The 230,686-nt window shown below is 45.7% G+C and carries 213 protein-coding genes and 3 pseudogenes (1 of these 216 running past the window's edge); 74 read left to right on the top strand and 142 right to left on the bottom strand.

The window, feature by feature from the left end; translation table 11 throughout:
- Positions 1-1,345 carry the 3' portion of an ATP-binding protein gene (locus CKQ84_RS12125; protein WP_105251479.1) on the top strand. 281 nt of this gene lie to the left of the window's left edge, so only the last 1,345 of its 1,626 coding nucleotides appear in the window; its start codon lies beyond the left edge, outside the window; it ends in the stop codon at positions 1,343-1,345.
- 86 nt (positions 1,346-1,431) lie between these two features.
- On the opposite strand, the gene tcdA is transcribed toward CKQ84_RS12125, so the two are convergent.
- The gene (tcdA, locus tag CKQ84_RS12120; RefSeq protein ID WP_105251478.1) at positions 1,432-2,241 is read right to left on the bottom strand and encodes a tRNA cyclic N6-threonylcarbamoyladenosine(37) synthase TcdA; all 810 of its coding nucleotides are present in this window, start codon (positions 2,239-2,241) and stop codon (positions 1,432-1,434) included.
- 426 nt (positions 2,242-2,667) lie between these two features.
- Between tcdA and CKQ84_RS12115 the strand changes: the two genes are divergently transcribed.
- Both CKQ84_RS12115 and CKQ84_RS12110 read left to right on the top strand, forming a co-directional pair.
- Entirely contained in the window at positions 2,668-3,732 is a 1,065-nt protein-coding gene (locus CKQ84_RS12115; RefSeq protein ID WP_105251477.1) for a porin, read from the top strand.
- Positions 3,733-4,167: 435 nt separating this feature from the next.
- Positions 4,168-5,226 carry a porin gene (locus CKQ84_RS12110; protein WP_105251476.1) on the top strand — a complete coding sequence of 353 codons (1,059 nt, stop codon included), beginning with the start codon at positions 4,168-4,170 and terminating at the stop codon, positions 5,224-5,226.
- Between the two features lie 162 nt (positions 5,227-5,388).
- Here the strand turns inward: CKQ84_RS12110 and parC are convergent, their stop codons facing one another.
- The 7 genes from parC to nudF are packed head-to-tail and all read right to left on the bottom strand — an operon-like array spanning position 5,389 to position 13,332.
- Positions 5,389-7,665, bottom strand: a complete 2,277-nt coding sequence (gene parC, locus CKQ84_RS12105) for a DNA topoisomerase IV subunit A (RefSeq protein WP_105251475.1) — start codon at positions 7,663-7,665, stop codon at positions 5,389-5,391.
- Positions 7,658-8,830, bottom strand: a complete 1,173-nt coding sequence (locus CKQ84_RS12100; protein ID WP_105251474.1) for a sorbosone dehydrogenase family protein — start codon at positions 8,828-8,830, stop codon at positions 7,658-7,660. Before CKQ84_RS12100 ends, parC begins: the two co-directional genes overlap by 8 nt.
- A 52-nt stretch (positions 8,831-8,882) precedes the next feature.
- Positions 8,883-10,769 carry a DNA topoisomerase IV subunit B gene (gene parE / locus CKQ84_RS12095; protein WP_105251473.1) on the bottom strand — a complete coding sequence of 629 codons (1,887 nt, stop codon included), beginning with the start codon at positions 10,767-10,769 and terminating at the stop codon, positions 8,883-8,885.
- A 56-nt stretch (positions 10,770-10,825) separates the two neighbouring features.
- A complete protein-coding gene (locus CKQ84_RS12090) occupies positions 10,826-11,401 on the bottom strand; it encodes a YqiA/YcfP family alpha/beta fold hydrolase (protein ID WP_105251472.1) in 576 nt (191 codons plus the stop codon).
- A 26-nt stretch (positions 11,402-11,427) separates the two neighbouring features.
- A complete protein-coding gene (gene cpdA, locus CKQ84_RS12085; RefSeq protein WP_105251471.1) occupies positions 11,428-12,267 on the bottom strand; it encodes a 3',5'-cyclic-AMP phosphodiesterase in 840 nt (279 codons plus the stop codon).
- Positions 12,268-12,282: 15 nt separating this feature from the next.
- Entirely contained in the window at positions 12,283-12,723 is a 441-nt protein-coding gene (locus CKQ84_RS12080) for a DUF1249 domain-containing protein (protein WP_105251470.1), read from the bottom strand.
- Between the two features lie 6 nt (positions 12,724-12,729).
- Positions 12,730-13,332, bottom strand: coding sequence for an ADP-ribose diphosphatase (gene nudF, locus CKQ84_RS12075; RefSeq protein WP_028759445.1), 603 nt, complete (start codon positions 13,330-13,332; stop codon positions 12,730-12,732).
- 244 nt (positions 13,333-13,576) lie between these two features.
- On the opposite strand from nudF, the gene tolC reads away from it, so the two are divergent.
- Positions 13,577-14,884 carry an outer membrane channel protein TolC gene (gene tolC, locus CKQ84_RS12070; protein ID WP_105251469.1) on the top strand — a complete coding sequence of 436 codons (1,308 nt, stop codon included), beginning with the start codon at positions 13,577-13,579 and terminating at the stop codon, positions 14,882-14,884.
- Positions 14,885-14,961: 77 nt separating this feature from the next.
- On the opposite strand, the gene CKQ84_RS12065 is transcribed toward tolC, so the two are convergent.
- The 3 genes from CKQ84_RS12065 to CKQ84_RS12055 are packed head-to-tail and all read right to left on the bottom strand — an operon-like array spanning position 14,962 to position 17,164.
- Positions 14,962-15,699 (bottom strand): TIGR04219 family outer membrane beta-barrel protein, encoded by a 738-nt coding sequence (locus CKQ84_RS12065; protein ID WP_028761742.1) that lies wholly within the window; start codon positions 15,697-15,699, stop codon positions 14,962-14,964.
- 2 nt (positions 15,700-15,701) lie between these two features.
- On the bottom strand, positions 15,702-16,670 hold the full coding sequence (locus CKQ84_RS12060) for a DUF2333 family protein (RefSeq protein WP_105251468.1): 969 nt from the start codon (positions 16,668-16,670) through the stop codon (positions 15,702-15,704).
- A gap of 11 nt (positions 16,671-16,681) precedes the next feature.
- On the bottom strand, positions 16,682-17,164 hold the full coding sequence (locus tag CKQ84_RS12055; protein WP_028761867.1) for a copper chaperone PCu(A)C: 483 nt from the start codon (positions 17,162-17,164) through the stop codon (positions 16,682-16,684).
- A gap of 33 nt (positions 17,165-17,197) precedes the next feature.
- Between CKQ84_RS12055 and CKQ84_RS12050 the strand changes: the two genes are divergently transcribed.
- Positions 17,198-17,935, top strand: coding sequence for an enoyl-CoA hydratase (locus tag CKQ84_RS12050; RefSeq protein ID WP_028761866.1), 738 nt, complete (start codon positions 17,198-17,200; stop codon positions 17,933-17,935).
- Positions 17,936-18,066: 131 nt separating this feature from the next.
- Here the strand turns inward: CKQ84_RS12050 and CKQ84_RS12045 are convergent, their stop codons facing one another.
- The 3 genes from CKQ84_RS12045 to dusA all read right to left on the bottom strand — a co-directional run bounded on the left by CKQ84_RS12045 (position 18,067) and on the right by dusA (position 19,939).
- Positions 18,067-18,267, bottom strand: a complete 201-nt coding sequence (locus tag CKQ84_RS12045) for a PspC domain-containing protein (RefSeq protein WP_105251467.1) — start codon at positions 18,265-18,267, stop codon at positions 18,067-18,069.
- Positions 18,268-18,418: 151 nt separating this feature from the next.
- Positions 18,419-18,709 carry a hypothetical protein gene (locus CKQ84_RS12035; RefSeq protein WP_105251465.1) on the bottom strand — a complete coding sequence of 97 codons (291 nt, stop codon included), beginning with the start codon at positions 18,707-18,709 and terminating at the stop codon, positions 18,419-18,421.
- Between the two features lie 210 nt (positions 18,710-18,919).
- Entirely contained in the window at positions 18,920-19,939 is a 1,020-nt protein-coding gene (gene dusA, locus CKQ84_RS12030; protein ID WP_105251464.1) for a tRNA dihydrouridine(20/20a) synthase DusA, read from the bottom strand.
- A gap of 107 nt (positions 19,940-20,046) precedes the next feature.
- Here dusA and CKQ84_RS12025 point away from each other — a divergent pair, with 107 nt between their 5' ends.
- On the top strand, positions 20,047-21,108 hold the full coding sequence (locus CKQ84_RS12025) for a site-specific integrase (protein ID WP_105251463.1): 1,062 nt from the start codon (positions 20,047-20,049) through the stop codon (positions 21,106-21,108).
- A 479-nt stretch (positions 21,109-21,587) separates the two neighbouring features.
- Complete coding sequence (locus CKQ84_RS12020; RefSeq protein WP_105251462.1) at positions 21,588-22,559, top strand: hypothetical protein; 972 nt, start codon at positions 21,588-21,590, stop codon at positions 22,557-22,559.
- Positions 22,560-22,649: 90 nt separating this feature from the next.
- Here the strand turns inward: CKQ84_RS12020 and CKQ84_RS12015 are convergent, their stop codons facing one another.
- From CKQ84_RS12015 to CKQ84_RS11985, 8 genes are read right to left on the bottom strand one after another with little or no spacing between them, the layout of a single operon-like run.
- Entirely contained in the window at positions 22,650-22,862 is a 213-nt protein-coding gene (locus CKQ84_RS12015; protein ID WP_105251461.1) for a hypothetical protein, read from the bottom strand.
- A 60-nt stretch (positions 22,863-22,922) separates the two neighbouring features.
- Complete coding sequence (locus CKQ84_RS12010; RefSeq protein ID WP_105251460.1) at positions 22,923-24,686, bottom strand: hypothetical protein; 1,764 nt, start codon at positions 24,684-24,686, stop codon at positions 22,923-22,925.
- Complete coding sequence (locus CKQ84_RS12005; RefSeq protein ID WP_105251459.1) at positions 24,683-24,988, bottom strand: hypothetical protein; 306 nt, start codon at positions 24,986-24,988, stop codon at positions 24,683-24,685. The genes CKQ84_RS12010 and CKQ84_RS12005 overlap by 4 nt, the downstream gene beginning before the upstream one ends.
- A complete protein-coding gene (locus tag CKQ84_RS12000; protein WP_105251458.1) occupies positions 24,981-25,925 on the bottom strand; it encodes a hypothetical protein in 945 nt (314 codons plus the stop codon). Before CKQ84_RS12000 ends, CKQ84_RS12005 begins: the two co-directional genes overlap by 8 nt.
- Positions 25,926-25,937: 12 nt before the next feature.
- On the bottom strand, positions 25,938-28,376 hold the full coding sequence (locus CKQ84_RS11995; protein WP_105251457.1) for a hypothetical protein: 2,439 nt from the start codon (positions 28,374-28,376) through the stop codon (positions 25,938-25,940).
- A 7-nt stretch (positions 28,377-28,383) separates the two neighbouring features.
- Entirely contained in the window at positions 28,384-28,755 is a 372-nt protein-coding gene (locus CKQ84_RS11990; RefSeq protein ID WP_105251456.1) for a hypothetical protein, read from the bottom strand.
- A gap of 38 nt (positions 28,756-28,793) precedes the next feature.
- On the bottom strand, positions 28,794-30,212 hold the full coding sequence (locus CKQ84_RS24030) for a hypothetical protein (protein WP_254053099.1): 1,419 nt from the start codon (positions 30,210-30,212) through the stop codon (positions 28,794-28,796).
- A complete protein-coding gene (locus tag CKQ84_RS11985) occupies positions 30,206-33,079 on the bottom strand; it encodes a phage tail tape measure protein (RefSeq protein WP_254053098.1) in 2,874 nt (957 codons plus the stop codon). Before CKQ84_RS11985 ends, CKQ84_RS24030 begins: the two co-directional genes overlap by 7 nt.
- Before the next feature lie 368 nt (positions 33,080-33,447).
- Between CKQ84_RS11985 and CKQ84_RS11980 the strand changes: the two genes are divergently transcribed.
- Positions 33,448-34,137 (top strand): Rha family transcriptional regulator, encoded by a 690-nt coding sequence (locus CKQ84_RS11980; protein ID WP_254053097.1) that lies wholly within the window; start codon positions 33,448-33,450, stop codon positions 34,135-34,137.
- An 83-nt stretch (positions 34,138-34,220) separates the two neighbouring features.
- On the opposite strand, the gene CKQ84_RS11975 is transcribed toward CKQ84_RS11980, so the two are convergent.
- The 25 genes from CKQ84_RS11975 to CKQ84_RS11860 form a co-directional block, all read right to left on the bottom strand.
- Positions 34,221-34,526 carry a DNA-binding transcriptional regulator gene (locus CKQ84_RS11975; protein WP_012088290.1) on the bottom strand — a complete coding sequence of 102 codons (306 nt, stop codon included), beginning with the start codon at positions 34,524-34,526 and terminating at the stop codon, positions 34,221-34,223.
- Positions 34,510-34,896: a type II toxin-antitoxin system RelE/ParE family toxin gene (locus CKQ84_RS11970; RefSeq protein WP_105251454.1), complete on the bottom strand. Its 387-nt coding sequence runs from the start codon at positions 34,894-34,896 to the stop codon at positions 34,510-34,512. The genes CKQ84_RS11975 and CKQ84_RS11970 overlap by 17 nt, the downstream gene beginning before the upstream one ends.
- A gap of 123 nt (positions 34,897-35,019) precedes the next feature.
- Positions 35,020-35,739: a hypothetical protein gene (locus CKQ84_RS11965; RefSeq protein WP_105251453.1), complete on the bottom strand. Its 720-nt coding sequence runs from the start codon at positions 35,737-35,739 to the stop codon at positions 35,020-35,022.
- Positions 35,736-36,161, bottom strand: coding sequence for a hypothetical protein (locus CKQ84_RS11960; RefSeq protein ID WP_105251452.1), 426 nt, complete (start codon positions 36,159-36,161; stop codon positions 35,736-35,738). Before CKQ84_RS11960 ends, CKQ84_RS11965 begins: the two co-directional genes overlap by 4 nt.
- Positions 36,162-36,177: 16 nt before the next feature.
- Positions 36,178-36,747 carry a hypothetical protein gene (locus tag CKQ84_RS11955; protein ID WP_105251451.1) on the bottom strand — a complete coding sequence of 190 codons (570 nt, stop codon included), beginning with the start codon at positions 36,745-36,747 and terminating at the stop codon, positions 36,178-36,180.
- 3 nt (positions 36,748-36,750) lie between these two features.
- Positions 36,751-37,095, bottom strand: coding sequence for a hypothetical protein (locus CKQ84_RS11950; RefSeq protein WP_105251450.1), 345 nt, complete (start codon positions 37,093-37,095; stop codon positions 36,751-36,753).
- Entirely contained in the window at positions 37,088-37,411 is a 324-nt protein-coding gene (locus CKQ84_RS11945) for a DUF2190 family protein (RefSeq protein ID WP_105251449.1), read from the bottom strand. The genes CKQ84_RS11950 and CKQ84_RS11945 overlap by 8 nt, the downstream gene beginning before the upstream one ends.
- A gap of 80 nt (positions 37,412-37,491) precedes the next feature.
- Complete coding sequence (locus CKQ84_RS11940) at positions 37,492-39,558, bottom strand: ClpP-like prohead protease/major capsid protein fusion protein (protein WP_254053096.1); 2,067 nt, start codon at positions 39,556-39,558, stop codon at positions 37,492-37,494.
- Positions 39,467-41,041 carry a phage portal protein gene (locus CKQ84_RS11935; protein ID WP_105251447.1) on the bottom strand — a complete coding sequence of 525 codons (1,575 nt, stop codon included), beginning with the start codon at positions 41,039-41,041 and terminating at the stop codon, positions 39,467-39,469. Before CKQ84_RS11935 ends, CKQ84_RS11940 begins: the two co-directional genes overlap by 92 nt.
- A gap of 49 nt (positions 41,042-41,090) precedes the next feature.
- A complete protein-coding gene (locus CKQ84_RS11930; protein ID WP_105251446.1) occupies positions 41,091-41,297 on the bottom strand; it encodes a hypothetical protein in 207 nt (68 codons plus the stop codon).
- A 29-nt stretch (positions 41,298-41,326) separates the two neighbouring features.
- Entirely contained in the window at positions 41,327-43,324 is a 1,998-nt protein-coding gene (locus CKQ84_RS11925) for a phage terminase large subunit family protein (RefSeq protein WP_105251445.1), read from the bottom strand.
- A complete protein-coding gene (locus CKQ84_RS11920) occupies positions 43,299-43,832 on the bottom strand; it encodes a terminase small subunit (protein WP_105251444.1) in 534 nt (177 codons plus the stop codon). Before CKQ84_RS11920 ends, CKQ84_RS11925 begins: the two co-directional genes overlap by 26 nt.
- Positions 43,786-44,121, bottom strand: a complete 336-nt coding sequence (locus CKQ84_RS11915) for an HP1 family phage holin (RefSeq protein ID WP_012586805.1) — start codon at positions 44,119-44,121, stop codon at positions 43,786-43,788. The genes CKQ84_RS11920 and CKQ84_RS11915 overlap by 47 nt, the downstream gene beginning before the upstream one ends.
- The gene (locus CKQ84_RS24195; protein ID WP_367870022.1) at positions 44,102-44,347 is read right to left on the bottom strand and encodes a hypothetical protein; all 246 of its coding nucleotides are present in this window, start codon (positions 44,345-44,347) and stop codon (positions 44,102-44,104) included. The genes CKQ84_RS11915 and CKQ84_RS24195 overlap by 20 nt, the downstream gene beginning before the upstream one ends.
- Positions 44,232-44,735, bottom strand: coding sequence for a hypothetical protein (locus CKQ84_RS24025; RefSeq protein WP_105251443.1), 504 nt, complete (start codon positions 44,733-44,735; stop codon positions 44,232-44,234). Before CKQ84_RS24025 ends, CKQ84_RS24195 begins: the two co-directional genes overlap by 116 nt.
- A complete protein-coding gene (locus tag CKQ84_RS11905; RefSeq protein WP_105251442.1) occupies positions 44,716-45,249 on the bottom strand; it encodes a lysozyme in 534 nt (177 codons plus the stop codon). The genes CKQ84_RS24025 and CKQ84_RS11905 overlap by 20 nt, the downstream gene beginning before the upstream one ends.
- 443 nt (positions 45,250-45,692) lie before the next feature.
- Positions 45,693-46,433: a hypothetical protein gene (locus tag CKQ84_RS11900; RefSeq protein WP_158683042.1), complete on the bottom strand. Its 741-nt coding sequence runs from the start codon at positions 46,431-46,433 to the stop codon at positions 45,693-45,695.
- Between the two features lie 245 nt (positions 46,434-46,678).
- Complete coding sequence (orn, locus tag CKQ84_RS11895) at positions 46,679-47,293, bottom strand: oligoribonuclease (protein ID WP_105251440.1); 615 nt, start codon at positions 47,291-47,293, stop codon at positions 46,679-46,681.
- An 8-nt stretch (positions 47,294-47,301) separates the two neighbouring features.
- On the bottom strand, positions 47,302-47,655 hold the full coding sequence (locus CKQ84_RS11890) for a hypothetical protein (protein WP_105251439.1): 354 nt from the start codon (positions 47,653-47,655) through the stop codon (positions 47,302-47,304).
- Complete coding sequence (locus CKQ84_RS11885; RefSeq protein WP_105251438.1) at positions 47,642-47,860, bottom strand: helix-turn-helix domain-containing protein; 219 nt, start codon at positions 47,858-47,860, stop codon at positions 47,642-47,644. The genes CKQ84_RS11890 and CKQ84_RS11885 overlap by 14 nt, the downstream gene beginning before the upstream one ends.
- 55 nt (positions 47,861-47,915) lie before the next feature.
- Positions 47,916-49,172: a tyrosine-type recombinase/integrase gene (locus tag CKQ84_RS11880; RefSeq protein ID WP_105251437.1), complete on the bottom strand. Its 1,257-nt coding sequence runs from the start codon at positions 49,170-49,172 to the stop codon at positions 47,916-47,918.
- Entirely contained in the window at positions 49,162-49,848 is a 687-nt protein-coding gene (locus tag CKQ84_RS11875) for a replication protein P (protein WP_105251436.1), read from the bottom strand. The genes CKQ84_RS11880 and CKQ84_RS11875 overlap by 11 nt, the downstream gene beginning before the upstream one ends.
- Positions 49,845-50,594: a helix-turn-helix domain-containing protein gene (locus tag CKQ84_RS11870; protein ID WP_105251435.1), complete on the bottom strand. Its 750-nt coding sequence runs from the start codon at positions 50,592-50,594 to the stop codon at positions 49,845-49,847. Before CKQ84_RS11870 ends, CKQ84_RS11875 begins: the two co-directional genes overlap by 4 nt.
- Positions 50,595-50,759: 165 nt before the next feature.
- Positions 50,760-51,368, bottom strand: a complete 609-nt coding sequence (locus CKQ84_RS11865; RefSeq protein ID WP_105251434.1) for a hypothetical protein — start codon at positions 51,366-51,368, stop codon at positions 50,760-50,762.
- A 31-nt stretch (positions 51,369-51,399) separates the two neighbouring features.
- On the bottom strand, positions 51,400-51,639 hold the full coding sequence (locus CKQ84_RS11860; protein WP_105251433.1) for a helix-turn-helix transcriptional regulator: 240 nt from the start codon (positions 51,637-51,639) through the stop codon (positions 51,400-51,402).
- Between the two features lie 129 nt (positions 51,640-51,768).
- Here CKQ84_RS11860 and CKQ84_RS11855 point away from each other — a divergent pair, with 129 nt between their 5' ends.
- Entirely contained in the window at positions 51,769-52,539 is a 771-nt protein-coding gene (locus CKQ84_RS11855) for a helix-turn-helix transcriptional regulator (RefSeq protein WP_105251432.1), read from the top strand.
- Between the two features lie 46 nt (positions 52,540-52,585).
- Here CKQ84_RS11855 and CKQ84_RS11850 read toward each other — a convergent pair whose 3' ends face one another.
- Complete coding sequence (locus CKQ84_RS11850) at positions 52,586-53,965, bottom strand: hypothetical protein (RefSeq protein ID WP_216822553.1); 1,380 nt, start codon at positions 53,963-53,965, stop codon at positions 52,586-52,588.
- A complete protein-coding gene (locus tag CKQ84_RS11845) occupies positions 53,958-55,055 on the bottom strand; it encodes a nucleoid-associated protein (RefSeq protein ID WP_105251431.1) in 1,098 nt (365 codons plus the stop codon). Before CKQ84_RS11845 ends, CKQ84_RS11850 begins: the two co-directional genes overlap by 8 nt.
- A 629-nt stretch (positions 55,056-55,684) precedes the next feature.
- Between CKQ84_RS11845 and CKQ84_RS11840 the strand changes: the two genes are divergently transcribed.
- Genes CKQ84_RS11840 through CKQ84_RS11805 form a run of 8 tightly spaced genes read left to right on the top strand, consistent with a single transcriptional unit; the run spans position 55,685 to position 58,453 of the window.
- On the top strand, positions 55,685-56,038 hold the full coding sequence (locus CKQ84_RS11840) for a hypothetical protein (RefSeq protein ID WP_105251430.1): 354 nt from the start codon (positions 55,685-55,687) through the stop codon (positions 56,036-56,038).
- The gene (locus CKQ84_RS11835) at positions 56,035-56,295 is read left to right on the top strand and encodes a pyocin activator PrtN family protein (protein WP_006082040.1); all 261 of its coding nucleotides are present in this window, start codon (positions 56,035-56,037) and stop codon (positions 56,293-56,295) included. Before CKQ84_RS11840 ends, CKQ84_RS11835 begins: the two co-directional genes overlap by 4 nt.
- Before the next feature lie 25 nt (positions 56,296-56,320).
- Positions 56,321-56,668, top strand: coding sequence for a hypothetical protein (locus tag CKQ84_RS11830; RefSeq protein WP_011847795.1), 348 nt, complete (start codon positions 56,321-56,323; stop codon positions 56,666-56,668).
- Between the two features lie 30 nt (positions 56,669-56,698).
- Positions 56,699-57,340 carry a hypothetical protein gene (locus tag CKQ84_RS11825; RefSeq protein WP_105251429.1) on the top strand — a complete coding sequence of 214 codons (642 nt, stop codon included), beginning with the start codon at positions 56,699-56,701 and terminating at the stop codon, positions 57,338-57,340.
- Positions 57,337-57,630 (top strand): hypothetical protein, encoded by a 294-nt coding sequence (locus CKQ84_RS11820; protein WP_105251428.1) that lies wholly within the window; start codon positions 57,337-57,339, stop codon positions 57,628-57,630. Before CKQ84_RS11825 ends, CKQ84_RS11820 begins: the two co-directional genes overlap by 4 nt.
- Positions 57,631-57,909, top strand: coding sequence for a hypothetical protein (locus CKQ84_RS11815; RefSeq protein ID WP_105251427.1), 279 nt, complete (start codon positions 57,631-57,633; stop codon positions 57,907-57,909).
- Positions 57,906-58,136 (top strand): hypothetical protein, encoded by a 231-nt coding sequence (locus CKQ84_RS11810; protein ID WP_105251426.1) that lies wholly within the window; start codon positions 57,906-57,908, stop codon positions 58,134-58,136. Before CKQ84_RS11815 ends, CKQ84_RS11810 begins: the two co-directional genes overlap by 4 nt.
- Positions 58,133-58,453, top strand: coding sequence for a hypothetical protein (locus CKQ84_RS11805; protein WP_105251425.1), 321 nt, complete (start codon positions 58,133-58,135; stop codon positions 58,451-58,453). Before CKQ84_RS11810 ends, CKQ84_RS11805 begins: the two co-directional genes overlap by 4 nt.
- A 67-nt stretch (positions 58,454-58,520) precedes the next feature.
- Here CKQ84_RS11805 and CKQ84_RS11800 read toward each other — a convergent pair whose 3' ends face one another.
- From CKQ84_RS11800 to CKQ84_RS11770, 7 genes are all read right to left on the bottom strand, one after another.
- On the bottom strand, positions 58,521-58,826 hold the full coding sequence (locus CKQ84_RS11800) for a hypothetical protein (RefSeq protein ID WP_105251424.1): 306 nt from the start codon (positions 58,824-58,826) through the stop codon (positions 58,521-58,523).
- Between the two features lie 489 nt (positions 58,827-59,315).
- Positions 59,316-59,867: a tetratricopeptide repeat protein gene (locus tag CKQ84_RS11795; protein WP_105251423.1), complete on the bottom strand. Its 552-nt coding sequence runs from the start codon at positions 59,865-59,867 to the stop codon at positions 59,316-59,318.
- Between the two features lie 392 nt (positions 59,868-60,259).
- Positions 60,260-60,790 carry a GNAT family N-acetyltransferase gene (locus tag CKQ84_RS11790; protein WP_105251422.1) on the bottom strand — a complete coding sequence of 177 codons (531 nt, stop codon included), beginning with the start codon at positions 60,788-60,790 and terminating at the stop codon, positions 60,260-60,262.
- Entirely contained in the window at positions 60,787-61,056 is a 270-nt protein-coding gene (locus CKQ84_RS11785; protein ID WP_105251421.1) for a DUF1778 domain-containing protein, read from the bottom strand. The genes CKQ84_RS11790 and CKQ84_RS11785 overlap by 4 nt, the downstream gene beginning before the upstream one ends.
- Positions 61,057-61,228: 172 nt before the next feature.
- The gene (locus CKQ84_RS11780; RefSeq protein WP_105251420.1) at positions 61,229-61,579 is read right to left on the bottom strand and encodes a hypothetical protein; all 351 of its coding nucleotides are present in this window, start codon (positions 61,577-61,579) and stop codon (positions 61,229-61,231) included.
- A 577-nt stretch (positions 61,580-62,156) separates the two neighbouring features.
- Positions 62,157-62,807, bottom strand: coding sequence for a hypothetical protein (locus CKQ84_RS11775; RefSeq protein ID WP_105251419.1), 651 nt, complete (start codon positions 62,805-62,807; stop codon positions 62,157-62,159).
- A 153-nt stretch (positions 62,808-62,960) separates the two neighbouring features.
- Positions 62,961-63,446 carry a hypothetical protein gene (locus tag CKQ84_RS11770; protein ID WP_105251418.1) on the bottom strand — a complete coding sequence of 162 codons (486 nt, stop codon included), beginning with the start codon at positions 63,444-63,446 and terminating at the stop codon, positions 62,961-62,963.
- A 958-nt stretch (positions 63,447-64,404) separates the two neighbouring features.
- On the opposite strand from CKQ84_RS11770, the gene CKQ84_RS11765 reads away from it, so the two are divergent.
- Positions 64,405-64,869 carry a chemotaxis protein CheX gene (locus CKQ84_RS11765; protein WP_105251417.1) on the top strand — a complete coding sequence of 155 codons (465 nt, stop codon included), beginning with the start codon at positions 64,405-64,407 and terminating at the stop codon, positions 64,867-64,869.
- A 424-nt stretch (positions 64,870-65,293) separates the two neighbouring features.
- Here CKQ84_RS11765 and alr read toward each other — a convergent pair whose 3' ends face one another.
- Entirely contained in the window at positions 65,294-66,370 is a 1,077-nt protein-coding gene (gene alr / locus CKQ84_RS11760) for an alanine racemase (protein WP_105251416.1), read from the bottom strand.
- A 102-nt stretch (positions 66,371-66,472) separates the two neighbouring features.
- Positions 66,473-67,879, bottom strand: a complete 1,407-nt coding sequence (dnaB, locus tag CKQ84_RS11755) for a replicative DNA helicase (protein WP_105251415.1) — start codon at positions 67,877-67,879, stop codon at positions 66,473-66,475.
- A 125-nt stretch (positions 67,880-68,004) separates the two neighbouring features.
- Here dnaB and CKQ84_RS11750 point away from each other — a divergent pair, with 125 nt between their 5' ends.
- Entirely contained in the window at positions 68,005-70,203 is a 2,199-nt protein-coding gene (locus tag CKQ84_RS11750) for a S46 family peptidase (RefSeq protein WP_105251414.1), read from the top strand.
- Between the two features lie 533 nt (positions 70,204-70,736).
- On the opposite strand, the gene rplI is transcribed toward CKQ84_RS11750, so the two are convergent.
- From rplI to rpsF, 4 genes are read right to left on the bottom strand one after another with little or no spacing between them, the layout of a single operon-like run.
- Positions 70,737-71,189 (bottom strand): 50S ribosomal protein L9, encoded by a 453-nt coding sequence (gene rplI / locus CKQ84_RS11740; protein WP_105251412.1) that lies wholly within the window; start codon positions 71,187-71,189, stop codon positions 70,737-70,739.
- A 36-nt stretch (positions 71,190-71,225) separates the two neighbouring features.
- Entirely contained in the window at positions 71,226-71,453 is a 228-nt protein-coding gene (gene rpsR, locus CKQ84_RS11735) for a 30S ribosomal protein S18 (RefSeq protein ID WP_006083042.1), read from the bottom strand.
- A 12-nt stretch (positions 71,454-71,465) separates the two neighbouring features.
- The gene (gene priB, locus CKQ84_RS11730) at positions 71,466-71,771 is read right to left on the bottom strand and encodes a primosomal replication protein N (RefSeq protein ID WP_105251411.1); all 306 of its coding nucleotides are present in this window, start codon (positions 71,769-71,771) and stop codon (positions 71,466-71,468) included.
- 8 nt (positions 71,772-71,779) lie between these two features.
- Complete coding sequence (gene rpsF, locus CKQ84_RS11725) at positions 71,780-72,175, bottom strand: 30S ribosomal protein S6 (RefSeq protein WP_105251410.1); 396 nt, start codon at positions 72,173-72,175, stop codon at positions 71,780-71,782.
- A 213-nt stretch (positions 72,176-72,388) separates the two neighbouring features.
- Here rpsF and CKQ84_RS11720 point away from each other — a divergent pair, with 213 nt between their 5' ends.
- Together CKQ84_RS11720 and CKQ84_RS11715 are read left to right on the top strand one after the other, a co-directional pair.
- Positions 72,389-73,132 (top strand): YdiY family protein, encoded by a 744-nt coding sequence (locus tag CKQ84_RS11720; protein ID WP_105251409.1) that lies wholly within the window; start codon positions 72,389-72,391, stop codon positions 73,130-73,132.
- A 242-nt stretch (positions 73,133-73,374) separates the two neighbouring features.
- On the top strand, positions 73,375-74,817 hold the full coding sequence (locus tag CKQ84_RS11715) for an MFS transporter (protein WP_105251408.1): 1,443 nt from the start codon (positions 73,375-73,377) through the stop codon (positions 74,815-74,817).
- Positions 74,818-74,944: 127 nt separating this feature from the next.
- On the opposite strand, the gene rlmB is transcribed toward CKQ84_RS11715, so the two are convergent.
- The 8 genes from rlmB to zapE form a co-directional block, all read right to left on the bottom strand.
- Complete coding sequence (rlmB, locus tag CKQ84_RS11710) at positions 74,945-75,685, bottom strand: 23S rRNA (guanosine(2251)-2'-O)-methyltransferase RlmB (protein WP_105251407.1); 741 nt, start codon at positions 75,683-75,685, stop codon at positions 74,945-74,947.
- Complete coding sequence (rnr, locus tag CKQ84_RS11705; protein WP_105251406.1) at positions 75,686-78,109, bottom strand: ribonuclease R; 2,424 nt, start codon at positions 78,107-78,109, stop codon at positions 75,686-75,688.
- 39 nt (positions 78,110-78,148) lie between these two features.
- Positions 78,149-78,805, bottom strand: coding sequence for a flagellar protein MotX (motX, locus tag CKQ84_RS11700; protein WP_105251405.1), 657 nt, complete (start codon positions 78,803-78,805; stop codon positions 78,149-78,151).
- A 112-nt stretch (positions 78,806-78,917) separates the two neighbouring features.
- Positions 78,918-80,213 carry an adenylosuccinate synthase gene (locus CKQ84_RS11695; RefSeq protein WP_028759421.1) on the bottom strand — a complete coding sequence of 432 codons (1,296 nt, stop codon included), beginning with the start codon at positions 80,211-80,213 and terminating at the stop codon, positions 78,918-78,920.
- 72 nt (positions 80,214-80,285) lie between these two features.
- Positions 80,286-80,474, bottom strand: a complete 189-nt coding sequence (locus CKQ84_RS11690; RefSeq protein ID WP_105251404.1) for a DUF2065 domain-containing protein — start codon at positions 80,472-80,474, stop codon at positions 80,286-80,288.
- Positions 80,475-80,612: 138 nt separating this feature from the next.
- Positions 80,613-81,005 (bottom strand): 30S ribosomal protein S9, encoded by a 393-nt coding sequence (gene rpsI / locus CKQ84_RS11685; protein ID WP_006083052.1) that lies wholly within the window; start codon positions 81,003-81,005, stop codon positions 80,613-80,615.
- Positions 81,006-81,019: 14 nt separating this feature from the next.
- Positions 81,020-81,448: a 50S ribosomal protein L13 gene (gene rplM / locus CKQ84_RS11680; protein ID WP_105251403.1), complete on the bottom strand. Its 429-nt coding sequence runs from the start codon at positions 81,446-81,448 to the stop codon at positions 81,020-81,022.
- Between the two features lie 290 nt (positions 81,449-81,738).
- Positions 81,739-82,851 (bottom strand): cell division protein ZapE, encoded by a 1,113-nt coding sequence (gene zapE / locus CKQ84_RS11675; protein WP_105251402.1) that lies wholly within the window; start codon positions 82,849-82,851, stop codon positions 81,739-81,741.
- A 412-nt stretch (positions 82,852-83,263) separates the two neighbouring features.
- Between zapE and degQ the strand changes: the two genes are divergently transcribed.
- Positions 83,264-84,616 carry a Do family serine endopeptidase DegQ gene (gene degQ / locus CKQ84_RS11670; protein WP_105251401.1) on the top strand — a complete coding sequence of 451 codons (1,353 nt, stop codon included), beginning with the start codon at positions 83,264-83,266 and terminating at the stop codon, positions 84,614-84,616.
- 115 nt (positions 84,617-84,731) lie between these two features.
- Positions 84,732-85,814, top strand: coding sequence for an outer membrane-stress sensor serine endopeptidase DegS (gene degS / locus CKQ84_RS11665; RefSeq protein WP_105251400.1), 1,083 nt, complete (start codon positions 84,732-84,734; stop codon positions 85,812-85,814).
- A gap of 98 nt (positions 85,815-85,912) precedes the next feature.
- On the opposite strand, the gene murA is transcribed toward degS, so the two are convergent.
- Genes murA through mlaF form a run of 7 tightly spaced genes read right to left on the bottom strand, consistent with a single transcriptional unit; the run spans position 85,913 to position 90,544 of the window.
- Complete coding sequence (gene murA / locus CKQ84_RS11660) at positions 85,913-87,172, bottom strand: UDP-N-acetylglucosamine 1-carboxyvinyltransferase (RefSeq protein WP_105251399.1); 1,260 nt, start codon at positions 87,170-87,172, stop codon at positions 85,913-85,915.
- Positions 87,173-87,181: 9 nt separating this feature from the next.
- Positions 87,182-87,439 (bottom strand): BolA family protein, encoded by a 258-nt coding sequence (locus CKQ84_RS11655; protein ID WP_006086065.1) that lies wholly within the window; start codon positions 87,437-87,439, stop codon positions 87,182-87,184.
- 19 nt (positions 87,440-87,458) lie between these two features.
- Positions 87,459-87,743 carry a lipid asymmetry maintenance protein MlaB gene (locus CKQ84_RS11650; RefSeq protein ID WP_105251398.1) on the bottom strand — a complete coding sequence of 95 codons (285 nt, stop codon included), beginning with the start codon at positions 87,741-87,743 and terminating at the stop codon, positions 87,459-87,461.
- Positions 87,740-88,402 carry a phospholipid-binding protein MlaC gene (locus CKQ84_RS11645; protein ID WP_105251397.1) on the bottom strand — a complete coding sequence of 221 codons (663 nt, stop codon included), beginning with the start codon at positions 88,400-88,402 and terminating at the stop codon, positions 87,740-87,742. Before CKQ84_RS11645 ends, CKQ84_RS11650 begins: the two co-directional genes overlap by 4 nt.
- 11 nt (positions 88,403-88,413) lie before the next feature.
- Positions 88,414-88,887: an outer membrane lipid asymmetry maintenance protein MlaD gene (mlaD, locus tag CKQ84_RS11640; protein WP_028759401.1), complete on the bottom strand. Its 474-nt coding sequence runs from the start codon at positions 88,885-88,887 to the stop codon at positions 88,414-88,416.
- 56 nt (positions 88,888-88,943) lie between these two features.
- Positions 88,944-89,729, bottom strand: coding sequence for a lipid asymmetry maintenance ABC transporter permease subunit MlaE (gene mlaE, locus CKQ84_RS11635; protein WP_105251396.1), 786 nt, complete (start codon positions 89,727-89,729; stop codon positions 88,944-88,946).
- The gene (gene mlaF, locus CKQ84_RS11630; RefSeq protein WP_063882287.1) at positions 89,726-90,544 is read right to left on the bottom strand and encodes a phospholipid ABC transporter ATP-binding protein MlaF; all 819 of its coding nucleotides are present in this window, start codon (positions 90,542-90,544) and stop codon (positions 89,726-89,728) included. Before mlaF ends, mlaE begins: the two co-directional genes overlap by 4 nt.
- A 643-nt stretch (positions 90,545-91,187) precedes the next feature.
- On the opposite strand from mlaF, the gene CKQ84_RS11625 reads away from it, so the two are divergent.
- The 11 genes from CKQ84_RS11625 to mgtE all read left to right on the top strand — a co-directional run bounded on the left by CKQ84_RS11625 (position 91,188) and on the right by mgtE (position 99,618).
- Positions 91,188-92,165, top strand: coding sequence for a KpsF/GutQ family sugar-phosphate isomerase (locus CKQ84_RS11625; protein ID WP_105251395.1), 978 nt, complete (start codon positions 91,188-91,190; stop codon positions 92,163-92,165).
- Positions 92,165-92,716: a 3-deoxy-manno-octulosonate-8-phosphatase KdsC gene (gene kdsC, locus CKQ84_RS11620; protein ID WP_028759542.1), complete on the top strand. Its 552-nt coding sequence runs from the start codon at positions 92,165-92,167 to the stop codon at positions 92,714-92,716. Before CKQ84_RS11625 ends, kdsC begins: the two co-directional genes overlap by 1 nt.
- A complete protein-coding gene (lptC, locus tag CKQ84_RS11615) occupies positions 92,713-93,273 on the top strand; it encodes an LPS export ABC transporter periplasmic protein LptC (RefSeq protein WP_105251394.1) in 561 nt (186 codons plus the stop codon). The genes kdsC and lptC overlap by 4 nt, the downstream gene beginning before the upstream one ends.
- Positions 93,260-93,814, top strand: a complete 555-nt coding sequence (lptA, locus tag CKQ84_RS11610) for a lipopolysaccharide transport periplasmic protein LptA (protein ID WP_105251393.1) — start codon at positions 93,260-93,262, stop codon at positions 93,812-93,814. The genes lptC and lptA overlap by 14 nt, the downstream gene beginning before the upstream one ends.
- Positions 93,811-94,542: an LPS export ABC transporter ATP-binding protein gene (lptB, locus tag CKQ84_RS11605; protein WP_105251392.1), complete on the top strand. Its 732-nt coding sequence runs from the start codon at positions 93,811-93,813 to the stop codon at positions 94,540-94,542. Before lptA ends, lptB begins: the two co-directional genes overlap by 4 nt.
- 107 nt (positions 94,543-94,649) lie before the next feature.
- Positions 94,650-96,128, top strand: a complete 1,479-nt coding sequence (locus CKQ84_RS11600; RefSeq protein WP_105251391.1) for an RNA polymerase factor sigma-54 — start codon at positions 94,650-94,652, stop codon at positions 96,126-96,128.
- A 28-nt stretch (positions 96,129-96,156) separates the two neighbouring features.
- Entirely contained in the window at positions 96,157-96,444 is a 288-nt protein-coding gene (hpf, locus tag CKQ84_RS11595) for a ribosome hibernation promoting factor (protein WP_028759468.1), read from the top strand.
- 2 nt (positions 96,445-96,446) lie between these two features.
- Positions 96,447-96,890, top strand: a complete 444-nt coding sequence (gene ptsN, locus CKQ84_RS11590) for a PTS IIA-like nitrogen regulatory protein PtsN (RefSeq protein WP_006083071.1) — start codon at positions 96,447-96,449, stop codon at positions 96,888-96,890.
- Entirely contained in the window at positions 96,887-97,741 is an 855-nt protein-coding gene (gene rapZ / locus CKQ84_RS11585; protein WP_105251390.1) for an RNase adapter RapZ, read from the top strand. Before ptsN ends, rapZ begins: the two co-directional genes overlap by 4 nt.
- Positions 97,728-98,003: an HPr family phosphocarrier protein gene (locus CKQ84_RS11580; RefSeq protein ID WP_006083073.1), complete on the top strand. Its 276-nt coding sequence runs from the start codon at positions 97,728-97,730 to the stop codon at positions 98,001-98,003. Before rapZ ends, CKQ84_RS11580 begins: the two co-directional genes overlap by 14 nt.
- A gap of 250 nt (positions 98,004-98,253) precedes the next feature.
- Complete coding sequence (gene mgtE / locus CKQ84_RS11575) at positions 98,254-99,618, top strand: magnesium transporter (protein WP_105251389.1); 1,365 nt, start codon at positions 98,254-98,256, stop codon at positions 99,616-99,618.
- 79 nt (positions 99,619-99,697) lie between these two features.
- Here the strand turns inward: mgtE and CKQ84_RS11570 are convergent, their stop codons facing one another.
- The gene (locus tag CKQ84_RS11570; protein ID WP_105251388.1) at positions 99,698-100,534 is read right to left on the bottom strand and encodes a molybdate ABC transporter substrate-binding protein; all 837 of its coding nucleotides are present in this window, start codon (positions 100,532-100,534) and stop codon (positions 99,698-99,700) included.
- Between the two features lie 265 nt (positions 100,535-100,799).
- A complete protein-coding gene (locus CKQ84_RS11565; RefSeq protein ID WP_168825788.1) occupies positions 100,800-101,489 on the bottom strand; it encodes an OmpA family protein in 690 nt (229 codons plus the stop codon).
- A 672-nt stretch (positions 101,490-102,161) separates the two neighbouring features.
- On the opposite strand from CKQ84_RS11565, the gene CKQ84_RS11560 reads away from it, so the two are divergent.
- Complete coding sequence (locus CKQ84_RS11560) at positions 102,162-102,395, top strand: transposase (RefSeq protein WP_105251386.1); 234 nt, start codon at positions 102,162-102,164, stop codon at positions 102,393-102,395.
- Positions 102,396-103,112: 717 nt separating this feature from the next.
- Here CKQ84_RS11560 and CKQ84_RS11555 read toward each other — a convergent pair.
- Both CKQ84_RS11555 and CKQ84_RS11550 read right to left on the bottom strand, forming a co-directional pair.
- A complete protein-coding gene (locus CKQ84_RS11555; protein ID WP_028759534.1) occupies positions 103,113-103,973 on the bottom strand; it encodes a PA4780 family RIO1-like protein kinase in 861 nt (286 codons plus the stop codon).
- A gap of 335 nt (positions 103,974-104,308) precedes the next feature.
- Positions 104,309-104,623 (bottom strand): hypothetical protein, encoded by a 315-nt coding sequence (locus tag CKQ84_RS11550; RefSeq protein WP_105251385.1) that lies wholly within the window; start codon positions 104,621-104,623, stop codon positions 104,309-104,311.
- A 180-nt stretch (positions 104,624-104,803) separates the two neighbouring features.
- Here CKQ84_RS11550 and CKQ84_RS11545 point away from each other — a divergent pair, with 180 nt between their 5' ends.
- The gene (locus CKQ84_RS11545; RefSeq protein WP_105251384.1) at positions 104,804-105,352 is read left to right on the top strand and encodes a DUF2799 domain-containing protein; all 549 of its coding nucleotides are present in this window, start codon (positions 104,804-104,806) and stop codon (positions 105,350-105,352) included.
- A 54-nt stretch (positions 105,353-105,406) separates the two neighbouring features.
- Here CKQ84_RS11545 and CKQ84_RS11540 read toward each other — a convergent pair whose 3' ends face one another.
- Complete coding sequence (locus CKQ84_RS11540; RefSeq protein WP_105253053.1) at positions 105,407-106,165, bottom strand: phosphatase PAP2 family protein; 759 nt, start codon at positions 106,163-106,165, stop codon at positions 105,407-105,409.
- A gap of 222 nt (positions 106,166-106,387) precedes the next feature.
- On the opposite strand from CKQ84_RS11540, the gene CKQ84_RS11535 reads away from it, so the two are divergent.
- Positions 106,388-108,328 carry a GGDEF and EAL domain-containing protein gene (locus tag CKQ84_RS11535; RefSeq protein WP_105251383.1) on the top strand — a complete coding sequence of 647 codons (1,941 nt, stop codon included), beginning with the start codon at positions 106,388-106,390 and terminating at the stop codon, positions 108,326-108,328.
- 593 nt (positions 108,329-108,921) lie between these two features.
- On the opposite strand, the gene CKQ84_RS11530 is transcribed toward CKQ84_RS11535, so the two are convergent.
- The 5 genes from CKQ84_RS11530 to CKQ84_RS11510 all read right to left on the bottom strand — a co-directional run bounded on the left by CKQ84_RS11530 (position 108,922) and on the right by CKQ84_RS11510 (position 114,291).
- Positions 108,922-109,290: a hypothetical protein gene (locus tag CKQ84_RS11530; protein ID WP_158683040.1), complete on the bottom strand. Its 369-nt coding sequence runs from the start codon at positions 109,288-109,290 to the stop codon at positions 108,922-108,924.
- 32 nt (positions 109,291-109,322) lie between these two features.
- Positions 109,323-110,153, bottom strand: a complete 831-nt coding sequence (locus CKQ84_RS11525; protein WP_105251381.1) for a hypothetical protein — start codon at positions 110,151-110,153, stop codon at positions 109,323-109,325.
- 97 nt (positions 110,154-110,250) lie between these two features.
- Positions 110,251-110,964, bottom strand: a complete 714-nt coding sequence (locus CKQ84_RS11520) for a LysE family translocator (RefSeq protein ID WP_105251380.1) — start codon at positions 110,962-110,964, stop codon at positions 110,251-110,253.
- Positions 110,965-111,102: 138 nt separating this feature from the next.
- Entirely contained in the window at positions 111,103-111,945 is an 843-nt protein-coding gene (locus CKQ84_RS11515) for an AraC family transcriptional regulator (protein WP_105251379.1), read from the bottom strand.
- 261 nt (positions 111,946-112,206) lie between these two features.
- Entirely contained in the window at positions 112,207-114,291 is a 2,085-nt protein-coding gene (locus tag CKQ84_RS11510; protein ID WP_105251378.1) for a TonB-dependent receptor, read from the bottom strand.
- Between the two features lie 300 nt (positions 114,292-114,591).
- Between CKQ84_RS11510 and CKQ84_RS11505 the strand changes: the two genes are divergently transcribed.
- A complete protein-coding gene (locus CKQ84_RS11505) occupies positions 114,592-115,407 on the top strand; it encodes an ABC transporter substrate-binding protein (protein ID WP_105251377.1) in 816 nt (271 codons plus the stop codon).
- Positions 115,408-115,554: 147 nt separating this feature from the next.
- On the opposite strand, the gene CKQ84_RS11500 is transcribed toward CKQ84_RS11505, so the two are convergent.
- Positions 115,555-116,517 carry a hypothetical protein gene (locus tag CKQ84_RS11500; protein WP_105251376.1) on the bottom strand — a complete coding sequence of 321 codons (963 nt, stop codon included), beginning with the start codon at positions 116,515-116,517 and terminating at the stop codon, positions 115,555-115,557.
- A gap of 1 nt (position 116,518) precedes the next feature.
- On the bottom strand, positions 116,519-116,905 hold the full coding sequence (locus tag CKQ84_RS11495; RefSeq protein WP_105251375.1) for a PadR family transcriptional regulator: 387 nt from the start codon (positions 116,903-116,905) through the stop codon (positions 116,519-116,521).
- Positions 116,906-117,316: 411 nt separating this feature from the next.
- Between CKQ84_RS11495 and CKQ84_RS11490 the strand changes: the two are divergent.
- From CKQ84_RS11490 to CKQ84_RS11485, 3 genes and pseudogenes are all read left to right on the top strand, one after another.
- Positions 117,317-117,963: pseudogene (locus CKQ84_RS11490) on the top strand (excalibur calcium-binding domain-containing protein).
- A 90-nt stretch (positions 117,964-118,053) separates the two neighbouring features.
- Positions 118,054-118,203: a hypothetical protein gene (locus CKQ84_RS23875; protein WP_168825540.1), complete on the top strand. Its 150-nt coding sequence runs from the start codon at positions 118,054-118,056 to the stop codon at positions 118,201-118,203.
- A 62-nt stretch (positions 118,204-118,265) separates the two neighbouring features.
- Positions 118,266-118,613, top strand: coding sequence for a co-chaperone YbbN (locus CKQ84_RS11485; RefSeq protein WP_105251374.1), 348 nt, complete (start codon positions 118,266-118,268; stop codon positions 118,611-118,613).
- Positions 118,614-118,632: 19 nt separating this feature from the next.
- On the opposite strand, the gene CKQ84_RS11480 is transcribed toward CKQ84_RS11485, so the two are convergent.
- From CKQ84_RS11480 to CKQ84_RS11470, 3 genes are all read right to left on the bottom strand, one after another.
- Positions 118,633-119,148, bottom strand: a complete 516-nt coding sequence (locus CKQ84_RS11480; RefSeq protein WP_105251373.1) for a NifB/NifX family molybdenum-iron cluster-binding protein — start codon at positions 119,146-119,148, stop codon at positions 118,633-118,635.
- Positions 119,145-119,441: a DUF134 domain-containing protein gene (locus CKQ84_RS11475; protein WP_012088215.1), complete on the bottom strand. Its 297-nt coding sequence runs from the start codon at positions 119,439-119,441 to the stop codon at positions 119,145-119,147. The genes CKQ84_RS11480 and CKQ84_RS11475 overlap by 4 nt, the downstream gene beginning before the upstream one ends.
- A gap of 421 nt (positions 119,442-119,862) precedes the next feature.
- Positions 119,863-121,377 (bottom strand): ATP-binding cassette domain-containing protein, encoded by a 1,515-nt coding sequence (locus CKQ84_RS11470; protein ID WP_105251372.1) that lies wholly within the window; start codon positions 121,375-121,377, stop codon positions 119,863-119,865.
- A gap of 327 nt (positions 121,378-121,704) precedes the next feature.
- Between CKQ84_RS11470 and CKQ84_RS11465 the strand changes: the two genes are divergently transcribed.
- Positions 121,705-121,956, top strand: coding sequence for a DUF2999 family protein (locus CKQ84_RS11465; RefSeq protein ID WP_006083102.1), 252 nt, complete (start codon positions 121,705-121,707; stop codon positions 121,954-121,956).
- 158 nt (positions 121,957-122,114) lie between these two features.
- Here CKQ84_RS11465 and CKQ84_RS11460 read toward each other — a convergent pair whose 3' ends face one another.
- The 7 genes from CKQ84_RS11460 to CKQ84_RS11425 all read right to left on the bottom strand — a co-directional run bounded on the left by CKQ84_RS11460 (position 122,115) and on the right by CKQ84_RS11425 (position 128,339).
- Positions 122,115-122,501 (bottom strand): carboxymuconolactone decarboxylase family protein, encoded by a 387-nt coding sequence (locus CKQ84_RS11460; RefSeq protein ID WP_105251371.1) that lies wholly within the window; start codon positions 122,499-122,501, stop codon positions 122,115-122,117.
- Between the two features lie 104 nt (positions 122,502-122,605).
- Positions 122,606-123,169: a hypothetical protein gene (locus CKQ84_RS11455; protein ID WP_158683038.1), complete on the bottom strand. Its 564-nt coding sequence runs from the start codon at positions 123,167-123,169 to the stop codon at positions 122,606-122,608.
- Between the two features lie 483 nt (positions 123,170-123,652).
- The gene (locus CKQ84_RS11445; RefSeq protein WP_105251368.1) at positions 123,653-123,922 is read right to left on the bottom strand and encodes a hypothetical protein; all 270 of its coding nucleotides are present in this window, start codon (positions 123,920-123,922) and stop codon (positions 123,653-123,655) included.
- 491 nt (positions 123,923-124,413) lie between these two features.
- Positions 124,414-125,715 (bottom strand): HipA domain-containing protein, encoded by a 1,302-nt coding sequence (locus CKQ84_RS11440; RefSeq protein ID WP_105251367.1) that lies wholly within the window; start codon positions 125,713-125,715, stop codon positions 124,414-124,416.
- 3 nt (positions 125,716-125,718) lie between these two features.
- Positions 125,719-125,955, bottom strand: a complete 237-nt coding sequence (gene hipB, locus CKQ84_RS11435) for a type II toxin-antitoxin system antitoxin HipB (RefSeq protein ID WP_105253052.1) — start codon at positions 125,953-125,955, stop codon at positions 125,719-125,721.
- Positions 125,956-126,362: 407 nt separating this feature from the next.
- Complete coding sequence (gene groL / locus CKQ84_RS11430) at positions 126,363-127,991, bottom strand: chaperonin GroEL (RefSeq protein WP_105251366.1); 1,629 nt, start codon at positions 127,989-127,991, stop codon at positions 126,363-126,365.
- 57 nt (positions 127,992-128,048) lie between these two features.
- Complete coding sequence (locus CKQ84_RS11425; RefSeq protein WP_006086113.1) at positions 128,049-128,339, bottom strand: co-chaperone GroES; 291 nt, start codon at positions 128,337-128,339, stop codon at positions 128,049-128,051.
- A 224-nt stretch (positions 128,340-128,563) separates the two neighbouring features.
- Between CKQ84_RS11425 and CKQ84_RS11420 the strand changes: the two genes are divergently transcribed.
- On the top strand, positions 128,564-129,931 hold the full coding sequence (locus CKQ84_RS11420) for an MATE family efflux transporter (protein WP_105251365.1): 1,368 nt from the start codon (positions 128,564-128,566) through the stop codon (positions 129,929-129,931).
- 1 nt (position 129,932) lies between these two features.
- Here CKQ84_RS11420 and CKQ84_RS11415 read toward each other — a convergent pair whose 3' ends face one another.
- Entirely contained in the window at positions 129,933-130,922 is a 990-nt protein-coding gene (locus CKQ84_RS11415) for a LysR family transcriptional regulator (protein ID WP_006086115.1), read from the bottom strand.
- 128 nt (positions 130,923-131,050) lie between these two features.
- Between CKQ84_RS11415 and CKQ84_RS11410 the strand changes: the two genes are divergently transcribed.
- The 3 genes from CKQ84_RS11410 to CKQ84_RS11400 all read left to right on the top strand — a co-directional run bounded on the left by CKQ84_RS11410 (position 131,051) and on the right by CKQ84_RS11400 (position 136,891).
- Positions 131,051-132,133, top strand: a complete 1,083-nt coding sequence (locus tag CKQ84_RS11410; protein WP_105251364.1) for an efflux RND transporter periplasmic adaptor subunit — start codon at positions 131,051-131,053, stop codon at positions 132,131-132,133.
- Positions 132,134-132,136: 3 nt separating this feature from the next.
- Positions 132,137-135,223, top strand: coding sequence for an efflux RND transporter permease subunit (locus CKQ84_RS11405; RefSeq protein WP_105251363.1), 3,087 nt, complete (start codon positions 132,137-132,139; stop codon positions 135,221-135,223).
- 681 nt (positions 135,224-135,904) lie between these two features.
- Positions 135,905-136,891: a DUF3187 family protein gene (locus CKQ84_RS11400; protein ID WP_254053183.1), complete on the top strand. Its 987-nt coding sequence runs from the start codon at positions 135,905-135,907 to the stop codon at positions 136,889-136,891.
- Between the two features lie 312 nt (positions 136,892-137,203).
- Here the strand turns inward: CKQ84_RS11400 and CKQ84_RS11395 are convergent, their stop codons facing one another.
- On the bottom strand, positions 137,204-137,800 hold the full coding sequence (locus tag CKQ84_RS11395) for an FxsA family protein (RefSeq protein ID WP_105251362.1): 597 nt from the start codon (positions 137,798-137,800) through the stop codon (positions 137,204-137,206).
- Between the two features lie 225 nt (positions 137,801-138,025).
- On the opposite strand from CKQ84_RS11395, the gene cutA reads away from it, so the two are divergent.
- The 5 genes from cutA (at position 138,026) to CKQ84_RS11370 (ending at position 144,684) form a co-directional block, all read left to right on the top strand.
- The gene (gene cutA, locus CKQ84_RS11390) at positions 138,026-138,349 is read left to right on the top strand and encodes a divalent-cation tolerance protein CutA (RefSeq protein WP_105251361.1); all 324 of its coding nucleotides are present in this window, start codon (positions 138,026-138,028) and stop codon (positions 138,347-138,349) included.
- A complete protein-coding gene (locus tag CKQ84_RS11385) occupies positions 138,346-140,181 on the top strand; it encodes a protein-disulfide reductase DsbD (RefSeq protein WP_105251360.1) in 1,836 nt (611 codons plus the stop codon). Before cutA ends, CKQ84_RS11385 begins: the two co-directional genes overlap by 4 nt.
- A gap of 181 nt (positions 140,182-140,362) precedes the next feature.
- Positions 140,363-142,018, top strand: coding sequence for a cation:proton antiporter family protein (locus tag CKQ84_RS11380; protein ID WP_105251359.1), 1,656 nt, complete (start codon positions 140,363-140,365; stop codon positions 142,016-142,018).
- A 295-nt stretch (positions 142,019-142,313) separates the two neighbouring features.
- The gene (galK, locus tag CKQ84_RS11375) at positions 142,314-143,459 is read left to right on the top strand and encodes a galactokinase (protein ID WP_028761840.1); all 1,146 of its coding nucleotides are present in this window, start codon (positions 142,314-142,316) and stop codon (positions 143,457-143,459) included.
- A gap of 190 nt (positions 143,460-143,649) precedes the next feature.
- Complete coding sequence (locus CKQ84_RS11370; protein WP_105251358.1) at positions 143,650-144,684, top strand: aldose epimerase family protein; 1,035 nt, start codon at positions 143,650-143,652, stop codon at positions 144,682-144,684.
- Between the two features lie 133 nt (positions 144,685-144,817).
- On the opposite strand, the gene CKQ84_RS11365 is transcribed toward CKQ84_RS11370, so the two are convergent.
- The 3 genes from CKQ84_RS11365 to CKQ84_RS11355 all read right to left on the bottom strand — a co-directional run bounded on the left by CKQ84_RS11365 (position 144,818) and on the right by CKQ84_RS11355 (position 147,738).
- Positions 144,818-145,222 carry a hypothetical protein gene (locus CKQ84_RS11365; RefSeq protein ID WP_105251357.1) on the bottom strand — a complete coding sequence of 135 codons (405 nt, stop codon included), beginning with the start codon at positions 145,220-145,222 and terminating at the stop codon, positions 144,818-144,820.
- 490 nt (positions 145,223-145,712) lie between these two features.
- Positions 145,713-146,714 carry an NAD(P)H-quinone oxidoreductase gene (locus CKQ84_RS11360; protein ID WP_105251356.1) on the bottom strand — a complete coding sequence of 334 codons (1,002 nt, stop codon included), beginning with the start codon at positions 146,712-146,714 and terminating at the stop codon, positions 145,713-145,715.
- 265 nt (positions 146,715-146,979) lie between these two features.
- Positions 146,980-147,738 carry an IS5-like element ISSod6 family transposase gene (locus CKQ84_RS11355; protein ID WP_011071076.1) on the bottom strand — a complete coding sequence of 253 codons (759 nt, stop codon included), beginning with the start codon at positions 147,736-147,738 and terminating at the stop codon, positions 146,980-146,982.
- A 266-nt stretch (positions 147,739-148,004) separates the two neighbouring features.
- On the opposite strand from CKQ84_RS11355, the gene CKQ84_RS11350 reads away from it, so the two are divergent.
- Complete coding sequence (locus tag CKQ84_RS11350; RefSeq protein ID WP_105251355.1) at positions 148,005-151,121, top strand: M9 family metallopeptidase; 3,117 nt, start codon at positions 148,005-148,007, stop codon at positions 151,119-151,121.
- Between the two features lie 158 nt (positions 151,122-151,279).
- On the opposite strand, the gene CKQ84_RS11345 is transcribed toward CKQ84_RS11350, so the two are convergent.
- The 4 genes from CKQ84_RS11345 to CKQ84_RS11330 all read right to left on the bottom strand — a co-directional run bounded on the left by CKQ84_RS11345 (position 151,280) and on the right by CKQ84_RS11330 (position 159,235).
- Positions 151,280-153,097, bottom strand: a complete 1,818-nt coding sequence (locus tag CKQ84_RS11345) for a sel1 repeat family protein (RefSeq protein WP_105251354.1) — start codon at positions 153,095-153,097, stop codon at positions 151,280-151,282.
- Between the two features lie 200 nt (positions 153,098-153,297).
- A complete protein-coding gene (locus tag CKQ84_RS11340; protein WP_105251353.1) occupies positions 153,298-156,369 on the bottom strand; it encodes an efflux RND transporter permease subunit in 3,072 nt (1,023 codons plus the stop codon).
- Entirely contained in the window at positions 156,369-157,583 is a 1,215-nt protein-coding gene (locus tag CKQ84_RS11335) for an efflux RND transporter periplasmic adaptor subunit (protein WP_105251352.1), read from the bottom strand. Before CKQ84_RS11335 ends, CKQ84_RS11340 begins: the two co-directional genes overlap by 1 nt.
- A gap of 296 nt (positions 157,584-157,879) precedes the next feature.
- A complete protein-coding gene (locus CKQ84_RS11330; protein ID WP_105251351.1) occupies positions 157,880-159,235 on the bottom strand; it encodes a leucine-rich repeat-containing protein kinase family protein in 1,356 nt (451 codons plus the stop codon).
- 210 nt (positions 159,236-159,445) lie between these two features.
- Between CKQ84_RS11330 and CKQ84_RS11325 the strand changes: the two genes are divergently transcribed.
- The gene (locus CKQ84_RS11325; RefSeq protein WP_105251350.1) at positions 159,446-160,879 is read left to right on the top strand and encodes a LysM peptidoglycan-binding domain-containing protein; all 1,434 of its coding nucleotides are present in this window, start codon (positions 159,446-159,448) and stop codon (positions 160,877-160,879) included.
- A gap of 176 nt (positions 160,880-161,055) precedes the next feature.
- Here CKQ84_RS11325 and CKQ84_RS11320 read toward each other — a convergent pair whose 3' ends face one another.
- Positions 161,056-162,177 carry a sterol desaturase family protein gene (locus CKQ84_RS11320; RefSeq protein ID WP_105251349.1) on the bottom strand — a complete coding sequence of 374 codons (1,122 nt, stop codon included), beginning with the start codon at positions 162,175-162,177 and terminating at the stop codon, positions 161,056-161,058.
- 231 nt (positions 162,178-162,408) lie between these two features.
- The gene (locus CKQ84_RS11315) at positions 162,409-163,779 is read right to left on the bottom strand and encodes a hypothetical protein (protein WP_105251348.1); all 1,371 of its coding nucleotides are present in this window, start codon (positions 163,777-163,779) and stop codon (positions 162,409-162,411) included.
- 372 nt (positions 163,780-164,151) lie between these two features.
- Between CKQ84_RS11315 and CKQ84_RS11310 the strand changes: the two genes are divergently transcribed.
- Positions 164,152-166,881, top strand: coding sequence for a DEAD/DEAH box helicase (locus tag CKQ84_RS11310; protein ID WP_105251347.1), 2,730 nt, complete (start codon positions 164,152-164,154; stop codon positions 166,879-166,881).
- 46 nt (positions 166,882-166,927) lie between these two features.
- Here the strand turns inward: CKQ84_RS11310 and CKQ84_RS11305 are convergent, their stop codons facing one another.
- The 6 genes from CKQ84_RS11305 to ansB all read right to left on the bottom strand — a co-directional run bounded on the left by CKQ84_RS11305 (position 166,928) and on the right by ansB (position 174,772).
- Entirely contained in the window at positions 166,928-167,269 is a 342-nt protein-coding gene (locus tag CKQ84_RS11305; RefSeq protein ID WP_254053181.1) for a hypothetical protein, read from the bottom strand.
- Between the two features lie 57 nt (positions 167,270-167,326).
- The gene (locus CKQ84_RS11300; protein ID WP_105251346.1) at positions 167,327-167,770 is read right to left on the bottom strand and encodes a hypothetical protein; all 444 of its coding nucleotides are present in this window, start codon (positions 167,768-167,770) and stop codon (positions 167,327-167,329) included.
- Between the two features lie 246 nt (positions 167,771-168,016).
- On the bottom strand, positions 168,017-168,982 hold the full coding sequence (gene yidZ / locus CKQ84_RS11295; RefSeq protein WP_105251345.1) for an HTH-type transcriptional regulator YidZ: 966 nt from the start codon (positions 168,980-168,982) through the stop codon (positions 168,017-168,019).
- On the bottom strand, positions 168,951-170,147 hold the full coding sequence (locus CKQ84_RS11290; protein ID WP_105253049.1) for an MFS transporter: 1,197 nt from the start codon (positions 170,145-170,147) through the stop codon (positions 168,951-168,953). The genes yidZ and CKQ84_RS11290 overlap by 32 nt, the downstream gene beginning before the upstream one ends.
- Before the next feature lie 254 nt (positions 170,148-170,401).
- Entirely contained in the window at positions 170,402-173,236 is a 2,835-nt protein-coding gene (locus CKQ84_RS11285) for a pitrilysin family protein (RefSeq protein WP_105251344.1), read from the bottom strand.
- Positions 173,237-173,713: 477 nt separating this feature from the next.
- Positions 173,714-174,772 (bottom strand): L-asparaginase 2, encoded by a 1,059-nt coding sequence (ansB, locus tag CKQ84_RS11280; RefSeq protein WP_105251343.1) that lies wholly within the window; start codon positions 174,770-174,772, stop codon positions 173,714-173,716.
- 556 nt (positions 174,773-175,328) lie between these two features.
- On the opposite strand from ansB, the gene aspA reads away from it, so the two are divergent.
- The 6 genes from aspA to CKQ84_RS11250 all read left to right on the top strand — a co-directional run bounded on the left by aspA (position 175,329) and on the right by CKQ84_RS11250 (position 183,228).
- Positions 175,329-176,768, top strand: coding sequence for an aspartate ammonia-lyase (aspA, locus tag CKQ84_RS11275; RefSeq protein WP_105251342.1), 1,440 nt, complete (start codon positions 175,329-175,331; stop codon positions 176,766-176,768).
- Positions 176,769-176,882: 114 nt separating this feature from the next.
- A complete protein-coding gene (locus tag CKQ84_RS11270; protein ID WP_105251341.1) occupies positions 176,883-178,184 on the top strand; it encodes an anaerobic C4-dicarboxylate transporter in 1,302 nt (433 codons plus the stop codon).
- Positions 178,185-178,323: 139 nt separating this feature from the next.
- Entirely contained in the window at positions 178,324-179,049 is a 726-nt protein-coding gene (locus CKQ84_RS11265) for a fumarate reductase cytochrome b subunit (RefSeq protein ID WP_105251340.1), read from the top strand.
- 151 nt (positions 179,050-179,200) lie between these two features.
- Positions 179,201-181,210 (top strand): fumarate reductase flavoprotein subunit, encoded by a 2,010-nt coding sequence (locus tag CKQ84_RS11260; RefSeq protein WP_105251339.1) that lies wholly within the window; start codon positions 179,201-179,203, stop codon positions 181,208-181,210.
- Positions 181,207-181,932, top strand: coding sequence for a fumarate reductase iron-sulfur subunit (locus tag CKQ84_RS11255; protein ID WP_105251338.1), 726 nt, complete (start codon positions 181,207-181,209; stop codon positions 181,930-181,932). Before CKQ84_RS11260 ends, CKQ84_RS11255 begins: the two co-directional genes overlap by 4 nt.
- A 228-nt stretch (positions 181,933-182,160) precedes the next feature.
- A complete protein-coding gene (locus CKQ84_RS11250) occupies positions 182,161-183,228 on the top strand; it encodes a porin (protein WP_105251337.1) in 1,068 nt (355 codons plus the stop codon).
- Between the two features lie 176 nt (positions 183,229-183,404).
- On the opposite strand, the gene ssb is transcribed toward CKQ84_RS11250, so the two are convergent.
- Together ssb and CKQ84_RS11240 are read right to left on the bottom strand one after the other, a co-directional pair.
- Positions 183,405-184,115: a single-stranded DNA-binding protein gene (ssb, locus tag CKQ84_RS11245; RefSeq protein ID WP_011790777.1), complete on the bottom strand. Its 711-nt coding sequence runs from the start codon at positions 184,113-184,115 to the stop codon at positions 183,405-183,407.
- Between the two features lie 108 nt (positions 184,116-184,223).
- The gene (locus tag CKQ84_RS11240; RefSeq protein WP_105251336.1) at positions 184,224-185,591 is read right to left on the bottom strand and encodes an MFS transporter; all 1,368 of its coding nucleotides are present in this window, start codon (positions 185,589-185,591) and stop codon (positions 184,224-184,226) included.
- Between the two features lie 403 nt (positions 185,592-185,994).
- Between CKQ84_RS11240 and uvrA the strand changes: the two genes are divergently transcribed.
- The 4 genes from uvrA (at position 185,995) to CKQ84_RS11220 (ending at position 192,846) form a co-directional block, all read left to right on the top strand.
- The gene (gene uvrA / locus CKQ84_RS11235) at positions 185,995-188,877 is read left to right on the top strand and encodes an excinuclease ABC subunit UvrA (protein ID WP_105251335.1); all 2,883 of its coding nucleotides are present in this window, start codon (positions 185,995-185,997) and stop codon (positions 188,875-188,877) included.
- A gap of 187 nt (positions 188,878-189,064) precedes the next feature.
- Positions 189,065-190,219 (top strand): M28 family peptidase, encoded by a 1,155-nt coding sequence (locus tag CKQ84_RS11230; RefSeq protein WP_105251334.1) that lies wholly within the window; start codon positions 189,065-189,067, stop codon positions 190,217-190,219.
- A 194-nt stretch (positions 190,220-190,413) separates the two neighbouring features.
- Positions 190,414-192,336, top strand: a complete 1,923-nt coding sequence (locus CKQ84_RS11225) for a DEAD/DEAH box helicase (protein WP_011847889.1) — start codon at positions 190,414-190,416, stop codon at positions 192,334-192,336.
- A 138-nt stretch (positions 192,337-192,474) separates the two neighbouring features.
- A complete protein-coding gene (locus CKQ84_RS11220; protein WP_105251333.1) occupies positions 192,475-192,846 on the top strand; it encodes a DUF6677 family protein in 372 nt (123 codons plus the stop codon).
- Here the strand turns inward: CKQ84_RS11220 and CKQ84_RS11215 are convergent.
- Both CKQ84_RS11215 and CKQ84_RS11210 read right to left on the bottom strand, forming a co-directional pair.
- Positions 192,843-193,457: an HAD family hydrolase gene (locus CKQ84_RS11215; protein ID WP_105251332.1), complete on the bottom strand. Its 615-nt coding sequence runs from the start codon at positions 193,455-193,457 to the stop codon at positions 192,843-192,845. The genes CKQ84_RS11220 and CKQ84_RS11215 overlap by 4 nt on opposite strands.
- A 29-nt stretch (positions 193,458-193,486) precedes the next feature.
- A pseudogene (locus CKQ84_RS11210) lies at positions 193,487-194,448 on the bottom strand (DMT family transporter).
- Between the two features lie 318 nt (positions 194,449-194,766).
- Between CKQ84_RS11210 and CKQ84_RS11200 the strand changes: the two are divergent.
- Entirely contained in the window at positions 194,767-195,573 is an 807-nt protein-coding gene (locus CKQ84_RS11200) for a hydratase (RefSeq protein ID WP_105251331.1), read from the top strand.
- 196 nt (positions 195,574-195,769) lie between these two features.
- Positions 195,770-196,882: an energy transducer TonB gene (locus tag CKQ84_RS11195; protein WP_105251330.1), complete on the top strand. Its 1,113-nt coding sequence runs from the start codon at positions 195,770-195,772 to the stop codon at positions 196,880-196,882.
- Positions 196,883-196,899: 17 nt separating this feature from the next.
- Here CKQ84_RS11195 and CKQ84_RS11190 read toward each other — a convergent pair whose 3' ends face one another.
- The 7 genes from CKQ84_RS11190 to slyA all read right to left on the bottom strand — a co-directional run bounded on the left by CKQ84_RS11190 (position 196,900) and on the right by slyA (position 204,046).
- The gene (locus tag CKQ84_RS11190) at positions 196,900-197,229 is read right to left on the bottom strand and encodes a cysteine-rich CWC family protein (protein ID WP_105251329.1); all 330 of its coding nucleotides are present in this window, start codon (positions 197,227-197,229) and stop codon (positions 196,900-196,902) included.
- Between the two features lie 688 nt (positions 197,230-197,917).
- Positions 197,918-198,760: a hypothetical protein gene (locus CKQ84_RS11185; RefSeq protein ID WP_105251328.1), complete on the bottom strand. Its 843-nt coding sequence runs from the start codon at positions 198,758-198,760 to the stop codon at positions 197,918-197,920.
- A 537-nt stretch (positions 198,761-199,297) separates the two neighbouring features.
- Entirely contained in the window at positions 199,298-200,365 is a 1,068-nt protein-coding gene (locus tag CKQ84_RS11180; RefSeq protein WP_105251327.1) for a c-type cytochrome, read from the bottom strand.
- Between the two features lie 10 nt (positions 200,366-200,375).
- Complete coding sequence (locus CKQ84_RS11175) at positions 200,376-200,999, bottom strand: c-type cytochrome (RefSeq protein WP_105251326.1); 624 nt, start codon at positions 200,997-200,999, stop codon at positions 200,376-200,378.
- A 225-nt stretch (positions 201,000-201,224) separates the two neighbouring features.
- Positions 201,225-202,253, bottom strand: a complete 1,029-nt coding sequence (locus CKQ84_RS11170; protein ID WP_105251325.1) for a DUF2955 domain-containing protein — start codon at positions 202,251-202,253, stop codon at positions 201,225-201,227.
- A 252-nt stretch (positions 202,254-202,505) separates the two neighbouring features.
- Positions 202,506-203,564 (bottom strand): HlyD family secretion protein, encoded by a 1,059-nt coding sequence (locus CKQ84_RS11160; protein ID WP_105251324.1) that lies wholly within the window; start codon positions 203,562-203,564, stop codon positions 202,506-202,508.
- 8 nt (positions 203,565-203,572) lie between these two features.
- Positions 203,573-204,046: a transcriptional regulator SlyA gene (gene slyA, locus CKQ84_RS11155; RefSeq protein WP_105251323.1), complete on the bottom strand. Its 474-nt coding sequence runs from the start codon at positions 204,044-204,046 to the stop codon at positions 203,573-203,575.
- 223 nt (positions 204,047-204,269) lie between these two features.
- Here slyA and CKQ84_RS11150 point away from each other — a divergent pair, with 223 nt between their 5' ends.
- The gene (locus CKQ84_RS11150; protein WP_173913222.1) at positions 204,270-206,171 is read left to right on the top strand and encodes a methyl-accepting chemotaxis protein; all 1,902 of its coding nucleotides are present in this window, start codon (positions 204,270-204,272) and stop codon (positions 206,169-206,171) included.
- A gap of 56 nt (positions 206,172-206,227) precedes the next feature.
- Here CKQ84_RS11150 and metF read toward each other — a convergent pair whose 3' ends face one another.
- From metF to metB, 3 genes are all read right to left on the bottom strand, one after another.
- Positions 206,228-207,115, bottom strand: coding sequence for a methylenetetrahydrofolate reductase (gene metF, locus CKQ84_RS11145; protein ID WP_012088154.1), 888 nt, complete (start codon positions 207,113-207,115; stop codon positions 206,228-206,230).
- Positions 207,116-207,332: 217 nt separating this feature from the next.
- Positions 207,333-209,726 carry a bifunctional aspartate kinase/homoserine dehydrogenase II gene (locus tag CKQ84_RS11140; protein WP_105251321.1) on the bottom strand — a complete coding sequence of 798 codons (2,394 nt, stop codon included), beginning with the start codon at positions 209,724-209,726 and terminating at the stop codon, positions 207,333-207,335.
- 11 nt (positions 209,727-209,737) lie between these two features.
- Positions 209,738-210,901, bottom strand: a complete 1,164-nt coding sequence (gene metB / locus CKQ84_RS11135) for a cystathionine gamma-synthase (protein ID WP_105251320.1) — start codon at positions 210,899-210,901, stop codon at positions 209,738-209,740.
- Between the two features lie 212 nt (positions 210,902-211,113).
- Here metB and metJ point away from each other — a divergent pair, with 212 nt between their 5' ends.
- Positions 211,114-211,428, top strand: a complete 315-nt coding sequence (gene metJ / locus CKQ84_RS11130; RefSeq protein ID WP_105251319.1) for a met regulon transcriptional regulator MetJ — start codon at positions 211,114-211,116, stop codon at positions 211,426-211,428.
- A 134-nt stretch (positions 211,429-211,562) separates the two neighbouring features.
- Positions 211,563-212,306 (top strand): sulfite exporter TauE/SafE family protein, encoded by a 744-nt coding sequence (locus CKQ84_RS11125; protein ID WP_105251318.1) that lies wholly within the window; start codon positions 211,563-211,565, stop codon positions 212,304-212,306.
- A gap of 106 nt (positions 212,307-212,412) precedes the next feature.
- Here CKQ84_RS11125 and nrfD read toward each other — a convergent pair whose 3' ends face one another.
- From nrfD to CKQ84_RS11100, 5 genes are all read right to left on the bottom strand, one after another.
- Positions 212,413-213,360: an NrfD/PsrC family molybdoenzyme membrane anchor subunit gene (nrfD, locus tag CKQ84_RS11120; protein WP_105251317.1), complete on the bottom strand. Its 948-nt coding sequence runs from the start codon at positions 213,358-213,360 to the stop codon at positions 212,413-212,415.
- 2 nt (positions 213,361-213,362) lie between these two features.
- Entirely contained in the window at positions 213,363-213,929 is a 567-nt protein-coding gene (locus tag CKQ84_RS11115) for a 4Fe-4S dicluster domain-containing protein (RefSeq protein WP_105251316.1), read from the bottom strand.
- 12 nt (positions 213,930-213,941) lie between these two features.
- Positions 213,942-216,224, bottom strand: coding sequence for a thiosulfate reductase PhsA (gene phsA, locus CKQ84_RS11110; protein ID WP_105251315.1), 2,283 nt, complete (start codon positions 216,222-216,224; stop codon positions 213,942-213,944).
- Between the two features lie 430 nt (positions 216,225-216,654).
- Positions 216,655-217,317, bottom strand: coding sequence for a pentapeptide repeat-containing protein (locus CKQ84_RS11105; RefSeq protein WP_105251314.1), 663 nt, complete (start codon positions 217,315-217,317; stop codon positions 216,655-216,657).
- A gap of 104 nt (positions 217,318-217,421) precedes the next feature.
- A complete protein-coding gene (locus CKQ84_RS11100; protein WP_105251313.1) occupies positions 217,422-217,904 on the bottom strand; it encodes an SRPBCC family protein in 483 nt (160 codons plus the stop codon).
- Between the two features lie 235 nt (positions 217,905-218,139).
- Between CKQ84_RS11100 and CKQ84_RS11095 the strand changes: the two genes are divergently transcribed.
- Together CKQ84_RS11095 and CKQ84_RS11090 are read left to right on the top strand one after the other, a co-directional pair.
- Positions 218,140-218,568 (top strand): hypothetical protein, encoded by a 429-nt coding sequence (locus CKQ84_RS11095; RefSeq protein ID WP_105251312.1) that lies wholly within the window; start codon positions 218,140-218,142, stop codon positions 218,566-218,568.
- Positions 218,555-219,658, top strand: a complete 1,104-nt coding sequence (locus tag CKQ84_RS11090; protein ID WP_105251311.1) for a phosphoribosylaminoimidazolesuccinocarboxamide synthase — start codon at positions 218,555-218,557, stop codon at positions 219,656-219,658. The genes CKQ84_RS11095 and CKQ84_RS11090 overlap by 14 nt, the downstream gene beginning before the upstream one ends.
- Before the next feature lie 341 nt (positions 219,659-219,999).
- Here CKQ84_RS11090 and CKQ84_RS24020 read toward each other — a convergent pair.
- Positions 220,000-220,413, bottom strand: a pseudogene (locus CKQ84_RS24020) (transposase); the annotation flags it as partial.
- Positions 220,414-220,602: 189 nt separating this feature from the next.
- Between CKQ84_RS24020 and CKQ84_RS11080 the strand changes: the two are divergent.
- Positions 220,603-221,343, top strand: coding sequence for a hypothetical protein (locus CKQ84_RS11080; protein ID WP_158683036.1), 741 nt, complete (start codon positions 220,603-220,605; stop codon positions 221,341-221,343).
- Positions 221,344-221,653: 310 nt separating this feature from the next.
- On the opposite strand, the gene CKQ84_RS11075 is transcribed toward CKQ84_RS11080, so the two are convergent.
- The 4 genes from CKQ84_RS11075 to CKQ84_RS11060 all read right to left on the bottom strand — a co-directional run bounded on the left by CKQ84_RS11075 (position 221,654) and on the right by CKQ84_RS11060 (position 225,535).
- On the bottom strand, positions 221,654-222,232 hold the full coding sequence (locus CKQ84_RS11075) for a porin family protein (protein WP_105251308.1): 579 nt from the start codon (positions 222,230-222,232) through the stop codon (positions 221,654-221,656).
- Between the two features lie 615 nt (positions 222,233-222,847).
- Entirely contained in the window at positions 222,848-223,699 is an 852-nt protein-coding gene (locus tag CKQ84_RS11070) for a class I SAM-dependent methyltransferase (protein WP_105251307.1), read from the bottom strand.
- Between the two features lie 140 nt (positions 223,700-223,839).
- Entirely contained in the window at positions 223,840-224,616 is a 777-nt protein-coding gene (locus CKQ84_RS11065; RefSeq protein WP_105251306.1) for an EAL domain-containing protein, read from the bottom strand.
- Between the two features lie 205 nt (positions 224,617-224,821).
- A complete protein-coding gene (locus CKQ84_RS11060; RefSeq protein WP_006083233.1) occupies positions 224,822-225,535 on the bottom strand; it encodes an oxidative stress defense protein in 714 nt (237 codons plus the stop codon).
- 417 nt (positions 225,536-225,952) lie between these two features.
- On the opposite strand from CKQ84_RS11060, the gene rimO reads away from it, so the two are divergent.
- Positions 225,953-227,371, top strand: a complete 1,419-nt coding sequence (rimO, locus tag CKQ84_RS11050) for a 30S ribosomal protein S12 methylthiotransferase RimO (protein WP_105251304.1) — start codon at positions 225,953-225,955, stop codon at positions 227,369-227,371.
- Between the two features lie 211 nt (positions 227,372-227,582).
- On the opposite strand, the gene fumC is transcribed toward rimO, so the two are convergent.
- Both fumC and CKQ84_RS11040 read right to left on the bottom strand, forming a co-directional pair.
- Positions 227,583-228,986, bottom strand: a complete 1,404-nt coding sequence (gene fumC, locus CKQ84_RS11045) for a class II fumarate hydratase (RefSeq protein ID WP_105251303.1) — start codon at positions 228,984-228,986, stop codon at positions 227,583-227,585.
- A 209-nt stretch (positions 228,987-229,195) separates the two neighbouring features.
- Positions 229,196-229,420: a ribosome alternative rescue factor ArfA gene (locus CKQ84_RS11040; protein WP_105251302.1), complete on the bottom strand. Its 225-nt coding sequence runs from the start codon at positions 229,418-229,420 to the stop codon at positions 229,196-229,198.
- A 266-nt stretch (positions 229,421-229,686) separates the two neighbouring features.
- Between CKQ84_RS11040 and CKQ84_RS11035 the strand changes: the two genes are divergently transcribed.
- A complete protein-coding gene (locus CKQ84_RS11035) occupies positions 229,687-230,535 on the top strand; it encodes an ABC transporter substrate-binding protein (protein ID WP_105251301.1) in 849 nt (282 codons plus the stop codon).
- The last annotated feature ends 151 nt before the right edge of the window (positions 230,536-230,686 follow it).

Genomic DNA, 230,686 nt, shown 5'->3' with positions numbered 1-230,686 from the left:
AGATGACAGCGGCCAAGCATGGAATGCAGGCGAGCAGAAACAAGAACACTCCTTAGATAAAACCTTTCCTTTAGTCTATAAATCACCGACTGAAAACATCAATGTCGGCACACTCGAAATACAAGTCGATGTCGATGCTATCTATCAACGCTTGTATGATAAGGCCATTATCATTCTGCTTTCTAATGGCATTAAAACCTTCTTAGTGGCTGGGTTTATTCTATTTTTAGTGTGGTTCAACATTACTAAACACTTAGATAAACTCAGCCAATACTGCAAAAATATCGACATAGACCATGAATACGAGCCACTACAATTTGACCGTCATGAAAAAATTGATGAATTCAAACAAGTCGCCGATTCCATCAATAGCATGCAAGTACAACTTAGAAGCTCATTTAGCGCCTTAAAGAATTCTAAGACGGAACTGCAAATAGCCTTAGAAGATAGAGAGCGGCTACTCAAGCTCGAACGTAGCTATAAAGAAGAGCTCGCAAGGCAAGTAAAAGAAAGAACACTAGAGTTAGAACAATCCCTTAGCGCACTAAAACGAGCACAACAGGTTTTAGTTGAGCAAGAAAAAATGGCGGCCTTGGGTGGACTCGTGTCAGGGGTTGCACATGAGATAAACACCCCAATTGGCATTTGTTTGACGGCGGCAAGTGCGCAGCTCAGCCATATTGAAGAACTGATCGACCTGATCCACAGCGATCAAGCCACACTAGATGAGATAAATGAAATACTTAATGAGTACCAAGAAAGCTGTGAACTCATTGTCCGTAATATCACCAAAGCCAGTAGTTTAATTCAAAAATTTAAAACGATCGCCATCGATCGCAGTCATGAAGAACACCAATGCTGTAATCTAAACCAGCAGCTACATGAAATCCTAGAGTCGACATTAATTATGCATCCCAATGTTAACGCCTCAACGGAGATCAACGTGGAGCCTACACTCAATATCAAAACCAATATCAGTTTGTTAAATCAAATTGTTAGTAATATTCTCTCGAACGCCTTTACCCATGCATTCCAAGGACATGAAGACAATCTTATCCACATTAGTGCGACTTTGGATGAAGAATCAATTCAAATCAGCATTCAAAATAATGGCTTAGCCATTCCAGCCGATGTTGCTGAGCACATGTTCGAACCCTTCTTTACTACAAATCGTAATAAAGGTGGTACTGGCTTAGGATTATCAGCGGCCTTTAATGCCGCAACACTGTTGAAAGGCACTATGAGTTATCGCGCAGACTCAAAACTAGGCGGCCCACAATTTGATATTAAATTCCCATACACTCAATGTGAACCAGTCAATAATCAACAAGATTTTTATATCTAACTATAACCTAATGAAATTACATAATATTGAAGGGGTATCACCGCCCTTGAAAGCGGTGATATCTTGACTGAATCTAGTTTAAGAGTTTAAACCGCCTCTTGAGCCTGCTGTGCCAATCGCGCTAACACGCGACTTGCCGCCACAAAACCAAATGTCCCAGTTACCATAGTCACAGCCCCAAAACCAGAAGCACAATCCATCCTCATGCTGCCATCAGCCGCCGCTTTAGTAACGCACACTGAGCCATCGGCTTGGGGATACACTAACTGCTCACTGGAAAAAACAGCATCGATAGCAAACCGGCGTTGCAGGTTTTTAGAGAAGTTATACTCGCGGCGCAAAATATTACGCACTTTGGCTAGCAAAGGATCTTGGTAGGTTTTAGCGAGATCAGTTAACTGAATTTGCGTCGGATCTGTCTGTCCACCCGCACCGCCCACTGTCACTATCTTAATTTTTTGACGTTTACACCAAGCAATTAACGCAGCCTTCTGCTTAACGGCATCAATACAATCAATAACATAATCAATATTGCCACCCTCTTTAGCCCCGAGCAAATACTCGCCTAGATTATCCAATGTAATAAAATCTTCAATTTCATTCACTTGGCAATCAGGATTAATTTCACGGATCCGCTGCGCCATCACAGCGACTTTAGAGCTGCCGATAGTGGAACTGAGCGCGTGAATTTGACGGTTAGTGTTAGTGACACAGATATCGTCTAAATCCATCAAGCTTATCTGTCCGATGCCGCTTCGCGCTAAGGCCTCTGCCGCCCAAGTACCGACGCCACCAATACCAATCACCACCACGTGGGATGTGGCAAATTTAGCCAGAGCCTTTTGTCCATACAAACGGCCAATTCCGCCAAATCGATTTAGATAGGCCTCAGTCATAAATACTTACCTTATATTACCCAATAACAGCAGGAGCGCTTGCCCTAGCATCCAGTAAACACCAGCTGGGACAGCTTAAAAGCAACACCAGAAATGTGCCGTGGATTCTAAACGATATCGACATAAACCGAAATCAGATCCTCAGCCACCAAACACCAGATGCAAAGGGATACGAATACTAAATGAGTGTAATAAAAGCAAAGGCCCATCATTTACAACCGAGTAATTTGGTAATCGACTTAATAAAAACATGTATTTCACTTGTAAAACAATATGTTGAATAAGCCATCCTTTATATGAAACATGATCAAGATCACACTTTATCATTTCAAGTCTGTGCAGACTTTGCCGCATAAAAGCTCAACAGCATGCATAGATACTGAAGTTATCAATGCATATAACAGCGATAAGCACAGGAAAATGAAGATGAAAAAGAATCTACTGACGACGGCTATTATTTCTAGCCTCACACTCTATTCATTCACAGCACTCGCCGATGGCCCTGAATTCTATGGTCATGCTGATCTTGCCATTACCAATTCAGACACAGGTTATGCAACTCAAAACCAAAAGGAGGGCACTGTTCTTGAAAACAACTTCTCTTGGTTAGGCGTAAAAGGTTCTGAAACTGTAAGCCCTTACTTTGACATCATTTATCAAATGGAATTTGGTGTCGAAAACTTTGACAACTCAAATAAAACCTTCAATGCCCGTAATACATTCCTAGGTATCAGAAGTGCCGCAGGTACGGCTTTAGTGGGTCGTAACGATACCGTATTTAAAGCAGCTGAAGGTAGCTTCGATCTTTTCGGTAATACCAATGCTGATATCGACTTACTGGTTGCAGGCCAAACACGCTCAGCCGATGGCATTTCTTACTATTCACCTAAAATTGCCGATCTCGTGACGCTTAATGCCACTTATCTGATGAGTGATAACTATGACCAAGTGGATAGCAATGGCAACGACGTGTATAGCAAAGATCAAATGTATGCTCTGAGCGCCACCTTAGGGGATAAAGCCTTTAAAGCACAAAACTACTATGTCGCTGCCGCCTATAGTGATGGTATTGATAACGTTGAAGCCTATCGTGGTGTGGCCCAAGCTAAATTCGGTGACGTAATCTTAGGTGCCTTATATCAACACAGTGAGCATGTAGATAATAAGTTTGCCAATCTCTCAGGCGATACCTATTTTGTCAACGCAGCCTACTTAATTGGCGACTTAAAACTAAAGATGATGTACGGCAAAGATGACTCAGGTCTAGGCAAGTACGTGAGCCGTTATGTTGGTGACCAAGACAACAGTGGCCTAGAACAGGTCCGTGATGTTGACCTGCAACAGTTCAGTGTGGGTGCAGATTACCGCCTGAGCACTAAGACTATGGTCTATGGTCACTACACACGCTTCGATGGTGATCTTATGTTGGCCGATGTAAAGCAAGACCTGAATGACAACATCTTTACTGTCGGTTTACGCGTTGATTTTTAAATAGATTAATCAACTAACCCCAAGGTTATTTATTGATAAAAAAGCGGCTTCGGCCGCTTTTTCTGCTTAGATATCGCCCCCAAACACAAATCTATAACCAATATGACAGACTTGCTACAGCATTAGTATATGCTACAGTTACCCTCGCCGACGCACTATCTAAGGCAATCCGCCTTACCTACCACTTAAGTAGTAAGTGAAAAATAGAGTTTTACCCCTTTCAGGTAAATTTGCAGTCAAGATATAAGGAAAGATCCCAGAAATGGCCCGAATATAGGCAAGGAGAGCCAAAAACATGATCTGCGCCACAGCCTGCGAGTCGTAAAACTGTAAAAATCGGCGGCAACTTTGTTACCGACTCAGGTAGCAAATGCGTTAAACCACACAAAAACCATGAAAAATGGATAAGAACTTAGGTTCGAGGGAGCACAAAATATGAAAAAGACATTCATCTCTGCATCAGTTGCATCAGTATTGGCATTGGCTTCATTCGGTGCGCTAGCCGAAGGCCCAAGCTTCTATGGTCGTTTAGAGCTTGCTCTAACCCATACTGACACAGGTGCCACTCTACAATCAGGTACTAACGGCTTAGAAGCAAACTATGCCGATGAGAATAACGCAGGTACTTATTTAGAAAACAACTTCTCTCTATTAGGTGTTAAAGGTTCAGAAAAAATTGCTGATGGCTTTGACGTTATCTACCAAATGGAATTCCAAGTTGAAAACACTTCTGGTGCAGGTGATGTTTTCAAAGCACGTAACACTTTCTTAGGTTTAAAAACTAACGCTGGTACTGTGTTAGTGGGTCGTAATGACTCAGTATTCAAACAAGCCGAAGGTGCTGTGGATATTTTCGGTAACACTAACGCCGATATCGACCGTTTAGTCAGTGCCCAAACTCGTACTGCCGATGGTGCTTGGTACTATTCACCAAAAATTGCAGGCTTAGTGACATTAAACGCTAACTATCAATTTGATGATAACGACACTACAGCTAAGACTTCTGAAAGCCTATATGCATTAAGCGCAACTCTAGGTGACAGCAAGTTTAAAGAACAGAATTACTATGCTGCAGTAGCCTATAACAAAGGCATCGCGGGTGTTGATGCATACCGTTTAGTCGGCCAAGCAAAATTCGGTCAATTCAAAGTCGGTGGTTTATTCCAAAACTCTGAAGATGTTGTGAACAATGACATCGAAGGTAACACTTACTTTGTTAACGTTTCTTATGATCTGAACGGTGTAAACCTGAAGGCTGAATACGGCATTGATGAAGCTGGTTTAGGTGGCGCTTACACTAAACTGGGCGGCGTAAAAGGTGCTGATGACATCAACTTCCAAAACTTCAACATTGGTGCTGATTATCGCTTAGCGAAATCAACTATGATCTATGGTCAATACGCTATGTACCGTGGTGATTTTACTGTTGCTAATGCTAAAACAGATCTACAAGATGACAACGTATTCTCTGTAGGCGTACGTTACGACTTCTAATCTCTTACCTAAGAGATAATAGAAACCTACTGTAGTAATACAGTAGGTTTTTTTATGCCTCAAATCTAATCCAAAACGCAAAAAAAAACCACCTAAGCCAAACTGAGGTGGTTTTAGTTAACCCATTTAATTCTTTTACAGCATTGAAACCATTACAAAGCATTAGATGCTCGCTAAAGCATCACCACCGTCACCTAATTCAACACTATCGACACGTTGTAATCCTCTAGGCAATTTTGCACCACGACGTCCACGTTCACCTCGATAATGCTCAAGATCGCTTGGCTTCAGTGTGAGTTTGCGCTTACCTGCCCACAAGGTAACCGGCGTATCACTCGGCACTAATTGTAAATGCGTCATAAGTTCATCGCGACTCTTGGCCCTTTCGGTTGGTATGCCAATAATTTTATTACCTTTACCCTTGGATAATTGCGGTAACGCTTCTAGCGAAAACAGTAACATCCGCCCTTCGTTTGTGATCGCTAGCAGTGACATTTCTTTAGTGCGGTCGATCAACTTAGGCGTTAATGATTTAGCGTTTGTTGGTAGACTCAGCAAGGCTTTACCTGCCTTATTGCGCGACACCATATCGTTGTATGAACAAATAAAACCGTAACCTGCATCCGTAGCTAACAAGTAACATTGGTCTTCTTCACCCATCAACACATGCTGCATGGTTTCGCCAGGTGCCATATTGAAGCGAGTCGTAATAGGCTCACCTTGGCTACGGGCCGATGGCAGAGTATGGCTATCCGTCGCAAAAGCCCGCCCAGACGAATCAATAAACACTGCGGCCTGATTGCTACGTCCCATCGCGCTACATAGATATTGGTCGCCAGACTTATAGGAGAGCGACAAAGGATCGATATCGTGGCCCTTAGCACAACGCACCCAACCTTTTTCAGATAAGACAACAGTCACGGCTTCTGTCGGCGTTAACTCTTGTTCAGTTAATGCTTTAGACTCATTACGCAATACGATTGGCGAGCGACGATTATCACCATAGGTTTCGGCATCTTGAATTAATTCTTTCTTGATCAACGTCTTCAAGCGACGCTCTGAGCCCAATAACTGCTCCAGTTTTTCGCGTTCGGCTTCAAGCTCATTTTGTTCGGCCGTGATCTTAAATTCTTCTAACTTAGCTAAATGCCGTAACTTTAACTCGAGGATCGATTCGGCTTGTTTATCACTGAGTGAAAAACGGGCCATCAACTCGGCTTTAGGATCATCGTGAAAACGAATAATCTCGATCACTTCATCAATGTTGAGGAAAGCGATCATTAGGGCTTCGAGTATATGTAACCGCGATACCACCTTGTCTAAACGATATTCTAAACGACGTTTAACCGTATCAACGCGGAACTCTAACCACTCAGTTAATAAGGTTTTCAACCCTTTAACTCGCGGACGTCCATCGAGACCCAGCACGTTTAAGTTAACTCTAAAGCTCTTTTCTAAATCTGTGGTGGCAAACAAATGCGCCATCAGTTGATCGCAATCGACGCGATTGGAGCGCGGTACCACCACAAGACGCACTGGGTTTTCATGATCCGACTCATCGCGTAAATCGGCCACCATAGGCAATTTCTTCGCCTGCATTTGACCGGCGATTTGCTCTAAAATTTTACCGCTACTGGCTTGATGTGGCAGCGCCGTTATGATGATTTCACCGCCATCGACAGTGTAAACCGCACGTGCTCTTAATGACCCACGGCCCGACTCATAAATTTTTGCAATATCGGCAGACGGGGTAATAATCTCGGCTTCAGTTGGATAATCAGGACCTGGTACAAAGGCCATCAATTGCTCGAGTTCAAGCTTAGGATCATCGAGCAATGCTACGCAGGCGGAGACTAATTCTCTCACGTTATGCGGCGGAATATCCGTCGCCATACCTACGGCAATACCAGTAATACCATTGAGTAAGATATGCGGTAAACGTGCAGGCAGTACTTTAGGTTCCTTCAAAGTACCGTCGAAGTTAGCACCCCACTCGACCGTACCTTGTCCCAGTTCACTGAGTAACACTTCAGAGAATTTAGAGAGACGTGCTTCGGTATAACGCATAGCCGCAAATGACTTAGGATCATCGGGGGCACCCCAGTTACCTTGGCCATCGACTAACGGGTAGCGATATGAAAATGGCTGCGCCATCAATACCATAGCCTCATAACAGGCACTATCGCCGTGAGGATGGTATTTACCTAATACGTCACCAACCGTACGAGCCGACTTTTTATGCTTAGATTGAGCCGATAAACCTAACTCACTCATCGCATAGATAATTCGACGCTGTACCGGTTTAAGTCCATCACCAATGTGTGGCAGGGCTCGGTCCATAATGACGTACATGGAATAGTTCAGATAAGCCTCTTCGGTAAAGCGCCGCAATGGCATTTGCTCTACCCCATCGAGACTTAACTTGATAGCGTCACTCATTTTCTTCTAGTTCCTGTGTTTCTTCAGTACTATCGCCCTTATAAAACAAGCGATACACGTTACCTTTTAAATCATCGGAGATGTACATAGCACCATCGGATGCCGATAACAGCGCAAAGGGTCGAGCAACGGGAAATTCACCGTCAAGGAAACTAACAACCGTTTCACGACTCACCACTTTTTGATCTTCAATCTTCAACATCACCACTTGATAGCCAACTTTACTCGAACGATTCCACGAGCCATTTTCGGCGACAAACAACTGATTATGGTAAATATCGGGAAATTGACTGCCGCGATAAAATGCAAGTCCCGTGGGTGCAACATGGGCTGGCAACTCATACATTGGCAGAGTGATTTTTAAATTTTTCGGTTTTTCATAGGCAGGTTCGACAACACTACTGGCATGTAAATAAGGGAAGCCATAATGACTCCCTATCACATCGATGCGGTTAATCTCATCGGGTGGCAAGTTGTCCCCCATCCAATCACGGCCTTGATCGGCAAACCATAATTTTTTGTCTATTGGCGACCAATCAAATCCACTTGCATCACGCACACCAGCCGCAATCTGCTCACTCGCGCCTGTATCAACATTGATCGCTATGATACTACTGTAAGGCACTGGCGCTTCACAGACGTTACAGGGCGCACCAATAGACACATATAAACGGCCATCTGGGCCAAAATTAATTGCCCGAGAACTTTTCTTCTCTGAGTAAGGCAAGTCACTGTAAATCTCTTTGGGTCGACTCGGGCGGCGCAATCTTTGCTCAATATCAACAAAGCGTACTATTTGATTTTCAGTGGCGACAAACAAGTCACCATTGTGGAATGCAATCGCATCGGGTGATTCAAGCCCTTTGGCTATCACATAGCGCTTATCGACACGACCATCTTGATTACTATCAACGAGAGCATGGATAGTGCCGCTCTTATTGGAACCGACAAATAAAGTGCCATTAGCCCCCATCGCCATCTGCTTAGCATCGCCAATATCCGAGGCATAAAGCGATAAACCAAACCCCTTAGCGACGGTAATCATGATCGATTGGGAACCCGCAAAGGCGCTATTGCAGAGCAATAACGTCACACTCGCTAAGAGTGTAAAACCGGCAGAAAACACCTTTAAGCAATTATAATTATTAGTTTTAATATACAACATTGTAATTTTCTTTATGCCTATGTTTTATTGTTATCGGCAATAGTGCACAACATTAAAGTAAAGCCATGTCACCCTTATCTTCAAGCCAGTTTTTACGGTCCGGCGAACGCTTCTTAGCGAGCAACATATCCATCAAAGCATCCGTTTCTTCGATGTCATCTATCGTCAACTGTACTAAACGACGGGTGTTTGGATCCATCGTTGTTTCACGAAGTTGTAAAGGATTCATCTCACCCAAGCCCTTAAAGCGGGTGACTTGTACCTTACCCTTTTTATTCTCAGCGGCAATACGGTCTAAAATACCCGCTCTTTCTGCCTCATCTAAGGCGTAATAAACCTCTTTGCCGATATCAATACGGAACAACGGCGGCATAGCAATATACACATGACCCTGCTCAACTAAGATACGGTAATGCTTCAAAAATAGCGCGCATAACAAGGTAGCAATGTGCAGTCCGTCTGAGTCGGCATCCGCAAGGATACAAATCTTGCCATAACGTAATTCAGAAATATCACTGCTATCGGGATCGCAACCAATCGCGACCGAAATATCATGGACTTCCTGTGAAGCTAACACCTGCGAAGCATCGACTTCCCAGGTATTCAAGATTTTTCCACGCAGCGGCATGATGGCTTGAAACTCACGATCGCGGGCCTGTTTAGCACTACCACCCGCAGAATCCCCTTCCACGAGGAATAACTCTCCGCGCATCGGATCTTGGCCACTACAGTCTGTCAGCTTACCCGGCAGTGCAGGTCCCGAAGTCACCTTTTTGCGGGCCACTTTTTTGGCGGCCTTTAAGCGACTCTGGGCATTATTAATGCACATTTCGGCTAAGGATTCAGCTAACTCGGTATTTGAGTTCAACCAGAGTGAGAATGCGTCACGCACAACACCAGACACAAAAGCAGCGCATTGGCGACTAGAAAGCTTTTCTTTTGTTTGACCAGCGAATTGCGGTTCTTGCATCTTCACCGACAATATAAACGCGGCGCGATCCCAAATGTCTTCGGGTGAAAGTTTAATGCCACGGGGAATTAAATTTCTGAACTCACAAAATTCGCGCATCGATTCCAATAAACCTTGGCGGAAACCATTCACATGGGTACCACCGAGCGGAGTCGGAATTAAGTTAACATAACTCTCGCCAATGGATTCACCGCCTTCTGGCAACCAAGTAATGGCCCAATCTGCGGCTTCTAGCTGGCCCTTAAAACAGCCGACAAACGGCTCTTCTGGCAATCTTAAATTGTCACCGATAGCCGCCTTTAAATAATCAGTTAGGCCGCTTTCATAGAACCATTCATGGACTTCGTTTGTCTGTTTATTGGTAAATTTGATCCGTAAACCTGGGCACAGTACCGCTTTAGCCCGCAGCAGATAAATCAGTTTTGAATTTGAGAAGTTAGCCGAATCAAAATAGCTCGCATCGGGCCAAAAATGCACTCGAGTCCCCGTATTACGACGGCCACAGGTCCCTGTTGGGCGTAAATCTTCAACTTTAAAGCCATTTTCAAAAGCGATGTCATACACTTGGCCATCACGGCGAACCGTGACTTCGACACGGCGCGACAAAGCGTTGACCACCGAGATACCGACACCGTGTAAACCACCGGAGAACTGGTAGTTTTTATTCGAAAATTTACCGCCGGCATGCAATTTGGTCAGAATTAACTCAACCCCAGGAATGCCTTCTTCTGGGTGGATATCCACTGGCATACCACGGCCATCATCAGTGACTTCGAGGGAGTTATCTGTATGTAGAACAACTTCAATTTTTGTCGCGTGACCTGCCAATGCCTCATCGACACTGTTATCTATGACCTCTTGGCCCAAATGGTTCGGTCTGGAGGTGTCGGTATACATACCTGGACGGCGTTTAACAGGATCGAGTCCGTTGAGAACTTCAATGGCGTCAGAGGTGTATTGATTTGTCATAGGGCACGCTATAGGTTGTTATATCCGGCCATGTTGCGGCTCGGCATGTCAGTTTGTCAAGGTAAGTGTAAAAATTGGCTTACAGTTTGCAGATGCGACTCATAACCAACAAAGCTGTGATCACCACCCGCTTCAACTCGCAATTGACAGTGATGATACTTATTGACCGCTTCGCGATAATCCAGCACATCATCACCTGTCTGCAATAATACCAAAAAACGATCCGGATTGCGGATCACAGCCGTATTAAATTCAGCGACTTCAGACTTATGCTCAGGTAAGACAAGATAATGCTGTTCAGTGTAAGGATTGAATTGCGGCCCCATAAACTCATCGAACAACTCAAAGGGTTTTACCGCAGGATTAACTAACACCGCTTTGCCACCATAGGTTTCGGCTAAATAGCTGGCGAAATACCCACCTAAAGATGAGCCTATATAAGCTAATGGCTCTTTGGCATCAATCGCAGCCTCAACATAAGCGGTTAAGAGCACCATCGCAGCCTTAGGTGTATTAGGCAATTGGGGCTGATGGAAGGCCACACTAGGATGATGCCGCGCCATGTACTTAGCCGTCATCACAGCTTTATCTGAAAATGGAGAGCTATTAAAACCGTGAATATAAAGCAGCATATTTCCTCAGGCTGCGGCTATTCGCGTTAATAACCGCTAGAGTTGTTGTCGGGGGAAAAATGGTTACCCGGTACGCGATACACTTTAGTGTTGATGCTACCATCGGCTTTCAACTCCAGCAAACGATAACCCGGTTGAACGCCATCCAAGGCAAAATAAGGCGATAACGGCTTAAATTGAATACAAGTGGAAGGTGTCGCCATCAACTGCAACGTGCCATGGGGCCCATTATGATGGGTATCAATACATTGGTGCACATGTCCCCAGAGCAATCCTTTGACCTGCGGATATTTTGCCACTCGCGCGATAAACTCGGCGCCATTGTCCATGCAGTGCTGATCCAGCCAAGTACAATTCACAACGATGGGATTGTGATGCATCACCAGTAAAGTATGGCATTCAGGATGTGCGGCAATAGCTTCATCAATTAATTCGAACTGAGTCTCGGCCATATTGCCGCCAGGCTTTCCCCGCACGGTTGAATCCAACATGAGGATTTGCCAGTTTCCCGCCAGAATACGCTGCTGCCCAAAAATCTGTTCACCCTGCATGTGCAGATACATGATCCGTGGATCGTCATGATTTCCAGGAAGATAATGGCAAGGTAAGCCAACGGGGGTGACTGCTTTCACAAATTGCTGATAGGACTCAGCCGAATAGTCTTGACTCAAATCGCCCGTGGCGAGCATCAAGTGAGCAGGATAGTCCACAGCTCTAATCGTATTTAATACGGCAGCAAAACTTTTGCTAGTATTAACTCCTAATAGCTGAGCTTCAGGATCGGCAAAAAGATGCGGATCTGTGACTTGCACGATACGCACGCTTTCCCCTTCAGCTATGGAGTAAGAGACAGCCTCTTTCAGCACATTGAATACCCAATTCTAAGACTGGCACACGACACTGTGTTGGTAACCAATCTTTAATAACTCTTCCAGGAATGCATTCACCTGGTACTTTTCATCACTTTGATACATGCGTACATTGGGATAATCATACACTGGGCGTAATTGGTAAATCTGTTGGCCAGTTAACACTTCTGCTAATTTAGCATCGTGATAAATTCTCACTAACACCTTGGGAGTATTGATAAACTCCTTTATTTCGATGGGACGAGATATCTCAACTAGCTGAGTATATTTGGTATTTTCTAAAATTCGCACTACTAATATACCAAACTCACCTTCGAGTCGCCATGACTCACCGATAGCTATCTCTAACGGTAACCATTTCAACATGTAGCCATAATTACGCCCGCACAGTGCTAAAAAATCACTGACGTTGGGTTTATAGCGCCGTTTTAGACTCGAAGTAGCCAAATTCATCCCAATTTAAACCAGTTGCTGATAGTTTAATTGTAACCATTGTAATCCAATAACGGTCGACGCATTATCAATCTCGCCCGCAACCACTCGCTCATAAGCTTGCTCGCGGCTCATGACATGCAATCGAATATCTTCGTGCTCTTCAGCTAATCCATGCAATCCACGGGCGTCGTTTGAATCGACATCAGCCCAATAGAAATAGAAACGTTCTGTACTACCACCTGGGCTCGCTAAATAGCTATTTACACTGTGTATTTGCTTAGCCATTAAGCCAGTTTCTTCCATTAATTCGCGGTGTGCAACATCCAGAGGCGTTTCTGCGGGCGCAATCATACCCGCGACTAACTCAAGAAGCCAAGGAGATTTAGCGGTTGCTAATGCAGGAAAACGTACCTGTTCGATGAGTACGACTTTATCTTGCTTGGCATCATAGGGAAGAACGACCACAGCATGACCCCGTTCAAACACTTCGCGAGTGACAGGCTTACTCCAGCCACCAGCGAATAATTTATGCTTGAAAGTGTATTCGTCCATTGAGAAAAAACCTTGATAAAGGGATTTTTTTCCTAAGATCTCAATATCCGTTTGCGAAAAAACAGGGGGTTTCATACTCTATCCTTAAAAGTTAAATTTGCGCCTATAATCAAGGCAATTTGAGCACATTTTTAAAATAAAATCTGTTACACTTCGAATTTGACTTGAAAGTGTCAGAGTTCTTAGACTCTAGGTCATTAAGTTTTAGCTGTATCGGGAAGCGTCGGGAAGCGCAAACCGCCTTGGTAAAGGCATTACTTAGTCTAAACGAAGTTAAAATATTCCTCCGTGGGGGGATTTTGTCTAATAAGGACAGCAAATGAAATTTAAGATCCATAATTTATGCGCAGCATTAACACTTGCGGCTTCCGCTTCAGCGGTGCAAGCAGATGATTTGTTGCAAATTTATCAGCAAGCACTGACCAGCGACCCGCTCGTATTGCAAGCCCAAGCCCAGCGTAATGGTTTGTTTGAGAAAATCGAACAAAACCGCGCTCCGCTGTTGCCAACCATTAGTGCAAACGTCGGTTATGACAAAGCTTGGAATGATCCGAAGGATGATGCAAGTGGTCTAGTAGGTAGCCTGAAATTAAATCAAGTCATCTATGATCACAGTGCTTGGGTTGGTTTAAGTCTTGCTGAGAAAGCCGCTTCTCAAGCTGATTCCGCTTATGCTTCAGCATTACAAAACTTGATTACTCGTATCACTAAAGCCTATTTCGATGTATTAACGGCGAAAGACAACTACGAGTTCCAAGGTGCAGAAAAACGCGCAATCGAGCGTCAACTTGAACAAACTAAACAACGTTTCGCAGTGGGTTTAACCGCGATTACCGATGTGCATGAAGCTCAAGCGCAATATGACTTAGCCTCAGCCACTGAAATTTTAGCCGAAAACACGCTCGCCAATAGTTATGAAGCCTTACGTGAAATCACAGGTATCGATCACAAGACGATTAATGTGTTAGATACCAACCGTTTCTCAGCCGTTACGCCAGCGCCAACGTCATCTAGCGAATGGTTAAAAATTGCTGAAACCAATAGTGTTGATTTAATGACTCAACGTATTGGTAAAGATATTGCCCAAGAGACCATTAAGCTTTATCAAGCAGGCCACATGCCGTCTTTAAGCTTAAATGCCGGTTACAACAAAGGTCTTGAGCAAAAAATGGGTAATCTCAACGAACCTGATTTTGATAATGTCAGCGTTGGTGTCAACTTAAGCATTCCGATTTTCGAAGGTTTTAAAGTCAGCTCACAAGTTAATGAAGCACAATTCCAGTATGTTGAAGCAAGTGAAAAGCTTGAGCAAATTTACCGTGGTGTAGTGAAAAACGTTCGTAATAACTACAACAACGTAGGTGCTTCTATCAGCTCAATCAAAGCTTATGAGCAATCTGTTATTTCATCAGAAAGTGCCCTAAAAGCCACTCAAGCGGGTTTCGAAGTGGGTACTCGTACTATCGTTGATGTTTTGAACCGTACCCGTGACTTGTACGACTCAAAACGTAAATTATCCGATGCGCGCTATAGCTACATCAATTCAGTTGTTGCACTAAAGCAAGCTGCGGGTACATTGAATGAAGATGATGTTATCGCCATCAATAATGGCTTGATTGCACAGTAACAACGCTCTCAGTCATTAAATATAAAAAAACCGCCATTTGGCGGTTTTTTTATGCTTAAAAGTTAAAATCAACAAAATTAGAAGTTGATTTCAACACCCGCAAAATAACCTTTAAATTTAGTATCAGCACTCACACCCGAGAAATTACTCACATCGAATAAAAATTCACGGTAGCCTACACGTACACGGGTATCAACGGCCAAACCATCAAATTGCCAACCTAAACCAATAGCATAGTCGTGCACGCTTGACTCATTGACGCCCTGCATCAAATCAGCAAAACCGTACAAGCCTAAGCCAGGCATACCTACATGCGTACTGGCGTAACCCATCACAATACCGCTATCGACATCTTTCTCTTCTGGGTGACCAGGATCTTGCACGCGCAGTGAACCATTCATTAACTTGTAAGCAGCACCGAGATCCAACGACACTATGTCGTTATCCAATATTTCGTAATACAGCACGAAATCTGTGTTGCTCAAATCAGTATAGGCAGTAACATTACCTTTAAAATCATGCCCATTGAAGTTAAAATCAGCACCAGACATGCTGCCTTTCTGATCTAGGCTATTTTCACGGATTTTAATGTTAGGGACAAATGGCAATGGGTGCTCAACTGCAATCCAATAACTGCCTTGAGCAGATGAACTGTAATCAAATGTTTGTTGTGGTTGACCTTTATCAGCAAAAGTACCGCTAGTATCGGCGCGCCAGTAATCACCACCAATCGTAAAACCAACCACAGTTGCCGCTTGGGCAGATGAGGCCATACAGAATCCTAATACCGCACTGGCGAGGAGAGTTTTTTTCATAATTAACCTTGAGATAGCAAGTTCGTTAAATCAATCACCGCGGCATTCGCACGCGACACATAGTTAGCCATAACCAATGAATGATTAGCGACTAAGCCAAAACCGCTGCCATTAAGCACAACAGGGCTCCAGACAGTTTGCTGAGTCGCCTCCAGCTCACGAATGATCTGTCTTAGGCTTACTTCAGCATTTTTCTTCTTCAATACGTCAGCAAAGTCAACTTCAACTGCGCGCATAAAGTTCAACAACGCCCATGAAGCACCACGGCTCTCATAGAAGACATCATCAATTTTCCACCAACTGGTTTTTACCTGATGGCTGGTCAAATTTGGGGTTGATTGACGCGCCGAATTGTCACCAGCTAGATCTGTATTTAAGCGCTCTTGGCCAACGCTGGCAGATAAACGCTGCGACATACTGCCCAGACGTTTCTGCACTTCTTTCAACCATTCATTAAGGTTGTCAGCACGGGCATAAAACTGTGCATCTTGATTATTTGGGTCCATCATGCGGGCACGATAAAGCTTCAGCAATTTGATTGCATCGCGATATTCGCTTTCGGCACTGGGTACTAACCAGCTAGTGTGGTCAATATTGAGCTTAGATTGGGCTTCGCCTAAATCTTTGTCCGCCGCAGATTGTGACTGTGAACGGCTAAACTCTTTACGCATAATCAAGGCTAAATCACGGGCTTGCTCCAAAGCACCATATTCAAATGCGGGCATGTTATCCATGAAGATGGAAGGTGGCATCACATCGTTTGATAACCAACCACCTTGCTTATCGAGTAAATTTTCGACTGTGAGGATTAGCGATGTAGTGGTAGCGTACCCAACAATATTCTTATTGGATGCTGTTAATTGTTGAGGGCTAATCGGATCCGGTTCGATACTCCACCATACACTCACGCCATAACCGATTAATACTAAAAATAAACCGACCCCGGTAACTTTTTTCCATGTAATTTGCATCAAGCGACTCCTTAATGATGGTGATGATGCTCTTGCTCTGCGGCGTTTTCTGCTGCTTTACTAACAGGCAGGGTAATTGCCATTTTCTCGCCACCGTCAAACTCTAATTGCAGTTCAACTTGTTGCTCTAACACCAATGGCGCTTTTAAGCCAAGCAACATGACGTGATCCCCTGACGGCGTTAACGTTAATGTGCCATGGGAGGGGATGTCAAAACCTTCAACATGGCGCATCTTCACCATGCCTTGGTCTTCGATAATCGTGTGTAATTGGGCATCCTTTGCCACAGTCGTACTGACACCGATAAGACGAATCGCTTTATCTGTGTGGTTTTCAAGCGTAAAGTAAGCGGCAGTATTTGGTACTGTCTCAGGCATGGCGCGTATATGACCTTCAGTCATGACTACGTTCGCCAACGCTGAAAATGATGCACAAGATAAAACTAGACAATTAAACAGCTGTTTGAATATTGGTTTCAATGTCTTAAACTCCATGTCTACCCAATGTCGTCGTAAAGGAAACAACCCATGAGTCATATACAGGTTCAGGATGATCAGGGCGTGCGTATTATTAGCTTTAATCGCCCTGATAAACGCAATGCACTTGATCTTAATATGTATAAACAACTGACAGAATACCTGATCGAAGGTGAAGCAGACAACGACATTCGTGCCTTTATGCTCCATGGCCAAGATAATTGTTTCACCTCAGGCAATGATGTTGCTGACTTTTTGAAAAATAGTGACTTAGGGCCAAATCATCCCGCAGTACGTTTCTTATTTTGTCTACTCGAACTCAAAAAACCTCTGGTAGCTGCCGTTTCTGGTGCCGCCGTCGGTATAGGTACAACCGTACTGCTACATTGCGATCTGGTATACGCTGACAACACGGCGAAATTTCAACTTCCCTTCGTCAACTTGGCTCTCGTGCCAGAAGCGGGGGCTAGCCTACTCTTACCTGAACTCATTGGTTATCAAAAAGCGGCTGAGTTACTGCTACTTGGTGAAAGCTTTAATGCCGAGACGGCCCATAGACTCAATATGATCAACGAAATTGTGGCCCATGAAGATTTACTCAGTTATGCACTATCTCAGGCAAAAAAATTGGCAAATCAACCGCCACAAGCCCTACAAATCACACGTCAATTAATGCGTCCGCATAAAAATCGTGTACAACACCAAATGCACCAAGAACTTGAACAATTTAGCGCTAGGCTAAAAAGTGATGAAGCCAAAAGCAGATTTCAAGCTTTTTTGAAAAAGTAGTCTGCAAGGCAGTATGCACATACATTTTCGCATGAGGGTCAAAGTGCCCTCTTGTTGATAGGTTTAACTGCATCATTTAAAATCAAAACAAGCCACTTATTAGCTCATCAACACCAGCCATCACTGCATGATTAGGCTGGTTTTTTCCATTGGTCAACTAACAATGCTAAAACAAAGTAAATTAGCAAACTCACACCCGGCATAAATACAATTGCACCAGCCCACACCGCACGAGTCCAAAAACAAGACCAATCAAACTTCCACGCCATGCCTGCAGCAACACCACACACTAAACGCTCTGGACTCTCCATACGCACTTTTAATCGTTTCATCTAAAACCTCGGCTCAGTTGATCGCTAACTTATTTATCATTAACACTATGCCACTGAAACCAGCAAATAATGCCTGAAAACAACGCAAGACTAATTACAGGTAACAGTAGCAATGTCATCAAAGGTGCTACAAACCACATAAGCAGATCCTTTACTTAGCGCTATATTCATCGGTACCTGCCGATTCACCTTTATTTTCAGCGTTTAAGCTAAGTTGACTGTTGAAGTCATAAATACTTTCAGCCAGTTGTGTTTGCAATGACATCACAAATTCACGCTTTACACTGACGAACAATTCTTGTGTCTGCGCAGTTAATGTTTGCTCAATAGTTCCCACAACATCTGATATTGGTGCGGCTTCTGCGTGTGCTGCAACGCTACCGACTAACGCGCCTAATAACATACTCATTTGTACTGATTTTTTAATGGTTAACATAAACATGATGGCATCCCTTTCGATTAATTAACTTGACGAAGGGACTAGTACAAACTGCGTGCCAACTTATAATAATATTTTTAACATCATGATTCTAATCACTTTAAAGTATTTTAAGTGAACGGAATGAGATATAGAAATGAATAAGGAAATGACAAGTGGTGAAAAATACTACTCAAACTAGTAAATTTCACCATCTTTTAAGTTGATTAGAAATCACTCAGTGACTTCAGCTTGAATACTCTGAAAAGCCTGTTTTACCACTTCTATCCCAGTGCCGTTTTTATGGGCATTTTCACTCAAATAACGACGCCAAGCACGGGCACCTGGTAAACCTTGAAATAAACCTATCATATGACGAGTAATATGATTGAGCCGGCCACCAGACTGCAAATGCGCTTCAATATAAGGCAACATAGCCTCAATCACAGCCTCGCGGCTGATCACTGCTTTTTGACTGCCACACAATATTTGGTCCACCTGCGCCAGAATATAAGGATTCTGATAAGCCTCGCGCCCCATCATTACTCCATCGAGCTGCACTAAATGAACTTGTGCTTGCTCAAGAGTTGTTACGCCGCCATTAATACCAATATTAAGTGCAGGATAATCACGCTTAAGTTGATACACACGCTCATAATCGAGCGGCGGGATTTCGCGATTCTCTTTTGGGCTTAATCCTTGAAGCCACGCCTTACGCGCATGGATAGTAAAATCCGTACACCCTTTTGCACTGACCACATCAATAAACTGGGTTAAAAACGCATAACTATCTTGTTCATCAATTCCGATACGCGTTTTCACAGTCACAGGAATATCAACGACTTGTTTCATGGCGTCAACACACTCAGCCACTAACTCAGGTTCTGCCATCAAACACGCGCCAAAGCGACCATTCTGCACTCGATCGGAAGGACAACCCACATTGAGGTTAACTTCATCGTAGCCTCGCTCAGCAGCGAGTTTAGCGCAACGAGCCAAATCTAAGGGATTAGAGCCACCTAACTGCAACGCCAAAGGATGTTCTTCTTGGTTATATGCCAAGTAATCACCACGACCATGCAATATCGCTCCTGTTGTCACCATTTCCGTATACAACAAAGCATTAGCCGACATCAAACGTGCAAAATAACGATAATGACGGTCCGTCCAATCCAGCATGGGCGCAATGGAAAAGGTTCTATCGAGGGTTTTAGGCGCTAAACCTTGGTGCTGCTGGGTTTTATCTAAATTCATTATAATCCGAAATTTGATATTTTTGCTAATTTTTACGCATTTTTGCACATTTTAACGTTGTCAGGTATCCTGAGAGGTATCCAAAATTATAGGACTGGGTACCCAAAATGGCGTTCTATGTAATTGATCCTAGAACTCGCGCTGATGGAACTACACGCTACAAATGCACTGTTAGGGTGAAGAAGAAAGGTAAGATAGTTTACAGCGATCACCAGACTTTTACAAAGCAAGCGGCGGCTGAGGCGTGGGCGAAGCAAGAAGTTGCCAAACTAGAGTCTGGCGGTGTGCCTGTTCCATTGGCTGATGGCATAACACTGCAGGCATTAATCGCTAAGTATGTTGATGATCCACATATCAGCTTAGGCCGCACTAAGCTTTATGTGCTTAATATGTTAGCTGATAGCGATATTGGTAAGTTGCATATTGCTGATATCAAATCACATCACATTGTTGAGCATTGTAAATTAAGACGCGAAGCTGGTGCAGGGCCATCTACTGTGAATCATGATGTCAGCTATTTACGTTGGTGCTTGAAAATGGCTAAGCCAAACTATGGCTATGCTTCTTCAGAAATACCTGTGATCGAAGCTTATGAGACTTTACATAGCCAAAACCTTATCGGCAAGTCAGAACGCCGCTCGCGCAGGCCAACATCAATTGAAATTGAGAAGTTGAAAATAGGCTTGCTTGAAAGAGCAGATCAACGGGCTGCACACATCCCTTATATTGATTTGCTGGATTTCTCGATACTGAGTTGCATGCGTATTGGTGAAGTGTGCCGGATAACATGGGACGATGTAGATGAGGCACAAAAGGCCGTGATTGTTCGTGACCGTAAGGACCCGCGTAAAAAAGCAGGCAACCACATGTTGGTACCGCTGTTAGGTGGTGCCTGGGAGATACTGCAAAAGCAGCCGAGGAATGATGCGCGGGTTTTCCCCTACAACGAGCGCAGTGTTACTGCAGGGTTTCAGCGGGTGCGTAACGAATTGGGAATTGAAGATTTACGCTATCACGACCTAAGGCGTGAAGGTGCAAGCCGGTTGTTTGAGAAGGGCTATAGCATTGATGAAGTGGCGCAGGTGACAGGGCATAGGAATGTTAATACTCTGTGGCAGGTGTATACCGAGCTATTCCCTAAGCGGTTGCATGATAAGGACTTGAACTAGTTTTAATTAGGAAGAATTTTAATAAACTAAATTAAAACTAAAAAGTTAAAATGAAATTTCAACCTTTAGTTCTAAATACTGATTAACCTGATGATGTACACGAAACATGGTTACATGTGAATATCCATATCTCTAACGGATACAGAGAGCTAACGGTATTATATAGTTCCTGATTTTTTGATAAATCTTATCTTGTTCTTACATTTATAAAGACATCTTTTTATACGTGTTAAATTACAACTTTTGAATGACAACCATGAAAGTCAAAGACGTGGGATAACCATCAAAATTTTTACATCCGTAATTTATTGAATTTAATTAGATACATCCACCAATTAGAACTAACAACGGTAAAATAAGTCTAGAGTTCAACTAAGGTGAATTAATAAATTCACATAAAAGCATCATTGTACAAACAATGCTTGTGTAGTACGCTCATTTCGCTTACGTCAATAATATGGATATTAGAAGGTGTAATTATGAAAAAAAGTTTATCGGTTTTAATAGCTTCACTATGTCTAAGTACTTTTTCTGTTAATTCTGAAGAATACAAATGGGATGCTGAAATAATTTCAAAAAATTATGATCTGAGTATTGCAGGAAATGCAAACTATACATCTCCCATCGTTATCAATGGCAGTGTCGTGAGTAACAAATTAAACATCACGCACTTCGACATAAACAATATCTATCTCAAACTTCAGCAAGAAACCACAACTAGATTAATACCTGAAATAAGCAAAATAGTTGAAAAAGCTAGCATTCATTTAAGAAGTGTTCAGGCAACTTATTCAGCCCCAATTAAATTCAAGCTGACTGGTAAAAGTAATGGTGGTATAGAAGTAAAAGTCACCATCCCAAATCTCAATATTGTCGCCAAGGCAGAAAAGAGTTGGTATCTGGATGTAAAAGCAAAACTTAACATGAGTAATATCGTTGTGTCTGGTGATTATAATTTGATTACTGGTGTAATTGACAACCCGCAGTTTTCTGCCACTAAATCTGTTGATGTTGATAGCAACTTTGGCCCATTCCTTGGACCATTAGAAATGTTGACTATTGATAAAATAGCAGAATATATAATCTCAATTGGTGTAACTAAAGTCATTACACAGACATTATTATCTGTTCAGAATAGTGATACTAAAATTTTAGGACTGGATCAGATTGTCCAGCCTAATAAATACATCGTAAACAACATTGATGTAGGACAATTTATCAAAGAGTCACTCTCAGGGTTGCTGGATAAACAGTATATTGAAGTGACGTTGTATCAACAATCCTTAACGCCTGAACCTATGCCATATCGCTGCTTTGAACCCAGTAATGTTACTTGGTCTAACAACATTGCAGAAGTCCATCTTTCAGGAAAACATTTCTTGAGAATCAAACGTGATACTACCCAAAAATGCACATGGAATTGGGGAAGTGGTCAACAGCCTGACTACTAAAAAACTTTAGTGACGTAAGCAACACAACGACAATACAGAGGTATTTATACTTCTGTATTGTCGTTTTTGAGGTCAGATAGGTGGAGTGCCTTAAACCTCTATCTCTACAAATGGCAAATCTGGTGCAGTCCCTAGCACCCTGCCGTCTTGTACATAGATATGATCGCCTACCGTTCCTGAGCCAATAGCGCGGATAGTGTGGCCGCTGGCACTGCTGGCGGTGACAGTGCCATCCGCATTAACCGCAGACACAAGCATGATCTGCCGTGGCAGCACCAAAGCAGATTGAAGTTGTTTGAGCATGATTTTCTCGACAGAAGTTAAGAGGGATAAAGCCTAGGCCATAGGGAGTAGAACCTAGATCTAACTTTCTAACGGGCTGATCAGTGTGATGCTTTGCTCGATATCAATATCACCACGGTCGCTGATGCTGGCTCGGATAATCCAACTATCGCACACGCCTTTAAACACTTCGCTGTTGATGGTGACGCCAATCAACATACCAGGTGTGGCAGGTGGTAAGTCGGCCATCACTGGCATCGAGATATTCACGCTCAACTTATCGCCAGTTTCGGCCAGTGCATTAGTGCCGGCTACGCGGGCGGCTTGGTTATCGACAATCAGTTGGGCAATGATATCAGCGGCGGGAATATTACCAGCACTGCCAGCGCGTTTTACTTTTGCATCAATGCCCTGCTGTTCGCCACGCAGCCACACCACGTTACACAATGGATTGCGGCTAACTGAATCGCTATAGCTAGTGATCACCGCATCGTGCAATGCCAGATCTGGCACTGCAGTTGCCATTTCCCACGGTGCAGTAGGCCAGCGCGGGACGATAGTCAGCTTTTTGGCCGCATCATCGGTTAAGATCATGCAGCCCAATTGCCCTACCGCCTCGGCTACTGCTTCGATAGGCGTTTTATTGCCCACGCTAAACGCCCCCGCTGGAATTGTAAAATCAGGGATGCCGCTTAACTCTACTGTCCAACCTGTGGTTTGCAGCAAATCACCGATAATACCGCCAAGGCTGAGCAAGACGGTGTTGGTGTAGCTGATTGGCAAAAGGTAAGGCGATGACAACTCAGCGGCGCGTGATCGGCCTGTGCTGCTGTGGGTTTCAATACCAAAGGCTTTGCTGGCGCTTGGCTGCTCGGCAATGGCATAAAACTCATAACCGTTGATGGTGATCAGCAATAGCTCATTGTGGGCACGCTGCGCATCGATACGGCTTGAGAACTCAAGGCTAACCGACCTCGCCCACTGCCCACGGCTTTGGCTAATGCTCACACTGGTGATCACAATCGGTAAACTGTCTGATACTCGCACGCATGTGATCGTTGGCTGCATTAAGTAGTACCTGCGGATTTGTGGTTCAATCGGGATTTTAAAATCGATATTGGGTAATGGTGGGTTAGCATCAATGAGGCCGCCGCCATCGTCCCAGTAGCAAACGTTCGGTGAGGCCGTGAACCGTAAAACAATAGGGTTTGGTTGTGTAGATAATGGCTCATTAAATCGAAGCGTGACCTTACCAACGGGAGGGCGGTACTTGGTAGAGCAAACCCAGCGCGGTTCGTGGAAGCCCCATTTAATCGACTTTTCATCATCGACCACAATGCCACGGTACTGAATCATCAACGAGCTTTCTTGTTCTTGACCATCTAACCATGCGACTGCAGTGTGCAACTGGTGCGCTGTAATATCCAACCAGTTGATTAAGGATTGTATTTGATGCTCATCGGGTACAACCCAGTTAACGCTTAATGTGATTTGGTGATCAATTGGCAGCGACCAATTAACGCTGGTGTTTGTTTGGGTATCTAGATTGAACAACCAATGGATTGATAAAACTGAATCGTTTGCAATGTTGGATAACCATACTGCATCAAATGTAATCTCATCAGCGTTATAATTATCCCACGGTGATTCAATTTTAGATTCAATATCATTTGAAAACTCAGCCAACAATAACGCTTGTTCAACGGCATCGAGCGTAAACCAACTGAATCCACACTCGATACCAAATGAATTATCAACAACAACTGGTGTGTCAATAAACCTGATTGTTATTGGGCTGACCGCATTTAACCAAGGTGTATCAAACCGTATTATTGTCGCTGTCATGATCTGATATTCACAAGATTACCGTCTATTAATTCAGCCTTTACACCATCAACGAACTTGGCATTATAGATACGGTCACTGTCTGTTATACCCACAATCAATTCACTACTCGTGGCATACTTAACAGGTACAATGGTTTTGAATGTCCCACCGTTTGTACTGAATATTTGATAGAAACTATCTGTAAAATGTCTATCAAATATAATCACACACTCGGCATCTGTATCCACATCAACCTCAAGCAATGCTTGTGTCATTACAGTTGGTAAGCCACCGATTACGTTTATAACGATACTAGACATACCATTCACCACCCAGTGATATAAACGCATTCGCCTTTTGCATTCCGGTAACAAGAAGATAATCAATACCTTCGAATGTTCTGATTACTGGTAATGCTGCATCTTTATAACCACTAAATTGTGTCTTAAATAATCCAGGGATAGTCCCTCTGCACGCAGGGTTCGTAACTAAGCCAAAAGAGCTATGAATAATTGACACTTTTACTAAATTAACGGGTACACCAATTTGTTGTGGGTCAACTACATTGCCCTGATATGCATAACCAACATCGGGTAGCCAATCTGTTGAATATCCGAAAACAGTTGAGCCACCGTTGCTCTCATATAGAGCACATCTAGGTGTGCTTTGTGACGAACCGATGTTAACCTCATAACCAGTATAAGTACTGTCAAGTGTAGGATCGCCACATGTTACTAATGTAAATATCCCCATATCATTTGGTACAAACGACTCTATATCACCAATGAAAAAATACTCACGATATGCAAGTACACTCGTCGTTGACGAATTATTAAGAGTCTCGCCTGATTCTTGTATCAACCAAAAACCTTTACTGGTGCCAACAACCATCCACCCACGGACAGTTCCCAGACTATTAGAGGTCATCATTACGCGATAACCTGCCTTTTTAAAAAAAGCGTCTATTGCTGTAATTGAATTTGCACACGTTATACGCAGAGAAGCATTAATAGCGTCACTACCTGTATGGGGTTGAAATTGTACGGCCCCACCAGAACCACCATCGGCAACGTTGTTTTTAAAGACAACTTTATTGTTTGCAGCATCTTCAAAGTCAAGTGTCCAACCAAGTGGTTGTTTTTCACCATACCCCTCGACTAAACACTTTTTCAGTACAGTAATCCAACCGCTTGGTTTGGTAGGAATTGCAGGTGCTCCCGCATCCGTATTTCGATAAACAGTTACTGGTAATCCCATTACATACCCCTATTAAGATTCGTTGCCACGGAACGCGAGCACGGCGCGGTCGGTGGTGATTTGACTGTGACCGCTTTGCACTGTGCGTAATAACATGACGGGTTTACTCGCGGCGTAACTCATAAAACGAATGGCCTCGCCCGCTTGCCAGCCACCACCAAATGCGCCAGAACGAATAATAAAGTACGGCTGCAGAGTTAGCGGGTTGACGGGGGCAAAGTCATTCAGCGTATCACCCGTGGCAATTTGGCCGAGACGGCGACCAACACAGCGGAATGCTGTTGCTGAGGTGAAGATCAACACCCAGTCCTCATTTACTGCAGTGTCGTTACGGACCTCAATGGGGAAATCAACGGTATTCATGTTGCCAGTTGCTGGGGCCCCATCGAGGTCCCAATTGTTAGCCCACGCACTCATATCCCGTACCGTGCCGATACGGGCCTGTAAGTCACCCAAATTTTGCACACTCGATACATTGGCACCGATTGGATAAGTTTGGCTTAATGGCGATGCCAGTATTAATGCCTGTGCTTGTACATCTGTCACTAGCGCAATCTCGCCAATGGTATCGGTCAGAACGAATGGCGCAGTAAAGCCCGTAAAATCGCTATTGAGAGTGACAACACCTGTTGCTTTAACCCATGTGTAATGGGTATTAGCCAGCGTCCAAAGTGATTTACCCTCAGCATCGGTAATATCAACAAAGCGGGCATTAGCGCGAGCGTTGTAGGTTTGGGCTGGCGCAGGACTGCTCACCACTTGTAATTCAGTGTGCTGTACAGATACGGTGTTCCACGCAGTAAACGCATTCACCACACCGCCGTTCTTAATCCTTAATGGATTAAGCCCGTATAATTCAGGTGGAGGTGATAGTGTGACAGTCTCACTAATGTCATAGCGCAGCGTGGTTAAATCTACAGCTTGGCTAAAGGTGATCTGCACATTTGAATCCGTAATATTGCCACTAATACCTAAGCCGGTGATCACACCTGCGTTGTCACTTGAGCCCGATAACAGGGTGTCACCTGCAGCGTTGCTAATGGTGACATAAAAGGTGTCATAAATTGGGCTGTCGGTGGCTAACGCAAAGCTGACGGTATTTGCTGAGGAAGTCGATTCCTCAATCAAACAGTCATAATGCACAGTGAAGTCACCACGAGCATCAAGGAACTTAGTGACTGCGCCAGTATGGTAATCAAGCTGTGCCAAACGCACACCACCGCTGACAAAGTTGCCACTAGATGTTTCTGTCATGCTGACACTGCCATGGGCAGTATTTAAGAATGTCAGCACCATTTTAGTGGTACCTAGTGATATCTTTTTAAAATCAGGAAACGTGGTGGCACTGCTATATAAGCCATATTTTGCAGCGGAGACGTATTCAATTGTCAGCGTGTCTAAACCAGGTATAAGGCTAGAGGTATTCGCTGTGATAGTTGTGCCTGTGACGCTGATATTCCAATAGGAAAAATTTGAGGCCGTCAGGCGAGGCTTAAAACCCAGTACCTCATTAACAAAGTCATTATTTAAAATATCAGATACTTCAAAAATATAGGTAAATTGACCATAGATATAAGGCTGTGAAACGTTATTTTTGATAACGGTACTTGGCACATCACCACTGCCGCCTTCAACAATACTTTTACCTGTCAGTGGATTAACCGTTTTTACTTTTGGCAGCAATTCCGTTTGAGTCGATTCAACAGCTAAAGTATTGGTTGCTGAGGCGGCAGTGAGTTTGGTTACGCCATGATATTTAATCCCGTCATTATCACTGGTGTAGCGTAACTTAGTGCAGCCCGACTCACCGTTGATTGTTATATCGTAGTTAGGTGTGATAAACGTAATGGCAGGTTTAAACTTCACTATGCCAGTGGGACCACCAGTAACCGTTTCTTGAATTTGGCAGAAATGCTCAAACCGTGGGTAAAGTGCACTTTCGGCGCCTGGGTACTCAACAGAAATAACAACGGTTTGCCCCTGCAGTAATGTGACGTTCGACCAATACTCAGTCCCATTAAATAGATAACTAGATTGCAGATACGATTTAGGAAAGGAGTCTTGCCCTTCCAGAAAGCCAATTAAGCGATTGCGGATCAACTGGCCAGCACGAACTGATGATTCCAGAATCTCAACCATATCGGTCATGCGGTCGGCGTCGTCTAACGTAGCGGCCTCGGCGATCAATAAACTGACCAGATCATCCGTTGGCTTTTGACTGATAAACACATGACCATCGAGCAGAATCGATGTATCAGGGGTATCGACTGCGGGGTAACACTTCACAATATCAACCGCTGATTGCGCGTGATCTATGTCTGAAATAGCGCGAAACAGTTCGTTAAGCTTGCCAGACTCCACCGCCAGCTTGGTACGTTGTCCACCCGCATCATCGCTTGAGCCCAATTGCTCGGGTTTGAATACTTTTAAATCAGCGCGAGAGATTGCCATAGATAGCCTATAAAGTCAGAAACTTAAGAACCACGTTAGTGAGCTTTTCAAACCCGCCAACTTCGTCAAATAAATCTTCACCCGTTATGGGTGAGCCTGCAGTGTTATCCCAAACCACGTTGTAACTGGTGCCTTCATAGGCCAACGTGAAGGCGGTTAACGTGATGGCGGCATGGGCTTTTAGTTGTTCAAACTCAGCACGCAGCATCCATCCCGATTTTGTGCCCAACTCCATGGCAATACCCGCTGGGATAATGGTTTGCTGCACCATTGGCGCACCGTTTAAAGCGCGCTTCATGTTGGCCGCCACGCGGGGCGTGTTGTCGCGGTTTAGCCACAGCAAATCCACCGCGATATCGTTCTCATCGATGGTTGTCATAGGGACCTTTGATTAATTGGGGCGAATAACAGGATTGGCTAACCGCCAACAGATTGCAGACGTTTGATCTCGTTCATCAATTCGGTGACGAGGCTGCGCTTCATTTGAGCGTTAAAGGTGCTATTACCAACCTGTAGTTGCAGCACTTGCATATCTGAAGTATTAGCCACAGATTGCGTGCTGGTTTGAGTGTTGACTTGCGTGTTAACGGTAGCGGTTGCTTGAGTTTGAGCCGCGGCCTTAGCAGTCGCAGCACTAGCATCGGCTTGCTTCTTCGCCTCGGCAGCGCTTTGCTTATCGATTGTTTGCTGGGCCTGCAGGGCCTTACGTTCTAAGTCTTGTGCCTGCTTAAGATCACTAAGACTTTTTTGCAGTTTATTGATGAGCTGACTATCACCGTATGCTTGAGCTGTGGTGATTAAATCGTTCACTTCCTTTAGCTCACTAGCAAACTTACGCTCAGCAATATCCTTCTGGTTACCCAAAGCGGTATCGAGCCGATCTTGAATATCCATTGTGGTTTTATTGATTTCATCGGCCAATTCTCTAAAGCGTGAACGGGCTTCATCGATTGCTTTATTGAGCGGAACAAGCTGATTGTCAGAAAGCCTTACAACAGAGTTATTAGCGAGATCAGCAAGTTCACCTAGCTCTTGCAAGCTGAGTGATCCACTCTCGATTTGAGTGACCCAATCACGCATCCGAATGGCATTATTGATTTCACGTCGTTCGCGTTTTTGGTCAGCACCCGCTATTTGATTATCCAATTGCGCTAACCTTTCGGTCATTGCTTGGATAGTGGCATTTGAGTAATCGTATTCGGTATTAAGCGAAACAATCACATCACGAGTGGCGGCAGCACTTCCCCTAAAGTCATCAATCGTACTTAATTGTTCCGCGATAACTTTAGCATTTTCAATACCAGCGGCAGTATTATCCTTAGTGGCCTTAGTGTTTTCCTTCGTTGCCTCGGTATTTTCATCTGTCTTTTTACTGCTTTCACCCACCACTTTATTGACTTCACTCAACGTCCCTTTGAGTATTTGTGATTGAGCATCGTACTCTTGCTTAGTTAATAAACCCGCCCTGAAATTTCGATCCAATGCTTCAAGCTGCGCTTCATAGTCACGCTGCAATATCAACAGTTCAACATAGGTCGCGTTCTCTATCTTGGATAGCTCAACAGACTCGCGCTTCAGATCAGCAAGGTTGGCTTCTTCCTTTGCCAACTTAGCTTTTATAAGGGTGAGTTCAGCCGAGGCCTTACTGTCATCTTTTAAAGCCGCTTCAAGATCACGAACCTCTTTCTCGGTCCTTAATATTTTTTCTTGCAAGTCTAGCTGTGCATCAGACAACAACCCTGTCGCGGCAATGGATTTATTCGACTGCTCAACGGCTTTAGTATGTGATGCCGCTAACTCTTGCAGTGAAATATTCAGTTCTTTTTCGGTCAGCAAACCCTTTTCGTACTGCGCTTGGAGCTCTTTACGCTTAGTGATAAAGCCGACGTTAATTCCGTTTGAGTGACGGCTTTAACATTACTTTTATCAACCTCTACGTTGTAATCCTTGACCGATGCATTGAGCAGTTTGGTCATGTTATTCAATGTTTCTGTTGAAATAAGCCCTTTATCGTGCAGCTGATTTAGTTCAGCTTGCCGAGCCATTGCCTCCTTCACTGTGACAGAATACTGATCTGTAGAGGTATTCACCTTTGACTGACTAACGGCAAGCGCACTAGCAGCCTCAGCCGCCTTCTTGTCAGCTTCTGCTTTATTATTACTGGCATTCGCTGAGGTAACTTTAAGGCTAGCTTCGACCTCAAGTTCGTTATTAGCACGAACTATCGCATTGGTTAATTTACGATATAAGTCTTCTTGTTCAGCGTTGTATTTATTGGCCTCAATGATGCTGCGGATTTGCTTTTGCTGTTCAGCACTAAGCCTGCTCATCGCAAAACCATACTTATCCATAGTGTCATTAACGCTTTTATAGGCAATGGATGACTCGCCCGCTAAGCGCTTATTGGTTTCCTCAATGTCCTTAACATCTTTGCTAATTGATTCCTTAGTTTTCGACATTTGCACGCCAATATCGGCGATTTTTTTCTGCAAATTTGTGGTGTCAATCCCAGCCAAAGATTCGATATTTTCAGCCAGAGATAAGGCTGCATAAGTAGTCCCTTGCAAACCCAAAGTGAGAGTATTAAAAACAGAGGTAAGATAATTAGCATTTAATGACATTTCATCAATTTTACGCAGGACAACATCAAACGCACCGTCCGTGAATAAACTGGTAAAATTATTAGCCGCCTCTAATATATCCCTAAAACCACCTATCAGTTCAGGTAAATATTCTGCCAACTTAACAACATACTCACGAACACTATCAATAGCACGACCCGTTCCTCGGATAGAGCTATCAACTTCGGCAGAAAAAGTCTCACCTATTTCAGTGGTTAAACCGTGGAATTTATTTTGTAAGCGACCGATTGCTGACTCTTGATCAGCATAAGCTTTAATCGCTTCCTTCATGTGGTAATCGCCAGCTGCATAGGCTTTATTACTTAGCTCTAATGCAACTTTTAGACGATCTGTACCATCCGCTAATACACTGAGAACGCCTGTCGCCTCAGTGCCATCAATGCCCATCGATTTAAGGGCATCAGAGACTAATCCGCCTTCGGCCTTAACTTTTTGTAAGCCCTCAAGGAATTTAACCAATACCTTTTCAGGCGCATCACCGAGATCTTGCTCAATCTGCTTAGCGGTTAGTCCGGTAATCTTAGTTAATCGCTCAAGTGAATCACCGCCTTTTTTGCTCGCTTCGTTAATCTCAGCGCCAAGGCGTTGCATAGCCGTTCGCGAACGTTCAGCTGGTTGGCCTAACTCTGCCAGCGTAGTACCAAACGCCGCAGCCGCAGCGCTGCCCAAGTTAATTTCACGGGTACCAGAAACAATCTCCTTGGTCATCTGCACAATATCAGCTTCGGTAATCGCAAAGTCGTTACCAAGCGCTACCACAGCCGAGGATAAATTGTGGATCTCAGGGATACCTTCTTGAGTCATCCCTAAAATTCTGGCCAGCATGGTTGCCGCTTCATCGCCGGCTAAGTTGGTTGATAACCCCAACGCATCAGCCGCAGCCACCAAGCTGAGAATATCTTCAGTCGATTTAGTGCCTAACTGGCCCGCCACTTCCGCCATGCGCAGCAGCTCATTCGTGCTGGTAGGGGTGACGTTTTCGCTGAGGTTTTTAAGCTCATCGGCCATTTTCACCACAGTATCACGGGCAAGGTTGGTGGTTTTTTCAACCTTAGTAATCGCGGCTTCTAACTCACCGTAGTTTTCAACGCCACTTTTTACCGTTTGCACCGCCTGCTGTGCCGACAGCAATACCGCATAAGCCTTAGCCAGCGTGCTCACCGCCTTGGTGGTGAGGTCAGTTTGCGCGTTGGCGACCTTGGCCGAGTTTTTAGACTCAACCAATAACCTATCGTGCTGCGCTAATTTATCGTTAACCCCTTTAAGCGCGGCTTCTGCGCCAGCTTGTTTGGTTTTTAATTCTTGGCTGGCATCGCCCAGCTTACCCATATCAATGCCGGCTTTATTCAGCACAGCTTGCTGTTTATCTAATTGCGCTTTATTGCTGCCAAGGCTTCTGCCAAGGTTAGTTAGTTCATTGCTGGCCGTTTTAACTTTAAGTGCATATTCGGCTTTATTACGGCCAGCCTTTTCAACTTCGGTACCTAAGCGCGTTAATTCGCTACGTTCTTGCTCAAGCTCGTTTGCCAACGTGGTCGCACTGGTGGCGGTATTTTTTTGCGCCGCTTCAAGCTGCTGCAAATCGGTTTTAGCCGCGGATAATGCCTTTGCTTGTGCTTGGCTGGCCTGTGCACCTTTATTTTGAGTCGTGGTTAAACGCTCAACTTCGGCGCGAGCGGAAGCAAGTTGGCTATCATAGCTAGCCAACTGCGCCGCAGTTTGGCTGTATTCAGTTTCAAGCTTAGAGGTTGAGGCAGCCGCATCTTGCTGCGATTTCTCAAGGTTTTTTGCCTCAGTATTAGCCTGCTTCTGCTCTTGCTTTAACTTATCGAGCGCTTGGGCGTTATCAACATAGGCGCGTTCGCCCTTATTGATAGACTCAGTAAGCGAATCAATCGCCTTAATAGCCTCTTGCTGGCGTTTTAAATCATCAAGTTGCTCATTGAGCTTTTCGCTTTCGCGCCCCAACTCCTGCAACGCTTGCTCAGACTTTTTGGCCTCAGCAGAAAACAGATCTTTGCCTTGAATAATTAAATTCACTTCTTGGTCTTTAAAGCTCATTTATCATCCTCATATCGTAAAAATAAAACACACGCGCACGAAAACGCCTGTGATCGAAATGTCTCGACCACAACCAATTAGTTTGTAAACTCAGGGACTAGGTGGGTTGGATAAGGCACATAATGGTGGCCGTTTCCTTGGTAGCGGTAGTGCGAACCTTGTTCAACCCACCGCTTTAAATCAGTTAACTGATAAGTAAAATTGACAAACGCGCCTTAGCGGGGCGATACTATTTCGGCATTGGCAAAATCCAGTGCCGGGATTAGTACCCCGCTATAACACAGGCGCAATTGTCGCCAGCCTAGTGCTGGTTTTTTATTGCGTGACTCGGCGCACCACTACTATGGTGAGCTGGGTGGGGCAGCCATTTGGCTGGCCGTTCCTGTGGCGGTAGTACTAACCTCATTCAGCTCATCACCCAAAGATTAGTACCTGCAGGTGATGATTACTCTCGTACACAGGAGTGTCACCCAATGAACCTACAACAGTCTAAAAACACCCCCACACAACTGGTATTCATTAACGGCCAGCAAACCATTACTAGCTCGCTGATCGTTGCCGATTATTTTGCTAAACGTCACTGTGATGTTTTACGTAAACTAGACCAAATACTTATTGAAGCACCCAGCGAATTTACGTCTACGCATTTTTGCGTAAACCTGCAAAATCAAAAGGTTGGCAATAATCAGCGCGATTTACGTCATTACCAAATGACCAAAGACGGTTTTATGTTTTTAGTCATGGGGTTTACGGGTGCCAAAGCTGCCGAATTGAAGATCAACTTCATTAATGCCTTTAACGAAGCCCAAGCCCGCCTCTCCCGCACCCAAAGCCCGTTTGAACGTCAACGCATGTTATTTACATGGGAAGGCGGTAAGATTGTCAGCTCGCAGCCCATCGATGATGATCAGTTCGTCACTCGGCGCGATAAGCTGGTCAACTATATCCGCGAACCACGCTTTTTATCCCTTGAGCAGTTAATCGAAATTAGCGAAGCCGCTAACCAACAAATCGCCTGTATCGCGCGTATTGGCCGCGAGCAAGCACGGCTAGGGTAAATCGACAGTTAAACGCCCATAAAAAATGGCTACCGTTTGGTAGCCATTTTTTGTTTGCACTTTTGTCTGACTTAGCAGTATTGCTAACTCATTAAGATCTCTACGCCCTGTTTTTTGACGATATTTAGCAACTTTAATGCGGGGCCATCGGGATGACGTTTACCTTGCTCCCACTTTTGCACGCTTGATAACGATACATTTAAATATTGTGCAAACACAGGCTGGCTTACCTTGTTACTCGTACGCAACTCTTTTATGTCAGCGGCAGAAAACTCTGCTAGCTCAGGTAAGCAAAGCGCGTCAAACTTGCGCATGGTTTCTGGCGGCATGAGACCAGATGCGTGTAACCCTTGGGCGGTATTATGTAATGACTTAAGTAAGCGGCTCATTTCTTATTACCTCGTATAACTCTTTATCTTTTATTGCTTTAGCTAACTGAGTGTTGCTGTAACTCAATAATAATTTAGCTAATTCTAACAGCACGGCTTTTTCAGTTTTAGTAATATTATCGCGTTCATTTTTAGCAAAACCAAACATGTAAAAAGCTTTGTCTTCAGAGCGAAACGCAATCAATGTACGAAAACCACTACGCTTACCTTGATTTAATCTGGGTACCCGTTTTTTTACGACACTGCCACCCAAGTTTGCATCAATTAAACCACGATCCATTTCGTCCACTGCAGCTAATAAAGCGGCATCTTCAAGGCCTTCATCATTTGCCCATGATGTAAATTCTGCGGTTTTAAATATGCGCCCCACTCTTGTTCCTAAGTGTAGTACTGTGTCCTATGTTTTCAATGGTAACACTGGGCTATTTTCTGTGCAAGCAACAGTGCAAGTAGGGTAAGCAAGCTCAATTGCATGAGCTTGCTGTTACATTACTTATGCTGCGCTACGGACGAAGAACTTAGACTTACCCGTGGCAACGATTGAGCTGTCAGCGAGTACAGCACCTTCAATATCGAAGCTACCGTAATCGGTACCGATCAAGTCTAAGCCTGATGTGGGTGTGGGCTTCCACTTATAAAACTTCAGCATCCACGGTTTACCGGTTGAGTCGTTAATACCGTCAACAACCACACTGACCGTTTTGCCTGATTCCGTTAATGCCTGCAACGCATTACCCGCTTGGCTGGTGTAGCCAATGGTTAATGCTTGACCTGCTGTAATGGTGCCAGTCGATAACGCGCGGATACCTGCGGCACTGACAACATAATCTTCATCAAGCACATAAGTCACATCACCCGCTTCATTTTTAACAACAGGGGCGATACTGGTATCAATCATTTTTGCGGTTTGCGCTAAGCCATCGAGCACAGCAATAATTTCTTCATCTGCGACGGGTGTTGCAGTTAATACATCAATCTTACCGCGCATAGCTAGCGCTAAGTTTTCGTTGTTAAAATCGTAAAAGGTCGCACTTAATTTTACAGATTTAATCAACGTGACTTCATCGGCATAACCTCCGCCACCACGGTAGTTGGGCAAGGATTTGGTTTCTTGTTCGATAGCGAGCTTTACGCCGCTAACGTTGCCACAGTCACGGCCATCGATATAGACGATCGCTGAGCCGATGTAACTTTCGGTTACTATTTCACTCATAGTGAGTCTCCAAATTTAACGGTATTAACAAGGGATAAGGTGAACACCGCTAGGCCGTGTTCTTCATGGGCTTCGGGCATGATGTACTTGCAGGGCTCTGTCTCTTTAAAGCTGATCACCGAGGGCAACCAGCTAGGTTTTTCAGGGAAGCGTTCATCTTTATAGAATGCACTTCGGATAGCGCGCACGAGGTTGATTAACTCACTGGTTGGTTGCGGATTTTTAGCGAGTTTTACGCCAGCAACCACTTGCAGCACCAGATCATCCTTATATTTATCAATGCCATTTTTAGCGTCAAAGGCATCGGTATAAGGCTGCAAAAAGATGAACTTGCTTTCTTTGGCAATGGACTGCACATAAAAACCTTCACGTACAGTGGCGCCGTCAACCAGCCCGAGGCGGTCTAAGATTGCTTGGATCATTGGGGTTGTCTCTTAGTTAACGGCTAGCGTGGTGGCCGTAGCGTTCGCGTAGATGCTTAATAATTGGTGGCTCAATATCTTCTTCCACGCCTCTGAAAGCTTGTAAGACAGAAGGGCCATATTTAGCCTTAATCCCTTTATCTTTGGCTTGTTTAAAGGTGCGCCACTTTTCGCCTCGATGACGCTCGTACATTACAAAATTGCCATTTCTACCTATAAAGGTAAAAGTGCCTTTAAACCAGTGTGGTTCATTGCGCAACGAACGGATGATGTGACCATCAGCTCTTGACCTCCCATTTTTACCTATCCGTTTTTTGCCTGAAGCAAAGCGGGTTAAGGAACTCGAGCGGTAACGGGCTGTAACGAAACCCTTTAAATTTCGAGGGTCTACACTGTAGCTAATCAAGTTTTCTACATAGCTTTTTGAATTGAAACCATACTTGTTGAAGATCGCATCGACTGCCGCCTTTTCACCAAACTTAACTGCGTCCTCAATCGCCCGTTTAATCGCTGGCGCTTGTGCATCACGAATGCGGTTAAGTTCCTTTGTTACTGCCTCCATGCCTTCAATCTTTATGCGTGCCATTAGCTAGGCCTCAAGCGGAATATAGATAAAAGTCACGCTGACCGAATCCATGCTTACCCGTTGGGTGAGGCGTCCTTGCTGGGCGCTAATGCCCTCACCTATCGCAAACTCATCACCAGAATTTACCGCCCCTTCGGATTGTAAAAACTCGGCACGACTGATTAGCTCGGGGACATATTCATTAGACGAGGCCGCAATTTCAGCGCCGTTATCATCCAAACTCACCAGACGAGTAAATGGCGCTGAACCATCGCTTGGGGTAAAAAGGCACGGATCAGCCAAACGCTGAAACAGCCGCACCATTTTACCCCGCACGCGATCGGCAAAGTGGTTGCCAACGTTAGGCATTGATCTTCACCCAGACGCTGGTAGATGGATTTGCCGCAGCAGCCCATACTTTGCCAGCTAAGGTATTGCCCGTGGCGAGTGATGTGATTTCGTTAGCGGTGTCGTCCCAATACACGGCTGCGCCAACTGCTAGCACATCTGTGGATTTTTTAGGGAGTTCAAACACGCCTTCAGTTACACCTGTACCTTCGGTATCGACGGCAATGGCGCCAATAGCCACAACTAACAATGTGGCTAGTAATACCGCTTCACCACTGGCAACTGCGGCGGTGGGCGTAAAGCTGATGGTCTTGCCATCTTGTACATAGTTTTTCATAAGAATGTTCCTGCTTAAAAACAAAACTGAATAAAAAAGGGCTATCGTTTGATAGCCCATTTATGTCGGTTTAGCGCTGTTTACACGCCTGTTGATTTCACCAAGCCACGGTAATCGAGCGGCGCCACACCCGCATCGATACGCACTTTGGTGGCGACGCCGTCAATGGTGAAGCCTTGTTGCTGCTCAATGTAAGGCGTGTCGATGCCATCAAGGTAAGCCACCTCAATGGTGTCACGGCCTTGGCCCGCAGAAAGGAACCACTGCACCGCGCTGTTATCATCTAAACGAGGCTCAGCAATCACTTCGGCAAAGTTTTGGATTGGGTTAGCAATACCTGAATTCACATCGGCACCTTTAACAGAACTGGACTTAATGATCTGGTTAAACGTGGTTTCAAGCGCTACAGGGCACAGTACAAACTCAGGGCGAATATTCAGGTGGCGATTACCCGATTTTTGCTTACGCATTAACATGCGATTGGCATCGAGGGCCGCCACACTTGGCGCACCGGAACCTAAGTTGCCGTGTTCATTATGGAACAGCGTTTTGCCATCAGCCATTGGGGGGTTTTTGGTTAATACCGCATATACCAAATCACCAATGGTGCCTTTAGCGGCAAAGCCCATTTTCATTGGGATATCAGTCAACATACTCATATCGTCGTTGATAATGGCCTGACGGGTAATGCTGAACAACTCGCCATAGGTAGCCAGCGCGATTTGTTGCGCATGGTCGCCAACGGTGACGTACTTGTATTCCGCACCTTCACGCACTTGGCGCAGGCTATTAAAGTCACCAAGGCCGATACGTTTGGCGATATTAAAGTTGCCTAGTTGACCTTTTTTGGTCCAACGCTCGAAGGTTTCTTCGGCGGTTTCCCAGCCCATTAACACTGATTTATTAGCTACATCTAACAGGATATTGCCAAAGTCGCTTGAGCTGTGGGTAAAGGCTAAGCCGACCATATCCATTTTGTTGAATCCAGCGCAGCCAATGCCGCGATCCAACAGTGAGGCGCGTGCCAACTCAAGCATGGTGTAGCTCGAATAGTTGTTGCTAGCTTCAGCTTTTGCATGGCCGGAACGCGCCATTAACTGAGCGCGAATAGAGTCACCAACGATATTGCCGTTACCCGCATAAATAGTCGTGCGAGGTAACGTAGCGCACGGCGTAGTGTTCTCACCCAGCTTCGCCAAGATCATGTCTTTGGCTTTATCAGCATTGATGTTGGCATCGGCAATACACTGATTACGTAACTCTGCTAACTCAGGAAAGAAAGTAAATGCCGCATTGATACCGTTCATACGCTCAGTATTAAACGCAATCGCAGCCGCTTGAATAGCTGTGGTATCAGGTTGTGTTGCTGCAGGCGCAGGCAACTGAGCATTAGGTGCTGCTGGTGCTGGCACGAGTGGGTTGGGAGCACTGTTACCCTGCGGTGCAAACAGGTTTTTGAGAGCTTCAGGCATATTAGTAAAATCCTTAAGACGTTTTGAATTAAGTGATGCCGCCATTTGCAGCGGATCGGTGAGGGTGTTGGCAAAACCTTTTTCCACTGCTTCGCGCCCAGTTAGCCAAGTTTCAGCGGCTAACAGAGCGTGGAGTTCATCTTCTGACAAGCCTGTTTTGTGTTGGTAGGCGCCCACTAAATTGCCTTCAACCTTATCGAGCAAGTCGGCGTATTTGCGCATATCTTCGGCATCACCGAGAGTTCCGCCCCAAGGCTTATGCACCATCATCATGGCGTTTTCAGGCATGATGACTTCATCAAAAGCCATGGCAATCACACTGGCCATCGAAGCTGCAAGGCCATCGATGTAGCAAACTTTGTGCGCTGGGTGGCCTTTGATCATGTTGTAAATCGCCATGCCTTCGAATACATCGCCGCCTGGCGAATGAATACGGGCGGTAATGGTGCCCACTTTGCCTAGGGCCTGTAGATCACGGGCGAACTGTTGCGCACTAATGCCCCAGCCGCCAATCTCGTCATAGATCATTAACTCGGCATTACCGTTTTGGGCTTTGAGGCTATACCAGCTATTGGCGGGTTTATTACTCTGGTTCAGCGTTGCGACGGGCACGCTCAGCGCTCCGCTTGGCAGCATTGCGCTTAGCATTACTGATGCTATTGGGGTCTTTTTCACTGTTAGGATCTCCTAGCGAGGGGTCGGGGTCATTGGCCGTGACCATGTTGTTTTCGCGGTTGTAATCCACCTCACGCTTACGCTGGCGTTTTACTTCTGCAGGATTACGGCCACGGGCGCGAGTCCAATCGGCCTCGGTTGCGACATTGGCAGCGATCATCATTTCCCAGCCTTCGGCCTCTTTGCGTGGGTCAATCCATGGCATGGTGGGCCCGTAGTACACGGCATCAAATAAGGTGCGCATGTCGATATCTGGCGGTAGCACTAATGGGTCCTGCTTGTTGTGCATTTCCATTTTTAAGAAGTTGCGGAACACAGGCCGCGACCAGCCAGCACAAAACCATTGCTGCATAATGCGGTTAGATTCGTCTTGCTCAACTAGCTCTTGGCGCTGGCTTGAATAACTGCCGTTGTAGTCACGGGCAATGCTGGAATAGCTGCCACGGGTACCGGCTGCGGCGGCTTTTAATTGGCCGTTACGAAAATCAACTAAGTGCACATTAGGGCGGTTTGATTCAATCATGCCCACATCTTCACCGGGCTTGAGATCATCGAAGGTCATGCCAGGTGCAATGGGGATTTCGCGGCTTGACGATTCACCACTTGAGTCAGGAACAAACATGGCGGCATCGCCGCGCTTAATGTAGAACGCCAGCGCGGCCGCAATCCGAGCCGCTACTCGCTCAGATTCCTCATAGTCTTTAATATCGCCAAGGCGGGTTAAAATGCCGTGGAATAACGAAGCGCCACGCAGCTGGTGCAAGCGTTTAAATAAGCCTAAGTGCATCATGCTCGATGCGGGTATCACTTTGGTTTTGTAGCGAAAGCCGACTTGATCCGCAGGGTGATCGAGCAATACGTGATAGTTAACTACTTGGCCCCAGCCGTTAACCTCAAGCCCTTGGCGTACCCGCTTTGCTGGTTCGTTTAACTCGTAGGGGATAAAGTCGGCCTCTAACGCTTCAATGCTGTATTGAGTGCCTTGCTCATTTGGGTGGCCGAACTTCGACACTTTACCCATCACATGCTGGCCGAACACATCACCATCACGCAGGGCGCTACGTAACACCAAACGCTCTAATTCAGGGCGACTAAAGCGGCCCGTCACATCACACTTAAGCGACCATGCACCGAAACGGCGTTGAATATCGTTGGCTAAGTCATCAAGGATTTCACCGCTAATACTGCGCGGCTGCGGTTCAACCACAATCCCTTGGGCACCGATCACCCGTTCTTCCATGCGGTCGAGAATGCCGATACTGAGATCATGATTTTCGTCTAACCAGCGCGCTTGCTCACGCAGGCTTTTACCTGCCGCAAATACCGCTTGGTTTGCCCCGCGACTTTCCTTTTTAGCGCGATGCGTGCGGCTTGGGCTGGCAGCTTCATACCCTTTCAGGTTGCGATAGCTCATTGCAGCCGCTTCACGCTGTAATGCTAAACGCGGGGCAAATATCGCCAGCGCATCATTGATAATGCTCATGTGTTGCTCCGACTTATATTTTTAGAAGTGCCTTATTAATGCGGCTTGATTAGTTAAAGCTGGCTAACTTGACGCCACCCTGTGGGCGGCTAAAGGCACTTAATCGGCGCTCCCACTCAAGCCGACCTTTGCGGATTTCGCCTAGGTCCTCGGTGGTCATTGTTTTGCCGTTGATCGTGGTTTGCTTGCCTGCCAACACATCAAGCTCGGCCTGAAAGTACGCATCGATCATCTGTTGGCATTGGGTTTTGGTCATGCTGTTATCCTTGGCTTTATTGGCATTAACTACAGCCAACCGCCAGAACTGCCACCACCGCCACCGTTTAGGTAAGCAGCATTCGCATTGGCCTGTTTTGCGGCTTTGGGTTTAGGTTCTTTGGGTTGGTCGCTTGATATGGCGATCGGGGTAACTTGTGAAAGTTTGTCGAGGTTGATGCCGAATTTCTCTATCGCGATATACAGCGCGGCCAAGGCGTAAACGAAACAATCTAACGCCTCGTTGCGGCGCTTTTGGTTGTCCCATTTATAGATGATCCGCCCGTTTTGGCGCACCGGAACCTTGCGTTCGCTGGTGAGCTGTTGCAGCTCAACGTCATCACATACCGCTTCGTTTAACGGGAAGTGAATCGCACCAGGCTTGCGCACATCAACATCAGGGGCAATCCGCAACATCGACATCAACAGCTCTTTGGCGTTGTCGGTACCAACCTCCGTTAAGTAAACACCTTTGGCGGTTCGCTTACGGGGGAAGTTGGCGATCGGCTTACCGTAAACGTTGGCACCTCTAATGGGTATAACCCGCATTAGCCCAAGCTTTTTACTCATAGCGTAAACGTCATCGGTGTAGTGGCCGCCAGAGTCCCAACCCACTACGCCGATATTGAGCACAACGCCATCGGCACGGGCATAGCTTTGCGCAATACGCTCAGCCACTTTGTCTTTAAGCACTTGATCAGCGGGATCACCATGGAGAATAAAGCGGTCAATTAGCGCCGCCTCTTTACCCGCACCCCAGCCCCAAACACGGCCTTCGTAACGGTTATCTTGGGTGTCGATACCGCAAGTTAAATACACCACCCAGTTAGGCACTTTGCCACTCGGGTACATTTCGCGGCGCTTAGCTAATTCTTCCCACTCTAAGCGTTCGCCGTTGTCGTTATCCCACGGTTGGCCTAACTTAGTGTTGACGAAAGTCTGCAGCTTTTCTTTATCGCCTTTGGCTTTAAAGAACTCAGTAACCAGTTTCGCCCAGCTGTTGAGCGAGTTATAGGCCGACCAGATATGAATCGAGATATTGGGCGGCGTGGTGATGTCGTTTCCGTCGGCATCATAAAAGTCTAAAAAGTCTTTAGTGTGGATGCCGGTGTTTTCGCATATCCAAACTGCGCTTGGGTGCAGCTCCATATCGTCGAGCTGATTGTTTTCGATGCAGCAACCACATTGCTCACACAGATAATAGGCTGTGCTTGGGTCGTGCTCACCCTTGGCATTTTTATGCCACTTAATCCCAAAGGGTTCTTCAGGGCCACCCCACTTTAAATCCTGCAGTTCGTCGCAGTGTGGGCAAGGCAAGTTGAACCTAAAATAGTGCGGTGATTCGCTGCAGGCTTTTTCAATCTGGCAGGTACCGAGCACTTTAGGCGTTGAACCGCGAATCGACTTAGGAAACATCGACAGTTCGATACGAGTATCACCGAGCGATGTGGCGTTACCTTCGTGCTCGATGGATTCATCAAAACCCGCTAGCTCATCGTAGATCACATCATCGGTGGAGATTTCGCGATAGTTAGCTGCAGCGGTACCACCGCGCACCATCAGCGTTTTGCCATTGGTGAATATTTTATCTTCTAGCGTGCTGTCTTTATGTTTGCGACCCATCCAAGGTGCAAGCGCGCGCCAAACAGGGATGTCACGAATCGCCGTTTCAACGTGCTTTTTCATGAAGGTTTTGGCTTGACCATCACGAGGCTGATAGATCAACACGTTGCGCTTTTTGTGTTCAATCTTGTAAGCAGCGTTAGCCATCAGCATTTTGGTGTAACCGACACGCGCTGACTTCATTAAGTTAAGCGTGCTGATTTGGTCGTTACCCATGGCATTAAGAATGCCAATTTGAAACGGTAAACTTTCCCACTTACCCTCGGTGTAAGAGGACTCCGACGACATGTAAAAGTGCTCGTCGGCATATTCAGAACAGGTGAGCATGGGTGGGCGATAGAACGAACGCAGCCCAGCAGCAACGGCGGCTTTCAGATTTTTAATCTGCGCGGCCGATATACTCATCTAATAAACCCTCAATGCCCTCCGCAAGATCGGCGGCGGTGTTTTGGCTTTTAATCACCTCCGCTTTGATAGCGTCGATTGTGCGTTCTGGAATGTCGGGGAATTTGCGTTTTACCCGTATATGTATTTGATCGAGCACTGGGGCAATTTGCGCAGCAATGCGATTTAGCACAAAGGTAGCAAAATTAACTTCGACCACTTCTTTGAGGTCTTTTTCGTTTTTAATCTCCTGCCCAACTGCTTGGGCTCGGATTAAGCGCCAGCGTTCGTAGTCCATATCTGGCTTATCGGGATCATCTTCATCGGGTTTAGTGATGGTTTTTTTACGCTCGTTGGCGACTCTGTTACCCACCACATCGGCCATCTTGTATAAACACACGCGACCGAGCTTGCTGTGCACTAGCACGTCCCACTTATCAAACGCTTGGGTGCTGATCTCAAGGCTTTTGCATAGGTCGGTTTTACTCAGTAGAACAGGCTCGGGTGGTGATGGTTGAATGCGTGCCATGGTGTTCATCTACCTGTTTTAACAGTGCAGCTTTCAGCTGCATCTCCGCTCGGTGTAACTCTTGGGCGCGTAGTTCGTCCTTATCTGTTTGACGTTGCTCACGGCGGCGGCGCAACTCCTGATAAAAAACGTTGGCTAATAGGGTGACGAGCGCGAAGAATATCCCGAGCAAAATGGCGATTTCATTCAACGTAAACGCACCTCCAATTGTGCTCATGAGCGACGATACATAAGCGCTAAACGTCAGCGATTTTTGAGTGGTCACATCATTAATGTATGGATTGTTCATGCTGTTTTTCCGTTCGCCATGTTTCGATGTTATGCAAATCGGTATCACACTTGGTGATCACGGCTAAGAGTTGAATGATGCAATCGGGCAGATCGGCATTAGCGTCTGAACTACATTCGGCTGGCAGGCACTGGCTCATTAATGATTGCGGCGGTAGTACATATTGGGTCTGCTTGGTGACTACGGTGCGCGCAATAGGCGGCGTGTTTGAGCAGCCGCTTAACATCATCAGGCACAACAGTATTAGCCCAACTTCGGGTTTGTTCATTGGCTGAGGTCCTTAGTTTTTTAATGGCTTCTCGCTGATCAGCAAGCTGGCGATCAATCTCGGCCTTGGCTTTATCGGCTTTTTCATTGAGCGCTAAGGCAAAGGCGTAATCCTTAGCGAGCCTGTCACGTTCTTTAGCCTGCGCTTGCAGTTCATCGGTGACAGCCGTGAGATCATCAATCAACATTCGCTGGTTAACGGTGGCCGTTTCAATCTGCGAGTTTTTAAGGGCGAGATTTGTTTTGGTGGCGGTAAGGCTTAGACCAAGCAGTGCAATGACTAGAATCAAAGCGCCGATGATATACAAGTGCAATGTGCCAGTGGCGTTAATGAGTTTTTGGAACATAGAGATCCTTAAGGCATATCGCCTGTTCTTTTTTGCGCCGTACCTCTAAACCAGGCAATTTGACGTTAGCGGCATAAACAAATCCATTACATCCATGTTTGCCGCAGGCCTCCGTGAGTTGGTGACAAGCGGCCACCCGTTCGCCGCGCAGTAACAGCTTGCGCAAGGTGGAGGGTTGAAAGTTACCCGCACCAAAGTTGTAAATCAGACTGAGGTAAGCGGCGTGCTCGCCTTCGGTAAGTTGCACCGGATACGTTAGCCGCCGCAGCTGCCGATCGGCTTTGCCTAAATCCTTGGCGAACATTTCAATGCATTGCTGCTCGCTAAAAAACTGGTTTAGCTCAAGCTCTGTGCCAGTGTGCCCAAAGCAAGCGGTGATAATATCCACCGGATCAAGATAGGTGTGCAGAATGGGCTCACCGTTCGGCGCTTCGGTGGGAGCAATCAAATTAGCACCCGCCAGTGCGACAGCAGAAGAAAGCCCCAGTGCCATGAGCTTTTGCTTTAATGACATGGGTCAGTCTCCTTTAAAATAAGGTTAGCCTTAGCGCGGCCAACGGTTAGATCAACGGTGAGGTAGCCGCCTCTAACTGCTGATGTTTTTAGTGTCTTTCAACGTCCGAGGCAATATCACAAGAACCTCGGCAACACATACCCACCACGGCCACCATTGCAGCGGCCGCTTTTGTTCAGCTGGGGTTAGCTAACGAACAGCTATTTGGATGTTTGCGAACAAGAAATGGCAACAAATAAAAAGGGCCCCTAAAAGGAGCCCTTGGCAGACAAATAACGTGCGACTGAATAAATGTAACCTTAGCAAGCGTATACAAATGTACTCGATTTTAAGGGCCTTGAAAGCGCCAAAAGTGTCGCTAAAAGCGACAAAAGTGTCGTTTCGGAATTTGTAAATATGTGATACGTGAAAACTTAATCACAGAGGATTTATCGTTTTACTTATCACTTAAGTGATTTTTCACTCATATCTATTAAAGTGAAAGCCTTATTTATGCCGCCAACTGAAGCTATAGACTTAAAAGCAAAAGCCAAGAAGATAACTCCTCCCCCACAAGCAAAAAATGCCCACAACCAAACAGGCATACCGTACCAATTGTTAAAAAAACCATTAATAAAATCGTTCTTAGAAAGTAGGTTAAACCCCATAAACAATACAATGATGCCTATAAAACCACACACAAAATACTTAAGCATCAGATAGATATTATGTGGGTATATCGAGAAATAACGAGTTGATATACGCCAGTAATGCTTGTTTAATCTGAATGAGTTCATTTTATTGGACAACTCAAGAAACTGGCCAGCATTTACATATAAATCAAATGCTTGACTAGGATTCATATATTTAAGTAACACATTGATTTCATTGTATGAAAAACGATGCTTATAAATTGATGTGAAAATTTGCTCGGTAAGATACCTTTGCTTAATACTGGGCTTATTGAGATTACCGCTTAAAACTGACTGAGCAATCTCAAGCTTCTTAAGATTAATTTTATGCTTTTCAAAATATAGTGATGATAATAACTTAACAATTGGAAGCATCAGCAATATTACTGCTGAGGCATTTAGCCACGAAACGTCACCTGACAATAAATTCTGCATACCTGCATACCTTAATTGATTTTCAACTACACCAAGAGGATCAAAAGTTGGTATATAAGATCCCTGTCGATCTGCCAATAACAGCACATGCATTACAAACAATTTTCAGAAAAATATCAATTGGTTAGTAGGGATTTCTAAGCGAGTGTTAGAAGGGTGTTTTAGGGGGCTCATAAAACAACAACCAACCTCCCCAAAATTCTCATATGTAGTGAAGCATTGCGCGTCACTGCCCCCGCAGTGAATCGAGCCGGAAGGACCCGTGATGATAATAGGTCGCATCCAGCCCTGATGATAACCATTCTCACTTGACCGAGCCGCGCCTAACCTATTGACAAAGATGATATTTCACAACCAAACAACTCGTCGCGATAGTACTTGAGTTCCGCTATCGACTCCCGAATATCGGCTAAGGCTTCATGCTGATACTGCTTAGCCTTAATCGCATTACGCTCTACCTCAGGCGCCCAAGCTCTAGCTGCGAGCCCTAGTGCTGATATGTCTAGCTGCCTGTAATGCATGTACTCATGAAGCTCAGGCATTTGGCACATGATAAATGAACGATCAAACATGATTGAGTTACCCGCAAACACCACACCAGTCTTAGCTTTACGGTCATGCTTAGGTATTCCCAGTGCTTTCAGGTGTTCGAGTACCATCTGCTCAGCCTGTGCTAACGATACTGATGAGGCACGAACAGCAGCTAACAACCCACTCTTGGTATGCACATCTATCGCCCACTCATGTGACCTTGCAATGTGTTCATCGTCTTGATGCACAACAATGTGCAGCGCTTCACCCACTTGGTTTAACTCACTATCAGTCACGATAAAGGCCAGCTCAAAGATAGGGTAATACTCCATACCCAGCATCCCATTGTCTAAGCGGCCGTTCAGCCCACCCGTTTCTAAATCACCAAACAAAAAGAATTGCTCCATCACCCACCTCACTTTGCTAATTGAATCTCTGCTCTTCTCAACCAATACACATACGACTTCTTACTGTCGAACCCCATCAATGCCCACTGGCCTTTGCACACGTAACAGGTGCGAATCGCCCGAATACAGTTTGGCGATAACCGCTCAATCATCCTATCAAACTGGACCACCTGCTTAGGAACGCTCAACTCCCTAACCAACGCACCACCATAAACCTGCACCTCGCCTAACTTATCGCAAGCACTGCGATTAGTGAAACCTTTACCGAGTTCTTGGAACGCCCAATAACGCCCCCAGGCATTGAGCCCAGCACGAAGGGCTTTCATGTTAATAACCTGCTCTTGCGCATCACATACTCGCATTAGCCACCTCCGTAATCTGGTCTATCGATAAATGGAATACATCATCCACTATTGAGCGCAGGTGGTTATAAGGCACGTTACTCTTGCCATTCTCCCAACGCTGATACGTTCGGCGGCTTATCCCGTAAAACTCAGCCACCTCATCCTGAGAAAGCCCCTTAATCGCCCTGCCTGTTTTTAGAATTTTTGCAGCTGGATGACTCATAAAACCACCTTATTTAGTGCCATTGCATACTCTTGTAAGGCTGATGCAACGATCATCACAGCCACCCACTCGCACCAAGGGTTTGAGCACTCCCAACATTCGCAGACGATCTAGGGATTATCTCGGGCGCAACCTCACTAAAACCGAGCGAAATTAAATGCGCGTGATACGCATCAAGCGCACTCAACATGCCCTTATCCAACGTCGAATGAACATAGGTACGCAAAAGCACAGGCAGGGCATGATTAAGCAACCGCTCACCGACCATAGTATCCACGCCCATGTCTTGGATAATCGTGCGGCAAAGCTTGCGCAAATCATGCGAGGTAAACTCCTTAAACCGAATCGTCTCACTCCAATAATGCGCAGTGCGCTGGCTAATAGCGCCAACATCACCGGCAAACAAAAACGCCCGCTTACCCACATTTTTAAGCTGCCACTGCAAATAATGTTGGATCAACGCCTTAGCCGTAGGCGTTAACGGTAGCCGGTGCTCTTGGCGGTTCTTCGCATTCGCCGCAGGAATAAACCAAAACTCACCCGCAAAATGCTCCCATCGTGCCAAACGGGTTTCACCAATGCGCGTGCCGAACATCAGCATCAACATAAACAACATCGCCACCGGCATAAATGCATCCCGCAACGCCACAAACAACGGCCCTAAGTCCGACTCCATCAAGCGCGTATCAGGCTTAGGTGATAAGGTTAAACTCATCGTCACTCGATACCCCATCAGAGGATTAAGCAATAACAACCTAAAATCCGCCGCCAAACTCAACGCCCGCTTAAGCACATTCACACTCAAACGAATATAATGCGGCGCATAACCCTCATTCAGCATCAGCTTCACCAACGCACTATCAACCACCAAAAACGACAACTCAGCCAAGGCCACATCCCCCAACTTAGGCAACAACTGCTTACGCATAATCGACCTACAGTTATCCCGCCAGCTCGAGCTTAAGGTCGTATTGCCATCCAAATAATCCCCATACCACAATAGCAAATCAGTCACAGTCGCAAACTCACCGCGCAACACATCCGCGCCCGCACTACGCTTAGCTAGCATCACAGGTAAATCCGCTAAAAACGTCTTAATGCACATGCTCGGCCACACGCCTTGCTTCTTCCAAACCGTCTTATCACCCTCATTAATCACCAAATGCACACTCGCCTTCGTCCTATCCGCCGTTGCCCGTAAACGCAGCTCAGGAAACTGCGGGTCCCTAAAATCCCGCGTCAAACCGCCACGTAACCAACGGCGCAGCGCAGCATCGTTCAACTTACCCACCTCAACCCCGCTAGCAGCCATCGTTTGCCCCCTTAAGCCCTAGGTTTGCCCGTAAATTGGCAATAATCGATTTCGCCTTTGCCGCCTCAGTCGGCCGCGTCACCGTTTCTGGTAATGCCTTTGGCAACTCAACATCGGTCAACTCGCCACGGCTAAAGCGGCGGCACAGCACTTTGTAATTGCGCTCAAACGTCATTAACACATCCTTTTCGAGCCCTGTGGCAAACATCCAACTGCCCGTCTCGCGCACTGCTAAGCGCACCACATCATGGCTCCACGTATGCTTGTCAGGGTGATGGTAATGGCGCGTAGCCTCCTTAAACGCGGCCTCCAACGTGGGCAGCCCCAAATCACAAGCCGTGGGTTGGCACCACAAAGCAAACTGGCGCGGTGTCGGCCAAAACTGCCTGTCGCCCTGCTCGCGTCTGGCGCGATTCAGCCCAGCTTGCACTTGCTCGCGGCTCGCAATCCCCTGCGCCGCCAAGGTTTTAAGCCACTCGCCTTTGTGGGTCGCTTCGTCCTCAGGCCGTGGCGCACTCACCGGGAACAACACCCGCAACTTGCTAAACACGCTGTCCACAATCGCCATATCCATTGCCGTGGGCTCAGGTTGCGTCACCCGTTCGCCCTGCCCAACCAGCGGCTGGCGGATTAAGGTCTGCAGTGATTTCATGCTCGTATTTTGCTTGGCAGTCATATCAAAGGATCCTCAGGGTCATACACCGCATGGCGCCAATCCACTTGCCCAACGGCGGCGGCCATCGGTCTTGGCAACGGTGTTAGCCAATGGCGTTCGCGGATAAACTTGGTAATACCCAACACAAACTGGCCGTTAGCACTAAAGCCCCAACTGGTATCCAGCGCAGCAGCTTCCTTCAACCAAGTCACCGCCAGCACACAATCGGCATCGGTCAGTTTTTCAGCCTTCCACGCTTTCCACGCAGCCGAATCTGCCCCGCCTTTGCGATGGGCTGGGTACGCTTTAAAAAACGCATTGAAAACCGACTTAGCACTCGTTGCTGGACAAGAGTCTTTTAAAGATTCATTGATAGGTTCTAAAGAGTGATAGATTCCGGTGCTATCTGGTGGCACAGGGGGTGTGCTATCTGGTGGCATACCTATGCTATCTGGTGGCACCCCTTCGGTACTATCTGGTGGCACAGGGGGTGCTACCTCGTAGCAGATTGAAATCGTGTAAATATTGGTTAAATTTCCCTTAGGTCCCTTACGATTTTTAATCGTCACAAAACCCATATCAACCAAGGCCGCAATATGCTTTCTCACAGTGCTATGACCAATCTCGCACTGATCAGCAATATGCTGATGGCTCGGCCAACATTCACCATTATCGTTCGCGTTGTCGGCCAGCTTAATCAACACCAGCTTGCGCAGTGGATTACCCACCTTGGCCTTCATCGCTTTTACCATCAATTCCATGCTCATAAACCACCGCCTAACTGCGCGACAGCCAGCACAAAATTGACGAAATCATCATGTATACGTAACATGTAATCGCCTCTCTTAGGTATTAAGCCCGCGCTCAGTCGCCAAACTTTAGCGGGCTTTCTTATTCTCGATAAGTAATCGATGCGTGTTCGTGTACCGTCATCAACAACCCGCCTTACCGCCATGACTCGCTAAATACGGATACGCCAGCTCTAACGCCGCCATGCTCGCTTGCGTAGTCGCCGCCGACTCTTTTAACTCGCGGTGCGCCGCGACTAACTGCTCGCGCTTGGGCTCACAGCCCAAATGGATCACCGCCACTTGCGCCTCGGCGTTCTCTTTGGTGAGCGACGCCGCCATATCGGCCACATGCAACACATGGCCGTCACTCATGCGATCGGCAATGACAGTCACCCCAGTGCAACCAAACACATCGTTGAGATACTGCACCCGCAAATGCTCAGGCAGTGCCGCCACCAGTGCTTGCTCAACATGAAACAAGCGATCAACCTGCGGATGTTGGCCCTCGTACTGGCCGAGCCAACGGAACAGCTTTTGGGCATTTATCCGCGCATCGTTGTGCACGTCTTGCGTGCTGGCAAAGCTAATGCCCTCCGCCGCCAATACCTCGCTTAGCCCAAGGCGCTCAACCGCCGCAACAAAATCTATCGCCAACGCAAAACGTGTCATCTTGGGTAACTCCAACACCCGATGAATCGTTTTCATCAACAAATTCAAACGGCTATCATTTTTACGTGAATGGGTTTTCATGCTAATAAGCCTCTATTCAGTTAACCTTCAATTAAATGGCAAGCGAAACTACCTTATTTGTGTCGCTTGATGGTTCAGGGAATACATCAGCAAAAGTGCATTCAACACCCAACTGGTTAAGCGCTCTTACGATTTCCCAACAAGTACTTAGATCAATGTTTCTAATACCTGCCTCGTAGTTGCCAACCGCTCCTTGAGTTTTGCCTATGGCCTTACCAAGCCCAGATTGAGATAAATTGGCTTTCTTTCGATAAACGGGAATATTGTTCATGCTACCAGTCTCAATGTTGATTCAATCACATTAAACACGAAACGTGTTTACAAGTAAACACAAAACGAAAAAATCAAATATCACATATCGTGATATTCTTAGAACGAGACTTTATCGTTGGTGGTTATAATGGGAACTGAAGATTTAAAAAAACGTGTTGGGCAAAACATCAAACGGTTGCGAATGAATGCTGGTATTAAAAGCCAAGCGGAATTGGCAAGCTTATGCGGGTGGAAATCTCAATCTCGTATCGGTAACTATGAAGCAGGCACTAGAGCGGTTAGTGCTATTGACGCCGAAGTGTTGGCAAAAGTTCTTGGTGTTAGTCCAGCTGAAATTCTTTATGGTAATTCCAATAGTACAAATGCCTCAGTAGACACTGAGCTACATGTCAAAATAGCACCAGAGTCAAATGCCAAATGGCATGCAGGTTTTGATCTATGGGATGGTGATACTCCGCTAAGAGATGATGAAGTAGCTTTGCCATTTTTTCGAGAAGTGGAATTAGCTGCGGGTAATGGTTCCACATTCGTGCAAGAAAATGGCGGCTGCAAACTCCGCTTTGCCAAGTCCACCCTCAAAAAGAGTAACGTCGAACCTCAACATGCGGCTTGTGTAACTGTCTCCGGCAACAGCATGCTACCCGTCCTGCGTCATGGCACTACGGTCGGCGTCGACACCAGCAAAAAGAATATTGTCGATGGCGAAATGTACGCAATTGATCACGACGGTATGTTAAGAGTAAAAATGCTCTATCGTATGCCTGGTGGCGGGATTCGTATCAAAAGCTACAATAACGATGAGTTTCCAGATGAATTTATACAACCAGAGCATATGACAGAAGTTAAAATCATCGGTTGGGTCTTCTGGTGGTCAGTACTTAACATATGGAGTAATTAAATCACCGTTCCTATTAAAAATTATTTAGGCGTTGTAAACTCAATCTTTAAAATAAAAAATAATTTAATAATTTAGTTGCACTGAGAATTACAACATACAGGTCATCCAATGTTGGCTTCGAAATACCAATATTGAAAATATTTAATTTCTCCCATTCTTTAAAAATAATGAAAATTATTGTTAGCATTAATGGTAGCCAACAAAAATATCGGTAGTATTTAATTTTCAACTGACGGTCTTTAATTCTATCATCTAAATTCCTAGAAATATTGTCTAAATTATTTGCAATATCACTATCATGCAATCCATCATGACTTTTCAATTTTAACTTATCAAATGTATAGCTAATGCTAATCTTAATTTGTTCAAGTCTTGACATTTGATCTTCAACCATCCAATAATTGAAAAGTCCAGCAATAAAAACTCCAGAAACAATAAATAAATAGCTTGAAAAGCCTTCTATTTTATCAAAGGTACTTAATCCGATCAAAACTATCGGAATAGCATACAACTTCATCTGAATATCATTTAGGACAGTGCTTAATTTTTCAGAATATTCAAATGATTTTGCTTCTACTTGTTGTTGAAACTCACCAATGGCAAAGTTTTGAATAAAAACATCATAATGTTCAAAATAAGCATTTTTTATTTTACCCAAGTTTGAAAACAAAATAAATGCAGGTGATGAAGATGTATTTTTTTCTGCTAAAATATTTCTAAATGTATCCACTAAAGCAAGCTTAAAAAAAGATAATTTATCTCGATGATGTAAATTACCATTTTCATCAGCTTTTAATAGAAAATCAATATCATCAACTGGTGATAAGGCATTAATTGACAAAAGGTCTTTAATATTAGTTATCTTTACCTCTAAAGGTTTGGCGAACTTATCTTTTTCACCTTTTATAAAATAATAAAGTGAAACACCATTATCTATATTTTTATCAATATCAGAAACTGACTTCAAAAAACCAAGCCACTTTGTTACAGCTTCCAACTTTAAGGTAAATGGATGAACCAAATCACTATCACTTCTGAAATCAGAATCAATGAAATAATAGTTCTTAGGCAAATCATATCCTTGTATCAAAAATGTTGATAATTTCTCCAACAAATCATTTTCATCTTTATAAAAGCTGAAGCTGCAACCGTTATATAAATCGAATTCAATTTTTAGTTCAGTACAGTTAGCTTTATTAACTATCTTACCTTCAATTTTTTCGTCCCAATTTATTTCAACTTTAAATTGTCGAAATAACTTCTCTTGCTTATTTTTATTATAAAACTCATTAATTATAAAAGCCTGCTCCTCATTAAGGACAACGTCATTAATAAGTTTAAACACACCACTTGCATATGATACGTTGTCACCAAAAGATTTAAACAACCTCACTGCATAATCGAATGTGTTAAATGGATTACTCATCGTCAACTTCATCTTCTTTTAAATCTAATGCTTGATTAATAGCATCTTTAACCATTGGAGTAATCATTCTACCTTTAATAATAATATCATTACTATTTGGATCAAATAAAATTGGTTTATTAGTATCACTAGCGCAACCAAGCAATCCAATATTTTCAAAATCAAAATTAAAATTAAACGAATCAGTTGTATAATATATTCTAGCTAATTTTTCAACACTCTCCTTTCTAGCCAAAAAAGAAGCTGGCATTTCATATTTGTCCTGCTTACTAAATAATATAAAGCTATCCTTATCTTCATCGGAACAGATTGAAGGTAAGTGAGAAATCGCAATTTCTTCAAGTTTAGTAAGGTATACCTCCTCATTTGAATTTTCAGAAAGATATCGAACCCATTGAGAACGTGCTTCTTTCTGTGCAACGGAATCAGCATTATGTTCTACCAAAAAGTCTTTTAGAAGAATGACAGATTTTACTACAGCTCTGGCTGGAGTCGTACCGTTAACACAATCAAAAGCTTTAGTAAAATAATCTGTGTATTTTCCTTTACCAATAAAGCTTAAATAATTTTTTTCAAGCACATCCACACCAGCTTCAGGCTTCTCTAATGCATCCAAAAATGCTGATATATTAATATCGACTGCTTGATGTAACTTACTTAAATCAACATGTATGTCTGAAGTAGGCTTCAACTTTTTAAGTTTAATACCAGAAGTATTGGTTATCATTGCAGCCATGAATCTTGAGCTTTTATAAGATTCATATTCAATGAAACAAATATAACCTCCTTTACTATTTGTATGTACTATCTCGCCATATAAAGATTTCATCGCTAACTTTGTTAACTCTTTAAATTTTGCATCTTTACCTGATTCAGGAACTTGATTTTTCAGCTCAATTAGTTTCGCTGGAAAATCTCCATTACCTTTAAACTTCCCCCATAAAACAGCCGTTTTTCCATCTTTAATCTTAACTAAATCAAGTGCTAAATTTTTTATAATCTCAACGCTTAAATTTAAGAGCACCTTTGCAATATCTGGCTCTTTTTCTTTAAATAATTCATGTATAACAAATCGCTTAATAACTGGCATTCTAATATCCCTATTCTCTTAATTACCTTGCATTAAACCAGATAGCGTGGTGCTAACCGAAGATTAAATTTATATGTCTCAACTGTACTGCATTATGACACTTTCTAGAAGTATTGGAATCAAGTAAAACTAATCATTTAAATACAGCCATTAACATAACTGTAACATAATGTGATGTCCTGTGAATTTCACAACAACAGAATTAAACTATAAAACACATTAGATTCAATAACTTAATCAAAAACTTATTTTAATGCCAACTTTAAACACGAAACGTGTTGGCTTATGAAACACATTTTGTGATTATTGCAGTGTATTCATCCTTAATGATAAACACTTCAAGGGCTGAGTTTCATGATCAGTACAAAAACGAAGTTATCAGTTTTGGGGACTCTTAATTATTGAGATTCGTTGAATGATTGCCGACCTGTTCTCTTGCCCTTGGCAGGATATAAAAACGGTGATCGGCTTGCAGCTTCATGAACTGATTTACCTTATCGCGATAGCGCTTCAAGTTGGTTTTTAGCTGTTTGTAATAGCGTATTTCTCGATAGCGTTTTATAGAGAAAACATTTGGAACAATAAGTTAATCGCTAAAAAGAAATCTACCCATTACCGAGGACAAGGAAATGATTCTATCAAAAGTTCAAACATCACCTAAGCAACGCGATGAGTTTCGTCTACTGGTTGCAATACGTTTTGCCTGCTTAATGGCGCTGGCTAAGGGCCACACCGATCCGATGGATTGCCCACGGGTGCAATCCCGATGCGCCGAGCTGGTAAAGCATTTTGCCTATCACCACCCAAGCGCTGCGTTTTACCGCCAGTTCATTCGTCACACGGGCGAACTCGGGCTCAACTTCTGCCTGCGCTTTACCGAGCCCCAACAAGGCTTGTACGGCAAGGTGATGGTGTGGCGTAACGAACAGGCGGCCACTAACGTGCATCCGCTGCAACTCACCCAAGCGGAGCAACCAACATGAAAGGCATCAACACCGCGTTTTTGCTTATGGCCCAGTTCAACAAAGTGATAGTGCCACTGGATCAAATCAGCAAAGAGTATTTTGGCCTCGAACCGCGTACCGCGGCCAACTATGCCAAAGCCGGCCGCTTGCCCTTAGCCGCCTTTCGCACCAGTAACAGCAACAAAGCGCCTTGGATGGTCAATGTCACCGACCTTGCCGAATACCTCGACAAGCAACGCGACGCCGCCAAACAAGATCAAATCAACTTAGCGTAATCAGCGGCTCAGTGGGGAGGTATCTATGTTTTTTGTTTACGGCGTGTCCATGACCTTAGCGAAAAATCAAGCGGCCAAGAAGTGCAGCACCTCTGTAGGCGCACACCCTAACCGCCGTCAACTGAGCCCCGACGAGTACCAAGCTAAGTTGAATGATATGGCGCAGCACTTATTTGAAACCATGAAGCCACAACGCCTGTCGCATTCGTTATCGACGCCCGCGCTGTGCCAGCAATATATCGTTTTAGCCATGACCCAAGAAGCCCACCGCGATGTGCATATTCGCTATCACAAGCTGTCGGACAAGGTGAACCCCAAAACCAAGAAACCCATCATCAATCTGGTGGTGTTTAACGGCGAAGCCGCAGCTTAGCCCTGCTGATTCAAAAGGAAGGAATAGCATATGAAACAACGTCCAATTATTTTCAATACCGCTATGGTGCGCGCCATTCTTGATGGCCGAAAAACACAGACGCGGAGAATGTTTAAAGTTCAGCCGCATGATGAATGGGCGCCATTTTCTAAAAATGCCGAATGGTATACACCGACAGTCATTGATAAGCGCGGATTCTATCAACCCGCAAAAGATGATGTTTTTGGGGTTAGCAGTGAGGATTGCGCGTTTATTTCACCGTTCGGCACACTTGGTGATCAGCTGTGGGTACGTGAGGCAATGACCAAAGCACACTGGCCTGATTTGCATTATGTCTGTGGCGGATTAACAGCGGGCACAGGTGATGAAGACTTTGATTACCGTGGCGCAGAATATCGCGGGTTTATTCCCTCTATCCACATGCCACGCTGGGCGGCGCGCATTCTGCTGGAAGTCACTAAAGTTAGGGTTGAAAGGCTAAATGATATCAGCGAGCAAGATGCAAAAGCAGAAGGTTTTGACTACCCAGCAGTGCAAGGTATGGGCTGGAAATTTAATGCTAAACATAACTTTTTGTTTGCTTGGGACCAAATTTACAGAAACAAATCATCAAACCCTTTCGTTTGGGTGGTCGAGTTCAAGGTGATCAGTACCACAGGCGGTGCGGCATGAACCATTTACTCCCGGGCTTTGAATCACAAGAACGTGTTGCGTTATTGCTGTCGCTTACCCGCATTAGTTCGCCCGAGGTGATTGCCGCGTTAACGCTGCATTACACCAGCGCCCTACCCGCCGAACGCGCGGCCGCTCGTCACGGTATAGAACTGTCGAACTTTATGCGCGGGCAAAAGAAGCTAGAGCAAATTGCTGCCACGGTCGAGGCCATTAAAGCCATCGACTGGGCCAAGCTGCAATCGGCTCATTTGCAATCAACCGCTTTGCAACCGAAGCAGGTGGCCTAAATGACTCAATCAGCGGCGTTTCGCCATCTGTTAAATCATTACCGCAGCCATAAGTTAAGCCTGTTACTCAAGGCAAAAACGGGCGACAGCATCAAAATCGCGCTGGCACTGGGCGCGCTAGATTGCCTGTACTGGCAAGCATTGGGCAACGGCTTAACCAACCTCGCCAAGGGCATTAGCCGCACCATAGTGTATTCGTACCGATATCACCCTATGCGTCTGCCCAGCCATTCGCCTGTCAGCCAAGCAAGGGACAACCAAAACAAGGAGGCGGCATGAATACCTTCAGCACTAAAGCGGGCGTGGTCACACTATCCAAGCCCTACTTCACCTTGATGTGCGATCAGCAACAAATCGAAGTGAAGTACATCCCCAACAATTACCACGGTTGGGGCATTTGTAAGTCTTTTAACGCCATCGAGTGCAGCGACTTCGGCCAAGCCGACGCCGAAGTATTCGCACTCAACGCAGAATCAAAACTCAGGATAAAAGGAGAAGCAGCATGAACCCGATACAAGCAGCAACTGTAGAACGTGAAGAAGGTTATTGGACCCATCCAGATATGCCCGAGTGGGATGAAGGTGTGACCCGTGTTGAGTGTGAAGCATGGGCAGCCGAAAACGGTGGCGAGTTTATAGCGATTTGGTTTGAACTCGATGCGCCTGAAAACCTGATCGAGCGCTACTTTGACGAGGGCGATAACGATATCAGCGATTGGCACCCCGTTTGCGAAAAGGCCGGCTCATTCTTGCTGAGTATTCACGATACCGAAGATGGCCCCGTCGCGCTGTTCTTCGCACCGATGGATAAGGAGGTGGCGTGACGTCCAAAGCATCGCCCCTGCGAGGTCCTGCCCCACAGGGGCGATGCTGCCTTTGCTTGTTAAATGCTTATACTTTGATGGTGCCATTGGACCACCCCTCTACTAGCTGGCCAATATTGGTTGCAACCTTTTGAAACCTACCCTCAATTGGATAGAAAGCCCAAACCCCAGGCTTATGGATACGGTAACAAAACTCAATACCATCAGCACCGGCATGACCAATAACCAAGTGCTGATGTTCATTGCTTATAGTGACATCAGTTAACGGAAGCACTAACTGCAAGAAAGACTGCTCATCATAATGGCCACCCTCGTACCTTGATAAGTACTCAGCGCAATCATAATTTTCATCTAAGAATCTCTTGGCAAACACTCTGATTCCTTGGGGCATTTAACGCCCCAATAAGGGGCTGATAATGCTTGGCTAAACTGTGAAGCGGAGCGAAACTGAGCCAAGCTTTAGCAGTCCAGCACTTAATTGGCTTGTTAGGTGTATTATTGCATACACATTATAGAATCCGAACTATAACTACCATGTTGTTTTTTATAATGTATTTCAAAGTTTTGACCACAAACATTACTATCTACAAAATTTTCACAGAAGAAATAATCCCCGTCGTGATTTACATACCAATGCGTAATGTTTTTTTTATTTTTTGATTGCAATGACACTGGAATGTCTATCACCTTATTCCAACCGTTAAGATCAAACTCACACCCTTTTGGTGGAGTTGATGAACAGCCAATTAAAACAAAAGAAAGTAATGATATTCGCCACACTCTAGATACACCTAACATGGAAGTGAGCGGCCTGCGCGGCTTTTCGCGCAGGTCCGCTCGACTGCAAGATTATGTTTCACGTTCACCGGAGCGCCTTTGCCTTGGCTTCAAAGCGAGCAGCAAGATCACTATCGGTGGCACCAGCAGCTAAGTGCCTACCATATTGGGACAATACCTCGCTGGCGTAAGCCTGTTCACGCGGGGAAAACTTTTCGGTCAATGGGAGCACACGCTCAAGATAACGGGCGCCATCGGACCACTTGTCTTGGGCGGCGAGGCTAACAGATAACTCAAGAAGACGACGACCGATCTTTTGTTCGGAAGGAACAGGCAACTTATCTTCTATTGCCAACGATTCCTTGAACAGTTGTTCGGCCTCTCCGAACTTGGATATACCCCGCTTGATACGGCCGAGGTTGTAAAGCGCCTGAGATTTTAGCTCTGGGCCGAGGTTGCCCCAATCGGTATTTACCAGTGCTCGGTAGCAAGCCTCCTCAGCAACATCGAGGCGGCCGTTACTTTCGGCAACTGCGCATGTTTCTGAGTAATTGTCGAAAGTAGCGCGGTTGATAGGATTGGCACAGGCCCCAAGAAATACTGCGACCAAGGCAACTACTGGAAATGAATAATTCATGCGTGCTCCAGTGAAACATAACGTATTATTAGTGCTCACACGCGTTTACCTCATTCGATCAGTGAAAACGCGCACAGTTAATTACTTGTAATAAAAGGAACTTATCAGTTCTTTAACAAATAAACCATTAGGAAAAACACAGTTGCGCGAGTTCTAAACCTATTATCTCAAGCCGCGTTTCAATAAATCATTGATTACAAATAATATAAACTGGCATCAGCCCTATAAGTGCGCACAACTATATTTGGTTATAATCCGTGAAATGTGATCAAATCGAATAATACTGTATACATAACAGCATCTAAGACTGAGTCGTTATGAATACAAAAGACAGTTTCTATGCACGAATGTGAGGAATAGGCAGCACGACAGGTAAGGCGGGGAGCTGGTAACTAAGTGAATAACTGACCGACTGTTTTCATTGGAATAAACATTCTTACACGACCGTTGATTTCACAAAGAACCTCGAAACCATACTTGGCGTAGAATGATTCAGCTTGGCCAGTTAAACAATCGACAACAATGGCATAAGCTCGCATGTGAGCGTTAATTTCCCACAGATATTCTAGCGCTTTGATTAAGCTAGCTTTACCTAACCCACTACCATGAAACTCTTTATGGACAGCAAGTTGAGCAAGCAGAAAGACCGGAATGGGATAGCGTGGTAACTTTTTGCCCATGGCTTGTGGCAAGGTATCACGGCAAATTGAACTTGGGGCGATAGTATAAAATGAACAAATTGGATATTTTTGATTGGGTAATGGCGTAGCAGCAGGTAAAACCATTGTACGGCTAATACCTGCTTGCATGTGTTTCGCTGCTTGAGTTTGGATAAAATCGTTTAACTCTACTTCGCCACAGTCAAATGATGCTCTATCGTGTTGTGATTTATCCAATTCTTTAAAAGTCTTGGAGTAACTCACTTAAACTCACCACGTTTAGTAAATGCTGCCGCTTCACGCAATGCTTTGTTCGGGGCCTTAGCCTCATCACAAGCCATTATGAATTGGTCGAATACATCAGCTTTAACAGTAATGCTTTCGTGCTCAGCAATCACCTGAGTTGAATCTTCGTCCATTAAGCGAACAACGTATTCAGTTAAGCTTTTTAAACCAAGCAAAGCCGATGCTTTCTCAGCCTTAGCTTTGATCTCTTCATCCAAACGGATATCAAGTCTTGTAGTTGCCATAAAACCTCCTATCGTACGGAGTTAATCCGTAATGGATTGGAGTATAAAGTTTAAACAACCACAGCGCAACTTGTACGGACACAGTACGGATGTGATTGTTAGATTTGTGGAGGCTAATGCTTCGAATATGCAGCGTGTTGTTTACGTTTAGACCACAATTTGTTTGTTAAAACTACCTTACCCATAAAGGTGAACACTCTTTGTACCAATGGTCTACTTGCATTAATTCATCTTTATCGTTGAAAAAGAAGCTAATGCCCCCAATTATTACAGACGATGCAAATTTTTTATCGTCCCATGATTGGTGATTATATTGTTCTTTTACTTTCTCAATACCTAATTTGGATTTTGCAATCATTAAAAGCTCGTCTTTAGAAAGTGAGCTGTTCACAAATTGGGATAAAACAAAATTATCACGCTTTAATCTAGGGTGAGCTTCGATGGTGTAACTATTCTTCATGAACCAAAAAATTAGGTAAAAATTCAATAGCAAACTGAGAGAGAACAACACTTTTAGTAACATATACACCCATCCCTGATTAGTAGTTATAACGCCGCAATAAGCGGACAAGTAATAGTTGGCTAAAATGTGAAGCGAAGCGAAACCTAGCCAACTGTTACGGGTCCGTTCTTAATTACCTTGTTAAGCTGCTAACTTGTTGTAAGCGAGTAAATAACACAGCCAAAAATTACAATTGATGAGAATGAACAAAACAGTTTAAAAGCGTTGGATAACTTCTTCCAGTTAAAACCAAGGATTAAAAAGTATGGGATCCAGACAATTGATGAATACATCCACATTATGCCAATGATCAGATTACCTTCATGGCTCCTTGGGTTTATTGTATCAAGGGTAACTAAAACTCCATGGATGCAATAAAATGCGGGATAAAGCAGAGTAATACTTAAGATTATCATCCATACTTTTGTACTACTCATCAGTGTCAAATCCCCTTTGCAACTTAACGCCGAGTTCAGCGGCGGGTTTTAAGTTGTAGTTTTATGGAATACTTTTGCGCAGCAAAACCATAAAACCGCGTGTTTAAAACTGTCCAGCTCAGACACGAAGTGCCGGAGCGATGCTGGTACAACTTGTTATGTTAACAATTTAGAGGGTCTATTCCTATGCTTCGCACATGTAAAAATCCTATAGGTTCAATAATGTATTTTTTACCATTTATAATAATGGATGGTAACTGGATAGAGTAGTTTTCCAATTTATACTCAATATCTCTTGAAAAAATACTTATTGACGCTCCCGAATTAAAATACTTTTTACCGAATAGTGTGTTATAGCCAAAAAAGGTATTACCGCTTATCTTTGATGTTGGATTAACACGGAGATATTCATCCTTATTAGCTGATTCACCAGAATTAGTATTTGAAACATTCTCTGTCCGTGTGATTAATTCAGTAATTTTTACATTCCATATTTTGTTTGTTGTATTGTCAGTAATGACAATTTCGTCGCTCTCAAACTGAAAATATGTTCCAGATGGTGCAAGAATTGAAGCTGTAAAATGAAAATTATTAAACCTCTCGTTTTTTGCTGAACTAGAACTAGATACTTCGAGCTCAACTCCCCCACTAAGCTGAATTGATATTTGATCCGCAGGGCCAGAACTTCCGCAGCCACTACTGTATGTAACTCCTTCGCTATATATTGGCTTGTAGTAATCTCTAACTACAGGCGCACACGAGACAGATATTATTGAAAGAGAAATTATAAATACACATTTTTTGAGAAGCATATATGGCACACCATTTCCTTGGAAACATAACGTCTTAGTGCGCATGCGCGTTAACCTCATTAGCCAGTAAAAACGCGATACAGCTAATTAACTGTAATACATGAAATTTATCAGTACTTTACCAAATACACAATCAGGAAAAACGTGCATGCACTATTTTAATTCGTCTTTAAGCTGCTCTATTTGCCGATCGATAGATGACACCAGCGTGTCGGCCTCTTGCGCTGCAGCGACTTGTTCCTGAGCTAAGCTTTGCTGCCACGTTGCACCGGCTAGGTTGTTATTCGCATACCGCCGACTTTCACGCAGATTACGTAAGCGCTGGTCACGCGCCGCAATCACCCGCTTACGATCACCCTCAAGCCGAGTGATCTCTCGGGCAATGCGTTGTTTTTCGATATAGGTACTGATTTCTTTTTTCTTATCAGAGGTAGCGTTTGAACCCACGCTTGATTGAGAAATGCTGTCATTGCTTTTAATAAAGCTACCGACGCCACTTAAATCAACTGGCTGGCTATTTTCATCGCAGGGATCTGCTTGATACTTTCCATCAGCACATTTATAGACTTCAGCATTAGCCGAAAAAGTAGGACCGACCGTTAATATCAGCGCGAGTATTATTAAAGATTTTCTATCCATAGATCACCTCAATGTTGATAAACAGTAGATTACGCTTTCAGGTATCCAAAACCAATCCAAAAAAAGCGAGGTATCCAATAGGCATCCACGCAAATATTTTATTAATATTTATCAATCAACTAGATTAAAATCAGTTCTACCCAGCATGGGGGCAATGGAAAAGGTTCTATCGATTGGAATAGTTGATATAACAGTGTTTTTACTCATTTTAGATTGAATCATTACTCTCACATTCTATTAGGCGGTTTTCACACATTTGTGCATTTGTCTAATTACTAAGTATCCTGTGAGGTACCCCAAATTATTGGATTGAGCACTCAAGATGGTGTTCCCAGTAATTGACTCGGGAACACGTACTGAACAACACACTACAAATGCGTCGTTAGGGTGAAGCAAAAAGTGAGACAGTTTGCAGCGAACATCGCACTTTTACAAAGTCAGCTAAGACGCTCAAGACCAAGACGCCTTTTTGATAGCACTCCACAATGCCGAAAATAGCCATATAAAATGGGATTACGTAAGACGCGATGGGATAGAGAGTTGAGTAGCAACGCCTTCTCACAAGTTCAAGTGCAAATAAAAGTCGAGTTACTCCATAAAAAGGCTAAAAAACTTTGCAGCATCGGCACTCATGAGCCACTATGAATGGGGCTAATGCAGCCCATTTTTGTATGTATGAGACGTAAAACAACGCTATTTGACGATAAGCGTCTTCCAAGCAAACTTATGAACCATCTACAAAACGGTCTAAACAATAAAGGACACGGTTATATGGAGCTTTAGCTGCCTATAACTCAGATAAATGATAAGAATATCTTTAAATTAGCCTCACATTTATAGCTGTCTCATCTAAGCTGATAGAGTGTGATCAAGATTGCTGTCGATAAGCAACTTTTCTAATAGCCTTAAGCAATGCCATTACTCCATGGTTTAGGCTCAAAAGAGGACAAACTTAGGCATGAACGTTAATTTTATTAATCCTTTCCTCCAATCTTTGCTCAATGTCATATCTACGATGGCGAGCATGGATTTGACGCCGGGCAAACCCCAAATCAAAGTAGATAACTTAGCTAAGGGTGATGTATCCGGCCTAATAGGTCTTGTTGGACCCCAAACAAAAGGATCACTGTCGATTACCTTCGAACAAAAGCTTGTTTTGCAGATAATGCAGAATATGCTGGGCGAAAACCCGGGTAAAATTAACGAGGAAGTGACTGATTTAGTAGGCGAAATTACGAATATGGTGACTGGTGGCGCAAAAAATCTTTTGGGTCAAAAAGGCTATGAATTTGAAATGGCCACTCCTATGGTCGTATCAGGAAAAGGCCATACTATTTCCCATAAAGCTAATGGCACTAAGATTATCATGCCATTTACAAGCCCGCATGGTACTGCTTATATTGAAATATGTTTTGAAAACTAATAGCCAAAATGCATCAAGCCAGTCAGCTCAAAATACATTAACTATCCTGTCGCTCTGGATCTTATGTTTCATTCGCTTATTTAAAGCCAGATAACAAAGATCAGAACGGCTGGTTTACCGTAGCCTGAATTGAGGTATTTTTATCGTCCATTTTGCCGCCTAACACCAGTTCAGCACAGCTTCATCCTCAGGTCCAAAACATATTGCGTCGCCAACGGTGAACTGCAAACCACTATTTTGCTTATCTCAGCCCTACAGGTTCGACACTTCTCCCGCTAACAAATAACTATAATTCATAGTGTTATTTGCAGTAACCATTCGTGTAGTGGCAATTATTCATCCTGACACTTTACATAAAAGAAAACGGTGTTTAATCACCGTTTTCTTGCTAAAAAGTGTCCCAGAATACTTCCATTTGTCAGGGTTAAGCTAAGCAAACAGCAACCCTTGGCGTAAGCTTAGTAACTAATTCATAAGCGATAGTGCCGATATGTTCAGCGACTTCCTCCACGGGTAATGCCTTACCCCACAGCAATGCACTATCCCCAACTTTATCTTGCGCACCTTGACCTAAGTCAACAGTCAACATGTCCATAGAAACACGGCCGACTATGGGTACGCGGCGACCATTGACCCACACGGGTGTGCCTTCCGGTGCATTGCGAGGATAACCATCACCATAACCAATCGCCACTACGCCTAAACGAGTATCTTGCTTCGCGGTCCAGAAACAACCATAGCCCACTGGCTGATTGGCTTTATGATCCCGTACCGCAATCAACTGTGATACCAATTCCATCGCAGGAACTAACCCGTGATTCGCACCGCAATCACCAGTAACAGGAGATACGCCATAGAGTGCGATACCAGGACGGATCCAATCGCCTTGGCTCAGAGGCCAATACAAGGCACCAGCAGAGTTGGCTAAGGTTCTAAATCCGGGCAAGCCTGCCGTTAACGTATTAAAAGCCGCCATCTGCACTGAGGTATAGGTGTTTTCAGGCTCGTCCGCACAGGCAAAATGTGTCATCAAATGGATCGGTTTTGCCACATTTGGACAGGCCATTAACCTTGCGTAAACCGTTGAAAATTGTTCGGGCGTAAAACCTAAACGATGCATGCCTGAATCCACTTTAAGCCAGACAGTGACAGGTTTTGACAACACAGTTTGCTCTAACATTTCAAGCTGAGAGCTGTGGTGCACTACAGTGTCAATATCATGCCCGACGAGTAACGGGAGATCGGTGGCGCGGAAAAAACCTTCTAGTAATAACAAACGCGCTGTCACGCCGCCCGCTCGTAATTCTAAGGCCTCATCCAATCGTGCTAGGCCAAAGCCATCGGCACTGACTAAACAATTAGCGACATTCAATAATCCATGACCATAACCGTTCGCTTTAACGACGGCCATCACACGACTCGCTGGTGCCTGTTGACGCAACGCAGCGAGATTGGTTTGCAGTGCACTACTGCTAATTTCTGCACGGGGAAAAGGGTTCAAAATTTACCTTGTTTACTCAGGAAATAAAAAGTCACGGATATAAAAAATACATCAATACAGCTCATCTTCTGCAAACGCAAACTGACTGTTTTTAAACGTCAATTAATCTTCTTCAAACTGCGGCCCAGCATAATTATCGAAACGCGAAAATTGCCCTTGGAAAGTGAGCCGCACCCGACCAATGGGGCCGTTACGTTGCTTACCAATGATGATTTCTGCCGTGCCTTTATCTTGAGAATCGTTGTTATACACTTCATCGCGATAAATAAACATGATGAGATCCGCATCTTGCTCGATAGCGCCTGATTCACGTAAATCCGAGTTAACAGGACGTTTATCGGCCCTTTGTTCGAGCGAGCGGTTAAGCTGCGACAGGGCAATAATCGGGATTTCCAACTCTTTGGCTAATGCTTTCAGCGAGCGTGAAATTTCAGAAATTTCTAAGGTACGGTTATCTTTTAAGGCGGGCACCTGCATTAACTGCAGGTAATCTATCATGATCATAGATAAACCACCGTACTCACGGGCAATACGACGCGCGCGGCTGCGAACTTCTGTCGGGGTTAATCCCGAACCATCATCAATATACATTTTGCCTTGCTCAAGCATTATACCCATGGTCGATGAAACCCGCGCCCAATCCTCGTCATCGAGCTGACCAGTACGGATTTTGGTTTGATCAACACGGCCCAAGGAGGCCAGCATACGCATCATAATCTGTTCTGACGGCATCTCGAGACTGAAAATAAGTACGGGTTTATCTTCATTCATCGCGGCTTGTTCGCACAAGTTCATCGCAAAGGTGGTTTTACCCATAGAAGGACGCGCCGCAACGATAATCAAGTCACCGGACTGGAAGCCTGCGGTCATTTTATCGAGATCGTTAAAACCGCTCGATACTCCAGTCACACCGTTATGGGGGTTGTTATAAAGCTGCTCAATCTTATCGACGGTTTTTTCCAGAATGGTTTTGATACCTTCGGGACCTTCATTAGCATTGGTTCGCATCTCGGCGATCTTAAATACTTTACTCTCAGCAAGGTCGAGTAATTCACCCGAGTCCCGACCTTCTGGGTTATAGCCCGCATCGGCAATCTCATGTGCGACGCGGATCATGTCACGGACCACGGCCCGCTCACGGACGATTTCAGCGTAAGATAAAATATTACCCGCACTTGGGGTATTTTTCGCAATCTCACCTAAGTAGGCAAAACCACCGGCATCTTCTAATTGGTTCTCAACTTCGAGCTGTTCAGAAACCGTGATCAAATCGATCGGTTGCCCTAAATCGACCAATCTGTGCATGGCAGAAAAGATCATCTTATGTGAGCGAGAGTAAAAATCCTCTTTTACGACAGCCTCTGCGACCCTGTCCCACGCTTCGGCATCTAACATCAAGCCGCCTAATACCGATTGTTCAGCCTCAATTGAATGCGGTGGCAGCTTGAGTCCATCAAGCTGCAAATCTCTTGGCTTACTTTTAGGCTTAAAAGCACCTTGTTGTGACATTAACGCTCCCGATTTCCAACAACTTAACAAAATATGATATAAAACCCGCGTCAAGCAAACAGGATGTTTACACTCGCCTGTTATTTCATTCCAACGGACACTCTAACAATCAATAAGGAAAGAACATGCGTATTGCATTGGTTGCGGCCTTAGTACTGACATCCGGCATAGCAACTGCCGACGAAGGACAATGGCAACCTTATCAAATGCCTTCAATTGCAGACAAACTCAGTGAACGCGGAATCGATATTCCGGCAGAAAAACTGGCCGACCTGACAAGTTATCCAATGAACGCTGTGGTTGGGCTGGGCTATTGTACCGCCAGTTTTGTCTCCCCCCAAGGGCTAGTTGTGACAAACCACCATTGTGCCTACAAGGCGATACAATATAACACTAAGCAAGAGCATAACTACCTAGAACAAGGCTTTTTAGCAACATCAATGGACAAGGAACCCTCTGCCGGTCCTAACGAACGTTTATACATCACAGAAGCAGTGACCAATGTTACCGCGCAAATCAATAAAGACCTCAGCCAAGACCCGCTAAGTCGTTACGAAGACATTCAAAATCACAGTAAAGCGCTCATCAAAAGCTGTGAAGCCGATACTAACTATCGTTGTAATGTGCGCAGTTTCCATAACGGCTTAGAATACTACTTAATCAAGCAATTGATGATCCGCGATGTGCGCTTAGTCTACGCACCACCTGAAAGTGTAGGGGGCTATGGTGGCGATATTGATAACTATGAATATCCACGCCATTCGGGTGATTTTGCCTTCCTACGGGCTTATGTGGGTAAAGATGGCAAACCTGCCGCTTATAGCGACGATAATATTCCTTACCAGCCAAAGAGCTACCTTAAGGTCAATGCCGATGGCGTAAAAGCCGGTGATGGCGTGTTTGTGGCGGGTTACCCAGGCACGACTAGCCGTTACAACCTGACCAGTGAACTTAAATTTGCCAGTGATTGGTTGTACCCAACCCAAGCTAAGCGTTATCAATTACAGATTGATACTATCGAGGCTATGGGACAAAAAGATGCCGATATCGCTATTAAGTACGCAGGTAATATGGCCTCAATGGCCAACCGGATGAAGAAACTCAACGGCCTATTAGCGGGTTTTAAAGCAACGGATATCATTGGCATTAAGCAAAGCCGTGAAGATAATTTTTTAGCTTGGCTTAAACAAAACCCTAAGCTAAATCAAAATCTCATTGCTGAGTTAGAAGTGTTACTCGCCGAGCAACAGCAAGCATTCCAAAGTAATTACTACTTTACCAATGCCCAATCTAGCACATTGTTAACCGCAGCAAACAGCCTCTACCGTCTTGCTAAAGAAAAACAAAAGCCCGATGCCGAGCGTGAGCAAGGCTACCAAGAACGTGATATTGCTATGTTAAGCTCACGTCTTAAACGTATCGATTCAAGTTTTGATGTCACTGTTGATAAGACTTTGTGGCTACAGGATTTAAATGCTTACCTAGGCCAATCGAATCGCGTGGCAGCGCTCGATAAAATGTTAAGTGTTAATAGTAAAGACGTAGATCTCGCGGCTAAACTCGATGGTTTGTATTCACTCACTACGCTCACAGACCAAGCTAAGCGCCTCGCGTGGATGAATGCCGATGCTAGCGCTTTCGAAACCAGTGCAGATCCCTTTATTCGTTTAGCCGTAGCACTTTACGACACGAATATGGCACAGGAAAAATCAGAAAAAATCTTAGACGGCAAGCTATCTAGTGCTCGCCCTGATTATATGGCGGCTGTGATCGAATACTACAAAGCAAACAACTGGCCAGTCTACCCTGACGCCAACGGTACGCTACGGATCAGCTATGGCATGGTTGATGGTTATCAATCACGTGATGCGCTCTATAAACAGCCGTTTACTCGTCTTGATGGCATAGTCGCAAAACACACAGGCGTTGAGCCCTATAATGCGCCGAAAAAACTCCTCGATGCGATTAGCGAACAACGTTTTGGCGATCATCTGGTGAAGTCGGTTTATCAAGATTCCCGCGGCTGGATTTGCAGACTCTTCTCTTGTTTAGATAAACCAGAAGAATTTAACTCAGTACCTGTTAATTTCTTATCCAGCGTGGACACCACAGGTGGTAACTCCGGCTCACCAGTATTCAACGGAAAAGGTGAGTTAGTGGGCCTTAACTTCGACTCAACCTATGAAGCTATCACTAAAGATTGGTTCTTCAACCCAACCATCACCCGTGCAGTGCACGTGGATATTCGCTATATCCTGTGGATGATGGATGAAGTCGACCATGCCGATAACTTAATCCAAGAATTGGATTTAGTGAGAAATTAATACTCTGAGCCAAACACGGATTTAACCCATCTAGTCAAAAGCTGCTCACTGTCATGACAGTGAGCGGCTTTTATTTGGGCTAGTATTTTAAACGCGGATACGCTTTGAGACTGAATGAGTAGACATATCACTTGCCGCATTATACCAATCGTATTAAATATCTGTTCATTCAGCGGGAGTTCAAAGCGCTTTAGACAAGGCGAAGGCTTGAAGGCATAGTGGTGCTCTGTCGAAAGCCTTAAACGCAGTATAAAGCGCTTTGCCATGCAGTGAACATCAGCCGCCCTTCGGGAGCCTCACAGGCATCCCACTCCCGTGTTGCATTGACTTAAAAGGGAATAACCATTTCTGCGTCAATGCGCCTTGGATTGAGATGCCTGTGAGGCTCTGAACTGATTAGATATTTAATGTGATTGGTATTAATCCATCGCAAACCAATATCAAACCATATTGACCACAGCTAAATACTGAATTTCAGCCATAAAAAAACACCGCCGAAGCGGTGTTTCTCTTAAGATTAAAGCAAGGAGTAATTAAGCTTCTGCAACGATAGAAACTTTAACAACAGCTTTAACTTCAGTGTGTAACTGAACTTCAACTTCGAAGTCGCCAGTAGTACGCAGAGCGCCTAATGGTAAACGAACTTCTGATTTAGCCAGATCAACACCAGCAGCAGTCACTGCATCAGCGATGTCACGGTTGCCAACTGAACCAAACAGTTTGCCTTCATCACCCGCTTTAGAAGCAATAACAACAGCTTCCAGTGCAGTGATTTTCTCAGCACGTAGGTTAGCAGCAGCTAATTCAGCAGCTAATTTAGCTTCTAATTCAGCGCGACGAGCTTCAAATACTTTAACGTTGCTTTCGTTAGCAACAACAGCTTTACCTTGTGGCAAAAGGTAGTTACGAGCGTAACCAGCTTTAACAGTAACTTGGTCACCCAAGTTGCCTAGGTTAGCGATTTTATCAAGCAGAATAACGTTCATTATCAAATCCTCTATATTCGATTAGGAATACTGCAATTACTGATGTAAATCAGTGTATGGCAGTAGAGAAAGATAACGAGCACGCTTGATAGCGCGAGCTAGTTGGCGCTGATATTTAGCACTAGTACCAGTGATACGGCTAGGAACAATCTTGCCGCTTTCAGTGATGTAGTTCTTTAAAGTAACGATATCTTTGTAATCAATTTCTGCAACACCTTCAGCGGTGAAACGGCAGAACTTGCGACGACGGAAATAACGTGCCATGTTGACAGTCTCCTAAGTTTTCAATTCGACATTTTCGGCATGGATGACTAAGCGGTTCTGACCATTACGCCCCTGTTGAAGCGTCATAAAGCCTTGCACTTGTACTTCCACACCTGCTTTCAGATCTTCTGCGACGCTTTCAAAGCGTGGGCCACTCAATATCACTTGAATTTGTACGTAGACGTTGCGGAGCATTTCGGCTTCATAACGCTGCGATTTGTGTTCCAACATAATCACACTGTGTGCAATACCTGCTGGGCTTTTAAAGCGTCTTGAACGAGTTATCGTTCCTGACAACACCAAGTTATTGGTGGTCACAGATTACCTTACTCAGCGATTTCTTCAGCGTGAGCTTCATCATATGAGCGTTCGCCAGCTGGGCCACGACGTGAATCGCGCTCATCTCTAGCTCTAGCCATTGGAGATGCTTCAGTAACGGCAACTTTAGTACGCATTACCATGTTACGCAGAACTGCGTCGTTGAAACGGAAAGCTGTTTCTAGCTCTTCGATCGTCTCTGCTTTAGCTTCAACGTTCATCAGAACGTAGTGAGCTTTATGCAGGTCAAGGATTGGGTAAGCCAGTTGACGACGGCCCCAATCTTCTAAACGGTGGATTGTGCCGTTAGCTTCGGTGATAACACCTGTGTAACGCTCAATCATACCTGGTACTTGTTCACTTTGATCTGGGTGAACCATAAATACGATTTCGTAATGACGCATTTATTGCTCCTTACGGTTATGTAGCCTCGGTATTGGCTCAGTCAAACCAAATGGAGGCAAGGAACGAAAAATAGTGACTGATTTGAGCGCGAGATAGTACAGAAAGCAAGCCAGAAACTCAAGCAATAACTTTGCCTCGCCAATCAATACAGGTATGATGGCGGTTCGCCTACATTCGGACGTCTGAAATAAGCTAACCAAGAATAAAACATAATGCTAAAAGTTATTGCGCCAATCAGTTTGTTTTTCCTTTCATTTCCTGCGCTTGCGCTTGTTCCACCTGATTATCAGGAACCGCCCAGCGATTTTACCGCGGAAATCGAAGCTGGCTTGCAACTGAACACAGGCAATACCGAATCCAGCAGTTTTAATGGTCGAACCCAACTGATTTACGATACAAAGCAAACCAAGCAAGAAGCCACACTAAAAGCCTATTTTGCCTCAGAAAAAAGTCAAACAACCTCCGAAAAATATGAGCTACAGTTACAATCGAGCTATAAACTGACTAAGGGTTATGTCTTCGGACGTGGTGATTTTACTTGGGATCAATTCGGTAGTTACACGCAAATATCAACGCTTTCGAGTGGTTACGGTTTCAATGCTATCAGTAGTTATAAAACAAAACTCAGTCTCGAGTTCGGCCCCGGTTATCGATATAACTTACCTGCAGAGTCGGTAACCATCCCCAGCCCTGATGCCGAAAAAGATGTCATTCTTCGTACCGCTGCCAAATTCTCTCAAAAACTACAGGAATACAGCAGTCTCAATGCCGATCTCACCGCGGAAGTGGGCGAGAACAACAACACCCTCACCTTAGATATGAACTATAAAAATCTGGTGTTCCAAGATTGGGCATTTAAGATCGGTATGAACATCAAATACACTGAAGTGGTGCCAGAAGGAAGCCAACCCATGGATACCATCACCACCTTCAACTTGCTTTACACTTTTAGATAACTCTTTTTAAAAAATACGAAGAAATACATAGAGTAACATGACGCTCACAGCCTACTCGGCTGGCGTCTATGTGAATGCTTTACAAGCATCCCCTTGAGTTGTTCCGACATAATTCAGTGATTTTTTGAGCAGAAATGCGCAATTAATCAAGATTTACCAACAATTTGCAACACAACATAAACACTAACCCCTGATATACTCACTCCTCATTATCAATCTAGTTTGTGTTTTCGGAGTTGTATATGACTAATCCGCTGCGCACTTTCGCCTCTTTATATAGCACCACGTTATTAATGGTATTAGCCGGCGGCTTGCTTACCACCTATCTTGGGCTCAGGCTCTCAGTGATGAATGTGCCGCAAATATGGATTGGCGGCATGATGTCGGCCTACTATGTTGGCCTAGTGGCTGGCTCTAAGATTGGTCATCGACTTATCGCTCAAGTGGGCCATATCCGTGCCTTTGTCGCCAGTGCAGGCATAGTCGCTGCATCGGCATTAGGCCATGCACTCGTTGATGAGCTAGCGGTTTGGCTGCTCCTCAGACTCGTGGTCGGCATGGGGATGATGTGCCAATACATGGTGTTAGAAAGTTGGCTTAACGAACAAGCTGAAAGTAATCAAAGGGGCACAGTGTTTGCGAGTTATATGATCGTATCTTACTTCGGCTTAATCTTAGGCCAAGGTGCGATCAGTATTTTCCCCGACTTAGGACTAGAGCCACTACTGCTTATCGCAATTTGTTTTTCACTCTGTATCGTACCGATTTCACTCACGCGTCGTCTTCACCCTGCGCCCTTAGTTCCTGCCCCACTCAAAATTGCCTATTACTGGAAAAAAGCGCCACAAGCACTCACGACAATCGCGATTGGTAGCATGATAGTGGGTTCGTTTTATGGTCTCGCTCCCGCCTACGCCAGTAACTTAGGTTTACCGCCTGAAAAAGTCGCCACGTATATGACGGCAACGATTTTAGCGGGATTACTGGCACAGTGGCCAATGGGAAAATTGTCCGACATTATGTCCCGCAGTCGCCTTATCCGTATCAACTGCATATTGCTCGGTATCTTAGCCTTAGCTATCGCCTTAACCCCCTATCATCCGGTGATTTCACTGGTGATGACTTTCCTATTTGGTATTTTAGGTTTCACTTTCTATCCGCTCGCCACAGCGCTTGCCAACTCTCGAGTAGAGCAAAATGAACGAGTAGGCTTATCAGCAACAATATTATTAACCTTCGGCTTAGGCGCCAGTATCGGTCCGCTTATCGCATCGACATTAATGCAATGGTTTGGCAATAACATGTTATATGGCTTTATGTCAGCCTGTACCTTAATACTCTTTGTGCGTTTACGTTATGTACATTCACAGCAAAAAGTCGAAACCAATGTCACCCAAGACTACATAATGGCGACGGGCGACTTAGTCTCTTCACCACTGGCGGCAGCGTTGGACCCAAGGGTTGATGTTGAATCAATTCAAGAGCATATGACGCCCAGCGCTAACTTAGATGAATCGGAGCATGATTTAGGGGCCGATGGCGTCGATGACGATATTATCGATGATAATGACAGTGATGAGGAACAACTCGCCTTTAGTTTCGATATTGAGCAAGCAGAGCCTGAAGCCGCTCAAATAGATGAAACTGATAGCAATCAGGTTAACCTAGACAAAGCGATGACGTAAAAAAGGCCAATAAAAAACGGATTAACTTTATATCGTTAATCCGCCTTTTTATTACGACCAGTTGTTACTGCAGGTTGTTACTTCAAGCCTGATACTGCATATGTGAGATCAGGCAAACGTGAGCATATTAGCTACGACGCTGACGCACTGCTTCAAATAAGCAAATACCCGTTGCAACCGATACGTTCAAGCTAGACACACTACCGGCCATAGGGATAGAGATCAGTGAATCACAAGACTCACGGCTTAAACGGCGTAAGCCTTTGTCTTCAGCTCCCATGGCAATCGCTAATGGCCCTTTAAGATCGGCTTGATAAAGCTCGCAATCTGCTTCGCCCGCGGTGCCTACTATCCACACACCCTTTTCCTGCAGGTGACGCATAGTACGTGCAAGATTAGTCACTTGGAATAAAGGCACTGTTTCCGCAGCGCCACATGCCACTTTACTTACAGTGGCCGTTAAGCCAACTGAATTATCTTTAGGCACGATAATACCTTGCACGCCCGCCGCATCAGCATTACGTAGACAAGCGCCTAAGTTATGGGGATCCGTCACGCCATCCAAAATCAGCAAGAATGCTTGCTCAGTGTTAGCAAGCAGCACATCTAAATCTTGCTCATTCAACACTTTCGCCGCTTTAACGCGCGCGACTATGCCTTGATGTTGACTGCTTTCCGCTTTGTCATCCAAGGCTTTACGAGAAGCGACTTGAATCGTCGTGCCAAAGGCTTTGGCCTGATCGGCCAGTACAGTTAAGCGCTCATCATCACGACCTTGTAAGAGCCACAACTCAATAATGCGTTCAGGGCTGTGTTTTAACAGGGCTTCAACTGCGTGGATCCCAAAAATAATATCTTGTTTTTTCATTTATTTCTTTCTCGTGCTCCGCTTAGCGGCTTTTGGCTTTTTAGCCGGATCTTTTACTGCTGCTTTTTTAGCTTTAGTGCCAGCTTTGGCCTTAGGTTTGGTTTTGCCTGTTTCAGCCTTGGCGCTAGATGCCGCGGTTTTGCCTGCTTTACCTTGCTTAGCGCCTTCACGATTAACGCGCTCACGGGCTGTCATCGGCTTATCACGGCTGGCAGATAGTTTACGCTTACCACCTTTGCCGTCATCACCCAGCATAACCAAATCAATCTGTCTGTCATCTAAGTTGACTGCAGCGACCTTAACCGTCACAGGATCGCCGACTTGATAAACTTGACCTGTGTGCTCACCGATAAGACGTTGACGCATAGGGTCGAATTGGTAGTAATCACTACCTAGGCTTGAGATATGCACTAAGCCATCGATAAACAGTTCATTTAAGCGCACAAACAAACCAAAACTGGTCACGGAGGCAATCACAGCTTCAAAGGTATCACCGACGTGATCTTGCATAAACTCGCACTTGAGCCAATCGCTAACATCGCGAGTCGCTTCGTCGGCACGACGTTCTGTGGTTGAACACTCTTCGCCCAATTGGTCGAGCTCATCGAGTTGATAGTGATAGCCACCATCCTGCGTCCACTTCTCAGTGGCTTCGCCTCTTTCCTTCGCCAGTAAATAACGGATCACACGATGTAACACTAAATCCGGATAGCGGCGAATGGGCGAGGTAAAATGCGCATATTCTTCTAAAGCCAGACCGAAGTGACCTTCGTTATCCGGAGTGTAAATTGCCTGACGCATAGAGCGCAGTAACATCACTTGGATAAGTTCAGCATCAGGGCGGTCGGCAATTTGCAACATCACATTCTGATAATCTGACGGCGTTGGCTCAAGTCCACCTGGCATGCTTAAACCACGCTCAGCAAGGAACTCTTTAAAGTTCGCCAATTTTTGCTCGGATGGCGCTTCATGCACACGATACAAGACTTCGCCTTTGTGCTTCTTCACAAATTTAGCCGCAGATACGTTGGCTAAAATCATACATTCTTCAATGATTTTATGAGCTTGATTACGGCCACGCGGCACGATTTTATCAATCTTGCGCTGCTCATTGAAAATGAACTGCGTTTCCATGGTTTCAAACGCAATCGCACCACGCTCAGCTCTTTGCTCATCTAGCGCTAAATACAATGACTGTAAACACTGTAGATGCGGGAACAAGGCTTCATGCTCAGGCGCAATCGGCCCGCCTTCTAACATTGCTGCCACTTGGGTATAAGTGAAACGGGCATGGGAATACATCACAGCCGGATAAAACTTATAACCTGATAACTTACCTTTAGCAGATACGGTCATCTCGGCGACCATACATAAACGGTCGACGTGGGGATTCAGCGAACATAGGCCGTTAGAGATTTTCTCCGGCAGCATAGGGATCACTTGCGACGGGAAATACACTGAGTTACCACGGGCACGCGCTTCGGTATCTAAGGCAGAATCGGTACGCACATAATAACTAACGTCCGCAATCGCAACCCATAAACGCCAGCCGCCACCGGCTTTTTTCTCCGCGTACACGGCATCGTCAAAATCGCGGGCGTCTTCACCGTCGATAGTCACTAATGGCAGATGACGTAAATCCACACGACCGACTTTATCGGCGTCGGTTACTTCATCGGGAATACGGCGCAGTTTCTTCTCAATCACAGGTGACCAAGTATGGGGTAAATCATAATTACGCAGGGCAATTTCGATTTCCATACCCGGCGCCATTTGCTTACCGAGCACTTCAGTCACTTTACCCGCAGCCTTAACAAAACGGCCTGGGCGACGCGTTAATTCAACCACCACCACATCGCCTTGGCGGGCGCCATTGCGATCTTCATTTGCGACTAAAATTTCTTGGGTAATACGCTTATCATCGGCAATAACAAATGCCATACCGCTATCGACATGATAACGGCCAACAATCGCGGCACTTCGCGGCTGGATCAGACGAACCAAACGCGCTTCGCGACGGCCACGACGATCTGTGCCCGCTTTTTGCGCCAGCACTTTATCACCGTGGAAATACATCAGCATGTCGCGGTTCGAAATAAATAAGTCATCACCGCCTTCATCGGGTTTGAAAAAGCCGAAGCCTTCTCTGTGTCCGAGCACAGTGCCGGGGATCAGATCCATTTTCTCGGGTAAGCCATAGCTTTGCCCACGAGTGAACACCAGTTCGCCATCGCGTTCCATCGCACGTAGGCGACGGCGCAAGGCCTCAAGTTGTTCTTCCTCTTGGATGTTTAACGCCGCGGCAATGCTGTCACGAGTGATAGGTGATTTTTGAGAACGTAAGTAATCGAGAATATACTCACGGCTTGGGATAGGGTTTTCGTACTTATCCTGTTCACGCTCAAAATGAGGGTCTTTGATCATTCAATATCCAAATAATGTGTCTCTAGATTAAGAGACCACTTAACGGGTTCGCAACTGTTCTTGCTGGGCCCGCGCCACTGCACTGGGGGGCATTTTAGCTGCTAACACCTGCAGTAAAGACAAGGCTTTTTTCTTAGTCGCCTCGTCCGCAAATACATCGTTATATAACCAGTGATAGGCCATCTCGTAATCCCTAGGACTACCATAACCTTCACCGAATAAACGAACTAACATCATACGAGCGGATAAACTGCCACTTGCAGCCGCAGGCAGTAAATAATGCACTGCTCTGTCTTTATTGCGGATGACAAATTTCCCACTCTGATAATACTCGGCAAGCTTTAACATCGCTTCTGAGCTACCTTGTTCGGCCGAGTCACGTAACAAAGCAATACCCTTGACAGGGTTAGCCTTCACACACGTTCCATGATTGAGCATTTCGCCCCAAAGAAATTGATATAAAGGCTGTTTTAAGACTTGGGCTCGCGCCTCAATGTCTTGGACTAACTGGCAATCATCACGTTTCACTTTCGCTAAGTATTGATTGCTACGGATCAAATCAAGCAATTGATCTTGACTATAAATATCCACCGCCTGCGTTTCAGCAAAGCACATTGAAGATACTAAAGGCAGTAGCGCAACGAGTGCTGTACGTAGCATAACGACTCTCAATGACAGTAGGATGAATACTTGCATCGGCAGTATAACCTATTTCTTGAGCTTGAGCTGAATTTCTAACCGCAGAATGAAACAGAGAAAGGCATAAAGAAGCAGAGAAAAAGGCCGTGAAACACGGCCTTAACAGATCTTAATTGAACGGATTAACCAAAATCATGGTTTCGTTACGATCAGGACCCGTAGAGATAATGTCGATAGGTGTTTCTAATAACTCTTCAAGACGCTTGATATAATTGATCGCTGCTTGAGGCAGTTGCTCAATTGATGTCGCGCCAAAAGTCGACTCGCTCCAACCCGGCATAGTTTCATAAACCGGCGTAACCAGTTCATAACCTTCAGCGGCAAGCGGAGTGACTTTAGAGATAGTGCCATCAGGATTCTGATAACCGACACAAATCTTCACTTCTTTCAGACCATCAAGTACATCTAACTTAGTCAAGCAGAAGCCGCTAACACTGTTGATTTGAACTGCGCGGCGCATTGCCACAGCATCCAACCAACCTGGACGACGCTTACGACCCGTTGTTGCACCAAACTCATGACCTTTAGTACCTAAATGATCGCCGACTTCACATAATAGTTCAGTTGGGAATGGACCTGCACCTACGCGAGTGGTGTAAGCCTTCATGATACCTAAGACATAGTCTAAGTGACGCGGACCAAAACCTGAACCCGTCGCAACACCACCGGCAGTGGTATTTGAAGAGGTTACAAATGGGTATGTTCCGTGGTCGATGTCGAGTAATGTACCTTGAGCGCCTTCGAACAGAATTGGCTCACCGGCTTTACGCGCAGTATCCAATAGTTCAGTCACATCAACACACATGCTCTTCAGATAATCGGCCATAGCCAACGCATCTGCTAGCGTTTGCTCGTAATCAACCGCTTCGACTTGATAGTACTCTGTCAGCATAAAGTTATGATATTTCATAACTTCTTTCAGCTTTTCAGCAAACAGTTCAGCATTGAACAGGTCGCCTACTCGCAGACCGCGACGAGAGATCTTGTCTTCATACGCAGGTCCAATACCACGGCCAGTTGTACCAATAGCTTTATTACCGCGCGCTTTTTCACGGGCAATATCAAGGGCACAATGGAAGGGAAGGATCAGCGGACACGCTTCAGAGATCAACAGACGTTCCTCAACAGGAACTCCACGATCTTTCAGCATGTTGATCTCTTTCATCAGGGCGTCAGGTGCAAGCACCACACCGTTGCCAATAATGCATTTCACATTATCGCGCAGGATACCCGATGGGATCAGATGAAGAACGGTTTTTTCACCGTCGATAACCAAGGTATGACCAGCATTGTGGCCGCCTTGATAGCGCACTACATATTTTGCCTGTTCTGTTAGAAGGTCGACAATCTTACCTTTTCCTTCGTCACCCCATTGGGTGCCGAGAACAACTACGTTTTTGCCCATTATTTGCTGCAAGGTTGCGGTTAAAAAAGAATTTTAACAGATCTTAGTTAATAAGGGCAAGCAGGCTATTTTTTACGCAAAAATAACCCAAATCACGACTCCAGCAGTGACTAATGCCCCACCAAGTCGCTGGATAACTTGCTGATTTTGATGGGAGAGTTCATTTAAATAACGACGCCATTTATTTGGGAATAATAATGGCCCAAGGCCTTCCAAAACCAACACAAGTGCCACTGCTAGCATAAAAATTTGAAAAGTCATGCTTACCTCAAACTCACTCGCTTAATATAAATTTATTGTATATCAGCATACTCCAACCAAAGAGTTTTCTTATACCGTCAATTTTTAGCCAATAAAAAACCCAGCATAGGCTGGGTTTTTTGATATTCCAAAAACGAATTAACGCTTAGAGAATTGTGGCTTACGACGTGCTTTACGTAGACCCACTTTCTTACGCTCAACTTTACGAGCGTCACGGGTAACGAAACCAGCAGAACGAAGTGATGGACGCAGTGCTTCATCTAATTGCATCAGAGCACGGGTAATACCGTGACGGATTGCGCCTGCTTGGCCAGTGATACCACCGCCTTTAACAGTTACATAGATGTCCAGCTTGTCAGTCATTTCAACTAACTCTAAAGGTTGACGAACAACCATACGAGCAGTTTCACGACCAAAATACTGATCCAAAGGACGTTGATTTACAACGATGTTGCCACTACCTGCTTTAGCGAAAACGCGAGCTGTAGAGGTTTTGCGACGGCCAGTGCCGTAGTACTGAGTTGCAGCCATTTGCTTAATCCCGTTTAGATATCAAGAACTTGAGGTTGTTGTGCAGTGTGGTTATGTTCTGCGCCAGCGTAAACTTTCAGTTTACGGAACATGGCACGGCCCAGAGGACCTTTTGGTAACATACCCTTAACTGCTTTCTCGATGATCATTTCTGGCTTTTGCGCTTGCAGCTTTTCAAAGCTGATTTGCTTAATGCCACCAGGGAAGCCTGAATGCGAGTAGTACGTTTTGCCTTTCGCTTTGTTACCAGTAACAGTCACTTTTTCAGCATTAACAACGATGATGTAATCACCGGTATCAACGTGTGGAGTGTATTCTGGCTTATGCTTACCGCGTAAACGGACAGCGATTTCAGTAGCGATACGACCTAAAGTTTTGCCGTCTGCGTCGACGACGAACCAGTCACGAGTTACAGTTTCTGGTGTAGCAGTAAAAGTCTTCATTATTACAAAAACCCAAAGTTAATTTTCTGTCTCACATGTTGTCTGCATTTGCAAACAACACAAAATTGCCTTTTAGTACCCCTTCGAGCACCGACTTCGGCTTACAACTTCCGCCCAATTGGCGGAGTAACGTGGGCAGGTGGCGGAGTATAGACAAAGCTGAGTTAAAAATCACCTGATATTTTGATAAAAATTATAAAATATCGACCAATCTGGCTTGTCATCCTAAGGATTAACAAGCCTCTGGTGATTTAAGGCCGCAGCTAATGCAAAACTCTTACACTACTGGGTTACGGCAGGTGTTCGGTTTTTAAATAATCGTGGGATTGCATCTCAATTAAGCGTGAACGGCAACGCCTAAATTCGAAGTTAAGCAAACCATCGGCATAAATATCTTCGAGTGGCACTTGAGCCGATACAATCAGCTTTACATTGCGCTCGTAAAATTCGTCGACCATAGCTAAAAAACGTCTGGCGATGTCATCGCCAGTCAAAAAGGCGCCCATTTGTTCTATGCCACTCACGAGAACAGTATGATAAATCCGCGCAAGTTCCATGTAGTCACGCTGGCTTCGCGGGCCATCACAGAGCGCTCTAAAATCGGCCAACAATACGCCCTGCGCCTGCTGCCGAATACTAATACTGCGGCCTTCTATTTCGATGTCAGCAGTAAGCACCTCAGACTCAGGCGCTAACTGGCTAAAATAACGTATCAGATTGGCATCAGCTTGTGCATCTAATGGATGATGATAAATCTCTGCTTGCTCAAGGGTACGCAATCGATAATCAATGCCAGAATCCACATTGAGCACTTCACAATGTTGATTAATTAGGGCTATCGCAGGTAAGAAACGTGCGCGCTGTAAGCCATTTTTATATAAGTCGTCGGGGATAATATTCGAAGTTGCAACCAGCACAACGCCTTCTTTAAATAACGCTTGAAACAGCGTACCTAATAGCATGGCATCGGTAATATCAGAGACAAAGAATTCATCGAAACAGATAACGCGATATTTTGCGGCCATCTTTTTCGCAATCACCAACAAAGGATCGCGAACGCCTTTTAACTCGTCCAAATCTAAATGCAATTGATGCATAAAGCGATGGAAGTGAGCCCGCAATTTTTGTTCACCAGGCAAGGCATCAAAAAAAGTATCCATCAGGTAGGTTTTACCGCGCCCAACTCCGCCCCAAAGATACAGGCCTTTAGGTGATGCTGGTGCCGATTTTAAGCCTAATGCGCTAAACAATTTCCCCACAATAGAACTAGGCTCTTCTGCCGTAGTTAAGTCTTCATAGACGCGTTGTAACGCCTTAACGGCAATTTCTTGAGCCGGATCATGGGAAAAACCGTCACGGGTAAGATCTTTTTGATAATGCTGCCAAGGGCTTAACTGAGGCACGTTTAAATTCTCTTATGTCCTTTATTAAAACTGTGACGATATTAGCACGGCCAATATGACGCAGGATATATTAATGCAGAATACGACTTTTACCTTAACGCTAAACTGCATACAAACGTCTAATAACCATCTATGCTGTAGGTCATTTTAATCGGCAAAATCTGCTGATATTAGGGCTTGAAAAATCCTAATATCGCCCACAGATTTCTGTTCGGAAACAAGTATGAAACAGCCGATAAAATAGGCTAAAAAAATTAACATTTATTAATATAATGAACTTTTTCAATAAGGTGCGAGTCAGAGTGATTACCTAGGCAAATAGCCGGTACCGATACAGATTTGATCTGGCACTCGCACGATTGCTGATGCATTACATCCAGATCTTTCAACCCTTATTTGGAGTTATGAATAGATGAAAACAAAATTATCTGTACTTTCAGCCGCAATGTTAGCCGCTACCCTGACTATAATGCCTGTCGTCTCACAGGCCGCCATTCCACAGACGGTTGAGGGACAATCCATTCCAAGTCTTGCGCCTATGCTTGAGCGCACGACGCCCGCAGTCGTATCAGTAGCGGTAACGGGGACTCATGTTTCTAAGCAAAGAGTACCTGATGTTTTCCGTTACTTTTTCGGCCCTAATGCGCCACAAGAGCAAGTGCAAGAACGTCCTTTTAGAGGCTTAGGCTCAGGCGTGATTATTGACGCAGAAAAAGGCTATATCGTCACGAACAACCATGTGATTGACGGTGCTGATGATATTCAAGTTGGTCTTCATGACGGCCGTGAAGTAAAAGCAAAACTGATTGGCACTGACTCAGAGTCAGATATCGCATTATTGCAAATTGAAGCGAAAAACCTCATCGCAATCAAAGCCTCTGATTCCGATGATTTACGCGTAGGTGACTTTGCCGTTGCCATTGGTAACCCCTTCGGTTTAGGTCAAACCGTCACCTCGGGCATTGTTAGTGCTTTAGGCCGTAGCGGCTTAGGCATTGAAATGCTGGAAAACTTTATTCAAACTGATGCCGCGATTAACAGTGGTAACTCGGGTGGCGCACTCGTCAATCTTAACGGCGAGTTAATTGGGATTAACACCGCAATCGTAGCACCGGGCGGCGGTAACGTCGGTATTGGCTTTGCCATCCCTGCTAATATGGTGAAAAACCTCGTGGCACAAATTGCCGAACACGGAGAAGTACGCCGCGGTGTATTAGGTATTTCGGGACGTGATCTCGATAGCCAACTCGCCCAAGGTTTCGGTTTAGACACTCAACACGGCGGCTTCGTGAATGAAGTAGCCAAGGGCAGTGCCGCAGAGAAGGCCGGTATAAAAGCAGGTGATATTATCATCAGCGTTGATGGCCGTGGTATTAAGTCATTCCAAGAACTGCGGGCTAAAGTCGCCACTATGGGTGCAGGTGCTAACGTTGAGTTAGGACTCATCCGTGACGGTGATAAGAAAACAGTTAAAGTGACCTTAGGTGAAGCGAGCCAAACCAGTGAAACAGCGGCTGGTGCCGTGCATCCTATGCTGCAAGGTGCGTCCTTAGAAAACTCATCTAAGGGCATTGAAATTACCGATGTCGCACAAGGCTCACCAGCGGCCATGAGTGGCTTACAAAAAGGAGATGTGATTGTCGGTATTAACCGTACTGCAATTAAAGATCTTAAGACACTTAAAGCACAACTTAAAGATCAAGAAGGTGCCGTTGCACTGAAGATAATGCGTGATAAGAGCATGTTGTATTTAGTCCTACGTTAATCGACAAAATAGGCCATTTTTTCTGCCATAGATAAGCATAGGGAGCTTAGGTTCCCTATGCTTACATCGATTAAACATGTTAATCTAACTCACCTTTTTCTAGATCCATCCTGCCATGACTATAAAAGACACTCTGTTATATCTCGGTAAAGCCACCCTTTTCGGCCTTATCATGGCGGCCATGTTTTTATTGGTGACACGTTATTTCGATAACCAATCCCTCGGTAGTAGTCTGCTACAAACCCGTGCCAACAACACAGTCGAGCTATCCTTTGCCAAGGCGGTACGCCGTGCAGCTCCTGCCGTTGTGAATATTTATAGCCTCAGCATAGATCAGAATCGCCCGCTTAATTCAGGCTCACTTCAAGGTCTAGGTTCTGGGGTGATAATGAGTAAAGAAGGTTATATTCTCACTAATTATCATGTCATTAAGAAGGCCGATGAGATTGTTGTCGCCCTGCAAGATGGACGCAAATTTACCTCTGAAGTGGTTGGTTTCGATCCTGAAACCGATTTATCGGTACTTAAAATTGAAGGCGATAACTTACCAATTGTCCCCGTTAATCTCGACAGTCCGCCTCAAGTCGGTGATGTCGTACTCGCTATTGGTAATCCCTACAATTTAGGCCAGACCATTACCCAAGGCATCATCAGTGCCACGGGGCGTAACGGCTTAAGTTCAGGTTACTTAGACTTCCTACAAACCGATGCAGCGATTAATGCGGGTAACTCGGGTGGCGCACTCATTGACACTAACGGCAGCCTTATCGGTATCAATACCGCAGCATTCCAAGTGGGTGAAGAAGGCGGCGGCCACGGGATTAACTTCGCTATCCCGATTAAATTAGCCCACAGCATTATGGGTAAATTGATTAAAAATGGTCGCGTGATCCGTGGCGCTTTAGGAATTTCTGGCGAGCCGATTAATCCTGTGGTAGCACAAATCCTTAATCTACCCGATCTAAAAGGTGTGCTCGTTACGGGTGTCGATCCTAATGGCCCTGCGGCCCGAGCCCTGCTAATGCCAAGGGATGTGATTATTAAATACGATGGTGAAGATGTGCCAGGCGTTGAAATGCTAATGGACCGCATCGCTGAAACCACACCGGGTAAGAAAGTGATGATGACTGTGATACGCCAAGGTAAACAACAAGAGTTACCTGTGATTATCGATGAGAAGGTTGTGATCGATAACTAGAGCGCCACTCAGTATTACAAGCTCAACTGCAGAAAACAAAAAACCAGCTTTTAGCTGGTTTTTTTAATGATTCAAAATTAGCTTAAATCAGTAACAGATCACTGAATACGCACAACCTGTGCGCCTAAACCTTGAAACTTATTCTCAATATGCTCATAGCCACGATCTAAGTGATAGATACGATCGACAATCGTCTTACCATCGGCCACTAAGCCCGCAATCACTAGACTCGCTGACGCACGTAAATCCGTCGCCATTACCTGAGCACCACTTAAAGATTCAATCCCTTGAATGATGCAGGTGTTGCCTTCAAGCTCCATGGTAGCGCCCATACGGATAAGTTCGGGCACATGCATAAAACGATTTTCGAAGATAGTCTCAGTTATGGTTGCCGTACCTTGTGCTAAGGCATTGAGCACACAAAACTGCGCCTGCATATCGGTTGGGAAACCAGGATAAGGTGCCGTCTTGATATTCACCGCCTTCGGACGTTTACCCTGCATATCGAGCTCAATCCAATCTTCGCCCGTAGTAATCGTCGCGCCTGCATCTTCAAGTTTTGCGATAACCGACTCCAGTGAAGCAGGATCGGCTTTTAAACAACGAATACGACCACGGGTCACCGCGGCAGCAACGAGGAAGGAACCGGTTTCGATACGATCTGGCATAACTCGGTAATTGCAGCCCTGTAAACGCTCAACCCCTTGAATACGCAGTGTCGCACTACCTACACCAGTGATTTTTGCACCCATAGCAATTAAACAATTAGCGAGATCGATCACTTCAGGTTCGCGTGCCGCGTTTTCAATCACGGTTTCGCCATCGGCTAATGCTGCGGCCATCAGTAAGTTTTCGGTGGCACCAACACTCACCATGTCCATAAAGATATGTGCGCCTTTAAGACGACCATCAACACGGGCCTTGATATAACCTTCTTTCACTTCAATCTTGGCGCCCATCATTTCGAGGCCATGTAAGTGCAAGTTCACTGGTCTTGCGCCAATGGCACAGCCGCCAGGCAATGACACATCAGCCGTACCATAGCGAGCCAATAACGGCCCTAAGATCAAGATAGAAGCACGCATGGTTTTCACGAGATCGTAGGGAGCGCAAAACTCATTCAGATTAGTGGTAGAAATGCGGATCTGTCCGTCACCGAGTTCTGTCACTTCAGCGCCGAGACAGCGTAATAATTTACAGCTCGTACTCACATCACGCAGATTGGGCACGTTAGAAACCACAAAATCGGTTTCAGCCAATACACCCGCCATCAGAATAGGCAAAGCTGCATTTTTAGCACCCGAAATAATCACATCACCGGCAAGCGGGGGGCTTGCCTGAATTGTTAGTTTATCCACTTTTCCTCACTAGCTAGGCATGTTGAAAACTTTTTCGCGTTTCCATTGAGTCGGCGTGAAAGTTTTGATCGTTAATGCATGTAATTCACCGCTGGCAATGTGTGCCGTCAACGGTGCATAAATGGCTTGTTGCTGTTTGACTCGGCTCATACCATCGAAGCATTCACCTACGGCGATCACTTTATAATGGCTACCATCCGAGCTAGCGTGAACTTCTTCAAGCCCTAACGCATCACGTAAAATCTGTTCGATTAAGCTGCATTCCATGAAATCTATTACCCTATTCTCAATGCGCTTCTTCGGTAAAGAAGGCATCTAAATCATATAAATCAATTAGTTTTTTAAGTTGTGGTGAAGCAGAACTCAATACAAGTTGGCTGCGATGTTCACGCACTAACGCCAGCAAAAATGCCATGCCAGCGCTATCACTGTATTCGAGCCCAGACAGAGACAATATCTGGGTTGACTCATTTAGCAGTTGTTGTCGCTGTGGCCAAAGTGTAATGACATCGGCTTGGGTTATGCGCCCTTTGAGATGACAAACTGTCCCCTGTTGCACAAATTCAATCACGATTGTGACTTCCCAGACTTAGCCTTCATGACCACTTTCTCTTTAGTGCGATCTTCGAGCATCTTAATCACGGGATCGATACCCTGTTGGCGAATTAGATTAGAGATTTCCGACTGCTTAGAAGACAGTAAGCTCACACCTTCGGCAACTAAATCAAATGCTTTCCATGAGTCATCCTTTAAACGGCGCGCCTTAAACAATAGTTTAATCGGTGGGCGACCGGCTTCGATGATCTGCACGTTTACATCGACCATTTTCTCTTTGCTGAAATCAATCCCAGGTGAGAATTCCACTTTTTGATTAGTATATTCAGTAAAGGCTTGAGCATAAGTAGAGATTAAATAACCTTCAAAAGCATTGACGAAACGATTGCGTTGCTCTTCGGTTGAATCCTTAAGATATTGGCCTAATACCTTATAAGAAGCGTATTTATAATCGACATAAGGCATGAGTTCTTCACGAACAATCACCTTTAAATGGTCTGAATTTGCATCGATTAATGCTTTATCTTTGTGAAAACGATCGAAGGTTTTATTGGCAACGGCTTTCACCATGGCATACGGATCTGTCGTATCGACAACCACATCAGCGGCGACTGCGCTCGTTGCCCCTAAAACCATCACTAACGGCAATAAAAAACGAGATAAGTTTTTAAACATAGCGGTAACCCCTATTTATCCTTCGAACCCATACTATATAAGAACTGACCAATCAGCTCCTCCAACACTAATGCCGAACGAGTGTCGTCAATCTTATCGCCATCTTTCAGCATACTGACATCATCGTCGACAAAACCCGGTGTTAACCCTAAGAATTGTTCGCCCAACAAACCCGAAGTCAAAATGGCTAAACTACTGGTTTCAGGGAATTTATCGTAACGCTTGTCCATCACTAATGTGACCACAGCCACTAACTTAACTGGGTCTAAATCTATGCTACTCACTCGGCCAACGACAACACCGCCAACCTTGACTGGCGAACGCACCTTCAAACCACCAATGTTGGTAAAATTGGCTTGTATGGTATAAGTGCTATCGCTGCTTTTCACTTCAATATTGGCGACGTTAAAGACTAAGACCAAAAAAGCGGCCAATCCTGTTAAAAGAAACACACCCACTAATAATTCAATTTTTCGTGTCAACATGTTCAGCTACCACTCTGTTAATCCATCTAACCTGTGTCGAAATCCGCAGTGTTCCGTTAGCGGCCAAACATCAGGGCTGTCAGTAAAAAATCCAATGCCAATACAGCGAGGCTCGACTGAACGACAGTCTGGGTCGTTGCACGGCTGATGCCTTCCGGATTTGGGATCACTTGATAACCGCGATATAACGCAATCCAAGTGACCACTACGGCAAACACACCACTTTTGATCAAGCAGTTAACTATGTCCTGACGCCATTCGACAGACGCCTGCAGAATCGACCAAAACGCACCACTGTCGATCCCTTTCCATTCCACGCCAACAAGGTGCCCGCCATAAATACCTACAGCGGTAAACATCAACGCCAGCAATGGCATACTGATCACTCCAGCCCAAAAGCGCGGTGCAATAATCTGCCTTAATGGGTCAATCGCCATCATTTCTAAACTGGAAAGCTGCTCAGTGCTTTTCATTAAACCAATTTCAGCAGTTAATGCTGAACCCGCCCGTCCCGCAAACAATAACGCGGTAACAACTGGCCCTAACTCACGCAGTAAACTGAGCGCCACCATAGGACCTAAGCTTTCTTCAGTGCCAAAACCAACTAAGATGTTGTAGCCTTGCAGTGCGAGCACCATGCCGATAAAGAGTCCTGAGACTAAAATAATCACCATAGATTGCACACCGACCACATAAATCTGGCGCACTAATAATGGAAAACCTTTACGCACGCGTGGCCAGCGAAAAATCGCGCCCCACAGCATAAGGCCTGCACGGCCAAAGCCGAGCACTAACTCAATCGCGCTGCGGCCTAAGTCGGCAATACTGTCGATTAACTTCACTTGCCAACTCCTTTTGCCATTAATTCTTGCTGGTAATCATTTGCCGGATAATGGAACGGCACAGGGCCGTCCGGAGCACCTTGAATAAACTGTTTCAGCTGCGGATTATCAGCGTACTTTAATTCTTCAGGGGTACCGTGGGCGATGACTTTTTTGTCAGCCACCACATATACATAATCGGCAATGCCAAGCACTTCATCCACATCGTGGGACACCACAATTGAAGTCAGATTCAGCGCATCGGATAACTCACGAATAAGCTTTACTAACACGCCCATCGATATTGGGTCTTGCCCTGCAAAAGGCTCATCGTACATCACCATTTCAGGTTCAAGCGCTATGGCTCTAGCCAATGCGGCGCGGCGTTGCATACCACCGGATAACTCGCTTGGCATCATCTGAGCTGCACCACGTAAACCTACGGCTTCAAGCTTCATCAGCACGATAGTGCGAATAATGTCTTCAGGCAGTCCAGAATGTTCACGCAGTGCAAACGCCACGTTATCGAACACATTAATGTCGGTAAACAGCGCGCCACTTTGAAACAGCATGCTCATCCGCTTACGCAGACTAAATAATTCATTGCGACTCACGCCATGGATATCGTGACCGTCGAATAACACTTGTCCATGGTCAGGCGTTAATTGGCCGCCAATCAATTTCAACAGGGTCGTTTTGCCTATGCCGCTCGGCCCCATGATCGCCGTCACCTTGCCCCTTGGAATGGACAGGCTAATATCTTCATATATCACACGCTGACCGCGGCTAAACCCCAAATTACGGATCTCAACCAACGGCGTTTGTTCTTGAGTCATGCTTGATTCCGACATTTGCAAATGAGGTGATCCTAGTCTTCCGAGACTGACCAATCGAAGAGCCGCAAATTGTACGTAATTGCGCTTTAACCTACAACCGAATCGACACTATCGCCCTGCGATACTTTCAATTTGCCTCATTTACAGCGAAAATGCGCCCTAAGTTTTCACTCTGCACAGGTAAAATGTTACTTAATGTTTTCAACCTAGTTGCAGAATTGGCAGTATTGGCTAATTCGTTCGCACTTAGCTCACTCTTTGCCCACTTTTATCGGGGAGAGTCGATACGCAATTGCGCAATAGAGGCATCCCATAGGGTAATACCCGCTGCGATATGGAATAAATCCATTGAAATAAACGACAAAGACGATGATATTGCTCAAGACCTTCTGCCGCTAAACACGTTATTGTGCGTGAATAGCTAACGCAGCTGAACTTGACGAGTCGGATCAATCGCTCTAGCCTGCCGCAATTGTTTTGCTGTTTTCGGTAATAAACCACAGTAAGACATAAGCTAAATTGTCTGAAAACAAACTAATACTTGGCAGAAAGCCTATTACATATCATCTTTATCGCGTACCAAATTGTGCTATTCCAATCCCATCAATGGGGCGACAAAGACAATGCAAAAAGAGAGATAGACATGGTAGACAAATCACAACTGCGCCAATGGGGTTGTAAAGTTATCGACATTGAAAAGTCAGCCCTAGACAATCTTTATCAATATGTTGATTCGGCTGAATTTGCAGAAGCTTGCGAGTTGATCCTCAACTGCACAGGCAAAGTGATTGTCATGGGAATGGGCAAATCGGGCCATATCGGCAATAAGATTTCTGCCACCCTCGCCAGCACAGGAACGCCCGCATTTTTTGTGCATCCGGGTGAAGCCAGCCACGGCGATCTGGGTGTATTAGCCGATAACGATGTGATTTTAGCGATTTCAAATTCCGGTGAGTCGAGCGAAATCCTCACCTTAATGCCGGTCATCCAACGTATGGGCGTGCCCGTTATCGCGGTAACAGGTAAACCCGAATCGAATATGGCGCGATTATCTAAAGTGCATTTATGTATCGAAGTCCCAGAAGAGGCTTGCCCACTTGGACTTGCCCCAACGTCGAGCACTACCGCGACCTTAGTGATGGGCGATGCCATCGCCATTGCGCTACTACAAGCTAAAGGCTTTACCCGTGATGATTTTGCTATGTCCCATCCCGGCGGTGCTTTAGGACGTAAGTTGCTGTTAAAAGTCAGTGATGTGATGCACAGCGGTGATGACTTACCGCTCGTCAACCACGATATTTGCATCACAGAAGCTCTGTACGAAATCTCCAAGAAAGGCTTAGGCATGACGGCGATTATCGATGATCAGCGCAAGCTGGTTGGTATCTTCACCGATGGTGATTTACGCCGCGTTATCGATGCCGAAGTGAATTTACGCACGACGCCCATTGCCGATGTGATGACCCGTAACTGCGTCACGATCACGGATAATGTATTGGCCGCCCAAGCGCTGCAAGTGATGGACTCAAAAAACATCAACGGATTAATTGTTATCGATAAAGATCGCCATCCTATCGGCGCTCTTAACATGCTAGACATGGTTAAAGCAGGAGTCATTTAATGCCACAGCAAGGATTTTACGGCCCAATCAGTGATGATGTGTGGCAACGCGCGCAAAAGATTAAACTGTTGATTTGTGACGTCGATGGGGTGTTTTCCGACGGCCGTATTTACTTGAGCAATAGTGGCGAAGAGCTCAAAGCCTTCCATACCCGTGACGGTTATGGCGTGCGCTCACTCCTCACCAGCGGCTTCAACCTCGCCGTGATCACAGGACGTCAATCCAAAATCGTTGAAAACCGTATGACAGCCCTTGGTGTTACCCATATTTACCAAGGCGTAGACAATAAGTTCGAGCCCTATGAAGCATTGCTCGCACTTTATGGTGTCACCCCAGAAGAAGTGGCTTATATCGGTGATGATATTGTCGATCTCCCCGTGATGAATGTCGTCGGTTTAGCGGTCAGTGTTGCTGACGGCCACCCCTATGTACGCCAACACGCCCATTTTGTGACTACGCTCAATGGTGGCCACGGTGCACTGCGTGAACTCACAGATCTGTTACTCCTAAGTCAAAATAAATTCACTTCGGCCCATGGAATGAGTATATGAGTCGTGTGACACTCGCGATTATCGCTTTTTTTGGAACCGCACTAGCGCTTTACTGGCAGGTCCAGAACAAACACAGCGGTGATTCCGATAACAGAGTAAAAGATCAAAATACCCCAGATTTCATCGTTGAAGATCTGCGCAGTGTTGAGTTCAATGAGCAAGGACTAGTGAATAGCCGTGTGACGGCGAAACACATGGAACATTATGATTCAACGAATCAAACTTTCTTTACTCAACCTGTTTATCTTGTTTATCCAGACCAAGGTAAAGCACAATGGCAGCTCAGGGCAGATCAGGGCAAGCTAAACAAGGAAACTGGCAAGGTTGTATTAGAAAATAATGTTATTATCGATGCCATTAGCCCAGAAGAACCGATTCAGACCTTGTCCACCAGTTATCTGGAACTCGATCTCAACACTATGATAATGACCTCTGACCGTACCATTTACGTCACAGGGAAAGATTTTAATATTCAAGGCCAAGGCCTTTATGCCGACCTCAACGCGCAAGAAGTGCAATTGACCAGTCAGGTAGTAGGAACATATGAAGCAAAATAACGTATTACTTGCCAGCCTAATGCTAATTATGAGCATGAGTGCTTTCGCGAAAGTCGGCGACTTAAAGCAAGAAGTCAAAATTAAAGCTGTGAGCCAAACTGCGGATATCAAAAACAACCAGATCATCTTCTTTGGTCCAGTTGAAGTTACCCAAGGCTCAATAAAAATCCAAGCAAATGAACTGCGTGCATTTTCCGCTGAAGGTGAAAATAGCAAAACTTTGGTCGCCACAGGCAACCCTGCTACGTATAGCCAGATATTAGACGATGGTCGCCCAGCATCGGCAAGCGCGAAAGAAATTCGTTACGATATGGCAAGCCGCACCTTAACACTGAAAGGTATGGCGTCATTAGATCAAGCGGGTAGCCAAGTTACAGGTAATTTAATCCGCTATAACATGATTCAACAGAAATTGATGGCCGAGAGTACTGGCAGTGGTGACGATCGCGTGATCACTATTATTCAGCCTGAAAACTATCAAGATGATGCTAAATCAGACGCTCCGGCGGATAAACCTGTAAAAAAGCAGGACTCTAAATGACCCAAATCACCTTAAGAGCACAAAATCTGGCGAAAAGTTACAAGAGTCGCCAAGTGGTTAAAGACGTCAGTCTGACGGTAAAAACCGGTCAAGTCGTTGGCCTACTCGGTCCAAACGGTGCAGGTAAAACCACGACTTTTTACATGGTTGTCGGGCTAGTGAAGAGCGATAAGGGACATATCTTTATCGACGATGATGATTTAACCGCAGATCCTATGCATCTGCGTGCCCGCAAAGGCATAGGTTACTTACCGCAGGAAGCCAGTATCTTTCGTAAGCTAACTGTTCATGACAACATCATGGCAGTACTGCAAACTCGTAAAGAACTTAAAAACGAAGAACGAGAAGAAGAACTAGAACATCTGCTCGAAGAGTTTCATATCACCCACATCCGTGACAGCCAAGGCATGTCATTGTCGGGTGGCGAACGTCGTCGCGTCGAAATTGCGCGAGCTTTAGCCGCTAATCCTAAGTTCATTTTGCTCGATGAACCGTTTGCCGGCGTCGATCCTATTTCGGTTATCGACATCAAGAAGATTATCGAACAACTCAAAAGTCGCGGCCTTGGCGTACTGATCACAGACCATAATGTCCGCGAGACATTAGATGTATGTGAACATGCTTATATTGTGAGTCACGGAAACCTGATTGCCGAAGGAACTCCTGCAGAGATCTTAGACAATCAGCAAGTTAGGGCTGTGTACTTAGGTGAACAATTCAGGCTATAGTTAATCGAGCGAAGCCAATGGAGGCAATTTATACCGCCATTGGGCTTCACTCAAGATAATAATAAGCGACCTCATCCAACAATAATAACGTAGGGATCAGCGGTAACATGAAAGCGTCACTCCAGCTCAAACTGGGTCAACAGTTAACCATGACGCCACAATTACAACAGGCCATACGTCTGTTGCAACTGTCGTCATTAGAACTGCAGCAAGAGATCCAGCAAGCATTAGATTCTAATCCCCTTCTCGAGCTGGAAGAGGATCAATTCGACGCCACTAAAACCCCTGTAAACCAAACGCTATCCGATACGGATTTCAGTGAATCTAGCACTCTGCCACCAGAAAAAGACAGCTCCACCATAGACACGGCAGAGTCGCTAACCAAAGAATCCATGCCCGATGAGCTCCCCATGGACACCACATGGGATGAAGTGTTTACCGCCTCCCCAAACTCAGGCCCCGGCGGCAGTCGTGAAGACGATATGCCCTTCCAAGGCGAGACCAGTGAAGGTTTGTACGAACACTTAGAATGGCAAAAAAACCTCACGCCGTTTTCTGAAACCGATTTAGCCATTGCCACCGCCATTATTGATGCCATCGACGATCAGGGCTATCTCACCCAAAGCACTGAAGAAATTCTCGAAGCCATGGGCAATCCTGAAGTTGAGCTTGACGAAGTCGAAGCCGTACTCAAGCGTATTCAGCATTTTGATCCCATAGGCGTTGCCGCCCGCGATTTAAGTGAATGCCTGTTGATCCAACTGTCGCATTTCGCCGCTGATACTCCCAACCTAGAAAACGCCCGCATGCTGATCAAAGATCATTTAGATCTGATCGCCGCCCGAGACTTTAGGTTGTTGATGCGTAAGACTAAATTAAAAGAAGATGAATTAAGGGATGGTATAGCACTCATCCAAACCCTCAATCCTCGCCCAGGTTTGTTGATCACGCCCAATAATGACGAATACGTTATCCCAGATGTGTCTGTGTCGAAGAAAAATGGCCGCTGGGTCGTTGAGCTTAATCCTGACTGCATGCCAAAAATCAATGTAAATCAACATTATGCTTCTATGGCACGCAGTACCAAAAACCAAGCCGATAGCCAATTTATTCGCGGCCATCTGCAAGAGGCTAAATGGTTTATTAAGAGCTTAGAAAGTCGTAACGATACTTTGCTTAAAGTTGCTAATTGCATAGTGCAATATCAGCAGGGTTTCTTTGAGTACGGTGAAGAAGCCATGAAGCCTATGGTGCTTAACGATATTGCCGAAGCGGTAGAAATGCATGAGTCCACCATCTCACGGGTCACAACTCAAAAATACATGCATACCCCTAAGGGACTTTTTGAACTAAAATACTTCTTCTCTAGCCACGTCGGTACTGACGATGGTGGTGAGTGCTCATCCACAGCAATCAGAGCCTTTATAAAGAAACTGGTGGCAGCGGAAAACCAGAAAAAACCATTAAGCGATAGTAAGATGGCACAACTTCTGGCAGAACAAGGGATCAACGTAGCCCGCAGAACCATTGCGAAGTACCGAGAGGCTATGCTTATTCCACCTTCTAATCAGCGTAAAAGTTTATAACCTACAGTGGATATCGGAGGACGTTTCTATGCAAATAAACCTAAGTGGGCACCATATCGAAATTACCGAATCGTTACGTGCATATGTAGAAGAAAAGTTTTCAAAACTTGAACGCCATTTCGAACAGATCAATAATGTGCACGTTGTGCTCAATGTTGAGAAAATGCAACAGATTGCCGAAGCGAGAATAAACCTCATAGGTGGTGAAGTTTTTGCTACTTCAGAGCATGCTGACATGTATGCCGCTATAGACGCCCTGATTGACAAGCTTGACCGTCAGGTTATTAAACACAAAGAGAAGTTAACAAAACACTAATAATGGAACTTTGTACCATACTGCGGCCGGAGTGCACTACCTGCGCCACTCCGGGCAGCAAGAAAAAGGTACTGGAACTCATCAGCGACTTAGTCGCTGCCCAGTACCCGACCCTCTCATCTCAAGAGATATTCGAAAGCCTAGTGGCGCGCGAAAAGATGGGGAGCACAGGTATAGGTAACGGCATCGCCATTCCACATGGTCGACTAGCCGATATAGATCAGCCCATTGCCATACTAATTAAGTGTGAAGAGCCGATAGCATTTGATGCTATCGATAAGCAACCTGTTGATATTTTATTTGCACTACTGGTGCCTGCAGACCAATGTCAGCAGCACTTAAGTACTTTGTCTTGCATGGCCGAAAAGCTGAGCGACAAGCAAATATTAAAGCAATTACGCAAGACGCATGATGAAACGGAACTCTATCAGGTAATCACTGGATGAAACTGGTCATAGTGTCGGGCCGCTCAGGCTCAGGCAAATCTGTCGCCCTTAGGGTACTCGAAGATCTCGGCTATTATTGTGTCGATAACCTTCCCTTGCCATTGATTGGCAGTTTGCTTGAGCAACTCAAAGGCAGTAACGATCTCGTCGCCATCAGTGTCGACGTGCGTAACATGCCTGAGCAGGATAAGGTCTTAGTGAAACAACTCGCTAGCCTACCACCAGATACTGAGTTAACGAGCTTCTTCCTTAACTCCAGCGATAAAATTCTGCTCAAGCGTTACAGCGAAACCCGCCGTTTGCATCCTTTGTCGAAGAGCCGAGTCTCTTTGCAAGAAGCGATAAAGCTGGAGGGGAAACTGCTCGAGCCTATGTCAAAACTGGTCGATCACTACATAGATACGTCGAATTTGAATATCTATGATTTAAGCGACCAAGTCAGACAAATTCTCCTTGGTAGTGTCGATAAAGAACTCGTGATCAACTTCGAGTCCTTTGGCTTTAAGCACGGAATGCCCACCGAAGCCGACTTTATGTTCGATGTGCGCTTCCTGCCCAATCCCCACTGGGAGCTGGCGCTGCGGCCATTAACTGGCTTAGATGAACCCGTAGCTGAGTTCTTAAATCGCCAACCACTGGTCAATAAGTTCATCTGGCAAATCGAAAATTTACTGGAGACTTGGCTGCCGCACCTCGAGCGTAACAATCGCAGTTATTTAACTGTGGCCATTGGCTGCACAGGTGGACAGCACAGATCGGTTTACGTCGCAGAGCAATTGGCAAAACGCTTTAGTAACGGTAAACATAAAGTTTATGCCCGTCATCGAGAGCTCAATAATGCCAAAGCTTGAACGTCAGATAACCATCTGTAATAAGCTCGGTTTACATGCCCGTGCCGCCACTAAGTTGGTGGTACTGGCTTCCGAGTTTGATGCGACCATCACCTTAATCCAAGGTGATAAACAAGCATCGGCCGCCAGTGTGCTTGGCTTGCTGATGCTTGAAACTGGCATGGGTAAAACCATCAAGCTTATCGCCGAAGGCCCAGATGCAGAGCCGGCTCTCGATGCCATTTGTGCCTTAATCGACGCTAAGTTTGACGAAGCCTGTTAGTTTCACTTCACACTAAGCACTTCATCGTTAGTTTCACTTCATGTCTAGTTTAAAAAACTTGCCATTCAGACATGGCAAAACATTTGTCGCTCGACGATACAAGCTACTGGCGATTACACTAGCGGTCATTGCGCAAACCTTAACCTTACCTTAGCCGCCTAAATCTATGTCATCGACTGACGCTTAGTCACCGCTAAATCCTAGCCCAACACTAAGATCTCAAACCAATTTGCCGCACAATGGAGGACAAATGCCCGTAGATAATTCAGAAAACGATCACACCGGACATAGTCTTGACCAGTTAAACCAAGCGCTTAGCAGCGGCATGTTCGTACACGTGCGCAATATGCTGCAAAAAATGGCCGCCTCAGATATCGCGCTGATCTTAGAATCATCACCGCCAAGTGCCAGACAAGTACTGTGGCAGCTCATCGATCAGGAACAAATAGGCGACATACTCGATGAGTTGAGTGAAGAACTCAAAGACCCACTGATCCGCAGCATGAGCCCTGAGCGAGTCGCGAAAGCGACAGCAAGCATGGACACCGACGATCTCGCCTATATTCTGCGAAGTCTTCCCGACGCCGTTTACAAACAAGTGTTGCAGTCGATGACGGAGCAAAATCGCCTGAGGGTAGAACAAGCCCTATCTTATCCAGATGAGACCGCCGGCAGCTTGATGAATACGGATACAGTCACCTTAAGACCCGATGTGAATATCGATGTGGTGCTGCGCTATCTTCGGCAAAGGGGCAACCTACCCGACACCACAGATACCTTATATGTGGTCGACAAACAGGACAAAGTCCTTGGCGGTGTTAGGCTGGCAGATCTGCTGACTTGCGCGCCAAGCACCACAATTCGCAATATCATGGATCCCAATATTCAAAGTATTCCGGTGAGCATGTCCGACAGCGAAGTCGCGCAGAAATTCGAACGCAATGACTGGGTATCGGCACCTGTCGTCGACAGTGATGGTAAGCTACTCGGGCGTATCACAATCGATGACGTAGTCGATGTTATCCGCGAAGATGCTGAACATTCCATGATGGGTATGGCGGGGATGGACGGAGATGAAGATACCTTTGGTCCAGTGCTAAAAAGTACCCTACGTCGCTCACTCTGGCTCACGATTAACTTATTCGCCGCCCTGCTCGCCTCGTCGGTCAGCAATATGTTTGAAGGCACTATTGAGCAATTTGCCACTATCGCCATCCTAATGACGATTGTCCCTAGCATGGGCGGTGTTGCCGGTAATCAGACCTTAGCGCTCGTGATCCGCGGTATTGCTTTAGGACATATAGGCCAAAGCAACGCCCGCTGGCTTATCGGTAAAGAGCTATCTATTGGTTTTCTCAATGGCTTGATGTGGTCTATTTTAGTCTTTGTCGCCGTGTGGCTATGGAAGGATGATATGGCACTGGCGGGATTAATTGGTAGCGCCATGCTGATCAACATGACAGTAGCTGGGCTTGCAGGTGCGAGTATTCCATTGATTTTAAAACGACTTAAAATCGATCCTGCCCTCGCTGGCGGTATGGTGCTCACCACAGTCACTGACGTGGTTGGCCTGTTCGCCTTCCTCGGGTTAGCGACGCTCTACCTGATGAACTAACGCTTTAACAGTTTGAGCTAATAACAAAAACGGCACCTCAAAGGTGCCGTTTTTTATCCCGCAGGAAAACTAAAGAAGGCTATTTTGCCGGAGGTTGGAAACCATAACTGCTCAAAATCGCTTGGCCTTTGGTCGATAGAATAAACTCAGCTAACGGCTTAGCGACAGTATTAGCGCCTTGTAAAACCAGTAAACCATAGTCGGCACCCACGGCGAGTTCCTGCGGTAAGTCGATGATTTGTAAACTCGGCACTTCTTTTTTAGCCAGCACAGCATTAGTGCAATAGGTTAAAAAGATATCCGCTTGCTTGTTTTCCATTACCCAGCCATAGGGGTTACGATCCTTAGGCGATTTAACGCTCTCAGGGCCGCCCGTCAGTTGTAATGCCTTGGTCTCTAACGCGGCTTTCGCATTAGGTTTTACCACTTCGGCCTTAGCAAAAACGGCCCAGGCATAATCACCCGCGGGGTCGGCTTTCGGGGTTGAGGTGCCGACTTTAACCTTAGGATCTAACAAGGTATCGAGTAAGGTCGAACTCGTCACCTGAACTGTGTCTTGAGCAATGGCGCAGAGTTGATTACGGGCAAACATTTGCACCGCTTCGCCCTGACCCGAATCCACTAATGCCTGTGGATGTTTCATATTCGCCGAGGCAAAGATATCGACTTTCTCGCCCTCTTGAATGCGTTTTAACAATAAACCTGAGGGCGCATATTGCGCTACAACACTCATTTGCGACTGTGCTTGATAAGCAGCAATAATATCACTCATCGCAGCCTTTAAACTGCCTGCTGCGCGCAGTTCTATCGGCGCGGCTCCTGTGGTCACTTCGGCTTTCATCGGCACTCCTTGTACAGCCGTCACCATGATGACAGGACTTAAACTCAAGGCTAGTAACACATTTTTGCTTATCATAGTCATATTCTCCTTTAGGCACTAAAAGTCATTCTTGTGACTTATCCCCATACAGAACGTGAAATCGATAAAGGGATCAAGCTGAACTCATCCCAAGGTAATTAGCAGTGATATGTTTGTGGTGCAGGTCACTCAAGGTGCGCTTCATAAAGGACAAATTGTCTAATTGAAGCACGGCAAGCTAATCACTCAATTAGCCCACCACTGAAAACAAAAAAGTCGCCCCAGGCGACTTTTTCAGCGAGAACTTTGTGCTTAGACCAGACTATTTACCCGTTGGTATTAGTACGATCTCAACGCGGCGGTTTTGTGCTCGGCCATTTGCATTGGCATTTGATGCAATAGGACTCGCTTCACCCATACCTTTTGATTTTACACGGGCAGAGGCAACGCCTTTACTCATCAAGTAATTACCCACTTCGCTAGCACGGACCTGTGACAGACGTAAATTGTAAGAGTCTGAACCACTGCTGTCGGTATAACCTAATACGTTAAGCTGCGTTTTGCTGTATTCCTTGGCCACAACCGCCACTGAATTCAGCACGCGTTTAGCACCGTCACTTAACTCGGTTTGATCTACGCCGAAGGTCACTTCATTAGGCATATTCAAAATGATGTTATCGCCGTTACGGGTCACACTCACGCCCGTTGAGGCTAATTGTTGGCGTAATTTGGTCTCTTGCACATCCATATAATAACCAATACCACCACCGACTGCAGCGCCCGATGCTGCACCAATTAAGGCACCTTTACCGCGGTCGCTCTTGCTCGAAGATACCACTCCAATTGCGGCACCCGCGACGGCACCAATCAATGCGCCACTAGTCGCTTTAGCGGTTTGTTCTTCGTTTGAATAGGGATTGATTGTTGTACAACCCGATGCAACTAGCGCGGTCGTCAATACCACTATGGCTAACAGGGATGGTTTAGATTGCACTGCCTGAAAACACTTCATCATTTATAACCTCTTTATATGATTGATGACTGTGAATACCGCTCAAAAGGGCAAGAAATATCACGTCCATTAGGTAATACGAATGACCTAGGGATTGCCACAAAGCAGGCAGTATATAAGCAATTGCGCTGGAGACAATCCTTTATCCATCTTCAATTATGCTAATCCAGATTTTAGTCAGCAAAGATACAGATTTCGGGTTTAAATCATGGCTTGTACCAGCCAATTTAATATCAAGTCTATGGCACCGAAATAGTGCACCTTGCACCTTTATTGGCAGCACTAAAAAATAACGCCGCTTTAATCGAAGGCGCAATCCAATGATTTAAAAGGTTAAAATAAAAATTAGAATATTGGCACGAATTTTACATACTACTAAGTGAGTAGACAGTCAGACGCGGTAAACATCGCCGAAAACTAGAGTCGACTTCAACAGGATTAATCCAAATTAAATGGACCTATCGAGACAGAAAATGGGCTCGAGTATTTAGGGTCATGAAGGAGGAAGTATGAAAAAGATCATGAACTTTATCGCACTATGTCGCCACGAATGGATTTGTCTGCGCCATCTAGGTCTGAGCCAGTGGGATTTAGAACAGCGTCACTATCATCAATAAAAGGCAACGCAAACGGTCATATTTTGGTTCGAAGGCAGTAAAAGAGGGAACGCTCATGGGAATCGCAGAAAATAGTCTCAAGCTACATGTTATCACCGAGGTTAAAGTACAAGGTCGCTTACTGTCGGATGTTGCACGCCAATACGGTTTATCTGCCAAGGCAGTCTACCAATGGGTGCGAGAAAGCGATCTGCAACCCCAGCAAAGAGAATGCGCATTAATGAGTGAGATTGCCCAGCTACAGAAAAAAATTAAACAGCTCAATCAAGAGCTACGCACGATGGGTTAGCCTGTACAACAAGCTAAACGTGCCCGAATAGACAAGGCCGGACGAGATTGCATATCGCCCTGCTGATAACGCTAACGATGTAAAAGATGTGCTAACAACAATAATAACAGCGCCCTTTTTAGTCCGGCCTTGTCGTCCAAATTGATGAACCCAGCGAAGATTGGGAAATAGTATTAACAGCAACAAACGGATAGGGACAATGCAAAAGTTTCGGCAAGACTAGGGAGGGAGTTATCTCCCCCAAGATCAAATATGTGAATTGTGCTCCCCCAAGTCATGAACATATTTCTCTCTCTGGCCTTGTCATTTTATTCACAGGATCAATGATGATCCAGCACTGCAATGAGTGTAGTGCGCCAAGGAAGGCCGTGATTGGTATTACATAGATTGACTGAAGAGTGACCAAGGTTTCGGCAAGGATTGAGGGAGTTATCTTCCCCAAAGATTAAATATGTGAATTGTGCTCCCCCAAGTCATGAACATATTTCTCTCTCAACTCTTGTCCTTTTATCACACTGTTCGATGATTGCTAGCTTGTTTGTAGCTACAAGGATGGCCCCAGCTTCCATCGGGGATTAAGCCAAGGATTGGCTAACGCCAAAAATTAAATAACAATAATAAAATCAATAACAAAAATAATAATTTCACTTAATTTTTAGCATAAAAAAGACGCTACTTTGAGCGTCTTTTTTATGGGTGAAAAACAACGACTGACGATTAATAGTCTTCTTCGTTTGCCTCTTGGATCCGCTGCTTACGCTCTTGTGCCTCTTCAAAGGCTGCTTGGATTTCTTCCAAGACCGCACTAACATCGGCTTCAACCAGCACTTCGGTAAACTCACCCGTTAATGGCGTTTCAGGCTTCAATTCACCGGCTTCAAACAAGGCCCAAATTTCTTTGGCGTATTGTGTTTTTAGCAGCTCAGGAGCATACAAACCATAGTATTGAGTCATGTTATTCACATCACGCGCTAACATCCATTTAGCATGGTTATTTGCAGCGGCATCGACGGCCTGAGGTAAGTCGATAATCACTGGCCCTTCACTATCAACTAACACATTAAACTCAGACAAGTCACCGTGCACTAACCCCGCACAGAGCATACGTTTGACATAGGTCATCACCAACGCATGATCCTTCAAGGCTTTTTCTGCCGACATACTAACATCGTTTAATCTCGGCGCGACATTGCCCTCGGCATCCGTCACTAACTCCATCAGCAACACGCCATCGAAACAACCATAAGGCGTTGGCACACGCACACCCGCATTCGCTAAACGGTAAAGTGCTTCAACTTCAGCATTTTGCCAAGCTTCTTCCTGCTGATCGCGGCCAAATTTAGACCCTTTTTCCATCGCGCGCGCACGACGACTGTTACGGACTTTTCGGCCTTCTTGATATAACACAGCTTGCTTAAAACTGCGCTTGTCCGCTTCTTTATAGACTTTGGCACAGCGGATATCATCACCACTGCGTACAACGTACACAGTCGCTTCTTTACCGCTCATTAACTGGCTAATGACCTCATCGACCAGTCCTTCATCAACCAGGGGTTGGATTCGTTTCGGAGTTTTCATAGCGCCCTTATACCTTACTTAGGCATGATATGGAATACTGCGGGCAAATCTTCATACAAAAGCGGTCTCCAACGGAAGTTTGATGAATATAGTTTAGGATTATTAAACGAATTTTAAGTAAAAACTAATGCACTTGCGTGTTAAACACAATACCAGATTTACTCAGCGCTTTGACAAAGAAAGAGACTGAAAATACCGCTTTAACTAAAAGAATATTCTTTTATGCTCACCCAAATAAAACCAGACTCAAAACAACAAGCCATATTCCGCGGCGAATATACCAATTCAAGCCAGTTGAAATAATACCCAGAGCTAAATTGGTGCAGGAACTTAACTCAAACAAACAAGGCAATCACACTGCCCACGGTCGCCGCCGCTTTCAATATTTGGCCTGCACTGTAATAGGTGTCGTTTGAACTCTTAACGTCATCTACATCATCCGCACTAGGCTCAGATATTTTACTCCTTGCAGTGCCATCAAAACTGACCTCAGCTTTGGGAGCCGCCAGCCCTAATGCACCATAGGTAAAGGATTTAAGTCCGCTTGGCTCGGCGGTATCAAGGGATTGATGAGCCGACTTAACTGCCGGTAATGAAGCTGAATACGCAGATGAAATAAGTGAAATCATAGCGAGCACCAAAGCAGACATTTAAAGTGTTAACCACAAACTAACACAATATCAGCTGGTTATCATGCATTCATCCGCTAAACTGTGATTGATTCTGCCCAACAAAACGCATCTATGACCGTATAAATGGCGGTATATATAGCTAGATCTCCCCCATAAGAGCCTTTATCCTAAACACCACAACATATAGAGAACTTATCCATGCACTATCCCAGCATTTTCCTCGCACTTTCAGTCCTATCCCTGACTCAATGCAGCAGCTTATCTATTGAAGAATGCGCCAATAGTGATTGGTTTGCCCTTGGGCTTGCCGATGGCAACCGTGGGACAAGTTCTGGGCAATTAAATCAATATCAAAAAGATTGTCGTGAATTTAATCTCAGTGTCGATACCGCGCAGTGGAAACAAGGATACCAGCAAGGGTTAGCCAGTTACTGTGTGCCAGAAAATGGCTACCGCGTAGGCTTTGCGGGAGAAAGTTATTATGGGGTTTGCAGTAATAACCAGTTTGTTGAGCGCTATAACCAAGGCCATCAACAATACCTGACCAACAAACGTTTAACTGAGATTGCCGACCGCTTAAATACCATAGAGAGAGAAATAAGCAGTCTTGATGGCAAGATCAATAATCTCACCGACAAGGCTGACTTATTGAAACAGAAAAACAGCCTACTCAACGAAAAAAACCAACTGTTAGATGAAAGATCTCGTCTACGCAGACCTGATATGCGCTTCGAATTTAGATTTTAAGCCATAAAAAACACTGAACCCAATAAGGACTCAGGGCGTTAGCTTCGCAGCTCGTTATTTTTGCGGTATTCCACTACTTGTAACCTTGAACATTTGACCCAAAGCGACCAATTTAGACTTTCTAAACGCAGGCGAGCGCAGAAAAAACACATAGTAGAGTAGGCTAGCGGACGTCCATGCTATGGCTAAACTCCATAAATCATGACTCAAGAAGTGGGCGCCGCGTAACTCTTGGCCAATGCCAAATACTAGGCCTAAACTCAAACCAAAGATTAATCCAAACTTAGCTAAATGCGGGCGATACTCATGCAGCACGTAATACAAGGCAACCCAAGCAAACCCGCCGCTGGCATGGCCACCAGGGAAACATTGACCAAACTCAGCACTTTTAGGTAAACGAGAAAACAAGGATGAATGTATCATCTGGCCGCCAAACTCAATCACATCCCACGGGCAGGTCATGTGAGTAACGCTCTTGCCAATTCGGACCAGCAACACACTCGCCAATACGCTACAAAATAGATAAATCAAACCTTTGCGGTACGGTTTTATCCTGTCACTTCGAAAACTAAAGGCAATGCCGACTACGACACTCACCGCCAGCAAGATGACAAAGTTACGCCCAGTGACATGCAGTAAATCTTCGGTCAACCAATATCCTCTCAATGGCCAAGAGTCGATGCCCCCTTGCCAATGAAATAACAAAGTCGCGACTTTCATATCAGCGTGAGTCCATTCAAGCCCCACTATGATCACTGCAAACACTAAAAGCGGCGTAATTAAATGCCCCTTAGCAAAATCCATAAATGTCATCATAACTTTATCTTTCAGATAGTTATTCACTAATAAATCCAAAAATCAGAACATTTAGTGTTAGAGTACCGTTGAATTCTTACCTAACACTTAAGAGATTTAACAGCGCAGCATTTAATAGAACTGAGATTTTGCAGTAACTAAATTTATCGAAAAGACTCACATCATGAGTAAAAAGACTATAGTTTATGAATAGTATCGCGCCTCTAGGACTGAGCATTCATGCCATACAACCTCGCCATTAACCAGTCTCAAAAAGATCGTTTATTTGCCGACATTGCTATCGACACAGACAAAATCGTTGTTCCCCAAGAAATGGTTGATAACTGGCAACAAACCTTAGATTTGCTCTCTGAATTAGTCGACACTCCCGCCGCTTTGATCATGCGTGTCCATCAAACCGATATTGAGGTCTTTACCTCGAGCCGCACTCAAGGTAATCCCTATAAAAAACATGATAAAGACAGTTTAGGCCACGGGCTTTACTGCGAAACAGTGATCAAAGAAGGTAAGGAACTCCACATTCCTAACGCCCTAAAGGATAAAAACTGGGACAAAAATCCTGACATTAAACTCGGCATGATCGCATACTGTGGTTTACCTTTACGTTGGCCAGATGGCAGTGCCTTTGGCACGATCTGCATGCTCGATAGCCAAGAGCATAATTACCGCCAATCTTTTCGCAGCTTACTCGCTCGTTTTCAAAATGGTATCGAAGCTAACCTAGTCACCCTTTATCAACAGGCTAAGCTACAACTGCACAATCAGCAGCTAGAGCAAAAAGTACAACAGCGCACCCATGAACTCGCCGAACTTAGCGGCAAGCTCATCAAAGAAATCGAAAACCGCACCTCCACCGAAACCTCACTGGAATACCATAAAAGCTACGATCCGCTCACGGGATTACCCAACCGCATCAATTTGATTAATAGTCTGTCGATCATGCTCGAAGAAGTGAATCGCAAAGAAAAGATTTCAGTACTCTATCTTGGGCTGCGTAATTTCAAATCCATCAACGACAGTTATGGTTACCTGATTGGCGATAAAATTCTCACTATTCTCAGCCAACGTTTACAGCACTATACCGATGAAAATACCTTTATCGCCCGCATCGCTGGCGCCGAATTTGTGATTATTCAAGCCCACAAACCTTCGAATAACGAAACCAATAAACTCATCAATAAAGTGCTTAACTGCTGTAACACGCCCTTTGGTGTGGCTGATTTTGTAATCACGATTCCCTCGAGCATGGGCATAGCACAAGCGCCTATGGATGGTATCGATGCAGCTATCCTGCTGCAAAAAGCCGGAGCTGCCATGACGATAAGCAAGGCTGATGGCTCAACTCACAGCTTCTTTAATCAAGATACGCAAGCCGCTTTAAACCTACGCTATCAACTGGAATCCCACTTGGTCGATGCACTGAACAAGAACGAGTTAAGCCTGCATTACCAACCCTTTATTAACTTAAAGACGAAGCAAGTGATTGGTGCCGAAGCCCTGCTGCGCTGGCATAATCCTATCCTTGGCAATGTCGCCCCAGACAGATTCATCGCCTTAGCTGAACGTAATGGCCAGATTATCGATATTGGCAATTTTGTATTGCATACCGCGCTGTCTCAGGCGGCAAAATGGTGTCGCGAGGTAGGCCAAGAGTTTAAAATCGCCATCAATATTTCCCCTTTGCAAATGCGCAACCCCCGCTTTAGCGAACACATAGCCGACTTACTCACCCTCTATCAATTGCCCCCCACCGCCTTAGAACTTGAAATTACCGAAGGCATGCTGATGCAGGATGAACACATTGCCCACAATGCCATCCAAAAACTACAAGAACTCGGTATCCGCATCTCCCTAGATGATTTTGGCACAGGCTACTCATCCTTAAGTTATCTACAAAAATACTCTTTCGACACCTTAAAAATCGATCGCTGCTTTATTAGTAAACTCGAAGAAAACGAACAAAATAGAGAGTTAACAAAGGCAATTATTGCCATTGGTAAGAAACTGGACTTGGAAGTGATCGCCGAAGGCGTAGAAACCCTAGAACAAGATGCCTTTATTCGTCACGAGGAATGCGACTTAGGCCAAGGCTACCTCTACGGTAAACCCATTACCGCAACACAGTTTGAGCAGGCATTTATCCATAAAAAAGAGCATTAAGTTCATCCTTAATGCTCTTTTTATTTCGCGAATTAAAACCGACTGAATAATGCTACGTGAATAGTCATTTCCACAGAATGTTATAACTCACATTTGGATAGAGATATGTGTTGAAGACTAATGTTTGGGACCAGTAATTTTAGTCGTTTGCTGATATCAACTCATACAGGTTTGCCATGGCATACCTTTCGAGCGTTAGCGTGACCTGTAGGTTCTCAGGAACTAGATCCGACACTAACAATTGTGGCATTAATATTTTATTTCAAATGGTTATATGAACACTATTGCTTAAAATTTCGTTATGGGTGTCTTAGGGAAACGATTTTTATTAAAGTAAAGAAACATATACAGCACACTTTTTGACAAAATAAATTTAGTTTTTCATAGGTTCATCTTCATTTAGATAACTCAAAATAATGCAAAACTAATTGAGCATCTGTATTCTATAGCCTTTAGCATAACAACCAGTAGTGGCGCTGGTACAAACTAGCCACGATTATGCAACTCTTCTGACTGGGTTAAGCTGCTTTAGTTAAGATAAAACCACAAGTAAGGGGGCTAATGGAAAGGAGATTAAATCATTCGACACTAAATTAATATTGGGGATAAAAATAAATAATAATTTGACAGCTTATTACAATACCCGCTCCACCCACCAGGAATAGTAAGAAATTAACCATTTTTCCTTTAGAGACATCGACCTTTTCAAGATCCTTATATATTAAAAATCTCCTAGCTAAAAATAAATTCGCAACCCATCCTAAAAATGGGACTAGTATGCCTGCGAAAAACACGTTACCTAAAACAAGAATAGAAATTAATATCGCAATTGGGGATAGTATAGCTGACAAAGTTAAAATGAAATCCATCTCAACAAACAGCATCGCCCCACGCCCCCAAGAATGTAGTTTATTTCGATAGCTATTATTCAGATATAGCTTCAGCAAACTAATAAGACTCACAAACATCACTCCTCAGGGATATGGAAACGAGACTAGTCTGCTTTAATGACAGCTTGTGTCAGTATTTCTTGGTCATTCTTAAACACCACTAGCTCGCCTAGAGGACTATCGCTGCCGCCTAAGACGGTGACATAACAATAATACTGATATGGGCCGCTGCGAAATTGGTATGAATGATTTCCCCCGCTGCCATCAAATACGAGTTTGCCTTTATTCAGCACTAAATCTGGCTTTTCGCTCAATGACTTACCCTTTGCCCATGCGGCATAGCGGTATTGGCTGTTCCCCATATCATCGACACGAATGGTAAACTTGGCGGTCTCCCAAGATAACGCTGGGCTGACAAATTCACTCACACTCGGATGTAATGCCGTTTGTTGCTTAGCAATAAGCTCTGCTTTCAGTTTTACCTCTACCGGTGTTTGATAGTTAATGGCGATGATCTTGCCATCAAAATCCAGCCACACAACACCGCTACCGAGCATAATGCCGCGCCAGCCCATCGTCTGCCAATCAGCTTCAATCTTAGAATGGGCGATCTGCTCAAGCAGCTTAAGATCAAAAACCTGATCGAAACGTGCGATCATTTCCTGCGTATTTTGAATCGCTGGGATAGGATATTCACGTTTAAGCGGGTAAGCCACACGCTTAGCAATCGCTTCAGGATCATTGGCCTTGGCGGCGTCGATAAGCCCCTGCACCAGAGGGATATATTCCTGTGGCATGGCTTCATCAGCGGCGTTTGCATTGATGCTTAAACCCATAACGCTGAATATTAACGCCGCAGAAAACACGATATTCATCAGTTTAACTTGGCTGAAAACAGCTAATTTGCTTCCCTTGAGTCGTGAGGCGAATGGCATCTTTATCCCTTACTCCAAATGTCTCTGCTGAGACTAAAGGCCAAGAATACCATAAGTGCCTCAGACTAAAACCTAAGGTGATTTACACTGCGCCTGACTAAGCGGTTAATAATAGGTTTGAGTAAATCGCCAAGGCTACCGACATAAAGATGACACCAATAACCGCATCGATAACCGGTGTTAGTCGCTGCAATTTAAGTTGCACCTGCGCCTTTGACAACATTACCGCTAAAAAGCCAAACCATGCCAATGACAAAGACAACAACAAAATAGCGGAAGCGATTTTAGTGCTCGTTGTAACACTTGGGGTAATCAAGGCCGAAAACAGGGTTAAGAAAAACACTAATGCTTTTGGATTCAATATATTGGTATAAAACCCAGTCAAAAAACCTTGCCTGCGCGACATAGCGCCACCTAAGCCACCAGCAACAGACGCCACGCCTTCAACGTCACCAGCGCTAATAACAGCATCATCATTTGTCCCTGCATGGACTCTGGCACTCATTTTACGTTTAGCGAGTATCGCAAGACCGGCACGCAGGGCACCAAACCCCATCCAAGCGAGGTAAGAAGCGCCCACAATTTGCACTAAGAGATACAGAGTGTGCGAACTCTTAATGAGTAGACTCACACCGGTCAGACTCAAAATCGTATGAGCTAAAATGGCGATTGAAATCCCCACAGCGGCGGCAACCGCAGTGCTTCTGGACTGCTGAGTCGCAATCTTCACCATAATGGCAAAATCGGGTCCGGGACTGATTAAAGCAACGGCATGGATTACAGCCAAGGTGAGTAATAAAGATAAATCCATAGATATGCGGCTCCGCAAAAAAGGTTAATAACGATAACTGAGGCAGCCAGTATGGCAATTTGTCGCAGCGCTGAATTGTAATAAATTGCACTATTCAGTGTTTTTTAAAAACCAGCGGCGTCGAAAGACGGGGGGAAATTAGAGCATACGCCGCTGAAATTGCACTGGCGATAATAGGAATGCCTGCTTAAAAGCTTTGTTTAAATGACTTTGATCGAAAAATCCGAACTGCTGCGCCACATCCGCCACTAAAGCGCCATGACTTAAGGATTTTTTCGCCAACTCTAAGCGCACCCGTTTAAGGTACGCATGGGGAGTCATCCCTGTTGCCTGTTTAAATTGCCGCAAAAACTGAAACTTACTTAAATTCACTTCATTGGCTAAGGTTTCAAGTTGAGTATTATGCCAAGGCTCATCGTGAATTCGCTGTTTCACTAAGCTCACCTGCAACTTAGATAACCCCTGCGGTTGATTCGGTTTAGATAGACAAGATGAAATACCGCTTGGGTAACGCTCCAGCAGCAGATGAATAAAATTCAGTAAGTGGGACTCACCCGCAAGCGCACTGCATTGGCCTTGAATTAATAGCTCGTGTAGTTGAATAAAATATTGATAAAGCGTCGGGTCATCCACCATAGGCGCGCTGAAAAAGTGCTCCTTCAAACCCAGTTCTTGGCTGACTTCATTCATGTATTCCACAGGGATCGACATCACTTTCACCCGATAACCGTCGGCATCGCGGCTCTGACCATCGTGGGTGTCGTCGGGATTTAAGGTCGATAAACTATGCTGACCAAGCTGATAACTGCTGCCCTTATTCACAAACTGCTGCGCACCTTGAGTGACTACGCCTAAGTGGTAATCCAGATGCACATGTTTATCAAAACTGAAATGCGTAAATTCCGCCTGACTCAGTTCTATGCCTGATAAGCTAGGATGACGCCAATAATTAATATTTTCAATGGGTGTTGCAGTACTCATAACTCGCGGCGATTACCTATAGCATCAGCTGTAAAACAGGGGGAAACTCAGATCGACTCGCCCTCATTCTAGCCTCCATTGTCAGCGCGGGAATAGTAAATTATTGCAGCCACATCGTTTGAAGCGATTTGTGCTTAAATTAGCGCTTAAATGAGTGCAGCAGAAAAAAAGCGCCCAACCATCTGGACGCTTAATTGAGATACATTTTTGCTCGGCGAAATACATAATAATCTTCGATATCGCCTTAACAGATGAATACCACTAAAAATGATAACTTACACTGACTCTCACCATTCGTGGCTCAACAGGATGATAATGCTGATCTTCAACCCCTTCGGCTGCTTCGCCGGGCAAACGAGAGGCATAAAAATAATCTATGTCGTGATCTTTACTATCAAACACATTGAGCAGCTCAAGCTTAGTATCGAAGCGGCGGAACTCGTATCCTAATGCGAGGTTAACTAATGTGGTCGCATCAGCCTTGTGGTCATTAAAGCTGTCGAGCACCCGCTCGCCAAGGTGCCGCACGCGTACACTCGAATACAGGCCATCGCCGTCGGGTCGATAGGTGATGCCCGCACTGGCAACAAAGGGAACTGCGCCATCGATATACTTGCCCTCTTCAAATTCATTTTCAGTAAATCTAGCGTTAGTCCACGCTAATTCCATATCGATACTGATTGCCTCATTCAACCAATAATAAGCCGTTAATTCAGCACCATAACGTTCAGATGCACGACTCGGCTCAGTGTTACCCGCATCGCCCACAAATACTAATTCTGAATCTAGTTGCAGATACCAGACCGCAGCAGAGAAATTAATAAAGTCCCTGTCATAGTATTTCACCCCAAATTCGCCGCCATTTGAGCGCACAAGTAGATCGACTTTTTCGACCTCATCGCCACTCACAGGGTCAACCTTGATCGTTGCACCGCGGGCATCGTTCGAATGCAGCCCTTGGCCTGCATTAACATATAACTCAAGATTATCGCTCCACAAATAAGAAGCGCCGGCTTTGAGGCTGAACATACCATCGGACGCATCGCCACTGTTAAGCGGATTATCACTGTCGACCTGCACATCAAAATAATCGTAACGCAGCCCAAGATTAAAACGCCATTGCTCAGCAGGCAGCCACTCAACTTTGCCAAAGATGCCACTCGATAACTCTTGCACTTCATCAAGCCTTACCGTATTCAGCCGTTGTCGCGCCTGAGTGTTATACAAACCCACTGCGCCAATATCGTCATAACGCACATCGCCGCCCACACTGTAATTCAGTTGAGTGCCACCAAGTGAAGTTTGCCAATCACGCTTAAGATCGCCGCCCCAAATCGTGCGTTCATCGACTTGTTCAAACTCATCACCATTGATGGGATCGTTTAAGAAATAGGTAAAATTAGAGAATAAATTCATAGTCGAGCGAATGGCGTAGACATTTCCCTGCCAATCACCCGCATCGTAATTAGCTGAAACGCTATAACGGTTAGATTCACCGCCGACGTCTTTATCTAAAGATCCATAAAAATCAATTAATCCAGAATCCACCGCACGGGCGGGGATCTGATCCGCCGAATTCCAGCTGTTGTCGTAGGCCATCATAGTGACGCTTAAGTCCCCCTCACCCAGCCGAGTTAAATAACGCCCGACGACACTGATCTTACTCACATCCTCATCAATATCCGTCCACGGGCCATCATAGGTTTGTGCCTCACCACCCCAAATAAAACGCCCCATGTCAGTGTTTAACTCCTGAGTCGCCACGAGTCGCTGGTAGCCATATTCACCCAACGTCACCCCAACTTGGTTATGGGGGAGTTGATCAGCCAGCAGTAATTGCGCAGCACCCGCGCCAGAAAAATCGGCCACCTCAGGATAATAAGCGCCTTTGGCATAACGGATCTCGCCTATAAGTTCAGGGATCAAAAAGTTAAGATCCGTATAACCCTGACCATGCCCATGGGTTCGCATATTCACAGGCATACCATCGACTCGAGTATTAAAGTCTGTGCCATGATCCAAATTAAAGCCGCGTAAGAAATACTGATTCGCTTTACCCGAACCACTGTGCTGAGTGACTATCATCCCAGGAACAAATTCGAGGATTTCACCGGTTCGTAATAGGGGGCGACTCTCGATTTCTGCCGCGCCGACTATTCCCTCAGATGCCGAGGTGCTATGGCCTAAGGTGTTAATTTGCCTGCCGCGCACCTCAAGGCGTTCGATATTGTCCGTTGCCGCCTCTGCCACTACGGCACTCGATAAACAACAAAGAGGTAATAACCACGTCATTGATAACCAAAGCTTTGATAACCGCATTCCTGATAATCCCAGTCCCGATTTCATCCTTTCTTTCCTACTACAGGTGATAGACGGCAGGGATTTAACGCCTTATTTACAAGCAAAAAACCGATCAAGCTCAAACTCTGATGAATAAAAAACCAGCAAAATACAGGCAAATATCATTTCTATGTGCCGTATCGCACATTTTTAAACCCAAAAGGACAAAATGTCCGCCAGCAGATCACATTTCAACCGTGTGTTAGTGCGAAATCATGGTAATAAAATAATCTTGCTTGAATAAAAATGAACCCATTTATCAGGCTAGCTATACTCTAAATAACTCAACACTTTGAGAGACACGCTATGCAACGATGGAGCAATATGCACATTTGGAGTGTGTGGGTAGGCCTTTTCTTTTGTGTCTCGGTTCATGCAACCAGTAAATCAACAGCAGAAACCACAGTAATGATTGCTGATAAACCTATCATTACGATGGCGTTTTATGAGGACCCCAAACATAACTTCTACTTTAAATGGGCTGAACTGATTTACGCCCAAGCCTTTGAACGCTTAGGATATGACTTCTCCTATCAAGTGGTTCCCGCAGCCCGCGCCAGTATGATGGCGGACTCAGGTAAAGTGGATGGTGAGCCGGGGCGTGTATCTCATTATGGCGAAAAGTTTACCAACCTCATTCGAATTGAAGAACCGGTTATCGATACCCATTTAATTGCCTTCGCGCACAATCCCGAAATCAAAATACCTGACTGGCAAGCGCTGCAAAAGAGTCGATACAAGATCGAATACTATCGAGGCGTGTTCCTCGCAGAACAAAAGCTAAAGGGACTCATTCCTAAGGAGCGTCTGACTGAATCTTCATCCCCCGCGAGCTCCTTTCGTAAAATGCTCCGCGACCGAATCGATATCTATATTGATACGGAGGCAAGCTCATTGGATCTATTACAAACGCCTGAGTTTCAAGGCAGCAAAATAATCGCGATTGCCACCCTAGAAGAACTCACCAGCTATGGTTACTTAAATAAACGTCACGCGGCACTCGCCGTTAATCTTGCTCGGGAGCTCAAACAGATGAAGCAAGAAGGCATATTTGACACCTACAAACAACAGGCTCAAGAATCGCTTAATAATGAAATGAATCATGGCGATACCCCAGAATAAATCAGCATCGAATGTAAATGTCGTGGCTTACTTTTCTCCACAGAAGATGGCACTAATATAAAAAGCCTGTTCAATCATGCTGATCAGGCCATGTATTCGATGAAAAAGTGAATAAAACTCACCTACAAAACCTAGGTTAAACCTTACTTATTTGCTTGCGAGTTTACGCCAACGCACCCCATCGCGAATCACTTCATAGCCAGGGAACATAGCGGCAATCACTAGAGTATAACTTAGCCAATGTTCTAACTGTAATAACGTAAATTCCCCATTTAATTCAGCTCCTTGGTTTTGTACTTGGCTTTGTAATAGTGGCGAACTAAAGGCCAGAAAGACTAAGAACGAGGCATAAGCAAGATTGATCCCCATATTCGCCAGTAACAATTCAGTAGTCCACACTCGGCGGCGTAGTTGCCAGAGACTATTCCCCATAGACAGCAAAATAATAGGGCTAAACCATTGCAGTAATTGCTGAGCATTGACGCTGAAAATCACAGTCCGCGCGGCTAATTGCTCGCTACTCATCCACACAGAACACCAGATCACAAGTAAGAGAAAAAGATATGTCGCCAGATCGGTAAACACATCGCTTAAACTAATATGCTGCCAACCGGGCCCAACCTTAGGCAAATTCTGCGGCTGCCATTTTTGGCAATTGCTGCCAGATAGGGGTTTCCCCTGAGCCGAGAAACTCCAAAAGGCTAACAGGATAGCGGTAAAGGCAAGACAGGCATCGCCAATAAAACCTTTAGCAATATGGTGGATAAATCCTAATAGATCCCCCCCTGCCGAGCCCAACCATTGAGTCGTGCCGCCCACAACCTGCAGCACAAACAAGACCCCAAGCACAGTGAAAAGTGTATGTTTAAAAAGCGGAATATCCTCAGAGGCAATAATAGGCACTGCCGGAACAAATTGCTGCGCGACCTTACAGGGATGACCCATTTGCTTTAATACCGCGGCAATTTGCGCTTCAGTCAATTCACCTTGTTCAGATAGGGCATCCAATTGGTCGCAGATATTGGCTTTTAATTCACGGCCAATTTCCTGACGTTTGTTCTCGGGCAATTCTCGCTGCACCGCGGCGATATAGCGATCGACTAATTCCATATCAAATCTCCTCTGCACTCTCGTCTGAGCTTTTCATATCTGAGCCATTAGTGTCAGCGCTTTGCTCCAGTAAAAAAGCCAAGGCGCCATTAAGTTGCTGCCATTCATCGGTCAGTTGACTGAGCAACTCAGCCCCCAATGACGACAATTGGTAATAACGACGCTCACGCCCTTCGGCCTGTCGCCACTCACTATCCAACAATCCTTGATCGGCTAGGCGGCGCACTAAGGGATACAGAGTCCCTTCGTCAATATCGATACCGCCTTCCTGCAACTGTTTGCGGAGCGAATAACCGTAGTGGGCTTGTTTTAATAATCCCAGTACCGCCAACACTAATACCCCACGGCGCAACTCGAGTCGCATTTTGACTAGCTGTGAACTTGTCATTGTCGAATTCCTGTCCTTAACACTGTGTCACACACACTGTGCGCCACACAGCAAATACTATGTAGCACACAGTAAGATTGCAAGTTTTCATGCACGTTTTTTGATCGATTTGTTTATTGTTAATGCAATCTATTGTTTGTATTGAATTTACCAAAATGCCAACCGTTTCTGCTAAGTGCTCACATTTCCCCACCGCCATACACTCAATGCGAATGAGTCACACATAAGCAAATTCAAGATAAAAAATTGCAAAACTTCCTTTGCTTGAGTAACTTAGCATCCAACATTGAATAGCCGATTCGTCAACCTAAGTACGGTTTGCTCCTTAAAAAAGATAAATCTGAACGACTCAAGTAAGTATTGATATTCAATAACTAAAAATATTAAGCGGTTAAATTAAGGACATAGAAAATGCTCATGGATAGAGGCGTGCTGGTACGCTGGAACGATGAAAAGGGATTTGGCTTTATTCAGCCTGAAAAAAACGCAGCCCAAGATGTGTTTATTCACATTTCGGTGCTGAAAAAGATGGCGAGAAAACCCATAGTGGGCGACAGCATTCTGTTTCAAACGGAAGTGCAAAATGACGGCAAAAGAAAGCGGTTATCGCCTCGATTGAAGGCGTCGCAGTCGTTGCAGCGAGTGCAACAACACGCTCCCACTCTCATATCCAATCACGCAATGAAAACTTCAATAACAAAAACAAAGCGCATTACCATAGCCCACGAAAATCGTCCTTTAATACGATAATCCCGCTGCTAATAATCGTGGCCATAGTTATCTTTGGCTTTAAACAATACCAAGAATTCAATGAAGCTCCTGCAATCGATGAAGTACCTGTCCTCACGAATGAAGACACTCAGCCAATGCCCATGTATGAAACTAAAGCGCGAACACAAGCAACGGCAACACCAAGTTTCCAATGTGAAGCGGGTAAAACCCATTGCAGCCACATGAGTTCCTGTGCTGAGGCGACTTTCTACATCCAAAATTGCCCCAATACTCAAATGGATGGTAACGGTGATGGCATTCCCTGCGAGCGTCAGTGGTGCAGTTAGCGATGCGACATATGTAAAGTCACGCGGGTAACCTTAAGCCTGAGCAGGTAGCAGGTAGCAGGTAGCAGGTAGCAAGTAGCAGGTAGTGAAATGATAAATAATCTAAAACAATGGCGAGATAGCCTGACAGGCTTACAGCAAATCGGAGTGATTGCTGCCAGTATCGGGCTTCTCATGCTTGGCTTATTCTACCTTGGTCAATTTATCAGTAGTAGCGTGGTAAAAATGGGCTGGCTTTAACCCTAGAAATACGCAAACTAGCCCATGAATTCATACTCATCACAACTTCCAAATGGCAACGCATGCACACCGATATCATCACGCACATTGATTCACCTGAGATGCTTGAGTCCATGTTAACCGAGCATGCTGCGGTGCTGTTGTTATTTGGCGCGCCAAACTGCGGTGTATGTCAAACGCTCAAACCGAGAATTGCTGAGATGTTGGCGCAAGCGTTCCCGCAGATGCGGATGGCCTATATTGATTGCCAAGCCCAAGGTGAGATAGCGGCGAGCCGCAATGTATTTGCCTTGCCTGTGGTGGAATGTGTGTTTTATGGCAAAACCTTTGGACGGTTTTCCAAGGTGTTTTCATTAGCGGATATTCGAGGGGCGCTTGCCCGCCCCTACGCTTTAACTGTGGAGGAATAATCCAAATTAGACAGTGAGATTATTTATTTACCAGCGGTCTAAACCCAGCGTAATGCACTGACTTATCGAGCTTAACCTGTACTGCTGGCGTGCTTATAAGACGTGTTGAGCTAGGTGCTGCTTTAGCTTTACCGCTGCAACCACAGCCGTCACCTGTAGAATGACAACATCCGCCCTTGGCTGCATGTTTGAGTGAAGCGCGGCCTTGGGATGCATCCGTCAATCTAAGATTAAGATCCGCCGTTTGTGCCAGCAAAGTCGCCACTGTTTGACTCGCACTACCTTTGCTCACACTAATCCCCGCATCGAGCAACTTTCCTAACATGCGCTCACCGATATTCTGCACAAGTACAATGTCGGTACCTTGTTGGATAATCAGCTCTAATAAGGCTTTTTTGGCACTACAGTCACCTTCAATGGCCGGGTTATCGACCAGTTTGATTCGTTGAAACTGTTCATTATAAAAGCCAATTTGTAGGGCTTTCGTAAAGTGACTGGCGAGGCGTTCGCGGCTCATCGGCATGGCAATAATCATGATAAATCCTTGTCTGTTTGGGTTGGCAGCCTCAAGGCTTGACCTTGAGTGATAGCCGTCGCCACCTTTTTACGGGCATTGGCGAGAAGGTATCCAAAGGTTTGCCGAGAGATCCCCATCAAGGCCGCGGCTTCGATCTGGCTTAATCTTTTAACGTCACCCAGTTCGAGGGCCTCAAACTCATCGGCCTCTAATTGAATATGAGTTAATTTAACCGCAGGGATCCCATTAGGCTTAAATAGGCTACAGGGCACACAGCTCGATAATTGACGGCATTTTTTGGGTCTTGGCATAAATGTTTTTATCTTTAAGTCGTCTTATTTGTATTGAAATCGTGTTTTAGGTCTTAGTGCACATCTTTGGTACAACAAGTGACACTCAGGCTCATCTCGCTAAGGGAGTCCATAGTTCTGGATTCTCAAGCGTGATAACTGACTTGATGAATAAGTTCAGTGGATGAACCATAAAACTGTCACGAGTTTCTGGCCTAGGCCAGAAACTATTATTCGCGCCAACGACATTCAAAACTGTAAGACGGCTCACAGTTACCTATATCAAGCATGACTAATTAACAGAACTGCTGTCTGGCGTGACTAACACACTCAATGGCTAGCGCCCTGTAAGGTCAATCTTAACCTGCATTAGGGTGCCGAGGGATAATGACAAACTCTGCAAACAAGTAAGCAGCCGTTAAGCTGCTGCGATAGGTGGCATTTACTGATTTAAACGGGTTAAATCCTCAGACTCACAGTAGTTCACCTGTACCGAATAGTCGTCATCTTGCTTGATAAAATCGACAAAGTTTTTAATCGCAGGTAAGGCATCTTCCCTATGGTGCGACACGTACAGCAATTGGCTCAGATGATGCTCGGCTATCATCTCCAGCGCCCGCATCACTAAGGTGCGATTGATAAAATCTAAGCCCTGATACGGCTCATCTAAAATCAGTAACAGTGGCTGTTTAATCAAGGCACGACCTATCAGCAATAACCGCTGCTGACCATAATCGAGCTTCTTAAAACTCGTGCTTGCCAGCCCTGTCATGTGCAGAATAGCTAACCATTCCTTCGCCAAATCTAGCTGAGGCTTAGTGGGTTTATGGTACAGGCCAATAGAGTCAAAAAAGCCCGAAAGCAGCACATCTAATGCCGAGCAACTGACGCGATATTGCAAGTGTAGCGCCGACGATACTATGCCAATCCGTTGTTTAATCTGCCAAATACTCTCGCCGCTTCCGCGAGGTCGGCCAAAGAGCGTGATGTCATTGCTATAACATTGGGGGTGGTCGCCTAAAATCAGCCCCAGCAAAGTGCTTTTACCGCAGCCATTTGGGCCACGAACTTGCCAATGTTGCCCTGCCTCGATGCGCCAATTCACGCCGCTGAAAATCAGCCCACTGACATATTCCACTTTGCCATTTTTAATCTCGACCAGAGGATCAAACGCCTCAGCGTTGTGCCTTTGCCGCTCCATTAAGGCCAAGAGTTCATCGCTACGTTGGGCGGATAACGCATTCAACTGCGCCATCACAGGATGATTGTGCCATTGCTCAATCGACATCGACGGGCTGAGTTTATGCACACTCTGCCCCGATTTGAGCATCTCACCATTAAACAGCGCTACATGGCTGATACACGGCGGCAATTCTTCTTGGCGTGAGGTAATGATCAGCAACTGGCTATGCTCGGCCACTTCACTCAGCAGCTCAGATAAACTCGCCTGATGTTCAGCATCGAGCCCTGCATAAGGGTCATCTAAAATCAGCAATTGCGGTAACATTGCCAGTGCACGTGCCAGCATGACTCTGCGCGTTTCGCCCGTGGATAATTGCCGAAAACCACGCAGGCGCAGCGGCTCAAGCCCAACCTTTTGTAATAATGCAGGGAGTTGCTTGGCATCTTGGCAGTATTCCAACACTAAGGATTCGACACTCGAACCGTAATCCAGTTCGTCTTTTTCTAACTCGCGCTCCAGCAATGCTTGTTGCAACCCAAGTGACACCCAACCGATACGTTGCGGCAAGCCAGCAATCGTCCCTTCATCGGGCAGAATATCACCCGTTAATATTCGCCCAAGCAAGGAACCACAATAGCTGTCGGTCGCGAAAATCGCCCAATGTTCAGCAGGGTTCAGTTGCCACTCATCGACGACTAACACCTCATTATCACGCCCGTATCGCAACTGTTTAACCACAATACTTTTGTCTTGGTTCGCGACAACATCAAGCATAACCACAGTTCCTTTCTATTTTTAAGGGATGATAAAAGCCAGCGATTACCCAATCGCATTGCTCCATGATATCTAAGGCAATAATATCTAGAGCCACAATATCCAATGCAACGGCTCACGATGCACGACAGTCGCTCAGGTTTTATCGGCAGATTTTGGGGAATACGTCACCAGAGTAAAGCTTATTGGGAATAAAATCTAATGCGCTTAATGGCATAGGTAAAGCGTGGCAACATCCAACGGGTACAGCATGTGTGAGGCAACCACTCTGGCAGAACTGTGATAAAATCGGCACCTGTTTAACTTTCATATCAACAAGGTAATGCAATGAATCCCATTATTGCCATCTTAAAAGAACACAACGTCAGTGACGCTAAAATTCAAGAACTGTTTCAAACATTAACCGAAAATCCATTAATGGCGATGGGTACGCTCGGTCAATTAGGCATCCCAGCCGAAAAACTACAACAACTGCTGGGACTAGTGATGCAGAAACCGGCCTTGATCAAAGAAGCCGTGCTTGAACTCGGTTTGGATTTCTCAAAAGTAGAAGCCGCAAAAGCCCAACTGCAAAAATAAGCGCAGACTGTTCAAGTTTGTAGCCATCATGCGCTAGGGGAATGCGCGTAACTCAGCTCCCCTAGCGAATGTTAAAACCACTAAACCTCAAAGTAATTAAATCTCACAGCAACTAAACCTCCAAGCCATTGACGCTCAAAATGATAGCACCTAGTGAACTAACTGCTTTGCGCCTGCCACTCCTCAATCGCTTCTTTCGCCGCTCGAAAAGCCTCAATCCCCGCAGGCATACCGCAGTAAACGGTGCAATGCAGTAAGACTTCTTGAATCTCTTCAACCGAGCAGCCATTGTTTAGCGCGCCCCGCACATGGCCCTTTAATTCAGTCGGCGCCTTTAATGCCGCCAGCGTTGCTATGGTAATCAAACTGCGCGTTTGCCTTGAGATGGCATCACGCACCCAAACCTCACCCCAGCAATTGGCCGTGACTAAATCTTGCAGAGGCTGGGTAAAATCTGTCGCACTATTGAGCGCCTTATCCACATAGCTATCGCCCATCACAGCACGACGCACCTCAAGCCCCTTTTTGTATTGCTCATCGTTCATCGATGCATCCTTTTTGTTATGTGATTAGCTATGTGATTAGGCTTATTGAACCGCCGCCAACCAATCTGCCCTATATCCTTACCACCTATAACTGATAACCAACGTTAGATTGAGCGCACCCAAGCAACGAACTCTTCGGCGAGTCTGGGAGGGTTACAGGCCTCTGTCTGATCTGCGATCTCGTTATAGTACTCGAGCTCGTGAACTATGATGGGTACCGAACGACCGAAAACGCGACTAACGGTTAAGTTGGAATGGAGTGTAGAAGCGACAACGCATACTGCGGCAACAAATTGCTCGGTTATCTCCTGACCGAGCTCAAGGCAGCGATCAAAATCGACATCTTCCTCCGCATCACTGTACCCGAGACCGAGATCGGCCACCCAGCGAGCTAAGATATCCGCAGTCTGAGAGTCAGAATCCCCAAAGACGAGGAGTTCGTTTTGAAGCCAGAAGGCATAGTTCCATTTTGCTTCGTCAGAGCTAGAAGCCTTTGGAATCGAGGCATGCCACTCATCGACTGTGTTATAGCCGACTGTCAGCGTAGGTAGACGGGGATCGTCATATTCGTTGTTGATATAGAAAGACAATACATAGATCTGCTCCGCCTCAGCGGTTGGTATACTCTCGAGCGCTTCGGTAATAGCACTCTGAAGCGCGGTAATCATTGGGATATTCATACTGGGTTTCCTGCTCGTTTAATGCCGCATATAGCGAATGAAAATAGTGCATTGTAATTGAGAAAAAGAGCTTAACCCACTATTTTTGTTCAGCTTAAATGTCTGCCAATATATTAGTATTCAACCAATTTTCCAGTTATCTGTATGCCTTTTTACAAGCATACACTCTGCAAATTTAACAATGGATGGCTCGTTAAATTCTTTTGCTGCTCGTTTGCAGCTTAACAGCGGAAGCTGATGATTAAGCACTGTCATTCCAGTGACACGCCATAAACTCATCCATGAGGGCTCGACGACGGCATCCATGCCGTCAACGGTCACTTACATGCCAATGCTTAATTCAACCAACTCTCCAGTTATCTGTATGCCTTTTTACAAGCATACACTCTGCAAATTTAACAATGGGTGGCTCGTTAAATTCGTTAAATTTTCCTATACATAGCTAAGAGTTTCGACTGTGAACAATTAACTTTATCTGGTGTGTTTCTTCAGCGCTATCCCTGCATCAACGAAGTTACCCCATCCCCAGTGACCTACAGGAATGAACTCTGGGTCTCGCAGTACTTGCTTACATAGCTCTCTTACAGCTTCAGGGCTTAGAGAGTCTAATCTAGAAGCGATGTCTTTGAATGAAGCGAAGTGAAAGCCTTTTCCGTTGAGTGGTAGTTGGCGAGACTTTCTATCATGAATAACTGTTCGAATAACTGTCTTGATCTGCTCTAAAGCTTCTTGCATATCCATCCATGAACCTCATACTGCTGAGAATTAAATCAGACTATATCTAAAAATCAGAAAGCAGCGCAATGCAAAGAACAGGCATAACTCTTTTGGGTTTAATAGCCGACGCCAAGGCTACAGAAGTTCACCCTCCCCTGCGAAGTTGCCGCAGGGCATTGGAATAAACTGCGTGAGTCCGGATATGGATGTCCGACTAGCTTTCGTAGGTACGGGGACGTTGCCTTCGGAAGCGATAGCTATTTATCCATAAGACCAAGGCTAGTCATCAATGCATGTAACTTCGCTAGGGGCGTCTTGGAGAATCCAAGGAGAATAGGACGAGCAGTCCTCCTTGGTCAGGTGTGGGGTGAAGCCCCACGACTTTGATTTTGCCTTTAAAAGCAATCAAGAATTATGAAATATGCCCAACTCTATAGATTAACAAATAAAGCGAAGGTGACAGGAGTGCCACCTTCACTGCGAAATTACCGCTGGGTGATAAGATGTAGCTAGAGCTACACTTCGACATCCCTGACCTCGGCGGCAAAACTAAGGTAACGATCACATCTCGCCAGCAACTGCGCTTTATAATGAGCCACAAATGATGTTTCACTCTCATCGAGGGCCGGGAGCATTGAAACCACCTCAGCTATTGCCTGCGGTATTCTTCGCGCTATTGTCGTTAAGTTACTGATTAATAGATTTCTTGGTAAACCTAAGCCATCAATAAATGCGGCCAATTGATACGCGTAAATGCTGTTTGGATCAAATTCGTCATCGATTGCCATCGCAAGCTGTTGTTCAAAATCCTCATACATAGCCACACTGACCAAATCGTACCAAGGAGTTGGCTCCATTCCGCTTGGCGTCATAAAAAACGAATAGTTTTTACCGTGTGCATCGGCATTACCGGTCAGTAAATTGAACAGCGCCCATTGCAACATGTCTTGCTTAGCAGCCACTGGATTACGGCATGTTGCAGCAAGACTAAAGAGCCTGTTAAAACTTACCCCTTCACGAATATCTTTAACATCACGCCCTGAACCAAAATTACGTTCATATTTTTTGCTAACACTAAAACCAAGTGCTTGGCAGCTATCGACAATATGCCTTCTTAATACCCTTTGCTCATTTGGCATATAACGTCGGTCAAAGCGTTCGACACAGAGTACTTTGTAATCTTTAAAATGAACAATATCGACATTAGCCACATTCATTCCAATCGCCTTAGCTAGGCGCATAGTCATAAATTCATTAAGCACTAAATGGCGATATTTTTCGAATTTAACAATATGGGTAGATGAAAGCGCGCCTTCGGCAAATGCAAATTCTTCACCGTTATAAAACAGGTTTAATTTAGGTTGTACACCCGCTACCGACAGTCGAGGTTTGCCGTCCCAAATTTCCATAGGCCACATTGTGGGATCTTCAATTCGCTGAATAACTTCTTCAGCCTTAATTGGCCGTAATTGTGTTTCAGGGAGCAAAGTCCCTTTAGGAACAAAAGCAACAGCACCTGCGGTATCGAGACCAATGGCGCGGATCAAGGCAAAGGTATTTCCCTTGGAGACGCCAAGCGATTCAATTAGATAATCTAATCCTTTGTTTTCTGGTAATAAGTTAACCAAAAACATCGATATCTGACTGCTACTTGCTGTGCCATCTAAGGGAATTGTTGGGGATAGTGGGAATCCGCTTTGTTGCCACTTTTCGGTGTAATGCACGGCAAAGGTGTCGGTCGTCGCATCAAAGGACAATTCCCCGATAATTAAATCACCGAGGTGCATCTCTAACGTGAGCTTTTTAGAAGTACTCATGGGTTAATACCAGCCGTTAGTTTCGGTGTCGCTGGTTTGAACCGAAACGATATCAATCCCCAGACCATCAAGGATTTTGAATACGGTTGAGATATAAACATCCTCACCTTTTTCAACTCGGATCAGCGTTTTTTTGGTTACGCCGCACAGCATGGCCGCCACGTCTTGGGTAAGAGCAGCACTTTTCCTTCGTTCTTTAATTAACAAGCCGAGGGATTGTTGATTTAGCGGTGATGCCATCATCATCTCCAAAAGTGTAACTTCATACACCTTAGCCCTAAAACCAGCCCCATTCAATATAAAAGTGTACAGAACTACACTTTTGGATTGTTGAAAATGACAAGCCATCAAAAAGTGTACAATGTTACACTTTCATGGTCATTTCAGTGCTTAAATCTCAAAAAGTGTAGCTAAGTACACCCAATACTTCCCCAAGTTGCCAGACCAAAAACAAAACCCCGACACTGTTTCCAGTATCGGGGCTTTCATTTTTTACAAGAACTTTGGTTTGAGGCTTTTAGGCTCCAGACCAGCAAAGTATCTTACGTTGGATAAATCGAGTTAGAACAAGGCGCTTTACCACGACGTTTAGCTTTCTTAAACGAGTGGTGAAGCAACGCAGTTATCACCGATTTAGACAAGTAAGATTACATCATGCCGCCCATCCCACCCATACCGCCCATATCTTGGCTAGCATTTTGTGGGATCTCAGCAACCATAGCTTCTGTAGTGATCATCAGACCTGCGATTGACGCAGCGAATTGCAATGCACAACGGGTCACTTTAGTTGGGTCAAGGATACCCATTTCTAACATATCACCGTAAGTGTCATTACCGGCGTTGTAACCGAAGTTACCGCTGCCGTTCTTCACTGTGTTAGCAACAACTGACGCTTCCTCACCCGCGTTAGTGGCGATTTGACGCAGTGGCGCTTCCATTGCACGTAGTGCGATAACCACACCGTGTTTTTGGTCTTCGTTTAATACTTCAACGTCAGCGATCTTAGAAGCTACGCGAACCAGAGCAACACCGCCGCCAGGAACCACGCCTTCTTCTACCGCAGCGCGAGTTGCATGCAGTGCATCTTCAACGCGGGCTTTTTTCTCTTTCATTTCAACTTCAGTCGCTGCGCCAACTTTAATCACTGCTACGCCGCCAGCTAGTTTAGCCATACGTTCTTGCAGTTTTTCTTTGTCGTAGTCTGACGTTGATTCTTCAACTTGTTGTTTGATTTGGCTTACACGAGCAGCAATTTGTGTTTGCTCGCCGTTACCATCGATGATGGTGGTGTTGTCTTTAGTGATCACAACACGCTTAGCTGTACCTAAATCTTCCAGGGTTGCTTTTTCAAGCTCTAGGCCGATTTCTTCAGCAATTACAGTACCGCCAGTCAGGATTGCTACGTCTTGCAGCATTGCCTTACGACGATCGCCAAAGCCAGGTGCTTTAACAGCAGCCACTTTCACGATACCGCGCATGTTGTTCACAACTAAAGTTGCTAATGCTTCGCCTTCAACGTCTTCAGCAACGATAAGCAATGGCTTACCGGTTTTTGCCAGACCTTCAAGGATAGGTAACAGTTCGCGAATGTTAGAGATTTTCTTATCTACTAACAGTACGAATGGGTGATCTAATTCAACGCTGCCCGTTTCTGGCTTGTTGATGAAGTATGGAGATAGGTAGCCACGGTCAAACTGCATACCTTCTACTACGTCCAATTCGTTTTCTAACGCTTGGCCTTCTTCAACTGTGATCACGCCTTCTTTACCGACTTTTTCCATCGCAGTTGCGATGATTTCGCCGATAGATTCGTCAGAGTTTGCAGAGATAGTCGCAACTTGCGCAATCGCTTTTGAATCTGCACAAGGTTGTGATAAGGCTTTTAATTCAGCCACTGCAGCGATAACGGCTTTGTCGATACCGCGCTTCAGATCCATTGGGTTCATACCGGCTGCAACGGCTTTTAAGCCTTCAACGACAATGGCTTGAGCCAGTACAGTTGCAGTAGTAGTACCATCACCGGCGGCGTCGTTGGCTTTAGAAGCAACTTCTTTCACCATTTGCGCGCCCATGTTTTCGAATTTGTCTTCTAACTCGATTTCTTTGGCAACAGAAACACCGTCTTTAGTGATCAGTGGTGAGCCAAAGCTCTTGTCTAATACCACGTTACGGCCTTTAGGGCCTAAGGTCACTTTAACTGCGTTTGCGAGAATGTTTACGCCAGCCAGCATTCTTACGCGAGCGTCATTACCAAATACAACTTCTTTAGCTGCCATCTTGATTATCCTTTAAATTTTTAATGATTAATTGGAATGTCGAATTGATGCTGAGGATTAACCCACTACTGCCATCAGGTCAGCTTCCGACAGGATCAAGACTTCTTGACCGTCGATTTTTTCTTTCTTAACGCCGTAACCTTCGTTGAAGATCACCACGTCACCCACTTTGACATCCAGTGGCTTAACTGTGCCATTTTCTAAAATACGGCCATTGCCCACAGCAAGGATTTCACCGCGAGTTGATTTTTCAGCGGCGCTACCGGTCAGTACTATGCCACCCGCTGATGTTGATTCAACTTCTAGACGCTTAACGATTACGCGGTCATGTAATGGACGAATATTCATCTATGAACTCTCCTAATGATTTGATGCCCTACAATCGAGCCTATTTGTGATTAAAAAAACAGACACCTTAGTCTGCTCTTTTGCTGTCTGAGATATGGGGCTGACAGTGTCGAGATCCAAGGGCATTTACAAAAAAAACTTCAATTTTTTGATGTCGGTTTTTTCAAGTCCGCACAATCCTGCTAGAATCTCGCCTCCGCTCGCTAACAAGGCACTATTTTTCCATGAAAGACAGACACGGGATGCTCACCGCGCCAATTGGTCGTGTACTGCTCAACATGAGCCTCCCCAACTTAATTGGCATTATGACCATTCTAGGTTTCAGCCTCGCTGACACTTTTTTTATCAGCCAATTGGGCACCGAAGCCTTAGCCGCCATCAGTTTTACCTTCCCGGTGACCTTAGTGATCTCTAGCATCGCCATTGGTATTGGCGCTGGAGTCTCGACCAATTTAGGTCGACTGTTCGGTTCGGGTAATGCCCACAAGGCCAAAGTGTTCTTGCATGATGCCTTATTGCTCACTTTTATCTTGATCGCCAGTTTAGCCGCACTGGGTAGCATTTTTATTACGCCACTGTTTCGCTTACTCGGGGCAAACGATGACAGCTTACCGCTGATCCACGACTATATGATTTACTGGTATGTCAGCGCACCGCTGCTGGTATTGTTGATGGTAGGCAATCAAGGCTTACGTTCCACTGGCGACACCCGCTCGCCGGCGATGATCATGGCGCTGGCGGCACTCATCAATCTTATCCTCGATCCGTTACTGATTTTTGGTATTGGGCCATTTCCACGTTTAGAAATCCAAGGCGCCGCAATTGCAACCCTGTTCGCTTGGTTGATTGCCTTATCTTTGTCGGGATATTTGTTGATTGTCAGGCGCAAAATGCTCGAATGGGCCGCCTTTGACATAGACAGAATGCGCGCGAACTGGAGCAAATTAGCCCATATAGCACAACCCGCCGCCTTGATGAATTTAATCAATCCACTAGCCAATGCCATTATTATGGCCATGTTGGCGCATATCGATCACAGCGCCGTGGCAGCCTTTGGTGCCGGTACTCGATTAGAGTCAGTGCTATTAATAGTAGTGATGGCACTGTCGTCGAGTTTAATGCCCTTTATTGCGCAAAACTTAGGGGCAGGACAGCCACACAGAGCGAAAGAAGCCCTGCTGTTATCGATAAAATTTATCTTTATTTTCCAAACCTTACTCTATATCCCACTGATCTTTTTAGCCGAGCCTATCGCGCATTTATTCAGTACCGATCCGCAGGTTATCGAATGGCTTAGTTTTTATATCTTAGTGCTGCCCTGCGCCTACGGACCTTTGGGTATAGTGATTATTGTCGCGACCTCGCTCAATGCCTACCACAGGCCTATGAGTTCATTAGTCATCAATCTGTGCCGCTTAGTACTGCTCATGCTGCCGCTAGCAGCCTTGGGATCGTATATAGGTGACGTTAAAGGCCTGCTGCTCGCGCTACCTGTGACCAATATTTTGATGGGAATTGCCTGTTATTGGCTGGCGCAGCGGATCTGTGAGCCCACAAAGATCACGACCGCAAACGCCATTAGCGAGGGGTAAACTAGCTTGATTTTTTAACGGGAAAGCGCAACACGTCGTCTGAAAACGCTCCCGTAGAGGCTTTGCAGGATCGACGTGGGCCTTGCTCACTCATATTAGTCGGCACGCCGTTTGGCACTAACTCTTGCATGATATAGTCGATAAAGCGCCGACTGGCTAAACTTACGTAACGTCTTGATGGATAAGCTAAGAAGCACTCGCCTTGGTGGGGTTGGATTTCAGGTAATAAGGTCACTAACTCACCAGTTTCCACATATTCGGCAACGACTTCAGAAGGTGCATACACGATACCGCGTCCTTGCAATCCAAACTCAACCGCCACTTCAATACTGTTGGAGCAGAAATTGCCTCTGACTCTCACCTCTTGTTCTGAACCGATAAATAACTCATTAAAAATTTTGCCGTTGGATAAACGGAACATAGACACATTATGTGCTTCAATCTCTTTCGGTGTTTTAGGTGTACCGTGTGCCGCTAAATATTGCGGACTGGCGTAAAAACGTAAGTCAGTGGTAAAAATTGGCCGCACCACTAAATCTAAGGTATCCAACGCAGGCTCGACCACAAAGGCCACATCGAGATTATGTTTCACCATATCAACGGATTCTGAACTGCTGATGACTTCTAAGGTGAGTTTAGGGTGCATATCCATAAAGCGGAAAATGGCTTGCATCAAGATTTTCATGCTGTGGATAGGGAACATTTGAATACGCAAATGCCCGCTAATCTCAGCATCGTCATTGGTCATTTCGAATAGGGTTTCGTCGAGCTGAGCCAAAATATTCTGCGAGCGCTGGTAAAAATGACTGCCCGCAGAAGTGAGCGTCATAGAGCGGCTCTGACGGTGGAACAATTTAATGTTCAGCTCATCTTCCAAGGCTTGCAAACGCCGACTCACAGTCGATTTTGGCAAGTTAAGTAAATCCGCCGCTTCAATCAAACTACCGGTTTCAGCAATTCGGTGGAATAACGCTAAGTCCTCTGTCTTCATTTTGACCTTAAGTTCAATCTCATTATGTGGGACTGATAATCCCAAAGTATCCCGTTTATTGCAACTAATTTAGCTGGTATCTTCGCGCCCAGAAATGCTGACAATTTGTTAACTAGGAAATCTCCACCATGAAATCATATCGACTCTTGCCGCTGACAATGCTGCTTCCAGCCCTGATCAGTGGTTGTTCGCCTGCGGAAAGTTCAGTGCAAGTGGCAACAATTCGTCCGGTTAAACTGTTTGAAGTACTCAATGTAGAAGACGGAGATTTCAGAACATTTCCAGCCCGCGTTGCCGCCAATAGTCGCGCAGAATTATCGTTCCGTATTTCAGGACAATTAACAGAATTGGCATTAGTTGAAGGGCAAAGAGTCACTCAAGGTAGCTTACTCGCAAAACTTGATGACAGGGACGCCCACAATAATTTAATGACCCGCGAGGCGGAGCATGAACTGTTAGCCGCTGACTTTAAACGTAAAGTCGAGCTACTCAATCGCAAGCTGATTTCACAATCTGAGTTTGATAGCACTCAAGCGCAACTCAAATCGGCCACCGCCGCCTTAGCCGCTGCACGCGATCAACTGAGTTACACCCGTTTAACGGCACCTTTTAGCGGTACAGTCGCCAAACGTTTAGTGGATAACCACCAAATAGTGCAAGCAAACCAAGGGGTATTAACATTACAAAACAATAATTTGCTCGATATTAGCATTCAAGTTCCCGAGTCGATGGCGGCGGGTTTGAAGCAATATACCGATCAAGCTCACTTTACAGCTAAGGTGCGTTTTAGTGCCTTCCCCGAACAAAGTTTCGATGCCAAGTTTAAGGAATACTCGACTCAAGTCACGCCGGGTACTCAAGCCTATGAAGTGGTGTTTTCGCTACCTCAACCTCAAGATATTCAGTTACTTCCAGGAATGAGTGCCGAGTTGACCTTAGCCTTAGTCAAAGATCCTAGTGCCCTCGCGTCAACGGTAGTGCCAGTGACCGCTATCGATAAGCGCGACCAAGATGGCCAAGTGCAAGTGTGGATTTATCAAGCGCAATCGGGTGAAGTAAAACCGACGATGGTGACGCTAGGACGCGTGAGTAATCAAGGTGTTGAGATTTTAACGGGCGTCAACAAGGGCGATCTCATCGTCAGCGCTGGAGTGTCTCAATTATCCGATGGCATGAAAGTCAAACCACTACGCTGGCAGCGTGGGGTGTAATTGATGAACATTGCAGAGTATTCGATACGCCACAAAGTCATCAGTTGGATGTTTGTGTTGCTGCTACTCGTGGGTGGTAGCGTCAGTTTTACCGGTTTGGGGCAACTAGAATTCCCCGAATTTACCATTAAAGAAGCTTTAGTGATCACGGCTTATCCCGGTGCATCGCCTGAGCAAGTTGAAGAAGAAGTGACATTACCGCTCGAAGATGCCCTGCAGCAACTCGACGCCATTAAGCATGTGACTTCAATTAATAGTGCGGGTTTATCACAAATCCAAATCGAGATTAAAGAAAGCTACGATAAAACCAGCCTGCCGCAGGTGTGGGATGAAGTGCGTCGTAAAGTCAATGATGCTGCGGGAAACTTGCCGCCGGGCACAGCAACGCCACAGGTGATGGACGACTTTGGCGATGTGTATGGCATTTTATTTAACCTTTCGGGACCTGATTACAGCAACCGCGAGTTGAGCAATTACGCCGACTATCTGCGCCGCGAGCTAGTGCTAGTACCTGGAGTAAAAAAGGTTTCTGTTGCTGGCAACGTCACCGAGCAAGTCGTGATTGAAATCTCCCAGCAAAAGCTGTCGGCACTGGGGTTAGATCAGAGCTATATCTATGGTTTAGTGAACAATCAAAACGTCGTCTCTAACGCGGGCAGCTTAGTGATTGGCGATAACCGTATCCGCATTCATCCCACGGGCGAATTTAGCAATGTGCAGGATCTAGCGCGTTTAATCGTCAGCCCTCCAGGTAGCTCTGAGCTGATTTACCTTGGCGACATTGCCAATATTGAAAGGGATTATGACGAAACCCCTAATGTGCTTTATCACAATAAAGGTGAAGCAGCGTTATCGCTGGGGATTTCTTTCTCTAGTGGTGTGAATGTAGTCGAAATCGGGCAAAAGGTCAGTGATCGTTTAGCCGAGCTTGAATCACAACGCCCAATCGGCATGAATTTAGCGACGGTTTATAATCAAAGCCAGGCGGTAGATGAGACAGTTAACGGCTTCTTAATCAACCTAATGGAATCCATTGCCATAGTGATCGCCGTGCTTCTGCTGTTTATGGGATTGCGCTCAGGTCTATTGATGGGCCTGATCTTACTGCTGACGATTCTAGGTACTTTTATCGTGATGAAAGTGCTCGGGATTGAGCTACAGCTCATCTCCCTCGGCGCACTCATCATTGCCCTCGGTATGTTGGTCGATAACGCCATTGTCGTTACTGAAGGCATTTTAATTGGTATCCGTCGCGGTAAGACCCGTTTAGAAGCGGCCAAACAGATAGTGTCCCAAACCCAGTGGCCGTTATTGGGCGCGACTGTGATTGCCATTATTGCCTTTGCCCCCATTGGCTTATCGCAAAATGCCGCCGGCGAGTTCTGCCGTTCTTTATTCCAAGTGTTGATGATTTCACTGTTTATCAGCTGGATCACGGCCATCACACTCACGCCGTTTTTCTGTCATCTGTTATTTAAAGATGCGCCGAGCGATGAAGAAGCCCAAGATCCCTACAAGGGCTGGTTCTTCAGCTTATATCGCACAAGCTTAATTATAGCGCTGCGCTTTAGACTGGTGAGCATACTGCTGGTTATCGCTATGCTTTTCAGCGCTGTGGTGGGCTTTGGTCATATCAAGAATGTGTTCTTTCCTGCTTCTAACACGCCGATTTTCTTTGTGGATATCTGGATGCCAGAAGGGACAGATATTAAAGCGACCGAGCGTTTTACCGCTGATATCGAGAAGTTAATGCTTGCGCTGGACGAGCAAAAAGACGTTGGGCTAAAACACTTAACAACCGTTATTGGCCAAGGTTCGCAGCGCTTCGTACTGCCCTATCAGCCAGAAAAAGGCTATCCCGCCTTTGCCCAGTTGATTGTAGAAATGCAGGATTTAGACGCAGTTAAAGCCTATATGCCAGAATTAGAAACCTTGTTAAATCAACGTTTCCCACAGGCACAATATCGTTTAAAAAACATGGAAAACGGCCCTTCGCCCGCCGCCAAAATTGAGGCACGCTTTTACGGTGATAACCCAGAAGTGCTGCGCGCTTTAGGTGCCCAAGCCGAGGCCATTTTCCACGCCGAACCGAGCATGGATGGCATACGTCACAACTGGCGTAATCAAGTGCCGTTGATCCGTCCGCAACTGGAAAATGCCCAAGCGCGCGAAACAGGGATCAGCAAGCAAGACCTCGACAATGCCCTATTGGTTAACTTTAGCGGTAAGCAAATAGGTTTATACCGAGAAACCAGCCACTTGTTGCCGATAGTAGCCAGAGCCCCCGCCGAAGAACGTTTGCAAGCAGACAGCCTATGGAAGCTGCAAATTTGGAGCAGCGAACACAATACCTTTGTGCCCGCCACCCAAGTAGTCAGTAGCTTCAACACTGAGTGGGAAAATCCGCTGGTGATGCGCCGCGATCGCATGCGCATGCTCGCTGTGATGGCCGATCCTAAGCTTGGTAGCAATGAAACCGCCGATTCTGTACTACGCAAAATCAAAGACCAGGTCGAAGCGATCAGCCTGCCCGCGGGTTACCGCTTGGAATGGGGCGGTGAATTTGAAACCGCAGGTGAAGCACAAGCGTCGGTATTTAGCTCAATTCCCTTAGGTTATCTGGCGATGTTTTTGATTACCGTATTCCTGTTCAACTCAGTGCGTCAGCCCTTAGTGATCTGGTTTACTGTGCCACTGGCCTTGATTGGGGTTTCAGCGGGACTCTTGTTGTTCGATGCGCCCTTCAGCTTTATGGCACTACTCGGATTACTGAGTTTGTCGGGCATGGTGATTAAAAACGGTATTGTCTTGGTCGATCAGATCAACCTCGAGCTCAGTGAAGGTAAACCAGCCTACTTTGCCTTAATCGACTCCTGTGTCAGCCGTGTTCGCCCAGTGATGATGGCCGCGATAACCACTATGCTCGGGATGATACCGCTGATCCCCGACGCGTTTTTCGGTTCTATGGCGATTACGATTATTTTCGGTCTAGGCTTCGCTTCTCTGCTGACGCTCATCGTACTGCCAGTGATGTACAGCCTAGTATTCAATATCAAAGCGACGGCAACAGGAGGTCAATCACCCAGCTAACCTGCTCCGCATTTTATCCAAAAACGCTTCCCGGCGCGGCCGGTCAGTCATTCGTGGCTGGCTGGCCATTTCATTTTTGATCTATTGCGGTTTGAGGGACAATTTAAACAAGCACATCCATTAGATAAACAAGTTTGGCAAACTGAGATTGGTCTTTAATGACGATAACTAATATGACTGATAAATAAATATATTAATTAAAAAATATGAACTATCAGTTCCATATTTTCACCGCTAATACGGGACAATTACCTGTTACACACATTTACACGAGTAAATAGCAGCGGTATATTTAGTGCTGATTATTCATTTACAATGCCATTTGAAATACCACTACCTATAACTAACAACATAAACAATGTTATTGCTTTGTTAGCATAATAATTTATGTTTGAGAAACATCATGAAATTACGCTTTGATAGCGTCCAGACAATATTACAGGCAGTTATTAGCACTTTACTAATACTCACTACAATCCCGTTTATCTGTAGGTCATTCTGGCTCGCACTTGTACTATTATGGTATGTTTTTTGTAGTTTTTAATTCTAAAATCAATTAGAAATCTGTCTAATCAAAAACCTTATTGCTTCAAACAGACAAAATTTAAGTCATTTATACATAATATCAGCCTCACTACAAAACATTGCTTTTAATAGAGATTAGCTAAAAAAGAGTTTTCGATGAAATATGCAAAGAAAATTTTATTTGTGACTATTAGAGCACATCTAATTTATACGGTAATATTTTTACCGAGTACTTTCGCAGAAAATATCAATTATAGTCATTATGGGCCACTTCGTGTGCATGCCCAATCACCTACACATGCGGGTAGCTTAACGCCTCTACTTCGTTCAGGATTTGCACTGCCTGAAGGGAAAAAAGAGATATACGGATCTGCAACAGTAGCAAGTGTATGGGCTGAAACTGACGATTACTATGCTGACTATTATCATAATTCTCTTAATGGTGGAATAAAGTGGCAACTTACTGAAAAATTGATGTTTGATACTAATTATAAGTGGAGTTTTAGTGGGGATAACCATCTTGACTCGGTCACTATCTGGTTTCATGATGCATTTGGTGTGGGTCAAAATGGCCGCGACAATACAATCAAAGACAAAAACCAAATATTTTCAAAGAATGGTATAAATCAACCTGATCTTTCTGGCGATACGCTAACGAATGCCCTAAATTTCTATTTAGAATATCAATTGCTTAGTGAGGATAATTATGGTCTATCAATTGGTGGCAGCTTATATTACAACCATGTTAATTCTGGCCCATTTGTAGATAACCGTTTTGAACAAGCATTACAGCTGAATTATAGCTATACATCTGGAATGCATCATTTTTACTCCACAACAGGTATAAGTTTTAGACAAAATGATGAAAGTCTATCTGGAATAGACTATAAAGACCATGCTGTAATGTTATCTTTAGGTTATGAGTATTTAATGGGACGCCATGGTTGGCTTATTGAATTACATCATTATGAAGGTTTACTCAAAACAGATAATGACTTTTCAAAACCTTCCCACGAAGTATTTCTAGGCTATAGGTATTATCTGAATAACAGTGCAATTGAATTTACTATCGTCGAAAACCTACTCAACATGGACAACAGCACTGATATTACTTTTTCTCTTGGATACAGAGTCATGATTTAATAACACTTTACTTTATCGCGTGAATGCGATCAAAAAGCTTTTCTCTAATATCATGTTAACTCTTATATCTGAGTGGGCGGGTTATTAGTATTGGAGTTTTTTAAGAGTGAAATGGCTATTACGGTGGAGGTGAACCAGCGGCACAGGTCAGATTGATTCAGTGGGCCACTGGTATCTAAGGCATATTAGGGAGAAAACTCAAGCGAATAAACGCGATAATCAACTGAGTTAATCCAATAACAAACTAACGCAATAAGCGACTGAGACAATACGAGACTAATACTAATACTAATACTAATACTAATACTAAAACTAAGGCTTAGGATCTTTATCCTGTTCTTTGTCCTGCGCTTTATCAGAGAGTTGATGGCTAGCGGGTTTGATATCACTTGGATCGACTTTATGTTCAAAGTCTCCCTCAAACACATTACCGTCCTTTTTCACACTATCATCAAATGGCGCTTGGCCAAATGGGTCCTGTGGCTTAGGCCCAAAAGGGCCTTGGCCTGCTTGAAAGCCACCGTGCATTGTTCCCTGTAAACCGGCAACAACCCGTAACTGCATGCGTTTGAACAACAAAGCAGCAATGGGGCGACGGGTTAATGGCGTCAAGAATAATAGGCCAATGGCATCTGTCACAAAACCGGGAATCACGAGCAAGATGCCCGCCATAGCTAACATCATGCCTTCAACAATTTCTTGCCCCGGTGCTTCACCGCGGGCGAGTTTTTGTTGTACTTGCATTAAGGTGTTTAAGCCTTGGCTGCGAACCAGAGAGACCCCGAGCACGGCGGTAAAGAGCACTAAACCTATGGTAGTCCAAGTGCCAAGCACTTCACCCACACGGATCAGCACCGACAGCTCTATTACTGGGATCAGCACAAAGAGTAAAAAAATAATGAAAAACATACCGACCTCAGGTTTATCTGACTATCTCTGTAAACTAAATGGGGGTTATCCGGTCTTAATTCAAGTCAGGATAACCATTAGGACGAAGTAAGGGAGCAAAACACTGATATTTAGCTCACCCTTTTGTTAACCCGCTAATGTATGAGACCATTAAAACACGTAAAGTAGCCTAACGAAGTTGGCTTAAGCGAACTTTAAGATTCTTAAGAGACGATACCTAACACTATGCAGCATCAGTATTTAGTGGTTAGCACTACCTGCCCCGATGAAGTACAAGCCAATACTTTGGCTCGAGCTTTAATTGAGTCGCGTATTGCCGCTTGTGTTCAGATTTCCGCCCCGATACGTTCAATTTATGCTTGGGAAGGAAAAATCTGTGAAGAGAAAGAATTTAGCTTACAGATTAAATGTTTACAAAGTCGATATACAGAGTTAGAACAACTTGTGCTTAGGCTTCACCCTTATCAAGTACCCGAAATTATTGCCGTGCCTGTGACCCACGGGCTACCAGCCTACTTAGATTGGATAAAAGACAACACTCAGCCATGAAAAAACTACTCAGCCTTATTTTCACTTCTTTATTGCTTATTGCACCCTTAGCTCATAGTGAAGGGGTTTTCGGTAACAAATTCGACTTCATGAAGGGTGAGCCTGAATTGATGCCTGTCGATCAAGCATTTGCCTTCGATTCCAAGCAAGAAGGTAATCAGGTCAAACTCAATTGGGTGATTGCCGACGGTTACTATATGTACCGCGACAAGCTTAAATTTAGCGTCAATGGTGCCGAGTTAGGCACGGTCGCTCTACCAAAGGGAAAGCCCCATGAAGATGAATATTTTGGTAAGCAAGAAGTCTATTATACCTATGTCGATATTCCCGTTGGTTTAAAACAGGCCGATGAAAATGCCACGCTCACAGTGACCTTTATGGGTTGTGCCGAAGGTAAATTGTGTTATCCACCGACCAAACATGAAGTCGTTTTAAAGGCGATAGCAGCCAACGATAGCTTAATTGCAGGCGCCGAATCAACCACAACGACTGAGCAAACCAGCACTGAGCCAAGCACTGCCGATAAAGCCAATACGCAACCCATTACTCAGCAAGATACCCTGAGCCAAATGCTGTCGAATGACAGCTTAATTTGGACTTTAGTGATTTTCTTTGGTCTAGGTGTCGGTCTGGCATTAACGCCCTGCGTATTCCCTATGTATCCGATTTTGTCGGGTATTATTGTCGGCCAAGGGCAAAAGCTCTCAACCGCAAAAGCCTTTACCTTGTCCATGGCTTACGTCCAAGGCATGGCAATCACTTACTCTATCTTAGGGTTAGTGGTCGCATCGGCGGGACTAAAATACCAAGCGGCATTACAACATCCTGCCGTATTAGTCGTACTCGCGATTTTGTTCTTTGTGCTCAGCTTATCTATGTTTGGCCTATACGATTTGAAACTGCCATCGAGCTGGCAGGAGAAGATGAACTCAGTCTCGAATAATCAAAAAGGCGGCAACTTAGTTGGCGTGTTCTTAATGGGCGTGATTTCTGGCCTTGTCGCATCACCTTGTACTACCGCGCCGCTGTCGGGTGCACTCGTTTATGTGGCCCAAACCGGCGACCTACTCCAAGGTTTCTTAGCCCTGTATGTACTCAGCATGGGTATGGGATTACCTCTACTGATTATCGGCACCTCAGGCGGTAAATTATTACCGAGAGCCGGCGCTTGGATGGACATTATCAAGACTATCTTCGGATTCCTGCTGATCGCTGTATCTATCGTGATGCTTGGCCGTATTTGGACAGGCGTAGTATCCGATGTGCTTTGGTCACTGTGGGGCGTAAGCTTCACCGGCTACTTGATGCATCAGAACAAACTCAGTGAATTTAACTGGAAACAAACTGTACGTTCAGTGCTATTAACGCTGGCGCTACTGGCGAGCTTCTCCTACGGATTCCAAGCTGTGATGGGACACTTTGGTTTTAATAACAATTCCGTAGGCACTGCGGCGACGACCCAAGAAGCCCATGGCTTTAAACGTATTAAATCCATTGAAGATCTTGAGCAAGAAATTGCAGCCGCTACCGCCCAAGGTAAGCCTGTGATGCTCGATCTGTACGCCGATTGGTGTGTTGCCTGTAAAGAGTTTGAGGCCATTACCTTTAAGGATGCCGACGTGTTAGCCCGCATGAATAAAATCGTGCTGCTACAAGCGGATGTGACTAAGAGTGACAAGGTCGATGTGGCCTTACTCGAAAAATACAATGTGCTTGGTTTGCCTACACTGTTGATGTTTAACGAACAAGGTGAGCAAAGGGAAGATTTACGCGTGACTGGTTTTATGGGCCCCAAAGATTTTGCAACCCATTTAGATCATCTCGTGAAATAGTGACGATTTAGGCTTAGACCACCAGAGTGATTTAGTTCGCGCGTGTTTTAACAGCCAAGTGTATTTACCGCAACACCAATAAAAAGCGGACTTTTTTCATTAAAAGTCCGCTTTTTTATCCAAGTGTCATAGATTTCTTATACAATCACTTACAATTTTAGACTTTTTAGATTGGAGCATCATGGAACCAGGCATCCTCATTATTACACTCATCTGCGGCATGCTCGTCAGCCGTATAGGACTCCCTCCGCTCATCGGCTACTTAGTGGCAGGCTTTGTACTGTTCATCTTAGGAATAGATAAAGAAAGCCTGCCATTACTGCAAGAACTCGCCAGCCTAGGCGTCACTTTACTGTTATTCGCCATAGGGTTAAAACTCGATATTCGTAGCCTGTTCAAGGCCGAAGTATGGGCGGGTTCGAGTGTGCACTTAGTACTCTCGATCGTGATTTTTGTGCCGATTCTGAAACTCTTCGGCTTACTGGGCTTAAGCCAACTCACGAGTCTGAACCTAGAACAACTGACGTTAATTGCCTTCGCGTTAAGCTTCTCCAGCACCGTATTTGCGGTCAAAGTGTTAGAAGATAAAGGCGACGTGCAATCCCTCTACGGCCGGGTCGCTATTGGTATCTTGATTATGCAGGATATCTTCGCCGTACTGTTTTTAACCATTTCTAAAGGCGATGTACCTTCGGTATGGGCCTTTGCATTACTCTTACTGCCACTTGCTAAACCGCTCATCTATAAAGCGTTCGACCGTGTCGGCCACGGTGAACTCTTAGTGCTCTTCGGCCTAGTTATGGCACTCGTAGTTGGCGCTTGGTTATTTGAATCTGTTGGTTTAAAACCCGATCTCGGCGCACTGATTATCGGTATCTTGTTGGCGGGCCACAAAAAGTCCTCCGAGCTGGCAAAATCCCTGTTCTATTTTAAAGAACTCTTCCTCGTTGCCTTCTTCTTAACCATAGGGCTCAACGGCTTACCTACGGTATCGGATATCGTACTCGCAGCGCTATTAGTGCTGTTAGTGCCACTTAAAATCCTGTTGTTTGTCTACATTCTGACTCGCTTTAAACTGCGTTCACGTACCTCTATGTTGGGCTCGTTTAACCTAGGTAACTTCAGTGAATTCGGTTTAATCGTCGCCGCAGTAGCCACCTATAAAGGTTGGTTACCTCCCGAGTGGCTAGTGATCATCGCCGTGGCATTAAGCTTCAGTTTTTTACTTGCCGCGCCACTTAACGCCACCGTCGGTAATATCTACCAGCGATTCCAGCAGCGTTTAATCAAGCTCGAAAAACGCCCGTTACACCCAGAAGACAGACCTATAGCCATTGGCAATCCACGCTTTTTAATCTTAGGCATGGGCCGTATTGGTAGCGGTGCCTATGATGAACTCAGGGAACAATTTGATGGGGAAATTCTCGGTATTGAACACAAGCAAGACTTAGTCGACTTACATAAAACAAAGGGTCGCAATGTAGTGCAAGGTGACGCCTCAGATACCGACTTTTGGGAGAAACTCGACAGAGCACCTAATCTTGAACTGGTACTGCTAGCCATGCCGCACCACGCGGGAAATATGTTTGCAGTTGAGCAACTCAAAAAACTGAATTATCAAGGCAAAATCAGTGCAATTGTGCAGTACAGTGACGATGCTGCGGCGCTTCGAGAATCGGGTGTACACAGTGTGTACAACTTGTACGAAGCCGCGGGTGCCGGTTTTGTGGATCATGTTATTTACGAGCTATTGCAAAACTCGGAGAAAAACACAGTTCCAGCGGAAGATACTGTACAAGTGCCTGATCCTAAACTTAATGCAGAGCCGCACAGTTAAGTACCTGCTAATGCTGCATTAAATTAAAATCACGCCATAACAGGTCGCACAAACGAGCAGTAACATCCTCTGCCAGTTTGTGCGGCATCCAACTAAATGCTGACTAATCTTTACAAATCAATTAACTAGATAAAACACTCAATACGCTATTTTGCCTCCTCATCCCAGTATCGATTTACTCATTGCAGCCTATCGCCATTTCAGCAAAAAATCTCAGTTACATCACTGACTCAGTCGTGATATAAATCGATGACGGTAACGAAATTAGCTCAGCTTTTTTGGAATTTTTTACAGCATGTCAAACCCTGCGCAACGCGCCACGAAGTTATTTGTCCAAACCTTTGGCACTAAAGCCGACGATTTATATCAAGCCCCGGGGCGAGTCAATCTGATCGGTGAATACACGGATTACAACGACGGTTTTGTACTCCCGGCAGCCATTAATTTTCATACAGTGATTGCGGTAAAACGCCGTGACGATACTAAGTTTCGAGCCGTCGCCGATGCGTTTCCCGGACAAATTAAAGAGTGGGTTTTCGGCCAAGAAAACGACATGGACCCGCAAGATGGCTGGGTGAATTACCTCAAAGGTTTTACTGCGGCTATGGCGCAAACAGGTTTATTAGCCAAGGGTTTAGACTTAGCCATTGTGGGCGATGTGCCACTTGCCGCAGGTCTTTCATCTTCGGGTGCACTCGTTGTCGCCTTCGGTACAGCCATTAGTGATACCAGCCAACTGCATTTATCCCCAATGGCGGTGGCGCAACTCGCACAGCGCGGCGAACACAGGTATGTTGAGTCGGCCTGTGGCATCATGGATCAAATGTGCAGCGCCATGGGTGAACAAGACCATGCACTCCTGATTGACTGCTTAGATCTCGATAGCGAAGCCATTCCCATTCCAGAAAACCTAAGCCTTATCATCATAGATGCCCATATCGAGAAACAACGCTTAGCCGCGACCAACGAACAACGTCGCACTGAGTGTGCACAAGCGGCAGAGTACTTTGGCTTAGATGCACTACGTCACCTCGATTTACGCCAACTAGAAAGTGCAAAGGCCGATTTAGATGAAGTGCTATACCGCCGGGCGAAACACGTCGTCACTGAGAACCAAAGAACTCAAAATGCTGCTCGCGCCTTAGAGCAAAATAACATCCAAAAATTCAGTCGTTTAATGGCTGAATCCCATGCTTCACTGCGTGATGATTTTGAAGTCACACTGCCCGAATTTGATACTTTAGTTGAAATTGTCAGCCAAGTGATCGGCGAACGTGGTGGCATCCGCATGACCGACGGCTGCGTGGTCGCCTTGGTCGACCATGAACTGACTGACGCTGTTGTTGCTGCCGTTGAACATGAATTCTTCGAAAAAACCGCCATTGATGCCACAGTGTATTTATGTTCCGCCAGCGCTGGCGCGGGTCGCATCGATAACTAGCCAGAACAGGCAATTTGCTAGAACAAGCACTTAGCCGCACTAAAATCAAAAACAACCTAATAAAGTGACTACGCCGTCGATAGCATACGAATTCATCACTGAACTTTATGCTGTTGATGGCAAATAATAGGGTTAACATACTCATTTAACACAATAAGCAGTGAGCATATTCAACACAGAGGGAAGCTAAATGGTACGTTTCAGTGTTTTGGATCCTTGGACCGATCCCCGCGGCGGTGAAATCGAACGGGTTCGGATCGACAATGGCATACTCGCATTAGAAGTCATCAGCTTAGGCGGTATTATCCGCGCTCTGTGGACCCCTGATAAACACGGCGAACGTGCCAATATCGTTTTAGGTTGTGATAGCGCCGAAGATTACTTGACCCAATCGGCTCATTTAGGTGCCATTGCAGGCCGCTTTGCAAATCGCATCGCTAACGGCAAAATGCACTATCAAGGTCATGATTATCAATTAGATGTAAACCAAGCGACTAACTGTTTACACGGCGGCCGTGAAGGGTTTAATCGTAAAAACTGGCAACTAGGTCAACTCCCCGATGGTGTGCGTTTGACCTTAATGAGCCCAGATGGCGACATGGGCTTCCCCGGTAATTGCACAGTTCAGCTGGATTACCGTCTCGCAGGCAATAATTTGTACGTAGAAATCTTAGCCTCGGTCGATAAAGCCTGTCCCGTAAGCCTCACCCAGCACAGTTATTTCAACCTCGATGGCTCAGAGACCAATCACGAGCATCTGATGCAAATCGATGCCAAGCGCTATCTGACGATGAACGATGTCAGTGTTCCCACAGGTATTGCCCAGACGACAGGGTCGATTTTCGATTTAAGTCAACCAATACGCTTAGGTGACAAGCTGCATGCCGCTGAACTCACAAGCACTCGCGGTTATGATCACTGTTATATGATGAATAACCCCGATGGCTCACTCGCCCGTTTTGGCTGTTTAAGCAGCCCCATTAGCGGTCGTGCTATGACGGTTTATACTAATCAACCGAGTGTGCAGCTGTACTGTGCTAATTTTTTAAATGGCACAGTAGGTCGCAATCAACAGGTATTAAATCAACATCATGCAGTGTGTTTAGAGCCGCAGATGCTGCCAGACTCACCGAACCAAGGCGAGCGCTTTGGTGATGACGTTTGGTTAATGCCAGGCAAGGTTTATCACCACATCAGTCGTTATCAGTTCGATGCCGATGCGTAGCCATTCGCAATAAAAATTGAGAAAACGAGGAAAGCGCGGTTTAGCAGAAGGGAATAAATAAAGCGATAAGGAATAAAATAAACACTACTTTATTCCTTACACTCACAGTGTTAGCCCTTAGGCCGACACTGTGTTAATCATCAAAATCATCGCCCCAATCATCGTCAAAATCCACGCCAACGGCATCAGATTCGACTTCTGGTTCAACTTCAGGCTTCGCCTTACGTACAGGCGCAGTTTCCTTCACGTTGTTCAAGTCAATGCGAGCTTGATGTTTACTCATAAATTGAGATCTTGCCGCCTTCCATGCACCACCAAACTTAGCCTCAGCAGCTTTTAACGCAGCCTCATCTAAGTCGTATAGGTTCACTTTGACTATATCTTCCACATACTCAATGATCGCATCGCGATCGGTATTGTATAGGTAGATACGTCCTGGGGAGGCATCGGGCAGCTGGTTGTCATGGACGACAATCGCGTTGCCTTTCGATGTTCTCAGCTCACCATACCAAACCTGTTTCTTTGCTGTGTTATACATATATGCTAATACCCTTAAATCAACACATACACCATGAGTTTTTTAGCCTGAATAAGCGAAGCATCGCTTGCTTTGATCCACGAATAGCGCCTGAAAGTCTCTGACGTTTTCAACTGGGTATTTTTACAGAATATTTCCGATAATCAATGCCTCATACCATGAAATTTTCACTAATTACGTATTAATTTCTGCCAAAGTACCCAAAAAGTTTAATCATTAACGACTTTAGTCTAAAAAATCGACGCGGCAAGTTTTATTCCCAAGAAAAAGCAATCATATCTATGGTGTTTGATGAGTCATCAACGTTAACAATTCGAGGTTGCTGTAAAGTTAACCATCAAGGTTATCCATGAAGATTTAATTACAGCGCTACAAACTCATATTTACCGAACAATGACTAAGCCACTATGATGTCAGAATGTCTTCTAGATTGACTCGAATGGCAGCGACTTAAAGCAAATATGTCGCTGCAAAACCAAGTATGCCTAGCTCAAATGACAGTCAGTATTACTTTGCCCCTGTGCTCACCCGACTCCATCAAAGCATGGGCTTTAGCAGCCTGTGCTAATGGAAAGGTTGCAAAAATATTGGGGACAATTTTATGGGCGTTTAACAACGGCCAAACTTTCTCCAATAATTCAACGGCAATGGCGGCTTTGGCCTCCACGCTCTGCGGTCTTAGGGTCGACCCTGTCCACATGATACGTTTTGCCATCAGGCGGAAAATCTCAACCTCGGCCTTAGGCCCCCGTTGCATAGCTACCGACACCATACGCCCGTCCATCGCTAAGGCTTGTAAGTCGAGATTGATAAAATCACCACCCGCAATATCAAATACCACGTTTACGCCCTTATCTTGAGTGAGTGCCATCACAGGTTCAACAAAGTTTTGAGTACGATAGTTGATGACTTCAGCGGCGCCAAGGCTCAAGCAATAATCGCGCTTCTCATCCTGTCCCGTCGTCGCTATCACTTTTGAACCCAGCGCACTGGCCAACTGAATAGCCGTACTACCAATGCCACCTGAGCCACCGTGGATCAGTACCGTCTCGCCCGCTTTGAGTCCCGCACGCATAAACAGGTTGCCCCATACGGTGAAGAAGGTTTCTGGCAGCGCAGCTGCCTGCACATAACTAAAGCCCGTCGGGATCGGCAAACAATGGGCCGCATAGGTGAGCACATACTCGCCATAACCACCGCCCGGCACTAAGGCGCATACCTTATCGCCAACTTGCCATTGGCTCACGCCGTCACCGAGGACACAAATATCCCCAGCAACCTCAAGACCAATAATCGGTGATGCACCCGGTGGCGGTGGATACGCGCCCACCCTTTGTTTAACATCGGGGCCATTCACTCCTGCTGCATGTACGCGGATCAACACTTGCCCCGCCGCAGGGACAGGCAAAGGCGAGCGCGATAGCCGCATCACCTCGGGCGCCCCAGGTTGCTCAACATGAATATGAGTGTACTCGCTTGGTAAAGCTGACATAAAAGCTCCTGTGAGAATGGCACCAACCTAATAGCAGATTGCTATACTTAAACGGTTCATTTGCTAAACCTTAATGCGGCTAAGCTAGCGCAATTTCAAGCCAAATAGCCACAGTTATTCCATTCTATATTCCATCACACTCAATCAAGCGGCTGACGTTAACCATTTGAACTGAAAGCTGAACCTAAGCTGAACAGAAAAGATGTATCAAAAAAATATTATGACAAATACTAGGGTCTGTTGATCTTTGCTGTACAAATGTTGTTCAGCAATACATCGGCAGCCACATTAACATAAACGCCAGTGACACCATACTGGCGTAATTTCTTGCTAGCTTGTCATATCTTGTTGATATTGCTCGATAGTGCTTAATTCTTCCAAAAGCATTCTCCACTAAATGTCGATACCGATATAAGCACCAATCGACTCTTTCTTGAGGTGTATTCTTATAGCGGCGCCTTGGAATAACAGATTTCCCGCCTTTATTTGCGATAAGTTCACGAAAAGCATCGCTGTCATAACCTTTATCTGCAATGACGGTATCAACCTGCTTCAGGTGCTCAATTAAGCTGGGGGCGTGTGTAATATCGTGTTTTTGGCCTTCTGATAATTCGAAATAAATCGGTAATCCTCCGCTGTCGACGGCTAAGTGAATTTTGGTTGAATTACCGCCTCGACTTTTACCAATACTCTCATTACTTAGCGTCGCTGCACCTGCACTGTGCTGGTGAGCCCGCACTATCGAGCCATCAATAAAGACCCATTCTATATCAGCAAGGTTGGCTAAGGCCTTGAATAAATGTGCTAGAACGCCTTTCTTAGACCATAAATGAAACCGTCTAAAGACCGTGCTCCAATGACCGAACTCTTTAGGTAAATCTCGCCAAGGGATACCTGTTCTAAGGCGGTAAAGAATACCTTCGAATGTTTGTCTATGTTCAGGTTTGTCATAAACACGGCCTGTGCTTTTCATTAAATGAAATAGCTTTTCCCAGCGTGCATCGGTTAGCATAAGTCTTGGCATGGCTTGAGGTTATGGTTACTTTTGGCGAAGCAAATTATAACGTCTTGCCATGCTGTCTAAAAATCACTCTCGAAAGATCAACAGACCCTAGATATATTAAAAACTTACAGCCATTATTCTGAGGCATTATTTGCTGACTGCGATGTTTGTCGCGCTATTGTTATCACGCAAATAATCCAATGAGGTTTGATGCAAGTCTGTGTTAAATGCATCAAATAACGCCCAAGGAAGATCTGCTTTGCAGACTAGATAACTACGGATACACAATGAAAAACACACTACTCTTCGCAGCAATTAGCTTAGCGATTGCAACTCCCGTTCTTGCCCATAACACTCATGCAAGCCCCCCATTAGGCAACAACACACCAAACAGTTCACCAGCTCAACCCGTCCCGCCACCGCCCTCTGCACCGATTAGCTTAATTGAATCACATAGACCGCTACTGCGGGAGACGCAATTGATGGCATCCCCCAATGATCCGACGATGACAGAGCAGCCTAAGATTCATTCACGCCAAAAACGTCAGATAGAGGTCTCGGAGCAACCCCCACTTAAGTTGCAGAATCGTAGCGCCGCGATGCAAGTCAGCGACTGCAGTGACTTTGTTGGGAAATCAGGTCAGGCACTAGTCAATGAACTGAGCCAATCGACACCCGAATGCGTCGGTAAGCTCTATAGCCTCAAAGGCAGTAGCGCGACCGCGCTATTTAGCGAGGCCAATGTGATCAGTGTGGCTAATGCCATTGCCGCTAAAGCCAAAGACTACACTGGGGTCGATGTTCAGCATCTGGAGTCCCATATTTACTTTGTCCGCGCCGCCCTCTATGTGCAGTTTTACAGCCCAAATGATGTGCCCGCTTACAGCAGCGCCGCTAAGGCCAGCTTAAAATCAGCCCTCAACGCTTTATTTGCGAACGCTGCGATTTGGACAGTCTCCGATGCTAATGCTGGCGTGTTGAAAGAAGCCTTAATCCTGATTGACTCAGCCGAGCTCGGAGCCGATTTCAATCATGTCACTATCAAAGTGCTTACGGACTATGATGCTAATTGGCAAGCCAGCTTCGCCATGAACGCCGCAGCCAACTCAGTGTTTACCACCTTATTCCGAGCCCAATGGAATGATGACATGCAGGCGCTGTTCGCGCGTGACCAAAGCATTTTAGATGCGCTGAATAACTTCCAACTCGAACATCGCGACTTGTTAGGCACCAATGCAGAGTACCTTTTGGTCAACTCAGTTAAAGAGTTATCTAGGCTGTATTACATTGATGCCATGCGCCCGCGAGTGACCCAGCAGGTCAAAAACATCCTCAGCAGCACCAGCAAAACCGAACCGAGCAAAGTGCTTTGGTACGCGGCGGCAGAAATGGCCGACTATTACGATCGCAGCCATTGTAATGATTACAATATCTGTGGTTTTAAGGCGCAGTTAGAGGCCGATGCCTTACCTTTCAACTGGAAATGCTCCGACAGCCTTAAGATCCGCGCCCAAGATCTCTATCAAGATCAAGCCAAATGGGCCTGTGATGTGCTGACCAGCCAAGAAAGTTATTTCCACAGTAAACTCGAAACGGGCATGCAACCCGTGGGGCAGGATAACAACGATGACTTAGAGCTAGTGATCTTCGGCAGTTCGTCTGAGTATAAATCCTTAGCCAATAGTATCTTTGGTATCAGTACCGACAATGGCGGCATGTATTTAGAAGGTTCGCCCGCTGGACTCAAAAATCAGGCACGTTTTATCGCCTATGAAGCCGAATGGCGCACGCCGGATTTCCACGTCTGGAACCTGCAACACGAATACGTACACTACCTCGATGGACGCTATAACCTGTTTGGTGACTTTAGTCGTGGCACTTCGGCCAATACCATTTGGTGGATTGAAGGCCTCGCGGAATACATCTCTTACCGTGACGCAAACCCTGCGGCAATTGCCATGGGCGAAACAGGTGAGTATATGTTATCGACCATCTTCAAAAACAACTATGAATCTGGCCAAGACCGCATCTATCGCTGGGGTTATCTAGCGGTGCGTTTCATGTTTGAACACCACAGGGACGATGTGAGACAGATTCTAGCCTACCTACGCAACGATCAATATGCAGAATATCAAGCCTTTATGGATAATATCGGCACACGTTACGATAACGAATGGCAGGGTTGGCTCGCCAGTGGTTTAAGCACGGCTGACGATGGCATAGTCGATAAGGGCCCGAGTGATGTCGACGCTGAGCCTAGTGGCCGCGAAGGCAACTGGATAGGACCAGCAGGCACTATCAGTAAGGATTACTCACCTTGCCAAGTGACTAATGAAGCCTACCGTTACACTGAATCGGCCAGCCTGAAAATCGATGTGCCGATGGAATGTATCGATTCAAAACTCGGCCGCGCCAGTTTCAGCTTCTCCAATACCGATCGCACAGCCCAAGAGCTTTGGATCAAGATTGGCGGTGGTTGGGGAGATGCCGACATTTATTTCGATTCTAGAGGCTGGGCAAGCCCTGAGCAAAACCAAGGGGCTGGTATCGGTAATGGTAATTATCAAGTGATTAAGGTGCAGTTAAACCCTAACGAGTATTGGCACTACATTACCTTATCGGGGGACTTTGGCGGTGTCGATATGCAAGTCAGCACCACTGAGCTATTTGCTGATATCGACCCCGATCTGGGGGATGGCGGCGTGGATCCTGAGCCACCAGCCAATTGCGGCGCAGTGACCTTAGATTACGGTAAGCTCACCCTAGGCAAAAATGAGTGCATCAGTGGCGGGCGTAACAGCTTCTACTTCTGGGTTGAGGAAGATAATACCCAGTTCACTGTCACCACTAAGGGCGGCTCTGGGGATGCCAATATTTACTTCAATGCCAGTCAGTGGGCCGACGCAGATAATGCCGATGCAAAGAGCGCTCAAGCAGGAAATCAAGAATCGCTTAGCTTCAGCGCCAATCGTGGCTGGCGTTATATCACGATTGATACTGCCACTGAGTTTAGCGGCGTAACACTGACCTTAAGCACAGGCACGAGTAACACACCCGAGCCAGTGCTCATTGCCAACGCCTGCGCGACGCAATCACCCTTAAGTTATGGTGAGCTCAGTGCTGGCAAAGCCATTTGCACCGCCGATGGGCGCAACGATTATTACCTTTGGGTACCAGAGGGAACTAATCAGCTAAGCATCAACTCCGCCCACGGCAGTGGTGATGTTAGCCTGTTTTCAGGGACGACTTGGGCGAATGCTCAACACTTCGATGCAGCCTCTGCGACACCCGCCAACACGCGGGAAAGCATCACAGTCAATACACCAAACGTGGGGTGGTATTACATCACAGTGCAAAGTGAGCCCCAGAGTGCGGGAGTCGCACTGCAGGTTGATTTACGCTAGTTTGATGACTCACATCGCTTAAGTAAGCAGTTTTAGCCATTACGCATAAATCAAGCATTTGAATAAATAGCAAAATCCCTGCTTCGGCAGGGATTTTTATTGAAGATAAACTGAATAAGCGACACTGACGTCATAGAGTCTTTAGCGGCAATACGTTATTAGCGCCCCCCTTCGAGCACTTTCACTCTCTCCTTGGCCCTTGCTGTATAGTCGTTTGAAAACCGCTCTGCCATTTCAATGCTCTGCTGATAAAGCGTTAACGCTGCTTTAGCATCGGCCGGTCCACCCTCACCTTTATCTAACAGGGTTGCGAACTGGAAGTAAGCATTGCCTAAAATATCCGCCTGCAAGCCTTGTTTGGCACCCAGCTTCGTCACTCTTGCTAACCAGTAGCGCGCGTTAATCGCATCCCGATGGGTTTCCGATAACAGGATATTGGCAAATTCAGCGGCGGCGTAAAGATCTCGCTCGGCGGCAATCTGCCAAAATTCCTTACCCGCAGCAAAATTATCCGCCAAATAGTAGTAATCGCTCGCCGCCGCATGGGCCAGTTCAGGCTTAGCCTTCACACTCAGGCGATAATTTTCCAGTGCGGCGTTAGCATCAAAATACGGTGAATAAGGTAACAGTTGATAGAAAGCCATAAGGCTGCTTGCCTCTGGCATTCCTTGGTCAACTAATTGATTTAACTGCTGCCACGCTTGCGTTTCTCTGACCTTATCTTCACCCGTATTAACGAGGCCACGCTCGATAACTGATAAAGGTAAACGGATTAACTCAAGCTTTGCCGCGTTATCGCCAAAGCTCGCGGCGCGTTCCAGCCAATAGATCTTTTCATCGGCACGCCCCGCGTAACCCGCTTGATCTCGCAGCCAATGCAGCGCCTCAATATCGCCAGCTTCAGCGGCTTCACGGTAATATTTCTGTGCCTTAATTTTATCCTTGGGTAAGGCGTGCCCAAGCTCATAGATACGTGCTAACAATCGTTTATCAGCAGCCTTTGAACTCTGAGCTAAGGTATTGATTTGTGATTCAGGTTTACCATAGGCATACAATTCCACATCACCGTTAGCATAAGTATATTGAGTACCATCGGGATAATTCACTTCAACCGTATCAGGCTGATACCAAACATTGACCTCATACTGTTCGGCAATCTGTGGATTAAAATTCACCCGCATCACAGCCTCATCACCGCGGCGAATCGCTTGAGTATAAGGACTAGCCCATAGGCTAGAAATTTGCTGCAAACTGCTTTTCAGCCTAGCCTCGAAGGGTTTGTCTTCCTTAGGAGAATGAATAAATACTGGATAGTAAACTGGCGCTAAAGATAAAGGCGTAGTCGCAAGCAACGAATTATCCGCCTCGCTACCCGCATGAATAGGATCGATATTAAGTTCATGACTTAAATAAAAATCATCGTGGGGTGACACTTGAGTCGGCAACGTCGTTTGGCTAGCAACTTGTGCCGCATCCACAACAGAAGTGCGCTGCAACTTAGCAAGGTATTGTTGTTTAAGTGCTTTAGCCCTTTGCCACAACGGATGGTTCGGCAGTATTGTCACATCGAGCATTAAATCCTCAAGCCGCCACTGACAATCGCCGCCACCATTTAAAGCTAAGGGCAGCGAAAACTCACTCGCTTTGCTACCACTGCTAATCACTTGCCGCAGCACTGAGGTTTCTTCGAATGTCGCGCGGTAGGGATTAGCAATATCACCACTGGGAAAACGGATTTCCTTTCGAGTACAAACAGATGAGACGTAATAACCGACAAGTTCTAATTGCGTATTAGCAGGTAATACACCAACGAACTCGAAACGCGGACTGTCTACAGGTGCAGTCACTTGATCGACGGGCAACTCACTACGAAATAAGGAATCCCAAAAAGAGGCCATGACGGGAGAGGCAAACATCAATCCAGCCGAGCAAACCAAATATAAAAAAGCCCTATGAAAGCAATGTAACAAACTCATAATGCCAGCTCTCCGTCGCTGATGAGGCAAATCCACTCGCACTTAAACACTCGCTTAAATACAACAAAGATCATTAAGTTATCGACAAAAAATTAAGCCAACGCGTTTAGCCGTTGGCTTAAATCATAACGTATTTACAGGCAAGTTGAACCCATGCCTCTCAGTCTAGGCTCGATAAACCCCAGCGCATAAAACTCAACTTAAGCACTTCGCAGTCTAGCAAGCACATCCTTGGCCTTCAATTCCGCCATAGCGACATAGGCCACAGGCACTACAAATAACGAGAAGAAAGTGCCCGCTAACAGACCTCCGACTAAGACTAAACCTATGTTAGCTAACCCTAACGAGCCCGGTCCCGATGCCAAGGCTAAAGGAATCGCACTTAAAATCATGGTTAAAGACGTCATTAGAATCGGTCTTAAACGAGATTTGGCACTGCTTCGCGCCGCCTCAATCGCACTCAAACCTTGGTCTTGTTGCTTGTTGGCAAACTCCACCAGCAAGATACCGTGCTTAGTCACTAGCCCCACTAAGGTTAATAAACCAATCTGCGAATAGATATTCACACTCTGGCCAAACAAGGCTAAGGTCAATAACGCACCGACAATACACAAGGGCACTGTCAGTAAGATAATTAAGGGATCGACAAAACTTTCGAACTGCGCAGCCAAAATCAAATAGATAAACACCAATGCCAGCAAGAATAGCGACTGAGTGCCCGCCTGCGAATCCATAAGATCCTTTACCACGCCATTGTATTTAAAGCCTTGGGCATCATTAAGCAATGTCGGTAATTGTTCATCTAAGTAGGTTTTGATTTCATCAGTTGAATAGCCGGGCATAATATCTGCCGTTAATTCAGCGCTATCAAGACCCATAAACGTCTTAATGTTAGATTCTGCCGTAGTCTGTTTAATCGACACAAATTGCGACAATGGCAGTGCTTGCCCTGATTCTGAAGTGACATACAGCTTATTCAACACTTTAAAATCACTCAGTTTGTCTAAGTTTACTTGCACTTGAATAGGATAAGTAAAACCATCGGTAGCATGTAAGTCCGCCGCCTTCACTGAGCCAAGAAAGGTAGAAAGTGCATTAGTGACATCACCATAACTCACACCAGAGAGGATAATGGCGTTGCGATCGATAGACAGATCGTAGCGTAGTTGATCCCTAAGCACTGAGTTACCCACGTTATTCAGGCCAGGATAATCCTCGAGTAATTTTTGCACTTTGGCGGCGGTTTCGCTGAGTTCGTCCTTATTCCGATCTAAGGTCGTCAGCTCTAAACGCAAATTATTGGCAATATTAAGATTATTCGCTGAGCGAATGCTAAACGACATGTTATAGGCAGAAACGTTTTCCTTTGATGTTGTAATCAAGTCGCTGATCACATCATCTATACCCTCACTGCGCTCACCCCAAGGTTTGAGTAGTACATGGTTCACTGGCTCTCCCTCGATATAGGACAAGTTAGCCCCAACCGCGGGATGCTCATTCATCACGCTATTAAGCTCAGCATTGTGATTGAGATGATACTGCCGACCGACACCGGTAGGACCATTAGACGCCACATCAATAAAGCCAGAGTCCTCCGCAGGCAAGAGTATTTTGGGTAATTGCCAGTAAGCAATACCCGCAAGACCCACCAAAACCACAGCCACACCAAACATCAAGCGCTTGCGGAAAAACCACTTATTCAGCTCATTGATATACAAATGATTTAACTGCTGCAGCGCATTCTCGACTCGGCTAAACCATTTAGGGTGTTGCTCAGTGGTATTGATAAGATAAGCGCTCATCATAGGCGACAAAGTTAACGCCACCACGCCAGAGATCATCACGGCCGCTGCTAAGGTAAAGGAAAATTGCCGAAACAGATCGGCGGTTAAGCCCGACATTAATCCGATCGGCAGATACACGGCGGCGAGCGTTAACGTCATCGCAATGATAGGGAAAATGATCTCCTGACAGCCTTTAATCGCCGCATTGAAAGGCGTTTCACCGTTTTCAATATGGCGATAGCAGTTCTCGACCACCACAATGGCATCATCCACCACCAGGCCAATGGCCAAAATAATCGCCAGAATAGTCAACACATTGATACTAAATCCGAGCGCCGACATCACAGCAAACACCCCAATCACGCACACGGGAATGGTAATAATGGGGATCGATGCCGCCCGCAGGCTACCCAAAAATAACACCACAATCAGCGAAACTAAGATCACCGCTTCAATCAACGCAGAAAATCCTTCGTCGATGGAGGCTTCAATAAAATCAGCTTGGTTATAAGCCAAGTTCATTTCTAAGCCTTGGGGTAAATGTTTTTGCATGCGTGCAATTTCGGCTTTAATGTTCGAAGCCACTGTCACTGGGTTAGCGTTGCTCAGCGGTAAAATCTGCAATGACATTGCACTATGTCCACCGATAGACAACATACTCGGCGACAGACTTTCCTCGCCCATCACCACATCGGCGACATCGGACACGCGGATGATCTTACCCTCGCTAACCTTAATCACCAGATCCTTCACGTCTTCAAGCGTTTCAACTTGATTCAAAGGGTTAATCGAGAAATCCCGCGACTTACCTTTGATCGCGCCCGAGGTAAAACTGGCATTGTAGGAGCCTAACGTGCCCACCACATCGGCAGCTTTAATATTCAACGCCTTCATTTGTTCAGGATTGAGCCAGACTCTGACCGCCTTTTGTGAGCCACCATAGGGCCCCCAAACGGCACCAACGCCTTGAACTTGTTTGAGTTGCGGTACTAACTGCTGGCTAATGTAGTCGTACATAGCCTGCTTTTCCATGCCACCCGCGTTCACAAAGGTGATGATATTACTGGCCGAATCCGTGGCCGAAGTATCGTCAGTAACTGTGGGCTTATCTATCATGCTCTGGGGGAAATCGTTAATCCCTTCGACGCTGCTACGCAACTTGTTCATTAAGTTGGTGTATTCAATATCGCTGGTGTCATCATTGAATTTAATCGTTAATGAGCAACGCCCCTCGCTACAGTCGGTCGACATGGTATCGACTTTATCTATACCCGAAGCCGCAGCAATCAACTTATCGGCCACGTTACTCGACATAAAATCGGCGCTCGCCCCTGCAATCGACGCATTCACAGATGCCGAGTGGGTGGTATGCTCAGGGAAGTATTGGATATCGAGTTTTTGAAAGGCAATCAAGCCCAGTAACACAGCCATAATACTGAGTACGGAGGCGAAGATAGGATGACGAATACAGACTTCGGGTAAACGCATTATTCAGCCACCTCAATATTTGGAGTAGCGCCTGAATCAGCACCTTTGTCAGCGCTTGATGTTGCCGCTTTATCTGCAGTGTTTCTATCCTGCACGACTTTGATCTTGCTATCGGACTTGAGGTTTTGCATACCCGTTTTAACGACTAAATCGCCTTCGGCTAAACCTTCAGTCACGACGGCATAACCGTCATTTGTATTTTGAGCGAGTTTAACCACTTGCTTTACTACGCTATCGCCCTGCACTAGCCAGACAAAACGTTCATCGTTATTGGCAATAATCGAATTTTGCGGCACTAATAGACGTTTAATCCCTAGACTATAGAACTGCTTGATGTTGGCGAACATGCCAGGAGCAAGCTTAAACTCAGGGTTTTCAAGGGCGGCATGCACTTCAACCCGTCCTGAGCTTTCATCTACCGCAGGAGCAACATAGTTAACTAACCCTTTGAATACCTTATTACCATAGGCCTCAACAGTCACATTCACCTTTTGGCCCTTTTGCGCCTTGCCTAAATCCTTCTGACTGATGGCATAACGCACTTCGACCGGATTTAAACTATAGAGGGTGACTAAGGCCGTACCAGCACCAATTTGACTGCCGATAGACTGACTAAAGCTGGTCAACTGACCATCGAAGGGAGCCTTGATCAGGTAATCGTTCATGGTGGCTTGTTTCTGGCGAAAATCCGCATCGGCCAGATTCACATTTTCCCGTAGCTCATCCACATCTTGCTTAGCAAGCGCAAAGGGTTCTTTAATCAGTAAGTCTTCGATACGCTCCAGCTTAGTTTTAGCCAGTGCTAAGGTGCTCTTGGCTTTGTCTAAATCAGCCTTGGCTTTAATGTTGTCCTGCTCGGCAATCACTTGACCTTTAGTCACTTTGTCGCCGTTACTAAAATGAATCGCGCTAATTTTTTCGCTAGCATTAAAGTTCAGCGTGGCTGAATCGATAGCGTTGATTTTACCGACTTCATTCACTACATCGGCAAAGGACGTTTCTTTAACGGCCTCGACCGTCACAGGGATAATGTCAACCTTGTCCGCCGACATCACGGCCATAGGGGCTAAAGCGAAAACACTCGCCAGTAGAAACGGCAAAGGCGCGAATAAGGGCGCCTTTGGGAGATGATGGGGATGGCTTTTTAATGAAATATCGCATGCACTGCGTGCTCGTTCAGTTACTCTTTGTGTAAACAGCGTTCGTGTAAACATAGTATGCAAACCTATCGTTCTTACTATTCAACGGACATCCTATCCGACAACAGCAAACCGGATTGAACCCAAAACTAATACCAAGTCCCCCCAAAGTGCCTGTTTCAGCAATTTGAGGTTATTTGGGTATACAGCCTATAGGCTTAATCCCAGTCAGTGCCAGTAAAAACTCGGTTACACAACCAAACAAAACAATAACTTAACGATAAACTTAATAGTGAGCACTTAAATCACACAAACAACCATAAAATACAGCAAACTTGAAACAAGTGTAGAGCCAGCCTATTAGCAAGCCACTATTTACCTTTTAACAGTGCTCCGATGGCCTTTTTCACGTCTGCAAAACAGGGGCGCTGAGCCACATCTAACTGCATGCACTCGTCTTTAATCGCACTCAACTGTGTGTAGTACAGAGGGTCAATCGAGGTATTCACATAGGCAGATGCATCCACATAGGCCAACAGATCTTCAATCAAGCAACCAAGCGATCGCACTTCAATAGCTTCTATCGCTAAGCGTTCTGCTGTCGATAGATTGCGTAAGTTTGATGCCGCACCAAAATCCCCAAACAATAAGCTCATCTGTTGATTAACCATAATATTATGGGCGTAGACATCACCATGGCTTACTTGTTTAGCATGCATGTGCGCCATCGCATCGGCCAACTGGTGTGTGATTTTGGCGACTTCATCAAGGCGAAATTCGCTACCGTCTTTAAAGGTATCGCGAGTGCAGGTGACAAGACTTGGTGGTAACCCTAAGTTACTAAACCCTGCCGGAATTAGTTCCATTACTAAACCCAATTGATCTTTTTGGCTAATGTGCGCCACGACCTTAATAAGGCTGGGATGATCACCCGTTGTGAGACAGCAATCTAACTCGTCAGCGGGATAACCATCGCTCGTCACTTCACCCTTAAAGAGTTTTACCGCAATCTGCGCCGACCCCGTCGCGGCTATCATGGCTTGATTCAACCAATCGCCTCGATAAATGACCCCAGAAGCCCCTTCGCCAAGCTTCTCAGCCAACTTGATATCACCCAGAGTCACATTCGCCACTGTGGCCACATCGGCATGGGGATCGACTAAGGTATGGCTGAATGGATTTCCCGCAAAGGCGAGCCAAGTCAGTTTGGGCAAACTGAGTAACCAAGCTGGCAGTGCGTGGAGTTGATTGGCCGATAAACGCACTAACTCTAAGTTGCGGCAATTGGCCATCGACTCGGGCAAGGTTGTTAAACGGTTACCCGCTAAAGCTAATTTTTGCAGACGATGTAAATCGCCCATGGCCGCAGGCAATGTCTCAATGAGGTTATCGGTTAGGATGAGCCAGCGGGTTTGCAGCGGTAATGCCGCAGCAGTCACTGTTTTGATTTGATTGGCCTTAAAGCCAATCATCTCTAAATTTGTGCAGCGCCCTAATGCCTCAGGCAAATGTTCAAAGCGATTATTTGAGGCGAAAATTATCTTTAAATGCGATAAGCGGTGTAAATCCTCGGGCAAAGTGCTCAGTTGATTATTCGATAAATCGAGGATTTCGAGGGTATCGGCTAAATCAAAAATCTCCCGCGGGAACTCGGTTAAATCCTCAACCAATTGTAAACGTGTGATCCCTTGTAACTGCCCTGCCCTTAACTGCGCTAACGTCTGCACTTTGCTACCCAAGTTAATGAAAAATCGCGGCTATGGTAGCGTATAAATCGATAAAGCTAAACGCAGGATCTGCAATCAAAGGGCGGCACAATCGGCCTTAAGACAACTTTGATACTATAGGTAAAACTTGGGGGAGCTATCCAGAAACTCGAAAACAGATTAGCATGTGCACCAATATGGAATGCCCAGTCAACTCATCACAGGACAATCATGCGGACACATTTTCGCCAAACGCACTCTTTTACAGTGCTTATGCTTGCCATGCTAATGGCCCTACTGAGCGGTTGCGCTACAACATCAGCAAGCCCATCAACCACTGAATTCAATGCCACAGCAAGTGATGTCAGTAATGATAACGACCACTCGCCACAACAGCATCAAACGCCACCCGCAGTGGTTGAGCAGTACAGCGACGTGTGGGAAAAGATCCAACACGCCAATACCATTGACGTCCATGATGATGCCGAAGTACGTAAACAGCGTAACTTTTTCGATGATAAACAAAAATTTATGAACCAAGTCGGCGATCGCGCCGAGCCATTCTTGTATTACATAGTCAGCCAGCTCGAAGCGCGTAACATGCCATTAGAATTGGCGTTATTGCCCATAGTCGAAAGTGGCTATAACCCTTTAGCACAAGCTAACGGCCCCGCAGGACTGTGGCAAATGATCCCTGCTACTGGACGTAATTTTGGCTTAACGGTGAATTCTGCCTACGATGGCCGTAAAGATGCGCTGGCCTCAACCGATGCAGTGCTCGACTATCTACAGCACCTATACGACACCTTAGACAAAGACTGGATCAACGCCGTCGCCGCCTACAATACCGGTGAGCTAGTGATCAAAGCCGCCATTGATAAAAACAAAGCCAAGGGCAAACCTACGGACTTTTGGTCACTGGGTATCCCCGCTAAGCGAGTACAAACAGTTCCTAAGTGGCTGGCATTTATTCAGATTATTCGAAATCCCAACCACTACGGTTTAAAAGTCCCCCCTATTGCTAACCGCCCTTTCTTGGAAAGAGTGCCAGCACCTAATGGCGTAGATATCGGCCAGATTGCTAATGCAGCAGGGCTCAGCAAAGCAGAATTTAAAACCTATAACCCAGGCTTTCGCCAAGGTGTAATCCCCAGCAAAGGTAAATATCAAATCGCCTTACCACTGGAAAACATAGGTCATTATCAGGAAAATCAAGACAAGCTCTACGCTCAAAAACGCTATGACAGCCAAAGCTATATCGTCAAATCTGGTGACAGCCTAGGCACAATCGCAGCCAAGTTTGATATGTCAGTGAAAGCATTAAAACAGGCCAACAATCTGACATCTGACCGCCTAAAAATCGGCCAAGAGCTCACACTGTTAACGCCAATGGCGGGCAATGATAATGAGCCAGAACCCACTAAAACCAAGGCGAAGACAGATAAAAAAGTGAGCAATAAGTCGTCGACCAAAGCTAAAGCGACTACCTCAACATCGGCCGATAAACCTGTAGTAAAAGCGACCACTTACAAGGTGAAATCAGGTGATTCGCTGGATAAAATCGCCCGTAAGAATAAGGTTAAACTGGCTGACTTAATGAAGTGGAACCAGCTCAATGGCAAAAGCATTATTAAGCCAGGCCAAGAACTGAAAATTTCCGAATAACGATTGTAGTTTGAACGGCAAAAAGCCCAACAAAGCGCGGTTCCCAAGCGCTGTGTTGGGCTTGTTTCTATCCCAATATCAGAGTTAACCGCCACAGTTCAGCGTTACTGCTCAGTTGACCTAACCAATGCTCTCGGACAATCATTCCAAAACAAACCACTCCAATTGCAGTGCCATTATTTTGTGTCTTTCTTCGCTAAACCAAGGGGATACAATTGCTGCTTAAACATGCCAACAGGCATGTAATCGCCCACGACACCATATTGCTCTGGCCACTCTTTCTGACCTCGAACTGCAGTCCCAAATAGGTAATCTAAAAAAGAAAAATGGGCAGCATAGTTACGGTCGATTGCCGCCTTATCGGAAGCATGATGCCAATGGTGGAATTGCGGACTGACAATTAAGTAACGTAGCCAGCCAAAGTTAACCTGCACATTGGCATGATTAAATACCGCCTGCACGCCAACGATAATCACATAAATACTGATGATGTCTTTGGAGAATCCCAAGATAAAAATCGGCGTGAGCACTAAACAACGGGTAGCAATCAACTCAAACATATGTTGCCTTGAACCAGCCAACCAATCTAAATGTTTCGCGCTATGGTGCACCGAATGGAAGCGCCACAGGAAAGGAATTTCATGGTAGGCACGGTGCGCCGCATATTGCATTAAATCGGCGACCAATAAAATCAACAACAGTTGCAACGCAAAGGGAAGATCCGCGATAAAGCTTTGCACTGTGCTGGAAATAGCCCAAGAAAAGGTCGACTGCACAAATTGGTTTGCCACCAATAATACAAATCCAATCGCTAAGTGATTCACCAAAAAATGGTTTAAATCCCCTTGCCACTCGGGTCTCAATATTGCTTGTTCTGGTTTATGGGGTAGCCATTTCTCGATAAAAATGAAAATTAAGGTTGAGCCTAATAAGTCTAAAATAAACCAATCTAAACCCAGTGAGACCTTATGATTAGCAAAAGGCTCGACCTCAACTTGATGACCACCAAAGGCAATCGCTAAACTCACAAATACCCAAGCCACAAAGCCGAAACGCTTATTTTTATTTCGAATAAAATTCAATAAACCTAAACTGCCCGACACCACTAAGGCGACAAATATTAAGCTGCGAATAACATCGACATTATAGCTTTGGCGTAATTCTGGAGTGGTGAGATATTCGGGAAAATGAAACGCCAATACACCCAGAAACGATAATATCGCTAACATACACGCTATAGTGCCGCTAATACTGCCTTCACCAATTTGGAAATGGCCGTCTTTAAATCCTTTACTCATCACAGTGAACTCCTTTTCCTATATTGCTCGCGTTACTCACATCACAGCAATGCTCGGCTTAATTTTTGCCGTTCAGCCTACATTAACCCCGCAGCCACAATCAATAAAAAGTGAATGCTAAGACAATAATGCTCCATCTACTAAGCCCACTAAAACGAGCACAAAAAAACAGCAAAAAAAGCGCTACCTAAGTAGCGCTCTTGTATTAGCTAAGTTCACTCACCTTAGCGGTTAGATCTTAATCAAGTTATAACCAAAGCTAGTAGAAGGATCTTTATTCAGCACCATAGTCACATTATCTTCATTGCTGAAATCCATTAAATCGGATGCATAGACAACGGTTTTAGTACCGTTTTCCACAGCGATAACCTTAATAGAATATTCACCAGCTGGCACAGTCACTGACTGAGGGCTCGCAGGATTGACTGCGGTGATCTTATTTACAGCCGTTTCAATCGTGTCATTTGCCTTTAAGAAATACACGGTTAGATTGCTTTTATCGGCAAAACTCACAATGTCGAACTTAAAGCTATAGGGACTTGGCGTCTTAGTTTGCTTCATCTCCATCGCCTTCACTTGGCTGCCCTGCTCGGTCGTTTGCTCATAGATGAAGATGGTTTTAATGTCATCTTGGTTAAGGGTGATCAACACGTTATCGAGCAATTTATTTTGCGTACCGTGGTCGAACACACTCACACCAAAATCATTAAACTCAGCACCTTGATAGCTAGTCACCCCAAAAGATGGCACTTCGCTAAACAGAGTATCTTGCTTACTGCTAGCCACTTTCACATCGATAATGTGCGAACCTAAACCGTTAAAGACGCGATAATCGACACTCGCTTCTAATGCTACATGATTGCGAACATTGGTAGTTGAATCGACACTGTCCAAGGTGATTTTTGAATCCGAAGCACCAAAACCTTCGCGGATAATCAGCTTATAAGGCACCTTAGAACTGAATTTAATGTTCGCAGTTGTATAAGAAACATTGGTTGTTCCCGCTGGTGCGAGGTAAACCTTATATTCACCCGTATCCATCACTTGCGGCTGCGACACTTCACCGTAGGCCACACTGCCTAACATCACAGCATCGGCAAAGGTTTGGGTCGACTTAGAAACATAAGCGTCAAAAGCTTGGGCATGCACTGCAGTATTGGCAATCAAGAGCTGCATTTTACTGTTTTCAGCCACTTCGTTGAGCTTATCGAGTTCAGTGCGAGAATAGTTGATATTAAGTAATTTAGGTTCGGTAAAATCACCATGTAATACAAAGAAATGGTCCGTTGCAACTTTCAAATCGATATCTTCTTTATAAATAGAGATATCTTTATCAGAGGCATCCTTAGCCATCACTTCAATCGCAGTTACGCCAGCCGTCGACGTAAATCGCGGCATAGTGTCCCCATAGATCACACTTTCATAGGTTTTATCGGCAACTTTGAGTGCAGTAGCAGTGCTTCCAGCTGAAGCATTATAAAATTGCACATAGGTGGCATTTTGATCTGTGCCCTCTTCATTATTATCATCTGAGCCACATGCCGTTACCGCTAAACAGGCAACAGCCACCGCAGCGAATCCCTTTAGCTTACTTTTTATCATTGTTTCCCTCATTAGCAGACAAAAATTCAGTTCAATCTACGCAGTTATACAATGACAACAATGGCAATTTCCACTAAAAACAAAAACAAATATTTTACAAACTCAAACACTTAACAAACATTTCAATAACACACCAAAAAGTGATACAAACCACACTTTTCAGGCCCTTAATTGATACAAATGCGGCTGCTGATACTTTTGCTCGCCTCTCAAAAATTCTGCTCCAGTGGAAAATGACTGTTCTATCGAACACCTCTCTTTTAGGCTTAAAGCGACTATGGATAAACTATCTTCAGACGGTACAAACCTTGTTCGACTAATGCGATTAGGTTACTCTCGCATCGCCAATTAAGCCTTTGGGATGGATAGGATTTGCAAGGGATTCTCAACTACTACAAACAATGTTTTCAACACGATAGTGCCGAAATCAATCTCTGGTCTAGCCACAAGCTTGCCGAGCAAGATCAGCTATTACTCCAACATGAAGACGAGTTAAGCAGTGGCTTCCTACCCCGCTTGCCTGTGCCATTTGCTCCCGCCAGTGCATTACTAGCACGTAGCGCTTTGTATTTACGTGAAAAGGTATTATTGCACTGCTGTCTGTTTTTCTGCGGCACAGTCGACCTTAATGGCGAAAAACGTAAAGTCGTGACACCACTCCTTTATCGCGAATGCCAATTACAGGCTGACGGCGATAATCTCTACCTAGAGAGCAATAACACTCTAGCTGGCCAAGGGCCATTCACTATCAATGAAGCTCTATTAGAAAAATTAGTCGTTGAAGGACATAGCCTAAGCCAAGATTTACGCGATAATCCAACGGATGTCAGTGGCTGGATATCTTGGCTGCGGGCGGGCCAAGCCGATGTTGATACCAGTCATTTATTGCATTTTCCCAAGCTGATCGATGAGGCTGAATTCACTAGCTTATGCCGTAAACGTGGGCAGTTTCTTGTCAGTCGAAGCCAAATCATTTTGGCAGAACGTTCGATCGCGAGTCGGGGCATTTTGCACGAACTCGACAAACTAATGACAGCGCCTGAACCATCAGCACCGCTTAAAGCGCTATTCGCAGAAACACAACAAACAACATCAATCAGCGCCAGTGAAGACACACAAGAGGCTTATCTTCCAGGGCTGTTAAGCCGCGCGCAAATTCAGGCCTTAAAGATTGCGGCCAATCATACTTTGGGGCAGATCTCAGGCCCACCGGGAACTGGTAAGAGTTACACCATAGCCACAGTGGCGGCGGAGCAGGTATTAAGGGGTAAATCTGTCCTCATCGTCGCCCACACCGATGTAGCTGTTGATGTGATTGCCGATAAATTGCAACAACAATTCCAGCTAGGGAGCAGCCTTATTCGAGCAGGCTCGCCGCAGTTTATAAAAGTCCTTAAAAACCAGATTGATGAAATGCTCCATGGTCAGCACCCTGCATCTGATGAAGCCGTCTCGGATAGGTTGCTACTCAATGCAAAACAACAACTTAATACTGTGACTCGTCAGCAAGTCAAGATGGAAGCGGGCTTTATACGTCATTGCCGCCATGCCATACGTCGCGGCCAAAAACTGGCGACCTTACAACAAGGACAATCCCGTTGGCGCTTAGGATTTTACAACTGGGCTTACCATGCAGGTATAAAAAGGTTTGCCCAGCAATGGAATGAACTCGATAAATTAACGACACTGATAGCGCAAAAAGAAGACTTAAGCCTCAAATACTTACAATTGGCAACTCACTATCGATTAAACCAATTACTCAAACATAAGCGCAGTACGCTGGTGAGTTTTGCCAGTGCGTTACGCGCCCGCCAGTCCGCTAAGCAACTCGACGGCTTCTACAAGACGGATTTTGATGCCTTAAAACAAACCTTTCCCATTTGGTTATCTAGCCTTGCCAGCTTACATAAAGTGCTGCCCATGGAGCAGCAAATGTTTGATTTAGTGATTATTGATGAAGCCACTCAAGCCAATATTGCCGCATGTTTACCGGCCTTGCAGCGGGCAAAAGCGGCACTGGTGGTGGGCGACAGTAAACAGCTGCGCCATTTCTCGTTTTTATCCCGCGCAAAACAAACCCAAATCCAGACTCAACTCGGACTCGCCCCGGATTGCCGCGGCCTAATGAGCTACCGTGATGCCAGTATGCTCGACTTAGCGTCACTGTCCCTTGCGAGCCAATCCCAAGTGGTATTTTTAAATGAGCATTTTCGGAGTAAACCTGAGCTGATCCAATTTAGTAATCAGCAGTTTTATCAAGGCATGCTGAAGATTATGCAGCACAGACCTTGCACAAGTTCAGGGCACTTACACAGAGTCCAGGTTACTGGCAGCCGTGATAGTAAGGGAATTAACGCCATAGAAGCGGAAGCATTAATTCAAAAGTTAGCTCAACTGATTGATGAACAAGAAAATGTATTAGTGCCTTCCAGCATTGGTGTACTCTCCTGTTTTCGCAATCAGACGGAGTATTTATCCCAGCAAATCCTCGCGCGCTTTAGCGCACAACAACTCGAGCGTCACCAATTACGGATTGCCACGCCCTTTGGTTTTCAAGGGGAAGAGCGCGATATTATGCTGCTGTCGTTTAGCATTACGGCCAACGACAGCCGAGCCGCCGTGTATTTAAATCGCGAAGATATGTTCAATGTTGCCATCACCCGCGCTAAACAAATGCAGTGGTTATTTTTATCGGTACAAGCGCATGAGCTTCCCAACAATAATTTACTGGCAACTTACTTAGCATCGGCGGGTCAATTTCAAGCGGCACATAATTATGTCGATGCCCTCGATAGCTTCGGCCAGTCTGTAGCACTTGCGATTGAAGAAAAAGGCATAACAGTCTGGCGCGCCTACCATATGGCGGGGTTAGAACTGGATATTTTATGTCGCTATGGTAACCAATATTTAGCAATAGATTTAATCGGTTACCCAGGACCTTGGGCGGACTTTTTCGATATTGAACTGTATAAACTCTTACAGCGCGCGGGCATTAAACTTATCCCCGTCAGCTACGGGCTATGGTGCCAACAGCGAGAACTTTGTATCCAACATATTTGTCAGCAATTGGGAATAACGCCCGCAGCACGCGCGGCTCTTTAGTGAAGGTGAAGCCGCAACGGAAAAGCCGTTGCTGTGCCTGCGATTGTTATGCATTTAGTAGCTCAGCCTCAAACCAGATATCTTCGTAGTTATTGTCATCAATTAAAAAACGGTAACCAGGAGGCAGATCGAGATACTTTTTTACCTCAGGCAAGTATTCTTGGATGTGCTCGACGTGAAGTGGTGAGAAGAACTCATCCTCTTGTGACATGGATTCCCCACACCAGATATACCAACCGTTCGTTCCATTTTTGGGCATATGCCGGAGCCCATTAATTAGTCCGCAGCCCAATGTACCAAGCGCGATACCCAATTTTGTTCCTGCCCCTGGCTTTTGCGGCTCAACACCCGCCCATGCACAGATTGTTTGTTTGCGCTGTATTATCATAATGTTCCGGATGCATAAAGTTTGAGCTCACGCCGCGGCCAGTCAGGGCCGTCGCGCCTACAGCGAATAGTTAGCCGCCGACGCGCGTTGTGTGAACTCTGTGATCGCCACATTCATCTCGGTGTAGAGACTTATCTCTACAACCGCAATTCCTGCCTTCTTAAGCCTAGCAACGAATATCTCTATGGCTGAGCGAAGTGAAGACCCAAGATATTGCCGGAGATCTTCCTCACGCGCCAAACGCCAAACTGACTCTGGAATTTGAATGTCAGCAGTAAGGTATCGACTTTTCTTGGCAAAGCGTACCCGATGAACCCCCTCAAGACCATATTTGGCAAATTCTCCATCTACCCTCAGCACCAACGCGTACTGATCTACCGAATCGCAATGCGTAGAGGTGACATGCTTTTCTAACGCGTGGAAGAGCTCCACTTTCAGACGGGATATGCCGCCATCTTCTGGGCCACCACATTCACAACCGATTGAGATTGGACTTTGCACACCCTTTCCTTAGCGGCTAACGTCTTAATATTTATGTACAGCTCGTTTATCTTATTGGACCAGCAAAAACGAGCATAGTTAATTACTTGTAATAAAAGAAACTTATCAGCTTTTTATCAAATACACCATGCGGGAAATCACGCAAGATTGAATACTAGGGTATAACGATCCGGTTCTAGCCACTCGTATGAGTAACTGAAAGCAGAGCATAGATAAGTAGTTGTATGGCAATGATGGTTAACAGCCTTAATCATGCGCATGCGGCTGATAAATCGCTTTGATCTTGCTTCGCAACCAAGTGATTTTGGGGTTGTGGCTGTTTCTCTTATGCCAAATCAAGGTAAAAGGAATGGCGAGTTTATCAAGATATTCGCCACTTATTGGGATGGGGCGACTGACTAAGTCAGGGTGTAATTGGCGGGCATATTGTTCGCAATATTGTGGCGCAATTGCCATCATGCTGTGGTGAGGCTCTGCCGCGACAAACAGTGACTGCTCAAAACTGGCCAAGGTCAGCACAATATTACGACTCAGACCAAGCTCAATAAGCACATCATCTAAGGCCCAAGTTTCGCTCTTTTCCCACAAAATATTGATATGCGAATATTTAAGAAAGGTGTCTATATTCCACTCTTCCTGCAAGGCGGGATGATCGCGGCGCAAATACACCTGAGGAAGATCGGTAAATAAAACCTCAAAATCGATAAAATAGGGTAATAAATCAAGGGATTCCTTGGAACGTGGATGACTTTCTCGGCCGGTAAAACCCATATCAGCTTCACCACGCACAATCGCTTCGAGTGAATCGTAATCCCAATTTCGTACCTTCACCTTTGCATCAGGGTATTGAGTATAAATGGCCTGAGTCAGCTCATTAAGCATGATAAGCAACAAAGGCGACTCAAGCATCAACTCGAAGGTGAGCCCTTTGGTCATCTCGTCACCGCGCTTAGCCATCAGTTGCTTACCCATTTGCAACCATTCCGATAACTCCTGCTCCATACCGTGAGCCAATGGCGTTAACTGAAATCCCTGCGGCGTTTTGACAAATAAGGGATCGTCAAACCAATCCCGTAATTTGGCCAGCGACTTACTCACAGTGGATGGCGTGACATTGAGCTTTTTGGCAGCCTTAGAGACACTCCGCTCCTGTAATAAAAGCTGCAAAATAAACAATAAGTTAAGATCGAGCCGACTCAGGGATTTGGTCATTAAGTATAATTTCCGGCAATTTAGGAACCGCTAAGATCAGCGTAATGCTCACCAACGCACCGATAGCGAGGATCACTAATAATATATTAATCGCGCTCACTTCGAGCAGACCCATCACCCAAATATATAAAGCTGAAGTACACACTTGAGCAATTCCCAGTAATGAGCTGGCAACTCCAGCCCGAGTAACAAATGGACTCAGCGCCTGACTCATGGTGACCCCAAATCCAATCGAAAAACCGGAACAAACAAAAGCAAAACCTAACAGGTTGAATGACTGACTAACCCCGCCCAATTGAGTCAAGATAAGCACCAATGCCGCTGCGGCAAATAATGTCTGAGAGAACAAGATTAACGATTTTTCTTTAAACAGGTTAAGCAAAAAGGGCGTCGAAAATGAGGCTAACATACTCACTAATGCCATCATTGCCATAGTATTGGAATATTGCCCACGGTCAAACCCCATCTGCCCCATGATCAACATGGGAGAGACATTTACATAGCTTAAAATCGTGGTCACACCTAAAGTCGTTATCACCACACGACTGAGAAAAAACCGCTGTTTAAAGGATTCTTTATATCCACCCAGCTCAACTGTGGTGTGAAATTGCGGTTTAGGATAGGTTTCGCGCAATACAAAAATACACAGGATTAAGACCATTAATCCCATCCCCGCCATAGTGTTAAATAGGCTAGGCCATGGGAATTTCAGCATAATTAAATGGCCTATCACAGGTGCTATCACAGGGATAATACAAGTCACGCCATTGACCATAGAGAGCACTTTTGCTCGGCGCTTATCGTCTAATACATCCCGCAAAATCGCAAAAGCCACAACATAGCAAGAACCCGCACCAATGCCTTGTGCAAAGCGTGCCATTAAAAAGAGATCACTGGTTTGCGCACTACCGGCAAAGTAAGAGGCAATAGCAAACAACAATGCGCCAAACAAGGTAATGGGTTTACGCCCAATCCTATCGGCTAAGCTCCCCGCAAACAGCATAGTGGTCGCCATTCCCGCAAGATACACAGAAAAAGCAATATGCAGCTGCGCCTCACTCGCCCCTAAATCCTGCGCAATTTGCGGCAAACCGACCAAGTACATATCTATCCCTGTCGGGTACAAAAACACTAGACAAAAACTGCACAATAGATATCGAAACATATACCTCACCCCGTTAGCCATCTCACACATAAGTTGCGCCTAGCCTAGTTTCACTCGCGCAGATCTGTGAGTGGCATTTTCGACAACAGGTATTTCCATTGACGACCTATGGGAGGGCATAACACCACGAACGTGAAAGAAAAGTTGGTAACAGAAGATAGGGAAAGAAAGAGGTAGAAAAACATCCCCTGCGGTTTGCGACCACAGGGGATATGTCGGTGAATGATCAGTCTACTATTCTATGAGCCCAATACTCATTGCTGAGGTTCTGGCGGTGCAGGAAGGACTTGGATCATTAAACTGCTATCGTCTTGCAGATATTGCTGCGCCAATTTATTAAGTTCTGCAACTGTCATCTGCTGCGCTAACGCTTGCCTTTGTTTAAAGGCAGCAAAACGACCGGGATGACTCTGGGCGGTTGAGGTGAGATCTAACCAAAAACCATTGGTTTGCGGCGCCGCTTGCATCCACTCAAGCACTGGTTGGCGGGCTCGATTAAGTAAGTCCTCACTGATCCCCGAAGGCGCTTTAACTTGCTTAACTGCGGCGGTGAAATACTCGGCAACCGTTGGCAACATGGCTTGAGTCGTCACGCTAAACAAACCTAAGTAACCATAACCGCTGGCATTGAAATCGTTGTAAGAAAAGGCCGATGGCGAATAACTCGCACCCGCTTTCTCCCTGACGTTTTCCGTTAATAGAATGCTTAGCACTTGCTCCAGCAGACCCAATCCCGCATGTTGACTCAAGTGAGTCATATCCGTTGTAGGCCACACCATGGCAAGTGCCGCCATATCCAGTTGACCATAATGCGTTAATGTTTTCTGAACGGGCACTTTCGGAAACACAGGTACTATCGACTGAGCATTAGCAATAGGGCTACGCTTAATGGCGCCAAGCGTTTCAGCCACAGCAGCAATGGCACTCGCTTCGTCAAAATCGCCCACAATAGCGAGTTCAATCGCCCCTTGCTCGACGGCCGAATGGAAACTCGGCGCTAATTCTCCAAAGTGACGTTTGAGAATTTCTTCAGGCTCACCATAACCATAGCGTTTATCACCATTATGGGAGATACGGGCAAACTGATTAGAAAACTCAGATTGTGGGTTGCTATGAATACTTTTTTGCTCGGCAATCACTTGTTCACGAAACAATTGCTCAGCCTGCTTATCCATACCCGGCTCAATTAAATAAGCCGTCATTAAGCCAAGCTGCGTGCGTAGCTCTGCGGCATTAGTGCTAATCTCGCCGCCAAAACTTTGCTCACGCAGGCCTAAGTTGATGGAAATATCTTGCCCAGCAAAAATATCCTGCAGACTGTCATAATCATGGGCCTTGAGCCCACCCTGCACAAACGCACTGTTAAACAGATAAGACAAACCATCCAACTCAGGGAATGGCACTTCACCAAAGCCAATGTTTAGGCTGACCAATGTGGTGCCTTTGTTAAAGTTGGTAGGCTTAAGATTAAGCCGCACGCCATTGGCAAATTGCAGTTGGCGAATCCCCGTTTCCTTATCGCGACTGTCAGCCACTAACTTGCCTTGCTCACCAAACTGAGTATAAGCAAACTCATCAATCGCCTTGATTGCTGGTGCGCTCACCGCTTGTTTACGGCTTTTCTCGTAGCTGGCGATAAGCTGTTTTTCAGCATTTTCAATGGGCTTATTGCTGGTCAGATATAAATACGGCGTAGCGTTCCACGTTTGATTAAACACTTGGCTTAGCTTTTGCGGTGTCACTGTTGGCATTATTTTTTCAAAAAATGCGAGCTGCCAATCAGGTTCGACAGGGACGCGATTGCCCGCCACCGAATACACTAGACTCTCGGCAATATTCACACTGTGAATAGTACTGCTCCCCGCGACACTTAGCTGATATCCCTTATGCATACGTTTGATTTGCTGGTCAATTTCCTGCTGGCTAAAACCAAACTCTTTTGCTTGACGCAGGGTTTTCTCCAAGAGTGCGATTCCCTCTTGCCAGTTATTTTCCTGCGTACCTAGGCTCATTTGTGTGCCATAGGCAATATCAAACTGCGGCCCAACCTGCAGGTTTACACCATATAAACCTTGGCTATGCAGTAATTGCGACTCCATACGGCGATACAAGATGCCGTGGGCGAGCTCGAGCAACATTTCCTGCTCCCGCACAACAGGGCTATCGGTAATCGCTGAGATGGGTTTTAGCATGCCTAGGGAAACTGACGTTGACAGACTTTGATCAAAAAATGCCGCCGCATCGACACTTTGGCGCTCTGCGACAGTACCAATAGCTTGTTCCTTGGTTTTAGCAGCCAAAGGCGCGTCTTTCCAACTGGCAAACTGTTGTTTTATCTTTTGTTCTACCGCGGCGACCTCGATATCACCCACGACAATTAAAGTGGTGCGTGAGGGTGTATAAAAACGCTGATATAAAGACAGCAACGCCTCGCGATTGGCATTACTGATACTGTTCGCCTCCCCCACAGGGAAGCGCTTTGACAGCAATGTGTTTGGCATTAAAAACTGTAATTGGTTACGGTAATTCTCAAGATCCGCACCGCTACGTTCACGCAGCTCAGACAACACTACCGCTTTTTCACGTTCAATTAGCGCTGGGTCAAGTAATAGATTACTGCCAATTTCTCGCATTAAAAACAAAGCAGTATCGATTTTATCTTGGCTATTACTTGGCAAGTTGAATTGATAGACCGTCTGCTGAAACTCAGTCACAGCATTGGTATCAGCGCCAAAACTCAGGCCAAGGCGCTGCAATGTCGGCATCATCTCCCCCGCCGCCAATCCGGTCGAGCCATTAAAGGCCATATGCTCAAGAAAGTGCACTAATCCTTGCTCGGTATCAGACTCGACCAAAGAGCCTACATCCACCCGCATCCGCACTATGACCGCCTGCTCCGGCGTCTTATTGCTCACCAATAAATAACGCATACCATTGGCAAGTTCACCAGTATGGATCCGCTCGCTCATAGGCAAGCCTGTCGTTCCCATCCACAGCGGATCTTCACTCGCCTGCAGTGGCAACGCCATACTCAAAAGCGCCAGCAGTAACCACTGACGCACAAAACTAATTACCTTGAAATTGTTCATTAAAATTCGCACTTTGCCCCCAAAATCAAACAAGAAACCTAGGAAGCGCTCACCTATGTTTCAGATAAAATAAGCTTTCACTATAGTACCTAAAGCACTTTAAGTCACAAAATCAATACCTTATGCCGTACTAAAAATAGTTTATCGCCTTGATATATAGTCAGAATATGCCGAAAAATAATGAGCGAGGAAGGAAGCTGAAACAGCTGTAGATTTAATGGTTACTGTGGAATGGTATGCATATATTAGCGAGATATTGAGTGTTTAATTAGCCAAGCCCTTTCTTAAATCTAATTACAGAGCAATATCTTGATTGAAAATCTGAGTTGAACCCTCACAATTTTGGCTTTAAAAATCACAACACTGTTTAGATATTTCGGCTCATGGCCTCGTGAAAAAACCACTTCACTGGTAAGCAATTAATGCAAAAGCCCTACGAATATTCGCAGGACTTTTGTTTTATCACGCAGTTGAATCTTAAAACTGTTGAAACCAACGTTGGATCTGCTGTGGATCTTTGCTTTGTGTTAACGACAGCATCAGTAAAATGCGGGCTTTTTGTGGGTTAAGATTACCTGCGGCGATAAAGCCATATTTAGCATCGTCTATCTCGGCATCAAGCGTGGTTGCGCCTGTGGGCACTCGGCTAGAGCGAACGACTAAGGTGCCTTTTTGACTCGCCTTAGCTAAGGTATCAAATATTGAGTGGTAAATATTACCATTACCTACACCAGCGCTGACTATGCCATCAAAACCCGCTTCAACCATAGCTTTGACAGGTAAATCGCTGGCATTGGCGTAGTTATACACTATGCCTACCTGCGGTAACTTGTCGAGTTTGCTGACATCAAAAGGCGTTTGCGTAGTATGTTGACGTTCAGTATTACCCATGTACTCAATCTTGCTGTTATGGATAACGCCAAGCGGGCCAAAGTTAGGCGCGGCAAAAGTGTGCACACCTGTAGTGTTAGTCTTAGTCACATCGCGGGCATTCAATACGGTATCGTTCATCACCACTAACACGCCTCGACCTTTAGATTCGAGGTTAGCGGCGGTCGCGACTGCGTTATACAAATTCATCGGGCCATCGGCACTCATGGCAGTTGATGGACGCATTGCCCCAACCAGTACTACAGGCTTATCGCTCTTGATGGTGAGATTTAAAAAATACGCCGTTTCCTCTAAGGTATCAGTACCATGGGTGATGACAATACCGTCGACATCTTTATCAGCCAATAGCAGATTGATGCGCTTGGCTAAGGCTAGCCAAACTTTATCGTTCATATCCTGCGAACCGATTTTAACCAGTTGCTCACCTTGAATATCGGCAAGTTGTTTCATTTCAGGCACGGCCGCAATTAAGCTACTAATGCCCACTTCACCAGCCTGATAGTTAGACTCAGTAGCCGATTGTCCGACTCCCGCAATAGTGCCACCCGTGGCAATAATACGTACCTGTGGAAGCGCCTGCGCCGCGGAGGAGAGAAATAACCCTAAAGTGACCGAGAGCAAAAGCTTACGCATTGGAAAATTCATGCTTACATCCTTTGATTAATAATAAACGCACACAGTGTGCACTATTGTCTAAGCCTCACTGTGATAGCTCTCACTAAAATGAAATAACAGATTTAGCGTTATCTAATTGATTATTTAAACTTTAAGGAAAACACCATGCATTTATTATTGAGTAGATTTAACTAATCAATGATTATTCGCTATTGACGCAGTGACAATTAAATATCGTATGGTTTATTTAATTTTAAAAACACTTGAATAAATATGTCGCCGATTGGTTAACGAATAACAAATCTATAGCTAATTTGCATCAAAAAGTAATGGCTCACACTAGTGATCCGAGTTGAGAGACTTATCTAAGAAAAAAAAGAAATACACTATTTCATACAGTTAAGTGATCACCATCCTAATCCTGTTATTGCCAAAGCGTTAAGATCTACTTCGATAGTCAAGGAGACGATTCTCCTTCATGTTTTCGATGAGTTATTCTTGATGTGTTACGTATACTTATTGTACACATCCACAACTCAATACTCGGAGATATATCTTACTATTAATTGGATTTAATAGGATCGAAATGAAAGATACTAATAGCGTACGGATCGAAGAAGATTTATTGGGCACGAAAGAAGTTTCCAATGAATTTTATTATGGCATACATACATTGCGTGCCATCGAAAACTTTAAGCTGAGTAATCAAAAAATTTCCGATGTACCTGAATTAGTCCGTGGCATGATGCTAACAAAAAAAGCCGCTGCCATGGCTAACAGTGAATTAGGCGCAGTAAGTCCTGAAATCGCTGACAAAATTATTGAAGCGTGCGATCTGATACTCACAACGGGGCGATTTGTTGATCAATTTCCGGTCGATGTTTATCAGGGAGGCGCAGGTACTTCGGTCAACATGAATACCAATGAGGTATTAGCCAACGTTGCACTGGAAATCATGGGGCTTGAAAAAGGCCGTTACGATGTCATCAATCCTAATGACCATGTCAATAAATGCCAATCGACTAACGATGCCTATCCAACAGGTTTCCGTATTGCGGTCATCAACAGTACCGATATTCTGTTAGATGCATTAACCGACCTTATCAGCGCTTTCGACACTAAAGCCACAGAGTTTAAAACCGTCTTAAAAATGGGCCGCACTCAATTGCAAGATGCCGTGCCTATGACCTTAGGCCAAGAGTTTCATGCCTTTGCTGTTACATTGCGAGAAGAAATTAAGTCCATCAAGCGTTGCCAAGAGTTGTTGTTAGAAGTGAACTTAGGCGCAACCGCCATTGGTACAGGGCTCAATACGCCTGTCGGTTATTCTGCATTAGCCATTAAGTATCTGGCAGACATTACTGGCCGCGCCTATGTGCCAGCGGAAGATTTAATCGAAGCGACATCCGATTGTGGTGCCTACGTTATGCTGCACAGTGCAATTAAGCGTATGGCGATTAAAATGTCCAAGATTTGTAATGACCTACGCTTACTTTCATCGGGTCCACGTACAGGTCTGAAGGAGATTAATCTTCCTGAGCTGCAAGCGGGTTCCTCCATCATGCCAGCCAAGGTTAACCCTGTGATCCCTGAGGTCGTCAATCAGGTTGCCTTTAAGATTGTCGGCAACGATATCACTATCACTATGGCCGCCGAAGCAGGTCAATTACAGCTTAACGTAATGGAACCTGTGATTGGACAGGCGATGTTTGAGTCGCTCAGTTTGATGGGGAATGCCTGTATCTCCCTGCGTGAAAAATGCGTTGAAGGTATCACAGCCAATCCAGAGATCTGCATGGCCCATGTGATGAACTCTATCGGGATCGTGACCTACCTTAACCCCATCATCGGCCACCATGAAGGTGACATCATAGGCAAAATTTGCGCCCAAACGGGTAAAAATGTCCGTGAAGTGGTACTCGAACGCGGTTTGTTAACGGTTGAAGAACTCGATGACATTCTCTCAGTTGAAAACCTGATGAATCCTAAGTACAAAGCAAAAAACACCAGCAAAGCCAAAGTGTAACTCAGTGGGGCTGGAGAGCCTTCCCCAGCCCACAACTCGATGATTCAAGAATAAGCCTGCGCAGAGTGAATATGCGTAGGCTATTGAAATTAAAAATAAAATAGAGTTAACACTATGATTATATTAGAGATAATTATCGTCCTCGGGGCTATTTACCTTGGTGCAAGGATGGGTAGCATGGGAGTCGGCTTCGCTGGCGGTGTCGGGGTACTGATACTGACCGCGGGGATGGGACTCAAACCGGGCAATATCCCGATTGACGTGATCCTCATCATTATGTCAGTTATCACCGCGATTGCGGCCATGCAAGTGTCTGGAGGGATGGATTATTTAGTCTCACTGGCAGAAAAATTATTACGTAAGCATCCCAAACAAATCACCTTTCTGGCTCCTGTCGTCACCTATTTCATGACACTTTTTGCGGGTACAGGCCACACAGCATTCTCCACCTTACCTGTTATTGCCGAAGTCGCAAAAGAGCAAGGCATTCGCCCCTCTCGTCCCTTATCTATTGCCGTTGTCGCATCTCAAGTCGCCATTACCGCCTCACCGATTTCAGCGGCTGTCGTGTTCTTCTCAGGCATCTTAGAGCCGTTTGGCGTAGATTATTTAGTACTGTTAGCCGTTTGTATTCCCTCAACTTTCCTCGCCTGCATGGTCGGAGCCGTTGTTGCCAACTTAATGGGTAAAGAACTGGCCGATGATCCTGTCTATCAAGAACGATTAGCCAAAGGTTTAGTCAAAACACGCGGTAAAACTGAGATCAAAATTAAAGCCGGCGCGAAACGATCTGTGATGATTTTCTTACTGGCGATTGCGGCTGTCATGGCCTATGCCACTGCGATATCTGACAAAGTCGGTTTGATTGTTGACCCTGTATTGCCACGCGACGCCGCCATTATGGTGCTGATGCTCACGGCAGCTGCCGCTATTACGATTTTCTGTAAGTTAGACGCAAGTGAAATCTCCAATGCGGCCACCTTTAAATCAGGCATGTCCGCCTGTGTTTGTGTGTTAGGTGTGGCTTGGTTAGGCGATACCTTAGTGTCGAATCATATTGAGGAAATCAAAGATCTTGCCGGCACCTTACTGCAAAGTCAGCCTTGGTTATTATCGGTAACCTTATTCTTTGCCTCCATGCTGCTCTACTCCCAAGGCGCGACAACGAAGGCGCTGATGCCCGCCGCCTTGGCGATTGGTGTAAGTCCATTGACAGCCGTAGCCTCGTTCGCCGCCGTCAGCGCGCTGTTTGTATTACCGACTTACCCCACGCTACTGGCTGCGGTCGAGATGGATGATACCGGCTCGACTCGGATTGGTAAGGCGGTATTTAACCATCCGTTCCTGGTCCCTGGCGTTGTGACGATTGCCACCAGTGTGGCATTGGCCTTCCTGTTTGGCGGCATGATGCTGTAGCTCAATTTTACCCTAAGTGCTCTCAGGGCTAATGCCTACAAATGGATTAACCCTCTTCTTTTAATCTGTATCTATAGACTTTGTTTTGGCGTGATGCAGGTACATTCACGCCATAGCAAATCGAGTAAGAGGTGAATTAATGTCAGCAAAAACGCGTGTTCCTACCGCCATTAACGGCGGACCATTTGGCCAAGCTTGGTCGGCTAAAGCAGACTGCTTACAAAGTGTGACAGGACTTATATTAGGTATTTTCCTCTTATTTCATATGCATTTCGAGGCGAGCATTTTATTTGGTAAAGAAACCTTCTTTCACATGGTGCAATTCTTAGAAGGCAGTATGTTTAGCTCGACGGGTCATGGCTTCCCCATCGTGACCCAGATCATTTCAGTCATTATGCTGGTGATTGTTGCAATACATGCCGCCACCGCACTACGTCGTTTTCCAGTGCAATTAGGCCAATGGCGAGCGATGCGTGGCTTTATGTCGACTATCAAGCATAGAGATACCCAAGCATGGTTCTGGCAGATGATCACCGGTTTCTTACTGTTTTTCTTAGTGTCAGCCCATCTTGCCACTATGATTTTAAACCCTGATATTGGCCCTCACCTTTCGGCCGAACGAGTTTACCACGATAACGCTTGGCTCTTATACGTGGTGTTTTTACCTATCGTGTTATTCCACGGCATCGTTGGTTTATACAGAGTGATATTAAAGTGGGGTGTGAGTAGTAACCGTCCACTTATCCGCACTATAGCGCAAGTATTGATCGTCTATTTATTGTGTTTAGGCACATTAAGCCTAGTGACCTATATCAATATTGGTATCGAATTAGTTTTGCCAGTACAACCGTTTATTCCTCAGTAATGGGCATGACGCTATCGGCGCACCTAGCCTGTATAGCAAGACAAACAACATACGGATCCTCCTCTGATACATAGTTGCAGCGCATCTATGCCCGAGGAGCGCAATGATAAATCCATGAAATGTTATCTAAATTATTAGATAAGGATCTGATTTGAAAATCATTTATACAGACTCATTAGTCATTGGTGCAGGATTGGCAGGCCTTAGAGTCGCGATTGCCACCAAAGAGCGAGGCCTAGATACCTTAGTGCTATCGTTAATTCCCGCAAAACGTTCACATTCGGCCGCCGCACAGGGCGGAATGCAAGCCAGCCTAGGCAATACTGTTAAAGGCATGGGTGATAACGAAGACATTCACTTTCAAGACACAGTCAAAGGTTCTGACTGGGGCTGCGATCAAGACGTCGCACGCATGTTTGCCCACGTTGCACCTAAAGCGATCCGAGAACTCACCAACTGGGGCGTGCCTTGGTCAAGGATTTCCGCCGGCCCGCGCGAAGTCATCATGAACGCGCAAAGGGTAACGCTCAATGAGGCTGAAGAAGCTCACGGCCTGATCAATGCCCGCGATTTTGGTGGCACTAAAAAATGGCGTACCTGTTACACCGCCGATGGCACTGGCCACTCTTTGCTGTATGCGGTCGATAACCAAGCTATCTCCATGGGCATTCCAGTACACGAACGGATTGAAGCACTGTCGCTGATCCATGACGGTAAGCGTTGCCATGGTGTCATTGCCCGCTGTTTAGTCACAGGTGAATTGCGCGCTTATGTCGCCAAATCCACCACCATCGCCACCGGCGGTTATGGCAAGATTTATGAAATATCGACCAATGCCACCATCTGCGAAGGCATAGGCCAAGCGTTAGCACTCGACACAGGTGTCGCCACCTTAGGCAATATGGAAGCGGTGCAGTTTCACCCCACCGCCATAGTGCCCGCGGGGATCCTCACCACTGAAGGATGTCGTGGTGATGGCGGTATTCTGCGTGATAAAGACGGTCATCGCTTTATGCCAGATTACGAGCCAGAGAAAAAAGAACTCGCTTCCCGCGATGTGGTTTCCCGCCGCATGACAGAGCACATGCGTAAAGGCAATGGAGTCGAAAGCCCTTACGGCCCGCATCTGTGGCTGGATATTACGCAGCTGGGCCGTGAGCATATCGAAACCAACCTGCGCGAAGTGAAAGAGATTTGTGATTATTTCCTCGGTATCGATCCGTGCAAAGATTGGATCCCCGTCAGGCCAACCCAGCATTACTCCATGGGCGGTGTGCGCACCAATGCCACAGGTGAGAGTCCACAACTCAAAGGGCTGTTCAGCGTCGGAGAAGCGGCCTGTTGGGACATGCATGGCTTTAACCGTTTAGGCGGTAATTCGGTGGCAGAAACTGTGGTCGGCGGCATGATCATCGGCAAATATGTCGCTGATTTTTGTCAGAATAACGACTTAGAAATTGATACCGCGCTGACTCAAAAATTCATCGATAAATTACAGCAAGAAATCGATGGACTGGTCGAAGGCAACGGTACAGAAAACCCCTTCCAAATAAAGAAAGAAATGCAACGCATCATGATGAACTACGTCGGGATCTTCCGTAATGGACCCGAGTTAGATAAAGCCATCAAAGGCTTGAAAGACTTGCTGCTGCGGGCAAAAAATCTTGGCCTTAAATGTAAAAAACGTCACTCCAATCCTGAGTTAGTCGAAGCGCTGCGCGTCACCCGTATGTTAAAAGTAGCCCTAACCGTCGCCTGTGGTGCAGAGGCTCGCACTGAAAGTCGCGGCGCCCATTCACGGGAAGATTACCCACAACGCAACGATAAAGATTGGCTCAACCGCACGCTGGCGACTTGGCCAGATGCCGAATCACTTGAACCAGTACTGCGTTATGAAGCGTTAGATGTGATGAAAATGGAGCTACCACCGGGATATCGAGGCTACGGTAACGACAATACTATCGCCCATCCTGATACCGAAAAACGCGTACAAGAAATCAATCAAGTGCTCGCGAGCTTAGGTGATGACCCCGATAGAGACACACTGCAGCGAGCCCTGATGCCATACGAGCTGCCAAGCCACCTGCAGGCTCCTAATGAACGCCTCAGCGATACCTTAGCGATCACTCCAGCCCAACCGGTAGGAAACAAACCACTATGAGCCGTCAAATCAGCTTTAATATCTTTCGCTACGATCCGCAAGATGGCCAAGACAAGCCAAAGATGGAACGTTATCAGTTGACTGAAACACCGGGCATGACAGTATTTATCGCCTTAAATCAACTACGTGAGCTACAAGACCCTTCACTGCAGTTCGACTTTGTCTGCCGCGCGGGCATCTGTGGCAGTTGCGCCATGGTGATCAATGGTTTCCCCACGCTTGCCTGTCGCACGTTAACGGCAAATTATCCTAATGGCGAAATCACCCTCATGCCGCTACCTGGCTTCGAGCTGATTGGCGACTTATCGGTGAACACGGGTAAATTTATGCGTGAATTAGCCGAACGCTTAAAACTGTGGCTGCACCCTAGACCCGATGATCAGGACATTCATCGCCTCGAAAATCCAATGGCACCTGAAGAAGCCGCGCGGATCTATGAGCTAGAACGCTGCGTCGAATGTGGCGTTTGCGTGTCGGCCTGCGCCACCAAACAAATGCGTGACACCTTTGTTGGTGCGGTTGGCATGATGAAAATTGCCCGCTTCGAAATGGATAGCAGAGACAGCCGCAGCGCGGATGATTTCTACCATGTGATTGGCAATCAAGACGGCGTGTTCGGCTGTATGACGTTACTCGGCTGCCAAGATAACTGCCCCAAAGATTTGCCGCATATGCAGCAGATTGCTTACCTGCGCCGCAAAATGGCCGCGACCATACTCTAATCCTCCCTCTAACGTCCCGCTGTTTCGGCGGGATTGATAGGATTACACCTTTCCAAAACCAGCTGACAGCTTTTATCTGTCAGCTGCTGAGTTACGAAGCCTAATTTTCTTAGTTAGGCGCCTCCCCAGCACTATCACAAGTGCAGCTCCTTACTACTAGCGATACAGCTCAATAGGCAACAAAATCCATTAGCGTAACGCGAGTAGTTGTTATGTAAGGAAACATAAATGAAACCGTCTAAACTTACATCAGCCATACTTGTGCTGAGCTTTGCCACACCTATCTTTGCCGTTCAAGCCAATAATACAGCAGAAACCAATGACGAATTACGCACTGAGTTACAACAAATTCAGCAGAGACTCGCCATGCTCGAAGCGCAAGAAAATGAGCCATCAGTGCCATCGGATACCCAGTTTAATTTTTATGGTTCTTTACGCCCAACCTTCGGCCTGACCCACACTAACTCGGACGATGTGTGGGATGTAGGCGATGCGAACTCGCGAATTGGCTTTGCCGCAGAACACCAGCTTGGCAATGGCTTAGTCGGTTTTGCGAAAGGGGAATTTAAGGTCGATATCAAAGATGACGGTGACTTTGGCGATGCGCGCAAAGCCTATGTCGGATTAAAGGGATTTTTTGGTAGCGTAGCCATAGGTAAACAAGCCGTCACGCAGGAAATGATTTCCGATCCCGTTGATATCTTTAACCGCTCAGGAACGCCTCTGGCCTATGACAGTGCGAGCCCATTTAGGCTCAATAATCTCGTGACCTATCGTAAAGAGTTTGGCGACCTGTTATTTTCGGCCGATGCACAATTCGACGGCAATAAAGGCAGTGGCGGAAGTGACTTCGTTAACACGGGTATCCGTTATAAAACCGACTTCATCTACATTGCTGCGGCTTTTTATAATAAAGAGTTAGAGGACAACAAGGATGAAAATACATTCGGTGTAACCCTAGCGAAAAATTTCAATTCTCTGTTCCTCGCCGCAGCCTACCAAAACATTGAAAAAGACAGCGTCGATGGCACCACATTGGATGGTTCAACACTGGATGTAGTTGCAAGCTATCCCATCACTGACAGCTATAAAATCAAGCTAGGCGTGTCCAGATATGACGATGGCGACAATGACATCACCTCCGCGAAATACAATGCCTATAACACTACGCTGGAATGGCATAAAACACCGAAATTCAGCACTTTCATCGAATATCAAAAAACAGATTTTGAATACCGCGAAACCAATGACCAGATCATGCTAGGCATGCGTTATAACTTCGATTATACGTTCTAAGTTTCTATCTCAAACGTATCGTTATGTGAGCAAGCGAGGTGAAAGATTTAGCAACCTCGCCCACGGCCTCAAAGCACAAAACTTAAAAGCATAAAGACAAGAAACAACAAAGCCACGACTCGCGTGGCTTTGCTTATTTAAGACGATACCGTCTTTATGCTTCGATACGTTCCAAACTAGAACGGAATATCGTCATCCCAGCCATCATCCAAATCTGGAGTGAAGTTTTGCTGTGGTTGTGGCGCTGGACGCTGTGCCGGTGCTGCAGGCGCTTGATAAGCTGGTGCTGGAGCGGCTTGTGGCTTAGGCGCATAACCACCTTGTTGTGGTTGTTGAGCCTGTGGCTGACCATAACCTTGCTGCTGGGCAGGTGCTGGCGGAGCATATTGTTGCTGAGCTGGCGCTTGGTAAGCAGGTGCTGCTTGAGGCGCTGGCGCATATTGATTTTGCGCAGGCGCGGCTTGCTGTGGTGCAGATTGATAACCTGCGTTTTGTGGCATGCCGCCGCCCATTGGCGCGCCTTGTGCTTGCCCACCTTGACCACGGCTACCTAGCATTTGCATGCTACCGCTTTGGTCGATAACCACTTCAGTGCTGTAACGGTCTTGACCACTTTGGTCTTTCCACTTACGAGTTTGCAGTTTACCTTCAAGGTAAACCTGTGAACCTTTACGCAGGTATTCACCTGTAATTTCAGCTAATTTGCCGAACAGAACCACACGGTGCCATTCAGTACGCTCTTGCTGTTGACCCTGTTGGTCTTTCCACGATTCGCTAGTCGCTACTGTGATGTTTGCGACTGCATTACCGTTTGGCATATAACGCACTTCTGGATCTTGTCCCAAATTGCCAACCAAAATTACCTTGTTAACACCACGACTGGCCATTGAAATCTCCTGCGATTCTTTAAATAATCTATTAATTCAGTATGTTGTTTATCTTTATTGCCATAGAGGAAAATCATCTTCCCCAAATACCACACGGCAGACCAGATATTATTGAGCAGAGCCTAACACAGCTCGTGCTTCTCTTAAATCGAAATGCTCGTCTACCTTGAGATAAGCCACTTTCTCGTCCAGCACGACTATAGCTTCAACAACACCCATTAATTGGGATAACTGGGTTGCCATATCGCGCGCTTGCGCCTTGTCTTTCACTTCAGCTTCTAAGGTGTAACTCTTTAACAGCACAGGATTTTGCATGCCTAATGTCAGGAATAACCAAATAGACATTAAGATCACGGCAACAATAAATACCCCGACTGCGCCCACGAGCTGGAAAGCACCACCACCGAGCATACCACCACAAAAAGCCCCTAAAAACTGGCTAGTAGAATACACGCCCATGGCCGAACCTTTTTCGCCGACGGGGCAAAATTTAGCAATCAAACTTGGCAGTGAGGCTTCTAAATAGTTAAACCCTGTAAAGAAGAGCACCACGGCAAAACTCAATACCCAAAGATTGCTCGCAAATGCGGCCATCGCCAGCAATGCCACTATCATGATCACGAGGGCAATTTGGAACATCGCCTTAGTATTTTTGCGCTTAACCCCTATGATGATTAACGGCACCATCAAAATAAATGCGCCCACAAAAGCGGGGAAATACAGCATCCAATGTTTTTCTTTCACTAGACCCGCATCCACCAGATCCAGCGGTAATGCCACAAATACTGCGGTGAGCACTAAATGCAGGATAAAAATCCCAGCGTTAAGCCTAAATAATTGCGGCTCGAGGAACATACGTTTGAGCTTAGCGGGCGTTGCTAAAGTGTCTCCTTTGGGTGCCTGAGTGATGGGATTAGGCACTAAAAACTGGATCAACAGCATACCGACAATAGCCAATACCGCCGTTAACCAAAACAACCCAGTCAACCCAAGATGTTGCGCAACGATAGGTCCCATTAGCAAAGACAGGGCAAAAGATAACCCGATACACATACCAATAATCGCCATCACCTTAGTGCGCTGCTCGTCGCGGGTTAAATCCGCGGCAAGCGCCAGCACGGCAGCGGCAATCGCGCCCATACCCTGTACAGCTCGACCAAAGACAACGCCATAAATCGTATCTGCGTTAGCAGCGATAACACTGCCAATAGCAAACAACACTAAGCCACCAAGAATAATCGGCTTACGACCATATTTGTCAGATAAAATCCCCATAGGGATTTGCAGCACGGCTTGAGTCAGACCATAGGCGCCGATAGCAATACCCACCCACAGAGGCGAAAAGCCTTCGAGATGCTGACCATAAAGTGCAAAGACGGGCATGATCATAAACAAGCCCATCATACGCAAACCAAATACACTGGCTAAAGAAAACGCGACTTTTTTCTCAGTACCCGAAAGTCCGTTGTTACCCATGATTTTGCCCTGGATTGAAGTCTTTTAAGGGGCGCATGTTACCACACCCAAAAGGATTTGCTCAAAAGGAAATAGTGGCCTAAACCACTGACTATACACTTAGCTTTTATCTCGTTTATCACGGACCTATATTGACTGTGTCTGAGTTAACATCTTTATTTTTAACGCTCAGACACAGGGGAATGAGTCTAACATAGTGTTCACAATTGTCCTGTGAGTCAGTGCGCAACAACAGTATTAATCTTAGTTAATCCATTCCATCCACAACATCCCGCAAAGCAGGTCGACTTAAAGCCAGTGCCAGCCCTAGGATTGGTGCAGATCACAGAATCAACTAAACTCAGCGGCGGAACTGTGCGATACTTGTGCTCATTTTTTTAAGCATATGGCATTAGAGCGATAGATGGATAAGATTGAAATACGCGGCGCACGCACCCACAATCTCAAGAATATCAACCTGACTATCCCAAGGGATAAACTGATTGTCATCACGGGCTTATCGGGATCTGGCAAATCCTCCCTCGCTTTCGATACTTTATATGCCGAGGGCCAGCGACGTTATGTCGAGTCCCTATCTGCCTATGCTCGCCAATTTTTGAGTTTAATGGAAAAACCCGATGTGGACCATATCGAAGGCTTAAGCCCGGCGATATCCATAGAGCAAAAATCCACCTCCCATAACCCACGTTCGACCGTGGGCACGATTACCGAAATTTATGATTACCTGCGCTTGATGTTTGCCCGCGTGGGTGAGCCGCGTTGTCCGACACATAATCAACCCTTGGCGGCACAAACCGTCAGTCAGATGGTCGATAAAGTGTTGGAAATGCCCCAAGACAGCCGCTTGATGCTGCTTGCACCTGTGGTCAACGCCCGTAAGGGTGAACACGTTAAATTGCTCGAAGGTCTATCGGCGCAGGGTTATATCCGCGCGCGTATCGACGGTGAAGTGTGTGACTTAACCGATCCGCCAACCTTAGACTTACACGTTAAACACACGATTGAAGTGGTCGTCGACCGGTTTAAAGTGCGTGACGATATCAAGCAACGCTTAGCGGAATCCTTCGAAACTGCGCTAGAACTCTCCGGCGGCATAGCGACCGTTGCCAGCATGGAAGACGACACTGGTACTGGTAAATCCAAAGGCGAAGAACTGATCTTCTCGGCCAACTTTGCCTGCCCGCACTGCGGTTATTCGATGGCGGAATTAGAGCCAAGGATCTTCTCCTTTAACAATCCCGCCGGCGCGTGCCAAACCTGTGATGGTTTAGGGGTACAACAATTTTTCGATCCTGAGCGCGTGATCACCAATACCGAGCTTTCACTGGCGGGCGGTGCGATTCGCGGCTGGGATAGACGCAACTTCTACTATTTCCAAATGCTTAGCTCACTCGCCGAACACTATAAGTTCGATGTCGAAGTGCCCTACGAGCAGCTTAGCGAAAAAGTCCGCAAAATCGTACTTTACGGCTCAGGTAAAGAAAGTATTGCCTTTAAATACATTAATGACCGCGGTGATGTGGTGGTGCGTAATCACCCCTTCGAAGGCATTCTAAACAACATGGACAGGCGCTATCGCGAAACCGAAAGTAACTCGGTACGTGACGAATTAGCCAAGTTTATCAATACCCAAGCTTGTCAAAGCTGTGGTGGCTCGCGCTTACGCGAAGAAGCACGTAACGTGTTTTTAGGTGATATCAACCTGCCACAACTCACCACTTGGTCGATTGGCGAAGCCTTGGACTACTTCGAGAAAGTCGAATTTAGCGGCCAAAAGGCGCAGATTGCCGAGAAGATTTTAAAAGAAATCCGCGATCGCTTAGGCTTCCTCGTCAACGTGGGCCTCAATTATTTGAGCCTATCGCGCTCGGCAGAAACCCTCTCCGGCGGTGAAGCCCAACGTATTCGACTCGCCAGCCAAATCGGTGCAGGGCTCGTCGGCGTGATGTATGTGCTCGACGAACCTTCAATCGGCCTGCATCAAAGGGATAACGAACGTCTGCTGCAAACCCTGATCCACCTACGAGATTTGGGCAACACTGTGATTGTGGTCGAACATGACGAAGATGCGATCCGTATGGCGGATCACGTGATCGATATCGGCCCAGGCGCAGGTGTACACGGCGGCGAAGTCATTTGCGACGGTCCGATTGAGAAGATCATCGCCTGTGAAGAATCGGTCACTGGCCAGTATATTTCTGGTAAGCGCAGCATTCATATCGATACGCCGCGCATTCCGTTCGACAAAAACCAAGTTATTCAATTGTTTGGCGCGCGCGGCAACAACCTGCGCAATGTGGATTTAACCATTCCCATTGGCCTATTCACTTGTGTGACGGGTGTATCAGGTTCGGGTAAATCAACCTTAATCAACGATACCTTCTTCAAAATCGCCCATAGAATGCTCAATGGGGCGACTGTGGACGAGCCTTCACCCTATGACCGTATCGAAGGGATGGAACTGTGCGACAAAGTGGTCGATATCGACCAAAGCCCGATTGGCCGCACACCGCGCTCAAATCCGGCCACTTATACCGGCATCTTCACCCCAATTCGCGAGATTTTTGCCGGAACCCAAGAGTCGAGGACTCGCGGTTATCAAGTCGGCCGTTTCTCCTTTAACGTTAAAGGTGGCCGCTGTGAGGCTTGCCAAGGCGATGGCTTGATCAAGGTAGAAATGCACTTCCTACCCGATGTGTATGTGCCCTGTGATTCTTGTAAAGGTAAGCGCTACAACCGCGAAACCTTAGAAGTACGCTATAAAGGCAAGAATATTCACGAAGTACTGCAGATGACAGTGGAAGATGCGCGTCAGTTCTTCGATGCCGTACCTGCCATTGCCCGTAAGCTACAAACCTTGATGGATGTGGGTTTGTCCTATGTGCGTCTCGGCCAAAGTGCGACCACTCTTTCAGGCGGTGAAGCCCAAAGGGTGAAACTTGCCAAAGAGCTGTCTAAGCGTGACACGGGCCAAACCTTGTATATCTTGGATGAACCGACCACGGGCTTACATTTTGCCGATATTCAATTGCTGCTCGACGTGTTGCATCGTCTCAAATCCCACGGCAACACGATTGTGGTGATTGAGCATAATCTGGATGTGATCAAAACCGCAGACTGGATTATCGACTTAGGCCCAGAAGGTGGCGGTGGTGGTGGTATGATTTTAGCCACAGGCACGCCGGAAGAAGTCGCCGAGCATCCAACCTCCCACACGGCACGCTTCTTAAAGCCACTGCTAAAACGGGATATCGAGCTGGCAAAGGCCAATAAAGCTAAGGCTTAACATTCGGCTCACGCCGCCGTTGGTCTGAATAATAAAAGCGCAGTCGCCCTAAGCACTGCGCTTTTTTCGCTCAGCAATCCAATATGCTTAAGCTATCGCATACATATAGATCTCATTGAATTAGAATCGGATTTAGGCAAAGATGATATTCATCTTCTGGCGAAGGCTTCAGCGATAAGGAATGTCCATGCGTGATAGCACTCAGTCCCCAGTGACTCACCTTATATTACCGAAGCAGTATCAATCACTTTTAAGTAAAAACCTAAGCGACATAAACCTAAGCGCATCGACTCTATTCAACCACAATCGCATCGGTCAGCTGCTCGCCAAGTTCAAGATCACGCACCTTATAAGACATCAATCCCAAAGACTTGGCTTATTAGCACTGGCCTGCGTTGTTACAACGACCCTCACTGGCTGCGCTAACTCAGCCGAAACCTGTGCACGCACAGAGCTAAAACTCACTTGGGCCGAGCCCACAGAGTTACAAGTGACAGTCACAGTATTAAGTTCGGATGAATTTGAAGGCCGCAAAACCCAAACCCAAGGTGCGGCAAAAAGTCGTGACTATATAAAGCAGCAATTTCAGGGGCTAGGTTTACAGCCTTGGGGAGCGGACTTTATCGTGCCCTTTGAATATCAAACCTTCTTCACCCAAGAAACTGGCGCCAACGTAGTCGCCACCGTGATGGCGGCAGAACCGACGAATCGATGGCGCATTATCGTCGCCCACTATGATCACTTAGGCATGAGCGGCAGCAGGATTTACCACGGCGCCGATGATAATGCCTCGGGCGTCGCCGCTATGCTCGCTATTGCCAAACATTGGCAACAGCAATTTGCCCTACAACCCAATACCTTGCCTAAGGTGAACCTGATGTTTGTGGCAACCGATGCCGAAGAACCTGGGCTCTATGGCAGTATCGCCTTGGTAGAGCAACTCAAAACCCGCCTGCCAGAAGCGACTTTTGAGCTGATGTTGAATTTAGATATGGTGAGTCACCCCGGCAGGCCCTATGCGATTTACCTCGAAGGCAGTCGAAACTTCACTCAGTTCAATCAATTTAAACCCCTACTGAATCAACAGAACCGACTTTGCATTAAACTCACGCACCCTAAACCCGTTGGTCGAAGCATACAAAGTACCGATTGGCTGCGGGCGTCGGATCATTACCCCTTCCACAAAGCGAATATCCCTTGGCTGTATTTTGGTGTGCCGACCCATCCCCAATATCACACACCAGAGGATACCGTCGCGACAATCGACATCACTTTTCTTGCGGCAGTGACAGAGTCAGCATTCGAGTTACTTCAATTAAATGTTGAATATTTAAAGAATTAATGGGAAGTGGCGCGTTTCTTGCTCAGTTTTAGCGAAAAAAATGCAGAAAACAGGTTAAATAGCGTGACTCTGATTGGTAAAGTGGCCGCCATGCTGCTATAATCCGTCGTTCGCGGGAAATCGACACGGGGTTGATTTTCTGTCTGTGAAACTTTAGCGCCATTTCGCGCGCGCATCCACAAGGCTACAACCCAATGTCATCCGATGAAAGAACTTTCCGTGAACTCGGCCTATCCGAGAATTTGTTGCGTGCTCTTGACGAGCTAGGTTATGAAAAACCAACGCCAATCCAATCAGCCAGTATCGATCCACTTATGGCTGGCAAAGATATTTTAGGTCAAGCGCAAACAGGTACAGGTAAAACTGGCGCCTTCGCGCTGCCGCTATTGAACAAGGTCACCAGCCAAACTACACCGCAAATTTTAGTATTAGCGCCAACGCGTGAATTAGCGGTTCAGGTTGCCGAAGCATTCAGTAGCTATGCCAAATTTATGAAGAATTTCCACGTTCTGCCAATTTACGGCGGTCAAAGCATGCAACAACAGTTGAATGCCCTGAAACGCGGCCCACAAGTTATCGTTGGTACGCCTGGTCGTGTAATGGACCATATGCGTCGCGGCACCTTGAAACTCGATTCATTACAAGCCTTAGTGCTCGATGAAGCCGATGAAATGTTAAAAATGGGCTTCATCGATGATATCGAATGGATCCTTGAGCACACGCCAAGCGAACGCCAACTGGCGTTATTCTCTGCCACTATGCCAGAGCAAATTAAGCGTGTTGCTAACCAGCACTTACGTAATCCTGTACATGTTCGTATCGAATCAAGCCAAACTACGGTTGAGTCAATCGAACAGCGTTTCGTACAAGTATCACAACACAACAAACTTGAAGCTTTAGTACGTGTATTAGAAGTTGAAAACACTGAAGGTGTGATCATATTCGTGCGTACTCGTAACTCATGTGTTGAGTTAGCTGAGAAGTTAGAAGCCCGCGGTTATGCTTCATCACCACTACACGGTGACATGAACCAGCAAGCCCGTGAGCGTGCAGTTGACCAACTGAAACGTGGCAAGTTAGACATTCTGATCGCGACTGACGTTGCGGCCCGTGGTCTTGACGTTGAGCGTATCGGTCACGTTGTGAACTACGATATTCCGTATGATGCCGAAGCTTATGTACACCGTATTGGCCGTACAGGCCGTGCTGGCCGTACTGGTATGGCGATCCTGTTTGTGACTAGCCGTGAAATGCGCATGCTGCGCACTATCGAACGCTCAACTAACAGCCGTATTTCACCGATGAAAATCCCAAGCCCAGAGACTGTTGCAGAACGTCGTCTGTCTCGCTTAGGTGAGCAATTGGCTGAAACAATCAACGGCGATTTAGATTTCATGAAAGAAGCTGTTGCTCAATTATGCCAACAGTTAGAAGTCGATACCGATCTGCTAGCCGCTGCATTATTACAGCAAGTTCAGCAAGAACGTCCTTTGCAATTGCCAGCCATTCAAGAACGTGTTCGTGATGAACGCAGTGAGCGCACTGAACGTAGCGACCGCGGAAGTGATCGTAATGACCGTGGTGGTGAGCGTGGTGAACGCAGAAGTCGCGAACCGCGTCCAATGCCAGCAAGCTTAGGCTCAGCTGAAGCGTTGAAAGACAACCCAGATTTAAAAATGTGCCGTTACGTGATCGACGTAGGTCGTGAGAATGGTGTAGGTGTGGGTAACATCGTTGGCGCTATCGCGAACGAAGCTAACATCGACAGCCGTTACATTGGCGCAATCCAACTTTACGATGCAGTGACCACTGTTGACCTGCCAGACGGCATGCCAAAAGACGTGTTACAGCACCTACGTAAAGTACGTGTTTGTGGCAAGCCATTGAACATCCGCGAAGCTGGCGATCAAGTATTTGTTGATTCAGGCCGCAGTGCTCGTTCAGACCGTCCTGCTGGTGACCGTAAACCACGTGGCGATCGTCCAACAGGTGACCGCCCAGCGGGTGATCGTAAGCCTCGCGCTGCGTCTACTGGTGATAAGCCATTTGCTGACCGCAAACCACGTGCAGACAAACCTGCCGGTGAGCGTAAGCCACGTAAACCACGTGAAGACTAATCTAGCTTAAGCTAGAGACTAAAAAAGGAGCCTAGGCTCCTTTTTTGTTGGCTTGATTTTGTCTTAGTTTGCCTTTAGCAAAGATAAAGCTTAGTGTCTAATCTCCAAAGAGTTTAATGGCATAAGTAATCGACTCCCATGAAAAAAGCCCTTACCGCCGGACTATTATCCGCCTTCGTCGCCCCCGGCAGCGGCCATTTTTATCTGCAACATAAACGCAGTGCCCTAGTGTTTTTTGTGCTGGCAATACTGAGTCTTGGTCTGATGCTGCAACAAGTCATGCAAGTAGCACAGCTTATCTCGCTGGATATTCAAACTGGCGTTTTACCGCTAGATATAGGCGTGATTACAGCCGAAGTGACCAAGCAAACTACGGCAACCATTCGTGATGGTGCGGACAAGCTGATGTATGGATTTATCCTCTGCTGGCTAATTGCCTTATTAGATAGCGTGCGCTTGGGACTGAAACAAGATAAGCAAGATGCAGTCACGGCCCAAAACAATGCCTAGTCGCCAACTGTCCATGCTTCAATAAAGCTATGGTAGCAAGTAACGAGCATATCAGCGTTGTGGGCATAATCGGGAATAATTTCAGGACAATAGAGGGCACAGTGACTACCCGCATTGCGCGCAGTTTGCAGATCAAACAGATAATCGCCCACATACAAGATATCTGCGGGCGCGAGTTGCCACTGCTGGCAAATAAGATGAATACCTTCAGGATGCGGCTTAGGCTGAGCGTCGTAGCGCGTTAATACTAGTGCGATATCTATGCCGAGTTTATCGATAGTGATTTGCGCCGCTTCTGGCATATTGCGAGTCAAAATAGCCAAGGGCAGTGACTTGGCCCGTAGGCATTCGATAAGCTCCCTCGCGCCATCAATCCAACTGGCCTTGAGTGAACTTTGTCTTTCGTACTCATGGACAATGTCTAACGCTTGAGCACGAGCTTCATCAGTACTAAGACTCTCGACATGGGCCAAGATATCCGTACCAGAATGAATCCCCAACTCCCGCCGCAGCCCTGCAAAATCAGGATTAGAATGTGCTAAGGTGCCGTCGAGATCGAAGATGACGCCACGGATATCCTGAAGTTTTAATTCGCTGAGTCTAGTGATCACTGACCTTTCCCATAGATAAAATGTCTGCGTTAGACAGCCTGCAAACGCTTCGCCTGACGATTACGGTACATAGGCAGCAATTGCACCACCATCACAGACACTATAATCACGCCGATAAACCATCTAATTCATCAGCGCAAAATACTTCTGGCCACCAGCCAAGGCTCACCACTAACGCCGTGGCACTAAAGCTAAATACTGGCGTTAGGGCCAACATGGCACTGACCTGCGCCGTCGGCCAGTACTTCATCGACTGCCCAAAACAGCCATAGGCGATCAAGGTATTGGCGGCGCAAAACAGTGCTATCTGCCAATCGAAGCTGTCCATACGGACAAACTGACTAAAGTCGCTAAAGGGAGCCATTACGAAAATACCTAAGCCATAGATCACTAAGAGCACGTTCGCGGGCGACAAACGATTCAGTAAGGATTTTTGTAATAAGGCATAGCTAGTCCACGACAGTGCCGAGAACTGGATGATCATCACCCCAATCCAAACCTGATGATTATTAGCCCCAGAAAAATTTAAATTAGGATGGAAAAACATCAACATACCTAAAGCTAAGGTTGCAAAACAGCTGAGTTGCACTGCATTAAGCCGTTCCTTAAAAAACAACACACCACCAAACGCGAGGAAAAAGGGCGAAGTCTGGAAATTCAGTTGGGCGGCGCCCGGTGCGAGGTAATCGAGTGAGTAAACAAAAGACACATAATTGAGCATCAAGAAGATGCCAGCAAGCACTAACCTTAACCAAACTTTGGCATCAAGTGCTGCAAATTGCTTAAGACTACCTGCGCTCCATTGGATCACTATACTGACTAAAAGCGCGACCAGAAAACGAAACCAAGTAAGAGTCACAGGATCGATAAAGGCCGCCGAGAGCTTTAATGCTATAGGTAACATGCCCCAAAATAAAACCGCAACTGAGATGAACAGGAGCCCGAGTTGAGCATGATTATTTGCCTGAGGGGCGTTATGGCTAAGGTTCACGGAGGAGTCCAGTAGAAACCGCAAAATGGACAGCCATTCTGGCACTGAGCCAGCACAATATCTAGCGGATCATCATGGAAAGATTCGCGTTAGATTGGATACTTTAGCTGACACTTATGTGAGGCAAGTTTCAGCATCTTACGATAATTGGAATATTGGCCGCACTCTTGATTCAACTGCAGCAGATTTACCCCGAAAGCCAACATTGGCATTTCCCGCGTTGCCAATAACCGAGTATATTTGGCCCATAAAAATGGCTTCTGCCACACTCTCTCTAGGCCACTTCTTTTTAAGCTAACGCTTTAAATAGGAAAGTTAATGTTATCTACCGCCACGATCGAACAAGTTAAAACACATATTAATACCGCAGCCAAAGAATTAGCCGAGCGCCGCGCAGCAGGCACGAGCGGCGATTTACTGATCCCAGAACTAAGGCCAACCAGCTTCGAACAGGCCTTCGCTATTCAACAAGCCGTAGCAGAAATATTTAAGGCAAGCGATAACAATCCTATCGCGGCGTGGAAATGCCTATTACCCACGGCGGAAAAAACCGTCGTAGCGCCTATTTATCAAGATGATGTGTATCAACAATCGACCACTTGCCCACTCTATCCATCGACTAAAGGCCTCGCCCGAGTCGAACCCGAACTCGCCTTCGAGATTGCTCGCGATTTACCGCCAAAAAGCACGCCTTACACAAAGGCTGAAATCGACGAGGCCTTAGGCCACACACGCTTAGCCTTGGAATTGATCAAAAGCCGCTACCACACACCCAGTGAAGCGACGCATTTTGATGCCCTCGCCGATGGCTTAGTCAATCAAGGACTGTGGTTAGGGCCAGTGCTTAATCCGCAAGAAGGTTTAGAAACCAGCTGTTTTGAACTCAGCGTTGATATTCAGGATGGCGATACTCTGCAAAAATCCGCCATTCATCCCAACGATTTCCCTAAGGCAGGACTCTACTGGTTAGTTAACTTTTTATCCGCCCAAGGCATTAGCTTAACTCAAGGGCAATATGTGATCACAGGCTCTTACGCTGGCGTCCTCGATCTGCCATTGGCACAGATCTGCAAATTTGAATACGGCGCGCTTGGACAGTTCGCCGTGACTTTCACTACTAAGTGATTGCGGCGAGTAAAACGACAAAACACTGATAAATAAGCGAACTCAGTTTCAGCTGGGCTCGCTTATTTTCAATCTCAGTTCTCAGTGCTCAGTTATCTGCATTCACCACAAGCATCATTAACAAAAGCCAAACTAACTTGCCTCAAAATGTACACCTATGTATCATCTAAATTCATCAATAATAAGGATATATAGAATGTCACACGGAAAAATGCTGCCAATTGCCTGTCTTCTTGCCCTCACTTTAGGCACTTCTCTTAGCGTGCATGCCTCAGAAAATAGCTTTACCAAAGCCTATAGTGACTATCAAGCCGCCGTAGAAAAAGGCGATGCTGCAAATATTGAAGCAAGCGCAAAAGCCGCTTATCAACTCGGCGAAGCCCAATATGCCAAAGACAGCGTCGACTTAGCTAACCTAGCCATGAACTGGGCCAGCGCGATAGAAAAGCAAGTTGCACCTTACCCATTTACAGAAAATAATCTGCCCAAAACGGCTAAGGCGAATGAATTGTATCAACTCGCTCTGGCTAACTATAAAGTTCATTATGGCAAAGAAGCGCTTGAGCTTATCGATCCCTTACTGGGTGCTGCACAAACCGCCGTTGAAGCCAAAGATGCGAAAAATGATTTGCTTACTGCTATCGCAATTGCTGAAAAATCCGATAAAAAGAAACTGCTCGCCGATGTAAAAATGGCCGCCTTCAACCGCTTATCAAATACAGAGCTATATACCAAAAGCGTAAGAAGCTATGCCTTCGATGCCTATGATATTTATAAAGAGATTTTACCAGAGAACGCCATAGACAGAGTCAAGGCAACCTATGTGGTGGGTGCCGTTGAGTATGCAGAAAAGCATGATGACAAGGCGATTCCATTGCTTTTAGAAGTCGTTAAGCAGTTTGAAGCCCTTAACTTTAGCCATCCCTATGCCTTAAGTGCCCACGCTTATTTAGTGGAACTCTATGAGCGCCAAGGAAAGCGTGACGAGTCCACCGCCCACTGTATTGCTATCGGCAAAATGCGTCCTTGGGCCGACGCACAGGAACAACAACCTATTTTCCGTACCGCACCAGACTATCCAATGTCCTATGCGCAGCGAGGTAAAAGTGGCTGGGTTCAGCTTAAATTTACTGTCGATAAAAATGGCTTCGTCAAAAATCCTGAAATTTTAGCTTCTAAGGGTGGTGCTCTCTTTGAGAAAGAAACGCTAAAAATGATAGATAAATGGCGTTACGCACCCAAGTTTGAAAATGGTATAGCCGTTGAGGCACAAACCACTGTGCAACTGGATTACACCATAAATCGATAGCTCATTACTTCAGCCCGCTATTTCACCTCATAACCTAGCCCATCGCTCACACTCGATGGGCTTTTTTCATCCTGCGTTGTAATCTGCCCCAGACTTAACCCCTGCTTGAGTTGGCTGAGGCAGGCTTGGCAAATACACGCATCGGCAGACGGTAAAATATGATTGATTGCCCCTAGCGGCGAACCTGATGCTTGCGCTTGCAAGGCAGCCAAAGGTGGGAACACCTGCAGCGCGCACCAACAATCCTCAATACCCTTACCTAAAATCACAGCACATTGATTCGCGCCTTGGCACAGAGGGCAAATTTGCGCAGTTTCTAACTTAGGTTGTTCCAATGGCTGAGACACAGTAATCCTTATAGCAAGATAAGTTGTTATAGCGCGGAGATCATAATAGATTTTTGCAACTCAGGCTGAGTTGTTTCCCACCAAAGCAAAGCTGCTGAGTTATGCAGCATTAATTGCCATTGTTTTCCCAGTGACACGCCTGCTTATGATTTAAAAAGAAGTGTTAATAATGTCCTAGGCATTATAGTGATATTCTCTATGCCACTATCGGTCAGATACAATAAAGTATCCTTTCTGATTTGCTAAAAGATTAAGTACTTGTATTCCAGTGACACGCCATAAACTCATCCCTGAGGGCTCGACGGCGGCATCCTTGCCGCCAACGGTCACTTCCATGCAAGTACTTAATCTCGTTAATTCCCGAGTATACCTGTCACTAAATTTAACTATGGATGTTTCAATAAAGTTCAATTGGTTGTATTCATCAAGTTATCTAACTTAAATGATATTTGGGTGTATTCATTTGGCTCAGTGAACCGCATTCCTGTGTTATAGCAAGTGTGTTCACAGATGCATACATGGTGAATGCAATATTTGACAATTGAAAAGGTATTAAACCTTAAGCCGACATCACTTCAAACAGTGGACATGTTTGCATGGTTGGCATTCGTCTAAATCTATTTCATTCAGTTTTGAGTAATGCCTAGCTCTTCGTCAAAGTGAAAGCACAAATGGAATTTGTAATGATTTACTTGTTTATCTTTGCGATTTGTCGCTGAAGCAATTCATACATAACCCCATCAAAAATCGCCCCCTTATCTCTAGCAACTGTACACATTTCCCAAATAACACCAGCGTTAAACCATTGCAATTCTGTATGGTTGTAGACCTTCATCATTGTTAAGAACAGTTCCCATCCTTCATCGTCAGGCTTTACCTTAATTGATTTGACTGATTGGTAGGCTATTACAGAAATACCCAGAAGTAGGAAGAACTCCTTACTCTCATTATGAGCAAAAATCATCCCTAAGCAGATAAGTACCCATTTGAGTAAGAACAAAGCGACTTTGAAAATGGATTTCCAATGAGTTCCGTATAACTTCGGGTACCGATCTTTAACTAATAGGTTTTCTCGGTAACTCGATATCTCTGCGTAGATGAGGGCATCAGTGAGTAAATAATCTATTGATTTTGTTTGCATATATGGCGTATCAAGGTACACGCGAACTTCAGAAGCTAGTTCATCTTTTAACATCGGCCAGATTTCTTGTTTTGTATCGAAGAGCCCTCCTAAATAGCTTGCTTTGTGATACCAAAATGTTTGGTCGTTAAAAGTTTCCTTTTGTTTGTCGGTCATTTTTTCTTCGTTGTTTAACCATCCACGAAGATTGTCAAATACATCCCTTGCTTTAGTGATTCTCTGGTTATAAGCATCTGTTGAAATACCTTCCTCCATCGATCTCTCTCGAAGATTTTCAAGCATTTCTTTTGCTAACGAATAGTATTGACGATTTTCCCACCGATCTTCAGGTTCTTCCGGCCAGTTCCCTAACCATTGCTGTTCTTCTTCAAGATAAGGGGCAATATCCATTTCAACTCCATGTGATAGATCGCTGCGATGACTATGATTTCTCTGATTATCAAGATAATAAAGCAAGTTCTCAACTTAAGTAATATCAGCGCTTCCAATCTCAACCAATTCAGTTGATTGTTTCTAACAATAAAAAAATACAGTAAGGTGTAACAATTCCCTATTAATTTTTCCGAAAAACCACCGTAAATCAGCTTCTTAAAAAACGTAGAGAGGGTTCAACTCCCTCAATACGTTTTGCACATTCGAGATAGTGAATAAGCCACTTATAGCGAAAATCTCCGTATGCTTTTAAAGCGACAGTTAACACTGATGTCCGAAAGGTGAGTCATGGTGATTTGCGAGGCGACCGTCCGCCCCACGGACGGGGCGGTCGAGCATCCACGGATGGACTAGCTGCGTGTCGGTGAGAAATGCCATGACAAGCCTAAACTCTTGGGCTAATTAATAAAAAAGCCAGCAAGGCTATAGGCTTACTGGCTTTTCTGCTTTATTTATTAACTCGCTTTATTTCATCAAGCGAGCGCTTAATCTCAACTATGACTTCTTAGGAAAAATCGGATAGGACTCAGTGCCTAACACTTTGCCATCAACAGTGAGACCATAGTAATCGCTGTCATTATGGTATTTTTCCTGCGCTTGCTTTACATCACCTTTGCTACGTGGGTCCTGTGGACGCTCGTGGGAGTTGATGTAAGCGGCAACATCCCAAGCCTGTTGGTTCGTCAACTGCATGCTCTTACCAAAGGGCATATTTTCATAAATGAAAAATGCGGCAGTATTGACCCTGTGCATTCCCGCTCCCCAGTTATAACTTTGAGATCCCCACAGCGGCGGCAGTGCATACACACCCGCAATGGCTTGACCTTGCCCATCAACACCATGACAAGTTTGGCAATGGGCGACATACACGGCTTTACCCCGTTCAGGTGAATAGGCTTGTTCGGGTTTTGGGATCTCAGGATAAGCTCGACCCGGCAAGTTAGCACGTTGCTCAACTGTCATCGCCTTAGCTAATGCCCCTGGTAGTGGGAAGTCATCCCGCTTAGCACCTTTGACTAACTCAGCATCACTGATCTCAGGAACAGGGCCGCTGATATTAGCCTCATCCATCAAGCCGCCCATGCCTAACCAATAGGCGTAGGCAGAAAGCGCCACTAACTCAGGGCTACCTGATGCGGGAGCTTTACCATTCATCGAATAGTTAAAACAACCTTGGATGCGTTCTTCAAAGCTACTGACTTTATTGTCTTTTTTACGATACGCCGGATAAGCAAAATACGCGCCCCAAAGGGGTGATGCATTGGCTTTACGGCCTGCATCCATATGGCAATTGGTACAGTTAAGCTCATTACCCACATACTTATCACGCAGCTGTTGGGTATTCACAAACAGTTGATAACCTAAACGCACTTTGTCACCAAAGGCGCCTTCGGGAATCGCACTCAAAGGTCTAGGGGTAAGATAGGTTTGATCTGCTACCTTAGGGAAAGAAGGCAGCGGAGCTTGCTTATCTGGCCGTTCTTGTACTGGCTCAGTTTCAGCTTGCGCCTGCATGGTTAACAACCCCATCGCGGCCAGTAATAACATTGCGGAATATTTCATGGCCGGCTCCTTATTTTAAATTCGCAAAGTAGTTGGCTAAGGCATCAATCTCAGCGACGGTGAGCTTATTCGCGACGCTCCCCATCATGCCATCGACGTCACCTTTACGTGTTCCCGACTGCCATGCCAATAATTGCGTTTTGATATAACTCGCCTGTTGACCTGCTAAGCGAGGAAATAAGCCGCCACCTAATGCAGAAGGACCATGGCAGGTCACGCAGGCTGGTAAACCACGGGACCAATCACCTTGATAGGCTAAACGAGCAGTATCGTCATTAAAAACAACTTGTTCACCGCGGATAACAGGCTTGACGTCATTGGCAGGCTTTGCAGAAAAATAGCTCGACACTTGCTCAATACCGTCACCTTGGAGCGTCATTGCCATCGGCATCATGGTCGCGTTTTGGCGAACGCCTGCTTGGAAATGCTGCAATTGTGTCGAGATATATTCTTTAGATAATCCCGCTAATCGAGGGCCAAGTGGTTCAATACCCTCACCCGCAGCCCCATGACAAGACACACATAACTGTGCAGCTTGTGGCATAACGTTCATCGATTGTTTGTCAGAAGGCTCGGCGGCAGCGGCATAGCCGCTACATAGCGTTAAGCCTATGACTAATGTTTTAATCTTCATGTTCTATCCTTGAAGAGAATTAAGCTCTAAAGCATAGGGGTTATTGTTATTTATGTTTGTGCTCACACACTAAACCCATTTTAAAATCAGCCGCTCATTTTTAAAACAGCCAATAAATGAGCCTTAACATTCATTAAGAGTCACTTATTGTTCAATTCAAACGGGATAAATTTACCTTACTCTGTACAAGGTTAAGCTGCAAGCCTTCAAGACTTAATGGCCTGCTCAATAACCAAATCGCGTCGATTCAAAACGATTCAATAACTTATGTATCAAATAGCATAAAAGTAACGTGCCAACGATAGCGATTAAAATACTGCTCACTCGGTATAAGGCACTGAAGATTAAGTCGTTACCTGGGGTCAAATACTGCCCAAACAAAATCCCTAACGTGGTCATAGCACCAAAACCCACGCCAGAGCCATTCGCCTCGCGCACATGGGCTTGGCTAAAAATCATCAGTCCAATCCACAACAAGGGGACAACTAACATCAATAGCCCTGACCAATCATAGAGCAGCAACTGCACGAATATCCCAAACGACACCCCCAATAGGGTGCCTATGGCGCGCTTACGGGCATAGTCGAGTGCACCATTCCAATGCATGGGAAACAATAGCAGAAGAGTGGTCGCTTGAGCCGACATCGAATCCCGCAGATCAAATATTTGGAACACCAGAAATGATGCCGTCGCTATGGTCGCGCCAAGCAAGGCTTCGTGGCGCATTCGATGCGGCGCCTTAGGCCCAGGTTTGTAAGCTGCCCTTGGTTCCACATCGGGCCAGAGTACCGTCATAGCGTAGGCGATAACAACTGACAGTGCTGTCGCCCAAAAATTACTGAAAACTAAGTCGTTTAAGTCAACGCCGGGATAGCTTGCAAAGTGCAGCATGATACTGAGACTCAGCACACCGCTGGCACCAAAGAGAAACAAACTGCCGCGGGACATGGCCGCAAAGCGGTATAAAAATAATAGGAAAACGATGGGAGTCATCATGCCGGGATGGCTGCCAAAGAAACCGCCGAGTAACCCAACCTCTAACCCAGCCATGGCAGATGAAGCTAATAATTGGCGCATAGCATGGCCATTCATCACTGGCACTAATCCGAGTAGTAGCATAGGTGTCACAGTGAAGAAGACTCCATTGCTCCAACCAAAAATTTTACACAGGGTAAAACCTAAGGTCGCGCCAGTCGCAATCCGTAAACACTGGCGTAAATCGTTGGCCGTCAATGGGCTATGGCGTAGTAACATGCTCGTCGCCTTGTTCTATCGATACATTAAATGAGGATGTTTAGCTGGCTTATGCTGCGTTCACACTTATGTTGCTTTGAAGCGTTCACTCAAGCCACTCGCGGCAAATACAGATAAGTACTAATGGATATGCCGGTAAATATGCTGGTAAATATGCTGGTAAATATGCTGGTAAATATGCTGGTAAATATGCTGGTAAATATGCTGGTAAATATGCTGGTAAATACGCTAGTAAACATTCTAGTAAATAGGCTAGTAAATATAGTGCAGCAGGCTGATTGCTTTAATTTGCACCTTAGCGAGCATGCTAAACAGGCTATTCTCGGGCAGCAGTTGCACGGTCGCGCGCGCACCGGCTGGTAAGCTGTTCATTGCCATACCATCTAACACTAGATGTAATCTCAATCTTTGGGCATCACGTACCCAACGGTCCGATTCCTGTGGCGCGGCTAAACGGCCATTGGCATCGAATTGCCCTGCACTCACGCCCGCATCAACACTGCTCACCGTCGCCCGATATAAACGCCCAGGTTCGCCATCGAACGCAATCAAAGCGGTCGAAGAAGCATTCACGCCACGCAGGCTCTTCTCGCGAAAATCGGCAATAATATCCACTTTATCCGATACCACGGCCAACAGAGGTTGCCCCACGGTCGCAAAACTACCGACTTCTAATTGCAGGTTAGTCACTATCCCATCTTGATCGGCACGTATTTGGGTGTAAGACAGATTAAGCTCGGCTTGAGCTAAATGGTTTTGCGCCTGACGCACTTTAAGATTCTCTTCGCCATAACTGCCACGACTCACTTTGAGTTTTTCTAAACGCGCATTGGCGGCAAGCAAATTGGCTTCAGCAGCTGCGGCATCGCTATCGGCTAGCTCCTTTTGCTGCTGCGATACGCCATGGGTGGCATACAGGGCATCGAGACGTTTAGCCTCGCTGCGTTTTTGTTGTGAGGTGGTTTTATTGGCATTGACCTCGGCCTTAGCGGCCAGTAGCGAGGCATCTAACTCAGCATTATCTTGACGGGCTTGCTCTAAGGCCAATTTAGCTTGCGATACCGCTAACTCATAGGGCGCGGGATCGACTTGAAACAGCAAATCGCCTTTGGCAACCGCTTGGTTATTGGTCACGGCTATGGTCTGAATTTTACCGCTGATCTGCGGTGTCACTTTAGTCACTACACGGGTCGCCATGGCTTGAGGCGTCAATGGCATCATAGTGTCGGCCAGCATGAAATAGCCAAAAACCATCACAAAGCCAAACATGGCAAATTTTACTAAACGGGCAAACTGTTGATCCGGTGTCATCTTCTTTCTCACAAAAGGGTGTCTGTAACCTTGGTTAATTTGGCGCTTGCGTTGTCGCTGATCAGGCTAATAATGCGTTCAAATTCGCTCAACTCTTCGGCACTGATCCCGCCTAATAACTCACGGCGCACTTGAATAATCCGCGCTTCCATTTGCTTTAAAACATCTAATCCCGCTGGCGTCAGGCTCACAATCCTTGCCCGCTTATCTTTGTCACAACAATGACGCTCGACTAGACCTTGCTCTTCTAATTGCCCTAAGGTGCGCATTAGCGAAGCCAATTCAATTTCCAAGGCATCGGCCAACACTTTTTGGCTCACGCTGTCGCCTAAACGCAGTAATTTCCACAATGCTGTCCAACGGGGATGAGTTAATCCTAAAGGTGCCAGCTCAACATCGGCCACGGTACGCCACAGTCGATGCAGACGGCCTAAATGCTCCGCCAGTGATAACTCTTTTAGTCGCTCTAATTCTTTTTGCATCTTGCCCACCCACTTAGTTAGCGTGCTAAGCATTATACTTAGTTAGCAGGCTAAGTAAATATTTAGGCCCAAAATAGATCTGTGTCCAAGGGCACGAAACGAGCGTAAGAGGGAATAAATAACGTAAAAAGGTTCGCGCCCTCTCAAATCTTATCAAGTTGTATCTCTATAATATCAAACGGATAAATTGAGTTGATTTGCACATGAATTGGAGGCTGTTTTGATAAATCTAAAAATTAGTACGAGGATCGTTATTGGGATCTGTCTATTACTGTTAACAGTAATGAGCTTTATCATGCCGCTCGTTCTCTCTGAATTCAGTCGCCAAGTTGCAGAATCCGAGCAAAGAGAACTCCATAAGATCTATGAAACCGCTGTTGCCGAGATAGCCTCATCGGGCAAGTTAGCCGAAGCAATGGCAACCATCATCTCACTCACACCAGAAGTTCAAAGCACCTTTGCAACAGGCGAGCGTGATGAACTCACCACCCGTACCTTACCTATATTCACCCAACTTAAGCGCGATTTTGCGGTTCAGCAATTCCAATTTCATAGGCCACCAGCCACTTCTTTTCTACGCTTGCATCGTCCCGAAAAATTTGGCGATGATCTCACCAGCATACGCAAGACCATAGTGGAAACAAATAGCCAAAAGCGCCCTCTTTATGGCTTGGAATATGGAGTGGAAGGATTAGGTATTCGTGGTTTAGTTCCAATGACTTACAACGGGCAACACACAGGATCAGTTGAGTTTGGCATGTCCTTCGGTCAACCCTTTTTTGATAATTTTAAACAAGCCTATCAAGCAGAAATTGCCCTCATCTTGCCAGATGATTCTGGATATAAGTTATTTGGCGCTACATTCACGCCTGATACCCAAGCGACAGATGAACTCAATAACGTCATCCAAGGCCATGAAGTCATACGCACTATTTCCTTAAATAACAAAACCTATGCTCTGTATCGCAACGCCATAAAAGATTACTCAGGAAACGTGTTTGGCGTACTCGATATTGCGATGGATAGAACCCATTCAGAACAAGCGATAGCAGATATTCGCCTTAAGTTGATCCTTATCGGTTTAGTGGCTCTGGTCATTGGAACTGCCATTGCTTGGTTTATTGCCAAAGGAATTACTCGCCCTATCGCTGAAACCACCCAAGCCATGAATGATATCGCTGAAGGTGAAGGCGATTTAACCCGCAGAATCGCGGTAAAAGGTAAGGATGAAATTGCTGAATTATCGATGGCATTCAACCGCTTTGTAGAAAAAATCCACAACACAGTTTCCCACGTCGCCGACTCAACAAGCCTGCTCGCCACCTCTGCTGAAGAAATGTCGAGCATTACGCGGGAAACCCAGAAGATGGCGAGTCGTCAGCACCTCGAAACCGAGCAAGTTGCCACCGCAATGAATGAAATGGCCGCAACGGTTCAAGAAGTTGCCCATAACGCGACCGATGCGGCCGATGCCGCCAATCATGCCAATGACTCAACCGAACAAGGCAAATTGGTTGTACAAAAAGTGGTAACCACTATCGCCATATTGGCCGAGGAAATAGCCACAGCAGCGAGTGAAATCAATGAATTAGAGCGTAATACCGCTGAAATTGATTCTGTGCTTGTGGTTATCCGTAATATTGCCGACCAAACTAATTTACTCGCACTCAATGCGGCAATTGAAGCCGCAAGGGCGGGAGAACAAGGTCGAGGGTTTGCAGTCGTTGCCGATGAAGTACGCACTCTGGCGAGTCGCACTCAAGCATCTACGGCAGAAATTCAGCAGATGATCGAAGCGCTTCAGCATAAAGCTAAGTCTACAGTCAATGCGATGGAAACCAGCACCCGCACCACCCAAAGCTGTGTATCCCAAGTTCACCAAGCGGGTGAAGCACTCGAAGCCATTACCCATGCGGTTTCCACCATTAGCCAGATGAATATCCAGATCGCCAGCGCTGCAAATGAGCAATGTGCGGTTTCGGCTGAGATTAATAAAAATGTTAATAACATCAATGATATTGCGACCAATGCGACAGATAGTGCGGTACAAACCGCACGCGCTGGCGATGAACTTGCCCAACTCGCAGCCCGTTTAACAACTTTATTAGCTCAATTTAGAATTTAAACAAAACAAAACGCCGCATTCTCTGCGGCGTTTTTATTAGCTTATTTTATAAAGTTTTATTTAGGACGCACGCCTAAAGTGTGGCAAATCGCGTAGGTCAATTCGGCGCGATTTAAGGTGTAAAAATGGAAATCCTTCACGCCTTCGCGGGACAGCACTTTCACCATGTCGATGGCCACGTTTGCCCCCACCAATTGGCGTGTACCCGCATCGTTTTCTAGGCCGTCGAATTGCTTATGTAACCAATTCGGTAACGACACATTGGTCATACCCGCGAAACGTTTTAGCTGGGTAAAGTTAGTCACAGGTAAGATGCCCGGCACAATTTCAACGTCGATACCGGCGGCAACGCAGCGATCACGAAAACGCAGGTAAGATTCCACATCGAAGAAAAACTGGGTAATGGCACGGCTAGCGCCCGCATCAATCTTACGCTTAAGGTTGATCAAATCCGCCTGTGCATTGCTCGCATCGGGATGCACTTCTGGATAGGCCGCAACGGAAATATCAAAGTCAGCCACTGAGCGCAGCAAACGCACTAAATCCACCGCAAAACGGGTTGGCTTGGGGCTGCCTGCGGGCAAATCACCACGCAGTGCCACTATGTCACGAATGCCCGATTTCCAATAATGCTTAGCCAGTTCTAACAGCTCTTCATCGCTGGCATCCACTAAGGTTAAGTGCGGCGCGGCAACGAGGTCGGTTTCCTGTTGGATACGTTCAATCACGCCATGGGTGCGGTCGCGAACACCTGAGTTAGCACCGTAAGTCACAGACACAAACTTAGGATTCAGCGGCTCTAAACGACGGATAGAGTTCCACAGGATCTGTTCCATTTCGGGGGTCGATGGCGGGAAAAACTCAAAAGAAACATTAATATCGCCATTAAGCTCAGACAAGCTCTGGTTCAGCGATTGTGAATGTTGTGCGTGATGAAAAGCCATGTGTATTTCCTCAACCGCCCTTGGCGCTACTCTTTGCTAGTATGAATTAGTTCAAATGGACGTTTGGACGTCTATATGTCCATATACTAGAGAAACTGAGATGTAAGTCAAGCCCAAAAATACCCATAAACCGCATTTAATCTCGGTTAATTCGATAGATTTATTCTAGCCAATAAAAAAGGACTCGAAGGAGTCCTTTAAGAGGCTTGATACCGCGTTATTCCTGCAGCAGATCGCGACAGATCTGGGTCAGATCCGACTGCACCGCCGCCGCTGTCACTTCGCGTCCAGCGCCCGGTCCACGGATGATCAGCGGATTACCTTGGTAGAAGACACTGCGGATCACAAACACATTATCACCAGGGGTTAAGTTGGCGTAAGGGTGATGGGTATCAATCCACTGCAAACCCACCTCGGCCTTGAGCTCTGGGCCGCTGTTGTCTAAGGATGCCACATATCTGAGCACCTTATTTTGCTCCGCCGCCGCACCATACTGTTGCAGCAGATCGGCATCTAACTCGGCAATGCGGGTGAGAAATTGATCTAAGGGAATATCCGCCAAAGCGGCTGGCACGAGTGAACGCAGTTCAATATCTTCAAGCTCGATTTCAAGGCCAATTTCACGGGCCAAAATAAGCAGTTTACGCTGCATATCACGGCCGGAGAGATCGTCGCGGGGATCGGGTTCAGTAATACCTAAGCCTCTGGCTTCAATTACTAATTCTGAAAATGGCTTGCTGGTATCGTATTTTTCAAATAACCAACACAAGGTGCCAGAGAAAATCCCGCCTACCGCTTCAACACTATCACCGCTGTTACGCAGATCATTTAACGCGTGTTGGATAGGTAAACCTGCGCCACAGCTGGCGTTATAGCGCCAAAACAAACGACGGTTACCCAGTTGCTGCTTTAACTCTCGATAGAAAGGCAGTGGACCCGAGCCCGCAAGTTTATTCGCGCTCACCACATGGATGCCACGCTCGAACAATTCTGGATATTGCAGCGTCAAACTGGCGCTGGCACTGATATCTAAGGCCACCAGCTCATCGCAGTTAACTTGCTCTAATTGCTCGAATAAATGTTCATACTGCCAAGGCGTTGCTTCAGTATTAAACTCTGTTTGCCACGCGGCAAGATTAATGCCAGTGGATTTAATCAAGGCTTTACTCGAACTGACTAAACCGACTAACTCAACACTAGCTTCGAGTTCATGGTCTAGTGAGGGTGAAACCGACTTAAACAGATCGATCCAAGCCTCACCGATATTACCCACACCGAGCAGCAGGACGCCAATGCGTTTACGCGGGCCAGCGCAGCGACGGTGAACTTTTTGGGTTAACAGATTCACCTGTGACTGGGGCACTAACGTCACTAAACTTAAATCGCCACTGAACAAAGGTTTAGCATCACGGCTCAGTAAACGCGCGAAGCTGCGGCGATAATGTTCGGCGTCGGCACTTACTAATGCGACTAAACCAAAATCTGTGTTGATCTGCTGCTCGCTGATCCCTAATGCTTCTGCCTCGGCATCGAGTAATCTTTGAACTTGTTTTTGATTCTCAGCGGTATAGGCAAGTTCAACCCTTTGATGGGCAGAGGTCCAATGGGCCAATGGCGTTAAACCTGCGGCGATCAATAGATCTAATAAACGGGTTAACTCACCCGTGAGTTTAAAGCCGAACAGGACAACAGCATTAAGATTAGTCACCACAGGCGCGCTCGCCGACGAACTGTGGGGCGCGATTAAGGTAAAGTCGGTGTGGGACGCATAACTTGAACGCACCGCTAAGCTCACTTCGGTATTGAATAACGGCTGCAAAGTGCGCGAATGCAATACTGGCGAGCCCAAACGCGCTAGGCGATCGGCTTCGGCAAGTGACATACTTTTCAGTAACTTGGCATCGTTGATTTTATTAGGATCGGCGTTGAACACCCCTTCCACATCGGTCCAAATGGTCACGCGCTCGATATCGGCGAGACTAGCAATCAGGCTGGCACTAAAATCTGAACCATTACGGCCAAGTAATAGGGTATCGCCACGCTCGTTAGCACAGATAAAACCTGTGATCACTAAGCGTTCATTTGGATGCGCGGCTAATAGGGCTTGTACTTTAGCGCGGGATTCTTGTACCCGAATTTGTGGCACAGCGGCTTCATCGGCCACTAAAATTGAACAGGCATCCACATGGCTTGCTGCCACGCCAGATTCGCGCAGCAGCGCCGCCATTAAACGTGCCGACCAACGTTCGCCAAAGCTCACCACATGGTTGATTTGGTATTCGTTGCGCTCATCTAAAGACAACAAGCTGATGAGTTGCGCTTTATCAGTGGCCAAACGCTCACGCAGATCTCGGGCTTGTTCATTCGACAACAACTGCTCAATCAACCCCTGTTGGTAACTGATCAGCACTTGTAATTCTTCTTGCCATAGCTGACCCGCATCACGCAGCGCTAATAATTTATACAGGAAATTCGTGCTTTTACCCGCTGCAGAGACCACCACGAGATCATCACTATGACCGTGGGTTAACAGGATATGGGCGACTCGGCGATAACAATCGGCATCCGCTAAACTGGAGCCACCAAATTTATGTAAGTGACAACGTGCCATCTATTATTCCTCTACTGACAAGCCGCAACGGCGGCTAATCCTGCTTGAATATCTGCAACTAAATCGGCGGCATCTTCAATACCCACCGATAGACGCAATAGGGTGTCCTTAATACCAGCCTCGAAGCGCGCCTGCGGCTCCATGGCTCTGTGGGTCATAGTTGCGGGCACGGCCACTAAACTTTCGACGCCACCTAAACTTTCCGCCACGCTAAATAAGCTGAGTGCACCTAAAAAGGCCACCACTTCGGCCTCACCGCCTTTGAGCTCAAAACTCAGCATAGCGCCAAAGCCCTGTTGTTGCTTGGCCGCAATGGCGTGACCAGGGTGATCCGCAAGACCGGGGTAATAGACTTTGCTCACCACAGGGCTTTGGGTTAATACCTCAATAATACGCTGGGCATTGGCTTGATGCTCGCGAATACGCACCGCTAAGGTACGCAGGCCGCGCAGGGTCAGATAACTGTCGAAGGCTGACCCCGTTAAGCCTAGAGTGTTCGACCACCAATGTAAGCTTTCGCCGATTTGCGCGTCTTTGGCGACCACAGCGCCGCCGACCACATCGCTGTGACCATTGATATATTTAGTGGTGGAGTGGATAACGATATCCGCGCCTAACAATAGGGGTTGTTGCAATATTGGCGATAAAAAAGTGTTATCGACCACCACCAGCGCGCTGACCTCATGGCTCGCCTTAGCAATGGCTTCGATATCTACCACACGCAATAACGGGTTCGATGGGGTTTCGAGCCACACCATCTTAGGATTCTGCGCAATGGCGGCGGCTAACGCTTGGCTGTCGGTTTGGTCGACCACAATGAGCTTAAACTGGCCTTTCTTCGCCAAGTTGGTAAATAAACGGTAGGAACCACCATAGCAATCATGGGGCACAACTAATAGGTCATCGGGGCCGAGCAAAGTAGTCACTAAGGTGATGGCCGCCATGCCAGTGCACGTCACTATGCCAGTGGCGCCCTTTTCTAATTGCGCTAATGCTTCGCCTAAAATGCAGCGCGTTGGGTTGCCTGAACGACTGTAATCGAATTCGCGGGGATTTTTATGACCATCGAAGGCGTAATTAGTCGACAAATAAATCGGTGGCACAACTGCGCCATATTGAGTATCGCTTTCGATACCCTGACGCACTGCCAGTGTGGCTAATTGACGCTCTGCCATGGGTGGACTCCTAAATTCGATAGACTGATAGAGATGTCTGGACGTCTAAATGTACCTAAGCCCAACGCCATCGTCAATAGGCGTGAAGACGTTTAGACGTCTGAACATAAAGAAATCTGTTTGCAATCACAAAGAAATAGTAGCAATAATTTGACTGTTCTTTGTAAGGGTTTAAAATCTGCCCCGAATTTAGCGTTATAACAGGTGAGTCAATGACTGAATGGAATGGGGAATACATCAGCCCCTATGCTGAACATGGCAAGAAGAATGAACAAGTAAAAAAAATTACTGTGTCTATTCCGCTCAAAGTGCTTAAGGTCCTCACGGACGAACGTACTCGTCGTCAGGTCAATAATTTGCGTCACGCCACCAACAGCGAGCTGTTGTGTGAGGCATTTTTGCACGCCTACACTGGCCAGCCATTGCCCAACGATGAAGATCTGTCAAAAGATAATCCAGACAGCATTCCCGCTGAAGCCAAGTTGTTGATGGATCAAATGGGAATAGAGTGGGAAGACATGGAATAGCGACTCGTCGCTTTCAAAGTCATATCACAGTGCTCATCAATAGGGATCGTTAACGATCCCTTTTTGTTTATACCCAAGCGACTTCAAACTTTAAATTTCACCATCTTGAGTTGGTTTGGGATATAGGAAATCCTATGTTTTCTATGATAGATCCACAGACACTCGCCTTAGCCTCGCTGGTCGTGTTTCTGGGCGCATTAACCCAAAGTCTTATTGGGTTTGGGCTTGCGGTTGTCGCCAGTCCTTTGCTGTATATCGTCGATCCACAACTTGTACCTGCGCCTGTTATTGCTATGGGTTTCTCCATCGCCCTGCTGACCTTAGTGCGTGAACGCGGTCACTTAGAATTCAATGGCTTGCAATATGCGCTCCTAGGTCGCGTGCCCGGCGGTTTTATCGGCGCGAGTTTATTGCTGTTTGCGCCTCAACCCATACTGGGTTTATCCATCGCCGCCATTGTGACTGTCGCAGTGATCCTCAGCCTGTATAAATTCAGCCTGCCAGTGAATAAGAAAACCCTCTTCGGTGCGGGCGTGGTTTCAGGGATCTTCGGCAATATCGCCGCAATTGGTGGCCCGCCGATGGCGATTTTGTTAGCAGGCAAAGATGCCTCGCAGTTTCGCGCAGCCCTGTCGGCCTTCTTCATTTTTAGCTCCATGATTGCATTGGTCATTTTAGCGATCACTGGCTTATTAGAATTAAAACATCTTTGGCTGTCGTTGATGCTGCTCCCCTCAGTGATTTTAGGTTACTTAGTCGCAGGACGATTAGTGGGCCATGTCGATAAAGAGAAGACAAAGATGGCGACGTTAGTCCTGTGCAGTATCAGCGCCTTAGTGCTAACAGTGAAGTCGGTTATCGAGTTATTACCCCAATAAGCGTCCTGCTTGTACTGGCAAACCTTCTCAAGATTCAAACAATAAAAAAGCACTGACATTGCCAGTGCTTTTTCTTTATCTATCAATATGTAAAGCCAGCTTACACTCAGCTTAAATAGCTTTGCCCTGCGTACACAATAAAGTGTCTTAAAGCGAGTACGCCCGTTAAGCTCGCGCAGGCAACCATGATCATCGCGCCCTTAGTGTGGCGAGTCGCGGCGGGTAGCAGCATAAACAGCAATGGAATACCAAAACCTATACCGACAACGCCTATCCAGAACACGCTTGCCCATAACCCAGAAGTTAACGATGCTAAGGCCGCAGCCGCCGCGCCGCCCTTGAAGTACAAGGCGCAGAACAACATGAACAGGAACAGAATTTCAATCGCCATCACAGGCAATTCTAAACCGTGCATCTTCACTAAAGTTTTGTCGTGGCTGTCAGTCTTAAACATCAGCAACGCCAGTACCGCATTTGCCGCAGCGCCCGCCGATAAACCCGACACTAAAAACAGCGCAGGCAGTACCGCAGTGTTGAGCATAGGATAGGCATTCATCGCCGAAATCAAGAAGCCAGTGTAAGCCCCTACGCCAATGGCCAGGACAAACAACAATACTTCAATCAGCTTTCGAAATGGCATAAGTAACTTAGCGATAGGTGTTAGGAAACCCAAACCCCATTTTGGTAAGTCATCCCGCAGCACAATAATGGCGTACGCAAAAGCTAAGGGAGAATACGCCAGCAGCGCCAGCACCCCGATTGCCATCACAGACTGGAAGTTATAGTGAATTAAGATCAACCAAAAGTGGAATGGTTTGGTTAAGTCAAACACTAAACAAGCTAGACCTAAGCTAATTGCTACAGGCCCAATAATGGCTGCCGCCTTAAGAATGCTGCTTTCAGCTCCCGCGCTGAGTTCCTTATTCGCCCAGCGCAAACCAATGCCAATCAGTAAACTGCCCGCGGATAACCCCGCCATAAACAGGTAAACGGCGATGACCCAGTGCCAAGTGACAGGATCATATTGCGCCATGTCGCCCCAAGTATTGTTCATAATCAAATCCCCCCTCTTTTGGTAGGAACGCGATATACCCTAGGTTTAGTGCCCAAATGGGTTTTATCTTGGTAAGTGATTTTAGTGTTGAGCATGATGGCCACTTCACTGCGTGGATCATTGGCATCACCAAACACTAAGGCATCGGTTGGACACACAGTCACACACGCTGGCTCTTCGCCCCGTGCTAAACGCGTATCCTTACAGAAGTTACACTTATCCGCCGCCTTGGTTTCTGGGTTCATAAAGCGCACTTTATAAGGGCACGCTGCCACACAGTACATACAACCGACACACTTCTCGGTATGGATAGAGATAATGCCATCTTCACCCACATAGGCCGCGCCTGTTGGGCACACTTTAACGCAGGGTGCATCTTCACATTGCTGGCAAGATACCCTGTGATATTTGAAATGCAGATTGGGCATCTCACCAAAGGGGCCTTCCACACGCACTTGCAGACGAGTTACGCCTTCGGGTACGCCATTTTCACTGCGACACGCCACGTTACAAGCTTGGCAGCCGATGCACTTATTCTCGTCGTGCACCATTACATATCGTTTATTCATTTAAGCCTCCGATTAGCGCTTTGCCAGCGTGACGCCCGTGGTGTGCACTGTCATGCCACACACAGGAGCAGTAACGTGCGGCAGTAAGTTACCGCAGTGGATACCTTTGCCCGTTGCTCTGACCAACTCTTTGTTCTTAGAACCAAAGCCCATGTAAGCAAACACAGTATCTTGGCGGATACCCGGCGTGACTAAGGCATGGCCTTCTTCTGTGCCAACACTGCTGGTGAGGCGGATTGGGTCGCCATTGCTGATCCCTAACTTGCCCGCAGTAACGGGGTGAACCCACACAGCGTTATCCGACATCAGGTTAGCGAGCATAGGCACATTGTGGGTGGCGCCATTGGTGTGCACCGCCACTTTGCCTTGGATAAAGTACAACTCATCTGCTTTTTTAAGATTCACTTCGCGGAACTTGATCACCCCACGGCCCGGTGCCATGGCTTCGACTTTCGCGGAAGTGAGTTCAATCTTGCCACTAGGGGTTTTAAAGGTCAGTGCACTGGCGTAAGTGCCGTCTTCATCGGCTGGCCGCGCATTGGGGTATGCCTTAATAAACTCGGCAACCATCTTAGGCTCGCACAACATAATTGGCTTACCGAAGCTCACGAAACCTTCGTCTTTGATACGGCGCAGCAGGTCAGTGTCGCGGTTCACCTGCAGCATTTGCAGGGTTTCCATGTTTTCCCATGGATAGAACTCGCCAAGACCCATAGCCACACCCACATCCTTAAAGATCTGCCAAGAAGGCTTAGTATCACCTAAGGTTTCAACGACCCGTTGGCGCACATAATAGGCCGGATTTTTACCTGACTTATCAGCAATTTCTTCATCACGTTCAAGATAAGTTGACTCAGGTAAAATCACGTCCGCATAGGCGGCGGTTTCGCTGATATACACATCACACACGGCGATAAAGTCGAGCTTTTTCATCGCTTCAACAACGCGCGCCCTGTCTGTCATGGTTTGCATTGGGTTAGTGCGTGACATCACCCAGCCGTGTAACTGGTAAGGAACAGCGCTTAACGTGGCATCGAGAATGGTTTGGTAAACGCCGCCCGATGTCCACATCATGGCGTACTGTTCTTCCACCTGATCGATACGTTTCGCTGCTGGTTTTGGCATGTCTTTCACGCCAGGTTTTGCCAATACGGGCGCAACCGCTTCACCGGCAAGCTTGTTGTAATCACCGGGTTTCTGGCCGATATAAATCCCGCCCTTACGCTCGATGTTACCAATCAAGACGTTAGCGGCGTAAAGGGCGCGGCGCATCTCAAACTCTTCGGTGGTAAAGGTGGCTCTGTGACCAAAATCGACCACAGCATGGGGCGCTTTAGCGGCATATTCGTGGGCGATACGACGAATGTCTTTGGCAGGCACATCGGAGATGGTTTCAGCCCATTCAGGGGTATAGGCTTTAACTTCGGCGGCAAAGGCTTCGAAGCCTTCCACATAGCGCGCGACAAATGCCTTGTCGTAAAGATTATCTTCAATCAATACATGACATAACGCCAAGGCGACGGCCACGTCTGTTCCGGGACGAATGGCGTACCATTCATCGGCCTTGTCGGCCACAATGGAGAATCTTGGCTCGAACACCACCAGCTTGGCACCTTTGTCCATCTGCGCCGCCATCATGCCGCGGGTTTCGGACATATTGATGCCTTCGTACAGGTTATGGCCGAAGTTAATGATGTATTTAGAATTACTTAAATCACGTTTGACCTTAGTGCCAAAAATAGCCTTAGCGGCAATTTCATAACCACCTGGGCAAGTCGACGCGTGGGTAAAGGTATTTGGACTACCAAAGGCGGTCGCAAGGTGAAACAAATGCTTTTCTTGTGAGCCAGATTTTGACGAGAATGCCACGGCTTCTGGGCCATGTTCTTTTTTGATTTTATTGAGGTTTTCAGCGATTAATTTATAAGCCTCATCCCAACTGATCTCAGCCCATTTGCCTTCGCCGCGCTCACCGACCCGCTTTAACGGTTTAACGATACGCTGTGGATCGTACAATAAACTATGGCCTGCGCCGCCACGGGCACATACTTTACCGCCAAAGGATTTAGCGGCCTTGTTGCCACTAATGAAGACGTTCTTGCCCTCAATCACCCGCGCCGAAATCGGGCAGCGAGTCGAACACATTTCACAAATACTGGCAATGTCTTTGCCCATGCCCTTTAGCTGCTTATTCTCTAATGCCGCTAAGCTGCCCGGCAGCAGACTGGCCAGCGCACACGTGGCGCTGCTCGCTCCTGCTCCCTTTAAAAAGGTTCGCCTATTAAGCTCAATCATGGTTACCTCCATCACGCTCATCCCACCCGTCAGTCGCCACATTGGACGCCATCGAGCAGAGGTTTGCTCACTGATTTGATTACTTTTTTAGTTATAAAGCGTTAAAACAGTGCCACCATATCTTCAAAATACACGGCATACACTGAATACACTGCTCATCCACAGAGATTGTTATCCCGAAAGAGGTAGGTGGGTATTGTGGTAAACCACATGGGGAAGCTCGGTGTGATCTATCGCAACTAAAACCTAAGACTGACCTTGAAATACGTGAATAAGATCAATAGGTCTTAAAAAACGGACAGAAAAAGCCGCCAGATGGGACAAATGGCGGCTTCAAAAACAAACAGATATTTCAGTAAATTGCGATAACACTCGTGGGATGAACATCACTATGCTGAGTGAAAAGCTGAGTAAAAACCTACCACAATCCTTAATCCATTAATTCTATATCGAGGCAGTTGAGCAGCCGAATCGCTTCATCGCGGCTAAACTTAGCGCCTTTGATTTTATTGTTAAAAATGTCGATATCGTAATTGGAGGCCTCGCTGAAATCCGCCTCCAATAATTGAGTTCGACCAAACAGGCTATGACTAAAATCCGTGTAGGTGAAATTGGCTTGATTAAAACTGCCCTCGCGAAAATCGACATCGTGGGCCTTGCACTCTTCGATGATAATTTCATCGAGGGACAAACCTAAAAATGAGCAATCATTTAGAATGCATTGCTTAAAGGAAAAGGGCGCGGCAAAGGATAAACGCGACCACGCGGCTCGGGTCCAATCGATACCGACTAACTTACACTCTTCAAACTCCACCCCGCTGAACTGACACTGGGGCACTTTTACTAAACTTAAGTTACAACGCACAAAGCGGCAATCGATAAACTTACACTTACGGAAAGTGCTCTCGCTAAAATGGCAATCTTGAAAGCAGCAATCCTCAAACTCGATGCCCTGTAGATCTTGTGCTAATTCCGACAAGCCATTGAACTGTTTTGATAAAAAACTATTGCCCTGCAAAGCCTCGCTTTGCGCTAGTTGCGATGGCGCAAGCACCGATTGTTTAAGCACTGGTACTTCTTTCTGTGACGACATAACACCTCTAATCCTGCCCAATCCCCAGCAATAAAATATGCAGGGCAATTGGGCTAGATACTACTTATTGTTTACTCTCTGATACGAGGCTTGAGACTCACCGGCTAAATGCTCGCGACGAGTTCCTCAAGCTGATCGGTCGCCTTAGACCAACCCTGATGAAACCCCATATCCTCATGATTCTGCCTATCTTCGCTATTCCAATGCAGCACCCGCGCAGTGTACTTGGTCTTGCCGTCCACAGGTTCAAAAGTAATAGTTGCCGTCATAAAGGCTTTATCGGACGGCACCCAAGCCTCAGTAAAGGCATCGGTAAATACGATGCGCTCATTCTCAACCACCTCGAGATACACGCCACGATTCGGGAAATCCTGTCCCTCAGGGCTACGCATCACGATCACATTTGAACCACCGGCACGCACATCTAAACTCGCGCTAGCCACAGTCCACGGCCTTGGCGTAAACCAAATTTTGAGGAGTTCTGGCTCGGTCCACGCGCGGAACAGCTTTTCTGGCGGCGCATCGATAATCCGCTCTAATACTAGCTCTCGTTGATTATCATTCTGTACATGCTGACTTGTGCTCATATTCCCTCCATTGGATATTTGGCTTGATGGTCTTGTCGGCTGCAGCTACGTCATAAGCTCGCACATCAGCGCGCTAAAATACAGCCCTTCAACATTAGCTCGTCCGCAGAACACCAGCCCTCCATCATGCTCAGCACTGAGTGTTAGCGCGTGATTCCCTTGCAAATCCTTATGCCCGCTAGATTCAAGCCACAGAACTATATAAAGAGCTGTGTAAAGATCTGTGCAAAGAACGATGCAAATAGCCGTGGCAAATTTTGTCAAAAAAGGTAGAATGTCGCCACTTTTTCGCGGCAGTCTAGAACAAGGTTCTCTCGGATTAATGGTTAGCATTTTCGAGCAAAATGGCACGGGCCCAGCCCGCTTTCGCAGACCACTTTCACTGTGGTGCCAACCTTGCCCTGCGTTTGTTCCCTCCCTTGCATTATCTCCACCCAACCCAATTCAAACACCGCCCGAAAATACCCCTTTTGCTGTTCAAGATTTAACATCAAATCCCGCAAACTGGCTGAACGCTTTACGCCCTAAGCCAAGCGCGAATAATAAAGCGGTTGCAATGAATCTGGCTGTTGCTAACGCCATAGTCCATCTGCAAACCGACACTTATAAAAACCTTATCCCTACACTCTCTATCCTAAGGAATACTCGTCATGAGTCTTGCTGATTCCGTATTAGCCGTGAATAACGATTTGCCAATCCGCACCGACAGCCCAGTCCACAGCGGCAAGGTTCGCAGCGTTTACTGGCTAACCGATGCCGACAGCCGCCGTTTAATCAAAACCAAGGGTTATAACGTCCCCGAAGATACCCCGCTCGCCATCATGGTGATCAGCGACCGTATCTCGGCCTTCGACTGTATCTTCCACGGTGAAGGTGGCCTCAAAGGCATTCCCGGTAAAGGCGCGGCATTAAACGCGATTTCTAACCACTGGTTTAAACTGTTCGCCGAAAACGGCCTAGCCGACAGCCATATTTTGGATATCCCGCACCCGTTCGTATGGATAGTCCAAAAAGCCCGCCCCATTAAAGTCGAAGCCATTTGCCGCCAGTACATCACAGGCTCAATGTGGCGCGCTTACTCTAAGGGCGAGCGAGTATTCTGTGGCATCACACTGCCAGAAGGCTTAGAAAAAGATCAAAAGCTCCCTGATCTGTTAATCACCCCATCGACTAAGGGCATTTTAACCGGCATCCCAGGCGTGCCGGCCCAAGATGACGTGAACATCAGCCGCTGCGATATCGAAGCCAACTACCAAGCCTTTGGCTTTGAAAAGTTAGAAGATATCGACCTGTACGAGAAGCTGTTAAAAGATGGCTTTAAAGTGATTTCAAAAGCACTGGCCGACATTGATCAAGTGTTTGTCGACACTAAATTTGAGTTCGGTTATGTGACCGATAAAAATGGCAATGCAAAACTGATTTACATGGATGAAGTTGGCACTCCAGACTCATCACGTATTTGGGACGGCGCAGCCTACCGCGATGGCAAGATTTTGGAAAACTCCAAAGAGGGTTTCCGCCAGTTCCTGCTAAATCATTTCCCTGATCCTGATGTGCTGCTCAACAAAGACAGAATGCCAGAGCGTGAAGCCCTAGCCCGCGACAATGACCTCCCACTTGAGGCTATGATGCAAGTGTCACGCACTTACACCGGCGTTGCCGAGAAGGTGACTGGCGCGGCGATTCCGCTGCCAGCGAATCCAAAGGCAGATATTATTAAGATACTCAAAGATGAGTATGATCTGATTGTGTAATAGGGAGTTGTAATCAAATCTGAGGTTTTGGGGGGGTTACCCATAGCTGAATAGTAGAAAAGGCGCTTAGGCGCCTTTTTGTTTAAGTCATTCACAAACTTAACCAATACATGGCTAATAATTAAGCACTGTCATTCCAGTGACACGCCATGAACTCATCCATGAGGGCTCGACGACGGCATCCATGCCGTCAACGGTCACTTCCATGCCAATGCTTAATTCAACCAACCTCTTCAGTAATCTGTATGCCTTTTTACAAGCATACACTTTGCAAATTTAACAATGGATGGCTCGTTAAAACCACGTTAAAACCTTGCGTTAAAACCTTTAACAGCGCATGAACAAACTAATGTCACATAAATCGCTATGGTATGCTTTAGCCTAGCCACCTCGTGAGCTTCAACTAACTCACATTTGGAGAATTTATGGGTTAATTTATCGCCTTTAAACAACTTATGCCACAGCCCAAGTACTTCGCGCTCAGTCCAACGATTTGCATTGTCGATATCTACCAGCAACACCACATGCAGATGATTAGACATTAACGCAAAGGCCGCCACATCAATGGCAAAAACGATTTCAAGTTCAAGTAATAATGACTATACCCAGCCCGACGATGCATCATTTCTCCTTGAATAAGTATCATCGCCACATAAAAAGGCACGGCGAACAACGCGACTGCAAGAATGGTAGAAAGGTGTATCTTCAACACTAATCTGAGTTCTGCGAAGGCTTGCATAGCAAGTTCTCCACATCAACAGTTTTATTGAGTTTAGTAGACTGTTAGAGTGTTAAATCATGTGATTTAACATGGGTGGCCAAATTTTGCTCTTAATTTTGTTATGACTTTGAGCTGATTTTGCTTTTACAGTATTTATTGAGAAGTTACAGAATATTTATTATTATCGGTGTTATAAGTAGTGAACATGGATGTAATGAGTATTATGAAGTTTGAATATTTTCTAAAAAATAGTGCGATAGTTGTCACTTTTATTACGGCTTTTTTTTATTGTTCTAGTACAGTTTATACACATGCGTATCTAGGTCGTTTAGGGCTTGATTCAGATGTGCTCGAACGTAGTTTTCATGCTGTTGTTTATCAAGGTTTTATATTTAATTTAGGACCAATGCTGATCTTTTTAATTGTAGTCATTGGATTGATTTTGATTAAAACCATCATCACTATTCAACTGCATCGTTCAATTAAAGAAAAGCGAAAAGATGCAAAAACTTTAATTAACCTTAAAAATAAAATCTTCAACTTTTTTAAAATTAAAAATAAATCTTTAGATTATTTTGAGAGGCCATTAATTAAAGGTTCTTTGAGTTTTACCATTGCTTTTTTTCTACTTTTTATCGCACTACTCACTCTAGCAAAATTTGAAAAAAAAGGGTCGGCAGTTGCAAATGTAGTTAATCAAAATATCGCTAATCAGCTAAGAGAAAAGGCTGCGCATAACGATTCAGCGGTTGTTATCAGTAGACAAAAAAATTCAATTATTATCCCCTCGTTACCTAAGAATGGCACTGAACTTATATTTCTATATTGCGGTTCTCATATGTGTGCTGGTTTTGATATAGACAAAGAACAAGTTATCTACTTCCCTAACACTAGTTTTTCATTCAAATCAGGAGTTGTCGATATAACATCAATTCCATTAAATAATGAACATTCAAAGTCTTAATTTTCCAAAATGCAAAGATGTAGCAGACATAACTGCTTTTGGGTTTAACAGCCGACACCAAGACCCCAGAAGTTAACCATCCCCTCGGAGTTTCCGCAGGACGAATAGAGGTCTTTATTTAATAAAGAGTGCATGAGTTCGGTCATCGAGTATCCAAGGGGGGAAGCCCCGCGACTTTGATCTTTATTTAAAATAAGTTAAACCAAATAAATTTTACAATAAAAATAAAATCAAAGTAAAAAAGGTGTGACACTTAGCGTGTCACACCTAGATAATTAATTATTAAATTATAAATATCAACAACAAATAATTAGAAGCGATATTCAACACCGATACTGGCTTGATTAAAGTCTGTATCTGTTTTCCCGCCATTGGCGACGCTATCGACATTAATATCTGCATCATACCAAGTGTACTCAGCATTAATTAAAAATCGATCTGTGACTTTAAATGCCACACCGGCGCCGGCGAATACACCTTCACCATCGTCATTGCCAGAAAAACCGACGACGTCATAATCTGTCGAATACCATAACTGACCACCTTTAGCATATAGCTCAACTCGGTCTGCAATGGGAAGCATGACTTTAAGGGCTGCCGTATAACCATCGGTTTCGGCATTTGCTAAACCATTACCATAATCACCAAAGTTAATGTAACTACCTTCAAGAGCAAGGTATTTATTGAACTTATAACCAACAAGACCCTGCATTACATCACTATTATCATCAAAATCATCATCGCCATCGACTTTTAAATAACCGTAGTTAGCGCCGACATAGATTCCGTTTTCTGCGGCATCACTGTTGCTCATGTTATCTGCATGAGAATATGCACTAAAAGAGGCTAAAGAAATAATGGCAGCTAAAGTAAGAATGGGATTTTTCATAAAGTACTCCTAGTTAATTATTTAAATACACTAAGGACATTACAAAAATAATGCCAACCTCGCAAAACCACACTCAGATCAATACATAATAAAAACAATAACCTTGCTTATCAACAGCATAGATTTATTTTAATATTTTAAATTCAAGTTAACTATTTTTATAAAACACATGAAACTTTTTTCATACTTACACTAAAGCCGTGCTAATTCTGTCTTAATGTATTTATTGCCTGTGAAATTGTAACTATTTCATAGGTAACAAAATAAACACACAAAATTATTACATTTAATTAATTCCATTATCATTTATATTGTGCGACTTATATATTAAAGTAAGTTTATTAAAGCAAGCTTTAACGGGAATACTGTGCGGCAGCGTTATGAACCAGAGTTATGGATGATGAACTGATTATTAAGCATGGACGTTATTTGGCAAGGAATATTCAAAAGGGGAACTGGTACTTTCCCCTTTTGGTCGACTCTTGATGAAAAATCAGGAGTGAAGTCTACTACTTTCATTTGGGTTTAAATAAAAACAGACTAGAAGAGAAGCGAGATTTAACGAGTAACAGTGACATTTGAGCAGGCCTTCTGTTACCAACCTTCAACAAAAGGTCAAATCTTCACGCAAACAAACAGCGCATTACCTGATGCTAAATCCCACGGGACAATTCTTTCATAATCGTGTTCGAAAACATGCACTTCAAAATAGGGCGCTAACAATTCCTGCAGCTCAGTGAAGCTGGTAGCGACCATAGCATGTTGGTCTTGCCATTGCTCAATACTGTGGACTTCTTGTAAGCCCACTTCTTGCAAACCTGCTGCGTGTAACCCGGCTTCCAGCGAGCCTAAACCTTTCATATCAGAGACAGGTAAAGGCGAGACCTCAGCAAACGGCTGACTGCTTTTGGCAATACTCAACTTTAATGACTGTTTCTCACCTTGCCCACTGTAATGCCAGCCGGATTCGAAGGCGAAATGGCTACCATCAAACTCGGCAAAATGCTTAACCGAACTTGTGTTATCGATTCTGTGCTTATCGACAGTATTAAAACAAAACAGCCCACCGTCATTAAGTGCGCTATGCACACTGGCGATACAGCTTTTAAGCCGTTCGATGCAAGCACTGTAATGGATGGAATATAAAAAACAGGTAATCAAATCGACGCGCTCTTCTAAATAAAAAGCCGTCATATCTTGGAGGTTAAACTGAGCTTCAGGGCAACGACGCATGGCCATGTCTAGCATAGGCTGATTAATATCAAGGCCACTGCATTGATAACCAAGGTCGATAAAATGCCGCACATGCGGACCAGTGCCACAGGCTAAATCAAGATGTTGCTTACCATTATTGCCGAGGAACTGATGCAGACGATGGATACTCGCGCTCTGTTGCTGGTAGTTGATATCGGAACACATTAAATCGTAATAACCGGATAAATCGGTATAGAGCGCGTTGGAAGACATAGTAGCGAATAGGTAACAAGGGCAATTTTAGGTGGCGCATGATATATCAGTTAGCCGATATCAGAAACAACGAATTATCCATCGAGTCTTAGCACGTGTTATCACTCTAATCGTGCAACGATATCAATCCACCTAACCATTTACTTTGGGGCGTGAAAGCTTAGCTCTTCATAGGAACTCAAATATTCGAGTCGTGGTTTGGCAAAATAATACCCCTGAAAATACTCAATCCCTATTCCAGCGAGATAATTAAGTTCGGCTTCTGTCTCAATGCCTTCGGCCAAAACTCTTGTATTCAGCTCTAAACAAATACGCAGTATTTCATCCACAGCTAACTGCTTTTCTCTATCGAGATCGATATCACGGATCAAGGTCATATCAAGTTTTAATACTTGAGGGCGCAGGGCTTCGAGCCAGCTTAAATCAGCAAAACCACTGCCAAAATCATCGATTGCCGTGATAAAACCACGCTTAGCATAGCTCTCGAAGATACGGACTAATTTTGCCCGATCGACAATTTGCTCGCCCTCAGTCACTTCGAACATAATTTTGTGAATATCAAACCCATACATGTCGGCGGCTTCAATCGTCGCGCGGATACAGGTCTCAGGGTTATATACGGCATTAGGTAAAAAGTTGATACTGAGCATCTTATCGAGTCCCAGCTTTGAAGCGGTTTCTATCGCTTTAACACGGCAAGCCTGATCAAAATAGTATTTATTATTTTCATTAATCCGCTCAAACACCCACGCTGCCCCTTCACCATCAGGGCCTCTAACCAGGGCTTCATAACCGCTAATCTCACGACTAGGCCAATGGATAATAGGTTGAAATGCCATTCGAATTTCAAATCCTAATGACTTACCACTTAAGCAATCCATGCAAGTTTGTTGCTTTATTCGAGCGGGAAAATCCATAAACGGCCTCCTAAACATTAACCTTACTAGTGTGAGGATAAATACTTAAATTTGCCAGTTTTTACTGTTCATCATCCTAATAAAATCCATCACATATTAGAGTGAAGAATGCTATTTCCAAAAATATAAAACGATTGTAAACGGCATAAAAAAATGGATGAATCCCAATAGGAGCTTCATCCATCACCATAGGCCTCAGACTGATTTACTTCAGTTTATAAATCACTTCAACTCTATCTTCTATGCTCACTTGACCATATTGATAACTCTCGGCGGCGCCCATGGCATCGGCTTTAGCGCTCATGCGTAACATGACAGGTTGCACAGGGCGTTGATCGTAATAACGGATCTGCCAGATCTTGCCTAGGTTTTCACCAAAGCCTTTAGCTAAAGATTCGGCTTTTTGTTTGGCATCCACAATCGCAGCTTGACGTGCTTTGGCGACGTATTCAGCTTCTTTACTCGACTTAAGGGCAATGTTATTCACCCGATTCATACCCTCTTCTAAGGCAGAATCTAAGATTGCATTCAAGCGGCTTAAGTCTGTTACCGTCACAGTAATTTGGCGACTGGCAGTATAACCCGTCAGCTCAGGAGCCTTATCCTGCACATAGACGTATTGCGGTTGAAGATTTAAATTCGCGCTCTGGATCTGATCTTTAGTCACACCCGCGGCGGTGAGACGGGCGATAAACTTAGCCACAGCGGCATCGGAATTATCTTTGGCGGCTTTAGCGGTTTTTTCGGTCACGGCCACTTCCACATTCACATCCGCCATATCGGGCTCGACTTGGATTTGACTCACACCCATGGTTTCAATATGCGGGAAATCGACCTCAGCGGCGAGTACCGCTGGCGCCATAAACGCGCTAGAAAAAAGACCACCCGCCACCAATACCGCTAAAAGAGAATTTTTCATAACTTACTCCAAAATAATGTGCTTATACCTAAACCACTTCAAATAGAACGCATATTCAAAACGAGACGGCTAAAACGACTGTGTCGCTTATTTAGCGCTTAGGCTATCAGTAAAAAGTGCCAATACTTGTGCCAATATGTAACAGCATCAAGAAATTGTCTCTTGCCCCTATAAACGCGGCCAATTTTAAAAAGAGTTAATTTTTCTGAAAAATGTTTAGCGCTTTTTATCCAGATGAGTTCGACCTTGGATCTTTGGCTTGTCTTCCTATATCCACACCCAAAATAGGCCTTAGGGTTAACTGGCATATTCAGCGCCCCAGTTGTACACTTTTCAGCCAAAGCTACTGTACCTTTTAATCACTTCAGGTATAATCCGCCAACTTTTTTAAGGCGGCTTATACCTCAGCGAGAAACCATGACAGTTGAAACTTTTAAACCCAAGCAAACGACCACGCTTGATATCCCAGTCAAAACATTAGAAGCAGCAAGCACTAATGCTGTTACCACTGGGAATCGCATCGGTTTCGTGTCTTTGGGCTGCCCAAAAAACCTCGTGGATTCAGAGCGTATTCTGACTCAGTTACGCATCGACGGCTACGAAGTCACTAATAGCTACGACAATGCCGACTTAGTTATCGTCAATACCTGCGGCTTTATCGATGCTGCGGTGGAAGAATCTCTGGATGCTGTGCGTGAAGCCTTAGAAGAAAACGGCAAAGTGATCGTCACTGGCTGCCTTGGCGCCAAAGAAAACCAAATCCGCGAAGTGCACCCAGATGTGTTAGAAATCACTGGCCCACACAGCTACGAAGCGGTGTTGAAGCACGTTCATAAATATGTGCCTAAGCCAGAGCACAACCCTTTCACCTCATTAATCCCACAAACTGGGGTTAAGTTAACGCCTAAGCATTACGCTTATTTAAAGATTTCAGAAGGTTGCGACAACCGTTGTACTTTCTGCATTATTCCTTCGCTACGTGGCGATCTCGACAGCCGCCCAGCGGGCAGCATCTTAGATGAAGCTAAGCGTTTAGTGGAATCAGGCGTACAAGAAATTCTAGTTGTGAGCCAAGACACCTCGGCCTACGGCAAAGACAAAGGCGGTCGTACCGATTTTTGGAACGGTATGCCAGTCAAGCAAGACATTACTAGCCTAGCGCGCCAACTGGGTAAAATGGGCGCTTGGGTGCGTCTGCATTATATCTATCCCTACCCATGGGTTGACGATTTAATCCCGCTAATGGCGGAAGGTTTGATCCTGCCGTATTTAGATATTCCAATGCAGCATGCTAGCCCGCGCATTCTCAAGATGATGAAGCGTCCAGGCCGTGTTGACCGTCAGTTAGAAGCGATTCAACGCTGGCGTGAAATTTGTCCAGATCTAGTGATCCGCTCAACCTTCATCGTCGGCTTCCCAGGTGAAACCGAAGAGGATTTCCAAATCCTGCTCGATTTCTTAAAAGAAGCTCGTCTTGATCGCGTAGGTTGCTTTAAATATTCTGAAGTCGATGGCGCTGTCGCCAACACTATCGCCGAGCTTATCAGCGAAGAAGTTAAAGAAGACAGATACCACAGATTTATGGAACTCCAAGCCGAGATCAGCGCCGAGCGTTTAGCCCGTTTCGTTGGCCGTACTTTAGATATTCTGATTGATGATGTAGACGAAGAAGGCGCTATTGGCCGCAGCTTCGCCGATGCACCAGAAATCGACGGCATGGTGTTTATCAATGGTGAAACTGAACTTGAGCCCGGTATGTTGGTTCGTGCCCGCATCACCCATTCAGATGAACACGATCTGTGGGCCGAAATAGTCGACGCTGACACCCAAGACTAAGCTGTTCTGATACAGGACAGGCTATGACTCAAAAAGCGAACCTCTGGTTCGCTTTTTGTTTTTATCATTTCGTAAGCATTAACACTGCGAATGCTTCAGCATCCTTACTCCACTGTTTCTTCACACTGTCTTGGCCCACGATATTGATTCATTGCCAGCCTCAATTTCGCTGATTTATCAGCAGCTAGGATGAGACGTTATGAATTAAGCATTAAGCATCGGGTCCCAACATCTTATTGGCATCGACCCAAAGCTCGAATTCTTCTGCTGTCACAAACTCAAGTTCTAATGCCGCTTGGCGCAGAGTCTTATGCTCGCTATGGGCTTTTTTGGCTATCTTAGCGGCCTTTTCATAACCGATATGTTGATTAAGCGCCGTCACTAACATGAGTGAGTTCTCCACATGCAGCGCGATTTGTGGCTCGTTCGCCACTATGCCGACTACGCAATGGTCATTAAACGACTGGCAAGCATCCCCCAATAAGCGCCCCGATTGCAGCACATTGGCGATGATCATTGGCTTAAACACATTGAGCTCAAACTGACCATTGCTGCCGCCAATCCCAACGGCGACATCATTACCCATGATTTGCGCGCACACCATAGTCATAGCCTCGACCTGAGTTGGGTTCACTTTCCCCGGCATGATTGACGAACCGGGTTCATTTTCAGGCAGTAATAACTCACCAATGCCACAACGCGGACCAGAACCTAACATCCTAATATCATTTGCGATCTTCATTAAACTAACCGCCGCCACTTTATAGGTTGCCGACAGAGCGACTAATTCATCGTGGGCAGCAAGGGCAGCAAACTTATTCGACGCCGTCACAAAGGGCAAACCCGTGAGTTTTGCGATATTGTCCGCCACCTTAACGGCGTAATCCTTGTGTGTATTCAGCCCAGTGCCGACGGCGGTCGCACCTAAGGCTAACTCGGCCACCCGCTTGAGACTGTGCTCAATGCCTTCGATGGCATGACTTAACTGCGCGGCGTAACCCGAAAACTCTTGGCCTAAGGTTAACGGTGTTGCATCCATAAAATGCGTGCGACCGATTTTAACTAGGTGCGCAAACTCCTCGGCCTTCATCTGTAAGCTCTGCTGCAATAACCTCATGCAAGGTAAAACGAGTTCAACCGCTTGACGATAGGCGGCAATGTGCATGGCGGTGGGAAAGGTATCGTTGGAGGATTGCGAGCGGTTAACATCGTCATTGGGATGCAAGCATTTAACCGCATCGATAAGTTGTCCACCTGAGAGTACATGGCCGCGATAGGCAATCACCTCATTGACGTTCATATTGGTTTGCGTGCCCGAGCCTGTTTGCCAAATTACTAAGGGAAATTGCGCATCGAGTTCGCCTGTAATCAGCTCATCGCACACTTGGGCAATCAGTTGAGCTTTATCTTGGTGCAAGACGCCAAGCTGTTGATTGGTAATAGCGGCGGCTTTCTTTAAATAGCCAAAAGCGTGGATCACTTCGACAGGCATAGATGCCTCAGCACCAATACGAAAGTGCAGCCGCGAACGCTCGGTTTGTGCGCCCCAATAACAATCGACGGGGACTTTCACCTCACCCATAGTGTCGTGTTCAACTCGATATTGCTGTGCCATGTGCATCTCCTTCGCTAAAACGCTCTAAGCGTTCACCATACTCGCTCAGGGCGAAAGTACAATTAACCTCCAACAAGGAGTATCAATAATAAGGCTGATTTAAGCGTAAAGATTGGCGTAAAGGCAGGTGGAGGAGCATGAATTGGTAGGATTAACGAGGCACTAACACAGCAGACTAAAACAGCGAACTAAAGCAGTAAAACAGCAGATTAACAAAAGCTCAAACCTAGAAAGTCAAAAGGGGCATCGCCCTTGTGCTGATGCCCCTTTCGGTTTTGTGCTTTACGGTCGTATGACCCTTTGCCCTTTTTCGCTTTCTCGGTGCGGGTCCTAAACAAGGGACTCGTCACTAACGCTTTGAGTGCGTTGTCGGTAATGGTGCCTCGACCACTTTCGTGTTCTAAGGGCATATTTTGCGGTTTTTGCTTAGTCATTTTATGCCTCGCTGCTTAATGAAAGTTAAGCCCATAGCCTAACAGCGCAAACTATAACGCAATCAAATCAGATGTACAGAGTTTGTGCACTCCAACATAAAAAATGACTTTGACTAGTAGGAAAGTATGATAGATTATTCAAACAAAAATAATATATTAGCTTAATAATCAATAAGATTTTATTAATAGGTTTAGTGAGTGGACTTTGCCATAACCTTTATTGGCACTCAGGTTACACTTTGTAATCGACAGATAAGGAGATCAATTTGACATCCGCGTTAGTCGCTCAACCTTGGCTCGGTGCACTGCTTTTACTGATAACGCTTCAAGCCCCGCTTGCCAGTGCTTTTTCCAGTTCAGATTCCTGCGTGATGACTATGGGGTATCGCACCAGCGAACGCTTACCCTTTATCGGAGACGAGTCCAATAACACGGGATTTTATCACGAACTCTACCAAGCGGCGGCGGACAAGATTGGCTGCAAACTCAATGTGGTGCGCGCACCTAAATTACGTATTCTGCGGGATCTCAAACTCGGCAATATCGATTTTTATCCCGGCCTTAATTTCACCGAAGAGCGGGCTCAATACGCGCATTTTATCCCCAATGGACTTTCACAACGTGCGATTGGCATTAGCCGTGCTGGCGCCGCCGATATTCGCTCCATTGAACAGTTAGCCCATAATGAGATGACCCTCTTAATCGCCCCCGGCAGTTACGACTTTGGCGGCTTACCCGACAAAATCAAGGTACGCAAACCGCCTGAGTTAACCGTCCCTAAAGCCTTGGATTATTTGCTTTCAAACCAAGGGGACTTTTTTATTTATGATCAAACCACTTTGCATTATTACCTTAAAAATCGTGACCAAAGCCAGTTTAAACTCCACTATCACTACAGAGAATTACCTCAGGAAATGTACCTCGGTTTCTCGAAAAAAAGCCGCCACTACCGCGGTAGACACAACCCCAACTATCGCGCCGATATCCCCATCAGCCCAGATAACAGTCCCACTGTGTTAACACCAGATTCAAAAGTCTTTGAATTTGCCAAAGCACTCGCCGCTATGGATTCCCAAGGTGAAACTCAGCGCTTGTATAGCAAGTATTTTGGCTAGCTTAAATCACAAAAAGTACCGCTAACGCAGAGTTCTATTGGACCTCTTATCAATTGAGGTACCAATAAAGAGCTAAGCGAATCATGCCTAACTGATTAAAAAGTGGAAAAATTGTCTTCTGCTCAAGCCATATTCTGATGTTTTAACTCGC

The organism is Shewanella sp. WE21, assembly GCF_002966515.1.
Classification (GTDB): domain Bacteria; phylum Pseudomonadota; class Gammaproteobacteria; order Enterobacterales; family Shewanellaceae; genus Shewanella; species Shewanella oncorhynchi.
The sequence above is the reverse complement of the archived record's forward strand: the minus strand, read 5'-3'. Positions and strand labels throughout refer to the sequence as shown.

Coding starts and splice junctions, on each gene's coding strand:
- tcdA (WP_105251478.1), bottom strand. CDS start 2,241: ATGACTGAGGCCTATCTAAATCGATTTGGCGGAATTGGCCGTTTGTAT.
- CKQ84_RS12115 (WP_105251477.1), top strand. CDS start 2,668: ATGAAAAAGAATCTACTGACGACGGCTATTATTTCTAGCCTCACACTC.
- CKQ84_RS12110 (WP_105251476.1), top strand. CDS start 4,168: ATGAAAAAGACATTCATCTCTGCATCAGTTGCATCAGTATTGGCATTG.
- parC (WP_105251475.1), bottom strand. CDS start 7,665: ATGAGTGACGCTATCAAGTTAAGTCTCGATGGGGTAGAGCAAATGCCA.
- CKQ84_RS12100 (WP_105251474.1), bottom strand. CDS start 8,830: ATGTTGTATATTAAAACTAATAATTATAATTGCTTAAAGGTGTTTTCT.
- parE (WP_105251473.1), bottom strand. CDS start 10,769: ATGACAAATCAATACACCTCTGACGCCATTGAAGTTCTCAACGGACTC.
- CKQ84_RS12090 (WP_105251472.1), bottom strand. CDS start 11,401: ATGCTGCTTTATATTCACGGTTTTAATAGCTCTCCATTTTCAGATAAA.
- CKQ84_RS12080 (WP_105251470.1), bottom strand. CDS start 12,723: ATGAATTTGGCTACTTCGAGTCTAAAACGGCGCTATAAACCCAACGTC.
- nudF (WP_028759445.1), bottom strand. CDS start 13,332: ATGAAACCCCCTGTTTTTTCGCAAACGGATATTGAGATCTTAGGAAAA.
- tolC (WP_105251469.1), top strand. CDS start 13,577: ATGAAATTTAAGATCCATAATTTATGCGCAGCATTAACACTTGCGGCT.
- CKQ84_RS12065 (WP_028761742.1), bottom strand. CDS start 15,699: ATGAAAAAAACTCTCCTCGCCAGTGCGGTATTAGGATTCTGTATGGCC.
- CKQ84_RS12060 (WP_105251468.1), bottom strand. CDS start 16,670: ATGCAAATTACATGGAAAAAAGTTACCGGGGTCGGTTTATTTTTAGTA.
- CKQ84_RS12055 (WP_028761867.1), bottom strand. CDS start 17,164: ATGGAGTTTAAGACATTGAAACCAATATTCAAACAGCTGTTTAATTGT.
- CKQ84_RS12050 (WP_028761866.1), top strand. CDS start 17,198: ATGAGTCATATACAGGTTCAGGATGATCAGGGCGTGCGTATTATTAGC.
- CKQ84_RS12045 (WP_105251467.1), bottom strand. CDS start 18,267: ATGAAACGATTAAAAGTGCGTATGGAGAGTCCAGAGCGTTTAGTGTGT.
- CKQ84_RS12035 (WP_105251465.1), bottom strand. CDS start 18,709: ATGTTTATGTTAACCATTAAAAAATCAGTACAAATGAGTATGTTATTA.
- dusA (WP_105251464.1), bottom strand. CDS start 19,939: ATGAATTTAGATAAAACCCAGCAGCACCAAGGTTTAGCGCCTAAAACC.
- CKQ84_RS12025 (WP_105251463.1), top strand. CDS start 20,047: ATGGCGTTCTATGTAATTGATCCTAGAACTCGCGCTGATGGAACTACA.
- CKQ84_RS12020 (WP_105251462.1), top strand. CDS start 21,588: ATGAAAAAAAGTTTATCGGTTTTAATAGCTTCACTATGTCTAAGTACT.
- CKQ84_RS12015 (WP_105251461.1), bottom strand. CDS start 22,862: ATGCTCAAACAACTTCAATCTGCTTTGGTGCTGCCACGGCAGATCATG.
- CKQ84_RS12010 (WP_105251460.1), bottom strand. CDS start 24,686: ATGACAGCGACAATAATACGGTTTGATACACCTTGGTTAAATGCGGTC.
- CKQ84_RS12005 (WP_105251459.1), bottom strand. CDS start 24,988: ATGTCTAGTATCGTTATAAACGTAATCGGTGGCTTACCAACTGTAATG.
- CKQ84_RS12000 (WP_105251458.1), bottom strand. CDS start 25,925: ATGGGATTACCAGTAACTGTTTATCGAAATACGGATGCGGGAGCACCT.
- CKQ84_RS11995 (WP_105251457.1), bottom strand. CDS start 28,376: ATGGCAATCTCTCGCGCTGATTTAAAAGTATTCAAACCCGAGCAATTG.
- CKQ84_RS11990 (WP_105251456.1), bottom strand. CDS start 28,755: ATGACAACCATCGATGAGAACGATATCGCGGTGGATTTGCTGTGGCTA.
- CKQ84_RS11985 (WP_254053098.1), bottom strand. CDS start 33,079: ATGAGCTTTAAAGACCAAGAAGTGAATTTAATTATTCAAGGCAAAGAT.
- CKQ84_RS11975 (WP_012088290.1), bottom strand. CDS start 34,526: ATGAGCCGCTTACTTAAGTCATTACATAATACCGCCCAAGGGTTACAC.
- CKQ84_RS11965 (WP_105251453.1), bottom strand. CDS start 35,739: ATGAGTGAAATAGTAACCGAAAGTTACATCGGCTCAGCGATCGTCTAT.
- CKQ84_RS11960 (WP_105251452.1), bottom strand. CDS start 36,161: ATGATCCAAGCAATCTTAGACCGCCTCGGGCTGGTTGACGGCGCCACT.
- CKQ84_RS11955 (WP_105251451.1), bottom strand. CDS start 36,747: ATGGCACGCATAAAGATTGAAGGCATGGAGGCAGTAACAAAGGAACTT.
- CKQ84_RS11950 (WP_105251450.1), bottom strand. CDS start 37,095: ATGCCTAACGTTGGCAACCACTTTGCCGATCGCGTGCGGGGTAAAATG.
- CKQ84_RS11945 (WP_105251449.1), bottom strand. CDS start 37,411: ATGAAAAACTATGTACAAGATGGCAAGACCATCAGCTTTACGCCCACC.
- CKQ84_RS11935 (WP_105251447.1), bottom strand. CDS start 41,041: ATGAGCATTATCAATGATGCGCTGGCGATATTTGCCCCGCGTTTAGCA.
- CKQ84_RS11930 (WP_105251446.1), bottom strand. CDS start 41,297: ATGACCAAAACCCAATGCCAACAGATGATCGATGCGTACTTTCAGGCC.
- CKQ84_RS11925 (WP_105251445.1), bottom strand. CDS start 43,324: ATGAGTATATCGGCCGCGCAGATTAAAAATCTGAAAGCCGCCGTTGCT.
- CKQ84_RS11920 (WP_105251444.1), bottom strand. CDS start 43,832: ATGGCACGCATTCAACCATCACCACCCGAGCCTGTTCTACTGAGTAAA.
- CKQ84_RS11915 (WP_012586805.1), bottom strand. CDS start 44,121: ATGAACAATCCATACATTAATGATGTGACCACTCAAAAATCGCTGACG.
- CKQ84_RS24195 (WP_367870022.1), bottom strand. CDS start 44,347: ATGTTAAGCGGCTGCTCAAACACGCCGCCTATTGCGCGCACCGTAGTC.
- CKQ84_RS24025 (WP_105251443.1), bottom strand. CDS start 44,735: ATGTTCCAAAAACTCATTAACGCCACTGGCACATTGCACTTGTATATC.
- CKQ84_RS11905 (WP_105251442.1), bottom strand. CDS start 45,249: ATGTCATTAAAGCAAAAGCTCATGGCACTGGGGCTTTCTTCTGCTGTC.
- orn (WP_105251440.1), bottom strand. CDS start 47,293: ATGGAGCAATTCTTTTTGTTTGGTGATTTAGAAACGGGTGGGCTGAAC.
- CKQ84_RS11890 (WP_105251439.1), bottom strand. CDS start 47,655: ATGCGAGTATGTGATGCGCAAGAGCAGGTTATTAACATGAAAGCCCTT.
- CKQ84_RS11885 (WP_105251438.1), bottom strand. CDS start 47,860: ATGAGTCATCCAGCTGCAAAAATTCTAAAAACAGGCAGGGCGATTAAG.
- CKQ84_RS11880 (WP_105251437.1), bottom strand. CDS start 49,172: ATGGCTGCTAGCGGGGTTGAGGTGGGTAAGTTGAACGATGCTGCGCTG.
- CKQ84_RS11875 (WP_105251436.1), bottom strand. CDS start 49,848: ATGACTGCCAAGCAAAATACGAGCATGAAATCACTGCAGACCTTAATC.
- CKQ84_RS11870 (WP_105251435.1), bottom strand. CDS start 50,594: ATGAGCATGGAATTGATGGTAAAAGCGATGAAGGCCAAGGTGGGTAAT.
- CKQ84_RS11865 (WP_105251434.1), bottom strand. CDS start 51,368: ATGAAAACCCATTCACGTAAAAATGATAGCCGTTTGAATTTGTTGATG.
- CKQ84_RS11860 (WP_105251433.1), bottom strand. CDS start 51,639: ATGAACAATATTCCCGTTTATCGAAAGAAAGCCAATTTATCTCAATCT.
- CKQ84_RS11855 (WP_105251432.1), top strand. CDS start 51,769: ATGGGAACTGAAGATTTAAAAAAACGTGTTGGGCAAAACATCAAACGG.
- CKQ84_RS11850 (WP_216822553.1), bottom strand. CDS start 53,965: ATGAGTAATCCATTTAACACATTCGATTATGCAGTGAGGTTGTTTAAA.
- CKQ84_RS11845 (WP_105251431.1), bottom strand. CDS start 55,055: ATGCCAGTTATTAAGCGATTTGTTATACATGAATTATTTAAAGAAAAA.
- CKQ84_RS11840 (WP_105251430.1), top strand. CDS start 55,685: ATGATTCTATCAAAAGTTCAAACATCACCTAAGCAACGCGATGAGTTT.
- CKQ84_RS11835 (WP_006082040.1), top strand. CDS start 56,035: ATGAAAGGCATCAACACCGCGTTTTTGCTTATGGCCCAGTTCAACAAA.
- CKQ84_RS11830 (WP_011847795.1), top strand. CDS start 56,321: ATGTTTTTTGTTTACGGCGTGTCCATGACCTTAGCGAAAAATCAAGCG.
- CKQ84_RS11825 (WP_105251429.1), top strand. CDS start 56,699: ATGAAACAACGTCCAATTATTTTCAATACCGCTATGGTGCGCGCCATT.
- CKQ84_RS11820 (WP_105251428.1), top strand. CDS start 57,337: ATGAACCATTTACTCCCGGGCTTTGAATCACAAGAACGTGTTGCGTTA.
- CKQ84_RS11815 (WP_105251427.1), top strand. CDS start 57,631: ATGACTCAATCAGCGGCGTTTCGCCATCTGTTAAATCATTACCGCAGC.
- CKQ84_RS11810 (WP_105251426.1), top strand. CDS start 57,906: ATGAATACCTTCAGCACTAAAGCGGGCGTGGTCACACTATCCAAGCCC.
- CKQ84_RS11805 (WP_105251425.1), top strand. CDS start 58,133: ATGAACCCGATACAAGCAGCAACTGTAGAACGTGAAGAAGGTTATTGG.
- CKQ84_RS11795 (WP_105251423.1), bottom strand. CDS start 59,867: ATGAATTATTCATTTCCAGTAGTTGCCTTGGTCGCAGTATTTCTTGGG.
- CKQ84_RS11785 (WP_105251421.1), bottom strand. CDS start 61,056: ATGGCAACTACAAGACTTGATATCCGTTTGGATGAAGAGATCAAAGCT.
- CKQ84_RS11780 (WP_105251420.1), bottom strand. CDS start 61,579: ATGTTACTAAAAGTGTTGTTCTCTCTCAGTTTGCTATTGAATTTTTAC.
- CKQ84_RS11775 (WP_105251419.1), bottom strand. CDS start 62,807: ATGCTTCTCAAAAAATGTGTATTTATAATTTCTCTTTCAATAATATCT.
- CKQ84_RS11770 (WP_105251418.1), bottom strand. CDS start 63,446: ATGGATAGAAAATCTTTAATAATACTCGCGCTGATATTAACGGTCGGT.
- CKQ84_RS11765 (WP_105251417.1), top strand. CDS start 64,405: ATGAACGTTAATTTTATTAATCCTTTCCTCCAATCTTTGCTCAATGTC.
- dnaB (WP_105251415.1), bottom strand. CDS start 67,879: ATGTCACAACAAGGTGCTTTTAAGCCTAAAAGTAAGCCAAGAGATTTG.
- CKQ84_RS11750 (WP_105251414.1), top strand. CDS start 68,005: ATGCGTATTGCATTGGTTGCGGCCTTAGTACTGACATCCGGCATAGCA.
- rplI (WP_105251412.1), bottom strand. CDS start 71,189: ATGAACGTTATTCTGCTTGATAAAATCGCTAACCTAGGCAACTTGGGT.
- rpsR (WP_006083042.1), bottom strand. CDS start 71,453: ATGGCACGTTATTTCCGTCGTCGCAAGTTCTGCCGTTTCACCGCTGAA.
- rpsF (WP_105251410.1), bottom strand. CDS start 72,175: ATGCGTCATTACGAAATCGTATTTATGGTTCACCCAGATCAAAGTGAA.
- CKQ84_RS11720 (WP_105251409.1), top strand. CDS start 72,389: ATGCTAAAAGTTATTGCGCCAATCAGTTTGTTTTTCCTTTCATTTCCT.
- CKQ84_RS11715 (WP_105251408.1), top strand. CDS start 73,375: ATGACTAATCCGCTGCGCACTTTCGCCTCTTTATATAGCACCACGTTA.
- rlmB (WP_105251407.1), bottom strand. CDS start 75,685: ATGAAAAAACAAGATATTATTTTTGGGATCCACGCAGTTGAAGCCCTG.
- rnr (WP_105251406.1), bottom strand. CDS start 78,109: ATGATCAAAGACCCTCATTTTGAGCGTGAACAGGATAAGTACGAAAAC.
- motX (WP_105251405.1), bottom strand. CDS start 78,805: ATGCAAGTATTCATCCTACTGTCATTGAGAGTCGTTATGCTACGTACA.
- CKQ84_RS11695 (WP_028759421.1), bottom strand. CDS start 80,213: ATGGGCAAAAACGTAGTTGTTCTCGGCACCCAATGGGGTGACGAAGGA.
- CKQ84_RS11690 (WP_105251404.1), bottom strand. CDS start 80,474: ATGACTTTTCAAATTTTTATGCTAGCAGTGGCACTTGTGTTGGTTTTG.
- rpsI (WP_006083052.1), bottom strand. CDS start 81,005: ATGGCTGCAACTCAGTACTACGGCACTGGCCGTCGCAAAACCTCTACA.
- rplM (WP_105251403.1), bottom strand. CDS start 81,448: ATGAAGACTTTTACTGCTACACCAGAAACTGTAACTCGTGACTGGTTC.
- degQ (WP_105251401.1), top strand. CDS start 83,264: ATGAAAACAAAATTATCTGTACTTTCAGCCGCAATGTTAGCCGCTACC.
- degS (WP_105251400.1), top strand. CDS start 84,732: ATGACTATAAAAGACACTCTGTTATATCTCGGTAAAGCCACCCTTTTC.
- CKQ84_RS11655 (WP_006086065.1), bottom strand. CDS start 87,439: ATGGAATGCAGCTTAATCGAACAGATTTTACGTGATGCGTTAGGGCTT.
- CKQ84_RS11645 (WP_105251397.1), bottom strand. CDS start 88,402: ATGTTTAAAAACTTATCTCGTTTTTTATTGCCGTTAGTGATGGTTTTA.
- mlaD (WP_028759401.1), bottom strand. CDS start 88,887: ATGTTGACACGAAAAATTGAATTATTAGTGGGTGTGTTTCTTTTAACA.
- mlaF (WP_063882287.1), bottom strand. CDS start 90,544: ATGACTCAAGAACAAACGCCGTTGGTTGAGATCCGTAATTTGGGGTTT.
- CKQ84_RS11625 (WP_105251395.1), top strand. CDS start 91,188: ATGGTAGACAAATCACAACTGCGCCAATGGGGTTGTAAAGTTATCGAC.
- kdsC (WP_028759542.1), top strand. CDS start 92,165: ATGCCACAGCAAGGATTTTACGGCCCAATCAGTGATGATGTGTGGCAA.
- lptC (WP_105251394.1), top strand. CDS start 92,713: ATGAGTCGTGTGACACTCGCGATTATCGCTTTTTTTGGAACCGCACTA.
- lptA (WP_105251393.1), top strand. CDS start 93,260: ATGAAGCAAAATAACGTATTACTTGCCAGCCTAATGCTAATTATGAGC.
- lptB (WP_105251392.1), top strand. CDS start 93,811: ATGACCCAAATCACCTTAAGAGCACAAAATCTGGCGAAAAGTTACAAG.
- CKQ84_RS11600 (WP_105251391.1), top strand. CDS start 94,650: ATGAAAGCGTCACTCCAGCTCAAACTGGGTCAACAGTTAACCATGACG.
- hpf (WP_028759468.1), top strand. CDS start 96,157: ATGCAAATAAACCTAAGTGGGCACCATATCGAAATTACCGAATCGTTA.
- ptsN (WP_006083071.1), top strand. CDS start 96,447: ATGGAACTTTGTACCATACTGCGGCCGGAGTGCACTACCTGCGCCACT.
- rapZ (WP_105251390.1), top strand. CDS start 96,887: ATGAAACTGGTCATAGTGTCGGGCCGCTCAGGCTCAGGCAAATCTGTC.
- CKQ84_RS11580 (WP_006083073.1), top strand. CDS start 97,728: ATGCCAAAGCTTGAACGTCAGATAACCATCTGTAATAAGCTCGGTTTA.
- mgtE (WP_105251389.1), top strand. CDS start 98,254: ATGCCCGTAGATAATTCAGAAAACGATCACACCGGACATAGTCTTGAC.
- CKQ84_RS11570 (WP_105251388.1), bottom strand. CDS start 100,534: ATGATAAGCAAAAATGTGTTACTAGCCTTGAGTTTAAGTCCTGTCATC.
- CKQ84_RS11565 (WP_168825788.1), bottom strand. CDS start 101,489: ATGAAGTGTTTTCAGGCAGTGCAATCTAAACCATCCCTGTTAGCCATA.
- CKQ84_RS11560 (WP_105251386.1), top strand. CDS start 102,162: ATGGGAATCGCAGAAAATAGTCTCAAGCTACATGTTATCACCGAGGTT.
- CKQ84_RS11555 (WP_028759534.1), bottom strand. CDS start 103,973: ATGAAAACTCCGAAACGAATCCAACCCCTGGTTGATGAAGGACTGGTC.
- CKQ84_RS11550 (WP_105251385.1), bottom strand. CDS start 104,623: ATGTCTGCTTTGGTGCTCGCTATGATTTCACTTATTTCATCTGCGTAT.
- CKQ84_RS11545 (WP_105251384.1), top strand. CDS start 104,804: ATGCACTATCCCAGCATTTTCCTCGCACTTTCAGTCCTATCCCTGACT.
- CKQ84_RS11540 (WP_105253053.1), bottom strand. CDS start 106,165: ATGACATTTATGGATTTTGCTAAGGGGCATTTAATTACGCCGCTTTTA.
- CKQ84_RS11535 (WP_105251383.1), top strand. CDS start 106,388: ATGCCATACAACCTCGCCATTAACCAGTCTCAAAAAGATCGTTTATTT.
- CKQ84_RS11525 (WP_105251381.1), bottom strand. CDS start 110,153: ATGCCATTCGCCTCACGACTCAAGGGAAGCAAATTAGCTGTTTTCAGC.
- CKQ84_RS11520 (WP_105251380.1), bottom strand. CDS start 110,964: ATGGATTTATCTTTATTACTCACCTTGGCTGTAATCCATGCCGTTGCT.
- CKQ84_RS11515 (WP_105251379.1), bottom strand. CDS start 111,945: ATGAGTACTGCAACACCCATTGAAAATATTAATTATTGGCGTCATCCT.
- CKQ84_RS11510 (WP_105251378.1), bottom strand. CDS start 114,291: ATGAAATCGGGACTGGGATTATCAGGAATGCGGTTATCAAAGCTTTGG.
- CKQ84_RS11505 (WP_105251377.1), top strand. CDS start 114,592: ATGCAACGATGGAGCAATATGCACATTTGGAGTGTGTGGGTAGGCCTT.
- CKQ84_RS11500 (WP_105251376.1), bottom strand. CDS start 116,517: ATGGAATTAGTCGATCGCTATATCGCCGCGGTGCAGCGAGAATTGCCC.
- CKQ84_RS11495 (WP_105251375.1), bottom strand. CDS start 116,905: ATGACAAGTTCACAGCTAGTCAAAATGCGACTCGAGTTGCGCCGTGGG.
- CKQ84_RS23875 (WP_168825540.1), top strand. CDS start 118,054: ATGATAAATAATCTAAAACAATGGCGAGATAGCCTGACAGGCTTACAG.
- CKQ84_RS11485 (WP_105251374.1), top strand. CDS start 118,266: ATGCACACCGATATCATCACGCACATTGATTCACCTGAGATGCTTGAG.
- CKQ84_RS11480 (WP_105251373.1), bottom strand. CDS start 119,148: ATGATTATTGCCATGCCGATGAGCCGCGAACGCCTCGCCAGTCACTTT.
- CKQ84_RS11475 (WP_012088215.1), bottom strand. CDS start 119,441: ATGCCAAGACCCAAAAAATGCCGTCAATTATCGAGCTGTGTGCCCTGT.
- CKQ84_RS11470 (WP_105251372.1), bottom strand. CDS start 121,377: ATGCTTGATGTTGTCGCGAACCAAGACAAAAGTATTGTGGTTAAACAG.
- CKQ84_RS11465 (WP_006083102.1), top strand. CDS start 121,705: ATGAATCCCATTATTGCCATCTTAAAAGAACACAACGTCAGTGACGCT.
- CKQ84_RS11460 (WP_105251371.1), bottom strand. CDS start 122,501: ATGAACGATGAGCAATACAAAAAGGGGCTTGAGGTGCGTCGTGCTGTG.
- CKQ84_RS11455 (WP_158683038.1), bottom strand. CDS start 123,169: ATGATTACCGCGCTTCAGAGTGCTATTACCGAAGCGCTCGAGAGTATA.
- CKQ84_RS11445 (WP_105251368.1), bottom strand. CDS start 123,922: ATGGATATGCAAGAAGCTTTAGAGCAGATCAAGACAGTTATTCGAACA.
- CKQ84_RS11440 (WP_105251367.1), bottom strand. CDS start 125,715: ATGAGTACTTCTAAAAAGCTCACGTTAGAGATGCACCTCGGTGATTTA.
- hipB (WP_105253052.1), bottom strand. CDS start 125,955: ATGGCATCACCGCTAAATCAACAATCCCTCGGCTTGTTAATTAAAGAA.
- groL (WP_105251366.1), bottom strand. CDS start 127,991: ATGGCAGCTAAAGAAGTTGTATTTGGTAATGACGCTCGCGTAAGAATG.
- CKQ84_RS11425 (WP_006086113.1), bottom strand. CDS start 128,339: ATGAATATTCGTCCATTACATGACCGCGTAATCGTTAAGCGTCTAGAA.
- CKQ84_RS11420 (WP_105251365.1), top strand. CDS start 128,564: ATGAAAGACAGACACGGGATGCTCACCGCGCCAATTGGTCGTGTACTG.
- CKQ84_RS11415 (WP_006086115.1), bottom strand. CDS start 130,922: ATGAAGACAGAGGACTTAGCGTTATTCCACCGAATTGCTGAAACCGGT.
- CKQ84_RS11410 (WP_105251364.1), top strand. CDS start 131,051: ATGAAATCATATCGACTCTTGCCGCTGACAATGCTGCTTCCAGCCCTG.
- CKQ84_RS11405 (WP_105251363.1), top strand. CDS start 132,137: ATGAACATTGCAGAGTATTCGATACGCCACAAAGTCATCAGTTGGATG.
- CKQ84_RS11400 (WP_254053183.1), top strand. CDS start 135,905: ATGAAATATGCAAAGAAAATTTTATTTGTGACTATTAGAGCACATCTA.
- CKQ84_RS11395 (WP_105251362.1), bottom strand. CDS start 137,800: ATGTTTTTCATTATTTTTTTACTCTTTGTGCTGATCCCAGTAATAGAG.
- cutA (WP_105251361.1), top strand. CDS start 138,026: ATGCAGCATCAGTATTTAGTGGTTAGCACTACCTGCCCCGATGAAGTA.
- CKQ84_RS11385 (WP_105251360.1), top strand. CDS start 138,346: ATGAAAAAACTACTCAGCCTTATTTTCACTTCTTTATTGCTTATTGCA.
- CKQ84_RS11380 (WP_105251359.1), top strand. CDS start 140,363: ATGGAACCAGGCATCCTCATTATTACACTCATCTGCGGCATGCTCGTC.
- galK (WP_028761840.1), top strand. CDS start 142,314: ATGTCAAACCCTGCGCAACGCGCCACGAAGTTATTTGTCCAAACCTTT.
- CKQ84_RS11370 (WP_105251358.1), top strand. CDS start 143,650: ATGGTACGTTTCAGTGTTTTGGATCCTTGGACCGATCCCCGCGGCGGT.
- CKQ84_RS11365 (WP_105251357.1), bottom strand. CDS start 145,222: ATGTATAACACAGCAAAGAAACAGGTTTGGTATGGTGAGCTGAGAACA.
- CKQ84_RS11360 (WP_105251356.1), bottom strand. CDS start 146,714: ATGTCAGCTTTACCAAGCGAGTACACTCATATTCATGTTGAGCAACCT.
- CKQ84_RS11355 (WP_011071076.1), bottom strand. CDS start 147,738: ATGCCAAGACTTATGCTAACCGATGCACGCTGGGAAAAGCTATTTCAT.
- CKQ84_RS11350 (WP_105251355.1), top strand. CDS start 148,005: ATGAAAAACACACTACTCTTCGCAGCAATTAGCTTAGCGATTGCAACT.
- CKQ84_RS11345 (WP_105251354.1), bottom strand. CDS start 153,097: ATGAGTTTGTTACATTGCTTTCATAGGGCTTTTTTATATTTGGTTTGC.
- CKQ84_RS11340 (WP_105251353.1), bottom strand. CDS start 156,369: ATGCGTTTACCCGAAGTCTGTATTCGTCATCCTATCTTCGCCTCCGTA.
- CKQ84_RS11335 (WP_105251352.1), bottom strand. CDS start 157,583: ATGTTTACACGAACGCTGTTTACACAAAGAGTAACTGAACGAGCACGC.
- CKQ84_RS11325 (WP_105251350.1), top strand. CDS start 159,446: ATGCGGACACATTTTCGCCAAACGCACTCTTTTACAGTGCTTATGCTT.
- CKQ84_RS11320 (WP_105251349.1), bottom strand. CDS start 162,177: ATGAGTAAAGGATTTAAAGACGGCCATTTCCAAATTGGTGAAGGCAGT.
- CKQ84_RS11315 (WP_105251348.1), bottom strand. CDS start 163,779: ATGATAAAAAGTAAGCTAAAGGGATTCGCTGCGGTGGCTGTTGCCTGT.
- CKQ84_RS11305 (WP_254053181.1), bottom strand. CDS start 167,269: ATGATAATACAGCGCAAACAAACAATCTGTGCATGGGCGGGTGTTGAG.
- yidZ (WP_105251345.1), bottom strand. CDS start 168,982: ATGACCAAATCCCTGAGTCGGCTCGATCTTAACTTATTGTTTATTTTG.
- CKQ84_RS11290 (WP_105253049.1), bottom strand. CDS start 170,147: ATGTTTCGATATCTATTGTGCAGTTTTTGTCTAGTGTTTTTGTACCCG.
- CKQ84_RS11285 (WP_105251344.1), bottom strand. CDS start 173,236: ATGAACAATTTCAAGGTAATTAGTTTTGTGCGTCAGTGGTTACTGCTG.
- ansB (WP_105251343.1), bottom strand. CDS start 174,772: ATGAATTTTCCAATGCGTAAGCTTTTGCTCTCGGTCACTTTAGGGTTA.
- aspA (WP_105251342.1), top strand. CDS start 175,329: ATGAAAGATACTAATAGCGTACGGATCGAAGAAGATTTATTGGGCACG.
- CKQ84_RS11270 (WP_105251341.1), top strand. CDS start 176,883: ATGATTATATTAGAGATAATTATCGTCCTCGGGGCTATTTACCTTGGT.
- CKQ84_RS11265 (WP_105251340.1), top strand. CDS start 178,324: ATGTCAGCAAAAACGCGTGTTCCTACCGCCATTAACGGCGGACCATTT.
- CKQ84_RS11255 (WP_105251338.1), top strand. CDS start 181,207: ATGAGCCGTCAAATCAGCTTTAATATCTTTCGCTACGATCCGCAAGAT.
- CKQ84_RS11250 (WP_105251337.1), top strand. CDS start 182,161: ATGAAACCGTCTAAACTTACATCAGCCATACTTGTGCTGAGCTTTGCC.
- ssb (WP_011790777.1), bottom strand. CDS start 184,115: ATGGCCAGTCGTGGTGTTAACAAGGTAATTTTGGTTGGCAATTTGGGA.
- CKQ84_RS11240 (WP_105251336.1), bottom strand. CDS start 185,591: ATGGGTAACAACGGACTTTCGGGTACTGAGAAAAAAGTCGCGTTTTCT.
- uvrA (WP_105251335.1), top strand. CDS start 185,995: ATGGATAAGATTGAAATACGCGGCGCACGCACCCACAATCTCAAGAAT.
- CKQ84_RS11230 (WP_105251334.1), top strand. CDS start 189,065: ATGCGTGATAGCACTCAGTCCCCAGTGACTCACCTTATATTACCGAAG.
- CKQ84_RS11225 (WP_011847889.1), top strand. CDS start 190,414: ATGTCATCCGATGAAAGAACTTTCCGTGAACTCGGCCTATCCGAGAAT.
- CKQ84_RS11220 (WP_105251333.1), top strand. CDS start 192,475: ATGAAAAAAGCCCTTACCGCCGGACTATTATCCGCCTTCGTCGCCCCC.
- CKQ84_RS11200 (WP_105251331.1), top strand. CDS start 194,767: ATGTTATCTACCGCCACGATCGAACAAGTTAAAACACATATTAATACC.
- CKQ84_RS11195 (WP_105251330.1), top strand. CDS start 195,770: ATGTCACACGGAAAAATGCTGCCAATTGCCTGTCTTCTTGCCCTCACT.
- CKQ84_RS11185 (WP_105251328.1), bottom strand. CDS start 198,760: ATGGATATTGCCCCTTATCTTGAAGAAGAACAGCAATGGTTAGGGAAC.
- CKQ84_RS11180 (WP_105251327.1), bottom strand. CDS start 200,365: ATGAAATATTCCGCAATGTTATTACTGGCCGCGATGGGGTTGTTAACC.
- CKQ84_RS11175 (WP_105251326.1), bottom strand. CDS start 200,999: ATGAAGATTAAAACATTAGTCATAGGCTTAACGCTATGTAGCGGCTAT.
- CKQ84_RS11170 (WP_105251325.1), bottom strand. CDS start 202,253: ATGTTACTACGCCATAGCCCATTGACGGCCAACGATTTACGCCAGTGT.
- CKQ84_RS11160 (WP_105251324.1), bottom strand. CDS start 203,564: ATGACACCGGATCAACAGTTTGCCCGTTTAGTAAAATTTGCCATGTTT.
- slyA (WP_105251323.1), bottom strand. CDS start 204,046: ATGCAAAAAGAATTAGAGCGACTAAAAGAGTTATCACTGGCGGAGCAT.
- metF (WP_012088154.1), bottom strand. CDS start 207,115: ATGGCTTTTCATCACGCACAACATTCACAATCGCTGAACCAGAGCTTG.
- CKQ84_RS11140 (WP_105251321.1), bottom strand. CDS start 209,726: ATGGCACGTTGTCACTTACATAAATTTGGTGGCTCCAGTTTAGCGGAT.
- metB (WP_105251320.1), bottom strand. CDS start 210,901: ATGGCAGAGCGTCAATTAGCCACACTGGCAGTGCGTCAGGGTATCGAA.
- metJ (WP_105251319.1), top strand. CDS start 211,114: ATGACTGAATGGAATGGGGAATACATCAGCCCCTATGCTGAACATGGC.
- CKQ84_RS11125 (WP_105251318.1), top strand. CDS start 211,563: ATGTTTTCTATGATAGATCCACAGACACTCGCCTTAGCCTCGCTGGTC.
- nrfD (WP_105251317.1), bottom strand. CDS start 213,360: ATGAACAATACTTGGGGCGACATGGCGCAATATGATCCTGTCACTTGG.
- CKQ84_RS11115 (WP_105251316.1), bottom strand. CDS start 213,929: ATGAATAAACGATATGTAATGGTGCACGACGAGAATAAGTGCATCGGC.
- phsA (WP_105251315.1), bottom strand. CDS start 216,224: ATGATTGAGCTTAATAGGCGAACCTTTTTAAAGGGAGCAGGAGCGAGC.
- CKQ84_RS11105 (WP_105251314.1), bottom strand. CDS start 217,317: ATGTCGTCACAGAAAGAAGTACCAGTGCTTAAACAATCGGTGCTTGCG.
- CKQ84_RS11100 (WP_105251313.1), bottom strand. CDS start 217,904: ATGAGCACAAGTCAGCATGTACAGAATGATAATCAACGAGAGCTAGTA.
- CKQ84_RS11095 (WP_105251312.1), top strand. CDS start 218,140: ATGCAAATAGCCGTGGCAAATTTTGTCAAAAAAGGTAGAATGTCGCCA.
- CKQ84_RS11090 (WP_105251311.1), top strand. CDS start 218,555: ATGAGTCTTGCTGATTCCGTATTAGCCGTGAATAACGATTTGCCAATC.
- CKQ84_RS11080 (WP_158683036.1), top strand. CDS start 220,603: ATGAAGTTTGAATATTTTCTAAAAAATAGTGCGATAGTTGTCACTTTT.
- CKQ84_RS11075 (WP_105251308.1), bottom strand. CDS start 222,232: ATGAAAAATCCCATTCTTACTTTAGCTGCCATTATTTCTTTAGCCTCT.
- CKQ84_RS11070 (WP_105251307.1), bottom strand. CDS start 223,699: ATGTCTTCCAACGCGCTCTATACCGATTTATCCGGTTATTACGATTTA.
- CKQ84_RS11065 (WP_105251306.1), bottom strand. CDS start 224,616: ATGGATTTTCCCGCTCGAATAAAGCAACAAACTTGCATGGATTGCTTA.
- CKQ84_RS11060 (WP_006083233.1), bottom strand. CDS start 225,535: ATGAAAAATTCTCTTTTAGCGGTATTGGTGGCGGGTGGTCTTTTTTCT.
- rimO (WP_105251304.1), top strand. CDS start 225,953: ATGACAGTTGAAACTTTTAAACCCAAGCAAACGACCACGCTTGATATC.
- fumC (WP_105251303.1), bottom strand. CDS start 228,986: ATGGCACAGCAATATCGAGTTGAACACGACACTATGGGTGAGGTGAAA.
- CKQ84_RS11040 (WP_105251302.1), bottom strand. CDS start 229,420: ATGACTAAGCAAAAACCGCAAAATATGCCCTTAGAACACGAAAGTGGT.